Consider the following 222,314-nt stretch of genomic DNA (forward strand, 5'->3'; position numbering starts at 1 on the left):
ACATGTCGCCAAGTTTTCGCTCTATTTCGGAGACATGGCCTGATAAACCAATATCAGGAACCTCAAATATTTCTTTGGAAATATCATCAATCGCGTTGTCGAACTCTTTTTCGTCAGGATAAAATAATACATCAGCTCTATTCCCTTCCATCAACTCATATCTCTCATCCGGAGCTTCTACCTCGAATTCTTCTCTATTGATTTTTCCCACAAAACATTCGAGTTCCTGCGTCCCATCCAAGTCTCTGTAGTCAAGATTGAGATTTGAAACCTTCCTGAAAAAGTCTCTTTGGTTCTTAATATCGTTGATCCGAGATTCAAGATCTGTTACGTCGTCTTCAAGACTATCTATTTTCCTATTGATTTCTGGTATTTTCTCATCAACGTCTTCATATCCCAAATCGGAAAGCTCTGATTTATCTGTTTCAGGTAGCTTGGATAGAAGTGATCTGAGATCAACCAAGAGCTCTGAGATTTCATCACCTTCCTCGAACGTCTCTCCTGTGTCAAGCTCTCCAGAGTAACCTTCTATGTCAAGAAGTTCAAGGTCATATAGCTCCTCGATGACAGGTCTCAAATCTCTCTTGAGTCCCGTAATGGATAACTTGGTCATTTTGGCTGGTTTTATCATTGGTCACCTGTTACTGAAATTCTTTCTCAAATCTTTCCTTGAGGAAATTTTCTGCATTTTCAAAGTTCTTGGAGGCTTTTTCTCTAAGTTCTTCGGCTTCTTCACGTCCTATACCCACTATTTCTTCTCTCTCCTCGTTTACTTCGTCCTTGAATTCGTTCATTCTCTTCAGTTTCTCTTTTTCTGCGTCTTTTTCAGCTTCTTCCACTATTTCAGAGGCTTCTTCTTTCGCTTGTTCAACTATTTTTTCTTTCTTTCCTTCAGCTTCCTGGACAATCGAACCAGCATCCTTCTCCGTTTTTCGAACCTGCTTCACAACGTTCTCCATCGTTAGAACACCGTTATTAGTTCGTGTAGCTAGAACAATTATAAACCCTATGAGCTCCACCTACGAAGATCTATTTAAAAAGCTTTCACCGCAGGCGATCTGAATAAAAAAATCGGCCTAACCTAATTAGTTATGAAGGAGAGAGGTTTCGAAGTATTTGTACCTGAGGAAGATGAGCCGTCCAAAGACTCAGAGGTATTCTTCAACGACAAAATGAGAAACAACAGAGATATATCAGAAATAGCGGGCAGAGTGTTTAAAGAGAAGACCGGAATCGAAAATTTTGCGTCATGCGATGCTCTCTCTGCTTCTGGTATTAGAGGATTCCGCTACTCAGAGTTCTCGGATCAGCTTTTAATTAACGATACAAATCCTGAAGCAGTTGAAAGCATTGAGGAAGGACTGGAAGCAAATAAAGTTGAAGCAGAAGTTTCCAGCAAGAACGCGAATATTCTACTATCGGAGAACAGAAACCGGTTCCACTTTATCGATATTGATCCTTTCGGTTCATTCCTCGAGTTTCTTGATTCAATGGTTCGAGCCTCCAACCATACCAGTTTTGTAGGATTATCTGCAACCGACAACTCAGTGACCTCCGGAAGCTACAGGAAAGCATGTATGAGAAGGTATAATTCCACGCCATTAAAGAACAGTTTCATGCATGAGACAGGGTTGAGAATCTATATCAAGGAAGTCTTCGAGAACTACGCCAGGTTCAATATGAGCTTTGATCCTAAGGTATGCTGGCATGAAAGACATTACTCCCGGGTAATGGGGCGGGTGACAGAATCAAAGAAGAGAGCTAATAGGGAACTGGAAAATATTGGTTATCTTTCGTTCTGTCCAGAATGTAGATGGCGGAAACTGGAAAAATTCGATGATTGCAGGAACTGTGGAAACTCAGAGTTGAAAGTCGCAGGACCTCTCTGGACGGGAAAATTAAGCGACCAGAGATTTACTAAGGACATGAAGGATGAGATACCGGAAGAAGAATGGGAGGATAGTCACTCAATGCTGAAGAAAATCCATAACGAAGCAGAGATCCTGACACCTTTCTACGACCTTCACGAACTGTGCTCAGTAATGGGTGTACAGGTACCGAAAAGAGAGAAAGTAATTGATGCAATCAGAGAGAAAGGCTATCCTGTATCAAGAACACATTTCTCACCAACAGGTTTCCGAACCGATGCACCGATAGACGATATAAAAGATATTATTCGGGAGCAACTTTGATCAAAAAAAATATTATAGGTCTTTTCATTGAATGTAGTATTAGATGTCAGTTCGATCTCTAGATTTCGATCGGGATGCAGAAAAGCTTTTTTCAGAGTTAGAAAATAATGCTGGGAGCCATCTTGAAGAAGCTATTAACTATTCTGTTAGGACTCTCAGAGACGATGAAGCGTATTTTGATCCTTATCATGCTATCCGGCTTTATGAAGGAATGGATTCACTTCCGCTGGATGAGATAGTGAGAGTGATGCTCACAAGCTATGAACAGGCTCTTCATTATTCTGATCCATCAGTTGAAGAAGAGCTGCCTTTCGAAGATGATAACCTGCATTTACTTGATTTCTACGATCAGATAGGGTTTCAGGAATTCGATGGAAAATACCTTCCGCTCAAACCGACGGCCGTAGGAGCAGAGCTTCTGAACGGCTTCATACAGGACTACCGAGAGCGTCATCCCTACATCTTTGATAATTGAAAAATCCTCAAGCTATGGCGACCGGTAAATGCTGAAAATAAAAGCAATAAGATAGAGGAGAAAGAATATGTGAAGCCGAACTTAGTTCGACTTTTCTTCGAGTTCTTCTTCGAGTCCGAGTTTCTCTGCGAGTTCTTTGTAGCGGTTTCTTATTGTGACTTCTGTTACTCCGACCACGTCTGCTACTTCTCTCTGTGTTCTCTTCTCGCCTTCGAGCACTGCGGCAATGTATAGTGCTGCTGCGGCTAGGCCTGTTGGCCCTTTACCTGAGAGAAGGTCTCTTTCTCTTGCTTTCTTTAGAATGTTTCTGGCTCGAGCCTGGACTTCTCCGCTAAGCTGTAGCTTTCCAGCAAATCTTGGTACATAGTCCTGTGGCTTTGCTGGTAAGATTCTGAGTCCGAGCTCTCGAGCTACGTATCTGTATGCTCTTCCGATCTCTCTTTTCTCTATTCCGGATGCATCTGAGATTTCATCGAGTGTTCTCGGTGTTCCCTGCTTTCTGGCTACAATGTATAGTAGCGCTGAGATGATTGATTCCATTGAACGTCCTCTTACCAGTCCCTGGTCAACTGCTTTCTCGTATAGCCTGGCGACTTCTTCGTGGACTGATTCAGGAAGGTTTAGGTTGGATACCATGGAGTTGAGCTCCGAAAGCGCAAATCCTAGGTTCCTGTCCTTTGACTTGGTTAGCCTCTTGTGCCATTTTCTCAGTCTATAGTACTGAGCTCTTTTCTTTCCTGATACTTTGTAGAGTTCTCCGGATCCCTGTCCGATTTCTGTTGAGACTCCCATGTCGTGTTTCGTGTAAGTTAGTGGCTGTCCTGCTCTTGCCTTTTTTTCCCTTTCCTGTTCGTTGAAAGCTCTCCATTCTGCGGATTCATCGATTCTATCTTCTTCGATGACAAGTCCACATTCAACACAAGTAAGTTCTCCCTGTGCAGAGTTTTCCTCGAATCTCTGGGCTTCACATTCTGGACATGTAAGAACTGTATCGCCTTCTTTGGCTTCCTCTCTCCTGACTTCGTAGCCTTTGCCTTCCTCTATGTCTTCTTCCGAGACTTCTTCGGCTGCGTCAGGTTTTGCCTCCTCTTCTTTTTCTTCTTCGGTTTCGTCTTCTTCCCATTCCTCCGGGACTTGATAATCGTCAAACTCACGTCGTGGAACGTTATGTGATTGGTTTGTCATAGTATTTTTTACCTTGAGTTATAGAACACGGACGAAGATTTGGCGTGTTCAAATGTTTTGAATACCCTACAAATTATTAATTATTACCCTAAGTTTTATATGAGTTATCCAATTCCGTTTATGAATTAGTCACAACAATCGTCCGTATTTCTTTCATCGAGTTCTAAATAGGAGAGAAATTAAAATACTCCTCTCAAAACATAAGTCATAAGGATGGCCAAGGAAGATATAAGATTTAAACGAGAGATACTTGGAGTATCCATATTGTTGGTCTTAGGCAGCCTTTTCATCATATATCCGTTCCTGGATGCGATAATACTGGCCGTGGCCACCTCCTACTTCCTAAGATTCGGTCATAAAGAACTCGATAAAAAAATTGAAAATGAGTTTCTCTCAACATTGATTATAACCTCCTCAGTTATCGGTTTCTTCACCGTTGGGCTTTTCCTATTCTTGAACAATTTCAATGAGATTATAGGCAACATAAATATACTTGTAATAGATCTACAGCAAAACACGGAACAGTTGATAACCGCGTTAAACCTATCTGAAAGCTTCCAGCAGGAAGTAAGTCGATTCCTACTGACTCTTTCAGAATCAATAAGAGTGTGGCTGAGAAGCATACTTGCGTCTATTCCAGCTCTACTGATTGATCTCGGTATATACCTTGTAACCTCAATATATCTGTACAAAGACGGAACAAGAATAAAGGAAAAAGTCTTCTCAGTGGTCCAGAGTTTCCCTGATAACGAGGAAAAAATAATCAAAAGCCTTGTAAGATCAACGGACTCAATTTTTAGAGGAGTATTCCTGACTCAGTTCATGGTCGCAGGCATACTAGGGTTTCTAACCGCAGTCGGTTTCTATCTAATAGGGCTAATAACTACTCCGATTCCCTTCATCGGTGTCTGGGCTGTCCTGATAGGTATGGCAGCACTATTACCTCTAATCGCTGCTTTCATGTTCTACGGTCCGATAGGATTCTACTATATCCTATACGGTCAACCTTTGAAAGGAACTCTGATACTGATCTTCGGAATAGTATTCCTGAATATTTTGTCGGAAATGGTGATCAGGCCTTACATTGGTTCTAGACAAATGGACGAACATCCATTGATTATATTCACAGGATTCATAGCCGGCCCTTTGACTCTCGGCCTGAAAGGACTTATCATCGGCCCATTGATGCTGATTCTTTCCAAAGAATTTCTGCTCAACTACAGTGAACTTGTTTCTGAGAAACCTGGTGAGAACCACAGCGAGGACAAGGAGAACTAGGAACTTGACTTCCACAGTTATTGCATCTTTTCTGCCAACTGAACTTTTCCTCCACAGGATCATCCAGAAAACCTCTAATATCAACTTCCATATGAAGTGCCAGGTTCTGTAGAGCCTTGTCATCGGTCAGAAGAGGAACAGTACATTCCAAAGCCAGCGCGAGCAGTTTCTCATCAACCTCAGAAGTAGGAGAGTTAATCTCATTTGACTTCTTCCATACATCCTCTAATACAGATCCATCTGGTTCCTGAACCTCATAGTCTAAGTTTCTCAAAACATTCGCTGCGCCGTCACTCTCTACCTCTTCCGGTACCCCTGGAACTATCAAAATCTCATCTGAAACCTCCCCTCTACCATGAATCAATACGTTAGTATCGACCACACGCATGAATACTCCTTAAATCCCTATTTATATAGCTCTTAGGCCGGTTGAAACCAGTTGGTATTAAAAATTAGGGCGATAATTTTCAGATTGTGATACAAAAATGAGTCTACCAAATGCACCAATTGAAAGAATAATAAGAAAGGCGGGAGCTGAAAGAGTTTCAAAAGACGCAATAGAGGAACTAAAGAATGCAGTAGAAGATGTTGGGGAAGAAATAGCGAGAGACGCTGTAGAAATGGCAGAACACGCTAATAGGAAAACCGTGAAGGCCTCAGACGTAGAACTTTCCACGAAGTGATGTAGATGCCGACACAGATAGAAGCAGGAAAAGTAAGAGACGGCACCTATGTATTGATCGACGAGGAACCATGTGAAGTCAGGAGCGTATCCAAATCCAGCCCTGGAAAACACGGTTCAGCCAAGGCAAAGATCAAAGCAAAAGAAATTTTTGGCGGCAAAAACAAGCATGTAACAAAGCCCGTTGACTCAATGATGATGAGCCCGGATGTAGAGAAAAAGATAGGGCAAATCGTATCCAAAGAAGGAAACATCGGACAGGTAATGGACATGGATACTTACGAAACGGAAGAAATGGAGCTGCCAGATGATCTCAGTGTTTCAGAAGGTCAAGAAATCGAATACAAGGAAATTGAAGACAGAAGGCTTGTACTTGGAGTAAGAGATTAGATCTGGAGTCCTTTGGTTAATCTAGTACCAATAATTAATTTTCAATTTCTTTCTCAATGGAAACATCACATTCAGTCGAAGCTGCCCTCATTCTTTCCTGCTCACCATCTTCACTATCTAACTCGATTTCGGTTCTGTTTATGACTCCATCACGGGGCAGATCAATTTTGGCTCCTTTATTACTTGGATAGACAATTACCTGCACAGTGCCTAGATTGCCCCCATCAGCTCTCAGTGTTACATTCACATAGTCGCTGGAAGAGCTCATCCTGTCTACTTCTATACTTTTGCTAGAGCAATCTAACACCTCACTTTGTGTGTCTTTCGTATCTTGAGTCGAGCTTTCTACGAGTTCTCCTGACCACTCACTGAACAATCCTCCGATTGCCATGACAAAAGCAAGCAGCATGACCGCAGCTATTAGGGGAGAGATTCCTTTACTCGATGGCATGGAACTCTATAGTTGTGACGTGAATAAAAAGGTTTAGGAGCCGGATCAAAGGATTATTATTGAAGTTTCGAACAGCATATCTTATGGAATGGCAAGGACTGAGAGAAAAAGTAATTGAAGAAACATATCCTGAGGAACAAGAACTGGGAGAACTTAGACAAAAATACAAAGAAATATCTGATTTTATAGAAAGAGAATTCGGTGTAGCAACACATTTTGCGGGTTCTGCTTCACGTGGCACCTGTATGAAAAATGATGGAGACCTAGACATATTTATCCTCTTCAACAAAAAGATTGATGAATTAAAGCTGGAGAACAAAGGTTTGGAGATAGGAAAGAAAACATTCAGACAGTTTGAAGAAGATTTTGAGGTAGATTATGCAGAGCATCCTTACACTAAAGGCAGAATAGACGATTATGAGGTTGAGATTGTTCCGTGCTACGAAACGGACCCGGAAAACATCAAGAGCAGCGTTGACAGGACACCTCACCATTCCGAATGGGTTAAAGAAAATCTTACAGAGGAAGAAAGAAAAGATGCTGTTATATTAAAGAATTTCCTGGATTCAAAGGATCTTTACGGCTCATCTCTGAAAACTCAGGGGTTCTCGGGATATCTATGTGAGATACTGATAAATCATTACGGCGGTTTCCATGAACTGGTAAGATCTGTGACGGACTGGGAAAATGAAAAACTCATTGATCCTGAAAATTATCACGACGGAAAATTACCTGAAAGACTGGAGAAAAAATTTAATGAAGAACCACTAAAAGTTATCGATCCGGTAGACAAGGAAAGGAATGTTGCATCAGTTCTAAGCCTGGAAAACTACTCCAAATTTATCCATCTTTGCTGGCGGTTTAAACGGAATCCCAGAATGAGTTTCTTCGAGAGCGAGCAAAGAAATTACTCAGAGTTCAGGATCAAACAGGAACTGAAGAGGAGAGGTAACTTTCTCGTTCTGGAGTTTGGAACCATAGAGGAAGTTGATGATATTGTTTATCCTCAAATGAGGAAAACGATGAGAAGGCTGAAATCCGAACTGAAGAAAAAAGAATTTCGGATATACGAAAGTGGATTCTATGTGGATCAGAGTACTAAAATATTTTTTGAACTGGACAGGGAACTACCTGAAATAAGGGAGATGGAAGGACCTAAAGTTTTCCACGGCGAAGAACATCTCTCCGAGTTCACCTCCAAATATGAAAACGTTTTTATCCAAGAGAATAGGGTGGTTGCGAAGACTGAAAGAGAGTTTACCGATGCGAAAAAATTTCTGGAAGCATTTCTCTCAGATGATCTCAAGGAGAAAGGCATACCGGACAATGTATCGAAAAAGATAGAAAACTACAGTTTCGAAGACCCTATGGAGGGCGACTCGAAATGGTTAAATTACTTGGGCGAGAAACTTTGTCTACAGCACAAAGGTGAAAACAAATAGTGGGAGAAGTCAATATATTGATCGGGCTTTCAGGAGTTGGGAAAGGAACAGTACTTGAACAAGCAATGCTTCTGTCCGACAAAGATTACAAGCAAATAAACTATGGGGATAAAATGCTGAAAACAGCGAAAGATGAAGGTCTGGTCGGAAGCCGGGATGAACTCAAGGAAATGTCTCCAGAGGAAAACAAGAGAATACAAAAGAAAGCGGCCAAGGAAATAGTGGCAGAATCTGAAGAGGAAGACGTCATTTTAGAGACTCATGCAGCAATCCAGACACCGTTCGGTTATATTCCAGGATTACCAAAATGGACTGTAGAAAACTTAAAGCCGGAAAAGATTATAATGCTGACCGCTTCTCCCGAATCAATATGGGAGAGAACGAAAGAAGATGACTCTCGGGACAGAGAGCATGATGAAGTGGACAAGATCCATGAGTACCAAAATGTGGCTCGGGAAATGGCTTCCACGTGCGCAGTAATAACAGGCGCATACCTCACAATAATAGAAAACAAAGATGGGAAAGCAGAGAGATCAGCCGAAAAGCTACTGAAAACTCTCCGAGCCTGACTGTTCAAAGTAAAACGTGGGGGATACGGTAAAAATGTAGGTATTCACAACTGAGGATACCAGTCTTCCAGCCACAAATCCTATGTAGCCAAGTTTCTCAAGGAATCCTGCTGAGTAAAAAGCCAGACCCACAAGCAGAAATGAGGAAACTAGTAGCGCGGTCACAACTTTTCTATTCTTATTTGATTTTTCCATAGAACTTCCCAAAGCCTCGCGGAAACTGCTGTCAATCACTAATGTAACCGGTAGAAAGTACCCAAGGTAACTAGTAATCAATACTGCGATGATAAAGAAAAAAGCCGCAAAAATAAGATACATCACGTTCCCAGTAATTGAATAAATCAAGTAACCAGCGGTAAATACCACAGAAATGATTAACCCTGCGACTATGGTAGCAGCGGAAGCCTTCAAAACATTTGAGTATTTCCTCATTACTGCGATAAAACTATTGTAAAGAGACGTTTCGGAGGATTTAACCATAACAGATAACATCATCGAGGAGTAAACACCCATTATTGAAAGCATCAAAAGGGACGCAAACATCAGGATCATCGCAATAGATGGATTCAACTGTGAGATGGTCCAGGGCGACGATATCAGATAAACTAGGAAAAGAGAAGCAGCTAAAGTAGAGAAAATTTTAGGGACAAATAAACGCGGCTCATCTTTAAGCAAACCGAAGCTTTTCACAAGCACTTCCCATACGTCACTCATATAATACTAATTTGATATGGCTCCGTATAACTTTTACCTCAAAGACAATTGTTATCACAAAGTAAACACGATTGAGAGGTTCTGTGCCGCCTTTTTTACCCAAAAGCGCCACAATGATTAAAAGAGTTAACTGTGAGTATTTAGATATATGGCGAGCCTTTGGGACATCGGTAAAAGCACTGAGGAAAAGCTCGCCGATGAATTGAAAGACAATGGCCAATTTCAGGAAATGGTTGAACAGCACAGAGACAAATTCGAACCAAGATTCGAGGACAACATGAGTGAAGAAGTGCCAACACATCCATACAAGATCTACCGCAATATAGTAGAGTCAAACGAACTCAGCGACGAGGAAAAAGTAGCACTCGAACAGATGAAGGACGAATTCGCAGAGAAATGGCAGACACTCAAAAACACACACTCAAACTAGATTTCATCGGTGAAAACTTCCCAAGGGAGGGGAGACCACCATTATTTTTCTTTTCAAAAACTTACCCAACCACTCATCAGACTCTATAGAAAATTCAATATGCAAATATTCTTCAACAGTTCGAACAATTTCTGGTTTCCTAAACCTGGCTCCACCAGTGCCAGATCAAAGCTCTTTAACCATGTAAGGGCCTTCCTTCTCATAATCGAACTTTTTGTAGTATTCTCGGGTTCCAACCGCTGAGATAACCACTACCTTGTTCTTTCCAAGCTCTCGGGCTTTCTCCTCAGCTTTCTTCATGAGTTGTGTTCCGTATCCTTGGTGCTGGACTTTGCCCTCATCTCCGATATCGGTCGCACTTCCCATCACCTTAAGCTGTCGAACGATTAAGGTATCTTCGTCTATCTCAGCCCGGAAAGATTCTGGCGGAGCTCTTAATCGAGTAAAACCAAGGATAATATCATTTTCAGTATCCTCGAAGCTGAGGAAATACTCCTGTCCTCCTGATGCCTCATAATCTCGCTCCACCAGTTCGATATTCTCCTCTTCAGGTTCAAGATCATGAGTTCTCTTAACGTGGCCGACTTCCCTGCATCGGATACATCTACATCTCTCTCCTTCTGACCGAAGCTCCTGGAGAGCCATCTGCCTCATATTGGTAAGCTGAGGTCCTGCATCAACCTCGGTTGAAGGAATATCTCTCATCACTCTCTTGATCCTGACATGTGGAGGAATATGATTTTTCTGGACCTCCTTCAGTCTTTCTTTGGCCTCCTCATCATCTATCGGATCGAACTCGCCTTCCTCATATCTCCTGTATAGCTCGGTACCCTGAATAACTTCACATGGATAGATTTTGACTTCATCCGGCTGTAGATCAGAGTCATTAAACGTTTTTCTGAACTTTTCAATATCTTGTTCATATCCTTCTCCCGGAAGTCCAAGCATTAGGTGGTATGCAACTTTGAAACCGGCATTCTTCAGTCTTCGAGTAGCTTCAATTACTGGCTCCATTCCATGTCCTCTGTTTGTCAGTTCGTGTGTTTCATCGAAAACTGTCTGAACCCCCATTTCAGTTCTTGTTCCTCCAAGATCCAGTATTCTGTCGATGTGCTCTGTCTCACATATATCCGGCCGGGTCTCAAATGTGATGCCCACATTCCGAACCTCTGCTGTCTCGTTTTGCATCTGAGCTTCTTCAATTGAATCTGTCTCTTTACCATCTCCATAGGTATTCAGGCCGTCAAAAGCTCTTTTCATAAATTCTCTCTGGTAATCCGGATCTTGGAATGGGAAAGTCCCGCCCATGATGATCAACTTAGATTTATCGATGGAGTGCCCGTTTTTTTCGTACTGGCCGAGTCTATCATGTACCTGATCAAACGGATCGTAATCGTTTCTTATTGCTCTTCGAGTTGCAGGTTCTTTTCCGGTGTAGCTCTGTGGTGCATCCTTTCCTTTTGGACAGTAAATGCATCCTCCGCCACAAGGAGCGGGGCGAGCCATAATTGCTACGTTAGCGATCCCGGAAATAGTTCTCATCGGTTTGGTCTTCAGCATCTCCTGGGCTTTTTTCTCTTTCTCCTCTACAAACTTGAGAATATCAGAATTCTTGGGCATGCCGTTGAAGCTGGTCTCACGGCAGAGTTCCTTCTTTCTCCTCTCTATCATATCTTTCGACTCGATCTCTTCTTTTTCTATCTCCTCAATTATAGTTCTAGAGATTTTCTTTAGCACTGACATACCTTACCGAGTTGAATGAAAAGTTAAAAAGAAGAACCATCCTCTGTTATGTTATGGATAAATACTTCTTCGCCGGAGTGGCCGGCTTGATATTGGCGACCGTATCTATATCTCTCGTAGCCACAAGTTCTGGAGACAGTTTTACGGGTCGGGAGAAGGCAGCGGTAATCTCTCTGGATGGTGCTATCACTTCGACTAGTGACTCATTCAACCCTCAGACCGTCACACCTAGTAGAGTTCGAGAACTGAACTCGAAAGCGCAGGATAGAGGGGCTTCAGTAATAATCTATGAATGGAACTCCGGCGGGGGAGCTGTAGTAGCCTCAAAGGAGATTCGGCGAGAGATAGAATCACTGGACATGACCACTGTCTGCCGTTTCAGGGACGTAGCGGCTTCAGGAGCTTATCTGGCATCCTTGGGATGTGATAGAATAGTAGCTGATTCGGCTTCAATAACAGGAAGTATTGGTGTCAAAAGTTCTTACATAGAATTTTCCGGCCTCATGGATGAACTTGGAGTAGAGTATGTTAATATAACATCTGGGAGTCTGAAGGACGCTGGTTCCCCTTACAAAAACGTAACCGAAAAGGAAAGAAAAGTTCTGCAGGAAAAAACTGATATTATACATGAAGAGTTTGTGAAAAGTGTGGAAGATGAGAGAAACCTGACAGAAGAACAGGTAAAAGAGGTCAGAACAGGTGAAATCTTCCTTGGAAGTCAGGGGAAGGAGCTTGGATTGGTGGACACAATTGGTGGAAGAGAAACAGCTGTGACTGAAGCAGAGAGGATTACAGATACAGAATTACAGACAGAAACAGTGGAGATAGAATCCAGTTTCAGTCTTCTCTCACTCCTCAACGCTAATACAAACATGGCTGGCTTACTTGGAAACTCGAATCCTCTTGAAGCTGCCTGGCGCTGAATTCCTTGCTCCAATACAAGAGCAAATCATAAAAATACAGGCAAAAAAACTGAGGGAAAAACTACGTTCTACCTGCTTGGGCCTTCAGGACTTTTTTCTCCCGGATTGTCCGGCTCGTCTTCAGAATGATGCCAAAGCATATCAAAAACAGGTTCCATCGTCTCCTGAGCCATGTGATCGCTTTTCGTCCAGAAAGCTGTATCTTGTGTATCATGAACCTCATCATGAGTCATTGACATTGTAAGGGCGTCATTATCAATAATTGCGAACCTTCCTTCAGGAACATCAAATTCGTCACCTTCAAGATGCCTGATGTCTGAAAATTCTTCTACCTCATTGAAAGCTTCCCTGTTCTCATCTGTTACAGGAGCAAGTACCTGTACATTAACTCCACTACTCTCAGCCTCCTTCAAAAGATCGGAATGATTATCGTGTAAATCATTAAGTCCCTCCTCCGATGTTACAACTTTGATACTGTTTTCTGCTTCTTGGAACATCGTTCCCATATGCTGATTGATTTGATGGGAACCTTTCAAAGAACCTGACATCTCTTCAGGTTCAACAAGCTCAAGTCCCTGATCGTATAGGCTCTCAAGTTCATCAACCGCCTCAGAACCCTTGAAACTATCAAGTTTATCTAATTTCTCTTCTAAATCCCTTCTGTGCTGACTCTTAATATTTTCAACAGCCTGTTCTGGAGAAATTGCTACGTATTCCATCGGTTGAGAAGACTTAATTACGGCGAAACCTTTTTCGGCAAGAGACTCAAGAACATCGTAAGCCCTTGACCGCGGAACATTCGTCATCTCTGACAGCTTTCCAGCAGTCGAAACCCCTCTACTAATGAGTGCAGAGTAGATTTTTCTTTCGTACATATTCAATCCAATATCTTCTAACTTGTCCAGAGTCTCTTGACTTGCAACCATTTTTTTGTTACACCATACCTGTAAAACCTTTTTTTACGAGTAGTTATAAACCTTATCCGCAGTTTTACCACTCGCGAATCTAATGTTTGTTATCAGTAAGTAATAATTAATTAGAAGTGAAGATTTATAAAATACTCCTTGCTTTCCTGCTGATCTTGGTAACAATTCCATCCACTTTCTTGCCGTAAATTTTTCTATTTTCATTTATCCCTCTCCATTCCAGACCATCAAATACGCTATCAATCTGGTCCTCATAAGAATCATAGAAACAGATAGAGTTCAGACCAAACTTTGGATCTCTCTCAATCTCGTCATCAGTATAACCAAATAGAACAATCGCCAGCGGCTGCTTTCCAGAAGGTATATCCAGCTGATCTGCAACAACATCCTCTTCAAAGCCCCCGATCCATGTTGAACCAATACCTTCCTCCCGAGCCACCAATCTCATGTTCTGCGCTGCAATAGCTACCTCAGAATTAGACGCCTCACGGGAAAAATGGTTTCCTACATGTCGGGACATCCTATCTATATCCGCAACCAGTAAAACCGCGGTTGGAGCCTCTGAAACTCTTGAATCCCCGCTTGCCTCTTCTAGAAATTCAAGTTTTTGGTGATCCTCTACAACAATAAATTCTAGGCTCTGTACATTTTTAGGCGAGGGTGCCTGTCTTCCTGCCTCGAGAATTTTACCCATCTTCTTCCGGGGAATAACCTCATCCTTACAGCTGCGGAACGACTTCAGATCATTAACAAGTTCAAAGGCTGACATTACAAAATAAATATTGCACTCAGAGTTTAAACCTTTGATGACAAATATCAATTTATGAAATTCTCAAAACTGGTGCCGGTTTATCAGGAACTTGGTGAAACACAATCAACGCTGGAAAAGACGTCTATCCTAGCCGATTTATTCAAAGATAATCCTGATCAGCTGGAAAACCTTGTGCTTCTCTGTATGGGAAGACCATTTCCCTACTGGAAGAATCTTGATCTAGGTATTTCAAGCAACATAATGGTTGAGATAATTAAGGCATCGACAGGTAGAAGCGAGAAGGAGATAGAGGAAGTATGGAAAAAAGAGGGTGATCTAGGAATTGCAACAGAAAAAATGGTTGAGGGAAAGACCCAGCAACAGTTAATGACCAAAGAAGTGACTGTTGAGCGCCTAATAGAAAAGCTGGAAAAAATCGCGGAAATGGAGAAGGAAGGATTATCTGAGTCAGTGAGTCAGGATAAGAAAAAGAAGAATCTGGCGGAGCTGATCTCTTCCTCTGACCCGGTTGAGGCAAGGTATATTACCCGGATAATTCTTCAGACACTGAGGCTTGGGGTAGGGAAAGGAATAATAAGAGATGCGCTATCAGAAGCGTTTTTCGATGGAAAACATTCAGAGAAAATTCAGAGAGCCTATGATCTAACAAATGACTTCACAGAGGTCGCCAGAGCAAGTAAAGAAGGGGTTGAAGAACTGAAAAAACTAGAGATCGAGCTTTTCCGCCCGATTAACTCGATGCTCGCCAAGAAAGTTGATACAGTTGAGGAAGGATTTGAAGAGGTTGGCGAACCAGCAGCTATTGACTATAAGTTTGATGGCATGAGAGCTCAACTGCATAAGAAGGGTGATGAAGTCCAAATATTTACTCGGCGACTTGAAAACGTAACCGAACAGTTCCCGGAAGTGAAGACAGCGATCAAGAACAATATTGACTCAAAAGAGTGTATAATCGATGCAGAAATAGTTGCCTATGACCCGGATGATGGATCGACTATTCCTTTCCAGCAACTTTCCAAGAGAATTAAAAGGAAATACGATATACAGAGACTTAAGGAGGAAATACCTGTAGAGTTGAGGCCTTTTGATCTTATCTATGAACACGGATCAAAACTGGAGGAAGAATACCAGAACAGATGGGAACACCTTGAACAGATAGTTGAAGAAGAGAACCAAACTGTTAGGATGGCTAATCACAAGGAAACCAGTGACCCTGAAGAGGTACAGAAACTTCAGCAGAAAAGCCTCTCCGAAGGACATGAAGGTATCATGATGAAATCAATGAAGGCCAAGTACAAGCCCGGCAAACGTGTCGGATACATGGTAAAACTGAAACCTGTCATGGAGACACTTGACCTTGCTATAATAGGTGCAAAATGGAGCGAAGGAAGAAGAAGTGGGTGGCTGGGAAGACTGAAGCTTGGATGCTGGGACGAAAATGAACAGGAATACCTGATGATAGGTAGGATGGCGACCGGGCTAACCGACGAACAGCTCGAAGAGATAACGGAGAAGTTGAAGCCTCTAGTAGTTGAAGAAGATGGAAGGGAGGTAAAAGTAAAACCAGAGGTTATAATTGAGGCAGAGTATGAGGAAATTCAGAAATCTCCGAACTATGATTCAGGCTATGCATTGAGGTTTCCAAGAATGAAGCAGTTTAGAGAAGACAAGGATGAAGCTGATTCTCTGGGAAAGGTTGAGAATCTGTATGATGGTCAGTAAGATAGAAAGAAAAATAGGTTGAAACCAGGCTTACTTACTCATGTTTCTGTGCCTGGTGAATGTGCATTCCTCTTTCAGTATCGAAAGTCTTGCCACATTCAGCACAGGTATTTCCTTCCTGGACAGGAGTCTGTTCTGGTCCTTTATCGGTTTCTTCCTCAATTGCTTCAGTGAACTGTCTCTGCATTCCATCAGTTTGAGAGGATTCCTTTTGCTCTCTCCTCATCTTCAGCTCGTCACTTTCAAGCCATACGATGAAAGCACCTACTAGAACCATTAGAGGGCCAATACCTGCTTTTACGAAGGTCAGAACTTCAGGCCAAAATCCCAGAGTTGAATAAACTCCAAGTGTCACCATCAATGCTCCGACCAGGATCTTTAGTACTGGATGCATAGTATCACACAAGTGTAATAACACATTGAAGTTTTATGTATTTCCCCTCACAAATAGAAAATAAATCTAGTTCAGCTGATTAATCAGCCAATTCAACCCTCTTTTATAATACTTTCTCGATACAATTCCAACAAGAGTTGATAAAGAAAATGTCATACTACCAGTACGCTCGTGAGCAGTACGAGCAGCCAAAGGAAAACCTAGATGATATCTGGCAGGAGAGACTTGTAGAGTGGAGGCAGGAAAATTCTATAGTGAAGACTGAAAATCCAACGAGAATTCCAAAGGCCAGACAGTTAGGTTACAAAGCGAAAAACGGATTTAATGTAATAAGAACCAAGATCAGTAAGGGAGGATCCAAAAGAAAGCGTCCTTCAGGCGGAAGAAGACCGAAGGCTTCAGGACAAAACCGGTACTCCTCAAAGAAATCCAAGAGAGTTATCGCAGAGCAAAGAACCTCAAAGAAGTACCCAAACCTCGAAGTACTTGACAGCTACTGGGTAGCAGAAGACGGAAACTATAAATGGTACGAAGTCATCATGGTAGACCCTGAACACCCAGAAATCCAGAACGACGACGATATTAACTGGATATGCGACAAACAAAGCAGAGCAGAAAAAGGATTGACCCCAGCAGGGAAGAAGTCAAGAGGCCTTCAAAACAGAGGTAAGGGTGCGGAAAAAGTTAGACCTTCGCAAAGTGCCAACGATGGAAGAACGAAATAAGATTTCTCCAGTCATCCAAAACCCCGCTCAGTATCCCCAAAAAAATTGGATGGGGTCGGCTCAGTTTCCATTCAGCTTTCAACCTTGCAATTTGCAACAATTTTGCCATCAAAAAATTAGTGCCTCAATTTCAGGTCAACTTTCTAAGTCCATAAACCTCAGGAGATATATCACCTTAGTTAAGCTCGTTGATCGAAATACATTTGGCATTAAATGATTAAAGCCTAACCAAGGATCTACATATTATGCCTCAATTCCATGACTTATGTGTTAGTGATAGATCAGAGGAATTAGAAGCTAAGATGCAGGAACTCGGCTGGAATACTAGCCCTGATTTGGAGACGGTATTTTTGGAAGCTGAAGGATGGGGAGAGCTGAAGAGAAAAATTGGCGAAGAAAGAAATAAGGCTGACATCCTCGTATTCGAGGGCGGGAATGAAAAACTCAACAGGAAAGCCTGCGAAGACTCCAGAATAGATGTTTTACTACACCCTGAGAAAGGAAGGAAGGACTCAGGTTTTAACCACGTAATGGCAAAAGAAGCATCGAAAAACCATGTGGCGGTAGGGCTGGACATGAATTTGATAACTGAAGTCTCTAATAAGGTCCGAAGCCATTTGTTGAGACACTGGGAAAGAAACCTGATGCTCTGTGAAAAATATGATTCGCCTTACATAATAACAACCAATGCAAGAAGTAAGTACGAACTCAGAGCGCCAAAAGATCTAGAATCTATAGTTGAATCTCTAGGATATAATGGGAAAAAAGCTGTTTCAGAGTTCCCTAAACGGATAAAGAGAGGTGAGGGATAATGAAGCCTCTACCACCATCTATCAGAGAGAAAAAACGGTATCTAAAATTCAAGATTCACGCAGAGAAAGATGTAGGATTCGGTGAAGTTGCTGATGCTATCTGGGATACATCTCTCAACTATCTTGGCTCAGAGAAGACAGGAAAAGCCAATCACTGGCTTATAAAAAATCAGTTCGATAAAGACAGACAAACAGGAATAATCAAGATTAGAAAGTCTTTTTTAAACAATTTTCGATCTTCTTTAGCAATTATAGATGAGATCGGTGACAAAAATGGATTTATTGAAATTCAGAGCGTTTCTGGCAGCATTAAGAAGTTGAAAAATGACTAGCAAACAATCTGAAGATTTAAGTAGTCCTTCTGAATTACTGTTCATTGCTACAAAGAAGCCCAGAAATCACACCTTTTAAAAGAGTTGTTTATAAAGGCTGAAATAGGAGTTACCGTTTATAAATCAAACTTCTACCAGGTGATCAAAAAATGAGCGAAGACGCTTTCGAAGACGAAAACATCAAGATTGAAAACGTAGTAGCCTCCACAACCCTCGACAGGAGAATGCCTCTAGACAGGATAGCTATCTACCTAGAAAACACAGAGTACGAACCGGAACAGTTCCCAGGACTAGTATACAGACTGGAAGAGCCGAAAGCAGCAGCATTACTATTCGGCTCAGGAAAAGTCGTATGCACAGGAACACAAAGCCCTGAAATGGCGAAGGACGCAGTACACAAGATCATCGACGAGCTAAGAGAAGCGGACGTCGAGATCGGAGATAAGCCGGACATCACAGTACAGAACATGGTAGCCTCCTCAGAACTAGGAGAGACCCTCAACCTGAACAGGATTGCATTCGAACTGGTTGGAACGGAATACGAACCGGAACAGTTCCCAGGACTAGTATACAGAATCGATGAACCAAACGTAGTATTCCTGCTATTCTCATCAGGAAGAATCGTCTGCACAGGAGGTAGAACCTACGACGATGTCAGAAACGGCATCTCAAAACTTAAAGAGAACCTCGAAGAAATCGGGGCTCTTGAGTAAATCCTCTTAATTTTTTTCTTTTTGTTATCCTAAGATCATGTCAAGTTTCTACGCAGCAGCCGCAGCAATTATCGAAAACGATAATGGAGAAATCCTGATGGTTCAGGAAGGAAAAGAACACATCCACGGCAAATGGAATTTTCCAGGCGGAGGCTGGGAAGACGCAGAATCAGTAATTGAATGTGTTGAAAGGGAAGTCCTGGAAGAAACAGGTTACGAAATCGAAATAAACGGTTTTCTCGGCGTCTACAAAGAACTCAACCAGCAGAACGGAACCGAGACGATCGTATTCATTTTCACCGCTGATCCAGAAGAAAGGACAGATAAATTAAAGGAAGATGAAGAGATAATCGATGTCGGATTCAAGGAACTCTCGGAAATTAAAGAGCTGGAGCTTCGACACAAAAACAGGAAAAAGATAATCAAGAAATACCAGACTCAGGAACCGGAATCCCTCGAAATGCTCTGGAACGATCTCAATCTTCTAGATCCTGAATAGCTTTCAGCGCGGATCTCCTAACATTCTCCGGCATCTCGTATTCACCGTTTTCAAGTTCTTCTCTAGAAAGCCATTTTATCTCTTCATCGGCATACTCATAATCTTTTTTCTCAGATTTAATCCGGGCCAAGTACTGGAAATCACAGTGCCAGTGACCTTCTTCTATCTTATGCAGGTTTATGTTGAACGGTGTTGGAATGTCAACAGAATCGAAACCTTCGAACTCTGTTTCCTCACCTACTATCTCAATCTTAAACCCTGTTTCCTCGATAGTTTCCCGGACAGCTGCCTCATCCGGCGTCTCTCCATCTTCAACGTGGCCTCCCGGCATCAGCCAGTAATCCAACTTCTTGTGATTTAAGAAAAGGACCTTTCCATCTTTTACGATAAAAGCTCCAGCTACAAAATCCCGGTCAGCATCTTCAGGGACTCGCAAATTCAATCAACTCCATTCAATATTACCGACTATATCCTCAATTTTCTCCGCCATTTCAAGATCTTTCTCCGTTACCCCGTCTTCCTCATGGCTCCAAAGATCTATCTCCACAGCGCCGTACTCAACCTTCACTTCAGGGTGATGGAACTCTTCCTCAGCTATTGAGAAAACCGCATTCGCAAAGAACACTGCATCTCTATAGTTATCAAACTCGATTCTAGTGGTAAGCTTATCGCTGTAAAAACTCCATATCTGCATTCCATCAAGCTTTTCATCTATCTCATCATCAGAAAGTTTTCCAGTCATATCAAGTTAACCGGGTCTATACTTTTTCACTTTTTCTAACTAATTGTAACACATGGAATATGGGGAGGCAGTCAGTGAGTTCGAGGAATTCTTTTCCGAAGCATATTATGAAGAAGTCGCTAGGACGGTAAAGGAAGGTGAAGAATCAGTTTTAGTGGATTTCCAGGAAATGGATATCTTCAACCCTGAACTCAGTGACTATCTGAGAGAGAAACCTAATAGCGCGACAAATGCGGCCGAGGAAGGAATTCTTGGAGTAGACATAATTTCTGATGAAGAATTAACTGTAAGATTTACTCACATGTCGGAGGAGGATTTCGTTTTACTTAAAAACCTCCGCTCACAGCATATCGGAAAGTTCATCCCGGTCAAAGGAATGATCAAGAGAGCTTCACAGGTAAAACCAGAGGTAGTATCAGCTATATTCGAGTGTTCACAGTGCGGAGATCGCTACGAGAAAGAACAGGACTCGTCAGAACTGAAATCGCCTTATAAATGTGACTGCGGATCTAGAAAGTTCGAAGTCGAGGAGAAGAAAATGACCGACACCCAAAACATTGTGGTAGAAGAGGATCCTGAGTCACGGGCCGGATCAGAGCAACCGGAGACATTATCCGTGAGACTGAAAGGCGACCTTGTTGATCCAAACTTCCAGAAGAAAGTAGTACCAGGTAACAAAGCCGAGATAACGGGAATAGTCAGAGAAGAACCTCTCAAAAAGAAATCAAAGAAATATAATATCTACATGGATGGAAACTACCTCGAGCCAACCGAACAAGAGTTCGAGGAACTTGAACTTGGAGACGAAGAGATACAAGATATCAAAGAACTGTCTAAGAACCCGGAAATATTCGATAAAATAGCCAGATCAATCGCACCATCAATCTACGGCCACCATCAGATCAAGAAGGCTATCGCTCTCCAGATGTTTGGAGGAGTGAAGAAAACAAGAGAAGACGGAGTAAAATCCCGCGGAGACATCCACATATTACTGATCGGGGAGCCGGGAACCGGTAAATCACAGATACTAAAATTCACAGGACAGATCGCGCCGAAAGGAAGATACGTTGTAGGTAAATCCTCGACCGGAGCAGGTTTGTGTGTGACGGGAGACACACTGATCCACACTGAAGAGGGCTTCAAAGAAATCGGTAAAATTGGAAAAGAAAACATCTCATTCAGACCAGAATTTGAAACTGCAAAGGAACACGAAATTAAGCTTCCGACGTTCTCAGATGGAGAAATTAGTGAGTCAAACTCCAGCTTGGTATGGAGGATGCCAGAAAAAAAATGTATCAGGGCGGAGACAGTCTACGGGAAAGAAATCGAAGCATCAGAAGACACAGATATACTAACATGTGGAGAAGATGGATTGGAGTGGAAAAAGATAGATGATATCGAGGAAGGAGATTTCATAGCCTCACCTGATTATACAGAGATAGATAGAAAATCTCCAGATATAGAAAAATACTACACGTTTGAAAACGAGAAGTTCAAGCTTGGACAGAAATCTTCGAAAGAGCTGAGAGATAGGATGAAGGAGAAACACGGAGATCTTAGAACTGCGGCTGAAGAGTTAAACCTTTCTGAAGATTTCGTGTATACAAGTATAAGAAAAAGATTCATTCCTTATCCAAGGCTCAAATACTTGCTCAAAGAGTTCAACTTGGAATTCGACCAACTAGAAATTAATAGCGTTATGCTTCAAAACGGGGAAGAGTTTACACTACCTAAAGAATTCGACAGAAAACTAATGTACCTGATAGGGATGGTTTTCGGAGACGGGAACATCTCTGTAGAGGAGAATAGAGGTTTAGTAAGAATATCGAACTCTGATAGAGATCTACTTAAAAGATGTCAAAATATAATTGAAGAAAAATTCTCGAAGAAAATCAAAATAGAGAAACAAGAAGACAAGGTACCTTACCTAAGAATTCATAGCAAAACTATAGCCGAATTTTTCCAGAATCTGGGTATGCAGACGCCTAAAGAAGGGCTAAAACTAGATTTCGAGCTAACAATATCCCAAAATGCCGATAAATTCCTTCAAGGACTGTTAGATGCAGATGGCTCAGTAGTATCAAGAGATAATGGAAGCGATAGTGTCCAATACTCTACAATAAGCCACAAATTAGCGGATCAGGTTCAGCTAATGCTAGAAACCTATGGAATAAAATCCAGAAAAAGAACAAGAGATAGAAGAGGAGTCGAAAGACTGGCGAATGGACAGGAAATAGAATCTCAACTAGTACAGAAACACTTGGTTATTAGAGGAGAACATATTGATAGATTTAAAGAAGAACTAGGCTTCAAATCAGTGAAGAAGCACTCTTCACTGAAAGAAATTACAGGTAAGAAGAGAAACACAAATCAGGATATAGTTCCTGTCAATAATATTTTGAAAAAATCCGAGGCCAGTCCAAAGAATCACTGGACATATTTCAATCAAGATAAGAACCCTGGAGAAAAAAGAGCGCAGCAGATACTAGAAGAAGTAAAACTTGAAGAACAGATAGCAGAGAAGCTAAAGAAGGTTCAAGAAGCAGAAATAAACTGGGAAAAAGTAAAGAAAGTAAAAGAAACTGGAGAGAAAGAACTCTACGACCTGACAGTACCTGAAACACATAATTTCATCGGAAACGGTATAATAACACATAACACTGCCGCTGTCGTCCGCGATGAGACAACTGGAGAGTTTGAACTGGAAGCAGGAGCGGTCGTACTGGCTAACAAAGGATTAGCAGCAATTGATGAAATAGATAAGATGTCTGAAGAAGACAGGTCTTCACTTCACGAAGCTATGGAGCAGCAACAGATCTCTATCTCGAAAGCAAATATTCAGGCAACTCTCCACGCACAGACATCGATTCTTGCGGCCGGAAACCCGAAACTTGGACGGTTTGATCCCTACGAGCCGATCCCTCAACAGATCGAGATCGGGGACACACTGCTTTCAAGATTCGATTTCATCTTCCCGGTTAAAGACGAGCCGGACGAAGATAAGGACACTAAGCTATCCTCTCAGGTTCTCCAGAACCATATTGAGCCTGAGGAAACGGATGCTGAAGTACCTCAGGAAATGCTTAGAAAATATGTTGCTTACGCAAAAAAGAATATCAGACCAACCCTGACGCAGGAGGCAGCGGACAAGATACAGGAGTTTTACGTTTCCATGAGAACCAAAGGAAGTGACGAAGCCGGAGAATCAGTTCCTATAACAGCAAGACAGTTAGAAGCGCTGGTGAGAGTAGCAGAAGCCTCAGCTCGTTCAGAACTGAAAGATGATGTAACAGTTGATGATGCACAGAGAGCGATAGATATCCTGACCTACTGCCTGAAACAAGTAGGTGTAGACCCAGAAACAGGAGAGTTTGACATCGATGTTGTGGAATCCGGAGTAACATCCTCACAGAGAAACCGACAGCAGACAATCAAACACATACTTAACAGGATGGCAGGCGACTCATCATCTGATATGGAGGACGTACTTGACGAGGCGGAGGAAGAAGGACTCGACAGAGGAAAGGCTGAAAAAATGATTAAACAGCTCATGAGGGACGGAGAGGTATTCGAACCTGAACCCGGAAAAGTCAAGATGATGTAACTTCTTCAGAGATAATCTTCTTTCTCATCAAAAAACCCTGAGAAAATCTCATTAATTGTCCCATCAACTTCATTCTGATAAGTAGTTTCCTCTCTGTAATCTCTAATCTTTTCGCAATACTCTTCGGGATCATCAGACTCTGTTAAAATAGCACAGAGTTTTCCGAGTGCGAAAGCATCTCCTCCGGCTTCGGATAACTCTTTAACATTCTTACTTGCTGTTCTAGATGATTCACGATCGACTCCAATAAAGCTGCTGGAAACCTCCTGAAGGTAACGGGAAAAATTGCCGAACTCTTTAGATTCCATCTGCTCTATTTCCGAAAGTATTTCGTTCGCCATGAAAATAATATTTCGAACGAAGTATTATTTATTTCACCTCGGAACCACGAAAGTACAAAAGAGTTAACCGAATTCAAGTAGATATGCCGCAGCAGAAAAGACAGACAGCCAAACTGGCGACAGCAGAGGAACTTAACTCAGGAAAATACTTTCAGAAAGAGGGATTTACACCTAATTACCTTTTAGTCCCGAATGGGAGAAGATTCTCAAGAGCCCGAATGGTGGCAACTGTTGTAGACTCATTCACAAACGACGATGAGACATATGGCTCATTAACACTGGATGATGGAACAGATACCATTCAGATCAAGTTCTTCAACGACCTCTCGCTTATTGAGGACTTTGAGACAGGAGATATAGTAGAGGCTGTTGGAAAAGTCAGGGAGTACCAGGGAGAAATCTATATGAACGCAGAGGTCCTGAAAGGACGCGAAGTAAAGGAAGAACTTCTACACGAACTGAAACACAGAAAGACACAGGAAGAATGGAACCAGATTAAGGAAACAGTAGAACAGTTGAAGGAATCTGGGAAAGATCAGGAAGAAATAGAGAAAGAAATGGCTGGAAAACTGGATGAGGACGAAGTCGATTCACTACTACAGAGCTTCGGCGAAAAGTTTGAGGCATCAGGAGAAGAAAGAGAGAACCTGGAAAGAGATATTATTGATGCTGTCGAGGAAATTGACAACGAAGAAGGTGCAGATTACTCCGAAATTGCAGAGGAAGTAGACGCTCCAGAAGACCAGTTGGAAGACACAATCAACTCACTTCTAAGTGAAGGAACATTCTACGAACCACAGCCAGGTAAGATCAAGAAGCTGTAGTCCAACTTCTCTAGGTCGTTTAACTTAAATCAAATAAATCTATAACAAGCTATATGAGATGGAAAGCAATTTTAATCCTTACAATTACTGTTGTAGCTTCAGGCTGTTTATCCACAACAGTAAATAATTATTCGGTTACAGAAACCCGTTCAGCAACTATAACAGAGGTAGTTGATGGCGACACAGTCGATTTGAATTACAGCAATAAAGTGGAAAGAATTAGACTGGACGGAATAGACACCCCTGAAGTGCACATAGAAAACGACCCGGCCAAATATCCGGGTATATCAGAAACAGCTGAGGGAAAAGAATGTCTGGATAAATGGGGTGAGAAAGCCTCTAGCTTCGTGAAGAACGAGACCGAAGAGGGAGAAAACATCATTTTAAGCTACAAATTTGAAAACGGAAAGCCTGAAAGAGGAAGTTATGGCCGAATACTGGGAGAAATACTTTACAAAAACTCTTCTCTCAACCGACAACTAGTTATTAGAGGATACGCAAGAACATATTCTGAGGAAAGCCCTTACCTCGAAGAGGAAGAAACAGCTATTCAAAACTCAGATGGACTATGGAGTTGCCAGAGTCTAAGTTAATAAGAAAATTACTGGCCAAATCATAATTATGACGGATTACGACGAACTGCTTGACAAGGGAATAAAAGAAGCAGAGGATCTTGGAGACGGGGAAAGATTCGAGGTCCCTGTAGCAGATACAAGGAAAGAAGGATCAAAAACTATAATTCCAAACTTTTCGGACATCGCCTCAAAATTCAGCAGAGAAGAGAAACATTTATCGAAATATATACAGAACGAGCTCGGAACCGCAGGCCACATCGAAGGAGATGAGCTTATCTTGAACGGAGAGTTCAGAAGAGGCAGTATACAGGCCAAAATCCAACAGTATGCCGAAGAGTATGTTTTCTGCCCTGAATGCTCAAGACCGGATACAAAGATAGTCAAGGAGAAAGGCGTCGAAATGCTAAAATGCCAGGCTTGTGGAGCTAGAACGCCGGTCTAGAGATAGTCGAAGGTCATCTCATTTATAATAGTTACTAACGTGTGCAGTTTTAGGTGTGGAGATGGCAGGTTCAATACCTGTTCTCACCTTTTTAGGTCTAAATTACAATGACAGAACAACCACAACAAATGGACGGACAGCAGATCATGCAGGTAATGCAGCAGAAACTCGGAAACGTAGAAATCACGGTACACGCACTTCTATCAGTTCTACAAGAAGAAGGAATCGTAGACCAAGAGGAAATCAACGAAAAGGCACAGGAGATCGTAGAAGAGATGCAGGAACAGCAGGGTCAGCCGGCAGCAGGCGCACCAGAAGACCTAGCTGAAGAACTCGAAGACGACGAAGAGTAGATCTGCTATACAACTTTTGGAGCCGAGAGGTTCCAAGATATTTTATTTTTCTCTGTACTTCTCACATATCTCACAGCTTTCATCATGAGCAGTACAGCCATTTCTGCCGTGTGTAATCATCAGAATATGAAAAGCATATTTGATTTCATCCGGTACCTTTTCCTCCATTACATTATGAGTCTTTGTTCTGGAAGCGTTCTCGGGTACTAGACCCAGCCTCTTAGATAATCGGTGAACATGAGTGTCAACCGGGAAGGTCGGCATTTTGAAATGGAAGCAAAGGATTACAGAGGCAGTCTTCGGACCGATTCCAGGTATATCGGTCAGCCATTTCTTCGCACCGCTTATATCCATTTCTTCGAGAAAGTCAATACTGTATCCGCCCTGATCTTCACGGACAATTTTCAGGGCTTCTTGAATACGCTCCGCTTTTGTAGGACCAAGACCGGCGATCCGGATGGCTTCGATAAGCTCCTCTCTGTCAGCGTTTTCAATCGCCCTGTAGTCATCTTCATACTTATCTTTCAGGTTTCTGAAGGCTTTGTCTCTGTTTATATCGTTCGTGTTCTGGGATAGAATAGTTTCAATCAGATAGTCAATACCCGACATGTTATCGGGTTCCTCGGGTTCACCATATTTTTCGAGTAATTCCTGGTATATAGATCTTACTTTCTCCTTATCTTCCATGTAAACGAGTTAAACTGAGAAGTTAAAAGAATGTACGGAACCTGAAACCATAGAACTGCCCCGGCTTACCCCTATTAGGATTGAAGCCACCTAGATATTTTCCATCCAGATCCTTACATAGCTTCTTATCGCCTACAAGATAAACATTCGAGTAGGCCTCAAGCTTTTCTTGGATCTGTTCCTTATGCTGTTCAATCTGTTCATCTCTCTTTCTCTCAAATCTTCCCTGAGAGAACCCTCCTTTGGAATGCTCTCTGTCTACCCGGTTCGTTATTCTCTCTACTTGTTCAAAACCGCCGTTCTCCTCCCGGTAAATTCCGGTTTCCCCTGCAGATACCAGACACCAGTGCTTTTTCTCTTTCAGGAACTGCAGCAGCTTCTCTACCTCAAAACTATTTTCCGTTTTGACAAGATCATTGAAGAATGGTTTCATTTTCAGAACGAAAACTCCCAGAACTGGATCGGAAAACGCAACGAAAGAGCTCTGATTCTGGAGAACCGAGAACCTTTCACTTGAGACCGAGTTCTTTAATGTCTTGAGACTGGAAACATCACTGAGTTTTCCTGGAGAATAAATCGTGGCCAGATCTTTCCTCGGAGAATTTACTGATTTGATCTTTTCCAGAGCTTCGACTGCTTCACTGAAATCTAGGTCCTGAAACTCCGAGTTGTCTGTCGTTAGACTATCCTCCCGGTTTTCCTCTGACCGCTCGTTGTTTTCTTCCAGTCTCTCCATCAACCGGTTTCTCTCCTCTTCAGCTTCCTGTTTCTTCCTAGACAGTTCAGAACGCCTCTCTTTCTCGGCTTCGAATCTTTCCTGCCAGCTGTTCTTCTCTTCCTCAAGCTGTTCAATCCGGTCTTCCAGATTACCTATCTCCTTCTCTTTTTCTCTAAGTTTGGCCTTCAGCTCCCAGGGCAGTCTCACAGCTTCAAATAGTGGTTTCTAGGGTTTAAACATGCTGGATGACAGAAATAGTTTTAAAGATACCAGCCGATTTGGGGATTGTGGGATTAATTTATGACTGAAATGACAGTTGAGGAACTTACACCCGAAGCAGACGAAGTTGAAATCACAGGCGAAATCACCGAACTGCCAACACCCAGAGCCGTCACAACGAAGTACGGCCAAAAGAAGATCACAACAGTAATCTTCGAAGACGACACAGGAAACATCGATCTGACACTCTGGGAAGAAGAAATTGACGCAATTGAAGAAGGAGCAATGGTACACATCACCGGAGCATATGTGCGTGAATGGGCTGACGACATACAGCTCAACATCGGCAGAGATGGAGACATCGAGCAGGTAGAAGAGTAATATACCTGATTCTAAAAGTTAACTAAATATTTCTCTATTATTCTTATTCATGGGAACAGAAGACCGTATCCAGGAACTGGAAGAAAAACTAGAAGAGACACCTGTAAACAAAGCCACGGAAACCGAAAGAGGCAGACTCAAAGGCCAGATCGCTGACTTGAAGGAAGAAAAACAGAAGAAGCAGAAAGGAACAGGCGACACAACCGGGTACGCGGTCGAGAAAAAGGGCGATGCAACAGTAGCGCTAGTAGGGTTTCCATCAGTTGGTAAATCCACGCTTCTAAATAAACTTACTAACGCGGACTCTGAGACAGGTAGCTACGAGTTCACCACGCTAGATGTAGAGCCAGGAATGCTGAAATGCAAGGGTGCGAACATACAGATACTTGATGTCCCAGGTCTAATCGGGGGAGCAGCAGACGGCAGAGGTGGAGGCCAACAGGTTCTCTCCGTCGTTAGAAACGCAGATTTGATTCTATTCATGCTTGACCCTGAAGAGATGAGGGAAGAGGAAATTAAACAGGAAATATACAACGTAGGAATAAGAACCAACTCAGCTCCGCCAGACATGAAGGTAGAGAAAAAAGGTAAAGGCGGAATCAAGATTTCTTCGACAGTTGATCTCAATATTGAGGAAGACACACTGCGACAGATGATGAAACAACGAGGTTATACTAATGCAGGGCTGACAATCCGGGAGAAAATTGATCTGGATCGGTTCATCGATGGACTAATGAGTAACAGGAAATACCTGCCAGCTATAACTACAGTTAACAAGGCCGATATGCTTGATAAGGACAAAAGAGAAGAATACGAACAGAAATATAATCTTCTGATTTCGGCTGAGAAAGGAGACAAACTTGAGGAGCTTAAGGAAATGATATTTGACCGGCTCGGACTTGTAAGAATATACATGAAGGAGAAAGGTGAAAAACCGGATAGGAGCGACCCACTAATCCTGAGAGAGGGAGATACAGTTGAAGATGCACTGGACGAACTTCCAGGAGATATGAAGGAGAGGTTCAAGAAAGCCAAAGTCACTGGTCCAAGCTCAAAGTTCCCTGGTCAAAAGGTAGGGAGAGACCACGAGCTAATGGATGAAGATATTCTCGAGCTGAACCTGAGACATTTGGCGTAATACAAATTTACCATATAAAGCAGATAACAACGATATTGTATTATGTTCTAAAGCCACGTAATACAAATATATCTATATGAACAGTATAAGGCCGAAAAGTAATACAGAGTTCCAGACTTCGGACTATGAAGTTCTCGGAACACCGAGGTCTCCACTTAAAAAGTAGCGGAACAACTATTATTCCATTAGATATGAGGCGACCGAATACGGTTATAGAGGACGCAAGGGTCTTGAGAGCAGATTATCTCCCAAATCGGATGGTTCACAGGGATCCACAGACACGTGAGATCAAGAGAAATCTGGAGCCTATGTTGGAAGGAAAGACTGCCCGAAACATGCTTCTATATGGAGCTCCAGGAACCGGGAAGACCACGATGGCGAACTACGTAGTGGACGAAATACAGAAATATTCCTCAGAAGTTGTCTCAGGCAGCGTCAACTGCTGGAAGTACCCTTCCCGATTCAAAGTGTACTATAACATCCTACAGGATCTCGGAGTCAATTTGATCCATAGAACCGGGACTCCAACCGATGAACTGGTGGATAAATTCCAGTCAAAAGCGAGGAAGAGACCTACAATAGTTATACTCGATGAAGTAGATCAGATAGAGGATGAAAGAATTCTCTACGACTTTGCACGAATGGAGGATGTGGCACTTATAATGCTGGCCAACAAGGAAACCGCTCTCTACGATGTCGATGAAAGAATCAGATCCTCTCTAGAAGGAACCAAAGACATACATTTCCCTGAATATTCAAGGGACGAACTTATCGATATACTCGGGGACAGAAGAGAATGGGGACTGAGAAACAAAGCCATAGAAAGAAATGGTCTGAGACGGATAGCGGTGAGATCAAGGGGTGATGCAAGAATAGCTATCAACTCTTTGAGAATAGCTGCGGAGGAAGCTGAAAAAGAGGACTTGGAAGAGATAACTAGTAACATCATAGATGAATCGATCCCGGAGGCTGAGAAGGAAAACAAGTCCAAATCGAAGGAGAAGCTCACCAACCATCAAAGAGTCCTCTACGATATTATAGAAGATGAAGGAGAAATTAAACCAGGGAAACTGTATGAAAAGTATGAGGAAGAGATCGAAAATCCTAAGGTTAAGAGAACCTTGAGAAAATATCTTTCAAAGATGGATCATTACCGGCTGATAGAATCCGAAGGAGAAGGACGCTGGCGGAAATACATGATACAGGAATAGAAGTTTCAACCTACTGGAACTACCGGCAAACTGCTCACTTGTTTATAAACCAGGTTTCTCACATTATAGGATATGTCAAAAAACCATCGCACCTATAAAGATCATCTGAAATACCTGCCTGAAAAAGAACGCAGAGCCCTAGAAGAAGCGTTTTTCATCAAGAAAGAAGTCGAAGATGCTTGCGAGTCCATGATTCGTCAGATCAACCGTTCCAAAACCATCAGACAAAAGGCTTTGAAACGTGCTTAAAAACCGTTATTAACTGTACTGAACGATTAGAACGGTTTTTAGCCAAGGACTATATAAAGGTTAGGTGACTCATTGTAGTATGATGCGAACCGATTTCGCGGACGAAACCGGGGACCAGATTCCGGTTGAGTTCAACGATGAAGGGATTATATCCCGTACGGTAAGCAGGATCAAGAATGCATTTCAAGGATCCAGAGACAAGTAATCTGGACCTGCATCCTATTATTATTCTTCTATTCTGTTGTTCAGCTCAAACTCTAAGAAAAGTAAAGATCGAATATGTAGAATGAAAATTGAATATAGGAAAAAATAGGCCGAACTTATTCGTCAACGAGCTCGCCGTTAATTACTCCTTCCTGTCCGGGCCGGGAAGTCACTCTGGCCTTTCCTTCGGAAGTCTGGACAACCGTTCCCTTGGTCAGAAGTGATCTTCTCACATAGTTGGGGTTGGCAGGGTTGTCTTCAACTGATTCGATCTCTACATTCTCTACTTCGCCGTCAGTAGCCAAGTTAATTTTCTCTGCTCTTTTGACTACATTCTTCTGATTGCCTCCTCTGGTCTTTCTCTTCTCAACTTTTTTCTCTCCTTTCTCAGGTGCTGAGAACTCAGATCCCATCTCGTGTTTTTTGGGTTTCCGGTTTCTTCTTTTTCTTCCACCAGTTTTCTTTCTGCCGGATTGTCTGTGTAAAATGGCCATAAGAAAATCTAGATATGAAATCTTATAAACAACAGTGAGAGAGGCTCTGTTTTCAGGCTGAAAACCTTCTAGGCAGAAGGATCTCGGTAGGTTTATATAAATTGTCGATGATTCGGTATCATAAGGTGTACAGCTTTTATGGGAAACGATGACAGTGGAAAAAGACCTTTAGATGTACTAGATACTGCAAAAGGTGACAGAGTAATAGCAAAATTAAAAGGAGGGAAAACAGTTTCAGGCAACCTGAAAGCATTCGACCTCCATCTAAACATGTGGCTTGAAGATGCCTCCGTAAACGAAGATGGAGGGCAAACGGACTACGGAAAACTGATCATCCGTGGAGACAACGTAATACTGGTCAGCCCTGAATAATAAACGAGGTTTTCATCAATGGGACTAAACAAAGGAAAACGAAACAACAAATCACACGGCAAATGCCGACGATGTGGAGAAAAATCCTTCCATCTCAGAAAAAAAGAGTGCGCATCATGCGGATTTGGAAAGACCTCGAAAAGAAACGACTTTGACAAGGCCAAGCCGAGAAAACAGTGACAATGAAAGAGGAATACTCAGTCATAATATTGAGTAAATCAGGAGACTTTCTGCTCGAAAATGAAGAACAGTTAAACAGAAGAGAAAATGGTATAGAAGCAGATGAGCCTTACATCATGACTGAGGATGAAACCGCTCACAGGATCAGAGCGAAAGAAGTATTCATTCCGTACAGCTCGGTTGAGAACATTCAATACGGAAAATTCGAGCAGGAAACCGAGAAAGCAAATTAATACTTGGGCTCGTAGCTCAGTCTGGCAGAGCACCGGCCTTTTACCTAAGTCGAAGACACTCCAACCCCAATATCTGAGGAGTCAACCACGATGATGACCTCAAGATCAGAAGGATTCGACATAAGAAGCTAGCCGGTAGTCGCGGGTTCAAATCCCGTCGAGCCCACTTCAACTACAACCTGTATCTCCGAAAAATTAAAGTGTTTCTTAATCCAAGATTCCATTATGCCTGACAAACACAATCTTACGAACTCTAACGTGAACCAGAAAGTAAAGGAACAGATTGGTGTATACAAGCTTTACAATTCACATGGCGGTCCTGTAAGATATGTAGGTATGTCAGATAATGTCAAAGACAGGCTGAAGAACCACACCAATGATTACAGTTACTTTGAAGTCAACTACTGCCAAAGTGAAAGAGACGCGTACGAAAGGCAAGGCCAGTTATTCCATCAACATGGTGGAAAAGAGAAGCTGGATAATAAACGGCATCCTCCCAGACCTCACAAGAGAGTGAAATGCCCTGGATGCGGGATCCATGAGTAAATTATCTATCTAATAAGAACAATGATTACAGACCAATACTTCTCTTAACCATTCTAGTAATCTTCGTGGCCCGAGCGGCAATACCTGCCTCCTTGAAGAAAGTAGCCGAGATAAATGCACTCTCCTCCTCAAAAAGCCCGATTTCAGTAATCATCTCAACCAGTTTAACCTGCTTCAAAACTGAGAAAGCAGGAACCACAAGCAGAAAATCCAGCCAGTGATTATGAACAAACTGCTCTCTGTGATCGGAAAGCCTCAACTCCACAGAAAGTCTTGTGGCAAAGTAAAGAACTACAGCCCAATTCAAGTAATTGATGTAAACCGCCATTTTATCCGTGACCGGGACTGCAAGAGTGAAAATCAGTACGAAAGTCAGTGAAAGCAATGCGATTGGAAGAATCTGGTCAAGGAAATTCTTCAGCTTAGAAGCTTTATGCCTAGAGATAACTTTCTCCATTGACTCACCGATTCTCTCAACATCTTTACGATATTTCTCTTCTAAGCTCACAGCACATCACTTATAACTAGTTGGGTTAAAAACTATCGATAAAGGGTTTGATTAAAAACCCTTACGAAACCAAGTTTTTCTACACAATCAGGACCGGTAGCTTAGCCAGGTTATAGCGCCACGCTGATAAAAACAGATTATCTCAGATGAGAATCTGTCCGAGCTGAAATCTTGATTCAGCAGAGGAATTCAGAAACGTGGAGACCCCCAGTTCAAATCTGGGCCGGTCCATCAACCTCTATTCACTGCTCTTTCTTGACCTAAATCGAGGTCGATAACTTAGATGGGATTCACGGAACTAACGGAAAACCACAATATGCCACTTACTGGGATATTCGACCAGGAATCAAGAAAACGGAAGAAATCTCGAAGGAAATGATGGAAACTAATAGAGAGTTTCTAATCTTCAACAAAAAATGATAAAACAGCTTGGCTCTAAAAACTCCATTATGTCTGATATTGTCTCTACAAAAGACACGCTTCACGGCAAACCAAGAATCAAGGGTAGTAGAGTAAATGCAGAGACACTCTACGAACTACATAAAATTAGAGAGATGACTCTTGAAGAAATTGCCGAGCAGTATCCAAGCATTTCTGTTGAAGATGTAGAGGCAGCGGTCGAGTACATGAAAAATGAGAAAGACGATAGGGCATCAGTAACGGCTTAAAACACTCCATAGTAATCTGAGACACGCCATACATTGCCTATCATAGATTCTCTCGGAATATTCTCCAGCATATTTTTGACTGTATCAGCCACCAAATTCCAATCACGTAGATGCATCTGGTTGTCAATCAAGATACCGGAATGTTCAAACTCCCGGTTTCTCTCCCTAAAATCTTCGTCTTTAGTTAGTAGCGGGGCTTCCTTTTCTATAGCGAACCCGATAAATTCTCGATCTGAAGCACTTTTCTCATGGCTTAAAACCTCTGTACCTCGACCTTCTAATTTGTAGCCGATCTCTGTAGGAACATCCTCATCGAGAACAAACTTCTCAAAATAATCAGTATCCTCAGCCATAACTAAGAATAAGGTTAGCAGATAAAAATACCATTTGATTAAAATCTTTTAACAGACAGGCATAATAGAAAACCCTTTATCCGATAGTTGCCTATAGGAGCTTGAAGAAAAGTTAATTTATTCAAGTTTTTGTGACTAGTTTAGTCTATGGCGTTGTTTCTGTCACCAAGAACAGTAAAAACCTAAGCTCCATCAGTTAATTAAGAGGAAATACAGCAAATACGAGTTTCAGCTTAGGGCTGGTTTACTCTTATTTCTATGTTGGAACTTTTTCTAGAGAAAATATTGATTTAAGAATCGATGGCTCATATGAGGATAGAATGGCTTCATCAGACCGTGAAGAGGAACAAAGGTCTCGAAGAGAGGTATTAGGTCTAAATCTTGGCCATGTCGAGGACAAAGAAGTTTTTGAAGAAGATGTAAATCCGTATAGTCGAAGAGAGTTCCTGCAACATATGAAGAAACTATCATACCTGTCTTTGGGAGGATACTCAGCTGATACTACCGTTAATATCTGGAGGCAGATGTCCATTAATGAATTTGAGCCATTTGATCCTCAAGACCATTTCCACGAGCAGGGTATAGACGCTTTTCTAGACGGGGAAACACCGGCAATCGAACTCTATGTAGTTGGAAGTGACACATTTGGTGATGTTCAGCTCATGACCTCTGAATATGAAAAAGTGCTTGAACGCGAAGCTAACACATTGTCAAATCAGGGCATTTTAGGGATTGAAACAAACTATGTCCACGATACAGAAATCCAGAACCAAGTTGAAAGCAGCACAGTGAAAGAGTTAAACTCTGCAGATGATGAGGCCATGGAAAGCATAGAGAACTTTCTCAAAGAAGAATACAATGCGGAAGTCAATAACTTCCATGTTCTAGTAGGAGATTTTGAAACCGGGTGGGGAGATTACAAAGGTAGTTACATAGGGGAAAGCTATTCTGCAGTCTGTAACACCCGAACTGATAAGTATGTCTGTAATCAGGTTCTGCATCAAATAGGTCATATGTTTGGGGCACCACATTCAGCATTCATGTCATTTAATGATCAGATGAGTTGGAGTCCTTTAAAGGAAATTAGAGCTCATTTGGATATAGTTCCATATGGAGTGGAGACTAAGCATAAAGTTGAGGAAAACTTAAACAAAAGGTCGAGTAAAGACGAAATAATATAGGAGCAAATATGGAAAATAGCTTTCTAGGATTTTCTGACGAATATTAGGTATTTAGCGGGTTTGTGGCCAACTTTCTTTCTATCAGTTACTTTTTCCGTTTCTATGGGTGTTTGATCATATACATTTGAGGGCTTCTGTACCCATTCCCAGTTTTGTATGCCGGATTGCTCACTTAATTTCGAGCTGATTTTCTGAGATATTTTCTTCAAGTTTCCATTAATTTTTTCGGCTTCTCTACCAGGAACTTTTTTGGAGAAGAGATTGATTTCCAGTTGATCCGCACCCAATTTCCTTACGTTCTTAATTCCTTTTATCGAATTCAATTTCTCAATTATACTTTCCATGTTTGACCCTTTCGCAGTTACAATCTTGTACAGTTTCAGTATTCTGTTAATGATTTTTGATTTGATGCATTCTCAATTATTTGCTCTCTATCATGTTTTGGGCTTAAAGAAGCTCTTTTCCAGACTTCGTCATCTTTGAATGCAGCGTATGCTTCTCCTTTCTTTGCTTTGAAGAATTTTCTAGCTTTTTGTGCTTTATTTTTGCGGTTTACAATTGGTTCTGGATAGTTTTTACCTATATCCACGCCGGTTTTTCTCTGCTCTTTATCTGACATTTCCCATGGTTTCACTATCTGTTCCGGACTCAAAGCTCTTAGTTCTGGTACGTACTTTTTGATAAATTTTCCTTCGGGATCATTATCCTTTATCTGTTTGGTTGGGTTGTATATTCTGTGTTTGTGGACACCTACGATTCCGGAATGCATCTGCCACTGGTAGTAGTTTATAGCTATGTCTGAATCTATCAAATGTTTGTAGAAGAAATCGGCGCCTTCTTTCCACCACTGTCCTAGAATGTATGAGAAAAATGTAGCACACATCGCTCTCATGCGAAAATTGATCCAACCAGTTTCCACCAGAGCTCTCATCGAAGCATCAACTAATGGATAACCGGTTTCTCCTTTTTTCCAGGCATTGATTTTTTCTTCACTTCTATCTTCTTTGTTTAAATCTCTGAAAACAGGATTGACAGATTCCTTATGCAATTTCGGATTATCTTCTACTTTTTGGCTTATATTCAGATGCCAATAGATTCTATCGATAAACATTTCGAACTTATCTGGTTTTTCAGAGTTTTTTGCTCTCCACTTGGCGTGTCTGAAAACTTGCCGTCTTGATACACAACCATATCTGATATATGGTGATAGATGTGAAGTGTTTTTCTCCGCTTTTATAGGTGAGGAAATACTTGATGGGTATTTCTCTATGTTATCTAGAAAGTCTTGAAGACGTTTGCCTGCTTCTTTAGATCCTCCAGGACCAAATTTTTTCTTTTCAGGTTCGATGTCATACTTTTCTCTTATTTCATCAAGTTTGATTCCGGCCTCTAAAGGATTATCTTCTATATCCTCAGGAGTTCTAAAGGGTTTTGATTTGATGTAGTTTTCTGCATTTGCTCTCCAGTTTTTCCTAGCTCCTTCCTTATTTCTTACTATTCCGTCACCCGTGAAACCTGTAAATCTCTGTCTAGCTTTTTCTTCCATTTGTCGACGAAAATGATTAGCATCCTCGTTAAAATATATTTCATACCCTTCATCCTGTAATCCGGATAAAACTTTGACCGGATTCCCTTTGAAAAGTGCTATCCTCGAGTTTTTGGCTTGATACTGCCTGTTCAAATCTTGGAGGCACTCAATCACAAACTCTATTCTAGTATCCGAAACTAATTCATTCTCTAACCAGTTAGGATCAAAAATATAAATCGGAACGGCTTTTTGCCCGGCCTCAGATAGCGCTTTGTTATCCCTGAGCCTCAAGTCGTTCCTATGCCAAACTACTTTCCTGTCCATATTAGAACCATTCTATGAAGAATTTCATATACTTTGACACCATTGATATCAAGTGATCTAAGGTAGATCAGTACGGTAAAAGCTTCCCTAAAAAGCTTTGAGAAGATAACTGAAGCAAAAGCTCCCATTATAGATAAGTATCAATGAACCATCTAAATTCTCTTTAAATCTTAGACTATAACTTTTTACCACCTCCAGATAACAAAAAGCATTATAAAATTAGCTCTTTGAATGTATAGTGTGTCATCAGATATCACTCAATCCGAAATAAGTGAATACTCATTAGAAGAGATTGGACTGCTTTATTCTGCATTTGAAATGCAGCAATGGCAGGAGGCCTACGATAGATTTGAAGAATTCATAGTACAGGCAAAGAAAGAATTCGGTTCCCATAATCATGACAAAACCTCTCTAGAGATCTATGAAGAAATGCTCGAGGAAACTGAGAAGGCATTAGAGATTGAGAATTACTGTATTCTGGATGCTGAAGAATATGAAGTGCATAGAGCCTTTATGTACGGTGCCAATGCCGAGCCCTCCCTATCAGAATTTAGATCTGCTGTCGAAAATATATTAGAAGGAAAGAAATTCTGGACGGATTATGCAGAGAAATCCTACTAATTAGCCATAGTGTTCCTCAAGATGATCTACTATATCATCACTCTCCGGCATAATAGTGTCTGTATTTGGATCTACTAGAACCGGTACATTGGTCTGTCCAGAGACTTCTTCTACCCGTGAACGGTCGTTAGGATCGGCCTGTCTTGCTATATAGTCGATTCCAAGATCAGTCAGTTTTTGTCTTACCTTTGAGCAGTAAGGACATCCTTCAAACTGGTATACTTCAAGCATCTGTTCTGGTTCTGTCATTTTATCTCACTGCATAATTATTGATGGTCAATGATTAAAACTTTGATGAGTTACTCGATCTCTGAAACTGCTTTCTCAAGAACTTCAGTATTATTTTTATGGGTAAGAAGTGATCTCGCATCCTCCTGCCTGAAGAAAAAACCTTGTTCATGTTCGTCATGAGGATTGGAGTTGACATCGATAAACGTATTCTCGCTCAGCCGGACAATGAATGCTTTGTATTTGCGTTTGATCTCTCTTCCATCATCTTCAAAACTCCATTCAACGGTAGAATCTAGATCCTCTATTTCCTTGATATGGGCTTCGTCAATTCCTGCCTCCTCGTTCAACTCTAATTTGACAGTCTCTCTGTAATCATCTTTCTCAAGGTGGCCCTTCGGCAGTTCCCAGCCCTCCCAGTTTTTCTTTCGGTTAAGGACCACAAATCTGGGATTTCTAGAGTTTTTGTAGGCTACGATCATAACGCCTTTTTCAGTTTTCACGTTTCCAGTTTTTGTTCCCAACTTTAATTAAAAAGTATCAGCATATCGGAGAGTCTTATGCCTCAGAGTAAAGGAAATAGTTTTTATACCTACGGAACGGATTTATTATTAACTGGTGTCAACATGATAAAGCGTTTGAAGGAACTTTTCAGCAATTTATTCACTGATTCGGGAAAAGATGATATCGGGATAGGTATTTACGGGCCGCCAAACGCTGGTAAGTCAACCCTTGCTAACCAGATTTCTAAGGATCTAACAGGGGATGACATGAGCGATGTTTCCGAAGTGCCTCACGAAACTAGAGCAGTTGAGAAAAAGGAAAAAGTTGCTATAGAAGCCGATGATGGAAGATCTCTCGAAATCAATCTACTAGATATGCCAGGCATCTCAACAAATGTCGACTTCAAAGATTTCACAGAACACGGCCTAGAGGAAGAGGACGCTAAAGGACGCGCCAAGGAAGCGACAAAGGGAATTGTAGAAGCCATTAAATATTTGGACGACGTAGATGCATGTCTGGTGATCTTCGACTCAACAGAGGACCCTTACACGCAGGTAAACGTTACAATTATCGGGAACCTTGAAGCCAAGGACATACCAATTCTAGTTCTCGCCAACAAGGTCGATCTAGAGGGCGCAGAACCAGAAAGAGTTAGAGATGCATTCCCTCAACACCCTGTACTGGAGATTTCCGCTAAAGACGGCACAAATATCGACAAACTTTATGAGGAAATAATAGAAAGGTTAAGTTAGATGGGAGAAGACGGTGTCACAATCGAGTTTCTGTCGAAAGAGAAGCTTAACAGCGAAGATTTCGAGAAGAAGCTAGAAATAATACTAGAAAAGGTGAAAGATAACGCTGTCCTAGTTCTAGAAGAATCATGGACTCCCGGGGAAAAAAGGGAACTGATCAAGACATCAATGGAAGAGGTAAACGATGATTTTCCCGGTGTCGAGTTCATGGGCCTTAACTCAGAGAGTTCGAAACTGGAGAGAGCCCGGAGCTTTGTATACGACAAATTCCTGAATGAAGACTATAGAAGAGGAATAACAATTGTAGGTAACTCCCGAGTGATGGAGAAAATCAAGGAAGAAAAAGATACTGTATCATTCCTCGCTAAAATGGAAGAGGAAAACTCTTAGAGGCAGATAATCATGCCACACCGTTGCATGAACTGCGGTAATACCTACGAAGATGACTCTGAAGAACTAATTGATGGATGTGAATGCGGTTCCTCACTATTCATATACGAAAACGAGCCCGAGGAACAGGAACTATCAGAGGATGAGAAAACAGAGGTTAGATCGGACATAGAGGAAATGGTTGAAGAAGGTCTTGAAGAAAGGGAAAACATTAAGTTCAAGTTCGACTTAGATAGTATTGTAGTCGAGGAAGAAGGCGTATACAACATAAACGTATCACGTCTATTGAAGGAGGTTCCGCTGGTAATACGCAAGACAGAGGGAGTATACCATGTCCATCTACCATCGGCTTTCACCCCTGAAAGTAGAGAAATCGACTCATCGGAGCTTGATATAACATGACAGAAGAAGATCGTTTTGGATTATCGAAGATGTCGACAAACCAAGAGGTCGCAGTATCTTTCACACTCTTCGTACTAGGAACACTTCTAGTACTTTCCGGACTCTACCCACTTTCAGAGATCGCGGATCTGAAACCGGCGTTTCTCGGTGTAGTATTAATGGGGTCAGGATACCTATTCGCGATTGAATCGATCAGAGAACTTGAGGAAAAGGATCACTTCCTTTCTAGAAAGCTGATGAACAAGGAATGAAAATCCGTGACCACCACTAAAAAATAAAACCTTTTCTCTCTAATGGATTTTCATGGCAAGTGAAGAGGTAGAACTTGATTTTGAATTTTCCAACGAAGAACTCGCAAACTTTCTGGATAATTTCGCTGACAAACTGAGGGAAGGAGAAGTCGGTCTCAGCTTCAAAGGGCGAGAAGAAGTCCAGATCACACCTAACAAGGATAACAGAGTTGAACTCGAGTTCAGAGAAGGAGATACTTACAAGAAGCTTTCAGTGGATCTGGAGCTAAGGCAGGAAATGCAGAGTACAGATAAAGGAAGAAGAAAGATTAACGTGAAAGTGGTTTAAGAAGCGAAACTTTCCAGGATCTCAATCATCCTTTCATTCTGCTTTATAATCCTATCCAGCTTTGACTCAAGACCGGAAGTATCCATAGACTCTGCTCCATAGTTTTTTCTCTTTTTACTAGAAGAACTCTCTGAGTTTTGACTTTCATTCTCACTTTTCTTATTCCTCTTCGGACTTTCCTCTCTCAGGCCGCCTTCTTCCAGAACCTCTATAGGTGTATCATCTCCTTGTTTTTCATCCTCGTTCTCAGATGATTCTTCAGCCGCTTCCTTCAGTGTATCGAAAGAAGGCGCTGATCCCGAGGAACCAGAAGAGTTTGACTTGTTTTTGTCCTTGACGTTATCCTTCACATTGTCATAGTAACTCATCCATTCCACCTCTCATACCTGAACTGTCTTTACTCTCCGCTTCTCTAGTAGTATTGTCTTTTCTTGAACCATCATTATCTACGAGCTTCTCAAGTAGATTAATTATTCTCTCATTCTGTCTCTCCAAGTCCTTCAACGAGACTTCAGTTCTCCTACTCCTTGATTTTTGAGAATTCGGAGATGCGGAATCTATTTTTGACTCAACCTCGCCTTTAAGTTTGGAGCTGTTTTCATTTTTTTCATCGGTAACGCCGATACGGACTTCGCCCTTTTTCGACCTAGTATCGTTATCGAATAGACCCATACAATAGATTTCTTAAAATCTAAATATAAGACTTTGTGAACAACCAGCCAATATGAAGGCAGAAATCATTCCAACCGAAAAAATCCAGCAGTTGGAAGAAAACCTGAAGAAGAGAGTGGAGAGAGCAGAAATAAAGGGTGAAAAGATAGAAGTAGAAGTGGAGGACGAAGAGAAACTAAGCCGGATACCAGGTATTGATTCTTATTGGGTCGCAGAGGAAAAGTTTGAGGGACTGAAAGGAAGACCGATCGATCAACAGGCATATACTCGATTGGAGAGTAGGAAGGATGCGGTCCGTGCTCTACTTGCGACCATCCAAGGATGGAATCTCATAGTTCTGGAGACGGATAGAAAATGGGATCTGAAACAGCTCAGAAAATATAACCCGGATATCAAGAAACTGAAGGCAGAGAAGCCTAGAGAAGAACTGGGGATAGAGAAAACAGTATCAAGCATTGAAGGGCTCGAAAAAGTTGAGATAGAAATACCTGATGAAGACGAGAGGGAAATGATCTATCGAGAAATGCTTACCTAGTTTGGGAATATTTCTCCGAGTTTGCAAACATTTAAACTTTAGTCAGGTCTTAATGAGTATAAGATGAAAAAGATTGACTATGACCGGGCTGAATACGTCACGAACAGAGAAGTAGAAAACGATGAAGGAGAAAAAACAGGAAGGGTCAAAATGTTTTCATATGATAACGAAGAATATTATTACGAGATGGATTGCCCGTACTGTGACAACGAATGGGACGACAGCCAGGAATTAGGACAAAGGCCTTGGTGGATCGAATGTCCTGAATGTACAAGAAGCATCAATGTCAACAGAATTAAGGATGCGAAAAAGAAAGAGATCAAAGACAGAGGCACTGATGCAGACCTGGACGATGTTGATGTTACCTGAAAAACTAGTCCTCTAGGGAATCCAAGTCTAGTCTTTCCATATTAAACTCTATTCTATACTTGTTATCCATATCTCTCAGATCCGAAAAATCTAATATGTCGCTGGAAGCGATATTTTCCAGAGTTTTCTTTATCTCCAAATCTGAATAAAACTCTCCAGAGTTCACCTCTTCGTCTCTCCAAGGTAAATGATCTTCAATAAAATGATCAAGAGCCTCTTCCAAACTATAATCATAGACGTTAACCCAGAGACTATCATCATTACCTAATTCTTTGAAAGCCTCAAAATACGAGTTACCATCCAGAACCATATACTCATCTTCCTCCAAGGTTACAGCTGGAGCTCTCTTCTCAGAATCCATCTTCGGAATGTTATTTTCACATAAGTCCGAGGCGTATTCACGACCGGAGTAAGGAAAAGGGGATATTACATCTACAGAAACGTTTCTCAAGAGAACGGAGTTATCAAGAATATCAATCTCTTCAGGGTTCCAGACCTTAGCACCATCAACCGTAACATAACCAAGATCATCATCATAATCCTGCAGCTCTCCATCAACCGTTCCTCCATCATATCCAACAGAAACCTCCTCCACAATAGGATCATTCAGCATTCCTCTGATGGTCATACAAGACAGATACAAACCAAAATATTTAACGGAGAAACAAACTCCAACCTTATTTAACTCTTCACCAACTCTTCAAAAATACCACGCCTCGATGGCTCAGTCTGGCTAGAGCGGTCCCCTTGTAAGGGACAGACCGAGGGTTCAAATCCCTCTCGGGGCTATGAACCCTTATTATTTTGTTATCAGTTTCTTGATGCCAATCTGTTGATATAACTGTTTTAAGGTTCTGCGGGTCAGGTCTCTTGTTTCAGCGTTTACCTGTTTTACACAGTTTTTTTACAGTAGTTCTAAAAGTTAATGAAGTAAATTGGTTTTTTACAAGATTTTCTCTAAGAGAGATACCTCACCTTGCTGCTATTAGATTTCCTAAACACTAAAATGTATTAAGAACCCTAAACAAAATGTGATCAAGTGGGAGAAAGTGAAGAGTAGAATTTTTTTGCTGTTAATGCTTTTTATTGCTATTTTAGGTGTTTCAGCTAATGTTTCTGCGGAAACCTTTCTATCAACACCTAGTGAAGTGGGTGTTAGCGATATTGCAGCTATAACAGTTGAGGAAACAGAATTTTCCAGCTTTGAAGCAGAAATAACTATATTCAATGACAGTTCGCAGCAATACACCAATAAAACATTAGCTGAAGATAATGTTGCTTCTACGACGGTAAAATTTTCTGACATAGGTCTTTCTGAGGGAGATTACTCCGTAAATGTTCAAGTGACTAACCAGTCCGAGGGCTTGAAAGACCAGGACTCAACTGAAATTTCTGTCACTTCTGAGACTTCAAACGCTGATATGCTGGCTTTGACCTCAAAGGACTTAACCGGTTCTTGTCCTTTGAATTCAAGTGCCGAATTCGTAGTGAACACAGGAGACTCAGCAACAATAACGGTCAACGGAAACGAACATGAATTCGAAACAAATTATGTCGCGGGCGGCGGAAGCTCAGCGACAATCAAAGTAGACAGAGAAACAGAATCAGTGGAGGAGGGAGACACAGTCAGAGTCAGCGATCAGGATGTAAGAGTTTCAGACATCATCAGTTTCGGAGGCGGAAAAGGAACAGTCGAATTCTCCCTAAGGTCGCCGGGATGTAAGCTTATCCAAGTAAATGTAACCGAGGATAATGACTCGAACTTGACGCAGGTATCTAAGTCCGGAAAGCCTCTTACTGCTTCACTTGTCGGTGGAAATAAGTATATAGCTTTGGTAGACACAGAGAGAGCCGGAGAGTATGACTCGGTTTTCTGGGATGATGACGACATCTTTAATGAAGAGAATGAAACCGGTAGACCTGAAAAAAGATTTCTTGAGCCGGGTGACTCGTTAACAAAGTTTGAAGTAGGAGGTCAACAGGCTAACTTGCGATTCTTGATCTCTGGGGATAACCTCGTCCTAGCAGTTCCTCCAACATCTGAAGAAGTCCCTTTGAGGGATGGAGAAAATCTGGATTACGCATTTATAGTTCACAGTGAGTACGACTCTGGCCTAGGCCTGAATTTAAACGTAGAACCTATCCAAGGGAGGAATATAGAGGCGAAGTCTACGAACCTTAGGACCGACAACGAGAAAGATCTTACACCATCTGATTCAACTACAAACGAATACGGCCTTACTGGAATAGGAACTATCCAAAGCGCAGGTATAGGTCGACATAAAGTAAACATAGGTAATATGTCATCTCAGTACTATGAAGTCAGAAACTTCGATATCAATTATGATGTGATGGACGCTTCGACAGGAAATTCCAAAAGAACATTCCAGCCAGGCGATAAAGTAAGAATAAAAGCTATAGCCGCTGAGGATGGAAATCAAATCGACTTTAATACCATAAATATCCGGGTGATAGATCCATCAGGAGACACCTACAATGAAGAACTAACATCATCTACATCAACAGAGTTCGAACTGCCTGAAGATATCGCCGGAGGCAAATCTACGGTGACGATCGAAGTTAAGGATACCAACGGAAACGTACAGAAGGCATCAACGAGTTTCGACGTGAAAAAGTTTAGAACACACACTATAACTCTGAGAAATGAGGAAGGAAGGCCTGTAACAAGTGAGACTCTGGCACCTAACTCCACTGGATATCTTTTCGTGGGAGCAGTAAAAATCGGAACCTTTGGAGAGGTCAAAGACATTCTAGGGGCAGAATTTTACGATATTGATAATCCAAATACCTCTACTGACGAATGTAAATCCAATGTAGGGGACATAAGAGGAACTATAGACGGACAAGATGCAGTAGAAGTTGTTAATAAGACAAATATAAATAATTCGCAGCTCTTCGCGAACGCTGTAATCGATTTACCTAAAAAAATGGACAATCAGTGCATCTTGAAGTATAATATTAGTAGTGAGGTATCAGGATTCTTTAGTGGTTCTGTAACGGCTGAAAGAGTAGGTACAAACGAGACGCAAAAAGGCCGGGTAACCTTTGGAGTCTCAGAATACAAGATGGAGGGAGAACCTCGCAGCGCCAACTCAAATGAAAGAAAGTCCGAATTCGGAAAGAATGAGAGAATAGGCATGAGACCAGAAATTCGAGAGATCGGTACCAACGATCAATTTCCTAACTCCAATATCACTGATGCATCCATAACAGGGCTTGAGGGCAGAGAAACTAATCCTGTGTCTAATGTGGCTTTCAACAAGTCGGGCAATAACCTAGTAAGTTTTGAGTCTCCCAACGCTTCCGGAACCTACGAAGCCAAGATACTTGTAGAAATAAATACTTCGGAGGGGGATAAAAAGGCGGTAACCGGTCATGGATTTTTCAAGGTCAACCTATTCGGTATAGAAACAAAACTTTCTTCCTCGGGCAAAAGATGGGAAGTAACCCCTAATCAAAATCTAAAGATAGATACAGATGTCAAAAAACCTACAGGAGGAGACAAGCAAGGAGTAGAACTTAACGTTACAGAACTTCGAAACTTTCAGAAAGGGACAAGCTATTTACAAGACATAAACTTCGATCCGAACACCACAAACGAGAACGGATCCGCACAGTTAACGATACAATCTCCATCTGAAGGCTGGAACGAGGGAAATTACAAAATAGGGATAAAAGGCATAGATCCTGAAGGTGACAAGGATACAGGAGACCTCTACTTTAGCGTGGACAAATATGATGCACGAGCGACAAAAATTTTGGACGGTGAAAAATGCCGGTACTACTGTAAACCAACTTTAGGAGATAATCTCCAGTTCGATGTGAACGTATCGAATACCTCGAGCGGCGCTCCGCTTAGCTCTTCTATCAGCCTTGACGGATCCAGTATAAAATTCTATGGAAACAGAAGAACCTACTCCTCAGAAAATATAGATCTCGAAAAACATGCGCAGTTGGACAACGGCAAATTAAATTTATCGACCTCTGGACTGGATCCTGGTTCCTATGGAGTGAATATAAGGGTAGAACTGGATAACTCCGATGATTATGTAAACGCGGATTCACGCATAAAGCTGAAAGCATTCGACTCAAACTTCAGTCGAAAAGAAGTGGAATCAAAGTTCTCAAGACGGAAGTACCATCCAGGAACCAATGTCACATATCAATTCAATGCATCACAAGAAGCAAATTACACAATCAAGATAGACAGCTTGAGAGGATATAATCGTGAAACAGGACAGAATATTGAGATGAAGCCGAATGTAGAAGAGTCATTCGAAGATACAGACGGAGAGATAAACTTAACCATCCCTTCAAACGCTCAAGAAGGAAGATATAGTGGACACGCAGAAATTAGCTCCGGTGGAAAAACACAGTACGAAAATTTGAGAATACGAGTGAGTACCTTAGGCGTATCTATCCCACAAAGAAAAGGCCTGAGGTACCAGAGCAAACTGAGAACGGAGTCCGATTCTATATTCGATACTGACAAGAACAGTACATGCTCGGATCTACTTGACGATTCAAATCTTACATTTGAAAGCAGTTCTCCAAACAATCCATGTAGAGTTGCAGAGCAAGTGGAAGTCGACACAGACCAACCCTACAACGTACTATGGCTAAAAAGAGGTTCTGGGTGGGAGAATGCATCCGTTTACATCACACAGAACTCCATTTTCAACCAGACAGACGACATAGCCAGCAACCTCAGCAAACATGAAAAGACCTCGGAGTTTGACTCAGGTCTCAGAATGAATATCTCATGGACGAACAAGTACAAGCTAGTAATCACACCTACTAATGGCTTTAATTCCTTTGAAGGCCCTGTAGTGGTGCAAGATCCAGGGGATTCCCGGTATCAGGTTTCCATGAAAGAAAATAACTATGACCTTGAGAAGGATCTTAACGGAGATGGAGATATGCAAGATATCCTGAACACGCTTCTCGTGAAAAACTCAGGAAACTTCGAGCTCAGGTTGAGCCTAGGCAACAATTTAACAGCCTCAAACAATAGCACTCACGTCCTAGATGAGAAAGAAAAAACAAGCCTTGGTGGAAAAAAGTTTTATTCAGGGATCATTAGGAACGGCTCTTACAGCGATTACAAGAGCAACCTGATATTCACTCGACCAGCAGAGTACAGCAATTTGGGAGCAACGGTGGCCGAAGGTCAAAATTACACTTTCCCCACGATCATAACTTACCCTAACGGAACAGCTGCAGATGGGAAGCAGGTCAACGTCTCCAGAATAATAAGGAGAAGTGACTCAAAAGTATTCGAGTCGTCAGCGACTGCCCAAACAGATGATAGTGGTATTGCATTTACAGAGACCTCCCTGCCCTCACTTCAGAAAAGAGGAACAGTGAACTTCAGGGTGGTTCCATCAACCAAAGTCGACGGCAAGGAGAAGGAACTAGAAAGATTCAGTTCACCTCAGGTGACGGTTAGCAAGTTCAACAAGGAAGAAGAAAACTTCGTCAAACTTGACATGGGAACTCTAACGAGTTATTCGAATGACACAAAGTCTGAGACGGTAACGAATATAGAGGATTCCGAAGGCATCGAGATAAAAGATTCAGAATATAAAAGCAGAGAGTACAGATACGGGAAAGGCACGGAAGATAGAAAGTCTGGATGTTATGGCCTCGATAGGGGTTGGAACGACTGCGAGGATAGTGTATCGTTGCTGATGTACGGAGAGGATGACGGAGATGAAGAGATGAATGTATCAAACCTGGTAATAGGTGATGAGACATTCGACGATATAGATGAATATGAATTTGGTGATCGAAATGTAGAGGCGAATCTTTCCGTAGCTGACTTCCAGGCTCCTTATATACGTTTCGGAGGAATTCCATCCAAATTTGCTACATTCAACGAGTCTAAAAACAGACTCAGCGTCTATGGAAACAGAAATGATCATCCCGAAGACAAGAACGTTGTAATCGCACTTAGATTCACAGAAACCTTCGATAGGACATCAGCTTTGAATGGAGATTTAATTGTCAATTCAATAACATACAACGGCGAGACATATGATGCTCAAACAGAGTTCAATAAGACCTTAGACAAAAACGGATTAGCGGTTTTCAAAATCAGCAGATCTGACTTCAAGGGCAATACAAGTTCATGGGAAACCGGTTCAACCATCAGGATAAACGGAGAGGTAGATGGTACATCATATCAATCCAACATAGAGATCCAAGAAAGCGGAGGCAACTAATGATGAAGAAAACCGTATTTGCCTTAACCCTCCTATCATGTTTGTCTCTAGGTACGGCGCAGAATGCCGCTATCGAGAACGTAAATCCCAGCTCCCAAAGCGTGACAGTGGGCCAGAGCACCACTGTAAACGTAGCCTACTCGACCAGCAGTGTTAACTCCTGTACTCTAGGAGTAGTTGATTCATCCCTAGCATCCAACTGGGGATCGGACAGCGACATTACAGTGACCACCACAGGAGGCAGCACATCAACAGCCACAAGTCCTCAGATCTCAACAGCAGCGCCCGCCACTGAAACAGAAGTAACCGTAGAACTCGAATGCAGTGCAAGCACAGGCCAAGATCCTAGAGACACATCGACATTCAACCTGAAGGCAAGAAATCCTCCTTTCCTAGAAGGAACTTTAGAGTCGACAGAATCGATAGATGTAAACGCCGATCAAACATACGATATAGAGTTCTCCATATCTAACTCTGGTTCTTCACAGACTGAATCAGCAAAAGCCGTGATAAATACGCCAAACGGTTATTCAACACCTTCCTCCCTTAACCTAAAGGAAGCAAGCCAAGATGATGGAGTTATAAGAGCTGGTAAGTCAACTGGTGCATCAAGCTTTAAACTAGATCCTTCTGATGACTTCCAGGAAGGCACCTTAGAGATAGAACTCACCAGTGCCGAGATAGGTACTACAGATACGATTCAAGTGGAGCTAAACAATCCTAATAATGACAACGAAGACGATAATGACGGTAACAATGATGATAACGAAGGAAATAGTGATCCGGGGGGAGGCTCTAGAGGTGAATTTGTAGCACAGCCTTCTAAAACCCAGAAGATGATTGAAACCGCAAACATACAGAACGGTAGAGCTGAAGCGACTATATCCACAAGTTCAGGCAGAGAAGTAGAAGTCAAGATACCTGAACAGGCAGAGACCAAAGTCCAGAAAATAGGATTGACGTCCGGTAAGTCCTCTAATATAACCGTGAAGGTAAGAAAAATCGCGGCAGACGAGGTTCAAGGTATCAGCAGAGAACCAGATGGTAAGATCTATGAGTATCAGGAGATAAACGTTTCCGGAGCATCCGACGAAGATATCTCAAACGCATCAATCACTTACAAAGTGGAGAAATCATTTTTCCAACAGAATAACCTTTCTCCATCTGATATGAGATTAGAGAGATATGAAGATGGATGGCAGAAATACTCTGTTGAAGAGATCAGTGAAACATCAGTAGCTCGCATATTCAAATCCGAGGTACCAGGATTCTCCTACTACGCTATATCCTTCGAACAGAGCCAATCCCAGGATCAAAAACAGGATAATCAAGACCAACAACAAACACAGCAGGAAAATAAAGAGAACCAAGAAGATAGCTCCTATCAAATTCAAGATTATCTAGCTGTAGGTATACTACTGATCGGCATCCTATCCTTGTTGGGACTAGCGTTCCTCCAAAGGAAGAAAATAAGTTCGATGTTGCATCTGGGCAATGAGAGTAAACTGGAGGTTAAGATAGAGGAACTGAAGGAAGAGATCAAGGCTAAGAATCTATCTCAAGAGGAAAAGGAGATTGTACTGAGGAACATGGAACGGGCAGAGAACCTTGTTGAAGAAGGAAGAACAGATGATGCAAAAGAAGTTATCGAAAACCTAGAGGAAAATTTAGGTTTTTTAGGACCTCATAATAACTGAAATATTACCATACTCATCAGTTATTTCCTTTCCACGTTTCCTGAGAAAATGTAATCTGGTTATCTCTCTAGCAATCTGTAAAAAATTTCTAGAAAAAGCAGTCCAATACAAAGGGAGATAAGTTAACTATCCAGCCTTTGGTTAAATTCTTAACCATATGATCAAGAGGTTGACCAGTAATGAAAGAAGAATACTAGATAGATAAGTTAACCTCTACTTCTTATTCAAACGAGATCATGGTTTCTATTATCTGGATTTCGGGGTCATCTCGTTAACTACAGCGGTCATGTAATTGTCTGGATTGAATATTCTGATGGCTGAAGCGCCGAGCATTTCGGAGATATGTTCAGCTGGGAAGATGACAATGACCATCTTATTTTCTGAGTTTCGATAGTAGCCGACTTCTGCATCTTGTAGAAACTGTAGATTTGAAAGTACCGGAAAGTTTCTCTTTGTTGCGTCAAACCTGTTTTCAACCTTGTATACATCGCAGGTAAAGTCAATTGTGTTTTTACCTCTTCCAACTAACTGGAAGTTTTCACAAAAGTAGCTGTCTGTTTTAAGAGGTACGAAGCACTTTGCTATCATCCTAGCTATTTCAGTTTCAGGTTCTTCAATTTCCCTTAATTCTTCCAGAGAATAACTGTCGAAAAGAGGTTCTACGAATTCATAAAATTTCTTTCCTTTCGGAGTAAGCAAATAATTTTTACTGTCTAGGGAATTACAGTATACAATATCTTCATCTTCCAAGTGATCAAGATAGCCTTGAATAGTCCCCACAGTGGTTTCAGTGTTTCTTTCTAGATATTCAATACTCCTTGGCTCGTTGATCTTCTTTCCTAATACATACATAACCTCAGCAATCTTCAGAAACCTGTTCTGAGGATTTCGACCTAGAGGAGAACCTCTAAGAGCTTCATAATTCTCATAATAATCGCTTTCTGAACTATTTTCCAGGCTCTTTTTCCTAGATGTACCAGTTAGCATATGTTGTTACATATAGAAAGTAACATTTAAATATTAGTTGGTAGTGTTTTCATTCCAGAGGTTTCTAGAATTTTTGCTCAGATGTGGCCAGGGTACTTTTGATAGTCAATCAATAGTAATTTTTTGTGAGCTTCGATCCTGGCCCAAGCACATTCAAGCAGATAGGAATTATACTTGGAGCTACGGCTATGCTTTTAATCTTTCTGTACAGAAGTCTTAGAGAAAAATGGGAATGAAGAAGTATTAATCCTCTCTGGCTTTCTTCTCTTTTTCGAACATTTCCGGAAGATTCTCAACTATGTGATTGACTGCTTTCTCGTCTTTTGGGACTGTAAACCTTTTTTTGTACTTCGGTTCTTCATCTTGATAGTATCCTGTGGCGATCTGGAGAAAACTGTTCTCTGATCCATCATCTTGTACTGCCTTGTTTCTTGATACCTCTACAAACTTCTCCCCAGGAAAGTTTCCATAGTCACGTCTTTGTTTCTCGATTGTCTCGAACTCTACCATAGTTTATTCTTTGACATCATGATTTTTGTACTGAATGGTTAGGCAGAGATTATTTAATTTTGACTGAAATTAGATTTATTCAGGTTAATGGCTGAAGATGATTCTCCCAAGGTTGAAAGAGGAAAAGATAGGATGGAGAGAGGGAGGAAGGAGTTAGAGAAACAGTTAGGTGCTCGAAAGGAACTGGTTGACGGTTATACAGAGTACTATAGAAATAACCGGAACGAAATTGTGGAGGATTTTCTAGGCAACTTTGACAAGACCAAGAAGCCGGCTATAGCGGGTATAATCGTCCTCACACCGATACTTATCACACTCTTCATAATTGACTGGACTCTAGATAAGATAAACCAGATACCCTATATAGAGTTCTTGAACCTGACAGATAAGGTAATAATAAACGAATCCATTAAGCTTGTATTCATAATAAGCCTCGGGGCTTTCCTTGCCACCAGTATAGGCAGAACCGTCCAGACAAAGAAGGGTTTCAAAGCTGAGAGACTGATGGATCGATTTGTGGATAAAATACCTTTCCTTGGAACGATCTACAGCATCGCCAAGGTTACAGCTGACACGGTTTTCAATGGGGCAGATGAGTTCAGCGACCCGGTAAAACTGGAGGTACATGGAATGAAGGTTACCGGCTACAGAACAGGGAACACCTTGGATGGAAAAGAAATCATCTTCGTACCCACATCCCCCAATGTCACTACAGGATTTGTAGTAGAGATAGATCCGGAGGAAGTAATTGAGACTGAAGATACACCGAGAGAGGCTTTTACACGGACATTGAGCGCAGGGTTCGGTGAGGCCGGTCCGCAGAAACCGAAAAGAAGTCCTGTGAAAGACGGTAATAAGAAAGGAGATGAACGGGATAACTGAAGAGTTTGTCAGGAAGAACCTCGAGCACTACTCCGAAACCCAGGGAGTTTTACCAGAGAAACTGGATAAGTTCGGGAAAAAGTATCGGGAACAGAGATATCTCACTCAAGAACAGCTATACAGTATAGCGTATGAGTCCTCGACCCGGAGCGCACATCATGTTAACGAGAATGCCGGTAAGAGATGCAGAGAGGTAACAGAAAATGTGCTGAAAGCTAAGGGAGACTTCTCAAAAATATCACTTATATGCAGTTTGAAAGGATTCAAGGCACCGACCGCATCTTGTGTCTTGACAGCTCTAAACCCTGACAAACATGCAGTGGTTGATACCCGTGTCTGGGCATCACTGGAAAGAAAAGGTTACTTTGATGAAAGAAAGGAAAGCTTCGGGCCGGAAGATTATGTCAAAATGATAAAACCGATTAGAAATCTATCAGAGAAAACAGGTTTCTCAACTGCCCAAATCGGATATGCTTTGTTTGCCTACGACTACAGGGTTAGAGAAGGAACGCTTCACTAGAACCGGAGTCTTAGTCTCTTCCATTTTAATTTACTCCAGTACTTCCATCGGATAGCTTTCTTCATGTGACGTAATAAACTGTTCTTATACGATTTATCGCCATACTCAAGAATAGCCGTATCACCCATCTTCATAAGTAACATTCTTGCGCCTTCCTCAAACTCCTTCAAAGACTTATTGTCTGCTCTGCCTATATTCTCCGCAATAGTTTCAGCCTGACCGATCGCATTGTACGCCGTGACCTCACAGCCGGCATCGGCACATGATCCGAGAGCAAATACATTGCTGTACTCGTGGCTGTTCAACCCGCTGTTGACCTCAATACCGGATCTTCCGCAGTTAAAGTCCCGCTGCACAAGTTCAGATGACTGCATTCCTGCAAGCCAGACAACCATTTCTGCCTCAATCCTTTCTCCGTTCTCCAGTACGATTCCATCTTCATTTACTTCTTCAACTGCTTGGCCGCCTCTGAATGAAATATCTCTCGAGTTTAGGGATTCAAGTACTTTCTCAGATACCTCTTTACTGGAACGCGGCATCGGCCCTGTAGATCGGTCGACTAAAGTAACTTCTATCCCTCTTTCACGTAGTTCACATGCAACCTCCACCCCGACATATCCGGAACCGACAATTAAAGCAGACTCAGCTTCTTCGGCTTCACGGTCAACCTTTTTTGCTCCTTCCAAAGTATATACCTCTAACGCATCTGAGATATCAATACCAAAGCTTGCGATATCATATCCAAGAGATACAACAAGATTATCATAGCTATGTGCTCCACTTGTTGTCTCAACAACTTCTTCATCAGGGTCAATTCCAACGATTTTCTCCCGGGAAAATTCTACTGATGTATCGGAGAAAAAATCATTTAGGTTCATAGAGATATCCTCCGCCTCCATACTGCCACGGGCGATATAGATAAGTGCCGGGGTGAAGAGATGGTAACCGTCTTTGTCTATCAGTTCTACATCATATCCTCTTTGCGCTAGTTCCAGTGCGGAATGAACGCCACCGAATCCAGCGCCGGCCACAACAACTTTCTCGCTCATAAAGATAGTTACCCGTAGCGACCTTAAAAAACTGAATTTGCTTTAAAAGAATTCAGTTACCTTCCAAACTTACAGACTACTTATTCTAGGCGGGATGGTGTAGCGGACTATCATTGGTCGTTTGGGACGACCAGACCCCGGTTCAAATCCGGGTCCTGCCAAGTTAAAGTTCCGGGAAAACCCTCTCCAAACCGTTCTTCAATAATATAGGAGCTTACGTATTCCTCAATTATTCATTCCTGACAAAACCTGGTTTTCAGGTATGAAGAATATCGAATATATCTACTACTGCGAAACCTATTATAGGGCCTACCGTTAAATCGGGTAGAGGCATAGACTTTTCTTAGAACTTTTATTGAATAAAATCTATGGAATGTAAAGTCCTCCAAATGGAATCGTCATTAGCACTGTCAATATCAGGATCACTCTGGTATAAACGATAATCGAAGTAACACCAACGACGATGAGAGTGGCTATCAGAGATACTGCAAAAGACTTTCGTCCTGAAAAGTTATGAATATCTCTTATCCACCATGTTTCCATAACAACAGTGTATAGTAATGGGGCTATACTTGCAGCGCCAACTACAGACATGTAAACTCCTGTCGAAGAACCAAGTAAACTTGATAGATCTACAAATATGGAGATAATCTGAGCTATTCCAATACCCACAACCAGTAAAGCTGATATAACAGGTAGTATTGCAGCTGTACTAGCCGATATGATATATTCTGTCTTGCTTATAGATCTACCTCCAAGAAGCCATACAGATATATGAACAAGCAGAAGTTTAAGCCCATAAATAATAAGAACGAATAAGATTGCTGTCAATCCCCATAATGCGTGTATAGGACTAGTCTGAATAAATCCAGAGAATTCAACGCCATATAAACGAAGTGAAATATTAAACATCAGGACCGAAAATACTAGAGAAAACCAGAAATGACCGCGGGAAAAGCCTTCAGAAATATATTTCGGATATTTTAAACTGCTTTTGACATGCGAAAACCAGTTTCTAACAAAAGACATGTCTTAAATGGAACAAAATTTGCTTTTAAATCTAACTAAGAATCCTAGAGCCGAAATATGACAAAAAGATCGCAAAACTATTTTCCCTACATCAGAGCTTTTAATCCCTCAAATACTGTTACTTACTTCCCGCGAATTCAATACTATTTGCAGTTTCATTCTTCACAACAATATTGACAACTTGGATCACCTATGTTCTCTCGAGTATAGATATTAGAAAAGCAAGGAACGAAGGTTTAAAGGAATATCCTCAAGATTTGGCATAGTGATAATCCTGTTCCGAGGACTTGTTTTGAACTAAATCTAATACTGCTGTATTCGAACATCTACTAAAATATTGAGATGACTGAAAAGGTTCCAAGTTATATTCTTTCTTCCAGTTCTTCCTCAGTTTCTGTTCCGTATCCTTTCTGTCGGTGAAAAATGCCTCTGATATAGATCTTGTTATCTTCAATCTGGTAGAATATTCGATGATCAAGTTTAGAGTTTCTGTCCTCTTCCTGTAGTTTGAGACGGAAGAGTTCTATATCGCCTATTTCTATAAAAGTGGCGTTATCTGGAGTCGCGTTCTTTTCAAGTGTTTCTATTTCATCCAGAATTATATTTCGGATATCATTCTCGAGCCTTGCTAAGTCCTGGCGAGCTTCTTCCTTTATGATGACTTCCATGTGTTATCAGAACTCTTCTTTTACTTCTTCCAGGCTGTGGTTCTCTCCCTTCTCAGGATTTTCTCCCTGTATAATCAGTCTTTTTAGTTCGTCAGAATAAAGCTGTGTCTCTTCCTTGATTTTCTCTCGTACAGCCTGTCGTATATACTCGGAGGTATTCATGTACCCCTCTTCCTCTCTTCTCTCCTCTATTTGTTTTTTTAAATTGTCAGGTAGTTTGATTGAAACAGAAGCCATAAGTTTCTCACTTTGATTTACTATGGTAGCACTATAGTAATAAATCTTACGTTCGTAAGGGTGAAAATCAGTGAGTTCCGGAACTTTCCAATTGCATATCTATTAATTCTAGTTCAAGTCTGGTCCCCACAATAGTCCGAGATCTAGATCTCAATTATCGGCTACTTTGGCCCACATAATGTTCATCAATGCAGGAGATAAATCTGTGTAGCTGTTTTCAGAGTAAAAATATGCAGCTTCTCAGGAAATTCTTTCTCCCAACTATTTGTCATGGAGATGTGTTTTCCTATCACCGAATTTCCGGGACAAAAACCTTCTAAAGGTGAGTTCGATAGCTGTGAAGATTGCTAGAGCTCCAGCAATGTAACCCCATTGAACAAGGCTTAGCGGTGTAATGCCGAAGTATTCTCCGATTGGGGTGTAGAGTATCAGTAGATGAGAGATTGAGGCGAAAAGCATTCCTGCTATCAGATACTTGTTATCCCAGAGTTTGAGTCCGTAATCTCTTCTTATTACTTGGAACATCATGATCTCGAAGAATGCCAGGGCCATGAAGAGCATGGTCTGAGCCAGAACAAAGTTTTCAATATTCCAGAAGAATAGTGGCAGCATTGTAAAAGCTGCCGCCGGACCGGTGAAGGCTATCATCGAAAGAATTTTCTTGTCTATGATGGATACATCTCTGCTTCTAGGCTGCCTCTCCATTATGCCATCGACTTTCGGGTCTTCCCCTAAGGCAATCGCCGGAGGACCGTCACTTGCAAAGTTTACCCAGAGTATCATAACCGCTGTTAAAACAACTGAGTTACTGCCCGAAAAGTACTCTGGGAAAAACAATCCACCGATAAGGATACCCAGAAACACGAACATTACCTCTCCAGAGTTAGTTGATAGAAGCTGATTCGTTACCTTCCTGATATTATCGAATATAGCCCGGCCTTCAGCGATAGCATCCCTTATAGTTACAAAATTATCATCCTGTAAAACCATATCAGAGCTTTTCTTTGCGACATCTGTACCTCTTTGGCCCATAGCAATTCCGACATCCGAATTCTTTAACGCCGGGGCATCATTTACCCCGTCACCGGTCATCGCTATAGTGTAGTCCTGATCTTGAAGCGCCTGCGAGATTCTAACTTTATGTTCAGGTGAAACACGGGCAAATATTTCAGTATCTCTTACCTTATTCTCAAGTTCTTCATCGCTCATCCTTTCTATCTCCTGGCCTTTGATCGCGCCTTCCGGATCAAAGCCGAGTTCTCTTCCAACTGCTTTTGCAGTTTCAATGTTATCGCCCGTTGCCATTACAACACCTATTCCGGCGGTTCTGCAGTCATCTACAGCATCTTTAACCTCCTGTCTTGGAGGATCTATCATACCCTGTAGGCCGAGAAACACCATCTCGCTTTCCAGTTCATCATCTTCGATCTCGATATCCTTAACTTCCTTCCTCGCAAACCCGAGGACTCTTAATGCTCTACGGGCGAATTCCTGGTTTCTGTCAAGTATTTCCTGTTTTCTTTCCTCTGTCAGCTCCTTTTTCTCACCGTCAAGAAGAATCCTATCACACCTTTCAAGGACAACCTCTGGAGCACCTTTCATATAGGCAGTATTATCTTCTGTTACCACGGTCATTCTCTTTCGATCAGAAGAGAAAGGTATACTTGTTTTTCTTTCTTTATCTAACTCGATCCCGGCTTTTTCTCCTGAAACATTTAGAGCGATTTCTGTCGGCTCTCCTCGGAACTCTTCATCAGACTTATCCCTGTTTTTCTCAGCATTGTTGCAGTAAACACCGCATTCCAGTAAAGGCTTTAAGTAATCATTATCAACCTCTGAACCTTCTCTCGTGAACTCTCCTTCTGTAGCGAGGCCTGTACCTGAGACGTTGAACTCTTCGCCCTGGTAGTAGAGGTTTTTGACTGTCATTATGCCTTCTGTCAAGGTACCGGTCTTGTCAGTAACAATATAGTTTACAGAACCGAGTGCCTCAACTACCGGCAACCTCCTTACCAATGCATCCTTATTCAGTAATTTTTTTGAGCCAAGAGCCAGAGTCAAGGTCACAATCGCAGGTAAAGACTCAGGTATAGCCGCTACCGAAAGCCCGATAGCAAGTAATAAAACTGTCAGCAAGTCTGCCCCGGTCAAAAGCATCTGAATAGCTCCTACAAGAGAAACAATTCCTATGACCAGTACACCTATTCTCTTTCCAAGCTTGTCCACCTCCTCTTGGAATGGAGTGTCCTTATTATCAGCATCCTCTATCTCCTCGGCAATATCTCCTACCTGAGTTCCCATCCCTGTCTCAACCACTACAGCCTTCCCTCTACCCTTAACCACATGAGTATTCATGAAAACCATGTTATCTCTCTCGGCGAGGGAAGTATGACCATCCAATTCACCAGGAGCCTTAGATACTGAACTGCTTTCACCTGTCAACGAGGACTCATCAGTTTCAAGCGATTCCGCTTCCAAAAGCCGGGCATCGGCCGGAACCGCATCTCCCTGCTCAAGAAAAATTACATCGCCGGGAACAACCTTGGTTGAATCAATTTCCTTCTTTTTACCATCCTTTCTAACTGTCGCACTTGGTGTTGCCATTTTCTTCAAAGCTTCAATCGATTTTTCGGCTCTATAGTCCTGTATAAAACCAAATGTGCCGTTAGCAAAAAGTATGAGGAAGATTATAGCTGCCTCAGTATATTCCGGTTCATGACCTGGCATAAAACCTATGGCAACAGAAAGAATTCCAGCGGCCATCAGAAGATAGATTAGGTTGTCTTGGAACTGACTTAGAAATAATTTTGGCGCTGAAACAGAGTCACCGCTTCTGATACTGTTCTCGCCTTGCTCTTCGAGCCGTTTATCAGCTTCCTGGTTCGAAAGACCTCCTTCATTTGTATCCAGCTCAGATATTACATTCTTCTTTTCCTTATTGTGCCAGTCCATCTAGGATAATATTAGTCCATACGTGAATAAAAAACCGTTCTAGGTTTCGTAATTTTCTACCCGGTCAGTCTATGATCTGTTATAAAGGTCGGGGGTCATTTTATTACTATTCAAGGAGGTGTATTTTAATTGTGAAAGGTACAGTTAAGTTCTTCCACGATCAGAAGCGATACGGATTTATCGAAACTGAAGAAATGGACGACGATGTATTCTTCCACGAAGACGATCTTGAAGGAGACGTTGAAGTTGGAGAAGACGACGAAGTAGAATTCGAGACTGAGGAAGGAGACAAAGGACCGAAAGCAGTAGACGTCACAGGAGTATAAACTCTTCTGAGACTTTCTGCAAGTAATTCTCAACCAATCTTTAATTTTTAATTTACTTTTGAATCATTTCCGTATTACGTTAAATATTTCTCGAGAAGTTCGTAAATTTCAGGTAAATTCCATTAGTCAAGGATTACTATATTTGATTTGGACACCAAAAGGACCCAAAGTTTGCAGTTTGTAACAAAAGACGCTTAGAGGAAAATTCTCTCATTCCTGATATGCAACACGGTTGCATCTGAAAACAGTTCTGAACAACAAAAATTTTTACTTTCAAAGTATGCCTGGTGCCGAATCTCTATCAGCCTCTAAGCTATATATCTAGGCTGTATTCTACATCTCTGTCTTTTCTGCTTCTTAATACTTCGCGGATGTCTTCAGCTCTTACTGTAGCCCTATCGTTCTCCGATGCAACTTTGACAGCTTCCTCACTTATTTGATTGGCCCAGTTATCAATGAATTCACCAAGCTCTTTGGATGCATCCTCGCTTACCCTTTTGCCTGTGTTTGACTTGAAAACCTGTCTCATGCTTCTTATAGAGAATTCCATTTTGACCTGCCCTCATAATATAACTGTAGAAACATGGTTTAATATTTGATGGTAGATAAGGCAGAGCAGGTATCAATGAATCAAATTATCGAAGTCTGAGAAAATTTTGGAACCTATATATAGTATCTTGAAGACCTGTGAAGTGCTATAATCCAAAATCATTCAAAACAATCTTCAGTCAATTAGTTAATAGCGCCAGCGCCCGGATTTGAACCGGGGAGGGAGCGTATGTCCCAGCAGATCTCGAATCTGCCGCGTTCGACCAGACTCCGCCACGCTGGCAACACAAAGTCTGAACTGATTATTTGGTTGACTAAACTCAAGTCATTCCTCACATTTAAATCATTTAGAGAAGTAGGTATAGAAGGGAATTAGAAAAATGAGGTACGATGCCGTGATTTTCGACAAGGATGGAGTCCTTCTCGACTCTATGGACGATAACTTCAAATGGGCTGATAAGATGAGAGTTGAGATGGCTCAGAAAATTGGAAAGGATATTGACATTAACACTTCTCAAGAAATCGTACATGCTGGAACAGCTAAAGAGCTTGAGAGGATAGCGCAGAGAACCGGTCTTGATATTGATACAATGAAACAAATGGAAGAGGAGGTCGCTAGCAGAAAAATCCAGAAAATGGAAAAAGGTGAGATAGGGCTTTTTCCGACAACAAAAAAAGTTTTACAAAAGGTTTCTGTACCTAAAGCAGTGGTAAGTAATGCCCCATACCAGACCACAAGATTCACGATGGAGAAATTCGGGCTGGAGAAATACTTTGAAGTGATCAAATCGCCCGGGATTAACGATATCAAAGAATATGTGGAGCTGAAAAAACCTAACCCTCAGATGCTTGAGGAATCAATTGAGCATGTAGGGGCAAAAAATCCTGTGATGGTGGGAGACTCCGATGACGATATCAAGGCCGCGAAGAATGCAGGGATCGACTCAGTATTTGTGAACTCAAACGGAGGCACTGATCTAAATCCAAGCCATGAAGTAGAAGATTTAGGTACTGTTGTAGATATTGTGAAAGGCAAACTGACATAAAAAATTAGTTCTACATCAAGTTGCCTATGTCTGAGGATAAAATCTGCTTGAAATGTGGGGAAGAAGCTGTAATCCACAGAGAATACGAGGGTAGAAGTCTTTGCGAGGAGCACTTCACTGAAGATATCGGCAAGAAGGTCAAGAAAACGATCAGGAAAGATGGTCTGGTAGAATCCGGCGACACCATAGCAGTGGGGCTTTCCGGCGGGAAAGATTCTGCGGTAATGCTTGAAATGCTCAGCAAAGTTTTCGGCGAAAGACCTGATATCGAGATTATTGGAGTATCTGTACATGAGGGCATAGATGAGTACAGGGATGAATCAATTTCTGCAGCGCAAAAGCTGTGTGATGAACTTGGAGTTAAGCTTGAAGTCGGTAGATACTCAGATTACTATGATCTCAAGATGGATGATGTGGCTGGGGCCGGCGAACTCGGAAACTGTACCTACTGCGGGATCATGAGACGAGATCTCCTGAACAAGCTTTGCTGCGAAGTTGACGCTGATAAAGTGGCAATAGGCCATAATCTAGATGATGAGGCACAGGCAATTATGATGAACCATCTGAAAGGCGATATGAAACGGTTGGCACGGATTGGAGCGAGGACTGACGCGGTAGAACATGAAAAGTTTGTGCCGAGAATCAAGCCGCTCATTGATGTAATGGAGAAGGAGATCGCGCTTTATTCTCGTTTACATGATCTCGGTGTGATAGACCGTTGTCCTCATGTCCAGGAAGGAACTATGAGACCTATGGTGAAGAGCTTCCTCAATAAGCTTGAGTCACAGATGCCAGGAACAAAACACTCAATTGTATCACAAGGAAGAAGGCTCAGCGATATTGTTGAAGGAGAAATCGAAGTTGATGAAGAAAACAAACTACGGGAATGCGAGGAATGTGGAGAACCCTGTTCTTCGGATATATGCCGGAAATGCGAGCTTATGGAGAATATCAAGGAAGCCGCAGACCAGAGCAAGGAACACAGTTATACAAAGCAATAAAAACTTGAGAGTAATACAAGGTAATATTGATAGATAATGAAAGCAGTAGTTCTGGCTGGAGGACACGCCACACGTTTATGGCCAATTACCAAAGATCGCGCTAAACCGCTTCTACCGCTGGGAAAGAAGCCTATAATCGAGTATATTCTAGAGGACTTAGAGGATCTTGAGGAGGTAATTATCTCAACGAACGACAAGTTTGCACAAGATTTCCGGAACTACATTGATGAATATAACAGAGACAATGTAAAGGTAGCAGTTGAAAGCCAGCAGAGTGAAGAGGAGAAACCGGGAACGATCGGCGCAATCATCAATTTGCTTGACGAGGAAGATATTGATGATGATCTCCTTGTGATCGGCGGCGATAACTACTACAGCTTCAATACTTCAGATTTCCTTGATTTCTGCAGACAAAAAAAGGCGCCTGTAAATGTAGTTTATGATGTGAAGGATCTAGATCTAGCTACCGGTTTCGGTATCGTGGATACCGATGGAGATAAAATAAAGGACTTTGTGGAGAAACCTGAACAACCACCTTCGACACTTGCTTCAACCGCATGCTATTACTTCCCGAAAGAGGATATAGAACTCTTCCATAAGTATGAGAAACATTTCAAGGATACAGATGTTCCCGCCAATAAATACCTTGATGAGCCCGGAAGGCTTATTGAATGGGCTCACAAGAAAACCGATATGTTTACTTATAGCTTTGATGGTGATTGGCATGATATAGGAACAGTTCAAGGTTATGTTGAGGCAATGAGCTCTCTCGTAGATGGAAACATCATCAAGGGAGATACAGAGAACTCTGATATAGGAGAAAACGTTTTCATCATGAAAGGAACCACACTGAAAGATACGACAGTTGAGAACTCCATAATATTTGCGAACACGGAAATAAATGACAGTGAAATCAGGAACTCGATCATTGATAAGTCCTGCGAGATAGAAGATACCGATATGAAAAACGCACTGGTTGGAGAACATACAACACTTTAACTCAGATACTTTTCAGAAGAAGATTTTCTAGCCTCAAGAAAATCTGTGTAATCCTCTTCAATCGAAATTTCTGTCAGATATTCATTGACGCTGGATTCTCCTCCACCAGGTACAATAGCCAGATAATCTTTCCCATTAAACTCTCCGTTCTCTATATACAGATTACCTATCTCAAAACTACTGTAGATATTCTTGTAGTTATCAACAAGTTTGTCAAACTCGTCTTCCATATCCTGTAACAACTCCGATTCCACATCAAAACCTTTAGCTTCAAGCTCCGCATCCTTTCTCCTCTTCTCATATGGATAACCTGTTCCTGCATCAAACGGCAGAATTGTATCCGTTAAAACTTCGGTTATACCTTCAACATCTTTTTCGTAAAGTGGATTGCTTGATTTCTCAACTTCCTTAATGAACTCATCTGAGGCGTTAAACTCGTTTTCCAACCAATCATCGATCTCGTCTCTAAACTGCTTAACATGTATGCATTCATGGAGCATTGTCTTGTACTGCTGTTTATTCCCCATCTCAAAGAATTTATCGCCTACTGAAACAGTTATTTCATCGTTTGAGTATCTCGGAGCTGAAGTTCTCCCCAGAACATTGTAGGGGAGAGAGCTATCGAACTCTAAATTCACATTATCTAGATCGAGGCCATATTCCTCTGATACCTCTGAAAGTTTCTCCCGTGCTACCGTCTCTCTTACATCCGGCTCAAGCTGAAAACCGAAACTGTGTGAACCAAACAGTTTTTACACCTCCGTTGACTCTATGTTTTCCAGTCTTTTCTCCAGTGGAGGATGTGTTGAGAAATATTTCGTCATTTTGTCTGCGGAGAACGGGTTTTCTATGAATAAATTGGCGCCTGATTCCCGAACTTTAGAGACATGCTTCCGTGGTTTCGACTTTTTATTCTCGGAGCTGATTTTTTGTAGGGCGCTGGAAAGTCCTTCCCTGTTTCCAATTATCTTTACTGCTTCAGAGTCTGCTCTGAACTCCATAGTTCTTGAGACTGCCATCCGGATAATGGTGGCAATAATCGGGGTTACAATTATAAAAGCTAGAGCTGAGACCATTTCTCCTCCATCTTCACCGGCGAAAAGCGAGGACCAGAAAGCCAGTTCTGCCAGCATCGCCACTGCTCCCGCTACTGTAGCAACTACTGCATTTACCAGCGTGTCTCGGTTCTTGATATGTGCGAGTTCATGCGCTGTCACCCCTTCCACCTCCTCTTTCTCAAGCTGGTCTAGAAGTCCTTGAGTGACACATACAACGCCTTTGTCCGGGTTTCTACCGGTTGCAAAGGCATTGGGTGTCTTCATGGAGCTGATATATAATCTGGGTTTAGGTATTCCTGCTTTCTTTGCGAGCTCTTCAACCTTGTCATGAAGCTCTGGATACTCCTGCTTTGGTAGGGGTTCGGCGCCATACATTTTCAGTACTATCTTGTCGGAAAACCAGTAGGAGCCGAAGTTCATCAAACCGGCTAAAACCAGGCCTATGATCATTCCTCCGGTTCCACCTATCAAATATCCTGCTCCTAGAAATACTCCTGTAAGAACTGATAGAAGCCCAAATATTTTTGCGTTAGTTTTTACACCGCGTGCCATTAACATAATTATATTCTTTAGACAAAATAATTTAATTTTGATACCTCGAGGTTTTCTCAGCGTACTTCGCCATCACATCGATCTCAATATTAACCAGATCTCCGATACTTTTTTCGGACAAGTTAGTTTTCTCCCAGGTCTCTGGGATTATTGTAATCCAGAAACCTTCCTCATCTATTTCAGTGATTGTGAGGCTGATTCCTTCAACTGTTATGAAACCTTTTTCCACTATATAACGCTCAAACTCTTTAGGCATCGAAAAATGAAGGTTCCAACCCTCTTCCAGCTCTTCAATCTCATTTATTTCAGAGATGTCGTCTACATGGCCCTGAACGTAATGTCCTCCCATTCTATCTCGGGGTGTAAGAGATTGCTCAAGATTTACTTTTTCTCCCTCTCTAAGCCCTGAGAACCAGGTCTTATCCAATGTTTCTTCCGCCAGAAAAATCTCTACGCCTGCCTCAGTAAACTCTTCAACGGTCAGGCATGCACCGCTAACACTGATACTGTCACCTGTATCTAAATCTTCGAATGTTTGGTTGGCTGTTAATTCTATTCTTTTTCCCTCACCAGCATCTTCTACAGAAGTTACTCTGCCTGTCTCATTGACAAGTCCTGTAAACATAAGATCTGGTTTAGTAACAATATTTTAAATTTGGAGTGAAGGGAAAAATAGTCTGGCAGCGTCCTGAATGTCCCGCCGTAAGGCAGTACCGGTCAGATCGCTGAGGGACTTTACTTCCGTGTTCGGGATGGGTACGGGTGTTGCCCCCTCGCCTTGGCCGCCAGTATTCCTAAAGGATTGGTTAACACTTATAAACTACTTGGCGTTGAAAAGTTAGAGTTAAATACAGAGATCAGAATTAACAGTTATGTCTAAAGGTTCTATAGGTGGGATGCTTGACAAACTACCAAGTATCGATATAATTACAATGATAGTACTTGGTTTCGATGCCTACATTATCTACACTAAAGTTGACAGATTTGAAAGAGATGCATTATTCGATGTAAGCTTCGATCCATACGCCATAGCGTTCCAAGTATCCGTTCTGCTTGTACTGGTTTATCTAATAGAGTTCATCCACGATAAAAAGAAAGATAGCGGAGGAGGTCTTCATCCTTAAGCTTCTATAATTTTTCTCAGTTCCTTTGATCTTCCTTTCGGTATCCTAGAGGAAACCTTCTCATCCTTATACATCCCGCATCCGATCACTCTCTCTCCGAACATTATCGCAACATATCCCTCTTCCATATCCAGAGTTCTCTCAATCATTTCCCTTCTCTCTAGAAGACCAATTAACTCCGCTTTATCTACTTCAACTATACTTTCTTCTATTTGATCCTCTAATAACTGTAGCGCATATGTTGTGGGTTTCAGGGCTCTGCCAGTGTCTCTAACGCACCTAATTCCTTGAGTCTCATATTCAAGACTTTCGCCGGTACCGGTATGAATCCAGTAATCGCCCGAGATTTTTTCCATTCTTAAAGATGATTCTTCTCTATCAACCCCAAATCTTCCCTCGAGGTAGTCCCACGCTTTATTTTCTGAACTTGGCAACGTAGATCACCCCCGATTCAAAGTGATGTGGATAAATCCTGACGGTTTTATTCATTTCCTGACCGTACTGATTTCCTTCAAAACTTTTAACGCCTTTTTTGTGATCCGGATTCATTTCGATTTTCTCCAGTTGAAGACCTGTGTTTTCTAGTAGGTACTCGACAACTTCCTCATTTTCCTGTGGATTTATTGTACAGGTAGAGTAAACCATTTTGCCTCCCTCTTTTAGCAATGTCTCTGCCTTCTCTCCCAGCTGTTTCTGGAGCTTGGAAAGATCCTCCTTTTCATACTGATCTGCAGGTTCAAACTTCCTTCTGGCTCTGTCTCCTTCTCCTGTGCAGGGAGCATCCAGAAGTATTCTATCATATTTCCGGTCCTCCGGAATCCTTCTTCCATCGTAGTTTGTTACTGAAACAGAAGCAGAACCTGTCCTGTAGATGTTTGCGTGGAGACTTTTCAGTCTCTGAGACGATTTATCGTTCGCAGCGATTTCACCATTATTCTCTATCTTTGAAGCGATCTGAGTGGTCTTGCCTCCTGGAGCAGCGCACATATCAAGTATTCTTTCGTCTTTCTCAGGATTCAGAGCCTGTACAGGAAGGGATGCTGACTCCTCCTGTACATAGTACTCGCCAAGCCAGTGCATCATTGACTTGCCCGGTGTCTTTTCTCCATTAAGCCTGAAGACCTCAGAGTTCCAGCCGGACTGTTCTACTTCGTCAAATCTTTCTTTCAGCCTCTCCTCAAAATTTTTTCCAGCCCTTATGCTGTTTTTCCTGACGGTTGAGAGCGCCGGTCTTTTACACGCATGCTTGAATGCCTGCCAGTCATCGATCAAAGGTTTATACTGTTTCATACAGAGAACTGTTTCAGAAATCTTTATTGCTGTAGATCTTTCAAGCTAGTCTGTCCGGTTTCATCCTTCCCGAACGCTTTTCTCAAATCTTTCTCTAGTTCCGGAGTCTTCGATTGATCATATAGAGTCGCCGCAGGATGATAAATAGGCATTATTTTTCGTCCTTCTCGTGAGAAAATCCTGCCATGCATACTGGTTATTCCCTCTTTCTTCCCTAGAAGCTCTTTCGATGCAAAGTTACCTAACGTCAAAACCATGTCTGGGTCAACTTCTTCTATCTCCTTCTCTAGCAGAGGTTTCCAGGCCCTGATCCCTTCCTTTTTCGGGTCTCTGTTCTCCGGAGGCCTTATCTTTACCAGGTTGGTAATATAGATTTCAGACCGGTCAATATCTATATCGTTCAGGATTTTGTTCAGTTTCTTTCCAGCCCTGCCGACGAATGGCTCTCCTTGTTCGACCTCGTTCTCTCCTGGCGCTTCTCCGACCATCATCACTTCAGCATCTCCAGGGCCGACAGCAGGCACAAACCTCTCCTCGTTGAAATACTCCTCATCCAGTTTCTGGAAGAAATCACTGTATTTTTCTCTGAAAGCCATAAACCATTTCTTTTCAGAAGGCTTAAAATGTGTTTTTGACCTACAGTATTGCTCGGAATAAGGATTGATGGCGCTGTAGCGATAGATAGATTTGAGAGTCCCGACTCCAGGATTTGAACCTGGGACAATCCGCTCTACAGGCGGACGCTCTGCCAGACTGAGCTAAGTCGGGAATAAGTATTTGGGCTCATTGAGAAGCCAAGTTTCGCATATGTTGAGTCAGGTCTGTGTATCAGGAAAAGATATTCAAGTTTTAATAAGGGTTTTTACTCTGGCTGGAAATCAACTTCTACTTTGTCAGTCTCCTTCATTCTCTCGCCATTTTTCAGCACTTTGGCCGGATCAAGTTTTACTCCCTCCTCTACCTCTACCAGAGGTTTAACTGTGTACTCAAATATTCTCTTTTCCCCTGGCTCGAGACTTTCTATATGCCATTCCAGTTTTGTACCGCTACTGGTTTTTTTGACAACAGGTTTGGCCATGTCAAATTCCTGGGGAACCTCTGCTATATCCGGAACAAAGTCCTTCACATCGAGTTGGATTAGCGACGTGTTTGAGTTATTCTGCAGCTCCAATCTAACCTTGATCTCCCCTCTCCTTTTCTCTGCAGTTTTAGAAATCCTTAGATCGGTCTGAAGTTTTTTGAATCCAAGTACTCCGAGGAATAGAAGGGCCACAAATCCGAATGCGGGCACATAGCTTACGGTATAGCTTACCTGCTTTGATTCGCCCGGTTCAAGCTGAACGTTCCATGTGTAGTATTGGTCGGTGCCCTCTGTTCTCTCTTCCGGTTCAGGTTCGAAATCTGTTAGAGGGTCTAGATATATAGGTAGTGGTTTTTCAACTTTGGCTTCATCCTTCACGTTGCCTGTATTCTTGAGCTCTATTTTCTTTGTTTTCACCAGAAGCGTGTCTTCCTCAACAGTATTTCGTTCTATATTCCTCACTTCTTCTACCTCAACAGTCTGAGAAGAAGAAGACTGAGTTCTTTCTCCATCCTTGTAGACACCTATTGAAATCTTTTCTTCAACCGGCATTCTTCTGTCCGGGACATCTAACTTGAAGTTGTATCTTATACTGTCGCCGCTGTCAAGAATCGCACCTTTCTTATCAATAGTTGAATTGAAGCCTTCTACCCTTACTGTAAAGTTTTCAAGTGTATCAGAAGCTGTGTTCTCTACGGTAGCAGATATATCTATCTCATCCGTAGGTTTTACTCTGTTGTCTGAGACCCGGAAAGAAATTATCTTCAGGTCATACTTGTTTTTTACTGTGAAGAAGCTTCCCAGTTCTTCAGACTCACCGTTCCGGAATGATCTGAGATTAACTGTGAACGCATAGTTCTGTTGGATAGAGTTTTCTCCAGGCGTAATTTCTAACCGGAAACTTTCTTTCTCTCCTGCTTCTACTGTTTTGCTGTATTCATAGTCAAACCATCTCGAGGTAACGGGCGGAGACTGGATACTGCTGATCCTGAAACGATCCTGTGAAGCATAGTCATTCTCCACAGTTATATTGAAGACTGCTGGATCATCAATTGAAGCAGTTCTGTCCACTAGCTTCATATCGGCTGGAAAAGAACTGGTCAATGATGATGCCATAATCAGAACAAGGATCAGCGATATGGTCTTTCTCATAGTCCATTAATTTGGGAATTCTTACTATAAAGCTGATTGATCAAAGAATAAGAATTAAAATGGAGGTACATCGTCTTCAGGCCCTCTTGGAGGTGCGCCTCCCGGACCCATTCCGCCACCCATATCATCTCCAGGCTCCATTGGATCCTGCATCGCTTCTTCTTGGACTTCCTCCATCAAATCTCTGATAGAGTTGATTAATCCATCAAGTGATGACTCAGAATCAGGTTCCTGTATCTCTTCTTCAAGTTTGGAGATCTCTATCTCCAAATCCTTGGCTTTGCCTGTTCTCGGCTCCGGAATGGTCTCTAGAACCATCTCAGCAGAGTCAAGTACCGCTTCAGCTTCCTTCTTTTTTTCCTGAATACTCATATTGATTCACCACTCCTCAATCATATTTAATGTTTTCGACAACCAAATCTTTTTATAACAGGACTTTTTTGTTTTCAATCGGTTTCCAAACATCAACCTCCCCATCAGTACTCCTCAATCGTTCCTCTTGCTCTTCAACAAAGTTATAAGGTGAAAAAGAAATATCACTCATCTTGATAGTAGTCTTTCCACGACTTCACACCCGGTTTCCGCGGGACGAAGCCGGTTTATAGTCTGGAGGCAGCTGTTTCTTCATGTACTTATCCACTACAGAGGTCCTGTTCTCAGTTCCGATGATAATTAACAAGTTATCGCCTTGGAAAATCTCTCTTTCCAGGTTATCCGGTTCTTCACCGTTCAGGTAGACGGCTCCCGATCCACAGTTTGTCTCCCTATATATTTTGAGGCACAAGTTGCCGGTTGAGTTCGATCTCCAGTAACTAGTATTGATGGTTTCCAGAAAATCCTTCCATTCTGCCCCGGTTCTGTGTTTGTGTACTATTGCCGATCTATTGTTCTCCAGATGCACACTTCTGGCATTCAGCTGGAATTTCTGGTCCGTAAAATCCTTCTCCGAGCCATTTATCACAACATGAAATAAGGCGTGCTCGTGCGTTTTTTCAGCGGTTTCTGAATACGAGTCTGTTTCCGTATACTGTGAAAGTCCTACAGATGCCACTAACCCTGTTCCAACAGATACAAGAAGGACAATAGATGCTATTTCACAAGCTTCCATACCCGAGAATAGAAGGTAAAAAGATAAAAGTAGTGTGACTCAGGTGTTATTCCTGAATCTCTGCGAAAGCGAATTTTCGACCTACGCTCGTCACTTCAACATCGTAGGATTCGCCGACTTCTCCACCGGGAACAAAGATCACGAAGCCGTCGATCCTTGCGATTCCATCGCCTTTGCTGCCTAGATCATCAATCTCGACTTCAACTACATCGCCTTCATCGACAGGCTTGTCGTAGTCATTGTCATCTCCGGAACTGTCTGAAGAATCATCTTCAAATTCGTTATCTTCTTCAAAGTCATCCTCTTCCTCTTCTTCGAAGTCTTGATCGTCGAAATCATCTTCAAAGTCTTCTTCAAGCTCTTCGTCTTCTTCAACAGGGTTTTCATCAAAATCTTCATCTAAGTCTTCGTCGTCAAACTGAGAATCGAAATTATCTGCCATAATATATGCACCTTTATGTGTATCCTGTAAATCAGGTCTCAGCTTTATAAACACTACTGATCCTAAGTCACTGATCGAAATTAAAAGGCTGTAAACCCCTAAATGTAACATGCAGCCAGGAGAGGGAGACCAGTGCATCTACTGTCAGTTGATCGACAATCCAGACCAGCTGATGCTGGTAGGAGAAACAGAGAATTTTTATGCCTGGCTCGAAGTTCAACCTCGAGCCAAAGGCCATACACAGATTGTTTCAAAAAAGCATATTGAATCAGTTCTTGATCTTGAGCCGGAGGAATATCAGGAAGCGATGAACCTCATCCGAGAAGTCATGGAGAAAGCCAAAAAAGGCCTGGATGCGGACGGCGCCTCTGTAACAATGAATATCGAAGAAGCAGGAGGTCAGATGATGCCGCACATGTATATCTCAGTCTTCCCACGTTTCTCAGAGGACGAGAATGCTGGTACTCCTACAGGGGCAATCTTCCAGCACCGTAAGGAACTAAAGGAAGAGTCAAAGCTTGAGGAGATACAGAGCGGAATGGATTCAGTAACTGTAGACTTCGGAGTTGAAAAAGTGGAACCACATCCCGAAAGCAAACGTTTCAAGCAAGATAATGAATCCAACGGTTCTGAACAGCCAAAAACCGGAGAGGATGAAGAAGACGAGAAAAAAGACTCGAGAGGCGAGCATGGCGAAAGCTATGAATGGGTTTAGGAGTTATCTGGCTATCGGTCAATTCTTTTAACTTTCAGTTGATCAGTCTGTGATATGACAGAGTACAATCCTGAAAAAATTGAACAAAAAGTCAAGCAAAACTGGAATAAAAACGATGTAAGAAAGAAAGTACTGAGGAAAAATGAGGGAAATGAGAGATTCTATTTCCTCGACGGCCCACCTTACGCATCAGGAAACATCCATATGGGTACCGGGCTTAACAAGATACTGAAAGATTTCTACCTACGATTCCACCGAAAGCTGGGCTACAATGTTCATTCGCAACCCGGTTACGACACACACGGCCTCCCCATTGAGAACAAGATTGAGGAAGAACGCGGCTTCAACTCGAAGAAGGAAATCGAAGAGTTCGGGGTTGAGAACTTCATCAAAGAATGCCAGAACTTTGTAGATGGCCACATGGAGCAGATGAACGAGGATTTCGAAGACATAGGAATCTGGATGAACTGGGAAAATCCGTATGTGACATACCACGATTACTATATAGAAGGTGCCTGGCAGACATTCAAAGAAGCTTACCAGAAAGACCTTCTATACAAGGATCAGTACCCGGTCCATATCTGTACCCGCTGTGAGACCGCAGTAGCCTACAATGAGATCGAATACACCAAACTTGAGGATCCTGAAGTTTATGTTGCAATGCAACTTGATGATTCGGATGAGGAATTCCTGATCTGGACCACAACGCCTTGGACACTACCGGCTAATGCTGCGATAATGGCCAATCCGGACTTTGAATACTCTCTTGTAGAATTTAATGGAAGAAAGATCTGGATGGCTTCCGAACTCATCGATGATACAATGAACAAGTTAGGAGTTGACGAATATGAGGTAATTGAGGAAATCGAAGGAGATGAGCTGGAAGGAAGAAGATATAGTAATCCTCTTGAAGGTATTGTGCCAGCACAGGAAGATGTAAATGGAGAGATAGTCCTATCGGGGAGATATGTTGATCTAGAGGGAGGAACCGGACTTGTTCACTCTGCACCAGGACATGGTAAAGAAGACTATGAGGTCGGCCAAGAAAATGATGTTAAACAGATATCGCCTGTAAACCTGAAGGGAGAATTTACCTCTGACGCTGGGAAGTATGGAGGAACACATGTTAAGGAAGCAGACATCCAGATAATGGAGGATCTCGAAGACAGCCTACTGTACTCTGGAGATTTAAGACACGAATATCCCAAATGCTGGAGATGTGACACTCCACTACTACAGCTTTCTATCCCGCAGTGGTTCTTCGGAGCTACAAAGTTCAGGGATAAACTAAGAAACAGTAATGATGAAGTAAACTGGGTTCCTGACTGGGCAGGCCAGAAATTCGATGAATGGTTGGAGCAGCTTGACGACTGGCCTGTATCAAGACAGAGGTACTGGGGTATACCACTTCCTATCTGGGAATGTGAAGATTGTGACAACACTGAAGTCATAGGGGATAGAGACGAACTACCTGAGGTGCCTGATGATCTTCACAGGCCTTACATCGATGATGTAAGATTGGAATGTGAATGCGGTGGAGATATGCACAGGATTCCAGATGTTCTTGATGTCTGGTTCGACTCTGGTGTGGCTCCTTGGGCATCACTTAAGCATCCAGAGAATGATTTCAGCTTTGAAGAGCACAAACCTGTGGATCTTGAACTTGAAGGGTTCGACCAGATAAGAGGATGGTGGAACAGTCAGTTCATTACCTCTCATATGACTTACGAGCAGAAGCCGTTTGAAAATGTAATATACCATGGAAAGGTAATGCTGGACGGAAGAGAAATGTCCAAGTCAAAAGGGATAGTCGTTTCTCCTGAAGAAGCTATAGAAAAATACGGCAGAGACATCCTCAGATTCTTCATTCTCTCAGGCGATCCGAGTGATGACCTGAACTTCACTTGGGACAAAATGGAGGAAAACAAGGAATTCATGAATATTCTCTGGAACACATACAACTACCGGGAAACTTACACTTCGGCGGTTAATAGACCAGATCAGCTAGAGATCGAGGATAAATGGATTCTATCCCGGCTTAACACACTTGTGGAGAAAGTTGAAAACCACTGCACAGAGCCAAATTTTGAAGCTTTCAAGGCTACAAAGCTTGTCGAAGACTTCACAAAGAACGAGCTGTCCAGAGGTTACATCAAGATGATCAGGGATCGCCTGAAACCCGGATATGATGGAGAAGACAGAAAATCAGCTGAATGGACTCTCAGAAAGGTAACTGATGAACTGCTGAGAACTCTTTCACCTTTCACACCTTACCTGGCCGAATATCTTTACACTGGCGATAAGGACTCAATACACTTTGAGAGCTACCCTGAAGTAAAAGAAGAGTTAACCAACGAGGAGCTTGAAAGCCACATGGCAATATTTCAGGACATAGAGGAGGGGGTAGCCCGATTGAGGCAGGAAAAGAATGTCAAACTTCGACATCCAGTGAAGAAAGTTACAGTCAGCGGGTCGGAAGAAGTAAAGAAAACTGTTGAAAACCTGAGGAACCTACTTGAGGAAAGACTTAATACTGAAGATGTAGAGTTCGAAGAAGTTGATCTTGACTACGAGGTGAAGCTTGATTACTCCGAGGCCGGGCCAAAACTCGGTAATGACGTAGGAGAAGTGGAACAATACTTAGCGGAAGCTGATCATGTCGAAATAGCGGAGAGAGTTGAGAACGGTGAAAACATCGAAATAACGGGATACAAACTTGATCCAAAAATGTTCGATATCCGAACACATGTTCCCGAGGGAATGGAAGGCGAAGAATTCTCATCTGGAACAGTATACATAGACGATGAAATGACTCCAGAACTCGAGGAAGAAGCATTCACTGCTGAAGTAATAAGGGCTATCCAGCAGAAGAGAAAGGATGCCGGACTTGATGTGGAAGATGAAGTAAGGCTCTCATTCTCAGGCGATACAAGCTCGATCGAATCTCGTGAGGACCAGATCAGGGATAGAATGAATGTCTCTGACATTGCCTACGATGGAGAAGGTTGCCAGCATTCCGGCGAGGTAGAGTTCAAAGGTAGAAAAGCAGTGTTCAGTTTCACTGAGCCGGTTGCTTAAAAAGCTGGGAGAGAGGTGAGAAGGTATGAAGACCGAAGAATTAAAGCCGGCTATAGATTATCTCGAGAAAATCAATGAAGAAGACGACGTAGTTATAATCCATCACTGGGACATGGACGGAATCTCTTCTTCCGCAATTATTTCCAAGATATTGGAGCAGGAAAGAGGAAACCCGGCCGATGAAGTAACAATCCCTCATGAAAGAAGCTATCATTTGACGGAAAAGGATCACAAACTTCTGAAAGACGCTACAAAGCTGATTGTTCTTGATTTCAATCTCAAGGCAGATGAGCTCGAGAAAGTTGAGGAAGAGTTCGACCTTGATGTTCTCGTAGTGGATCATCACAGCTTTGACAGGGAACCTGATGTACAGTTTGTCAACCCTCGGGCTGAAGACGCCGAGGTTTACATTCCGTGTTCCAAGATTTGTATGGATATAGCATCTGAGTTCGGGCTCGAGGAGGAAGTAAGATGGATTGCAGGACTCGGGGTTATCCAGGACTTCGGAGTTGATTCATGCCCTGAGCTTTTCGAAGAACTTGAAAACAACTACAAAAAATACCTTCCAGAAGAATTATCCCAGCAACAACTGGCGAAAAACTGTGAGTATGGGAGATACTCCAGCGTACTGAATATTAAGCCCTACAGGGACTCAAAACATTACGCCAAACTGGCTTACCAGGCATTGATGAAATCAGAGGATCTAAAGGAGCTGGAAGCCCAGGAAGAATACAGGAAAGTATACGAAGTCTATCTTGAGATGCAGGACGAGTTCAACAAAGCAGTGGAGAACTACGAGGAAGATCGGGAGATCGACAGAGAGAAAATGATCATATTCTTCGACATCAACTCCGATTTCCACATCACCTCCTCGATTTCCACCAACATGTCAACCAAGACACCAGAATGGGTACACCTTGTGATCCAGAAAGGAGATGAAGAGATAAACATTAGCGCCCGATGCCAGTCAGGAAGAGTTGACCTCGGTGAACTGATGCAAGAAGCATTACCTGATGGTGCAGTTGAAGACGGAGGGGAAGCAGGCGGCCACCAGAAAGCAGCCGGTGCATCAATGAAACCAAAATACCTGGAAGATTTCAAGCAGGACTTCACAGAGCTAGTTGAGTAATCCAAAGACTTAAATCAAACAAGTCATACAAGTAATACATGTCCAAGACAATTCGCGGACTGGATGAAAAAGTATTCCAGGAGTTCAAGGCTCAGGCTAAATCTGAGGGAATGACTATTGGAGAAGCAGTAACAGAAGCTATGGTTGACTGGCTTGATCGAGAGGAAAAAATTTCTATGGACAGCCTTGAAGCCTGGGACTGGGGAGAAAATACAGAAAAGCTGAGCGAGGACTATGAGGAGGAACTATATGGAAATACTGCTTGACACCAGTTTCTTGATAGCATACCACAATAAGAGAGACCAACACCACGGAAGAGCAAGAGAACTTGATATAACCGATCCAGGGATAAATGATTATGTCTACACTGAGACACTTAATATAGTACAGTCAAGACAGAGCCATCCGAAAGCCACAGAGTATGGAAAATACATGAGAAAAGCATTCAAAATATCGAGAGTCTCCAGACCAGTATTCAGAAAAGCAGTTGAAAACTTTCAGAATGAAGATGTAAGTTTTACGGATGCATCAATTACAGCAACCGCACAAAAACTAAATATAGAAAAAATTGCTTCATTCGATGAAGATCTAGACAAATTCAAAGGCTTTGAGAGAATCTCATAAGACTAGTTTCCCGCAACCTGTTTAAACTCACTCCGACAATTAATTAATACAATGCCACGAGAAGACGCTGAAAAACAGAAACAGAAAGCCAAGGAAATGCTTGGAATCTCAGACGACAGAGCCAAAGAGATTTTTGAAGAACAGGCAGACAGGAAACAGCAGAAAAAGAAAGAGATGGAAGAGAAAGAATCCTGATAGACCCTTCTAACAATCTTTCCCTACTCCATTTTTACTTAGACCTGTACAATCTTGGTCCATCATCCGTATCCTCTACCTCAAAACCAAGCTTCTCCAGTTCATCTCTAATCCTATCCGCATCCTCATAATTTTCTTTCTCACGGAACTTCTCTCTAGACTCTGCAAGCAGTTCAGCCATTTTCATTTCTTCTACTGTTCCATCAGCAACAAGGTCAATTCCGATTATATCAAAGAGCTCTTCAAGTGTATTCCGAGCTTTAATGCTTGCTCCTTCACCAGACTCAAGAGTTGAGGTAATATCTGAAACAAACTCCATAAGAAGTTGTTTGGCGTTCGCTGTGTCCAAGTCATCATCCATGTACTTTCTGAACTGATCCTCCACTTCTTCAGCTCTGTCTTCTAATGCATTTCCAGAAACCTTTTCGGCCCAGTTCCGGGCTCTTCTTGCCTTTCTCAGTTCCTTCTCGGCTTTCTCAAGGCCTTCTTTCGAGAAGTCTGTCTCGGAGCGGTAATGTGAGGAGACAAGGTAGAGCCTGATCGCATCTCCAGAGTAACCATCATTTAGTAGACCTCTAACAGTGTAGAAGTTGCCTTCAGACTTTGACATTTTTTCTCCTTCTATCTGAATGAACTCGTTATGAAGCCAGTAATTTGCCTGCCCTTTTCCTGTTGCTGCGAAGCTCTGCGCTCTCTCGTTCGGATGATGTGGGAAGATATGGTCTTTTCCACCAGCGTGGATATCGAACTCTTCTCCAAGATATTTCTGACTCATAACTGAGCATTCTAGGTGCCATCCAGGATAGCCGGTCGATTCTACTCTTTCACCATTATTATCAAACTCTGCATTCCATTTCATGAGATGTCCTGTTCCCTCCGCGTTCAACCAGAGCGCGAAGTCATACTGGTTCTTCTTTTTCTCATCCGGCTCGACGCGGGATTCAGCCTTTTGCTTTAATTGCTCAATATCCTTTTTCGCCATCTCACCATACGGATAATCCTCAGCAAATTTATCCACATCAAAGTAAATGTTGCCTTCTACTTCGTACGCATAGCCGTTATCTATTATCTTCTGAACATAGTTTATCATCTCATTGATATGACCGGTTGCTCGAGGAACTATATCCTGTCTCTCCACATTTATCGCATTAGTATCCTCAAAGTATCGTTCAATCTGATCCTCAACAAGCTCCATCGGCTCCACTCCAAGATCTTCAGCTCTCTTCTCAACTTTATCCTCTCCCTGATCGCCTTCATCGGTCAAATGGCCAACGTCAGTAATATTCTGGACGTGCCGAACCGTATAGCCTTTCCACTCCAGATAACGCCTCAGAGTATCCCAGACAGCGTAAGGCCTCGCATTTCCAATATGGAGATCATCATAGATCGTCTGACCGCACGAGTAAAACTTTGCCTTCCCTTCCTCTATCGGCTCGAACTCTTCTTTTTCCCTGGTCAGCGTATTGAATAGTTTAAGACTCATACTATGATTAGACCACAGGCATCTTTTTCAGTTTTTCAATAAAGTTCTGGATTTCATCTCTTTCCACTGAATCTTCCTCAGCTGTGTCATTGAGTATTTCTTCCAGTTCGTCCACTCCAACCCATTTAGCCTCCTCTAGATCATCCTGAGCCTCTGCTTCATTACTTTCGGCTTCGCAGTGATACAGAATTCTAATCGCTCCGGTACCGGTGTTGTACACCGTTAGTATCTGGTGGACATCAACATCCAGACCTGTTTTTTCCTTTAATTCTCTGAGGACAGCCTCTTCCGGTTCTTCGTCTTCATCAACATGTCCTCCAGGAAAATGCCATTCTCCGGAGATAGGATGATCCTCTGTCTCCGGTTTCTCACCTAGAAGAATCTCTTTACCGTCTGTGACCACACCTCCAACCATAACCCTAAATTTTTCCTTACCCAACTAGTACACCTATACTTCTTAAATCCTTCTTCAGGCCTTTAACTGTTTCCAGTTCATCAAGTTCTTCAGGTTTAATCCAGCGATACTCAGTATGTTCATGATTTAAGTCAGGCTCAGAACCAACTTTTATCAGGAACGGATAAATCTCAAATTTGTCATTTTCAGTATCAAGAGTGAATTCTTCTCCGGACCTCAGTATTTCTCCGGTAAGATTGGTTTCCTCTTTTAGTTCACGGAGAACTGCGTTTCTCGGTGTTTCGTCTTCAATTTTGCCTCCGGGAAAGTTCCATTTTTCTGGATGGATCTCAGTATTTTCTGTTCTCTTAGCTATCAGAAACCTATCTTTCTCTGGATGATACGGGACAGCTGTCGCAACTTCTGTTATATCATTCATTATTTCAACTCCAGCTTTTCCACTGCTCTCATTCTCCCCCTAGTTTTCATATCCTCCAGCTCCTCTAGATCGGTCCATCTGTAGTCACTTAGCTCCCAGTTCAGATTGACTTCTCTATCTTCAGTTTCAAGCAGGACAGGGAAAAGCCTCCAGTAGCCTTGTTCTCCTTCCCCAATGTAAAAATCACCGGTTTCCAATGGTTCAGCATCAATATTCGCTTCTTCCTTCAGTTCCCTAACCGCTGCTTCTTCAGGTTCCTCCATATCCTCCAGTTTTCCCGAGACAAAACCCCATTCGCCGGAGCTGGTGTTTTCCTCCGATCTCTCAACCAAAAGATATTCTCCATCTCTCCTGACAACAGCTAGAGCGACATCGCCTTCAACCAGATCTAGCTTCTCCAGTGCTTCATATTGTCCAAGAGTATTATAATCTCCGAACTCTGATAGCTCTATCCAGAAGAGATTGTCATGTTCGTTCGATAGCTTCTCTTCCGATATATCTGAGAAAACTTTTTTGCCTATTTCTACAAGTACAGGATTCAAAAGATAGCTGGAATCTACAGAGCTGGGATAGCTTTCTGCAACTTCTTCAATCTCAAAGCCATAATTATTCCATTCTATCTGTATTTCTTCCTTCAGCTCTCTTTTAGCAGTTTCTATTATTGATTCTCCTTCTTCTCTTTTACCGCCTATCCACTCCCAGCAACTGTCTCTAGTTCTTCTGGCGAGGAAATATCTGTAGCCGTCATCCGTTTGAGTTCTAATTACAAGCTGGGCGACTTCGACTTTTTCCATAGCAAATTATTTTGCAAGAACGTTTAAGGAACCGAAGCCAGGGCTGGGATTCGAACCCAGGAAAATCCGCTCTGCAGGCAGACACAATAGACCACTCTGTCACCCTGGCATTATACCTAACATTTCTAATCTGTCATGTAATGTTGTAGATGGAGGGCAATAGTTTTGAACCTTCCATACATGGTATCTTGAACTCCTACTTGGATTGCTAAAACCTATCTTCTCAACCCAGTTCTCAAGCTTTGAAACACCATTCAACTGGACCTTGAACTTGTTGCTTCGATAGAAATCAATATTTAATTCCTTAAGTAGAACTTCGATCTGATCAAGAAACTCTTTATCCTTCATTTTAATCTCGATCACAGGATAACAGTTTTTCTCATAGGCTCCTCTTTTAGCGAAAAAGAGCGATCCATCGGTATCTATTAAACCTCGAAGATAAGATGAGACTAATTCTTCGCCTTCTATCCAATCAGGAACCCTTATAGATTCTTTTTTGCCGTTAGGGAAGAACTGATCCAGAAAACTAAAGACTTTCTTTGAATGAACTTAATATCAACTCTGTTAACTCCTTCTCTACCATAAATCCGTGGAGTTATATGAAAAAGTTCTCTGAATAAATCGGCAAGAAAACATGCATAGTACTTATCTTCAGAACCGTTTAGCGTAAACTCGACCCTGTAGCTATTATTTTGATCTGTAATATGACCATCACCCGCTAAAGCACCCATAAATTCTGCGAATTTAGGGCAAAATTCAGGTAGAATAGTATCTCTCAATTCAGATTTTTCTTTTTCATAACGTTGCAAATTAATTTTATAGTCCTTTAAATCTTTAAAATCGCCTTTCATGCGCTACAAGTCATACTAAGAATCTAAAACGTATAAAATTATACCCGCTTTTTGTCTCTAATCAAAGAGATACTCAACAACTTTCCGAGACCCTTTTATTATTCACGAAGCATTGAGAATTAGAGGCTTAGAGGTAATGAAAGTAGAAGTACTTGGGAACGCACAGGACGGCGGGGTACCACACCTAGGATGTGAATGTGAGCTGTGTGAACAAGCGAGAGAGAAACCTGAGGAGGCGAAGAAAATAGCTTCTCTGCTGCTAGAGGAAGGTGATGGCGAGAATTCAAACGCAAGGTATCTAATAGATGCTACACCGGATTTGAGATACCAGATCACCGGCAAATATATTGACGGGGTATTCCTTTCACATGAAGGCCTAGGTCATATGACCGGACTGCTTTTCCTGGGAAAAGAATCACATAATTACGAAGGCATACCTGTATATACTTCAGAGAAAGCGAATGAGTTCCTTCAGAAAAATGATCCTTACAGACTTCTCAAAGACCGAGGAAATATAGACGTTTATGAGATAGAGGATGGAGACGAACAGAATTTAATGAACGGATGCATAGAAATCATGGAAACTGAGCATCCAAGGGTCAATACAAATAATTTCTGCTTCATGATTCACGGAAAAGAGAAGAAGCTTTTCTACGTCAGCGACGTTCATGAATGGAGCCACGAGATTAAACAAAAAGTCAAGGAGGCAGATATCGCTATACTTGATGGAACATTCTGGAGCGCAGATGAAATCGATAGATATAGCGAGGTCTCACACCCTACCATAACTAATACAATGGCCGAGATGGAAGATGTGAACACCGAGATCTACTTTACACATCTCAACCATACAAACCCTGCATACAGAGAAGATTCTGAGGAAAGAGGGGAACTGGAGAAAAGAGGGTTTGAAATAGCAGAGCAGGGAATGGAGTTCAAAATTTGATGAAAAAGATGCATCAGAACCCGGGAATACCAGATCTCTATATGGAAAAACGATTCATATATAAAGAATAGCGTTCAAATTCTAAATAATGTGTTTAAAGCGGCTCAAATCAGTATTTAGTTTCTTACACCGATCCAAATGAACAGAAAACTAACTTCGCTGAAAATGTTATTTGCTCTCGCCACAACTTTCATGACTGTGGAATTTTCAGACTCGCCGTTGAGAACTCTTTCCTATGCTGCAGTGGTTTTTACAGCAGGAGGGAACCTGTGGTTCAAGTCAAAGAAGTTCTTGATCAAAGGCTGAGTCTTTAACCTAACGACTTTTAACCTTTCTACATGAATACTGAAACGGTAGGTCGGGCGGCTTGGGGTCGCCTCTTTCCGGAAATCCTCGTGAAGCCGGAGCCGTCAACCAGTGAGCGGCGTTCTGTCTTGCTTCGGCCCCTTTACCGATTGTTGATGGTCCGTCCTCTGGGAGTCTGCATGGTGTGAACCGGGTCAGACCCTGACGGGAGCAACCCTAAGCATTGTGTAGGCTGTTCGGAGGGTGGCGGACCTGAGATCGGTTAGGGATTCCCTGAAGCATTTCAGGCGTCCACCACTGGAAACCACTATTTTTTCCAACTTTCCAAGGGAAAAACCTGGTTCAACACTGTTTTTTGGTTTCCTACAGTTTAATTTACATCATTTGGGAGCAAATATCTTTACGGTGATCTAAAGTTGATACATATATTCGGTACCTCACATGTTTCACAGGAAAGCCTAGACCTGGTAGAGGAAAAAATTGAGGAAATAAATCCTGAAATAGTTGCACTAGAACTTGATGTACCAAGGCTAAACTCTCTTCTCAACGATAAAAATAAGAAAAGAGGGGGCTCGCTTTTTGTCAGAATTTTACAGTCCTTCCAGCAATCGATAGGTAAGGAAACTGGTGTAATGCCAGGTGAGGAAATGCTTCACGCCTATCGCACGGCAGAAAAAAATGATATAGAAGTAGCTTTGATCGACCAAGATATCCGAATAACGTTCAGCAAGCTGAAAAATGTGTCTTTCAGGGAAAAACTGAAGGCCGGAGCCCAGCTTCTAATAGGAGTGGTTTTCCCTGGAGATTTCGAGATAGCACATGAGATCCCTGAAGAAGAGCTTATCGACCAGCTACTACTTGAAATGGAGTTCAAATTCCCGGAAATGTACGATATTCTTGTGGAACAGAGAAATAGACATATGATTAAATCGCTTAGAAAACTTGAGAAAGAAACCGACGGAGATATTGTTGTTTTTGTCGGAGCAGCACATAGAAAAGCAATGGTAAAAGAATTCAATTAAGGAAAAAATGGAATCAATAGTAAAGGTATCCTGGAAAAACAAGTCAAATGGCTGGAAAGCCGGGCTTATGGTCGCAACACAAGATGGTTTTGAGAAATGGAATTTGACTCCGGAGAGAAGCTTCTCGTTCGAGTTATCAGATGAACGGCGATGTACCGGTTACGCACCTTCTCAGGGTGAAAGAGCGAAGTGCCCAGAGTTCAGAAGGATAGACTCAGGCTCCCAATGCGGTGAATGTCGGGGAAAGGACATATACTCTGATTATGTCCGGGGAGACAATCAGACAGATATTGAAGGAGAGTTCTCAGTTTATTTGGCACAGATCTCGGATAGCGTCAAAGTCGGTGTTACAAGAACCGGCAACGTCAGGAGAAGATGGATAGAACAAGGAGCTGATTATGGAGTTGAGATACACCATGGAATGGATGCTCGTGTAGCACTAGACACTGAATCAGAGATATCCAGCAATGGTATAACAGAAAGGATAAGAAAGGATTCAAAGCTTCCTTCTGCAGATAATCCCTCAACTCTAGAGAAAGCAATGGACAAGCATAGCCTTGAAGGAGATATAGTAGATGTCCAGGATTTGACAGTCTATCCAGAGCCAGAGGGCGATTTCAGGCGAAAAGGACTTTTCGAAGGAGAGCTGAAATCAGTCAAAGGTCAGATAATCTCTAATGGAAGGATCTGTATGGCGATGAGTTCTGGAAAAACTTTGAAACAACCAGAGCAACAGGGACTAAATCGGTTCTGACGGAGATAGGAAATTTATATTCAAAGAAATCCAATGTTTTATCAGAGATGACAGACTTCGAACGTGAGTTAGTAAATGCATTTAACCGTTTCTTCCAGGAAGAGGAAATAGAGGGAATAGCACACCGGAAGAAACAGCATCGGTTCTCCTCGCAGCTGTGTGATGTTCTCGTGGACTCGCCTCACGACATGTTTTACATGGCTGTGGAGAACAAGTCGGTGAAAGTTACTTCAACAAACAAACTCTATTTCACACAGCACTTTTCAGTTTCCGATGACGGTCACCAGATCGCAAGAATATCAGATTTCTTAGATAGATCGGGGAGACAGGGATATCTCGCTGTAGAACTGAAAAGAGGTAGAGGAAGATCAAGAAAGGCTTATATGGTTCCTTGGAGCTTCATTAGAGACAAATATGAGAGTGATGGGAAAGGAATCCATCTAGATGAACTTGACCAGTTCCCGGAAATTATGAGATCAAGTGAGGACTACTCGATAGCCGAAATCTGCCAGAAAATGGAGATTTAAGACCAGATTTAAAGAGGTTGAACTGAAAATACTAATGTGACACGACCGGTTTACAGTCCTTCAATAGATGAACTAAACAACTTTGTCGGTACCACGCTAGTAACAGCTGTTGCACTTATTGCATTCAAAGACACTCTAAACATTAATAAAGCGCTTTTCTACGTAGCTGTGGCCGTGATTGTTCTGTTTTCCCGTGAACTGGGACAGAGACTTGTCGCACACTGGATGGAGGCTGAGATAGAGCTTAACTTCTCAATAGAAGGATCTCTGACAACATTATTTGGAGCTTTGATGAGTTTCCTAACCTCACTCCCGATTATACTGCTTTTCCCGATTTTCAACAGCTTTAGTGTCGAAAGTTACGAACACTGGGGTAAATCGATCGACGCGATGTGGATCAAGAGAAAGTACTGGATAGTATCCGGCGGAATAATCAGTATGTTAACATTCTACTCTGTATTCCAGTACCTCGGGATGCCGCAGATATCAGAAGCTATCTCCCTATTCCTGATCTTCCAGCTCCTGCCCTTTAACTATTCAAACATCCCAACCGGGCCTCTAGACGGCTCAATAATTATACGGTGGAGTGGATTCATGTGGCTAATATTCATGGGCTCTGCAATCCTCACACTTCTCGCAGCTTAATGCATCTGACAATTTATATTCGAAGATACAGCATACAGAGTTATGCCAAAGATCAGTGTCGGCCGGGATGATGAAGACAGGGAAGAACACGGCCTGAAAGGAAGCGGGGTGATCGGAAAACATCTTGTCGGTGAAAAACAAGAAGCTCACAAGGCCAACCCGATACACTTCGATCTTGCGAGACCCCATGTTATGGGTGTATTTGGCAAACGAGGTACTGGCAAGAGCTATTCAATGGGGACTATAGCGGAGGAGATACAGGGCTCAGATATCTCACAGAACCTTTCTACAATAATAATCGATTCTATGGGTATCTACTGGTCAATGGCCCGTCCAAACAACAGAGCTACAACAATGCTGGAAAGCTGGGATATGAAGCCGAAAGGCTTCGATGCCAAGGTCTATATCCCGGAAGGAAAAGTAGATGAGTTTGAAAGCCAGGAAATGCCTTATGACGATACTTTCACGCTTAATCCGGCAGATTTCACTTCGCAGGAATGGGGTATGGCTTTCAACATTGAGATGAACTCGAAGCAGGGTATACTTCTTGAAAGAATGATTTCCAAGTTAAAAGATAATACAGATAACTACTCGATCGACGATATAATAGATGCGATCAGAAGCTTTGACTTTCCTAAAGATACCGAGGAAGGGCTTGTCAACCGTTTTATGACAGCACAGGAATGGGGAGTCTTCGGCGAGGAATCTTCACTTGAGAAATTCACTCAAAGAGAAGAATTATCCATAGTAGATGTATCGGCTTTCGGGGAAATCGCCTCCGGATGGTCGGTCCGATCTCTAATCGTTGGTTTGCTGGCGAAGAGAATACTTAGAAGGAGGATGACAGCAAGAAGAATTGAGGAAATCGATGAGATGCAAAACATTGCAGAGAACGAGATGCCTCTCACATGGATGCTTATAGATGAGGCACACGAATTTCTGCCAGCGGAGGGAAAAACTCCGGCTTCAGATCCCCTGCTCAGATGGGTTAAAATCGGTAGGGAGCCCGGTGTATCATTAGTTCTTGCTACACAGCAACCGGCAAAACTTCACCCAGATGCATTATCACAGTGTGATCTAGTTCTCTCACACCGGTTAACTGCAAAACAGGATATTGATGCTCTAGGAGAAATCATGCAGACATACATGAGATACGATCTCAAACATTACATTGACTCACTTCCTGATAGAACCGGTACGGGACTGATTCTTGACGACAACTCTGAAAGAGTATACCCCATTCAGATGAGACCAAGAAAGTCATGGCACGCAGGTGGAACACCGGATGCATACGACGAATAACGGGACCGAGATACAGCAAGTGGTCGAACAGCTTTTCTTAGCCCCTACTGAACACCCCGAGATACTTCCAACAGTATTACCTCTAATAATCGGTGCGGTCGCATTAGAACTGTACTTTGGGAAGCACCCGAAAGAAGACCTTGGATGGAACTCATCGGTCGGAAATGCAATAATATGGACTGCAACCGGTTTTAGCCTCTTGGTGACCTCAACCCTGACAGGACAGGAAAGGCAGGCAGTCTACGGATTGATACTTATGGGAGGTATTGTAAGCTACATGAATTTCTATCATAGATGGCCAGCTTCCGTGGCTTATCTGATTTCTTCCTCGGGAATTGTTTACTCCCTAGCTTACTCACTGGTGGTTGTAATCAAAACAGATCTGATCATAAATCAAACTGTACTGGAAGCAGTTCTATTATTTGTAGTAGCGATTAATATGTTATTCAAGCTGATGAAAGGATTCGAAACACCTTCAAAAGAAAGCCGGATTTTCCGGAGCTAAAATAAATCAGATTTATCAAACTCACAGATCAAACTTTTTCTAAATGCCTCAGCTTCTGAAATCCGATAAAATAGAATCGAGAACATATCAGGAAGTTATTGCCGCCTCCTCAATACAGAATAACACGCTAGTGGTACTGCCGACAGGACTCGGAAAAACTGTTATCGCCGCAATGGTAGCAGCGCAGAAGGCAGAAGACGGAAAAGTGATGTTTTTGGCGCCTACAAAGCCCCTTGCCGAACAACACATCAACACTTTCCAGGAGTTCGTAGATATAGATGAAAACGATAAAGCGCTCATGACCGGTGAAACAAGGCCGGATGAGAGATATAAACTATGGGCGGAGAAGAAAATGTTTTTCGGAACGCCACAAGTAGTTGAAAACGATCTTATATCCAATAAAGTACCAGCAGAGGATTTCTCCCTAATAATATTTGACGAGGCTCACAGAGCAACCGGAGACTACAGCTATGTATTCATAAGCGAGAAAATGCCGAACGCTCATAAACTGGCATTGACAGCCTCACCCGGAGGAACAAAGGAGAAAATCGATGAAGTAGCAGAGAACCTAGATATAGAGAACTATGAGGTCAGAACAGAGGATGACCCGGATGTAGAGCCCTATATCGAGGAAAGAGAAGTTGACTGGGTAAGAGTCTCGCTTGACGATAGCTTTGAGGAAGCAAAGAAAAACCTGGAGAAAGCCTACCAGAAACAGCTGGAGAAACTAAAGAAAAACGGCCAGCTGAACTCTACAAATAATGTCTACAAAGGCGAACTGCTGAAACTGAGAGGGGAGATAAGCGCCAAGTTGAGCTCGACTGATGACCCAAAGCTCTACAGGTCGATCTCTCATGTCGCATCCGCATTGAAGATCAGCCAGGCAGTAGAACTCCTGGAAACACAGGGCGTATCCCAGTGCTACAGCTACATAAACGGGCTGAAAAATGATGATTCGAAGGCTGCGCAGAAAGCTTTGAACAACGATGATTTTCAAAGAGGAAAAAATCTTGTAGAATACCTGAAAAAGAAGGGAAAGGAGCATCCAAAGATTGACAAACTAAGGGAAATTCTAGGGGATATGGCAGAAGATGAAAAAGCCATAGTTTTCACAGAGTACAGGGATACAACCGAGAAAATCGCAGGGGAACTCGAAACAGAAGGTCTGAACACCACTAACTTCATTGGCCAACAAGGAGACAAAGGAATGAGCCAGACCGAACAGGCAGAAGTACTGGAAGAGTTTGAGGACGGAGAACACGATGTAATTGTCTCGACAAGTCTCCATCCCAAGGAAAATATAATATTGAGATCACCAGAAGGAGAGATCAAGGTTTGGGAGATAGAAGATTTTGTAGACAGTTTGACTGTAAAGGAAGGGGAAACAAGTAGAAAAATAAAATCTAACTGGGAGGTTTTTACAACAGATGGAGAAGAAACATTTTTCAAATCTGTATCGAACGTACATCGACACAAGAGGAAAAACAACGTATTGAGATCAACTCAGAGAACAGCAGGAGACTTTCTGGTAACAGAAAATCATAGTATTTTCAGCTTTAACTCAGACGGAGAACATATACCTGATAAGCCCGGCGAAGATAAATTCGTAAACCTTGCTTGGGGTACACCCCAAATCGAGGAAAATAAGGAGATAGATTTAGCTAAGATGCTCCACAGGGAACTTCCTAAATGTAAAAAAGACATTTTTTTCTTTAGCTTTGAGAATCTGAATCAACCCAGAATAAGAGAGATTAACTCTGAAAGAATGTTCCTAAACAGTATAGAAGAGAGCACTTTTATCAGGCAAATTTCAGAAGAATCAGGTCTGGACCCCAAAACAATTACTGAAGTCAGAAAACGTTTGGAAGAGAGAGATATTATAAAAAGCGAGGTGAACGGCAGGAAAAAGTTTGTAAGAACCACAAAAAAAGGGCGACAATACAAGGAATTTCTAAACTGGTTCGAATTAGAACAGGAATACTATAAAGGCAAGTATAGAATAGGTCTGGAAACTGTTGCCCAATCGCCAGAATACTACCGAGAATTCTGTAGCCTCCAACTTGAATTTTCGTACGGAAAATCAAAAGTTCCCCGATTTCTCTCAATAAAGGACACTGCCAGGTTCCTGGGGTACTTTGTTTCGGAGGGTCATGTAAGAAATCAGAAAAAAAGCGGAGAACTACTTCTCACAAGGGAATCCGATGACGATATAAAACAAAAGATGCAGGAGAGTATTGAAGAAGGTCTCTCGATGGAGACCAATACTAGATCTGCTGGCGTATTCATATCATCCAGAATACCTTATTACCTGATAAAATACGTGTTCAAATGCGGAACTTCAACAGAAGAAAAACAGGTCCCCTCACAGATTTTTTCTGGTAGTAAAGAAGCTAAATGGAGGTTTTTAGAGGCTTATTTTGAAGGCGATGGGTACTCTGATGATGGCAGAATAACTCTGAGCACGATTAGCAGAAAATTGGCAACAGGACTTCATTTCCTATTAAGACAGCTGGGAATCAAAAAAATAGCAATCAGAAGAGAGGAAAGAGAAAAGCGCAATCATAGCGACATTTACAGAATAAAAATACATGAACCTCTACTATTCAAACAGATAAGCGAAAAAGAAGGCAGAACAACATACTATGATCTAATCCCCGAAGCAGTAAATGACAAATCTGTCTTCAACGAAATAGGAAATAGCTTCGGAAAGGTAAGAGAAGGATGCAGAAAAAAACAACGACCGGAACAGAAAACTTGTTTTGATTACATAGAAGAAAACCAGAAATTAGAGGAACAGCCAGAGTATGTCTACGACATTTCAGTAGAAGAAACCGAAAGATTCTTTGGCGGCACGAGCTTAGCATGTCTCCACAACAGCATCGGAGAGGAGGGACTGGATATACCCGCTGTCGACTATGTTGTATTCTACGAGCCGGTTGCCTCAGAGATCCGGGATATACAGAGAGCTGGTAGAACAGGACGACAGGAGTCAGGAAAAGTATTCGTCCTGATAGCAGAGAACACCAGAGATGAAGGAAACTACTGGTCGGCTCACCATAAAAAGAAAAAAATGAATTCGGTTCTCCAGGAACTGAAAGACGAAACACGGGAGAAAGCACAGAAAACATTGGACGGATACAGTAATGAGGAAACAGAGGAAGATGAGGAGAATGATATCAAGGTCATAGCGGATGATCGAGAAACCTCTATCTCCAAGAAACTGTCGAAGATGAACCTGACTGTGGAACAGGAAAGACTGGATGTGGCCGATTTTCTTGTTTCCGATAGAGCAGCGGTGGAGAGGAAGCAGGTATCCGATTTCGTGGACTCAATCGTAGACAACCGCTTGTTCTCCCAGATCACAGATCTCCACCAGTTCGATGTCCCTGTGATAATAATTGAAGGAGACAACCTCTACACTCACAGAGACATTCATCCGAACGCCATCAGAGGAGCACTAGCCTCAATCAGTATGGACCACCAGATACCGATACTCTGGACAGATGATGAGAAAGATACCGCAGAAACACTTGCATCCATGGCAAAGAGAGAGCAGGAGGAAGAGGAAAGAAACATATCAGTAAGAGGAAACAGGAGCGGGAAAACACAGAAAGAACTGCAGAAGTTTGTTACCGCCGGTTTACCTGATGTCAACAAGAAGATAGCGGAGAGACTGCTGGAGGAGTTCGGAACAATTGAGAAAACATTTACTGCTTCAGAAGAAGAGCTCAAAAAAGTAAAAGGTATAGGCGAGAAAAAAGCCGGAAAGATAAGATCGATAATCGAAACAGAGTATAATGAATGAAAAACCGCTGATAATAGGTATAGATCCTGGAAACACTTCCGCAGTCGCAGCACTGAATCTAAACGGTGAAACCGAGTTTCTGATAAGCCGAAAAGAGTTCTCGCATCACAAAATAATAAGAACTATAGTAGAAAACGGATACCCTCTGGTGATTGCAGCTGATAGAGAGGAAATACCTTCAACAGTTGACAAAATCGCCAGCTCGCTTGGCGCCAAAAAGTTCACACCGGAAAACGATCTTTCGAGAAAGCGAAAAGACAAACTGGGAAAAGGCGACAACTCACACGAAAAAGATGCCTATGCCTCAGCTCTCCACGCCTACAAAAGCTTAAGCAAGCAGATAAGAAAAATTAACAGCAGAGCGGAAACAGACAGTGAAAAGCTGGATGTCGCCAGAAAACATCTGCTGAAGACCTAGAAGACAATGAAACTGAAGGAAAAAATAATCAAAAAAATTAATGAAACTATAGATGAGTTCAGATCAGGGTATAGAGAAGCAATTAAAGAACATCCAAAGCTTGGAGCATTGGTACCATTTATCGGCAAAATGTTTATAGCAGGACTTATCTTCCGTGGAATAATATTGTTCAGCCCGAATACATATTTCTTGCAACAATACCTAGCCGAAATTGTATCCTACATAATGAATTTGTTCGGTGAGAGCTATCAGCTTCAAAATGCCAAGATAATGGGTCCGAAAAGTTCCTACCTTATAACTAGAGACTGTCTTGGATGGAAATCTGTAGCTGCGTTTATAGGGCTGATATTCGCCTCCACATCAAATCTAAGAAAACATCTAAACATCGTTCTTATCGGCTCCACAGTCCTAATTATGTTAAATATTGTTAGAGTAATTACTACCATCTGGCTCAGCGAACTTGGCATAATATCTTTCGATATAATTCACACCTTTCTCTGGCGATGGGGTATGACAGTAGTTGTCTTCATACTCTGGTTTGTATTGCTAAGAAGATATTCTGATGCCCTGCTCTAGGAATCTTTAAATAACAGGGAAGGGAATAATTCATTATGAAGAGAAAAGGAATTTCACCATTAATCGCTGCAGTACTTCTCATAGCATTTACAATGGCTGTAGCATCAATTTTCGCTCAGTGGGCACCACAACTAATGGAAGACGCACAAGGAGACACAACCGAAAGAGCAAACGAAATCCAAAGCTGCTCTGATAGAACCCTAAGTTTAAGCAGTAATGATGGTGGAGGCAATGTAACTATCACTCAGACTGGAGGAACTGAGGGTATCGGAAACTTAACAGCGACCTTCTACTATGAGGATGGGAAAGCTGACCAAGCCGAAACAGATGAAACCAGCGATATCGAAGATCCAACAGGAGTGACAACACTAGAGAACCCTCAATCCGCCAAAACAGTGACAGAAGTACGAGTTCAGCCAACTGACTGCCAAGGAGCACCGGCGGCATCTGAGGAGTTTTAGTTAACCAAATTCACATATTTTTACCCCTCTATTTTTTTAACCCGCCTCTGCAACTATTTTATGATGTCAAATGGCGTATCTGAGGATGTAAGCAGAGAGAAGCTTGAGGATGAGCTACAAGGTATAGAAGATGCAGTAAAAGAGATGGAGCAGAGAGTCTCGGACCTTGAAGATAAGGATATGATGGCTGAACTTGAATCACTTTCCATCCAGGAAGAGGTTCAAGAGGTAGAGGAAATGCTCAACCATATGGACGAGGATGAACTAGAAAAACGCCTCAACATGGTAGAGCAAATCAAAAACGAATACCAGGAAGGAAAGGTTCACGAGAAACTTGAGTATCTCTACCAGCAGATTAAAGAAATTAGAGAAGAGACCGGTAACCCTCAAAACCCGGAACAAAAGACACGGATAGAGCAACGATTAGAAGACCTAGAGGAAAGACTAGAGAAGGCCGAAAACGGTGATCCAGGTCAGAGCTCAGGACAGGAAATGCCGGAAAAATACAGAAAAGCCGTCAAGTCAAACTACAAACAACTTAAACACCTCAAAAAAGATATCAAAAAACTTGCATCGGAAGAATCTTCACCAAGTGGATCCGATTCAGTAGATCTAGACGAAGTAAAGGAAAGGTTGAGTAAACTAGAGGAAGAGAAGAAAAAACTTCAGGATCTGCCGGAAGACCAGAAACTAACAGTAGAAGACGAGCATCCTGACATCTCATCACTTGAGTTCGACGTTAAGTCAATAAAAACCAAGCTTAATTCTCTGGAAAGCAAGAAAATTGGTGAAAAAGAGTTCAAGAATAAAATAGATGAGCTTGACTCTGAGGTAAAAGAAGCGGTAAATGAAGGGGAAAAGAGAATACAGAAAGTAGAAGATATTGTACAGAAAGACGAGATTGAGGAATTTGAGAGCTCTCAGAACGAACTGGAGGAAAGGATAGAGACCGTTATGGATCTTATAACAGATAATCAGGAACACCTAACCCGCATAGATGAAGAGTTCCGAGAGATAGAAAGAAAAAGTCCTTCGGGCGAGAAAATTTCAGAGCTGGAGGAGAAGCTGGAGAACAAGGCTACGGAAGAGAAGATAGGTGAACTTAAGGATATTGTAGAGGAAGCAGCTCTTGACGAAACGGAGGAAAACCAGGACCTAAGGCGGCAACTGAACAATATATCAAAGGCAGTGACCGATAATCAGGGCTATATATCAAGACTTGAACAGGAGTTAGAGAAAAAAGATGAGGCAAGTGGCAAAGGAAATGTGGAAGAGCTTAGAAACGAAGTCGATGAACTAAAACGAATGATCAAAAACCAGGAAGCCTCGAGCCCCGATGAAAAAGAAGTTATGGAACAGGAGACAGAGCTTAAGCAACTTGAAGAGAAAATAGATAATCTGGCAGAACATGTAATCAAGAATCAGGAGAAGATCCATGAACTACGGGTAAAGACCGATTCAGCGGCTGAGCAACAGGAAGACATAACAATCATAAGCTGAAGAAAAAGAATAGCCAGGAAACCCTGAAACCTATTACATCTACAATGAAAAGGGCTATTGGGAAGACTGGAATAAACTTTATTCCCTCTCTAACTTCGACAGATTCTTTGTCAATTGATTCAATATCCTCTTGAGTTATACCTTCTATCTTTCCACCTAGCTCTTCATCCTTTCCAAGAACTTCTCCTCCTTCAAGATCCTCAACAGCGATCTCTCTAACTAGCAGGTCATCCTGAATATTCTGGAAAAGCCGGTAAAGCAAGACCATAAACAAGAGAGATACAAAGTAAACAAATCCAAGTACAGGATCGGTGTATGCAGCAAAACTTGATATAACAGCAGAACCTAGAATTTCCAGTGAGATCCGTTTCTCATCAGACTTAATGTCAGCCCACGTCTTGTCAACTAACTCGGGCTTATGGTAAAGCTTGAAGAACCCGAACCCGAGCGTGTAAACAAATCCGGCAACGAGTACAGCAGTAAACACGCTGATAGGGTATATTATGCCAGGTCCTGAAACCCCGTAAGGCGCTGCAAAACCGAGCACGCTCATTGCAAATGCATCAGCACCGCCCCACATACCAAGAAAGTAAAGCCCCCAACCGTAGATAGAGAAAGCTAATCCGACTCCAATGCTCCATGCCAGAGGCTCTCCTATTGAGAAAAACCACTTTACGGGTGCCGAAACAATCAAAGAACTGAAAAACGCAGTGTAATCGATATACTGGAGTGAAGCCAGCAAATGAAGACTGATACCGGCTATAACACCTACCACATTTAAACTATCAGGTACTTCCGTAGTCTTCAGATCGAATACAGAAGCAGTGAAGAGAATACAGAAGGCTGCAACGTGGGAGAAAAGCACTAACATGTTACTCTTTAAACCAGACGTAGTTAAATTTATACTGTTTTGTGATGAAAGACCGGAACTGGAAAGATCTCATTATAGAAACCGGAGTGGACAATCTCCTGAACCATATTGTTGAGAAGAGAGAAGCAACGATATCCCAGGCATCTGAGGAATTAGGTGTAACAAAAGATCAAGTCAAAACCTGGGCAGAAGCACTTGAAGAGAAAGGATTTCTTGAGAAAAACCATTCCCCGCAGAACGGAATGATACTGAAATATACTGATAACAACCGGGAGAAAGCTGATGAGAAACTTCAGGAATTGAAAGAGGAAGTAGAGAAGAAATCCAAGACGGTAAAGAAAGAACTTGAAACCAGGAAAAAAGAAATGGAAGAAGCCAAGGAAAAACTGGAAGAAGCACAAAAAGAACTTGAGGATGACCGGGAACAGGGAGAAGAAATATTTGACAAAGTAGGTGAACTCAAAGAAATAGAAAATGAGATAGATGAGACAATAGAGGAACAGAAGGAGAACCCTCAGGGACTCGAATCAGAATCCGTTAAGCTTGTGTCAAGAATAGATAACGTCCTCGAACGGATAGATGAAGCAGAAAATCCAGCTATCTCATTCGAGAAAAAGGAACAGAACATCAGGAAAAAGATCAAGGCTCTCAAAAGATTAGAAAATCACGTGAAAAGCACCAAAGAGAAGGAAAAGCTAGATAAAAATATGAAAAATTTTTCTAAATTCAAGAGAAAGATAAAGAAAAACATCTATCGGAGAGACAAGGAACAACAGTAAGGCCGGAAGCCGAAAGGTAATATCGGATAAAAAGTAGATTAAATACCTAGCCGGGTAGACATAAGAGAAAAAGAATACCTCCTGAGAAGTTACATATACACACATTTCAGGTCATCTAAACTAGGCACTCTATATAGGATTTACACTATGGGCTCACAACGCTTTTTTTATATGCAGGCCGGCCGTACTCTTGTTCATGAATAACGTTCTCTGGTTCGAAAATATTAGTGCAGACGATACCTCTCGTGTAGGAGGAAAGAGCGCAAATCTGGGAGAACTAAAAAACGAGGTCGAAGTACCTGTACTGCCAGGCTTTGCAACAACTTCAGATGCATATCAACAGTTTATCCACGATACAGATCTCCGCGACAAGATAGAGAATCTACTTAACGGTCTCGACACTGATGACATCACTGATTTACAGAGGAGAGGAGAGAAAATCAGGGCACATATCAAAGAGGTAAGTATGCCAGAGGACTTGAGAAAAGACTTCATCGAATCATATGAGGAACTGGAGGAGAAACTCGGCGTTGAAAACCCTGAAGTAGCTATAAGATCAAGCACTACAACCGGAGATCTGCCCGGAGCTTCTTTCACAGGTCAGCAGGAAACATACCTGAATGTTTCAGGCAAGAAAGATCTGATCAAGAGAATTAAAGACTGTTATGCCTCGCTTTTCACGAACCGCGCTATCTCCTACAGGGAGGACAAAGGTTTCTCACATTTCAATGTGAAACTGAGTGCGGTAGTACAGAAGATGGGTCGCTCCGATACCGGCGCAGCTGGAGTAATGTTCACGCTTGACCCTGACTCAGGTTTTGACAATGTTGTAACAATCAAAGGAAGCTACGGATTGGGAGAATATGTTGTTTCAGGAGAGGCTAACCCCGACGAGTTCACAGTTTTCAAGGAGAACTTCGGTATAATCGAGAGAAAGCTCGGTGTTAAAGAAGTCAAGCTGGTGAGAAATGACGAACAAAAGGAAGGAGACGGCGAAGAGAACACTGAGAAAAAGGTTCCGAAGAACGGTAGGGAGAAATTCTGTATAACCGACAACCAAGTAAAAGAACTGGCCCGTTACGCAGTTAGAGTTGAAGAGCACTACGAGAAGCCTATGGATATTGAATGGGTGTTTGACGGTCAGACCCGTGAAATGTACATTGTGCAGGCAAGACCGGAGACTGTCCATGCTGAGAAAGATGAGAATATAATTGAAGAATACGAACTGGAGGAAGAATCAAATGTTATTCTAGAAGGGGAATCAATCGGATCGAAGATTGGAAAGGGTGAGGCACATGTGTTGAGCTCTCCAAAGGAGATCGACCAAATTGAGAAGGGCGAAGTACTTGTCGCCGATACGACAGACCCGGACTGGGAACCAATCATGGAGAAAGCAGGCGCCATAGTGACTAACAAGGGAGGAAGAACTTCTCACACAGCTATTGTCTCGAGAGAGCTAGGAGTTCCAGCAGTAATCGGTACAGAGAACGCAACCTCAAAGCTCAGTGACGGCAAGCAAATTACCGTTGACTGTTCTTCAAGCACTGGAAAAATCTGGGACGATAAACTTGAATTCTCAGTAGAAGAACACCACCTCGATACCATACCAGATACGGAGACCAAGGTTCAGGTAAACATCGGGGAGCCCAACGAAGCCTTCCATGTAGCTCAGCTCCCCGTGGATGGTGTCGGACTGGCGAGAGAAGAGTTCATAATCTCTTCGCACGTGGGCGAACACCCACTGAAGCTAATAGAAGAAGATCGGGAAGAAGAGTATGTTAGAGCGCTAAGATCCGGGCTTGGAAAGATCGGAGCTGCATTCTATCCTGACCAAGTAGTTGTAAGATTGAGTGACTTTAAATCGGATGAATACGCTGAGCTTGAAGGCGGAGAGGACTACGAAACTGATGAAGCTAACCCTATGCTCGGATTCAGAGGTGCATCACGTCACTATGATGAGGTTTTCTCGCAGGCCTTCGAACTTGAGTGCAAGGCGTTGAGAAAGACGATTGACGAACTCCAATTAGACAATCTTACAGTCATGGTTCCTTTCTGTAGGACAGTAAATGAAGCCAAGGACGTCAGGGCTAGGATGAAAGAATATGGACTGGATAATGGCGATGTGGAAGTATATTTAATGGCAGAGGTCCCTGCCAACATCATAAGAGTGGAGGAGTTCGCCGAAGTATTTGACGGTTTCTCAATAGGGACAAACAACCTTACACAGCTAACACTTGGGGTGGATAGGAAAAGCGACAAGTTGGGGGATTTGTCCGATGAGAGAGACCCTGCGGTTAAGGACTCAATCCAAGAACTAATCAAAGGAGCTCACGCTAGGGATCGGCATGTTGGAACATGTGGTGATGCACCTTCAACCTACGATGGATATGTGGAGTTTCTAGTGAATAGTAACATAGATGCAATTTCAGTCTCCATTGACGTAGCGCTTGAGACCATATTTAAGGTTTCAGAAGCCGAGGATTCAGAAAAAGAACAGGGAACCTATGAGTTTAATGTTGATAACATGATTGGAACACCTGCCGGGAAAGTATATGACTGTCTTGAGAGCAATGGGAAAGCAACAACCTCGAAGCTACTGAACTATACTTCTTCCAAAATTGACAGCGACTCGTTAAACCAGGCGTTAGGATGGTTAGCAAAAGAAGATAAGATAGAAGCTGAAAATAAAGAGAGAGAAATCGTCTACCGTTTAAAGAAGTAACTTAATCTATCCTAATTTTTCTTTTATCTGTTTCTTCTCCCGCATGCTTCACTGTAACCGTGTACAGCCCAGGCTCCAGTCTTTCGTTGGTGAAACCATCGTAGACTGCTACTGCGTTACATGTGTTGTAGAAGTCGGAAATAGGTGAATCATCGGATTTCTGAATATTCAAGGTAACCTCGTCGTCACTTTGACTGTAGCTGTATGAGAGATCCGTATCTGGGTTCTGTACAGGGAAATGTCCTGAGAAGTAAAATTTGTTGTGTCTGACATCCATGTTTGAGACTGTACCTCTTTCGTACTGGCACTCAGTCTCAAGGTCTGTGAAATGTACAGGATTTGATGCTCGGACTAACAGTAGTCCAAAACCAGCTGCGACAATCACTGTTACTACGGCCCAAAACTTAGTCATAATTATCCCTACGTGGTAGTTAATATTAAATACCTGATGAGAACAATCTCCAATGACTCAAAATAAAAATTTAATTTAGTGCTGCTGTTGCTTGATCATTTTAAAGTTGCAATGAGATATGTCCTATATGCCAATTAGAGTTTGGATGGTTTTCGAGGCAGTAGCACCTGAGAAAGAAGCTGTTGAAAATTCAATGAGTGAACATATCGAGAGACTTGGATCTGATGAAGGTGTTAAAGTATCAGATAAGGAACAGGAAGAGACTAAGGAAATGGATAATCCACATCCAAGCCTTGAGAAAGGGTATTCTAAAGTGGTGGAGCTTGAGGTTGAGTTTGATGACTTCACCACTGCATTGAAGACAGTAACTAACTATGGACCTACGTACGTACAGTTTGTAGGACCGGAGAACTTCAAAATGGGGATGAAGGAAGCTCAGGAAAGCCTTCAGACGGTCGCGGATACTATGCATCAGTATACACAGAAAGGGGTTGGGGGAGTTGTAGTGTCAAGAGAAACAGATGAAACCGCCTAACCTATATAATTTAAGAGCCAGAAATTGGTACTCATGAAATGGTTCTCGTTATTCTTACTGTTCCTGATATTAATCTCAGGAGCATCTGCAACTACTATTGAATCAGAGTCCCTAGTCATTGATCTGGAGGCCTCAAAGGCACAGGCTGAAGTAAAGGTTGAGGAACTAACCTCTTCCGACTTCACATATATCACCTCTGCCAACGTGGAAGATATTGACGCCAAGATTGACTCAAAGGAGTTAAACTGTAAAGTTGAAACTCTGGCTCTCGGAGATGAAGTTGTGTGTGAAACAGATAGAAAAAAGAATTTTACTGTAAAACTAAATTATCAGTTTTCAGGTCAAATGAGTGATGGCAAAGAGCTAAAGACTTTCAGATACTCTCATCCTATCTATAGGCCTACAAAAAACTTTGAGCTGAGAGTTGAGCTACCTGAAGGAGCAGGAGTTGCTCAGGAAAACGCGGACAGACCCATTTCTCCCTCTGAAGGAAAAGTTGGCAGCGATGGAAGAACAATTTTCGTAGAATGGGAGAGAAAACCGCAGATAGGCGATACACTTAACTTTGAGATTGCCTATGAGCCTTTGAACTCTAAGAGAGGTTATGAAAGCATTTTTATGGTAGCTGTGCTAACCGCTGTTCTGTTACTGGCCGTTCTAGGAGGTTACAAATACTGGAAAAGAATAAATAGAGACAGCGTAGAAAGCCTATACTCTGATCTCAATCAGGACCAGCGAGATATTATTGAACTACTACGTGAAAACGAAGGCGAGATGTTGCAAAAGGATGTAGTAGATTCTTCCGAATACTCTAAAGCAAAGATATCTGGATTAGTATCCAAACTAGTGGAGAAAGATGTGATAGAGAAGAAGAAAGAAGGCAGAAGCAACAAGTTAACTATCTCATCCTCCTACAGATACTGATTTATTTAGAAACAGCAACAGGGACAATCCGTGTACCTGAACTACTGATAATTCTGCATACACACCTGAGGTCTGTATTCTTATCCACTTTATCGGAGATATTAACATCTATAACTCCAGGAGGATAGCAAGCGGCTGACCCATCAAAGCTTTGATTGGACTTTATCTGTTGTTGAAGTGAATCACAGTACCTACTGTCCGGTTCATCATTCAAGTGGAATGAACCAACCAGCCCGATCAGGAGGCCTAAAATGGCTGCACCTACAACAATCAGGTTTCGTTTCTTCATGGTTTTACTGGCTCTCTGAGGTCGAGTTAGTTGAGTTTAAACTGGTTTCAATGTCTTGCTCAAGAGAATCTATTGACTGGAAACCTTGCTTGACTTCACCATTGATCACCAAAGTCGGATACTCTTCTACATCGTAGTAATTAAGCAGGAAGTTTATTGGCTGCATATCTAGCTCTGTATCCAAGGGATAGACAACTACATCTTTTCCGTACCGCTGTCTTACCTCGGTCAGGACTGTAGCTTGATCGTTACAGGCATCACAGCCATCGCTGTAGAAATAAACTATATCGACTACTTCTCTATTGCAGGCATCATCGAAGTTTCTTATCTGCACAAGATTCTGCAACAGTAAGTTCATGTATCTCTTCTTGACAGTTGTATATTCTCTGTTGTCTATCTTGTTTGAGTCCTCATATGCGGCAACTTCCAGTCTAAGATTTCTTATATCATCTACTGTGGTATTCACCCATCCTTTGACCGCTCTGCAGTCATTTTTCTCCAAGTTCTCTGATAGCTGTAATCCTACAAGCCTCGATCTCTGCTCTACCTCAACCTCCTCAATCTGAGATTTCAGGTTGTTCACCTTATAATCGTTCAATGAGAGTGCTGTGTAAAAAATTCCTGAAAATATTGCTGCCGTCAAAAGCACTGCGAACAATGGGTACTTCCATTCTATTTCTCTTTCTACCATGATCTTTCGCCTCTCAACTGTGAGATGACCGCTGCAACCCAGAAAAGAGCGAACAGCAGGCCATATACTGTCAGGAAAAGTATGTAATGAACTTTTCTTTCCCAAAGACTTAAATCCTCCTCCGCCGTCCTCAAACTTAAAACCAACATAACAATACCTGCAAAACCGAGAATGCTGTAGAAAACATGGAAGATCGAAATACTCTGTAAGGTTAGATGGAACTGTGTTGGTAGGGATCCGGTCAGCATGTAAACACTGAACAGTTGGAAAATCCCATCTATAACTCTGTAAATCATATGGAAGAGCATGAAAACTACGGTCACCACCCAGATAACATTGAACGGTATTATTATGACACCAAGATTCCCATACCGTGGATTAAACCAGAACTCCTTGTATTTTATTGCATTCTTTATGTAGCCTCCATACCATCTTGTTCTCTGATCTATCAATCCTCTGAAAGTGGCGGGAGACTCCGTGTCAACATACGCATTTGTACTATTTTTGATAACTGCACCGTCTTTGAACATCCGGAAGGCTATCTCCATATCCTCCGTCAGTGTTTCCTCATCCCAACCACCCAATTCTTTAAGATATTCGGCATCATACAGACTTCCCGGTCCCGGCATCACCCACTGAGCGTCAAATATAGCGAAGAGCTTTCTCAGGAATAAATTATAGATATATTCAGCCCACATAACTTTTTGGGCCCAGGTTTCCGGGTTTCTGACCTTCATAGCAGTTGTAACACCTTTCACGTCATTCTGTTCCATGTGACCTACCATCGATTTCAGCATGTCTTTCTCCGCAAATGAATCTGCATCCATACAGGCAACCAATTCGGTCTCAACCCTCCCAAGTGCCTTATTAAGCGAATTTGGCTTTCCGCTGTTTTCTTTATCAATTATCTCTATCCTATCACTGAACTCCTGCATCCTTTCCAGAGTAGAGTCAACTGAACCATCATTGATCGCTATTATCTCCAGTTTATCCATTGGATAATCCATGTCTAACAGAGAACGAATACAGTTCTGAATATGCTCTTCTTCATTGTAAGCCGGTACGAGAAATGTTACCGATGGAAATCTTGTAGGTTCAGGATCTTTCTGTATCTTGCCTCGGTTGAAATAATACACGAGCAACCACATTGAGGCCGAAAATATCATTACTCCGAATATACCTAAATAGAGGATTTCAACCGGTTCCATTCTGCTTTACCTCATCAAAAAAATCAGTCCCAGACTAATAAATAGGGTCGGTGGATACCGGTTAAGCTTTTGGCCTCTCTAGATCGTAGACATAATAATTCCTGCAGTTATTGGAGAAGGATTTCATTATCTCGTAGGGTTCATCCGAGGATAGGACAGCGTACTTTACATCCTCCTCATCTCTTAGTTCAGAAAGACTCTTCCATGGAGACATCACAGGCTTATCAAGTCTGTATCCGGCTATCGCCCAGCTATCGGAGACAAACTTTCCCTCTAGATCTGAGGAGTAGTCCAAGGCATTTTCAAGCGGCTCTTCACATCTCTGATGATTCATCCCATCCGTCACAACTCCAAAACCTGAGGTAATCAGCATGATAGCAGAAGCAAGGTAGAAAAACTTTCTATCTAGGCCTCTATATGCTACGAGTAGAAGAAAGGGTAGAATAGCGAGCCAGTACCGAGGGTAGGAGTTACCTGAAATAAATATAATAAATATCGTATATGCAGTAATCATCGATTTCTCAGTTAATCCGGTATCTTTCCAGCCCGGGTACAGCGCCGGTATTAGTCCTGAAAGTGTGAATAGACCTGATTTTACACCTGGTACAACTGAGGCCACGAATCCGGAATCCGACCAGTGTGAGACCCGTGTCAGATACATTATGATACGGGCGAAAAATCCTTCGTAGTAAATCTTGCTGTACAGAAGAAACGGTGCGGAACCCATCAAACCACCTAATATTGGCTGTGAAATCCTGTTTCTTCTCTCTAGAATATAGCCTACTCCCATCCCTATAGCAAGGACTAAGAACACGTACCTAACAGTGCCGGCGATCGAAATTAGTATTCCCGCTAAGAAATGTCTGTCTCTTTGAAACATATAGAATGATCCGAGTAGGAAAAGTAGGGCTGGAACATCCGTGTAGATATGAGCGGACCAGTACAACAGAAGAGGTGAGAAAGCAAAAACTGCGGTTATCCGAAGTGGTTCATCAAATTCTTCCAGCGCTATTCTGTGAAAAACTACGATACAGCCAATTCCAGCAAGAACAACGATAAAACGTGCCGAGAATGTGCTTTCTCCGGTTAAAAGCCATATTCCCGAAACTGCATATGATACTGCTGCGGGTCTACTTTCCTCAAAGTTGGAACTGTCACCAGAGAAGTATTCAGCGTTCGTCAAAAACGAGCCTTCGTCCCACTCAAGAGCAGCTGTGTAAGCGATAGATGAAGTGAAAAGGAGAAAGAGCACCAGTAAAAGTCTGATATCGAATAATTTTTCCAGCTTAGTACTTTTGTCTGGAATATTCATTGTGGTAGATTCAGTCGTTCTTCATTATCTCTCTCAGGAAAACGGTTGCGTAAGCTCCCTTAGGAAGGTCGAACTTGACTGTCATTTTGTTCATGTTCATATTGAGATTATCTTCTCCAATCTCGAGAACATCAAAGTTCCTGAAATCGGCGAATGCCCTTCTGTAGGTCCCTTCGCTTCTGAGATCTGGGAAGTTCTGTAGTCTGAAATCTTCCTGTGAGACGTTTTCTTCCTCAAGAACTTTCTCAATTAAGTTTTCAGGCTTTCCGTCTTTGAGATCGGTTTTGTACCCTACCAGAGGAATTTCATACTCGGGCTCATACCAACCGTTTTCAACCAACTGTGAAAGCGCACGGTTGAATACCCATGACTGATAAGCATGTACGAAAAGCTGCTGTAGACCATCCGGAAGCCGTTTGATAGCTCCTTTATAGTCGCCAGGATTCTTGGTCAAGTGATAAAGAAGTGCTTTCTCGTACCTGTACTGTTCCGGGAATTTCTCTGCTGCATCCTCTACCTCACGTGTCTCCCAGAGCTCATCCCTTATTTTTCTTATACTCTTGTACTCTTGATCATATGGTTTGGCTATATATGTCCATACCGCCTCCTCATATTTTTCCTGTAGAATAAGTCGTCCGACCTGATGTGTGATAGGTCTTGCGGATCCAAATCTTTGTTTCCCGAAATAGTTGGGGAACTTGCTGTCCATTTCTTCAACTATCTTCAGCGCACGGCTTCTGAGATCCTCCATAGGAAGTTTTAACTGCCTCAAAGCTATCTCAAATCTGTTTGCATCAAGGTTTCCCAAACCGACATGTCCGTTTCTACCTACTACCTCAAGTTCAAACTCATCTGTAAATATCTGGTTAACATCCTCCTGTGATACTCCCTGTATCGAGATATGCTGTTCAGTTACAGCTCTCTTGTCTTTGTTTCCTGCATATCCTATCCTATTCTTTGAAATATGGAGCATGTTGGATAGCTTGGAAACAGCCTCCATAGTGGTCATGTTCTGTTTTCTCAGCTTCACTATTAGATGATCTCCGTCTACATCTGTCTGATGCGAGGCTAGTTCTTCTACTATAAAATCGTTTACCTGTTCCTTTATCTCACCCTCTATTCCAGGCATTTCCGTGTTATACTCCCATTCCATCAACTTTTCCATCATTTTTTTAACCTACAAGCTCCAGTTCTCCCGTCATACTATCTATTTTGTTTTCCTTATCAGGACCAATTCCAAGTGCTGTCACAGTACCAGGTTCAACTTCTGTCAAGCCTGCATCATTCACTAAACAAGCAGGTATATCTTTACTCTTAGTCTCTGCATATAAATCTTCCAGCTTTCTTTCTCCAGATGAAACCACCACTTTCTTCCCACCTCCAGATTCCCAATCGGAAATAATATTAGAATCCGCTTTTCTATAGGCTCCAACCGATGCGTGACATGATTGTGAAATCTGTTTTCCTCGGCTTATGTCTAGATCATCTCTGATTACTATTACTTGTTTTAGTTGATTGGACATATCTAGTTGTAGCTCCTGAAAGTTTAAGTACTTGGTGGTGACAACAGTTCATGGTTTTCGTCTGGATGTCAAAGACAAATGGGTTCGCCCAGATTCGAACTGGGGATCTTCGCCTTGTAAGGGCGACGTCTTAGTCCAAAGATAGCCGAGCTAAACCTTGGATAACCAACTAGACCACGAACCCAATAAGCGTCACAAAACGTTAGCTCAGGCAATTCTTTTAATTGAACTGGTAGATCAGACCTCTTTCTCCAGAACCGGATCATAGACATTTTCACCACTCGAATAATAAGGATAATAGACAATCTCTGCTTCATTAAGCCCAACCTCTTCCGGCTCTTTATCTACATCTATCAGTTTTTCTTTCTCCACCCTTTCCTCTACAATGGCGTTTTCAAATATACTTTCCATCGGCTCCAGCTGTCCATTTTTCACTCTCTCTTTCTTTCTGAGAGATTTGATAATTGAGGTTGTCTTTGACAATGTTACATCAAGTTCCTCCATAATCTCACTTTTATTCATTCCATCTTGAATATGCTCGAGTACCTTTCTTTCCTTATCCGATACCTTATTCATTTCGGCCTTTTCTTCCCCGCTTACAGCATCATACAGAATTTTTTCATTGACTGTTTCTTGAAGGTAAAGAGGATAATAGGTTTTATTGTATTTCTGGCCTTTCTCAGTTTCGACTTCCTGCAACGATTTCTCAGTCTCGAACATTGTTACTTTCTCCTTCTGTTCATAGTTCTCAGTTGTCTGAGTTGTCCCTCCATGTTTCGAATTCCTTAACCTGATATCTGTCATAACAGGGTACTCGTTCCCCAGAACAAAGGCAACACCTGGCGGTAGCGATTTGATCATTGATTCGACCTCGCTGGTAATACCTTCAAACGACTTAGAAATAGCTTTGAGATCGTTTGGATTTGTAACCCTGAGGATGAACTGAGTATTACACTGACTGAGAACATTCTTATCGATTCTTGCCGGTCTCTGAGAGATAACTCCGATTCCAAGACCAAACTTTCTGCCCTCTGAGGCGATCTTCCTGAGTATCTTGTTGCTTAAAGCCTGTTCAAATCCTTTTTCCGGAGCAAAATTATGTGCTTCTTCTATTACCATTATGAATGGCGGAATCTTGTTCTCCTTTCTCAGCTGGAACATACGCTTAGCGATCATGAACATCGTCATTTCAGCATTTTCAGGCTCTACAGCTTTCAGGTTAATTATAGTTGCCTCGCCCGGCTCCAGTAAATCCTTGAGATCTATCGCATCCTCGGAGAAAAGCCCGGATCTCTCCAACTGCTCCAGCGAGTTCAAAAGATTCCATTTGGCGGTTGAGTCCTCATTAGAGACCTCATCCATTATATCATTCAGATTATAATACTCATCTTTATCTCTGAGCCTCTTCAAAGCATTATAGAGCACACCCATCTGGGAATTGGTCAATGAATCAGGTATTACGTCCAGAAGCTCCTTTTTCTCCATATTAATCGAGGAAAAAGACAGAGGCAGTGCTTCCTGATTTATGTCAGTATTTGGCGAGTACTCATTTACATCATAGCCTTTTCTCTGACTTTCATCCTCATTATCTAGGTTAGGGCGGGAAAGAGAATTGAACTCACCATGAGGATCAACCACCATAACCGGTAAATTCTTTTCTAGCATTTCCTCAATCAGGACAGCAACCGAGTACGACTTTCCGGCTCCGGTTTGAGCTAATACAGCAAAATGCTTGTAGAAATCGTCCTTATTCACGTGAATATCAATATTTGGGTTTGTCTCAAGATTTCCAATCTTCAAGCCGTTCTCCTCAAGACCGAGAGTATCAGAGATCAGTTCCTGATCTGCCGCGTAGACTATAGAATCAGGCTCAATCACTCTTCTCGGCGCCTTCGTAAGGCCTTTGTTCCGATATCCGATTATACTTGCTTTTGCTATCGTTTCTCCATCCGGTTTCTTCTCCACTTCTTCTACTTGGGCCAGTATCCATTTGTCATCGCTCTTAACCGAAACGAAATCAAATTTCTTCACTTCCTCTGTGGCCCGAAAATTGAATGTAGAAGTGTTAACCTTTCCCTCTATTGTTCCTAACTGCATCCCTGTTTTCAACTTCTCTGTGAAGATTGATAAATTGACTCCTAGGTAAAACACAATTTAAAAGATACCTAACTAAATTTGTAATCATGAATACGGATCTTTCCGAGGGACTGGAAAAAAATCTGTTTTTCATCGGTATAAGTATTCTGATTATCGTGACCGCGGCGGGGATAAAAAATTCTACGGTCCCCAGCGAACCGGTCAAAGTTGGATATACCGAAGTCAAGACGGAATGTGTTGGGATAGGGACGGGTGTCTGTCTTGGACTGGAAAAGAGATCACATACCACTTACAACTATGATAGCTATGAGAATCCTGAGCCAGGTACAGAGAATTATTATCGAAAAGTTGAATCCGAGCTGATGCTTCGAGCATACAGAACTTGTGATTCCTCTATGTCCGGCATGGAATGGACTGAAGTGGTAGAGTACCAGAATCAGACGGCTTCGGAATGGGTTGAGAACGATAAAATTGATGTTCTACCGTGTGAGAAAACTTTCTACCGCAGTTTAAACGCCAAAAGCTAATTTAGTTTAAAAAGCTTGCAGAAGCCATCTTATTCACAAGAGATGATCAAAAATGGTAGACGCAAAATATGTTGAAAGGACATTTGTCGCGCTTAAACCTGATGCTGTAAAGAGGGGTATTGTAGGAGAGGTCATTGAGCATTTTGAGACCGCCGGGTTCAAGATCTCTGGCATAAAAATGGTTCAGGCGACCGACCAGCTACTTGAGAAACACTACGAAGAACATGTCGACAAACCTTTCTACGAAGGACTTGCAGAGTACATGCAGGAAGGGCCTATCATAGCTATAGTCCTTGAAGGAGTGCATGCAGCAGAAAACGTTAGAAAAATTGTGGGAGACACCTCTAATAGAGAGGCACATCCATCGACAATCAGAGGCAAGTTCGGACATATGTCAATGGATCACGCAGATGAGGAAGGAAAACATTACAAGAATATAATCCACGCTTCAGAACCAGGCGAAGCAGAAAGAGAAATTGAGATCTGGTTTGAAGAAGACGAGCTTCATGACTATCAAGTCGCTTATGGGGAAGAGACCAAATAAATTCTCTTACCTTTTCTCGTTTCTACCATTACTCTAAAAAACTCAATTAATAATAATTGTTTATGGCAGAAAACAGAATTTATCGATCCGAATCCGATAAAATGCTAGGAGGAGTTTGCGGTGGAATCGCTGAAGTATACGACGTTGATCCAACACTAGTAAGACTGGTTACACTGTTTATAGTCCTCACAACAGGCGCAGGAGCACTAGCTTATCTTGTAGCATGGCTAATTATGCCGGTAGAATCAGAGATCAAAGGATGATAAATCAAGTGTAGCGGATGACGAGCCCTGCGGGACTCGACAAATCGAAGATTTAAGTTTAGAGAGTCCTCGACAATCGAATTTTGAGTACCGACGCTACCTTTCCTCTCTAATTTTCTCCAGGTCAAGTTCGAAGCCAGCAGTTTCCATCTCCAGTTCCCAGTTTTCCAAGACCTTATGCGAAAACTCTCCAATAAAACCAATTTCCTCACTGTCTAAGATCAGTCTACCCGAACGACCTGCTCTAAAGAATGGCTTATTATCTTCCTTCACTTCAATTTCGATACCGAGATCTCTCTCAAGAACCTGAAGCTTTTTTCTCACATCTGTAAAGCCGATGTCGGAACCGGATTCGACATAACCCAATTTTCTTTTTTCGGAAGCACCTATATCAGAATCATCTGTTTCCACCACATCACTGGTTTCAAAGAAATTCTGTGGATAGCCGTTGTGCCTGTTTTGTTTCAGGACCTGGAGCAGTGAGGGAAACATTAGATGTCGGACAGCTGAGTACTCCTCTGAGAGCGGGTTCTCTATCTTTACGTAATTACCGTCATCTTCTTTCTGGATCATCGAGGTGAGATTCTTTTCGTTCTCATGTAAGTATGTCAATGCCTCGAGCGCGCCTGTTCCAACCATCGAATCTCTAATTATCTTTGACAGATTTTCTATCCTTTGTTTATCCCCGATCTGGTCGATGTTCGGGATTTCTGGTTTTATATTTGTATAGCGATGTGCAATAATCACATCTTCGATCAGGTCATACTGATGCATTATGTCCGCTCTGTAGCAAGGAACTTTCACCTTGATTTCACTCCCTGCCTTTGCGCCAAACTTCATCTTCTTCAGTCGGTTGATGATCTCTGTCTTAGAAAGATCAAGTCCTGATACTTCCCTCAAGTACTCTGGATCAAGCTCGAATTCTTCAGGGGATAGATCCGGCATTCTCTCATCATTAACTTTCACAGAATCAATCCGGGCGTTTCTCTCCGCCAGCGCTGTAACTATTATATTCAAAGCTTTCTGCACTTTGTCTCTGTCCTTACCCGTAACATCGATGAATAAATCTGTTGTTCCGCTGTGAACCTCTGTCAGCTGGTTGTTAATTATCGGTGGGAAGCTGAGTACCTGATCCTCTGAATCAACAATGATGGGGTATTTGTCCTCATCCTCAAGTACCCAGCTGTATTCTCGGCCTTTTTCGTGTTCATCCAGAATCTCTCCGAGCTGCATTTCTTTCTCATGTTCCAGAGGCGTAAAGGAAACTGTTTCAGCCTCAACTGCTTTGTATTCGAAAGGTGGTTCGATTGCAGAGAGATCGTGGAGTCCGATCGCCAGCTTCTCTCTTCTTCTTCCCATCGTTTCATGCAATTTCTCCTGCAGCTGTATCAGACCGTTTATCATTCTTTCAGTTAGATCAAGATCACGTACAACTGCACATCCAATATGAGGTCTTACATTTTCAACGGATCCATCTACTTCGATGTGGATATCTCCTTTATTCACATTGTAGCCTTCCAATCCTGTATCTATCCCGAAGAAACCTCTATATGCTCTGGAAAGACCTTCTACGGAGAGAAGATCGGGCCGGTTAGGGTATACTTCTACATCCCATTTGTCTCCCTCAACATGATTCCAGTGTGATCCGAGGAAAGATGCCTCCTCATCCAGTTTTTGATCTGAAAACTCCTGACCAACCAGTTCTGTAAACTCCTTCTTGTTGATCTTGATATTGCTCATTATTTGAAAACCTCCGGTTTTCTGCTATTCGAAACAATTGACGAGATTTTTGTTTTCATCATTTTTCGACCTCCGGCCTCCAGACCGGTGTTTCATTGATTGTATTGATGTCGTTTCTGTAGAGCTCTCTGATATCTGATAATCCTGCTGCCTTGAAGGCAATTCTCGGAATTCCTAGTCCCCAAGCCAGAACTTTTGCCTCGAAGCCTAGCATCGGTTTCACTACTTCTGGACGGAACATTCCGGCTCCTCCCATTCCAAGCCATTCCTCGTCTTCTTCATCCCATACCTGTACTTCCACACTCATCTCAGTGTAGGGATAGTAAGCCGGAATTAAACGGAACTCATCGTAACCCATTTTCTCGAAGAACTCTGAGATATATCCTTTCAGATTCGCAAAGTTGAGATTCTTCCCTACGACGATTCCATCGGTTTGATAAAACTCTGCGAGATGGGTTCGATCAACAGTCTCGTTTCTAAAGTTTCTGCCAATTATGAAGAATTTTTTCGGCAGTTCTTCTTCATTAATATCTATCTGGTGGAGTCGCTGGGCGGAGATTGCGGTTGTATGGGTTCTGAGCAAGTTTTTCTTTGCTTCTTCTTTATTCCAGTCGTAACCGAAACCGTGGCTGCCCGTCTCCCAGCCATCTTCATGAGTCTGCTTTATGTGGTTGACTTTGTCTCCATACTCCGATAGATCGGATTTGCCAGGCCTCTCCACAAAGAAAGTGTCATGGAGTTCTCTGGCTGGATGATCCTGGGGTGTGTAGAGAGCGTCAAAGTTCAGTAAACCTGGTACTATGTAGTTTCCCTTCATCTCCTGAAACCCCATTTCCAGCCAGGTCTGCCTTGCATAAGAGATAATCTCTCTATAGTAATGCTTTTTACCTGTTCTCGGAGTCTTCGTTCTCGCCTTGACATTGAAATCTTCTTCTATCTCATCAAGGTCAGTTTCAGAGCCTTTTTCAGTTATCAACAGTTCTCTACGAGTAGTAATATCTGCCCTTACCAGCCCTCTCTCCTCGTCTTCATTCGTGAAATCGTCTTCCTCAAGTCTCTTTTTTGTCTCATCTTCGTATTCTTCCCCTATCTCGGTCAGTTCTACCACTCCCTGATTTATCTCCACCAGATTTTTATCCCGAGCTTTTCCGAGAGCCAAATCCAGATCTATGTCCTGTAGCTCAGAGAACCGGTTCTCCCCTTTCCTTACTTTTTCAACAAGCTGGTATTCTGGAGACCCTTTTTCGATTATTTTTTCTCCCTCTTCAGTGAGATCATAACCGAGAATTTCATCTTTCTCCACCTCTATCAGTTCTTTTTCCTCAAGCTCTATTGCAGCTCTATTAACCATGCTCTGGTCATAGCCTTCATCTTCCAAATCTTCAACCGTTAGTTCCGAATGCTGTTTAAGCTGTTCTAGAATTTCTTTTGCCTGAGGAGATAATCTCACATCGAACCAGTTTGGGCTTCAAGCTTTAATATTTACGCAGTTTCCAGTGCTGCAGCCACGAGAATCAGAGTAACTCCTACAGCAATTAGTTTTCCATAATCTATCCATGTATCCTGATCGAAATGTTCGCGGTAGATAGCGGCCGAGATTAGAGATCCTGTTATACCAGCGACTATAAAACCTGCCATCTCAAGCGATGCATGCGGAATATATGCTAGAGGTGGGGGAACATCTCCTGCACCGATTAGGATTTCCAGGCCGTTGAGTTTCTTCGCCAAGATCCCCATGAATACTCCGAGAACTGAAGCGTTCCAAGTGAGGATAAATGCTCCTGAGGAGCTCACGAGAGCTGATACAACCAATATCACGGTAAAAACCGCCAGGTTGTGCAGAAGTATAGAGATAAACTGTGCCTCCGCTGCAACCATACCTGTGATTTCTTTCAGGCTTGATCCTCCAAGATTCTGAATACCCATCATCTCAAGATCAGCTGCAAACTGTGTTATCTGAACGCTAAAGTTTTCCGGCGCCACAAAAAATGCGAGTAAAAAGAATGCCAGAGTTTCCCCAATAAAGAGCGAACCATATTGCAACCCTTCGTCAAGATGTGGTCTTCCGTTCTCCTCATCCTCTAAAAAGCTCCTAGTAAGTGGGTACAAAAGCGGTATAGCCGCAAATACAACGGCCAGAACTGATACATTTTCAGGAAGTAGGAAGTTTGCGACAGAGAACCCGAGAAGTCCAGAGGTCAACCCTAAGGCGGAAAGAAGTAGATAGTTATCATGCTGTTCCTCCCTGTAGATCAGTTCCGGCAGCATACTAGTCAATGGCGATAGCTGGTTTAAAGTTGTTTTCTAGATTTCAAAGTCGAAGTTCTGATCAACATACTGCTCAACCTTTGGACCTGCCTCTTCTCTTTTCCTGTGGTGTTCAGTTAGGAACTCCTCAATCTTGTCTTTCGCTATCTGTTTCAGTTCTCCTGAAAGCATTTCTCCTGAAGAGTATTCGTCTCTAATCCTCTGCAGTTCGGAGTCATCCTTGATCAGATGGAAAGTCAACAGTTCGAATACCATATCTTCATCAAGCTTCGCGCCTTTCTCTCGATGTTCTTCAAGTGTATCTCTTCCTCCGGTCTTCGCCTGATCGATTTTCTGCTTGGCGTCTTCAATAGTATCAGTTAATGCGATATAACTCTTTGGATCTGAGGAACTCATTTTTCCTCCTTGGAGACCTCTCATGAACTTGTTATAAGTAGAAGATGGTTTGATAAAATCCTGATCACGGTACTTAGATGCTACATCTCGAGTAAGCCTGATATGTGGATCTTGATCTAGTCCAATCGGTACAACCGTTGGTTTCTCACCGCCGTTCTCTTTAAATTGAGGTCTAAGAATATCGGCGTACTGCATCGTGGAAGATGCAATCTTTGCGGGTTCGGCGTCACCGTAAGTCGCCTCGACTTGATTCTGGGTAAGATACTTCGAGAACATCTTGGATCTGGCAAAATGGTTGTTACCTGCCTGGCTCTGGAAGTAGAAATCGACCTTCTCCAGATCTATACCCAGTGCAACATAATTTTTCAGATACTCCTCTACAACTAGTTTTCGAGATTCTTCCAGACTCATATCTCTAGTATTGTACGCCTCAATATCCGCTGCAGCGATCGTGATCTGAGCACCCATTTCTTGATACATCTTTATCTGGTCAACTACGCATTTGTGGCCGAAATGGAAGATCCCGGAAGGCATTATACCAGTCATCATTGCGAACTCTTCTCCTTCATCTCTGGCGTCCAGCAGCACATCTAGATCTCTGTGGCCGAAAACAATATTTCTGCGGATAAATCTGTGATCCGGAAGCCGATCCTCAACCTCTCCAATCGGCTCTATTCCAAACTTCTCCATCTTTTCGTTGTAGTTTCCTATCTCGACGTCTCCCCATGGATCTATATCAGGCATGTTTTATTCATCCTCTATACTGACCTTCTTTTCTGTAAATTTTTCAAGCTTCGCTCTATCTACACTGGAATAGAGACCCGGTTTTCCTGGTATATCTATAGATCCGCCTTTCATTTCGATACCGGACTCGATTACATCTTCCTCAAAGTAGCGTGAAGACGGAGAAATATCATTCCTCATATTTACCTCACTCAAAGACGCCGATGCAAGAGCAAATGAAGCACCTATACCTGTTTCGACTAGACCCCCAATCCAAAGATTAAGTCCTCCCTCTCTCGCAATTCTATTGATTCTCTGAGATTCCATCAAACCGCCAACTCTCTGAGGCTTCAGATTAATTATACTGCATGAACCTAATTTCACAGCTTTTCTTGCTTCTTCAGCACTCCTTATAGACTCATCAAGGCATATTGGAGTTTCAAGGACATCTGCCAGATTGGAATGATTATGCAAATCTCTGTGATGCAACGGCTGTTCAATCATTTCCAGATCAAATCTATCTAATGCCTTCAAGTCGTCAAAATTATCTTTGCTGTAAGAAGCATTTGCATCTACAGATATATCTGCATCCGGAAATCTGTCCCTAGCTTTCTCTAAAAAATCAATATCCTTTCCCTTATTTATTTTTATCTTGAAGCGGTTGTAGCCTTCTGAATCTCTTTGCTCCATCTCCTCAATAAGCTTTTCCACCGAACTTTTGATCCCTATACTTACTCCTACTTCAGCGGTTTTCTTTGATCCATCCATTAAGTCAGCGAGACCTTTTCCCTCCCGCAGTGATCTCTCATGATAAAGAAGAAACTCTCCAGCTGATTTTGCCATTTCGTTGCCCTTGTATTTCTCAACTCTCCTGTTGTAGTCCTGAATATCTGTAGCCTTCTTAATTTCAGGTACAATAAAATCCTTGACTAATTCAAAGGCGGATCCGGTTGTTTCATGACTGTAAAAGGGCGCGAACTGTGGTGATGCCTCACCATAGAATCTCAGATCATCTCTTTTAGCCTCCAGCACCACTACATTTCTATCCTCTACTGTACCAGAGCTTATTTCAAACGGCTCCCGGAGAGGTAACCTGACCTTTCTAACCGTTATAGAATCAAAATTCATGATTCTGCCTCCATTATAAATCTCTCAATTATCTCCACATATTCGTCCATGCTATCAAGTTCCACATACTCTTTTTCACTATGTGAATGATATCCTTCAGGACCAAAACAGACTGCTGGAATATCTCGAGACGTAAAAAATCGCATATCGCTGGCATAATCTTCCTTTCTCAGTTCCACCTCATTACCGGAAATTTGTCCTGCTGCTTTCGCCAGCTCTCTCACCTTACTGTCTTCAGGCGAAACTTCCATCATCGGAGCCCGAGCCGTAATTTCTACATTAATACCCTTGATGGATCTAATATCTTTGAGGACTTCATCAGCAGTGTACTGCCGGGAGCACCTCACATCTAGATTCATCTGAGCTTCTTCCGGAACTTTATTTACCTCATTCCCTGCTTCAAGCTTCCCAAGATTTATTGTAGTTGGAAAATCTCCATCAGAGAAAAGATCCTTTATTTCCTGATATTTGTCTATCAGAATTTCTGCCGCATTCACTCCTTTCTCAGGCTTTGAAGCGTGAGCAGACTCTCCCTCTGTAACTACCTTTAGCTGGAGGACTCCTTTTTGCCTTGTTACTATACTCGGGAAGTTCCCAGAATCATCCGGCTCAGCTGATATAACAAATCCCGGCTTCAAGCCCCGATCGACCAAATAACCTGTACCATTGAAACCTCCTAACTCCTCATCAGTGGTGAGCAGAATCGCTACGTTGTACGAAGAAGATTTCTCATTTATTTTCTTCATCGTCTTGATTACACAGGCCACACCTCCCTTCATATCAGCGGTCCCTCTACCGTATAGCTTACCATTCTTTTCCTCAGGCTCAAACAGCCTTTTATCTGCGCTGACAACATCAAGATGACCATGGAGCAAGATATCTGGCTTCATAGTATCGTGTGTCGAAATCAAAAGAGACGGTTTCTTTCCGCTCTCAAACTCTTTAACGTACAAATTTTCTGATTCAAATAACGCTTTAACAAAACTTGTAGATTCCTCAAGTTCGTTGGAGTTATCCTCTACAGTTCGGAATTTCACCAGCTTTCTTGTCAGTTCTTCAAGATTTTGATCTCCAAAAGCATCCACCCTGTGAAACTTCAGCTTCGTTCTTTCTATCATCTTTCGAATCGTTTCTCATCTTATCGACCAATCTCTAATTGTAAGAAAAGATTTAAAAAGCTTTAAGACCTTCTTTAGGCTTCTAGAGCTATAGCTAAGGCTAATAAAATCTAAAGCGATCTGAAAAGTTACCTTAATCAAAGAGACAATAATTTGCGCCAGGAAATATTCAGAGCTGGAGAAATAAGCATAAAGCTGGGGCTGGAAAATCTATTCAGATACTGGATTCCAAAAGCATCCACCTTTCAACCGCATATTACTACAAACACAGTTTACTCTTAAATCAATTTTGCAATACTTCTACCGCCAAAAGTTCTTCACCGGAGAGATCACGGACAAATGCTCCGCCCGCAATTTGATATATGGAGGAAATCTTCTAGGTCCTAGCTATAAAAATTTCTCTCGGAAAATGAATCTTTATGACTAATTTAAGCAGAAAAATAACTGAACTATCGAAACGCAGAGGTTTCTATTCGCAGACAGCCGAGGCCTACGGAGGAGTCGCCGGCTTCCAGACATTCGGTCCGGAAGGAGCCGAGTTAAAAAGAAACATTGAGAACTCCTGGAGAAAAAAGTTCTCGGACTCCCTCGGACACCGTGAAATCGAGGCTCCAACAGTAATGCCTGAAGCAGTTTTCGAGGCTTCAGGACATCTGGATACATTTGACGATATGATTATAAAATGTCCCGAATGTGGAACCTCAAGCAGAGCAGACCATATAAGAGAGGATCAAACCGGTATCGACGAGGCGGAAGGTCTGTCAATAGAGAAGATTGAACAGCTTTTCGAGGAGCATAACCTTGAATGTCCTGAATGTAGCGAGAACCTTGCCAGTGAAAAGGTTGAGGACTTCAACCTGATGTTTGAGACATCAATCGGTCCAGGAGATTCACAGAGAGGTTTCCTAAGACCTGAGACAGCTCAGGGAATATTCGTGGACTTCCCAAGATTCAAGGAGTACATGAGGAACGAGCTTCCATTCGGCATAACACAGATTGGTAAATCCTACAGGAACGAAATCTCGCCACGGCAGGGTCTGGTCAGGGTAAGAGAGCTGACACAGGCAGAGCTTGAACATTTTATTGACCCTGAGGAAGATGAACCCTCAATTGAGGATGTAGAAAACGTAAAGCTCAAGCTTTACTCCCAAGAAGAACAGGAGAAAGAAGATGGAAAAGTCAGAAAGATGACCGTCAGAGAAGCTGTCGATGAGGAAATAGTTGAATCCGAATGGATCGCCTACTACCTTGGTTTAGCCAAACAATGGTATGACTATATCGGTGTTGATATGGAACGATTCAGGTTCAGACAGCACCAGAACGATGAACTATCCCATTATGCCAGTGACTGCTGGGACGCCGAAAGCAAGGTAGATGACAAATGGATCGAGATAACCGGTTTCGCATACAGAGGGTGTTACGATCTGAAGAAACACCAAGAGCACTCAGAAGAAGACTATACAATCTTCAAGAAGTACGACGAACCTGTGAAGGAAGAAGTCACAGAAATATCACCCAATATGGGCTACCTAGGCCCGGAATACGGTGACGAAGCCGGTAAAATCAAGGATAGAATTCAGGAAAAAGCAGAGACGGATCCGGAAGCTTTCGAAGAGACAGAGATAGAGGTGGAAGTCAACGGACAGAACTACAGTATTCCTGAAGACAAATGTAGTTTAGAGAGAAAAACAGTTACCCGGAACGGCGAGCATATCCTGCCTCACATAGTGGAGCCGTCCTTCGGTATCGATAGAATAGTTTATACCGTTCTGGCACATTCTTATGATGAGGATGAAATAGATGGTGAAAAGAGAAAACTGTTACATCTTGAGGAAGAGGTTGCTCCCACCAAGGTCGCTGTATTCCCGATGATGGATAAGGATGGAATGGGGCAGAAAGCCAAAGAAGTGGCTGATCATTTGAGAGAGGCAGGTTTTTCGGTAAAGTATGATGACACAGGAAACATCGGCAAACGTTACCGAAGACAGGACGAGGTCGGCACGCCTCACTGTGTAACAATTGACTACGAAACTCTAGAAGATAAACCTCAGACTGTGACTATCAGGGACCGAGACAGTACGAGGCAGGAAAGAGTACAAATAAGTAACTTGAGGGATGAACTCTCCTCTCGGCTCTAAGTTTTTCTTAAATGGACTAGTTCTTCGAGCCGTACGATGGCAGACTGAAGTTGCTCTCTCATAGATTACAGTAAATTTGCCTGTCAATGGACGGTTTCATAAAAACAGGTCGCGCAGACAATGACATGGCTAAATGCTCTGAATGCGGAAAGCAATCAATGAGTTTCACATGCAAATACTGTGGAGATAAGTTCTGCTCAGAGCACCGTCTACCGGAGAAACATGACTGCTCCAAGATGGATGAAAAGATTGAAGAGGAAAAAGAAGAGACTGATTCATGGTTCCAAGAAGAAAAAGTCAAGAAACCGGCGCCAAGCCAAAAGAAATCCAATTACAGGAAAAGAAACTGGAGAAATGAGTTAAAGAGAATTTTCAGCACCAACTACACAGTCACGATAATTGCCTTCACATCTCTAATGTATCTTATACAGAGTGCCTTGGTCGGAGTATCGGCTTCAAACTCTTTCTACGATCTACTGATACTGAAACCTGCTCTTGCTGATATTCTATCACAGCCCTGGACGCTTGTAACCGTTATGTTTCTGCATGGAGGGATGTTTCATCTTTTCGCCAATATGGTGACCTTCTATTTCTTTGGAACTCCTCTCGAAAAATTAATTGGAGGAAAAGACCTTCTGAAATTCTATATAGGATCAGGTATAATAGCTAGCCTGGGATTTGTGGTGGTAAGAAACATTTTGCTTGCGTTACACGGCACAGCTCTTCAATGCATAGTTCCAGGGGCATGTGGATCGCTCAGTATCCTAGGACCTGCAGTAGGAGCATCTGGAGCGGTAATAGCTACCTTTGCAGCGGTATCTATGGTTTATCCGGACGCCGAAGTTCTTCTCTATTTCGTCTTCCCGATGAAAATAAAGACAGCTCTCTACGCTTTCGGTGGAATGGAAACAATACTGATAATTCTGAAATTGATCGGATATCAAGTCCCAATATTTGGCGCTTTCGCATCTTCAGCACATCTTGCAGGGCTTTTTATCGGCGTATGGTATGGCCGTAGACTCAGAGATAGAATTGGAACCCGAAATACCGTCTTAGAGCTCATGTGACGCAAGGATTTTTAAATCCTCAACGTAAATTTGTGGGAAGAAGGGATACAAACTTGATCTACGATAACGGCGAAAAACTATATATGCAGAAGAGTGGAAAAGGTTTCTCAGGTAATAAAATTGTTGAAATGCTTGAATCACCTGTATCTCTAATTTCAGGGACAGATCAGCGTTACGAAGCAATTATTGATTATACAGTTCGAGAAGAGCTTGACTCGACTACGCCTAGAACCGAGTTAAAGGTTAATCCTGGAGCATTGGATTATTATCTTGAACCAGGACAGACCGCCGAAATGAGAAAAACAATTTCAGGAGAGCTGAGGAAAAACGGCGAGAAGATACCTATCGAAGTCAGAATGGAACCTGAACTCTATAGAGAGAATCACGATACAGTACTTGGCTTTAATTACAGCGATCCTAAAGTGAAGGCATTAGCAGAGGACAGTGCAACTTTGACTCTGAATAACCATCCGTTTATAGAAAGAGCGACTTAGGGAGTAACTCTTTCAACTTCATAGTAGGTTACCTGTCTCTCGGAATCGGCTATCGCCCATAACATCTTGGCTCTGATATTGTGAGCCAATCTCACCGCGCGGGACATCTTTTCGTAGCTCTGGTTGTAATCTTCAGGTACAGCGTGTACAATCCACTTTGTATGTTCTCTTTCTTCCTTCGGTCCTTCCTTGTAGGGATTAACTCCACGAGGATAAACCCTGAAATGAGTGCCGAACTTGAAACCGGTCTTCACTATAAAACCTCTTTCACGGAGATCAGAGTAAGCCGCATATTTCTGGTCAAACTCATCGTCTTCCTCGCTGAATCTCTGGAAAAGTTCCTCCCTGTCGAGAACTTCATCATCCTCAACTATCTCCAGTTCATCACGGTCAACAAGGTGAAGCGCTTCAACAAGTGAAAGCTCCAAGTAACCTTCCTCCTCAATTATCTTTCCATAATAGAAGTTGCTGTGAACCTCTTCGGCTTCTTCCTCATCCCATACCTTGGCTTTGGTACCGGAAATTTTACCTGTAGCTACCATAAGTCAAATAGCTGGAACAACTTTTAAATCGGTCAGAAATCTTCTAATCCTTTCTGCCCTGCTTCCTTCAGAATTTTCTCTGCCGTACTCCAGGATTTCCTTGTCTCAATAGGAAACCTGCCTTTCTCCTCCAAGTATTTCTCCAGAAAACTGATAGTCGGTGAATCATGAGGATAACCTGACTTAAAATCATAACCGTACTTTGAATGGAGTTCCTCAATATGTTTCTCCCTAGCCGACTTCGCAATAATCGATGCAGCAGAAACAATCGGATAAGTGTCATCTGCACCATGTTCCGCAACAAAATCTCTTTCTCTGAACCGGGCTGGCAACTCTCTCTTCATCTTGTTGATGAACCGGTCACCGTCTGGTTCTGGAAGATCAACAAGTATCTTATCCGCATCCGATCGCTCAATAACATCACAGAAACCTTGGATCTCAATCTCATTCAGACTCATCACTTCACGAAGCTCATCTATTTCAGAAGCCTCAATTTCTTTCAGGAACGGCTCTCCTATCTCCTTGAGTTCTTTCGCAAGTCTTTCTCTTTTCTTGTCGCTCAGCTTCTTTGAATCCTTGACACCAAGATCCTTAATCTCATCTAGCTTCTCCTCTTCGACCATGAAGCCACCTATAAACATAGAACCTATCACAGGTCCTCTAGCCGCCTCATCAAGCCCTAAAATCTCTCGCATTAATACGTCATATGGAACTTAGATTCTTTAATGTGTTTTTCCTACCGGAACTACTGGAATAGTCAAACTAGGTTTAAAAACCAAATAAACAAGTTTTAACCTATGAAAAGCAAATCGGTCAGTTCTAAAGACTCATGTAGAAAAATAACAGATGAATACCTAGTAGGACTTATTGATGGAGAAGGAACGATTAATTTAACAAAGTACCCGGATGGCAGAGAAAGACCTCAGGTTCTTATCTTCAATACATGCAAGAAAATTCTTGACGAAATTAAAAGACAAAGATCACTTACTGCGCCAGTAATGAAAGTCTCAAGAGTCGGAGATAACTTGGATAGAAAGAAAAACTGCTACAGAATTCAAATGCGATCAAGATCAGATATCAGGAAAATGTTCGAGCTAATGAAAGAACATAAACCAATAATTAAGAAACAAGAATTTGAGGAACTATTTGAAAGCACCAAAAACTGGGTATATCACCAAGATAAGCAGCAAGATAGTATAGATTAGTTTAAAAGAATGAGTCAACATCTTAAATGATACAATATCATAGCGGGGTGGAGCAGCCAGGAGAAGGTAAGTCTTCTGACTTGCTCGGAATGGCTCACCTCCTAATTGCTCGTCGAAATGTTCCGATTGTCGGCACATTGCGAACGGCTCATAACCCGGAGGTCGAAGGTTCAAATCCTTCCCCCGCTATTTCACTTTCGAGTTATTTCTTGCGCCTTTAGCACATGCTTATTATTCTTAAACCCTATCTCATCTCTAAATTTAGCTAACTGACCCTTGCCGTTCATTTGTATTCTGATTTTGCCTTTACCAATTCCGTAAGCTCCAAAATTAAATCCTTGACTCTCTAGGATCTTAGTCAACTGATTCTGCATTGGCGAAGGACATATCTTTGTTTCCAATCTGGGATAGAGCGTTCCGTTATTGTCGGTGAGAACAACAGATCCATCAGTATCAAAATAACCTCTGAACACATATTTCTCCAGAGAATTGTCCATATATCTTTCTGGTATAGTAGCTCTTTACCATTTCGGCGATTCCTTAAGCCCTATCTCTTCTGTAACAAATTCAAATATCTCTTTCTTAAAGCATCTTATGTCATATGTATTCTCATTCTTTCTTTTGGCCCCTTCTACTTCGATACTGAAGAGTTCGGAGAACATCTTTTCAACGTAACCTGCATAATATGGTTCATTGCTTGAGAGTGTGACCTTGACACAGTGTTGAATAGATTTGCTACCATCACCGCGATCACACCGATACCTTCCTATTGATCCGTCACCAAGCATGATACCGACAAATTCTGCTAGTTCCTCAGATCTTAAATCTGGTTTTTTCATGTGATATGATTTTAATTCACCACACTTTAAAGACAAATTTACGGCTTTCCGATAGTTCCGCTAGAATTTAGATGCTTTTAATGCTTAAAAAGCTCTAAAATAGAGTTTTCATTTAACTTAATGCTTCATAACTGCTTTCTTACCTATAAAGATTATTTCAAGATAAATCAATGGACAAAAAGACCGCATAAACTTTCCAGAGTTCGCACCCAGCGATCCGTTAGTTTAAATAAGGTTTATTTCGACTATTGTATTATAGTCGGGGAGAGATTACTGAAGGGGAGACAATCATGGTAAGATAACAAATGAAGAAACTAGGAAATGTCCTGATTGAAGTGATGCAGGAACTCTCAAGCGTATCGACTAATGGCTCCGCTCACATCAAGATCAACAATCATCTTTGTGAGCCCGAACTTTTCGAGAAGCTTTTCAACTACTTCTCTAAGGGAACCCTTCTTGAGAGAATTGATCTAGATGTAGATTCCATGAACCCACAGTTGGAATGTGCATGTGGTTACAACGAGATAATTGACGATGTTAAACACAATGGCTACGATAGGTGTCCTTCATGTGGAAGATTTGCGGATATAAAGGATCACGAGTATAAACTTCTGGAACCTAATGTGGAAAAGGCGGCACCAAGAAAAAGTATCCGGTTCTAAATTGCGTCGATTATCCGGACAGTTTTTCACCGATTTAAATTTACTGCCAGAATAGCCGGTTACGCGTTGGGCCGGTAGCTCAGTCTGGCAGAGCACTAGGCTCTTAACCTAGACGTCGCGGGTTCGAATCCCGTCCGGCCCATTTTCATCATTTCGGGTAAGACTGTTTCGGTTTTGTGACCGGTAAACAAGATAGTAGTCTCATTTCACTCTTCATTCTTCGTTATTCATGTAAACTGTTCTGATCGGGTATGGTATGTCGATTCCGGATTCGTCGTATTTTTCCTTGACAATCTGAGTTACCTCGGATGCAGACTTCAACATATTAGCTTTGGAAGGTTTCGACCATCCTCTCAGTTTCAGATTGACGGATGATCCTCCGAGCTCGTTTACAAGCACTTGAGGTTCTGGCCTGGATTTAACTGTCGAGGCCTCTTCCAGTGTCTGAATCGCAAGCTCCTTCGCTTCCTGAATATCTTCATCGTATCCTATTCCAACTATTACGTCAAAACGGCGACAGTTGTAGGCAGTGTTGTTGATAACTTTGCCATTGTACAGAGTTGAGTTGGGTACAATTACCTGTCTACCATCGTAAGTCTTGATCTCGGTTGCCCGGATGTTTATGTCCCGAACTGTTCCTGATTCTCCTGATACCTGTATCTGATCGCCGATTTTGAATGGTTTGTTGATCATTATGAAGAGACCGGAGATAAAGTTAGAGATCATATCTTTCAAAGCAAATGAAAGCCCTAAACCTATCAGACCTACCGCTGCACCTAGAGATGCAAGCGGAAAACCAAAAACTCCAAGAATTACTGCAAAGGTAACCGGATAGATAACATATGAGGTAAGTTTCTTGCTGGTCTTGGATACATGTTTATCTCCTCCTCTTTTTTCGATGGCTCTCTCAACTAGAATGTTGCTGATCTGGTCTGCGATAAATCCGGCTACCAAAAGAAATCCTGCTACCGCAACCATCAGCCCCGTAATTTCTATTCCCAGGAATGTGACTGATGTTTTCAGAACTTCTATTATCATTGATATCATTTCCTAGTCCACAGTTAAGATAGACTGTACAGTTTTAATAAAATCGGTCCCCGGAAAAAAGCCATGTTCAGCCGATTCAAGGCTTTGGAGAACTATTCTGAAGAAGAAATTGAAAAACTAGATAATTCAAAAGTAGCTATTGTAGGGCTAGGAGCTACAGGATCAGTTATAGCCGAGAACCTTGCCCGACACGGAACCAATTTACTGCTAATTGACCGTGATTACCTGGAGCCGAACGACTGCTACTCATCGAACATTTACACACCTGATCAATGCGAAAAATCGCTGCCGAAAGCGAAGGCTGCTGAAAGAGAACTCTCAAAGTTTACCGATGTAAAGTCAGTAGTTGAAAGTCTGCACCCTGAGAATACCGATATTCTGGAAGGCGTAGATTTGGTGATGGATGGTACAGACAACCTCAAGACTCGCCATCTGATCTCCGAGTACTGTCAAAAAGAGGGAAAACCGTGGATCTATACTTCCGCACTTGGAGAAAAAGGTTACTCAATGTTCTTCAGGCAGAAATGCTTCAACTGTATATTTGAGGGTACGAACACCTGGAAACTCGAAACATGTGAAACTTCAGGGATAATGAGAGAAACATCTACAATAGCCGCTGCAAAATCCTCTTTAAAAGCCGTAGAATACCTTTCAAATAGGGGAGTTGCTGAGAAACTGGAGACTGTATCAGGGGAAGAGTTTGACATTGATGACGGAGGATGCGGGGTCTGTGATGGAAAAGACTACCTCCGGTTGAACTCAAACAGACAGACAATAGCAGTTTGTGGAGAGAAGAAGTATCAGGTAGAGAAACAGGTCTCAAAATCAGGACCTGGGAAACTGAAGAGGGTAGCTGACAGTTTTACTGAAAACGAATACTTGGTAAGAGCAAAAGTGGAAGGCAGATCATTCACACTTTTCAACGACGGAAGAGCTATAATTGAAGCTGAAGATAAAGGTCACGCAGAAGCGATTTATTCCGAAACTCTCGGAATTTAAAAACATAGAACAAGTAGTTGAATTTATGGATCTCGACGAGGATTACATAGAATATGTAGGGCAGTCATCTCTTGCATTACTTGCGATTTCAGCCGCATACTTCGTCGACCTAGATAATCTCATCACCTTACTAGCTCTTCTACCAATAACTGTTCTCTACGGATACACAGCATATATTTCAAGAGATAGATTCAAGACAGCATCAATGCTGAGCTTCGTAACACTGATATTTATACCTATAAGCGCGCTGATGGGCTTTATAGCAGTCTTTATAGCTTTCAGCAATACCCTTGTCTCGCTCTTCTCAAAAGGAAAAGGTTTCAGGAACTACAGCAGTTCAACATTTATGCCTATGATTTTCACAGGGCTAATACTAGGTTCAATAGTATTCGGAGCCGCACAGACACAGCCGGACATAAAACAAAATGTTGTATCAACTATCTCAGAAGTATCTGAGAAACAGACATCCATAATAATGGATCAGACCGATCTAGCAGATATTCAGCAAGAAGCCGGAACCCAAATTGTGAGAAAGACGAGCCAAAACACTGTAGTACTAACAAGATCATACGTGCTCAGCGAAACCAATTTCGATCAGGAAAAAGACTCAGAGCTTAATCAAGCATTTACTGGAGCGCAGGAAGAAATACCAGAAAAACTTGCAAACCGAACTGCAGAAAACGCGGAGTCAATTAATGTGGAAGAAAAAGCTGGAGAAGCCACCAGAAATCTAATAGAAGCCAATCTAGGGCTCATAATAGTTATGCTCTCATTAGTGCTATACACCATTAATCCTCTAATAAGCATTCTAACAGGCTTAACAGGTTTTCTCTTTCAGAAGCTAGCAAAACATTTGTAATAACTTAAAGTTTGTATAACCAGGTTCATACATGACTGAGATATCATTTGTAGGAAATGATAAAGCATCCCAAACTCTTCCAGATAGCTTCGAACCGTATGTCAAAAAATGGTTTAACGACCAATTTCCCTCTCTAAGTAAACCTCAGCAGTATTCTTTTGAACTCATCCACAACAATGAAAACTCCCTGATATGTGCGCCGACCGGATCGGGGAAGACGGTTTCAGCATTTATGTCAGCTCTCAACGAACTTTTCTTACTAGGTGATAAAGGAGAACTTGAGAATGAAGTATACGTTCTATATATCTCTCCACTAAGAGCTCTTGGAAACGATATTGAGAGAAACCTTGAAGACCCTCTGAATGGAATAAAAGAAAAGGCTGAAGAAATGGGTTACGATGTTCCTGAGGTCAGGAGCGCAGTTAGGACAGGAGACACCACCGATGCAGAGAAAGCAAAGATGAGAGACAAGCCTCCTCACATAATGATAACTACGCCTGAATCACTTGGAATACTTCTCTCCTCCCCAAAGTTCCGAGAGAAGATGAGAAATATCAAGTACACGATCGTAGACGAAATTCATTCTCTTTCCGAGAACAAGAGAGGTGTACATCTCTCAATGTCACTTGAAAGACTTGAGGATTTAACTTATGAATCACCCACCAGAATCGGGTTATCAGCGACACAGGCACCGATCGATGAGATAGCGAAGTATCTGGTAGGATATAATGTAGAAGAAGAAACCTGGACAGACGAGACAGAATACGGGGAAGAGATAACTGCCGCGGAGAAAGCTGATTCCGAGGAATATGAAACAAGAGGATGTAAGATCGTAGATACTGCAGCTTCGAAAGAAATTGATCTAGAAACAGTCTCACCGGTTCGGGATCTAATTCATACACCTCCACAGGAGATCAATGAGGCAATGTACGATCAGATGCACAACCTGGTACAGGACCACGAATCCACGATCATCTTCACGAATACTCGTTCTGCAACTGAAAGAGTTGTCAACAATTTGAAAGATCGTTTCCCGGATTTCTACGACGAAAATATAGGGGCTCACCATTCTTCAATGAGCCGGGAGAAACGACTGGAAGTCGAGGAGAACCTGAAGAAAGGTAATATGAGAGTTGGAGTAACATCGACCTCGCTCGAACTGGGAGTAGACATCGGTTCGGTTGATCTTGTGCTACAGCTTGGATCACCAAAAGGTGTCGCCAGAGGAATTCAGAGAATCGGGAGAAGCGGACACCAAATTGGAGAAAAAGCCAAAGGTAAAATGATAGTGGTCGACAGAGACGATGCGGTAGAATGCTCGGTTCTGACTAAATGTGCGAAAGAAGACGAACTAGATCGTATACAGATACCCACAGAATGCCTTGATGTCTTAGCCCAACACATTGTCGGAATGGCATGCGACCATAAATGGAACATTGATCACGCATTCAATATTATCAAAAGAAGCTACTGCTACAACGATCTTTCTCGGGAAGACTTTGACCAAGTTATGAAATATCTCGGCGGAGAATATGAGCTGGAGGATCAAAACGTTTACCGTAAAGTCTGGATTGACCGGGACGAGAAAAGATTCGGCAGGAGCGGTAAGATGACCCGGGTAATCTATATGACAAACATCGGCACAATACCTGATGAATCCGGCTACGATGTCAAGACCCGTGGTGAAGGAAGCTATGTTGGATCGCTGGACGAAGAATTCCTGGACCGGTTAACTAAAGGAGACATCTTCACACTCGGTGGATCAACCTACAAGTTCAGCTATACAAAAGGAATGAACGTATTTGTTGATCCAAAACCGAACGCTTCACCAACTGTCCCATCATGGTACTCTGAAAGACTTCCTCTTTCCTATGATTTGGGAGTGAAAATCGGCAAGTTCAGAAAACAAGTCGCAAGGCAGACGGAGATGGGTGCAGCAGATGATGATATCATCCAATGGATCATGCACAACTACTACCTTGATGAGAATACAGCAGAGGCAATATATAGATACATCAAAGAACAGAAGGATTTTCTTGGAACAGTATCCACTCATGAAAGCATCACAGTGGAGAAATACATTGACGATGATAACCGGCAGAACTTTATCTTTCACACGATTTATGGAAGAAGGGCGCATGATGCGATGGCGAGAATACTGGCACATCTTCTCCAGAAGAGAATCGGTTCCAATGTAGGGATGGTGATCGACGACAATGGTTTCATACTGATCACTCCAAGAAGACCCATAGATATTGACCGATTAATCAACCAGCTGGCAGAATGCGATCTGAAAAAGGAGCTGAAGAATGCGGTCGCGAAGACAGAACTGATGAAAAGAAGATTCAGGCATGTAGCTGGTAGATCATTAATGATACTGAGAAACTACGGCGGTAATTCAAAGACAGTTGGCCAGCAACAGATGAAAGGTCATTTCTTGATCTCCACTTTGAGAAACGAGTATGGAGAAGATTTCTCTATGATCAATGAGACCTACAGGGAGATCATGGAAGACGCGATGGATATCAGACATACGAAAGAGGTCGTGGAGAAAATCGAGGAAGAAGAGATAGAAATCGAGATGCGTGAATCGGATATACCTTCACCATTCAGCCATAATCTTCTGCTGCAGGGAAGCACAGATGTAGTCAAGATGGAAGATAAAAAAGAGCGCCTACAAAAGTTACATAGTAAGGTAATGGAAAGGATTGAACAGAAGCAGTAGAACAAAATTCAGTAGATAGAAAGTCAGAAGACACATATAATGGTACTCGAAACAATTCAACCAGTTCTCAGCAACTACTTCCTGAATCCAGCAGGATTAATCGCACTGTCGGCTCTACTGCCAGTTATAATTTTCTACCTGATTAAGAAAGATCCTGAGAAAGAAGTGATGCCCTCATTCATGTTCTTCCAAAATAGCGGGGAATCAGAATCAACGAGTCATGCATTCAGAATGATCTCCCGAAACCTTCTGCTCCTACTCCATATACTGATAATTACCGGATTCGCCCTCGCATTTGCAGAGCCTTTCATGGAAGGCGCAGGAGAACCAGAGAACTCAGTGTTGATACTTGACAGATCAGGGAGCATGCCAGAACTTGAAGAGGCAAAAAGCTTTCTTCTGGACAAAACAGGAGAGCAAAACACAGTTATAGTGGTTGAAGACGAGGCAAGAATAGTTGCAGAGAAAGTTTCCGAATATCGGGCAGAGACCTTGATCCGAAATGTTGAACCGGCACAGACGGAGACCGATATAGTTTCAGGACTTGAAACCGCCAGAAGATTCCAGGGAAGCGTATTTATTGCCAGTGACCTAGATCAGACCGTGGACAACAGAGACCCGGAAAAAATCCTTGACAGGTTCAGATCCGCCGGAAAAAGATTCCAAGTAATTGAAACTGAAAGAAGAAACCGTCATGGAATAGTTGATATAGATGTCGGAGAACGAAACACTTCAATCGATGTGAAGAATTTCGAAGACAGAACCAAAACACTTGAAGTCAGCTCGGAGAATCAAAGAAAAAATATAGAGATAAACGGTAAGAGTGTTGAAACCGTACAGTTCGAAAGCCGGACAGGAAGAAATACTGTGACCATCGAGGAAGATAGGTTCCAAACAGATAATACCGCTTACTTCTACATACCTGAAGATAAGAATACTGAGGTCGCTTTCATCTCAGATAAGGAAAACCGTTATCTCGCCAAAGCGTTTGAAATTATAGACTTCACCTCAATGACTCACTACGATACTCCGGTTGATGAGGAGATCAATGCCGATATGTATATTATAGGTGATAGCGAGGGAATGCTTTCCCAAACTGTAAGAAATATTCAAAAGGATGTAAGAGAGGGAAAAGCTGATCTTGTCTTATTTGGAAAACCCGGTTTCTCAAGTCTTGAATTCCAAGATCTGCCAGTAAGGGATAACGGAAACACTGTGAATCAGACAGTAACCATCAAGAAGCCAGTGGAAACCAGTCTTGGCGAAATGGAAATTAGAAACGTAGAAAAGATATCAGGGGAAAGATACTCAGCCGGTTCGAACGCTGTGATCCGCTCAAAATATGGCAGCGGTGAGTTTCTTCTTTACAACATTGAGGATCAGAGTTTCAGGAACAACTTTCTTTATCCTGTATTCTGGAAAGAGACAACAATGGAAATGACCGATAATCCCTCTGTATCCGATCTGAACCTGATGATGGGAGCGGAAATAAGTCGGGAATCCATAACTTCTCCCGAAGGTACAAAATACTCGGGACGAACCAAACTCGCTCAAAACGGATTCTACGAAACTTCGAAAGGAACAATCGCGGCAAACATGCTTAGCGAAGACGAATCCTTAAGGGACCCGACAGAGACAGAAGAACTATCAGGTACCGGAGAGATGACTGAGTTATCTCTTCAAAAATACTTTGTAATTATGATACTGGTAATGACATTACTTGAATTCGGATATCTCTACAGACTGGGTGAGCTACGGTGATAACCTTCAGTCAGCCTTACTTCCTCTTAATAGGGATACTTGCTCTCCCAGCGCTCTATCTAGCAATCACAAGAGAACCAAATTTCAAGAAAATCACGGCTTTCACCAAAGCACTTACAGTCTTACTTATCGCATTTGCGCTTGCCTCTCCCTCACTAACTGTTTCGGAGGAGAGAAACTCCAAGGACAGACTAGTTATACTTGAGGATAACTCTCGCTCCACAGAAATAATGCATAATCCCAACCTCGAGTTTGAGGATATAGAAGTAGAGAGAAGAAGTATAGCCTCAGGGAACATCTCCGATTTATCTTCAGGAATTCTGCAAAATATAGATAATGATAAAACATACCTGCTGATCTCCGATCTGCAGTCCTCAATCCCGCTCAACAAGGTATCTAGTAGAGTGAATCAGAGAAACTCAACAGTAAATATCTTGAAACCTGAGTTCGATCCAGAATCAGCTGTAAAAATTGAAGGTCCTGAAACAACTTACACCGGAGCAGGGAGCACATTCAACGTGAAAGTTAGCTCAACAGAGGAAAAAATCCCAGAACCACAGGTAAAGCTTAACGACGAGATGGTTGAACTACAGAAAACCGGGATTAAGGGCGAATGGCGATTCACAGAAACATTTGACCAGGAAGGATACAAAACTATTGAAGCATCAATATCATCAAGAGATAAATTCAGAGATAACAATAACTACTATAAAACCATTAAAGTGGCGGAAAAACCCGAAATACTGGTACTAGGAGACAAAGGCCGTATAAGCCAAGAGTTCAGTGATTTCTACTCTTTCGAACAACGAGACCAGCTACCTGATGATCTTAGCCCTTACTACGCTGTAATCGCTAAGAAAAACTTTAACGAGGCAGATCTGGCAAGTTACACTGCTAAAGGAAACGGATTAATTTATACAGGGGAACTAGAAGAGGAAAACTCTGTACTCCCCATAAGAAAATCCGAATACGAAGATCAAGGAATCAAGATGATGCTTCTGATAGATGCTTCACAGGGAAGTGGAGGAGAATGTATTGAAGGTGCGGAATCCTTCTGTTTCGAGAGAAAAGATGAAGGCGGGGCACTAGAAAGAACACAGAAAATCTCATACTTATTACTGGATTCAAACACTCTTCCTGCAGGATCAAAAGTTGGTGCTCTATACTACAACAACGAACCCCACCTTATCAGCAAGCCAAAACCTCTTGGAGAAAACAAACACCGAGAAAAACTCCAGGGAGGGATAACGAACATTCCTACCGGAGGAAACAACCTTCATTACCGAGCTATAAAGGCTGGTCAGGAAGTTATGGATGGAGAAGGCAATCTAATGCTGATCAGTGATGGGAAGGTAACCGCTTTAGGAGACTTCTACAACGACACTCGGAACTCTAGAGAACTGGCAGAACAATCGGAACAAAAAATTATATCTGTAATGGTAGGCCAGAATCCTAGTGAATTCATGACTGAAATATCAAGTCTGTCCGGCGGTTACTCTATCAGCGATGTTAAATCACAGGAAATTCAGTTCCAGGGCGGAGACAGTTCAAGCAGAGCTGTTTCTCTGATAAAAAACGATAACAATCATTTCATAACTCGAGAAGTGAAAGTAGATGGATCAACCTCAGGCTTCTACGGAGCAGAGCCCAAGCCAGGAGCTCGACAGCTTGTTTCAGGAACAAACAGCGAGCCGTTCCTAACCACATGGAGATATGGAATTGGAAGAGTGGCTGCATTTTCAGGCGGGGAAAAAGATTTGGGGGCGACAATGTACCGGAACTCCGAGCTTGTCTCAAGAACACTTAGCTGGACGGTTGGAGAACCACAAAGAAAGGAAAACCGGACAATAACAATTGAGGGGGGACAAATAGGGGAGAAAGTCCGAGTTACGGCCAATTATCCTGTTGAAGGCCTTAACAGGCAAGGAGAGAATCTTTATACTGGAGAGCTGGAGACAGAAAATACAGGTTTCCACAGTTTCAACGACGCAGTCTACAGCTATAACTACAATGATGAAGTTGAGGAGATAGGTTACTCAGAAAACAAGAACCTAGCACAGGAGACTGGAGGAAAAGTCTTTACGCTGGATCAGAAAGATGAGATCAAAGAATCTGTAAAGCAGTTTAACAGTACAGAGGTAGAGAAACAGAAAGATGTATCTGTGTTCTTCCTTGCCGCAGCACTTTTAGTCTTCCTGTCAGAAATCGGTTACAGAAAGAGAAGAGGTAAGAAATAGGATGAAAACACCAATGCTGAAAAGAAGATTGAACCCGTTCCTGTTGGCCACGACTATACTTGTACTTTCAATTCTTGCCAGTCTTTCAGTTCTCTATCAGGGCCAACTCAGTAATATTTTACAGGAAAAAAACGATATTAGGCAAACACTTGAGGAAAGAAATCAGAAAATACAGGAGATGGAAAGCAAGAATGAAAACTTATCCGAAAAAGTTTCCTCACAAAAAGAAGATATACAGACCTACATAGACGACAACAGACTCCTGGAATCACAGATAGACAGTCTTAACTCTACCCTAAATTCGGTTGAATCACAGCTCAGGGAAGTGAAAGATGAGAGAAATGGAGCTCAGGATAAACTAGAAAGCATTAACGGAACCTTGGAACTTATTTGCAGTAATGAGAACAACACGGTAGAAGGGGGAGAAGCAAAGTGCGGGAGATGGGATCAAAGTTACGAGGGTTCATAGATGAGAGTTGAAAAGCTCTTTAACAGGCTTAAAAGAGAATTTCTAAAGGTTAACTTTCTACAAGCGTGTCTGGACTCCATTCTTTTCTTTCTTTCCGCTAATCTTGTACTGTTTCTGTTCTCTCTGCGATTTACCAGCGCCGGAAGAAACCTGGAGTATTTGATTCCTCTTGCAATTTTGATCTTTGCCTTTGATTTCTATTACCGTTCACATAAATACAACATCGAGATCTACGAGCAAAAAAATCCTGAACTCAGGGAGAGACTGAGAACAGCTAGAGACAATCTCGAGTCTAATAATATAGTTTCGCAAGCTCTTTTCGATGAAATACTCAATATCTCCCGATCTGTCAGCTCTGAAAGCATTATCCCCAGCAAGAGAATAATACAGAAAATGCTTGCAATCGGCATAATAAGTTTCATAACCGTTCTATCAGGTATTCTCAACTTCCAGATAATGGATCAAGGCGGAGAGATACTACCGGAGAACACTGATGAAATAATCAACCAGATAACACAGGAAGAGGATTCTTTTGAGATCAAAAACAGCTCGGAAGTATATGGTGAAGAACCTGATGTCAATGTAGATGGACTTATCAACTACAGCATAAAGGGAAGCGGAAGAGTAGAAGACACTGAAACAGGTTCAAGAGAAAGAGAGGGAGAAAACATCGTGATAGGAGAAACCTACTCAGGAATGGAAAGAAACCTAGAGCTAGCTAAAGAATACAGTCTTGCGGTAAAAGAATACCGATAGATTAACGGATTTAAACATCAAACATCCATTGAATAAATATGAAAATTCAGGCCAGTGATGATACCGGGAAGTACGAGAAAGCCAGTCAGAGACTCATCAAAGTAACGGAGGAAACCAGCGAAGTCATAGTTGGACAAGAAAATGTAATAGAAAATATTTTGATATCCATAATCTGTGATGGAAACGTTTTGCTTGAATCATATCCTGGACTGGGAAAAACCAAGACAGTAAGAACACTTTCCCACGTTCTCGGACTTAACTTCTCCAGGATTCAAAACACACCTGACCTGATGCCTTCAGACATAACAGGTACACACATCATCAACGAAAATGAGAAAGGAGAGAAAGAATTCGTATTCCAGGAAGGACCAATCTTCGCAAACATGATTCTAGCTGACGAGATCAACAGAGCAACACCAAAGACACAGTCAGCGCTTCTTGAAGCAATGGAAGAAACACAGGTTACAGTTGGAAACGAATCCTACCAGCTGGAAAAACCGTTCTTCCTGATGGCCACACAAAACCCTATAGACCAGGAAGGAACCTACCCCCTTCCAGAGGCACAGAAAGACCGGTTCATGATGAAACTGAAATTTGACTATCCAGAAAAAGGCAACGAAGAAAAAATTGTTGAAAGATTCACCTCGGAACTGGAATTTACTCCGCAACTTGAGAAGGTACTTTCCGAGTCTTCCCTCATCAAGCTTCAGGAGTTCGTTAGACAGGTACCGATTGCAGATGACATACAGGAGAGAGCTGTAAAAATTGTCTCGGAGACCCGAGACCATGAAGCATTAAACTACGGCGCCTCCCCAAGGGCTTCAATTGATCTTGTTCTAGCAGGGAAAGGTAGGGCACTGATACAAGGAAGAAACTATGTTTCCGCCCGAGACATAAACGAAATGGCGGCACCAATACTAAGACACCGAATGGGGTTAAATTTCAAGGCTGAGAAAGAGGGCAAAAATTCGGAAGACATTATTGAAGAGATAGTCGATAACGTCTAGGAACAATGATCGAAATCAATTTCATAGATGAACTTGACCGGTTCAACCTTGCTTTGAAGAAAAACTCAACGGAGATAAGAGAAGGGGAGCAATCGTCTAATTCAACAGGTCAAGGAATGATATTTGAGGAACACAAAAAATACCTGCCTGGTGACGACATCAGGAGAATAGACTGGAAAGCATACGCCCGGACGGACAACCTCTACGTTAAACGTTTTGAAGAAGAGAAAAACATAACGGTTCACATACTCATTGACCGAAGCAGCTCTATGAACTTCGGAAAAGAAGAAAAAAAATATGACTACGCATCAAAGATCGGTCTGGCGATGGCTTACATGGTAGCGAATACAAACGACCGATTCCGATTCTCTGTCTTCTCTGAGACAATTACAGACATTTCCTCAGCTAGAAAGAACCCGGATATGGGAGGCATGGTTGAAACACTGAATCAGCTTAGAAAAACACCTGAAAGCAAGGTTGAGAAATGCTTAACTGAATACAGCTCCCGGATAAAGAATAAATCCGTAGTCGTAGTAATATCTGATTTCCTGACCGAGTTAGATGAGATAGAATCGGGCCTAAACAGGTTAGAAAACAGCGACGTAATCCTTGTGAACACACTAGATATCGAGGAAATTAACCCAAGTATTGAAGGAGATAAAATCCTGAAGGACCCTGAATCGGACTCAGAGCTAAGAACCTATGTATCCAGAAAAACCAGGAGCAACTACAAGCAACAACTTCAACAACACATGCATAAGATAGAGGAAAAAACGGAAAAATACGGTGCAGAGTATATCCTGGCCTCAACCCAGGAAGATGTTTTCGAATCATTTCTAAAAGTATGGGGCGCCTTAAACGAATAACTGCCGATGAAAGTATTCAAATTTCAGATAGTTGATAGCCTCCCAGCAATTTACGACGAGAGAACGGATCTACTGGTAATATCTGATCTACATCTAGGTTTGGAAAAAACTATGACTGCTAAAGGCAACTACATTCCACAGAACCAGCTGGATATGATGAAAGAGGATATTAAAAAGGCAAAAGACGAGGAAGGAGCGGAAAGAATACTGATAAACGGAGACCTGAAAAACCAGTTCAAGACCTCTTACAGTGAGAATGAGGAGATAAAAGAACTTCTGAATTTCCTTGCCTTCAACTTCGAGGAAATAATAGTTGTAAAAGGAAATCACGATACATTCATGGATTCTGCACTGAAAGACAACGGTATAGAAATGAAAGAATACCATCTTGAAGACGGAATCTTATTCGTCCATGGGGACAGAGAGCTAGAAGATATTGGCGTAGAAGATGAGAAAAGTGTAGACGCTGTAGTTATCGGTCACGAACATCCAGCAATAACTTTGAAGGATGACATAGGCGTGAAGGAGAAGATACCGGCACTGCTTCATGGGAACCTAAATGAGGAGAGAAAACTAGTGGTTCTACCAGCTTTCTCCCGGATAGCGAACGGTACTAGTGTAAACGAGGTTCCGAAGAGAGAGTTGCTCTCCCCTGTACTAAAAAACTCTGATAAAAATGGGATGAAAGCTGTAGGAATCTCCCGTGAAGCCGGTTTACTTAAATTCCCGGAAATCTCAAAGCTGTAGATCACTACTGGAACCGGTAGCTAACAGCGAACAAAAGAAAGGCTACAAAAGCTGCTATCTGAAAGGAAAAAGCTATACCGCCGACAGAAGCCGCTGCTCCCGCCATTGTAGGACCTATTGCCTGTCCTGTATGCTTCGAGAACTCGAGGAATCCCGTCATCTCGCCCTCAACTTCATCAGGTACCTGAGAATCATAGAATGCATGGATAAGAGGTGAGATACCTGCCGCAAAAAGCCTTGCGATAAGAAAGAGTGCTCCAATCAGGTAAATACTGGATGTGAAACTCATCATAACAAGTATCGGAGCTAGCAGTACAGCAAGAGCAGAGACAACTTTAAGATCCCCAAGTTTATCTCCCAGATTTCCAAAGAATACCTGAAAAAGCTTTGGAAACGCAGCGACACCGAATATTATGCCCATCATCTCGTAGCTGGCGTTCAAGTCCTCCAAGAGGAATGGTACGGCCAGCCAGAAAAATGAGAAAATTATGGAATAAAGTAGTATCAAGACGAATGGTTTCTTTAAATCGTGCCAGTTCTCTTTGAGATGATGTTTTTCATCTCCATAAGTTTTCCTATAGAACAGCCCCTCTATAGATTCTATGAACCCTTTCCGGCCCTCAAGACCTATATACAGATAGAAAACAAGTGCGCCTAGCCAAGCTGAGAAAACCCAGAGAGCAAAGGTAAGACCGAATCCATGTGAAGCGATCAGGAAGCCTCCTAAAATCGGTCCTACAATCGCTGCAAGATTTACACCTAGAAGAAAAACAGAGTTCGATTCAGCCTCCGCATCAGTATCAGCGCTTTTCAGGGAAAGAGTCCAACCGCCGTTCCAGACCATTGATTTGACAAAACCCTCAAATACCTTACCAAAAACCAAAAATAGGGGAATGCCTGTAACATAAAGAAGACCAGGCATCAGATTCAGCAAAAGCCCGATGAAAATAACTATTTTCTCACCTGCTCTTTGAACAAGATTTCCTACCGGTATATCCATTAAAACCGGCACCGCCGCCGTTATAGAAGTCATTATACCGATTAAAAACACGCTGTCAATATGCATCTTGAAAAATAATGGCAGGAAAAACCAGACAGTGTTACTGCCGAAACGGCTCAGCAGGAAGATTACTGAAAGATACTTGGCCATATCTGGAACTCTGTCAAATCTCATAGCAGATAAAGCTGTCAGCTAGAATTTAAATCTCAGTAAGTCACAAATCCATCATTATCAGAACTGTTATCTTCGTTTTCTTCTTCCTCTTCTTCCTGCTCCTGCTTTCTTTCCTTTTCCGCAAACTCTTTCTTAGCCTTCTCCTTCAGTTCTTCATATCTCTTCTTGGCCATATCCTTGTCTTCGGTTCCAGCCTTCTCTTTCTTCAGCTTTCTATATCTTTTACCACTGTTGTCATCGGAACTATCCTTGGCAGCTTCCAGGAACTCATTTGCCATTCTTTCTTCCACCTCCAACAAAAGGAATATTTCTCATGACAGCAACCACGTCCTCAACGGTCTCAGCCGACCTCTCCATTGATCCAAGCGAGCTTTCTAGTTTCTGGATGGCCTCGTCAAGGTTTCTTAGCAACAGAAACGCGAACATCAGCAGCGCTATAAATATCAACTTCAAAACTACATCAAGTACCAAATCTAAGGTTTCAAGGCTTAACATGTGAAAACTTTGTCAGTGAACGATTTTATAATTAACTAAGATTTTGGAAACCATTATAAGCTTCTACAACCAAGAATTTACGTGATATAGATGGTAAAAGTACCAGAAGACACCGAAGTTTCAGACCTTCCTTTTACACACGCAAGAATCAAAAGAATGATCAGAAACCAGGCCAGCGAAGGACAGTACGTACGATCAGAAGTCTACTGCGGTCTAAACCTTCTACTGGGAGAGATAGCGGACGAGATAATCGACAGGATGATGAACACAGAATCCGCTTACGTTGAGAAATACGACCTGGACAGATCAGCCAGAAAATACGAGAGAGTGGAAAACATCATAAAGGAAAAAGAGAGAGCCTCGAGGAAACTCGATGCACTTGCATCAGACATAGAACACCTTTCCCGGGAAATCAACCAGGCGGACGAGTAAAAAAAGCCTAAACATTATTCCTCTCTATTTTTATTTTACAACCACATTCACAGAAATTTCACAAACTTAAATCCTGTCACTGAATTCAACTCTAAACTTTCCAAATAGGGACTGAGTGATGAACAACTACTGAATATCAGGATCGTAAAACCAAAGTAATTATAACGGTGTGATAATCCTTGTTTCAACATGAGGTTCGAATCCGAAGTAATCAGCGAGGAAATTATTCCTGCGGTAAGGAAGATTATTGCAGAAGAACTTCACCAGAGCTATGGTCATACACAAGAGGAGATCGCTGAAACAATGGGTTTGACACAACCAGCCGTCTCACAGTATTTGAAAGCAAAGAGAGCAGATTCATCCCTCGTCAAAGATCTGAAAGAAGACCCACAGACACAGCTATTGATCGAGGAAGCCGTCTCAAAAGCTGCAAGGAACAAAGATTTTGTCGATGAAATGGCTGAGGTAATTAAAACCGGTCGAGATAAAGGACTCTTTCAGGAGAAATTTGAGGGCGTTGAAAGAGTTTCTAATCCTTGAATCCATCCCACTCAAACTCTTCAGCATCCGGATCATTATTTAGAATCTCAGACAATTTCTCTTTAATAGCTCCTAAATCAATGCCTTCCGCATCAGTGTCGTCTGCAGTTTCCTCCAGTTTCTCTATATGTTCATCTACATCTATTATATCCTCTCTGTTCAAAACGAATATCGACCCAAGACCTACAAAAATCAAAGCTGCAAACCCTCCGAGAATCATCTTGAGTCTACGGCTTGACTGGTAATCATCCCTAACATTTTCATAGGTAGTCTTCGCCTTTGAGAAATCAGAATCAACACTACTCAAGTCCGAATTCGCTTTATAATACTCTCCAGCTTCAACTGCTTCTCTAGCCCCTTCAACATTTGATTTAAAGTCCGACATGTTCGAGGAGAGCTCTTTAGACTGTTCTTCCGAAATAGATCCTTCAAGCTCGGAGACATTAGCCTGAAGCGATTCAAGTTTCTCTTCATACTCGCTTAGAGTGGATTCAATATCCTGCTGTTGATCCTCGTTTGCCTCCACCCGGAGATCAAAGTCCTCTGAAGATTCAGGGCCCTTAGTTGAGACATCGACAGAATACTCTCCTATATCTTCTTCAGATGTCTCGACCTCAAAACCTTTAGTTATAGAGTCTCCTGGCTCTAATCCCGATACTGTTTCATTCTCTGAGATAAGATCAGATTCAATATTGAGGTTAACTGCCTCAATGTAGAAATCTCCTGTATTTTCCAAACTTACATCGAATTCGGTTGATTCTCCCGAGGTAACGTTAACTGACGTAGGAACGGTTAAAGAAACCTCAGGATCTCTATCGGGATAGTATTCAAAATTAAAGGTTTCTGTACTACTCCATCTGCTCGCTTCGTCCTGCGCTCTAATGTAAAGAGTGTGACTTCCTGATTCAAGATCACTAAGATCAGCAGTGAAATCTCCATCCGATACAGAGGTACCATCTCCAGTATTTGTGCCAACATCAAAGTAGTACTCAGCTCCATCTACCGAGGAAGCATCATCAAAGGCCGAATATTCCACATCAAAATTATCATTAAACGTGTTCAGACCTGTAGAGGAATCTAGTTCTGAGACTGTCGGCTTCTCAGCATCAAAAGCCACATCTCCGTACTCATAGGTCTTTGAGTTACCTGCCTCGTCCTCAATCTCTACCTTTACAGTTGCTGTGGTATCATAGTAATCATCGTCGCTGTCATCTAATGTACATGTCAACTCATTACTTCCGCTGCTAGCAGAATTAAACGTATTCGAATCAATATCATCGCCACCTACCACACAGGTTGCAGTTGTATCAGAAGTGGAGTCAGCACTTCCAAAATCAACATCTATATCAGTATCCTCATCGTAATCGACTACACTATTATCTTCCCCTTCAATATCTACCGATGGATTCTCATCACCATCATAAGAAGTATCCACTGTAAATGACCAAGAACCGGATTCAGTGTTCCCAGCATTGTCGACGATTGTGTAGTCAACTGTATAATCTCCCGAATTAAGACCCGAAAGACTTAGACTAGTTCCTTTCTTGCTGTCAACATCGTTCCCACCTGGGTCTGTGACGTTTATGTAGCTGTAATTTACTCCAGAATCACCAGTGTCCGACACCTGAATATCCACAGTGGGACTATCACCTGTAATCCCGGTCGGAGAATTATCATCCAGATTAGGTGTCTGACTATCGAAAATTATTCCTGTCCTATTTTCCTCATTTGCCGAGTTATTCGCCAGAATATCATATGTTCCATCTCCTTCCTCATCTAGGGTATAATTATAGTAACCTTTGTATTCATCTGTCACATTGTCTCCTAAAGTATAATTGGCTTCCTGTTCCCCCTTCACCCAGAAATCCACATAACTGTCATCACCTTCTGATACATTGAGTATAATATTGTTTGAATCAAAAATTTCTCCATCTTCAGAAGGATTCTCCCACGTCAGTCCTGCCGCGGTTCCCATTATAACCGTCAAGAGAATGAGTAATGTCCAAGGTTTGAGTCGGCCACGATTAATTGCTTATCACTATCAATCTATTCTCAGTGAGTGTTTAAGTAAATTTTTAGCTGAAAGCATAGAAAGTACTTCTACAGATAATCTTCATTGCTACCGTTATACCTGCTCTATCATCTTCTAATTCGATTTTTAGGGCCGTTAGAATAGAGCATTTAAATCTGTTTCAGTCATACGGTTTCTATAGGATGTATAGTGAAAACGTATTATTGTTTGCAAGCGGTCTTGTTGGAGCTATAATGGCCAGCCTAGTTTTATCGTTTTTCGTTGCCTTGAAAGAGCCTTTGAGGGAACTTCGTAATCATTTCAGCTTTAAAAATCTCAAAGTTATCGGTTATGCACTTATCGTGTCTAACATAGTGAACGTTTTCTCCTTTTTCCAGCCTATGCCGACGTTCACACCAATAATTTATTGGATTGAAGGTAGTTCTGTAGCTGTTTTCCAGTACTTCACTCATCCATTGCTTACCGTTTTCTTCATCTTCACATATCTGGTAGTTTACCCTGTTCTAATGGTTTTAACGTATTTCAAGCTGCATTCGCTTGATAATGGTTCTGAAATGAAGTATGTAGGTTCTTACATTTTACTAATCATTATATCCGCACCTTTCTTCTACCTTCTACCGGTCGAGGTCACGGGTTACTATCTCGCTGGAGTGGAACCTCTTCTCTATGAATTCCACCCTATTATCTATCAGGGAATCACAATCATTGATCCTCTAACGAAAGCTCTTCCTTCACTTCATACAGGTATGTCGGTTCTTGCAGCCATCTATGCGTTCAAATACACTAAAAACTACAGATGGCCGATCCTGGGAGCTACTTTAGCCGTTATAGTCTCTACTTTCTACTTAGGGGTTCATTGGTTTTCTGATGCATTGCTTGGATCTGTAATGGCATTCATGACATTCTACTTAGTTGACAGAGGTATAGTGACTTCGAAAAGAGTTCCAGACATAATTGTAGATAAGGTAAAAGAATTTGAAGAAAACACTCCGGTTCTTGATAGGAAAAATTAGAGAAAATTTAATCCCTTGCCTGTTCAAATCTCTCAGTTGATTTCTCCCTCATCTCATCGTGATCCACTATCGAATTAGGATAATCTTCACCTACCTCAACCCCAGAATCTTCTTGCTGCAGTTTATTCATCTTATGTGGCTCATGGATATGTTCGTCAGGAACATCCTGAAGCTCAGGAACCCATTTCCGTATATATTCCCCTTCTGGATCGTATTTCTCTCCCTGTGTCCAGGGATTGAAAACCCTGAAGTAAGGCTGTGAATCAGTCCCGATTGAGTAGGCCCATTGTATCCCACCGATCATTGATGAGAGTTCGGCATCAACGAACATCCTGGAGAAGTAATCGTGTAGATCTCTCCAATCAAGCCAGAGATCCTTGCATGCAAAAGATGTTACAACCATTCTCAGCCGGTTATGCATCCATCCGGTTTTTTTCAATTGTCTCATACCAGCATCAACAAATGGAAAACCTGTTCTTCCGTTGATAAACCGTTCCCAGTCTTCTTCAGCCTCTTCCTTTGATCTCCATTCAATACTTCTGAACTGTTCCTGCAGCGCTTTTTCTCCTGATTCAGGAAAGTTCCAAAGCATCTGAAAGTAAAAGTCTCGCCACGCTAGTTCCTCCTGCCAGGCCTCTATCCCTGAACCATCAGAGTCCGAGTCTCTGGCCTTAACCCTTTCAGTTTCCCAGAAAACTTCTCTTACAGAAACTGTTCCGAACTTGAGATGTGGCGAAAGCTTTGAGGTGGAGTCTTTCCAGGCATAGTCTCTGTTCTCATCATAACTCCAAATCTTTTCCTTGAATTCTTCAAGTCTCTGCTTTCCTCCCTCTCTGCCCGGATCCCATATCCATTTGGTTTGATCCGGCTTTTCAAATCCAAGATCTTCCAGAGAAGGAATTTTTTCCGACTCAATGTCCGGAACCGAGTATTCTTCAGGTTCCTGCGGTCTAGGTTTCTCACTGTCGAACCACTTATTCTTGTAATATGTATAGACTTTGTAGGGAGTTCCGGAGTTTGTTAGTATCTCCTCTTTCTCGAACATTACGATGTCCTTGAAGCTCTCTACTTCTAGGTCAAGTTCCCTAACTTCTTTACCTCTCTCCTTAGAATAGGGAGAGTAGTCCCTGTTAAAATATAGCTTATCAGCTGATTTTTCTTCAATTATTTTTTCTAGCTGTTCTAATGGAACTCCATTCCGGATTACGAGGTCTTTGCCATCGTTTTTCAGATTCTGTTTCAGCTTCTCCAGTGACTTGCGCCAGAACCGTACCCTAGGATAACCAAGTTCAGTTTCATCAAAATAATTTTTATCTACCACATAACACGGTATAATTTCATCGTGATGTTTCGAGGCTTCGACAAGAGCGGTGTTATCATACTCTCTCAGCGACCTTCTTAGCCATACGATAGCTGTCATACATTTACTATTATCTAAAGGTTTAAAGTGGTTTATTCCTCAAGCAGAACCAGGAAAAATTAGTGTCAGATTATTGGTTCTGAAAGTAATTGTCAAGTTTCTTTTTCTGGCCTTCCGGGCCTATAAGAACAAGTTCGTCTCCTTCATCAAGCTGAATGTTTACATCCTTGGAGATTGTCTTATCTCCCTGCATAACGGTAACAATCTTGTACCTGTCCGGGAATGATTTATCATCTCGGAGTTCTTTAGCAGTTCTTTCAGATAGAGATGAATCCTCCTCAATTTTAGCCTTCAAGATTTTCCTGCCTTCTGATATGTTGGCAAGTTTAACCAAGTAAGGATGCTCAACAGCACTCAAAAACTCTGATAAAAGCAAGTCGGTGTGTGCAACTGTCTCAGCCCCTATTATATCGAAAGCCTCAAGATATTCATCATCTTCAACCCGGGTAACTACCTTGGAAACACCAAATTTCTTTGAAAGGGAACATACAACCATGTTTTCATTGTCGTCCGGTAATGCAGATATTACGACATCAGCTTTGCTTATACCAGCGTCCTCAAGCGCTCTTATTGTTCCTGGTGATTTATTGATTACTGTTGCACCGGAAGATGCATAAAGCCTCTCGCATTCGCTCTCGTCTTCATCAATAACCACTACATCATGCCTGTCTTCTAGAGACTTGACCAGTTTTCTTCCAATAGTGGTGATCCCTGCTACAACTACGTACATAATTATGAGTCTTTGAAAAGCTCCGTATTAAAAATTGCGAGCACCGGAAGCATCTCAAGTCTTCCAGCCAACATCACCACAATCCACAGAATTTTTGTAGCAGGTTCAAGAGCCATCATACTTTGCTGCATGTAAACCGGACCCATATTACCGGCAGCAGAGACCGTACCCGACAACCCAGCCATCAATCCAACATCCTCAACGAAAATAACTACAAGTGTTGAAATAAATACTACTGAAACCCACGTGAAAAATAGTACAGATATAGTCCGGACAGCAGAATCCTCCAAAAGCTCCCCATCAATTTTAACCTCATTAATAGCAGACTCAGGTAAACTGAAGGCACGGAGCCGGGTTTTAAGAAGTTCAATCATGGTTTTCAATCTGAAGATTTTCCATCCTCCAGCAGTTGAACCTAATGACCCACCAACAAACATCAAACCTATGAAAACAACCTGTAGAAGTATTGATAACGACATTATACCCATTGTCGAATAACCGGTAGATGATATTACAGCAGCGGACTGGAAAAATCCATCAATCAGCGATCTCTGGAATCCGATCCCACTGAAAACAAGTTCTAAAGCCGTCATAGCTCCAATAAGAGCGAAAATAAGTGCATACAAACGGAACTCTGAGCTCCTTATCATAGGTCCAAGATCGGATCTCAAGAACCGGTACAGAAGAACGAAGTTTATACCGCCGATAAACATGAGCAGTATCGTCATCATTTGAATTGTGTTTCCATATGCAGCTAGACTTGATCCCTGAATCGAGAACCCTCCGGTTGATATACCTGAGAATGCATGTAGAAACGAATCAAAGACCGGCATGCCAAGACCAATGTAGACAGCAACAAATACCGCTGTCAGAAAACCATAAACTCTCCAAAGGTCTATTATCGATTTCTCAAGAGATGGGCGAATAGACCCCGAATCGGTTTTGTGAGCTTCTGCAGAGTAAAGCCTTCTGGCTACACCCCCTGACTCTCTAATAACCGCTATAAAGAAAGTCAGGATACCAAGACCTCCTAACCACTGCATGAAAGACCTCCAGAAAAGAATAGAATGGGAAAGATTCTGGGGCTTAGAAAACATTGAAATCCCTGTAGTTGTCAGACCAGCTGTCGCCTCAAAAAGTGCATCAATAATACTTACGTCAAACACTAGGAATGGTATCGCCCCATAACATAGAGCCAGAAACCATCCAAGAACAGTTGAGAACATCGCCTCTTTTACGGAAGGTGATTCGCGTAAACCTATCCTCTCCAGTACAGCTCCTGTCGTAACACACATTATAGCTGAGAAGATAAAACCAGACAGCATAAAGAGACTTTCATCGTAGTAAAGGCCGACAAAGACAGGGGCTATGAGCAAGTAGCCAAATATCTGGAGAAAGCTTCCTATAAGCTGGAAAGATACCCTGGTTCTCATGTAACCGGGTTGCCTATGATTGAATAAAAAATCTCGTAGAATGTGGAACCGGTTTTAAAACTTGGACACGGTTATGGTAATGCTCGGAACCCTGTCGGTTAACCATCAGGCGACTGAGGTGACTAAATTATGAAAATTACAGTTGGAGACTCAAACGGACAAACACATCAGATCGAGACAGAGGAAAAACCACAGCTATATGGAGACCAGATTGGGGAAGAATTCGACGGCGGCATCGTCGGTCTGGAAGGATACACACTAGAGATTACAGGAGGAACTGACAGACAGGGATTCCCTATGAGAGAATCCATCGAAGGCACAGAAAGACAGAGAATTCTACTTGAAAACGGTTCAGGGATTAGAGAGGACGAAGACGGAGTCAGGAGAAGAAAATCTGTCCGAGGTAATACTGTAAGCGGAGAGATCGAACAATTGAACACCATTGTGATTGAAGAAGGCTCCAAATCAGTTGATGAACTTCTAAATGAAGAAGACGAAGAATAAACTGTTATGACAGAAGAAATACCAGAAGTCAACATAGGTCTTGTAGGTCACGTAGACCACGGAAAGACCACGCTGACCAACGCTCTCACAGGTAAGTGGACTGACAAACATTCCGAAGAGTTGAAGAAAGGTATTACCATCAAGCTTGGATATGCAGATGTATCCTATTATCAGGACGAAGACGGTTTCAATGTGGACGGGAAAGGTGAGCATGTTAGAACTATCTCACTTGTAGATTCTCCAGGCCACGAAACACTAATGGCTAATGTTCTCTCCGGAGCAGCTATAATGGATGGCGCCATTCTTCTTGTAGCAGCTGACGAGGAAGTACCACAACCCCAGACCCGAGAACATCTTGCAGCACTTGACATAATCGGGATAGAAAACATTGTCGTTGTACAGAACAAGATTGACAAAGTCTCAAAAGAGGAGTCAAAAGAAAATTACCGTCAGATCAAAGAATTTCTGGAAGGGTCTGTAGCTGAAGATGCGCCAATAATACCTATCTCAGCACAGCAAGAAGTAAACATTGACGCACTCACCAAAACCGTAGAAGAAGAAATTCCGACACCAGAAAGAGATACAGAATCAGAACCGAAAATGCTTATAGCAAGATCATTCGATATCAACAAGCCCGGCACCGATATAAACAAAATAAAGGGAAGTGTTTTAGGTGGAAGCCTGGTAAAAGGAAAGCTGAAGGAAGGAGAGAAAATAGAGATAAGACCCGGTGTGAGAGAAGACGGTAAATGGAACAGCGTTGAGACAGAAATAGAGACAATTCTCCACGGAGGAGAACCTGTAGAAGAAGGAACACCTGGAGGACTTCTCGCAGTTGAGACCTCACTCGATCCAGCGCTATCGAAATCAGATGGGTTAGCAGGAAACGTTTTAGGAAAGAAAGGAGAAGTACCGGAAACCACCAGCAAAGTTAAGATAGATGTAGAGCTTATGGAGGAACTCGTCGGCTCAGATGAAGGAGAGGAAATCGAAAACATAAAGAAGGGTGAGCCACTGATGATCAATGTTGGTACAGGAAAATCAGCCGGAGCCGTCACAGGTCTTGGAAAAACTGTTGAGATAGATCTTAAGATGCCGATCTGTGCCGAGGAAGGCGACCGTGTTGCACTTTCCCGGCAGATAGGCTCTCGTTGGCGGCTAATCGGACACGGCAAGGTTACATCAACCTAAAACCTTCAAGCAGTCTTTTAAACCGAGAACTCAAAATAAGACATTATAGAGGGGAAATGTTCTGGTACTAGATCTGATGAACTCGGGGGATCCACTCGTAAGTGTGGGATTAGCACTTTTAGTACTGGTATTCGGTCATCTAGGAGTAAAAGTACTCAGCATGGCGGTTAGAAGATTCTGGACTCTCCGTGAGGAAGAACTTACACAGAAGGAAATAGAACAAAGAAATGAGGCTCTAAGATATTCAACTTATGCACTTGACGCCGGTATAATTATAGTAGCACTTCTATATCTCAACACAGGAGTAAAGACAGGAATAGTGCAGTCACTGATAGATTTTGTACCACAGATGATATCGGCCATTTTAATAGTGATACTCGGATTCTTGGCCATTAACATTACAACCAAAGCCGGCTCTGACTTCATCAAAAAGGTCGGAGTACATATGTATTTCCGGGAAATAGGGCTTTCGAAAAGCGCCTTAAAACTTTTCGCAGGAATTTTCAAGGCTTTCTTATACCTGCTTCTACTGCAGATATCCTTTACTCAGCTTGGAATAGGAACCGCATTTGTTGACGAACTTATTAGGGCTTCTTCATGGGCAGCAGCATTCCTAATCGCAGGATTACTTTTCTACGGCTTCAAGGATTTATTCCAGAACTATGCATCAGGAATATATCTGAAAAACTCCAGAGTCGCTAACCCTGGCGAAGAGATAGACCTTGACGGTGAGAAAGCAAAAATACGTAACGTATCACTTTTCAGCACTGTGATGGATACACAATCAGGTCGAACAGTTCTATCGCCAAACAACAAACTCATGAAATCAAACATGTCCGTCAAAAGGACTCAGAGCGATATCGAAACTCTTGAAGACATTAAAAACTACTTTATAGCTGAGAAACCTAAACTAGCCAGCGCAGCATCAGTTGTGATGGCCCTGGAAATATTTGGCTTCCGAGCCCAGCAGGAGGATATAGCAGATGAAAACAAAACGGACTCCCACGAAGATATCGGAGAAGCAGTGGAAAAACTGACAGATAACGAGGTCAAGACCGGTTTTATAGAGCATGATAACGTGACAGATCTCGGAGCCGAGCTAAAAACCTGGTTCAACGATAACGGCCTGGTAATTGCAGAGGTAAACAGAGAAAAACTTCTTTCAAACTCTGAAAGCTCCCATCAAGTTCTCTGCCTTGGTGTTGAAGAAAACGAGATACTGATCGCAGATCCTGCAGCCAAAGACGGAGGCGTATATTATGTGGATAAAGAAAAAATGTATGAAGCAATGAAAAATACCGGACAACCCGGTTATACTGTAATAGCACCTGAAGGAACGACGGCTTTCTGGAGGATCGAAAATGATCTCATCTACTCCGACAGAAGCTATTATGATGAACTATCAAAGACCCTTGAATCACGTCTTACAAGGATAATGAGACAAGGAAGAGTTCTGAAAAACAGTATGCCGGAACCTGTCTCAGACTATATGGAAAAATGGGAAAAGGAAGGTGACGTGACACGCCTTTGGTCCCCTGAAGAGGAGGAATGATAGCTATCCGGTTACTCACCATTTCTCATGAGGAAGTAACAGGATTCGATGATTTTTTCGACCAAGTTAAGGATATTGATGTGGCAAGAGTATCGCCACAAGTAGTAGACGGAGAAGCTCGGTTAAGAATAGAGGATGAACCCATTGGAAACTTCGACGCAGTATTCACGGATATACCCGCTAAAAATGCTGTTTTCGGACGAGTTCTACTCGAAACGATAGAGGAGAAAGATATACCTGTAGATAATTATTCCACAGCATACTTCACCGCAGCCAAAAAAAACTACCTGTACTACGTTCTAACTAAGAGAGGTATAGAGTCACCAACCACCATTTCAGTGGCAGCAGAAAAAGCAGTCAGAAATATTGACAAGCATCTGGAATTCCCTATTATAGGTAAAAAACTCGAAGATCTTGAGGAAACAGAGAAAAGAAAAATCGATAGCAAAGAAGAAATCAAAAGCTTCTCAGACGGAATCGAATACGAGGAAGACGTACTTCTATTCCAAGAGTTGAACGAAGGAGAAAAGTATCGATGTCTATTCATTGAGGGAGAGGTGATATCCCTGAAGGAGGGCTCTGATGGCTGGGAGTTCACTGGCAAAAATCTGAAATACTGTAATCTGGATAACTCACAGAAAGAACTCGTCAGAGAAGCCTGTGAGTCCGTAGGACTAAGGATCACAGAAGTACTGATAAGAGGAAGTGAAATATACGATATCAATCCTAATCCTGACCTTGAGCTTTACTCCGAAAAAGCCGGTAAAAACGCTTTCTCAGCAGTAGCCAAAACTCTCAAAGAGGATTAAAACCATGAAAATAGCGATAATATACGGAGATGTATCCACAAAACACCAGATGATAATGGAGAAAGCGGAGGATATCTTTGAATCAGTACTCGCCGCGCCGATAGATGGAATAAAGTTTTTCCACTCACCGGAAGATCAGAAAGTTCTATACAAAGACATAGACCTAACAGAATACGATGCAGTGTATATCCGTACGGACGATCGAGATATGATGTTCGCCGAACATCTCTCCGAAGCTTTGAATGAGGAAGATGTCGTGACACAGGCCCAAAATGATACCTATGCCTATGAATCAAACAAATTCTACAGTATGAAAGTACTGGCTGAAAACGGTATAGGAGTACCCAACAGCGTATACACACTTTCCCCTGAAGTAGCTGTAAGTGCTGCCAAGGAACTCGGATACCCTGTTATAATGAAAACCGTGAAAGGAGTCGGCGGCGAAGGAGTTATGAGAGCTTCAAGCGAAAGCGAGCTGAAACCTGTTATGGATACCATGAAATCCTTTGAACAGGAGATATGCCTTCAAGAGTTCAAGGAACACGGCGGAACTGATACACGGATAATAGTTATAGGAGATGAAATCATGGCTTACTCCCGATCAAGCGACGACGATTGGCGGTCCAATATCTCAGGTGGAGGGGAAAGAGTTGAGGCACATATGGATGAAGAAATGAAAAAAGCAGCTCGGAAAGCAGCAGGTGTAACAGGATTCGATATCTGTGGATGTGATGTTATAGAAGGTAATGGCGAACCATTCATACTTGAAATCAACGGCTCCTTCGGCCTCAGTAAGGAAATGAACCAGATAATTGGAGTTGACGTTGCGATGAGACTTGTTAGTAGGATGCATGAAAGAGCTCTACAGAAAAAGAGAAAAGAAAAATAATTACCGAATCATTTCCAGCAGCGTTTCAACCACTTTCTCCATCAACGGCTCCTTCCATTCTCTAACCTCCGGATCATCATAGAACACAAGACCCGGTTTCGAATTCATCTCAAGAATCCACGGTCTATCTTCCTCATCAAATATGAAGTCAATAGCATAAACACGGTTACCCAGACTGCTGAAAACATCTTCAACCTCATCAATCACCGGATAAACAGCTTCAGGGATATTCTCAAGCTCTACATTATGCATTGTTCCTCCCCGAGAAACATTGCTGATCAAACCCTCATCAGGCGTTCTGACAAAGCTCGTTGATTCCTCACCATTTACGATAATAACTCTGAGATCGTGTACGCCATCAATTTCAAGCTCCGGTATGCCGCCGGAGGAGTCCACAAATCTCTGGACAAGCAGATCGTCCCCAGCTTCAAACTTCTCTATACTATCAATTATTCTTACTCCTTCACCGCCAAAATCATATCTCGGTTTCAAAACTACTTTCTCAAACCGTTCCAGCATCTCCAAAACGTTTTCCCGGGTTGCCTCTCTGACCTCTGGAACACTCTCCGAGAACTTCTCGTATGTAAGCATTTTGTCCTTACATATCTCCTCCAGTTCGTAGTTATTGAGGACCGGAAGATCCTCGTGCATCTTCTCTTTGATCGGAACGGTTTCATCGCCAAACTTGAACTTGTCAAAGATACCATCAATTGAGACATTCTCGACCTTCTCCCAACCTCCATCGCTGAACCGATAAGCTTTCTCCATCTCACCATCTGAATACCAGGAGAAGTTACCAACCAGTGTTTCACCACCTTTCTCCTCAGCTATCTCGGAGAAAACCACGTAGCTTGAGTTCACGTAATCTTTCTTGAAGGGATTATTGCCATCCCAATCAACCTCGCTGTCCCATAAAACTGCAACCTTCGAACCCATGAACAATTCTCATCAAACAACAGTTTTGAATCTTGTAGTCAATGTGTTTCATTATGCAGCCTTCTCTAGAAAAGCTGAAGGAAATAATAGAAAATGGCAGGAAGACAAAAATAGAATTCAACAGAGAACAGCTTCTGGAAGAACTCACCGGCACTGTACATTTGCTACTGGAGAGAACACAGTGGTTCAGGACCATAAAGATAGAAAACAAAGAGCAGGAACTGAAACGGTTCAAAGATGCTAGAAAGAAGGATAGAGATTTTAAACCTGAATTCGAATTCCAGGAGTTTCCCTACAGCAGAGAAACTCTCCTTGAAATCCTTGAGGAATGCAGAGCCGGGACAGATGAAATCGCCGGGCAGCATCTGGAAAGTTACGGGGCCGAAGAACTAACACCGGAAGACCTGCAGGAACTCTTTACAGGTATACTAGACGAAATAGAGCTTTACATCAAGCTAGCCTCAAACATAGATAACGAGGAAAATTGGAGAAATTACTCGGAAGAAATATGGCCAATGGTAGATCAAGAAACCGCTGGAAGCTCAAAGCAGGAACTGAAACAGATAGAAAAAGGAAAGCTAAGAGAAACACTAACTCCTGAACAAGTCAAGAGAATGTTCGAACAGGAGATCGCACGACTGGGAATGAACTACGGCGTGGAGACAAGAAAAACAGCTGGATGTTTCAACTCGCCTGAAGAGAAGACAGTAGTAGTTGCAGAAGGAGAAAAAAGGGAGAGAATGTACTCGAAAGAGGAGGCCGAAATGGTCACAGTACACGAACTTTTCCACGCTGTAAGAGCTTACAACGGTTTTAAAGCAGGAGAGGAGTCGGGATTCTCGGAGATACTCGGTCTTCACACACCTTTCTACGATAGAGCTGAAGAAGGAGGTGCACTTTACAGGGAGAAAGCCACCGGAACCATGTACGATAACAAGGAGTTTGACTACCATCTCCGTTTAATCGCTGCGTATAAGCTTTCTCAGTCAGACGATTTCAAGAAAGAATTCAGCAGTATAGCTGAAGAACTAATACAGCTAGGGGGAACGGAGGGAAGAGCACTCAATCTTCTCGCCAGAAACCGCGAAGCCCTAAGACACCACATCTACCTAAGCGGATACCATGACTGGAAAGAAATAGAAAATAAGGAAAAAATGCTTCTAGGCAAAGTTAACAAGTCATGGGCAGACAGGCTATGGAAAGAAATTGAAGCAGAAGGTATGCTCCGGGAGCCTGAAATTGGAGAGGAAAAACTGTTTGATTTCACCTTTAAAGATTCAGAATAATTCACTGGTATGGAAAGCAAAATCCTGCTTGATACAAACTTTCTAACAGCACCATTCCAGTTCTCATTCGACATATTTGAAGAACTAGAAAGACTCTACCCACACTGCAGCATTTATACCATTGATGATGCAGTTCAGGAAGCCAGAAGCATCAAAGGAGGTAAATATGGCGGCCTTGTTGAGCAACTGATTGACAAGAAGGATATAGAAGTACTTGAGACAGAGGGAGGCGGAGAAGTTGACGACCTCATAGTCGATATCTCTGACAAATTCATCGTGGCGACAAACGACAAAGAACTGAAACAAAGACTGCTGGAAAACTCAAGACCGGTTATAATCATACGAACCGGCGATCATCTTGAAGTTAAGAACGGTCGAGCCCAGAATCTATGAACAACAAAACCCAGTTCCAATTTAAAACTTGCGTCAAACTTTCTATCTGTTAAAAGGGATAATATGTACAAAAAACTGACAATCCAGGATCAGGTAAGAGTTCCCCCACAGCATCTCGGAGAAGACGTAGAGGAAAGTGTCAAAGCAGGACTCGCCGAGGAAGTTGAGGGAACAATCAACTCGGAAATCGGAGTAATAATCGGAGTTGAAAACGTAGAATCTATCGAAGGCGGAGAAATAGAGCCAGAAGATGCAGGAGTTTTCTACGATGTTGAATACAACGCGATGGTCTATGAGCCAGAGCTACACGAAGTAGTGTTCGGAGAAGTTGTAGACATTACAGAGTTCGGAGCATTCATCCGAATCGGAGCTTTCGACGGTCTCTGCCACGTATCACAGATCATGGACGAATATGTTAACCTGGATGAGGAGCAATCAATGCTAGTCTCCGAAGAAGAACAGTCCACACTCGAAGTCGGAGACACGGTCACATCAAGAATAATCGCTGTATCACTTGAAAAACAGGATACCAACAAGATTAACCTGACAATGAGACAGCCAGGACTTGGAAAAGACGAATGGATCGAACTTTACGAGGAAGAACAAGAGGAAGAAGACGAAGAACAGGAGGAAGAATAATTATGGCGGAGAAAGCATGCAAACAGTGTAACAGGATTGTCGAAGATGCAACAGAGTGTCCTGTATGCAAAAACAACGATCTATCGGAATCATGGAGCGGACTGGTAGTGATCTATGATTCGGAAGGTTCAGATATAGCTGAACGACTTGAAATCCAGACACCCGGAAAATACGCAATTCGAACGAGGTAAATCATACTATGTACGAAATTCAAAGAATTTCCGGACATCGAAAAGATCACGAAGGTGATCTCTAAATGGAAGCTCAAATAGCATCTGTAAGAGAGAATCCTCTACTTGACAGAAGAGAGATAGAAGTAAAACTAGATCATGGAGGAGAATCTACTCCTTCTACGGAAGATATCAAAAGCCGTGTAGCAGCAGAAAATGATCTTGACACAGAAAAGATAGAGGTGCAGAAAGTCTACACAGGTAACGGAGAGAACACGTCTGTCAGCAGACTCAAGATCTACGAGGAATTTGAGTATAACGAAGAACTTGAAGAAAATCCTGAAGAAGAACAGACAGCAGATGAAAAGGTGGAGGAAACAGAAGTAACAGAAGAATACGAGAACATTGTATCAGGAACAATCACAGAAGCCAAGGACGCACTTGGAGACATGGAAGAAACTGACTACGAAGCAGCACTTCAGGCAGAGAAAGACAACAAAGACAGGAAAACCCTCAAAGAATGGCTTGAAGGCCAGATGAAGTAAAAGGTGAGTTAAATGGCGAAACACGCACAGGTCAAGAGATGGGAGAAGTACAGCGAAGACGGAGAAACAGATGTAGAAAAATGCCCAAGATGCAGCAGCTTCCTAGCAGAACACGAAGACCGGAAAAGCTGCGGCAAATGCGGCTACACCAAGCACGAATGAGCTGGAACAACTGTTCTAGCATCCAATTTTTAACATTTCCAGCTACTACTTCTTTCATATGAAGATCCTCGGAATCGAATCCACCGCCCATACACTGGGTGCAGGAATTGTCAGTGAAGAAGAGATACTGGCGAACCAGAGATCAATGTTCGAACCAGATGAGGGTGGCATCCATCCGAGAAAAGCCGCCGAACACCATTACCAGCATGCACTGGAAATACTGAATAATGCTTTGCAGGAAGCTGATCTTGAAGCCGGGGAACTTGACGGAATTGCTTTCTCACAGGGTCCGGGTATACCGCAGTGCCTTGATGTTGGAGCGGTAATGGCGAGAAGCCTTTCACTGAGATATGACTTAGAGCTTGTTGGTGTCAACCACTGCCTGGCACATATTTCAATCGGGAAAAGGACCACAGAAGCGGAAAAACCGGCCACTCTCTACGTTTCTGGAGGAAACTCACAGGTAATAGAATATCGAAGCGGTCGGTATAGAATAATAGGTGAGACCCTGGATATCGCGTTAGGAAATGCTCTGGACAAGCTGGCGCGGGAGATGGGCTATCCGCATCCTGGCGGACCGGAAATAGAGAAGCTAGCTGAGAAAACGGATGAAATAATTGATATCTCCTATCCGATCAAAGGAATGGATTTCTCATTCTCTGGGCTTGTAACGGAATGTGAGAGGAAGATTGGAAAGAAAGATGATAAAACAATAGCGAACTCTTTCCAGGAACATGCATACTCTGCAGTGGTTGAAGCACTGGAACGGGCGATGGCTCAGGAGAACAGCGATGAAGCTCTATTGACAGGCGGGGTGGCGATGAACTCCCGGCTCAGAGAGATGGTGGAGAAGATGTGCGAGCAGCGAGATGCAGAGGCCTACTTCCCGCCCCCAGAATACTGTATGGACAACGGCACCATGATCGCACACCAGGGCATGATAGAGCTTAAAGCAGATATAGAAACAAATATAGAAAATTCAGGTAAAAAATCAAACTGGAGGCCGGACGAGGTAGAAGTTACATGGCTGTAGGAAAATAAGCTTTTCAAGCCTTTCTCAGGTCTTAAAGAGAATTTTTTAGAATATCGACGACATAATCATCCTATGGTGACTCGGAAAACTGCCGCTATTGCCGTATCTATCATTCTTCTACTTGTTATAGCACTGGGATTAGGGGTTCCTTTAGCGAATTCAGCAACATCCAATCCTGAACCGTATATAACAGAAAAGAGCTGTAGTATGTATAACACTTGCCAAGAACCACAGAGGTGTTTCCATGTATCTGAATCCTACGGCAGTGATGCAAGGTGTGTTGAACCAGGATACGCTGAAAACTACTGCGGAATATTTGAACTAACCGCAGTGAAAGCATCATTACCAGCAGAAGCGACGTGCAGCCAAAACATCATCGGCGGCATCTTTTTGAATATCCTTCCGTGAAATAACGTGATTTATTGAAAGTTGATCTGATTATAGTATATGTGTGTAAATATGGTTCTAGAAAACCAGGTTGAAGAAGCCAGAAAAATTATCGAAAAAGAAGGAACAGTTATATTCCCCACTGAAACGGCCTATGGGATAGCAGCTGACGCAACGAATAATGATGCGGTGGAAAAAGTCTACAAAATGAAGCAGAGGCCCCGAAGCAAGGGATTAACGACCATAGTCTATTCTCTGAAGCAGGCAGAAAAATATGCAGAGTTATCAGAGGAGGAAAAGAAAGTAGCGGAGGAATTGATGCCTGGACCTTTGACAGTGGTGGCTGAGAAGAAGGGGAATATCCCTGACAACCTAAACGAGCATTTCGCATTCCGGATATCCTCCACGGAAACAGCGAGAAAGCTGGCTGAAAACACTCCTATAACCGCTACCAGCGCCAATATCTCAGGTAAAGAAACCTCTTACTCAGTCGAGAACATATCCCCCGAACTCAGGGAGAAAGCAGATTACATAATTGATCATGGAGAACTTGACAACGGGCCGACTTCTACTATATTGGAGTTAAACAACGGAATCACGGTTCACCGGGAGGGACCTATTAAGAGGGAAGAAATACAAAAAATCATACAGGGATGAACGCCGGCTTTGAAGCACTAGCCTTGATTATCGGTCTGGCCACAGTACTATCCTTCATCGCGAAGAAAACAGAACAACCGACCGTCATAAGCTACATTTTGACAGGCTTGATACTCGGCCCGGTAGGTATAGGCCTGCTAGGGCAGACTGAAACAACACAGCTTTTCTCAGAACTGGGACTCGTATTCTTACTTTTCTTCATCGGCCTGGAGATAAATGTTAGCAAGATTCGAGAGGTGCTTGGACCGACAGTTCTAATAGGAATCGCCCAAATGGCTCTTTCAGCAGCTCTAGGATTCGCAACCGGTTTTCTACTAGGTTTCACAGTAATTGAATCAGTTTTCTTTGGTGCTGCAGCAATGTTCAGCTCGACAGCCCTAGTTGTAAAGATACTAACAGATAAGGATGAGGCAAGCACTCTACCAGGCCGCCTGGACATAGGAATTCTACTTATACAGGATATAGTTGTCGTTCTAATACTGGCAATTCTAACTGCTAACTTCAACAGCATAACAGGTACCCTGTTCCGGTTCGGGGAGATACTCGTGATGATAGGTCTCGTAGGAGGTATATCACTGGCATCATCAAAGTACCTCCTACCTAAAATGTTTAAGAAAACATCAATCAACAGACATGCATTTTTCATCTACGGCATTGCATGGGCGTTTACATTGATATCTGGAGCCCAATATCTAGACCTGTCTCTGGAGATCGGAGCTTTCTTCGCCGGCCTGAGTCTGGCACAGCTCCCTTACAGTAGCGAGCTTCAGGAAAGAGTGCGACCATTAACCGACCTATTCATGGCTCTCTTCTTCATCAACTTCGGACTACAAATACTGCCGGAACAGTTATCCACCTACTTTGTAGAAGCAGTTTTAGCCTCAGCAGTTCTTATGATCGGAAAGTTCGGTATATTCTTCGGACTAACGGATCGCATGAAATTCACACCCCAGACCTCGTTCAAAACCAGTATTAACATGACGCAGATAAGCGAGTTCTCGCTTATTCTGGGAGCATTAGCTGCCTCAGAACAGCTGATAGGTCAGAACTTTCTCGGCTTCATCAGTCTTGTTGCAATAATAACTATGAGCTCGTCTTCCTACCTGCTTAACTTCAATGAAAAAGTCTATAGAAAAGTGGAGGGTCTTGTGAGGAAGATAACAACTGATGAGGGAGAAGATGTAGAAATCGAACGGATGAGTAATCACGCGATAGTGATCGGTTATGACAGAATCACAGAAAGGCTTTCTCCCCTCCTTGAGGAAACTTATTCTAACGTTGTGGTTATAGACAAGAACCCGGAAAATACGAGAGAACTAGCTAAATCATCTTACGAGTATATCTACGGCGACTTTAACCACGGAGAGATAAGAAAAGCTGCAGCAATAGAGAAGGCAGAAATTATCATCTCAGTATCCAAGGATAGGAAGGTAAACCACCAGATACTGAGAGACAAAAAGCGGGAAACAATCGCCTTCCTCGAAGCAGACAGCTTCGAAGATGCAGCCGAGCTATACGAGAAAAATGCGGATTACGTGGTGATAGAAAACATTGTTACAGGGGATAAAATGGCTGATTACCTTGAGCTTTACCTTGAGGACCCGAATCTATTTCAGGAAGAAATAGAAGACGAACTCGAGACTATTCACTGGGGTGGTAGAAATGGCTGAACTGATCACTTCTCTCACACTGATCTTTGTCGCATCCGCAGCTATGCTCTTGATAGCGAACCGGTTCTCACAGCCGGCGATCCCTGCCTACCTGACAGCAGGTATCCTAATCAGCTTCCACGTCAGTGGAGAGGAATTACTTGGACTGGCACAAATAGGTATTGCCTTCCTCATCTTCATATTCGGATTAAAATTTGATCCAGAAAAACTTATGGCGGTCGGCCGAGAGGCACTCTCCGTGAACCTCGCTCAGATACTTTTAGTTGGAGCGGTCAGCTTCAGCTTTGCACAGATAATCAATCTAGGTATTCTACAGTCCATCTACTTTAGCACCGCTGCAACCCTCAGCTCCTCACTTGTGGGTTTGGAACTGGTTTCCGAAGAGGTGGATAAGAACTTGATTCACGGAAGACTCGCTGAGTCTATACATCTTATCCAGGATGTACTCGCGGTCGGTTTGGTCGTAGTCCTTTCCTCTACACAGTTCACATACTCAAAAATAGGAGCTAATATAGCTGTGGCCGCAGGGATAATAATAACAGCGTTATTGATCAGAAGAATACTTTTCGATAAAATAGCGGCTCTAGCAGATGGGTCAACCGAGCTTTTAATGCTAATAGGTATATCCTTCCTTACCGGTTTTATTGCATTATCCGGATACTTCGGGCTTTCAATAGTGGTAGGTGCCTTCGCAGCAGGTATAGCGGTCGCCCGGTTTCCTCACAACCTTGAATTACTTGATACAATGGGCTCTCTCAAAGACTTTTTCTCTGCAATCTTCTTCGTTACCATCGGAGTACTTGTCACTTTCCCTGATCCAGCCACTTTACTTCTAACGCTTGGTCTTATAGTATTAACGGTCATAATCAAGCCCGCTCTGATAGTTATTTCAGTTATACACCAAGGCTATGATCCAAGAACTTCCTTCTTGACAGGAGTTAGTCTTGACCAGACAAGTGAGTTTGCTCTCATAATAGCGATACAGGCATGGATAGCCGGGCTAATAATTGAACCTCTTTTCCAATCAATAATACTGGCCGCAACGGTAACAATGACAACTTCTGCATACACAAAAGTATACGAACATCAGCTCTATGAGCTACTGGAAAGATTCAACATTCTAGAACCTGAGGAACAGATTCTTCCGGAAAGCAACATAGGCTCGGAACTAGAAAATCATGTAGTTCTGATAGGTTACGATGTTCAGGGGAAAAGAATTGCAGAGCAGCTGAACGAGATGGATGCCAACTTCATTGTAATGGAGAATAACCCTGAAAAAATCTCCGAACTCAGGAAAAAAGATGAAAAATTCATTTATGGAAACGTCTTAGAAACTGATACATGGAGACACGCACATCCAGAAGATGCCAAAGTAATCGTCTCAACAGTACCTTTCAGACAGGTCTCTGATCAAGTACTATCAGTTGAGACTGATGCCGGTAAAATCCTTAGAGCCGGTGAAGTCGAAGACGCAGAAAACCTGCTTCATAGAGGCGCCGACTACATAATAGTTCCAGAGATTCTGAGCGCTGAGCTTGTTAGAGAACATATTCTAGGCCTGGAATCTGAGGACGGGTACCGCGAGGAGCTCAGAAGGAGAAGTCTTTTAGAAGTCAGGCGCTATCTTGAATCCGAGGAAGGATGAAAACAGAGAAAGGAGCAGAAGCAACAGTTGAAATAGGAGAAGGCCAAGTAATCAAAAAACGACCTGAGAAAAAGTACCGGCACGAACAGCTGGATGAAAAGATAAGGAAAGAGAGAACCGAAACGGAAAAAAACCTGCTCTCTGAGGCTAATAAATACGGAGTAAATGTTCCAGAAGTCAAGAAAACAGATGCTTCAACCCTTGAACTAGAGAAGATAGAGGGAGAAAAACTCAAGCATAAGGTCGAAAATAAACCAGAACTACTTGATAAACTTGGAGAAAACATTTCTCTACTACATTCTATCGATATAATTCATGGAGATCTAACCACAAGTAATGCCATAGTCGAAGACAGCAAGGTATTCCTGATAGACTTCGGATTATCTTTCCGTTCCCATAGAACAGAGGACCGCGCGGTTGACATCCATCTACTGAAGCAGGTGCTGGAAAGCTCGCATCCGGAAGTGGCAGAAAAAGCATGGAGAAACTTTCTGGAAGGATACAGAGAATACGGGGACTCAGAAGACGTTCTGAAACAGCTAGAAGAAGTAGAACAGAGAGGCCGCTATAAGTAATAAAAGGGAATAGGCTCCAGATAGTTTCATGGCAGAAACAGCAAGAAATAGAGGTACTAAAGCCGCTCTTTATGCGCTGCTTTTTCTCTCGACAACAATTTTCTCAGTGTTCGCAGCACCTATATCTGATATTTTTCTGACCGAAATCTTCGGATTCTTCTTGCTAAATGCTATCATGGTAGGGTTAATAGGTTACATATTCAAAGAGATAAATGGATCCGCAGCCGATACTGTAATTGGCAGTCTTATAATAGCTATAACAAGCTCAGTGTCACTGGCCTCATATAAAGCAGCTTTAGCGTCCCTGCTGGAGTTTTCTGAAGAACTCCAACAGTATATAAATCAAACAGAAACCAGCGGAGAATCCTTAGGTATAATAGGTAATCTTGCCGATGCTAGCCCCAGTGCAGATCTAATTTTTATTTCTTCTATAATAGCATTTAATCTACCAATTTTCTATTCATTGAATTGCGAGTCAAAACTTAAGATAGAAAATTTCTTCTACCTTGTACTGCCTGTATCGCTATATATTCTCCTTAGGATAATTATAACAGTAGCGCTCAACCCGTATGCTGGGTTATCAAAATGAGAATAACTCCGTCTCTTGCTTTCTTTATATAAAAATTGGCTCGAATACTACTTCAGACCGGGAAAGCATCATGCTTGACCGGATCAGCACGTGATAAAAAATGGCAAGAATGCATAACGACGGAAGAGGTTCATCAGGACCTGATAAACCTGTAACAAAGAAAAACCCGAGATGGATGGACTACGATGAGGACGAAGTAATCGATCTCATAGTAAAACTCAGAAAAGACGGTAAAGATCCTTCACAGATCGGAATGGCGCTCAGAGATCAGTACGGTATCCCAAGTGTCAAACAGGTAACTGATAAGAAGATAACAGAAATACTTGAAGAGGAAGGATTCGGACTCGATATCCCGGAAGACCTTCAGAACCTTGTAGACAAGGCAGAATCAATCCAAGATCACATTGAAGAGAACCAGAAAGACGAGGAAGCAATCAGGCAGCTGGAGCTCACTGAGGCAAAGGTCAGAAAGATCGCCTCCTACCACCGAAACGAAGGAAACATTCCAAAAGACTGGAAATACGAAAGAGACGAATGAGCTCTCCTACCATCCAAACATTCTTCCCACAATCACTATCCAAAGTGCTCTTCAGCCCATGAATTAACATCATCAGCAAGACTATCAAGAAACTCTACATCCCTATTCTCATGCACCCATTTACCTGCTCCTACACTCTTGAGTACGGCTAAAGCAACATAATTTTCTTCAACCCCCTCCGACATATCCAATTCTCTGACAGAAATATAGCCCTCCCTAAATCTCTCTAGAGCATCTTTGTCATCAAAGTCGCACAGTTTGTACATGGAATTTATGAAACCAAAATTAGGGTCCCCGTATATCGCGTTATCATAATCAAATACCTTAATTGAAGCATCATCTTCGATCATTAAGTTGGACGAATTGAAGTCTTCATGAAGTATTCTTCTATCAGGTTTCTCTGGCACTTTCTCTAGATCAAAATTCTCAAGTCCTATCTGGGCTGCTCGTTCAAAAATTTCCGGGACATCCTGAAGTTCATCTACTTTCTCTTCAACATATCCTCTCCATGTATCATAAGGCGCTTTTATTCCATCCTCCTCTCGATTAAAATAGCCAAAACCTTCTCCAATAACTTCTGAACTATGAATAAGTGCTAATGCTTCACCTGCATTCTCTACAGCATCCAGATAATTTTCTCTCAAATCCCTACAAGAACTGGAATTGTCTTCTTGGTCTTCTAATCTCTGCTTGAAATTTCTGAACATTTCGCCATTCACTCTCTCAAAAACCACCCCTCCTTCATCTTCCTCATTCTCTATATATCTAATATTTGGCTTTGGAACCTCCGAATCTAACTGATCATAAATATCTCTGATCCTATCAAGCCTCCACTCATCACCTTCTCTAGGAATCTGAACCACAACATCATCCAATGTATAGGTATGCCACATCAGGCCTTCTTTAACTTCTTCGCCAGATTCTCTGGCCTCTTGAATCAACTTTTGATCATCCATAAATATTTTACTATTATGTAATGATAAAACGCTTTTGGTTTTGCTTAGTCAGTATTTCTCACACTTGCATATCAAAACCAATTTAACTCCGGGGATAAAGATCATTCTATAGGAATGGTTGAAGAAATTCTGGAAGCTGCGAAACCTGCAGCAGAGAAACTGAAAGATTTTGACGGCAAAATCAGGTTGGTCGGGCAGTATGACGCTGACGGTATTTCGGCGACCGCAATTGCATATGAGATGCTTGAAAGACTTGGAAAAGACTTCGAATATGAAATACTGAAGCAGCTATACGAGGAAGATGTCGAAAGGATCGCAGAGGAAGACGAAGATCTTATACTGTTTGTAGACATCGGTTCCGGCCAGTCAGAAGCCGTACAGAAACACATAGTTGAGAAAGCAGCAAAAGAAGTAATTATATCAGACCACCACGAACCACAGATAAAAGGAGAATTTCTCCATATCAACCCTCATTTCAACGGGATTGACGGCGGGGAATCAATCTCCGCAGCAGGCACCACCTACCTTCTGGCAGAGGCTATTGACGAGGGAAATATTGACCTGGTGAAGTACGCTCTGATCGGAGCTACCGGAGACGTCCAGAAACAGGACGGAGAATTTCTTGGTCTCAACAAAGACCTACTCAAGAGAGCTGAAGAAAACAGTTTAATCGAGAAACGACAGGGATTGGATCTCTACGGCCGTAGCACCAAACCCCTCCATAAATCGCTAATGTATACCTCAGATCCATACCTTGACGGTATAACCAATAACGAATCAGGAGCTGTACAGTTCATTCAATCCTCAGGAATAGAAATCAAAGATGAGAACGGAGATTTCAAAACTTTAAGCGACTTATCGGAGAAAGAGGAAAAACAGCTGATTCATGGACTGATAACACAGGGCTACGAGGCACACCAGCTGATGAACAACATATACGAACTCCCAAACGGCCATGGAATCGATGAGTTCTCAACAATCATCAACGCATGCGGCAGACTTGGAGAGCCACGGAAAGGCGTCAAGATTCTTCTTGAAAACGATCAAGACCTTGCTGAAAAAATGTCCAGCAGATACGGAAGAAAGATCTCCTCAGCACTCGGCTATGTAGAGGATAACGAGAACAATAGCGAAGTTATCTACGAGAACGGTATTGGAGTAATTGATGGAAAAGACGAAGTGGAGGACGACTTCATCGGAACCATCACAACCATCACCATGAGCAACGGATTCTTTTCGAACGTCCCTGCAATACTTGGAGTCGCAGAAGCCGAGAAAGACAAGATAAAAGCCTCCTGCCGAGCCAGAAAAGAAGCGGTAGAAAACGGACTCAACCTGGGGCACATAATCGAAGAGATATGTAAAGAAATAGATGGAGAAGGTGGAGGCCACAACGTAGCCGCCGGAGCAAAATTCCCGAAAGAGAACAAAGAAGAGTTTATAGAAAAAGTCAGCAAAGGAATCGTGGAAGAAGTTCAGTAAAGCTCTCTAACCGATAATTCTACCTGATCTCTCAACCATTCTCAAGCTCTTACTATACCGGAGAAAAATTCGGGCACAGCTTCTGTGTAAACTTCAAGATCATATTTTTCAAAATCTACAGTTGATTTTGGACGGCCTACTGTTTATAAAGTTTTGATTCGGGTCTAAAGCTATGGCTAAAGCAGTTATTCAGAAAAACTGGTATGAAATACAGGTCCCTGACATCTTTGATGCAGAAGAGATTACAGAAACACCAGCGGAAAAAGACTCTCAGGTAGTAGGGAGAACAGTTGAAGAGAATCTGACAGAACTAATGGATGATTCCAGCAAGTACTATGTAGATGTATCATTCAAAGTAACCGAGGTCGAAGGAAACAAGGCGTTCACAGAGATCGACGGGATGGAATGCTCTTCAGAGTATGTCTCGAGAATGATAAGGAAGAGAAGTAGACGACTTGACGTAGTGGAAGACTTCAGAACCGATGATGACAGGGAAGTCAGAATCAAGGTTGTCGGAGCTACGGTAAAGAAAACTTCGACCAACACTCTAAAAGACGCTAGAGAAGCAATTACAGATATTCTGGAAGAGAAAGCTTCTGAACAAAGCTATAACGAGCTGATGGAAAACATCTTCGTGGACAACATCCAGGAAGAACTCAGAGACAAGGTCAACAAAATCTATCCATTCCGAGACCTTGAAATCAGGAAGACCGAGCTCAGGAAATAATTTTTCATTTACTTTCTGTTCATTCTCAGATACCGGATAACCTCATCTAAATGTTCCCCAGGGTCAACTTTTCTAAAAACCTTCTCTATCTCACCATCTCTCAGTATGAAAGTGGTTCTCTCTGCATAGCCTGACTCCTGTAAGACACCAAACTTTCCGGCTACATCGCCATCTTGATCAGCCAGAAGATCAAAGTTCAGATTGTATTTTTCAGCAAACTCTTTCTGAGCCTCTACTGAATCAGTGCTGACGCCGTACACCCCCAATCTCTTATCTTCCAGCCGCTCGATGTTGTCCCGGAAGCTACACGCCTCTTTTGTACATCCGGGAGTGTCAGCTTTAGGGTAAAAGAAGATTACAGCTTCCCCGATTTTCTCTGAGACAACTTTTTCTCCATCCTGATTTTCGACTTCAAACTCCGGAATAGAATCTCCTTCTCCGTTCATACAGTAAATTTAGAAAAGGATGAGACATAAATACTCGACCTGAGTTAATGCGTCCACATCTTACTGACTGACCCGGTTCAGATTGTGAATTAAGGGGACGTAGAGAAACAAAATGACAAATTCTCATCCTCCATCAAAATCCTCGTTTATCTTCGCAGTAGTCACTCAGTTAGCTACAAAAGACTGTGATTATAGGAACTTCTTGCTGTGCAGTAATTCCAGAAGCCGCTTATGATCAATTCTAAACATAGGCTCAACTAGATATCAAACGATTCATTCAAAAGAATGTCAAGAGAACAATGAAATACAGCAAATGCCGGGGTAGCCAAGTGGTCAAAGAACTCTCCAGCTCAGCTGAAGTGCATTCATCTGTAAGAATGCTCTGGGATTTATCCTAGAAGTTTGAAGGCGACGGACTCAAGATCCGTTCCCGCAGGGGTTCGCAGGTTCGAGTCCTGTCCCCGGCATCTCAATCCATTTATAAGATTTCACTTCTATTTTACTCTTACCGTCAGTGGCTTTTGAGCCGCGAGGTGTACAAATTATGGATAAGAAAGCAGACCCAACAAATCCGGTACTTGTAAATACGATCGAGCTTCTGCAGGAGCAGGAAGCTTCTGTATGGAACAAAGCAGCTAAAGATCTTGGAAAAGTTAATAGAGAACGACCAGAGGTTAATCTTTCAGACATTGAGAGAAATACAGAGGAAGGTGATATAGTGGTTGTACCCGGAAAAGTTCTAGGCTCCGGACGACTCACAAAAGAAGTCGAGGTAGCAGCTTTCAAAGCTTCTAAATCGGCAAAGAATCATATTAACGAAAACGGAGAGTTCAAGTTCATCGAAGATCTAGTGGATGAAAACCCTGAAGGATCCAATGTAAAGGTGATCAAATAATGGCTGTAGTACTTGACGCAGAGAACAAGATTTCCGGAAGACTGGCGACACACGTATCTCGGAAACTGAAGGATAGCGAAGAAGTCAAAGTAGTCAATGCGGAAAAAGCAGTCGTATCAGGAAGCAAAGAAGAAGTACTATCAGAGTATAAACAGAAATACGAGAGAGGTTCACGCGACTTCGGACCACATCACCCAAAAAGCCCGGAGAGAATCCTGAAAAGAATAACAAGGAACATGATCTCCGACACAGAGGAAGGAAAGCGACAGCTCTCCAACCTCAAAATGTATCTTGGACATCCTAAAGAAATCGGGGAAGCAGAGGACCCAGGTACAAAACAAGGAGACCAACTCAAGAACAAGAACTATGTAAAACTTGGTGAAATATCAAAGCACATAGGCTGGGAGCCAAAAGGTGAACTAGAATGACCAACACTGTTCATAGAGAAGGAAGAAGAAAGACAGCAAAGGCAAGAGCAACAGCGAAGGAAGGAAACGGAAAACTAAGAATCAACTCCCGGCCGTTAAACACCTGGCAAAAAACACCGAAACAAAGAATCAAAGAACCGCTAACGATTGCTGGGGAATCAATAATTGAAGATGTTGATATTGAAGTCAATGTTGAAGGAGGCGGAATCCAGAGCCAGGCAGAAGCAATCCGGATGGCGATTGCCCGGACACTAGTTGAATATACTGGAGACAAAGACTTGGAGAGAGACTTCAGAGAGTACGACAGAAACATGATGGTCGAGGACCCCAGAAGAACAGAAACCAGAAAACCTTCCCAGTCAAGCAAGGGAGCAAGACACAAACAGCAAAAATCCTACAGATAGGAGTTGTGCTCCTCTAACACGAAAGCGAACTCATAAAACACACTTCACAAGGTGAACAAAAAATGCAAATACCGGTAAGATGTCTTTCATGCGGGAAAGTCATCAGCGACAAATGGAACGAATTCAACGAAAGAGTAGAAGAAGGAGAGGATAAGAAAGAAGTACTAGACGATCTCGGACTTGAAAAGTACTGCTGTAGAACAATCTTCCTCACACACGTAGACACAGTCGAGGAAGTAGCAGAACACGAGATCACTTGATCTCTACATATTTTCAACCCATTTTTCTTAATCCAGGCAGGATCATTTCCAAGTTCGGAGCTAAATTAATATCATCCAGTTCATCTCCAGAGAACCATTTCAACTCATCAAACTTCTCCTCCTGTATTTCAGGCTCTCCATCTTCGATATCTGCAATATAGCAGTGCCACAGAAACAGTTCATCATTATGCTGGAACTCACCAGAGTAAAACGGCTTCCGCAGTTTGATCTCAACGCCGATCTTCTCTTCTGCCTTTCCAACAGCTGTCTCGGTCGGGCTTTCATCCTCTCCAACTTTTCCACCGGGAACCTCCCAATGGCTATGTTCTGGTCTGTACAGAAGCAATATCTTCCCATCCTCAATTATCAGATTTCCAGCCAGTTCTATCATAGAAACACCTTCATCAAGCAACATTTTTCACATCAACCTACAGAAAGACGAAAAGTGGAAGCATAATTCCAAGACCTGCAAGACAGCCTAAAATAAAAGTATAGCGCCAGTCATCTAATGACTCGCCTTTCTCCTGAGCCTCTTCAATGAACTCTGTCGCTACAAGATAGATCATAGCTCCAGCTGCGAAACCGAATCCAATCGGCATGAACTGTCTAGCCTGTCTAACAAAAACGAAAGCGATTACCGCTCCAATAGGCTGTGGAAGTGATGAAAATATTGTCGCACCCAACATCTTCCACTTACTCATTCCCATCGACCTGAACGGAATAGATATAGCAATTCCTTCAGGAATATTATGTATAGAAATTGCAACAGTCATCAGTATAGCTAAAGGAGGAATAGCAAATCCAAGGAGGGGTACGCCTCCCTCAAATCCTAGTTCGGCGAATGCAACCCCGATAGAAACACCTTCCGGGAAGCTGTGAACTGTTAAGACTCCAAGTATAAGCACCATCTTCTTGAAAGTAGCTTCTTCAAACGCTCCAGGATCAAGCTCGTACTCATCCAGAACGCGGGAAGCACCTTCTACAAGCAATACACCGATGAGAAGGCCGATACTTACCTCAAAAACGCTGCCAGAAGCCAGTCCTTCAGGTATTAAACCAAAAACCGAGGCGAAAAACATTATGCCTGAGGCAAGGCCCCACATACCAACCAGAAGCCGATCGCTGAACTCTTCTTTGAAGAAAAACGGTAAAGCCCCTATACCGGTCGCCAGATCCGTTATAAGACCTGCAAGAAAAACCAGTAGAAGATTTTCAAGCAAAGCCATGCCAGAACATTTTCATTCCTCTATTAAATCACCTATCATTTGATACCAGATATGAATTAAGGGGGTATTCAATTTCCGTCCAGAAGAAAAAAAACTGCCCAGCCGATCTGAAAGCGAACCATTTTATTTAGGATCTTGTAAATATTCGATAACGATGGATTTAGACGGCATATTGCCTGAGATGAAGAAAAAAGACTCTGAGTTTGAAGAGGAGTTGAAGGAACTGCAGGAACATGAGAGAGAAGAAGTAATAGAAGAACTAAACCAGGTTTTGGAAAAGTCTTTGAAGGAGAAACAATCGAATCTGAGGCAGGTTTTCGAAAGTTACAGAGAGAATGATAGAGAAAGATTCCTGAAACTACTCAACGGTATCAAGGAAGAAGTTTTCAAAGAGGTATCAGGTGAAGTATCTCAAGTAATACAGGATGAGCACAAGAATATCGCTGCGATGATCGAGAACAAGTTCCAGAAGATCGAAAAACACAATGAAGAGTTCAACCAAAGCTTGAGAGAGGATGTAGAGGAATCACGAGAAAAACAATCCAAGGAACTGAAACAAGATATAAAGAAAACAAGAAAACAGTTTAAACGGAAAACAAAGGAACTGGAGAAAGGGAAAGCGGACTCAGAAGAACTAGAAAATATTGGGAATGCACATCAACAGTTTCTTGAGGAACTAGAGGAAAAGGTGGAAAAAAAGATTGATGAAGACAGTTTTGAAAACGAGAAAAATAGATTAAATTCAAATATAACCGAGCTTGAAAGAAAACAAAAAGAAACTGAGAAAGACATAGAGAATAAAGTAGACGAAGAAATACAGGAACTAAGAGATGAAAAGAATAGATTAGATTCAGATATAAGCGACCTTGAAAGAAAACAAAGAGAATTAGAGGAAACTGAGAAAGACATAGAGACTAAGGTAAGCGAGGAAATAGATGAATTAAGAAACGAACTAAACAATGACATTGATGAAGAATTTGAATCAAGAAAAGAAGATCTAAGGAAACTGGAGAACAGGATTGAAGAGGAGAATCCAAAAGAAGAGCTGGAAAAAGAAATACAGAAAACTAAGAGAACACTGAAGAAAGCCAGTGAGAAACTGGAGAAAAAAGTAGAGAACATAGATCAGGATCTAAAAGAGTTTGAGGATAGAATCCAGACGAGAATAAGAAAAGACAGAGAGGACGTAATAAAGAAGCTGAGAGCAGATATTGAGAAGAAACCGGATATTGAAAGAGTTGAGGAAATGGAGTACGGAATAAGGAAAATTCAGAAGAAACTAGAAGAACTAGACAACGGCAAAACCCAATCCCTATCTCTAAATAACAGAACAAGATCTAGTCAAAACTATTTGAATCCTTCTGAAGTTGATGAGGGAATGATCGGAGAAAAAATATCGGTGATGGGTGAGTTAAAGTACAAAAGCGATGTCTCAGGATCACGTCTCTACACAATTAACGGACCAGAATCATGGATTATAGTTAAATCCGATGAGAACCTGGCTGAAAAAGAACAAGTATTAACCGGCAAGCTCGACAAACTGGAAGATGATCTATACCTTGATCTGAACAGTTAAACACCATTAAAAGTCTTAGTACCAACTTTTTCTACACAAGTTCTAAATGCGGTCGTGGTGTAGTCTGGCCAAGCATGGTGGCCTTTCGAGCCGCCGACCCGGGTTCAAATCCCGGCGACCGCATCATTTCATGTGGTTTGGACTTATGAGTTCTGAGAAAATCTAGCTCTCAACAGTACCGGTGTTAGTATCGACTTCAATCTCCGTAGACCATCCGAAGTCTTCTTTCGGCCATTCTCTCGAGACATTCTTCTTCGAGCTCTTCTCCTTCGTTATATGAGAATACTGAGAACCAGGTAGTATCTTCATCACATTCTACTTGGAAATAAACATCACTGCCATTTCTCTCAGTCACAGCTCGAAGCTCTTTATTTTCTTCATCATGATCAAGAACTTCCTCACTATCTACGAAATAATCAATCAAAAGGTCATATTCCCATACTCCCAGGTCATAACGTTGCTCTGTCTTACCCATGAATTTGTGACTAAACAGTAAACAATAAATACCTTTCGGTTCAGTCATAGTTCTGCCGAAAAGCTTTCAACCTGTAATCCAGATTCTTTAGAACCTCTCTAGCTATCTCACTTGATTTGAAGTATAGCTTTCTCCGCTCACCGTCCACTTTCAAGTTAACCGAGTCAAGTACAGATCCTATCTCATACTCAATATCCTTTATCTGGGAAAAATCAACTGAATCAACAAGTTTCTCCTCACCCTCTCTTTCCTCCCTCCCCTGAATCCAATGATTGTCGGATTCTTCTCTTTCAATATGTCTCTTTGAGATAGCTATATTCCCTAGCTGTGACTCAAACTCCTCATATTCTATGGTTGATCACCTGTATACTCTCCGCTCTCACGGCGAAAGTCTTCTTTATCCATTTCTTCTTGGACATGGGCAACTAGACCGGGAGTTCTGGCTATTATGAACAATCCTTTTCCAAGTCTGTGATCCCAGCCAAGATCACTCATCACACCAGCAATAGCTCCATCAACATTAATTGGGAGAGAGACTTTTCTGTCTGAGAAAACTCTTTGGACAGCTTTCATCTTCTCTGTGCATTCTCCTTCCAATCCTAGCTCCTCGGCTTTCTTGAAGATTTTCTCGGTTCGAGGATCCTTCTCATCGTAGACTTTGTGGCCAAGACCCGGGATTTTCTTATCCTTAAGTAATTTCTCTTCGACTATCTCCTCAGCTGAATTCTTTGACTGAAGTAATCTCATCACCCCCTCTATAGCTCCACCGTGTTTGTCACCTAAAGCCGAGATTCCTGCTGCAACGGAAACATTCATGTCGTTCCCTCCACTTTGTACTGTTCTCGCAGCCACTGTCGATGGATTCCCGACTCCGTGATCTATACAACTTGATAAAATAGTTTTGAACATTTCAGATTCTTCCTCACCAGGTATTTCACTTTTCAAAGTCAAAAATATTGCATCGGAGAAATCCATGTCCATAACTTCTTTGATGGACTCTCCCCGCACATTGGCATCCTCTCCTGATGATGAAACCGATGTTTTCCATTCTGTCATTATTCAAAAAATACCTCCTGAAGTTTTAGATAGGCTCATATCTATAACCTAAATCCAAAAATTTAATTCAGTGTCCGAATTTGTGATAACTTAGGTTGAGGCTTTTTCCATCTCTTCAGCTGCTCTCGCAAATATGTAGAATGCTTCTTCATCCCAGTTTTCAGGCCTCCAACGGTTTTCTCGGTATTCCGATGACTCTAGATCTATGTTTGAGGCATCCAGAAATCTTTCATTGTTGTATTTCGGACTTTCGTGTGGTTTGTCACTGTATATTACGGGTTCTCTGTCGTCATACATCATTGTTTCGGGATCTATGGAAGGAATCACGACCCTATCAATGTTATCAATTTCAAAGGACCCAGAGTTTTCTACAGCTTCCTTATACGCGGCTGACTGAACCACATAATTTGGTTTTAAGGACCCTGTCTTAAGATCTAGTAATACATTCTCACCGTCTTCATCCTCGTATATCATATCAACCGTGCCTCCATAAGAAACAGTTTCGTCTCCATCAACAGGATGCTGGGCTGTATGAACAAACTCTTTCTCCGCGGCAATTACTCTGTCTTTACTGAGACCTAGATCTTGTTCAAGGTCTTCAAATTTTTCTTCTACCCAACTGATTTCTTTTTCGGCGAGTTCTCTGCCATTACTTGCGAACCCTGAAGGATTTTCATCGTATTCAAGTACTTCAAACTCATCATCTCCTTTCCAGTCTATAATATCCTTCAAAGGCCCTAGATCATCTTCAGAGGCCTCAAGTTCTTCTAAATCTTTCCAGTACTTTTCGGTATTACCCTTTACTTTTTCAGGGTCATCAACATAGTTTTCGAAAACTTCTTCGTGTGCCAATGTTCCTCTGGTTCCCGCGTATTCTGTTATAATATCTGAATCGTATTTTCCACCGGCTCCATCATAAATGTTTTTCCAGTAAAACAAGCCACCGCCTGTATCGATCTCTTTGTGGAACGGGAACTCTGATTTTTTCTCTTCATTCCATTCATCGTAGCCGTTTGGGAAAGGATCAATTATGGTTGTTACAGAGTAGGCTTCACTGTCTCCTCTCCTGTAAACTCTTAATCCCCATTCATCAGTCCCTCTCTCAACATCAAGCAAAGCCTCCCTCGCAGCCGCATTTAGATTGAAGTTTCTCAAACTTCCTTCAGATTCTGCTACGGCATCCATGAAATCGATTGGGTCTGTATCATGTGGAGGTACTATACCTGTCAGGTCACTGATTTTTTTGGAAGCTTGATTGTTGATGTCAGTAGCGTTTTTGGACTCATTTCCGGCCTCCACAACTGCATCAGGAACAATGTCTTCTTCCAGAATCACGGAATCAAGTTCGGAATAATAGACGGTCTCAATATAATCTCTGGGATCCATATCGGCTCTTTTCAGGCCTGTTTTTTGTTCTAGAGTCTCTGCTATCTTCTCCATTGATTCCTCAACAGGTCCTAAGGTTCTATCAACCAGTTCATCAATGCTATCACTTTCCACTTTTTCCCGGGCTTCATCCTCAGTTATGGAATTGATCTGGCCCCATTCCAGCCCGTTTTTTCCGGGGACTAAAGGATAAATGATCTCCGCTTTCTCTGCATCAGAGCCAATTAACCTAACCGCTGCCTCAACTTCATCTACTTCATCAGGTTCTCCAAGCTTTGGAACCCTCAATACATCATCGTCTTTTAATCCCAACCTGTCTTGGAATACTGCGTTTTTCCTAGTCAGATACTTATTCTCTACAATCGATCTATCTCTTTCCGTATAAGTGTCCGCAAGATAATTTCCTGTTCTTTCTACAACCTCATCGACAGGCAATCCAGCAATTTGAGGAATTTCATCCGAGTTCTCAACAAATGGAGAAAGATCTGACTTCGCCGAATCTTTTAGATTCATCTTACTTTCATCACCCAACATAAATCCTCTCCATGCTGTCAAAAATTTATCTCTATCATCGGAGTTAATACGGGGATTAATACCATTGAATCTTCGATCTTCGACACCAACCACAAATTCAGACAAAGCACCATAGAATTCAGGAGTTATACTTCGGTTAAACTTTGTTCCCGGTAAATTGCTTAATATGTCATCGAAAACTTCTTCAGACGTATCACCGTCCATTTGAAAGTTTGCTATAGTACTAGAATCAATTTTTAGGGGTCTACTCATACACAGGAACCCCCATGATAGAATGCGTTATCAAATAGGCCTTCATAGGTGAAGGCCTCAAGCATTAGATTACCTCATAAGTTCTAATGTTGTCAAAAGTTTTGCATGCAAAATTCCCTTGTTCCCCCCGAAACATTATGTAGGAAAATAGGTTCGCAATTTTATATAATTAACTCTTTCCCGACCAAGACACAGAATAATTATTGCTTACTTAATCTCTAGATCCTCTATAACATCTCCAATCTCGTGATGGAAATCTGCTACATGAGCTCCTGCATCTCTCAACCTTTTTTCTTTGTAGGACGGTTTATCAGTATCTTCTCTGATTATAGCGCCGGCATGACCGTAACTCTGTGAAGGCATTTTCTCTGTGAAATTTCCTGCTACAAATGCGATAAGGGGTTTTGAGAAAGCTCCCTGTTCGATAAGTTCGGCAGCTTTGTTCTCGTAAGTTCCGCCTAGCTCACCGAACATGACAACAGCTTCTGTCTGATCATCGCTTTCAAACATTTTCAGGGCATCGGCAAAAGTGGTACAAGCGATTCTGTCTCCTCCAAGCCCGATAGCTGTCGAGACACCGAAACCTGCCTGACGTACCACCCATGCTGTCTCTGTTGTCATTCCTCCGGATTTAGATATTATACCTATTTTTCCAGGTTTATAGACTTCTTCAGGTCTGGTTCCTCCTATAGGACCTAATTTACATTTTCCTGGCGATATTATGCCTACCGAAGTTGGACCTACAACACGGACATCTTTCTCTTTAGCTTTTTCATGGATTTTCCAAGAATCCTTAGTTGGAACTCGTTCCGTAACTATATCGACAAGCTCTACATCGTTTTCAATTGCTTCGAAAGCGGCATCTTTGGCGGCTGATGGCGGTACATAAACAAGGGATGTGTTGATCTGCGGATGATCATCAAGGGCTTTCTCTACTGTATCATAGACAGGTACTCCTTCTACTTCCAGTCCTCCTTTTCCTGGAGTTACCCCGGCTATAATATCTGTTCCGTATTCAAGCATCTCCGATAGTTTCTCTGAGGCTTCTCTCCCTGTTATACCCTGGATCACCACTTTTGTATTATTATTTACCAGTATAGACATTATTCCACCGCCTCCTTCACAGAATTGAGCGTGATTTCATCTACAGGATCATACTCTTTATCCTCACCAAATACCTTATACTGGCTTACTAGAACGAAATCCATGCCGACCTTCTGGCATTCAGGATCTCTATCCAAGTTGTTTCCAAAATATGCGAAATCCTTTCCGGGGCGTCCTCTAATATTCAGGAACTCCTTGAATATCTTCGGATCCGGCTTTTCTACACCAATCTCTTCTGAAACGACTAGACCTTCATAGGGAACATTGTGAGCCTGCAGCTGAGCCGCCATCCACTTTTTACCTTCAACAGTATTGTCGCTGATAAATCCGATAGGCCCCATCTTTTCAGAGATCTTCTTCAAAGTCTCAAATATACCTGCTTCCTCCATATATCGGCGTTCTCTATCCTTGTATTTTTCGATTATTCTAAGAGGATCACCGTGATCAAGACCGTGTTCGTCCAGATATTCTTTGACTTCGGAAGCTGTATATATCCTGAAGTTATTGACATCAAACTCGGGGATCTCTTCCGCACCCTGCTCTTTCATCTCGTCCTTTATGAGTTCATTTTGAAGCCTAAAAGATGGCATCAATGTATCACCTATGTCAAATACCGGTATTCTACTCATCCTTCTTCACCTTGTTCTACCATCTCCATCAATGTTTCAGCTGTCTCCGTCATTGAAGTATCATTTCTGTAAAGCTTCATATTCAGATCAAGTCTTTCTCTAGTTTCTCTCAGAAGCTCAAATGCTTTATCCGCATTCGGGCCATCACGTCTCACAACAATCGGGTAATCCGGTTTTTCATCTTCCAAGGCCTGGCAGAAGCCTTTCATAGTCCTGTAAATATCAGTATTGTTTGCAGTTCCTCCTACATGCCAGAGACCTCTCAATCCGGGTTTTGACATTATTACTTTGCTCAACCTGTAAACTTTCTCAGTTGGAGGGTTACCGCCGTACTCTGTATAGTTTGCAGGTTCTCCACCGTATTCGATCATTGCATCCATGTTAGTCAGGGAAGCTCCGCCTCCCGCAAGCATCATGCCAATATCTCCATCAAGCTCAGTATATTTACCCGCTACCCCCCGATGATCATCTTCATCGATCTTCTCCGCTTTTTTCTCTCGTTCCGTCTTTTCCCGGGTCATAACTGAGCGTTCCGGATAACTCCATTCATGTCTGAAAGCGGCATCATCTTCTAGGTCCATCATAGCATCCAGAATTACATATTTTTCTCCTGTATAGACTAGAGGATTTATCTCAAGCAGTCTTATATCCTCTTCGAGGAAGCTCTGAAATAGGCTGTAAGTAATACTTGCTAGATCTGAGACGTCCTCGACATCTCTCGGCTCCAGAAAATCTTGGAAGTCATTTTCTCCTGTATCGGCCTTGAGAGGAATCTTTTTCACGTCCGTATCTTCTACACCTGTTCCTCCCTCACCGGAGAATAGGAGAGCTGGTTTCCTGGTATCAGTATCGTAAAGAAACCCGATATAGTATTCCGATTCAAAACCAAGTTTCTCCTCTATTAGAACGTTGTTTACTTCATATCCATTTACTTCTCTATTCTTCATTTCATCAGCTATTCTCTCTGCTTCCTCACGGCTCCCAGCAAATTTTATCCCGCCATTACCGGCTCTGTCATTGGCAAGGACCTGTGCCTTCACGACCAATTCCTCGCCGTCTTTATCCGGTACATTTATTCCTTTCTTTTCCAGAAGATTCTTTGCTTCCTGTTCGTACAGCTTCACATTTAATGATTATAGCTGTAATTGATAAATCTAGTTTCAATTAGAATTTTAATACTCACATAACAGAAAATATTCATGGTTTATACTGGTAGAGGTGATCGGGGAAGAACAGATCTTTCCTCTGGAGAAAGAGTTTCCAAGTCCTCTGAAAGGATACAGGCCTTCGGAACCATCGACGAACTAAACTCTTTGACCGGTCTCTGCCAAAACTTTACTGTAGATAAGGAAGAAAACTTGAAGGGAATCCAGAACGAACTTCATATTCTTCAAGCAGAACTTGCGAACAGAGATCCAGATAAGAAAATAAGTCAGGAAGATGTTGATCGGCTTGAGATAAGATGCGATGACTATCAGGAAGAGTGTCCGGCACTAAGAGACTTTGTGCTTGCAGGCGGCACACGATCAGCCTCCAATCTTCACTTGGCACGTTCAGTTACAAGAAGAGCTGAAAGAAAAGTTGTGGCCCTAGACGAGAAAGAGGAAATCCGGGAAGAAGTACTGGCCTACATCAACCGTTTAAGCGATCTTTTCTTTATGATGGCACGACACGAGAACTATCTAGAGGAAGTTGAGGAAAAGAATCCGGAATACTAGGAGTAACCTGTAACCAGAGTGTTCATCCATGCGGTTGTAGATACCGGAGCTGAGGCTCCTGCAGTGAGCTCAGTTCAAACTCTCCATAATAATTTCCGGTACTTAATTATTTGCCAGAGAATTCGAAAAGAGTTCCTGAAACAAAGCTAGCGAAGGATTTAGCTAATAAATATTTAGGAGAAGATTAGTAGTGTCGAAAATGAATAACTCATCTTGGGAAGAAGATTACAGTATACCGAAAGATATAAGCAACGTCTATAATATTGAAGTAGAGCATCCATCCCACATTCCGCTGATTGTTGAGGCCGTGAGCAGAATTGCAGATGAAGAACCTGTTACTGCAGGCCTGGACCATCAAGAAGAGAAATATGCAAACGAGTTTCCCAGAGAAAAATATGAGGGCAAGCATGTAATGCGTGGAGTGAACGAGCAACTATCCAGTAACTTGGAACCGGGAATGAATATTTTTAAACGGCCTGATAGCGGCCAAACTGTCTACACAGACGATTCAAAGTTCTGCGAAATACTGGGATTACCCATTGAAGATCAAAACCAGAGAAAGGCCTCCGAATTAACAGACTTGCACCTTGATAATCTACAGGATGATATAGAAATGTTAGAAGAAACATCCTACATCAGACCGGAAGGAAAAGATCTTTACTCCGGGAAAAACCAGATAATAGATACGACAACAAAACTTGGTGGAGAATCAGTTACGACCAGAGGCTATTGGGCTGAGGAAATCCCTGAGGTATACCATCTGATGTTTCGAGACGGAGCAACATGGGGAGAAATAATGAGGCACCGGGAAAACATGAAAGAATCGAAGAGAGTGCTTGGAGAGAACAACTTCTACGAGAAACGGATGGATAGTTATGATGCAGAAAAAATTAATTCCTCAGAGTTCCTAGAGGAAAACCTAGATCTGACAGATGTAGAGCTTCCTTGCAGCCTACTGGAAGAAAACAAGGGAATACGGAGAGAAATCTCTTTTGCTTAACAGCAACCCAGTTAAAAAAATAGATGAGGAAGTATTAGACAAGAGCCAAAACCTGTTGCGTATTAATCCAGTTTAACCATTTGCGGGGGTAGCCAAGTGGTCAAAGGCGCAGCGTTGAGGTATGGTCTTTCTTGAGCGGGAGCAAAAGATGACCATTCGAGAAAATCTATGATTTTCGACTGCAAATGCGCTGTCCTGTAGAGGTTCCGGGGTTCAAATCCTCGCTCCCGCATCTAGTTATTCTCTAGACAGTATAATCCTGTCCCACCATCTATCAGGGAAAAAACGCTTGAATTTCCGGGCGAAAAATGCTTCCTTTGTCACAGTATAACGGGTTTTAGGTTTCTCTGCTTCAATTGCTTTCACCACTTTAGAAGCCGCTTTCTCTGTTTCCACGCCGTCAATCGGTGAATCAAGCTTTCTGCTGTATTGGTTGGAGAAACGGGAACTTGGAACAAAGTTTCTGAGATGTTCTCTGCCCTGTTCGTTGAAACCTGTTCTGATAGGGCCTGGCTCAACTATCACAACATCAACTTCAGAATCTTTTAGCTCCATCCTAAGAGAGTCTGAGAGACCTTCTACCGCGTGTTTGCTTCCACAGTAAGCCGAGAGGAATGGCGCCCCTGTCTTTCCGGCTATGGAAGAAATATTGATGACTCTACCGTTCGATCTGCGGATAGATGGCATCGCATTCTTGATCGTGTTCACCATTCCGAGATAGTTGGTCTCTATATGTTCTCTGAAAATCTCTATATCCATATCCTCGACAGCTCCCTGTTTCTGGTAACCAGCAGAATTAACAAGAACCTCAACCTCAAAATGCCTCATAGCCTGCTTAATGTCCTCAGGATCTCTGACATCACCATGAAACGTCTCTATCTCACGGTCAAGCTGTCCCAATGCCTCTTCATCGTTATCAAATACCTTTACGTTATGTCCTTTCTCAACAAGCTTAAGCGCTGTTCTCCTGCCTATACCGTTTGATCCACCGGTTATAAATATATTCATAGGTCGAAATTCGGATCGAAGCCATAAAAAAGAGGATTTTTCTCTGAGATAAGACAGCACTGGTTTAACTGTCCAAACAAGAGTCTATATATGGAAACAAAACTATACATTATGACTATCACATTTGCATTACTTGCTGTACCTGCAGCAGCACAGGAAGAAGCTCCAGATGAGTCAGAACCCGGTCCCGGATTAATCAGTTCAGGTTCAATGATTTACGGCCTGGAAACAGCTTATGACAACGCTGCGATGAACGCCGGACTCAAAAAAGCCGGGAATGTAGCACAGGAAAGAGCAGCAGAAGCCAGACAAGCCTCCGAAAATAACGATACAAAAGGAGTAGAAAAGGCTACAAAAGAGCTGGAAAAGACTGCGGGTAAAGCCGAGGGCTCAGATGAAGAAGGTATTGAAAGAGCAATGCGGATGATGCGGGAAACAGTTCGGAACGCTCCTAATGCACAGGCAAGACAAGGAATGCGGACAGCACTCCGGAATATGAGAGAAGCCCAGCAGAGAAGACAGGAACGTCGACAGCAGGGAAGAAATCCTGACCGAAATAATGACCCGGAAGACTCTGGGGGCGGACGGAATCTAGAATCTGATGGACAGTAGCGCTACACTCCGTTCTTTTTAACTTTTCTATTCGAATTTATGGTTGGATGATGAGGTAATGACATCGTCTGATCTCGATAAGAGAAATGATGACGTGAACACCCACTGACGTTCTAATTTTTATTAAAAACCTCTCCTAAGTTCAGTGATATGGAATTAGATCTTGAATCGATAGGTGTTTCCCTAGCCAATTACTCGTTGATGGTATTTATAACAGCATTTGTATTTAGTGCTATCTCCATATTTGGAGGGCTGCAGATAAGTACCATCGGCGGTTTACCGTTAATCGGCTGGTTAGGATATCTCATAGGTCCAATAATCCTCTTTGCTTACAGAAGATATAGGTCGGCAGATAAACCTGTTTATGATCAGCAAGTAGAACTTATAGGTTTATTTGGATCATTAATCCTTTCACCTGCAGTTGGAGTCATAATAGGCCTCATCCTGTATCTGATCGGCAGATTCGGATAAACAGACCGATTACCTCAACTTTTTTTCTCTATTTTTCCCAAAAACTAGTGACATAATTAAAACTTCAGCCCATTAGTTTTTCCTGTAAACCACAGCTCGGTGTGAAGCACCTGACTGCGAAGTTTGTTGCTCCAGATCGAACTGTCTAACTGAGTTTGCGGTGGAGGTAGGTTAGCTGGTCTATACTCCGACCTTGTGGCGGTCGGGACGCGGGTTCGAATCCCGCCCTCCGCCCTTCCGTTTCTATGAATCACTCCGGTCACAATGAAGTATGTCACTTATCAATAGGCGATGTCCACAAGATCCAATTAAAACTAAACAAATATTTTTGAAGACCTCAAACCCTAGAAAAACCTCTCTAAAAACGACTAGGGACCAATATACGATTTCTACAGCTACATAGTTTGATTCCGATTAACTAAACTGTTCTGGACAATCTGTTACTAATACGAATACAAGCTTTCTACTTGATAAAGATAAGTTGTGAGGAAGCATACTGTTTACGTGGATCAGAGCGGGAAAATAGAGAATCAAAGTAGTCATATAGGTATGGCTTTCTCTGATGAATCAGGTAAGGAATTTACTAATGCAATTTTTATCGATAAGAAGCATAAGAAAAGAATTAAAGAAGCCGCTAAGAAGGAATTAGGGAACATAAGAGAATATAGAGTCAAATTATTTGCTTTCGGTCTATTTATGCTCATTCAAAACGATCTACACAGGTTAAAGGAGGTAAGAGTCGATCGCGAATATGAAGGTAAACTGCCGCAGATTAAACATCATCTATTCAACTTCCTAAACAATAATACTAGTGTTCCAACGAATAATTTTCCTGTTCTGATTCCTTGTCATGTCCATAATGAGATTAAGAAACCTGAGTGCCATGATTTGGCTTACAGAGCCAGGGAGAAAGAATTAGACAGTCTGCTTGAAAGTGACTATGACTTCCTAAAAGCAATGGTTTTGAGGTCAAACAAATAGGAAAAATAGTGAGGAAGGCTCCCAACAATCTATTATTAACGGGTGGGAGCCTGAAGCAATTTTCCGTCCACCTGATTGGTTACAGATGAACTGCGAGGTGCTTCCTCATGCTTACCAATAGTAGTGCTTACTCTTAAATACTATGTTCTCTTATCTTTATCGTTCAAGCATAACACTATGATCTTTAAGCCATCTTTATGATGTCTTCTTCAGTTTTAGAGCTTCTGAGTGTTTCACTTCGAACCGGCTTCGCGGCCCGAATCTATGTCCGGTCTGTAGACTATTCCAAGAACTCGTAACGCGTCCCCCTGTTCGACTTTCACTCGCTCTCACCAAAGTAATTATCACCAATTGAAGCGGAACTTGCCTGAGTCATCGCAGTGAAGGATGCCAGTCGATCATCTTCTATGACTGCCCAGTACTTTCCTTTATGCCGTACAAGGTTCCGATCTTCCAGTCGGGAGAGAACTGTGCCCGTACTTCCTTTCTTGATCCCTGTTTCTTCACTGATTTCTTTCGGAGTGAATGCTTTGTCAGGATTCTCGGCTAGATACTCAAGCACTTTATACGCTTGTGTTTCCTTATCAAGGCCCAGTATTTCTTCTGGCTGTGATTCAAATTCATCTATTGCAATAGGCATTGTAACAAGATGTAATTAGATGTAAGTCTTCTTAAGTTTTTGCAAACTTTACTGGTTTATCAACTCCATAGACTAGGTTTTGAAACAGAGACACAAAAGTTGTGAATAATATAATCAAATTAAAATCTGAGACAGAACTCGGAAGAGCACAAACAAGCCTAGTACACCCTCACTTTTCTAATCATATTTAAGGACGGCAACACTGGCTGCATAAAGCGTTAGTCCGGTGTCCCTGATAGCCAGATCGTATAGACCGAGATTGATCATTTGAACTGATATTCCGAAGAGATAGATTGCTGTTAATGAAGCGGTGTAGAAAGTTTTTTTACCGGTCAAAAGCGCAAAGCCTAGAACCGCTTCAAACCCTCCTCCCATCAGTGTCAGCTGCCGAGCTGTTAGGGGAAGTATTTGAACTAAAAACCGAGGCTCGTAACCAAGCCAGAGACCTAGGGCTACAAACTTTGAAAGACCGGCTACAAGCATGAACGCTGAGAGGCCGTAAACAGGTAACTTCTCCTTCTTAGATTCAAATGCTTTTCTGAGTTCCATACTATATGATACGGGAGCAAAGGGTTAAAACCTCCGGAAACAATCAATTTGTATATGAGAGCAGAGATAATTTTTATGGCCGTAATTGTTGCCGCTTCCGGCTGTCTACACGCAGCTGAACCCGCATCTGAACAAAATACCGATACCACCCAACCTTCTGAAATAGAATATTCAGATACCAGAACTATCTACTTCACAGGTTCAGGCTTTGAACCAGCAGATCTGACGATCAGACAGGGAGAAACCGTTACATGGATCAGCAATGCTTCTGCCTCAATGTGGGTCGGATCAAACGAACATCCTACTCACACAAACTATGATGACTCGACTCGGAGAGAACACTGTGAAAACGGCGATCCGATGGTTCAGGCATTCGACCAATGTTCAACAGGCGATCGCTACAGCTTTACGTTCGAGAAGACTGGTGAATGGGGTTACCACAACCATCAGCCATACGTTGGTGGAGGAACCATCACCGTAGTAGAAAAATAATCTGACCGGAAAAGTGACTAAGAAGCGGATAAATATACAGCCAAATTCAATACATAACCTGATCTAACCAGCTATAACGCTCTATAGTAAAATTAATACTGTATCGAAGTTGTTCTGAGCTGTTGTTTGTCCTATAGTCTATTGTATCACTAATGGCATAATCTCCAGGCTTGGGAAGACTTTCTCTATCAAGCTTAGCGTGATTCTGAAGTAACTTATAATCGACAGTTCTCGCCTCTCCTTCCTCCCATTCTTTCAATAGACCTATCGGGTTACCTACAACACTTCCTCCCTGAACCCCTACATACCCTGTGTTAGTATAGTTCTCATGCCAAAGACTGAATGCATAAGAACCAAAGGAATCATCCACGTATACTGCCCCAAATGGTGGAAATCCTGGAAATTCAAACACTTTGTCCATCCCCTTGTTTTGAAGAGACATTCTTATGACACCTGGCGATTCTTTTTCGACAACATTATTCCGAAGTGAAGCATTAAAGCGGACATCACCAGCCTTACTTGAATCAGAATAATTAGAGCTGAAATCGGTAATCAGGAGTCTTTCGGAACCAGCTAAGTTTGTGGCCACAAGCACCAACACTAAACTCGCCAGAAAAATGACCGAGGACCTCTTAATTCCGACCATGCAATAAATGCGGACTTTCTTGTTTAAAAGGCCCCCAAGTCGGAGTTTTATATAATTTGCCACTCTGGGAATACAACATGAACATATCTGGAAACATCAAGGATTGGGGCTTGGAAGAAAACGGTCTGTACCTAGCTCTTCAGAGCTCATTCGATAGGGCGGGCGGACATATAGCTGTTAATGTCGGGGATAGAAGGTTTCCTAGCTTCCCAGAATTCGCTGTCAAGAACCGTGAGGAATACGATTTTTCCACTAAAGCCACTCTTACAGAGAAAAACGCTCCATCTATCAAACATATCGTAGACCCGATGTGGACCGGCTTAGAACTTGAAACAGATATCAATCATCCAGAGAACGAGGCTTCAGTCGAAAACGGCGAATGGAGCACCAGCCTAAGAACTATTCTAGAGGAAGATATGACAGAGAAAAGACAGTATTCAAACCTTTCAATGTATTCAAACGAGTTTGACAATGTAGATGAAAAGATAAGAGAAAACATGGCTCAGGTTGATGAGGAGCTAGAGGAGTTAAACATAGAATATCATAAGACAAGACTGGGAGATATCTTCGATCAGTGGGAAGAAATCACAGACGGGAATGAAAACACCGAAGAATTCAACTCAAAGATAGGAAATTGGACGGACAAAAGGTTTTCCTGGCATGAAGCACCCGACAGTATAGCGGGGCTTCTCAACGAAAAAACCGGAGAAAGCTACCTGGAAGAAAATATGGTTGGTTCGGACGAGCTAGCCAGTGAAGCCATTAGACAGTTGAGAGCAGTAAACGATCCCGAAACCCTACTGAATTACGAAAACCTTTCACAGGGCGGCGGAGAACTCGTACCTCTAGCCCTAAGTAAGATAGATCAGCATCCGAAAAATCTCTACAACGAACTGGAAGAAAGAGTGCAAACCGGAGAAATAAAGCCCGAAGGAGCAGAGATCACCTCCACATGGAAAGACAACGGGGACAACTTGATGGGTTACGATGCAGAAGAAGAAAAACCTGTCAAACTAATAGACTCGGACAACATCAAGAAAGCCAGAGAGTTAAACGATAAAGGCAAATCAATTAACTCGTATCTAGAAGGCCTGAAACAACATTACGGAGAAGGCGAGTATATCCAGAGAATGATCAGTTCCGGACTGAGTATGGAAGGCGAAAACAGGGAATGGTTCCTAAACGAATACCTGGAAGAGTTCATTGAAGAAGAAGTAAACGATCACAGCTCCCTTAGAGAGGCCAACACAGCCGTCATTGGGAAACTTTACGAAGAAGCTGTTGACTCAACATATATGGAAGAAAGGAACACAATCTCCTTTCCATACGAATAAAGGATAGTAGTTTATGAGGTTCTTGTCAATTCCATATTTTTTCCTGATTCACCTTCGATGTAATCATTTACCTGATCAAAACTTGGAATAGAGCGCTGGGCGCCTTCTCTGGTCACCGAAAGAGATGCCGCGTAAGTTGCCCGCTTAACAGCTTTCCCAAGACCACATCCCTCGGAAAGAGAGGCTGTCAAATAACCATTGAATACATCACCGGCCCCTGTGGTATCGACAGGTTCAACATCGGGCGATTCAACGAAGTACTCGCCATCAACATCAACTCCGTCCGCAGAGGTCTTCAAGACAGTTGAATCAGACCCTTCAGTCTCGTCAGCGATCTGGACATACTCATTCTCATTTGGAGTGACGTAACTAACACATTCGTAGTCCAAAAAGTCTCCAGAGCCTTCAACGGGTGCAGGGTCGAAAACAACTTCTGTATCCGTCCCTTCCAGTCCCTCAAAAAGCGAATGAAGGAAATTCTGATTCTCACCGTTTGAAACCATCAGGTAATCGGTCTGATCAAAGCTTCCATCTTCGAGAAGTCTTTCTGCATAATCAGCGTCCGCCAGCTCCTGCTCCTTATGACATGTGATTCTTTTCTCGCCATCGTCCGAGACAAAGATATAGACATCAGATTCAGCATTTGGTACGACATCGATATCGTAGTCCAAGTTTTCATGTTCGAGCTCTGGTTCTCTGGAGCTTTTCCCGTGGAAAAATGTGTTTGAACCGGCGTGAGCGGCTGCAAGTGCTTGGTTCGGGCTTCTACCGCCCGGCAGAACATCTTCTATGTATTCTTCGACCTCTGGCGGGCTTTCTGTCATGATTGATTCTCCCGGCTTCGGGAACCAGTCCTGTTCAGTCCATTCCTCAAGCTCGGGTTCCGGTACCTCCGATAAGTGTATGTGGTTGTCGTAGAGTACTTCTCCTACTGAAGCGATTTTGTAGTTCGAAATACCGTGATCAGAGATTCCATCTGACATTGCATTATATGATTGGGCGGTTTCCTAACTCAAGCTGTGTAGTGTAGCCGCTGCACCACAGAGGCACTAATCCGGCAACAGTTATGAATAAATTATGTCCGACCAAAACGTTATGGATCCAGAAGAAATCCTGGAAGAACTCGAATTGACGGATTCTGAAAGAAAAATATACATGGAGCTCCTGAAATCGGGCGAAGGAACTGCCACAGCGCTTGCAAAACGCTCAGGGGTTCAGCGACGGCTAACGTATGACGTCACAGCAGCGCTCGCAGAAAAAGGATTAATTAGCTACGTTGATAGAGAAAACAAGCGTATCTACAAGCCTTGTAATCCAGAAAACCTTGAGCAAATGCTTGAGGACCGGAAGATTGATTTGGAGGAAAAACAACAGAAGCTTGAAGACGCAATGCCGAACCTCCAGAAGTTCTACGACTCAGAAAAAGAGGGGCGTGACGTGAAAGTTCTTGAGGGAAAAGAGGGTGTTAAACAGCTTTTTAACGATGAGATACGGCAGGGAGAGACAATCCATCTGCTTGGATCTGCTATAGAATCTGAGGATATGCTTGAGTACTTTCTACCGAGCTACACGCGGAAACGTCAGGACAGAGATATCAAGATAAAAGGAATTTTCGAACACGAAATGAAGGGCGTAGTCGGCGAGCACGAGCCGATCGAACACCGCTATCTGCCGGAAGGCTACAATTCGAAGGTATCAATATGTATATACGGCGATAAAGTCGGTATAATCTTCTGGATCGACAACCCGCTCGTCATAATGATAGAGGACTCTCAAGCCGCGGAATCATTCCTCAACTACTGGAAGCTGGTCTGGGAGAAATCGAATCCTTAGATCTGATTCCAAGAATTAGAAGTCTGTAAGGCTGGTGGATAAAGACTGGGCAATATTCTCTCGCCGGAAGATAATGAATACAAATTGGACAGACAAGAGATCGTTCTGAAACCATACCGGTTTATACATTGATGTGTTAATTATTTTGTATGACGGATTTTGAGGATGCACAGGAAAACTTGAAGGAAGCATTAAATGCAATTAACAAGGAAGATTACTACGACCGGTTGAAGAACCCGAAAAGGTTTGTAGAGGTTAATTTCCCAGTTTCAATGGATAACGGGGAAAAAAAGGTTTTTACAGGTTACAGATCCCAGCACTCAATGGCCCGAGGACCTGGAAAAGGAGGTATCAGATACTCTAAAAATGTCAACCAGGATGAAGTCAAGGCACTGAGCCTCTGGATGAGCCTGAAATGTGCCATAGCTGATATACCTTTCGGCGGAGCGAAGGGAGGAGTTAAGGTTGATCCGAACAATCTTTCTGAAGCAGAAGAAGAACGGCTTTCCAGAAGATACATTGATGCTATTGCGGAAGTCATAGGGGAAAACAAGGATGTGCCCGCACCTGATATGAATACTTCCGGGAAACATATGGCCTGGATGATGGACGAATACAGCGTGGACAACAGAGAAAACATTCCCGCAGTTGTAACAGGTAAACCGGTAAAGGCATTCGGCTCTGAGGGAAGAACTGAATCAACAGGTTACGGAGCAACATACATAATCGAGAAGATTATAGAAGAACAAGATCTTGAACTAGAAGAACTAACCGTAGCTGTACAAGGCTTCGGGAGCGCAGCAGATCCTGCAGTAGAGAAACTGGATGAACTAGGAGTTAAAATAGTAGCTGTATCCGATTCCTCAGGCGCAACATACAATGAGAACGGCTTCTCCTACAGAGAGCTTAAAGAATGCAGAAGTGATGACGGAACCGTCTGTAAAATCGGTGAAAGAGTCTCTAACGACGAACTTCTAACACTTGATGTCAATTTCCTGATCCCGGCCGCAATAGAAGACGTGATAACCGAGGAAAATGCGGACGATATTGAAGCAGATTACATAGTGGAAATTGCCAACGGTCCGACGACCCTGGAAGCAGATGAGATACTGAAGGAGAAAGAAGTCAAGATGATACCGGATATACTTGCCAACTCGGGCGGAGTCACAGTATCATACTATGAATGGGTTCAGAACCGTTCAGGTGATTACTGGGAGAAAGATAAAGTGCTTAAGAAGCTGAAGGAGAATATTCGGGGAGCCTACACAAAGTTCCGTGAGAGGAGAGAGAAAGAGGATAAATACGGGAGGCAGGCAGCCTATGAGATAGCCGCTGAGAAAATAGTCGGTACCATGGAACAGAAAGACTAGAGAGATAACCGGATCTCCGGGTCCGATTGGTCGTACCTATTTAAAGTTTTGAAATAGTTATTGGTATGCGGGCTGAGCGTTTGTGATGATGCCCGGAGATTATCTGATCCTTTATAAGATTTAATTCGGATCATTTTGTTACCCGTTTAATAGCCGGGTGTAGAGCTCGGAAGAGCCGAGATGAGCGTAGTGTTTTTTTACGTGATGTAGGAGAGACGGACCCGAGTACAGTTTTTTGCTGTACTCATTTATTGCATGTAGCAATACACATATGCGGTAGACAGTAGGGACACTGTCGTTTGAGGAACTCTTTTTTGAGTTCCGATGTACCCGTCCAACCCGACTGAAAGACTGTCGGCAATTCCGGTTGATCCTGCCGGAGGCTACTGCTATCGGAGTCCGATTTAGCCATGCTAGTCCACCGATTCGTTCGGGGCGGATAGCTGAGTAACACGTGGCTAACCTGCCCTGTGGATGGAGATAACCTCGCTAACGTGAGGCTAATACCCAATAGCAGAGAACTACTGGAATGTGTTCTCTGTGAAATGTTCTGACGCCACAGGATGGGGCCGCGGCTGATTAGGTTGTTGGTGAGGTAACGGCTCACCAAGCCAGTAATCAGTAGCAGCCGTGAGAGCGGGAGCTGTCAGTCGTGTTCTGAGACAAGAACACGGACCCTACGGGGTGCAGCAGGCACGAAACCTTTACAATGCACTAACGTGCGATAAGGGGACTCCGAGTGTAATCTTCCCACAAGGAAGGTTACTTTTCTGCACTGTAAGGAGGTGCCGGAACAAGGGGTGGGCAAGACTGCTGCCAGCCGCCGCGGTAATAGCAGCATCCCGAGTGGTAGTCATTATTATTGGGCTTAAAGTGTCCGTAGCCTGCCGTGTAAGTCTGCTGTGAAATCCAAGCGCTCAACGTTTGGACGTGCAGCGGATACTGCATGGCTAGGGACAGGATGGCGTCGAGGCTATTCCAAGAGTAGGAGTGAAATCCAAAAATTCTTGGAGGAGCACCTGTGGAGAAATCGCTCGACGAGTACTGATCCGACGGTGAGGGACGAAAGCTAGAGGAGCAAAGGGGATTAGATACCCTCGTAGTCCTAGCTGTAAACAATGTGCGTTTGATGTCGGCTAACCTCCGTGGTTAGCCGGTGCCGAAGAAAAATCGTTAAACGCACCGCCTGGGTAGTACGGTCGCAAGGCTGAAACTTAAAGGAATTGACGGGGGAACACCACAACCGGTGGGGGCTGCGGTTTAATTAGATCCAACGCAGAGTACCCTACCAGAGCCGACAGCAGAATGACGGTCAGCTTGAAGAGCTTACCCGACGCGCTGAGAGGAGCTGCATGGCCGCCGTCAGCTCGTGCCGTGAGGTGTCCGGTTAAGTCCGGTAACGAGCGAGACCCGCATCTCATGTTGCCATGGATCCCTTCGGGGATTCAGCACTCGTGAGAGACCGCTGGTGATAAACCAGAGGAAGGAGCGGGCCACGGTAGGTCAGTATGGCCCGAATGCTCTGGGATACACGCGGCCCACAATGGCTGGAACAAAGGGATGCCACCCCGAAAGGGGAAGCTAACCCCCCAAATCCAGTCTCAATACGGATTGAGGACTGCAACTCGTCCTCATAAAGTCGAAATCGGTAGTAGTCGCTGGTCATCATCTAGCGGCGAATAAGTCCCTGTTCCTTGTACACACCGCCTGTCAAGTCACCCGAGTCAGGTTCAGACGAGCTCTTGGTTTTCCAAGGTCAAGTCTGAGCTTGGCAAGGGGGGCTAAGTCATAATCCTTGAATTGTGACTCTGAACCGAGAGGCTCAGAACAAAACCGGCTATATGCGGGGAACACCGCAAGCATATCGGAATACCGGAATACTTTCCATCGGCTTTTAAGCCCGGAAGGTACAAGGTAAAAATGTCCGATCGATGCGGTCGATCCGCAGGGAAGCTCACTTCGGATCTGGAAACAGAGGAGAATAGCCCCTCAGAGACTGCACGCCGGCCCCGATTGAAGGGAGATGATACAGTCCGCGCCTTAGTGCGAACTAGGGATTCACGCGAACAAGGTAGCCGTTGGGGAACCATCGGCTGGATCACCTCCAGAAAACACAGTCTCTCTGGGAGCAAATCCAGAGGACACACTCCAAACTCCATTTTAGGAGTTTGATTCTTTCCGTCTCTCCTATCTTTCACTAACCTTTCTACCTTCTAATCACCGCAACCATAACTGATTGATTCTTACTTTACCGCATTAATTTTCAAATCCTGGAAGAAGTTTTTCTATGTTTCATAGATGGATCAGGGCCTCTTCAGCTACTTAAAGTAGCTGTTCCTTTAGAGGAATCTAGCTAGTTTATCACGTCAGTAATTGTACAAAGCTCGGATAGATGAGTAAATGGAGAGAAGATGGCGGGTACCGCTTCATGCAATGCATCCAGATCTTCTCTTGGAAACCTGGCTATAACAGATATCCTATTTCAACGGGTTCCAGTTCATGCCTACTAATCTGCTTCCGGAAAGGTCAAAGCCAGCAGTTTGAGGATAATGGGGAAAGCCCTAAGATCTCTGTACAGCATCACTAATTTTCTTCACTTCTTTCTCTTTCTGTAGACTTTTTCTGCCTCTATGAACAGGACTGTGATTACTGCTCCTGCCACTGCAAGCATCCATCCTTCGAGCCCTGGTGGTTGATGCCCGAATACTTCAGACCTTGCCAGCTGCGGGAAGTATATGGCGACCAGACCGGCCGGGAGCACAACGATTGCAGATAGGATCGTCAGCTTGTTTTTCAAGAGGTCTATCTCTGTTATGTTCCGGGTGAGTGATCTGAAGCTGAATGTTTTCAGAACCACTGTAAGGACGCTTGTGGCGAATACCACAGTTCTGGCTCTTTCCGGTTCAACTATAGGGTTGCTTGCTATAAACGCCAGGTAGCCGAACAGACCAGCTATCAAGGATATTCCGGATACAAGCGCTAGGTTCCTTGAGTTAAGTATCTTTGTGTCTGGAGGCCTCGGCATTCTCTTCATAATTCCTTTCTCCGCCGGATCAAGGCCGAGAGATATTGATGGAAGCTCTTCCTCTACAACGTTAATGAACAGTATCTGCAGAGCTATAAGCGGCAAGTACTTGAAACCGGATTCCCCGAATAGGTAAGGGAATGTTAATACTACCGCTAGAATAGTAATGATTTCTGCAAAGTTTCTGGATACCAAGTAGGTTGTAAACTTCTCAATATTATCATATATACGTCTACCGTCTTCTACTGCGGATACAATGCTTCCAAAGTTATCATCTTCCAGTATTACATCGGAGGCTTCTTTTGTAACATCTGTTCCTTTCTGACCCATTCCAACGCCTACATCCGCGTTTTTCACGGCCGGAGCATCGTTTACTCCATCCCCTGTCATCGCAACGATCTCTCCTTCGTCCTGTAATGCACTTACTATACTGTTTTTATGCTCCGGTTTTGTCCTGGCATATATCTCCACATCAGGGAGTACATCCATCAGTTCTTCTTCATCCATTTCCTCTATCTCGTCTCCTGTCATCACCCTGGCATCAGAATCCACGAGACCTATCTGTTCTGCAATAGCCTTAGCTGTACGCGGGTTATCACCTGTAACCATTTTCACATCCACACCAGCAGTATGAGATGTCTCTATCGCATCCTTTACATTCTCTCTAGCCGGGTCAATCATTCCAGCAAGTCCCAGAAGTGTAAGATCTTCCTCTATGTTTTCAGCGTCAAATGGTTCGGATACATCCTCTCTGTAGGCCAGTGCCAGAACTCTTAATGCATCATTTGCGTATTCTTTGTTCTTTTCAAGTATATCCTGTTTTTTCTGTTCTGTAAGTTCTTTTCTCTCGCCTTCAATCATTATATGGGAGCATTTCTCTAAGACAAATTCTGGAGCGCCTTTCGTGAAAGCATCACACCGGTCTTCCACCTTGTTTACCGTTGTCATCATCTTTCTCTCCGATGTGAAAAGTATCTCATCCTCTCTAGGCATTTCCTCCTCTTTTTCCTCTCTACTGGTTCCCAGCTTCTCTCCAAGCACTACAAGCGAAGCCTCTGTAGGTTCTCCAGATATACCGTAATCACCGTTTTCCTCAACCAGTTCAGAGTTATTACACAACAATCCTGTCTTAACCAGTCTTCTAAGTGTCTCTCTGTTTCCAACATCCACTTGTTCTCCGTTCTGGGTTATATCTCCTTCAGGGACGTATCCTACACCTTCCACATCAAATTCTTCAAAGTCGGCGAAAACCTTCTGTATAGTCATTTCGTTTCTTGTCAAAGTCCCTGTCTTGTCCGTACATATTACAGTAGTGGATCCAAGTCCTTCAACCGCAAGCATCTTCTTCACGATAGCATTTTTCTCCGCCATATCCCTCATCCCATAGGAAAGAGTCAAAGTAAGGGCTAGCGGTAGTCCCTCCGGTACAGATGCTACAGCAAGGGCTATACTCACAAGTACAACATTGAACATATCCGCACCTTCTAAGAATCCCAGTGTCATTATAAGACCGACCGCTACCAATGCTACAGCCGCAAATCTCTTTGCCAGGGTATTCATCTTACGTTTGAGGGGGCTGTCTCTTGTCTCTCCCTGAACCTGGTCCGCGATCTTGCCTAGTTCAGTATCCATCCCTGTGGCGGTGACTTTTGCAGTACATTTTCCAAATACTATGGTTGTGCCTGAGTATATTTCGTCTCCGTCTTCTTTACTGACGGCCTCGCTTTCACCTGTAAGTGTAGCTTCGTCTATAGAAATATCATTTGACTCTAGAATTTCTGCATCAGCAGGAACGGAATCCCCTCTCTCAAGTTTAAGTATATCCCCGGGAACCACGTTCTCACTAGGAATCTCTTTCTTCTTCCCATTTCTCACCACAGTGGTCTTGGACTTTTGCATATCCTTTAATTTCTTCATCGCCTCTTCGGCTTTCCACTCCTGGATGAAACCTGTCACAACCAGGATTCCAACTATTATAATTATGAAGTAGAATGTGAATATCTTTTCAGGCTTGTAAATCGATGCATAGTAAGAAATACCGGCTGCAAACAACAGTATCCAGATAAGAAAGTTTCCCTTTACCTGTCTAACAAGAATATCGAGCTTGGTAGTTTTATTCTCTTCTTTCAGCTCGTTGCTGCCGTGTTCTTCAAGCTTCTTCTCTGCTTCTTCCTGTGAGAGCCCTGTATAATCTGAAGCCACAGATAAATTTTAGGTGAAACGGCTTAAAAAGTTACTTTCTAATCGAGTCTCTCCATCTTCATCCATCCAATCGTACGTCCTGTTTATCAGGAATGAGCTCAGGGCGGTTGTAACTATACTTAACAGTAGGACGGAGGTCATAAGGTTTTGATCTATTATCCCGGTCTGTATTCCCAGGTAAGCTACAGCCAAAGCCGTGGAAAGCTGTGGAAGGCTTGTAGATGCTATAAATGAACTCTCCGGCACTGAAAAGTCATTGACTCTGGATGCAAAGTAACCGCTGAAGAACTTGGATAACGTGGTTCCTAGAATTATTGCTCCAGCCATGAGTGCTGTCGAAGTAAGGTTGGTTAAGGCCTGTATTTCGAAAGAGGATCCTACTTCAATGAAAAATATCGGTATAAAGATACCGTAACCAATTGCATGGATCTTATTTATTATATCTTCATGCTGGATGATGTCTGAGAGGAAGAGGCCTGCAAGGAACCCAGAGACAATTGAATGTAAACCTATCACTTCGTAGAATGCTACTACACCTATAAGTATTACTATAACCATTCTTAGCTCTGTTTCAAATCCTTTGCCTCGAATTTCCCTGTCCTCGTATTCTAGGAATTCCTTAAGTTTCGGTATTACCAGTTTCAGGAATGCTATGGAGGTGAAAATAGATATTACAAATAAGTGTAGGGGGAGATTTGATCCGGACTGTGACTGATGGATTAAAGATCCAAGCACTATAAGACTACTGAGATCCTGTAGAACTACGGATGATATCACTGTTGAACCGATTTTGGTATCCATCATACCGTTGGACTCTAGAGTTGGAAGAACTACAGCTACTGAAGAGGACATGAATGCTGCTCCTATAACTATAGCGGTCTCAACTCCATAACCAAAGTAAAGAGTGATCAATGTACCTACACCGAAAGGTATGAGCCCGTTGGCAGCAGCTATGCTGGTAGAGGTCTTTCCAAGCTGTTTAAGCCGGGAAAAACCGGTTTCAAGCCCTGCCATAAACATCAGGAATACGATTCCTATCTGGCTAAGGAAATCGATGACAGGGTCTCCCGCAACAATTTCCAATCCGGAAGGACCTAATATCACCCCTGCAATGATCAATGCGATGACCCAGGGAATGTGAAGCCCTCTAAGCAGCAATGGGAAAAGCAAAGCTGCCAGCAAAACAACGAAGAATACCAGAATATTGGCCATTGACTTTGAATATGTGGCGCTGAATTAAAACTATAACCCTACCTGGACCGGTTCTATATCTTGACCTTTTTTGTTGGGATCGCTTTACAGATTGATGTTGTTACCAGCACTCAACATATAAAATACTTTTACTGTATAGTCATAACATGATTGGGAATCGGAGATACCTCAGGTTAGGAGAAACACTAATTATAATAACTGTACTTTTCACCGGGTACCTCGGCGGAATGATCAGTACACATCAGTCAACAGGACTAGACGAAGAACCTGTATACAATCCGAGCTACAACCTAACATGCCCGGAACCTGTGACAAACGTCGAAATGAACTCACAGAACCAAGATAGGAGAGAAACAGGTAACTACATTCAAGCAGCCTACACACAAATAGACTACGATACCCAACAAGGAAATATAAGGGTCGATGCATCCGCAGTATCAAAACCTGAAGGTAAATCCATGCGGCCCGCCATATTCTCAGGTAACACCGTCTTAATGAAAGAATATAAAGGAGGCTCAATATCCGAAGGAGACATACTCAGGTACTCAACAGATTCAGGTACCGTAATCCATAGAGTCCAGGCAAACTACCTCAACACCGGAGACTACCTATTGATGAAAGGAGACAACAACGAATACGGTTCACAGATACAGAGATCACAGATAACCCACAGAGTAGTAGGAATTCTATATACATCGAGAGAAGATACAGGAACAACCCTGAACTAATACCGAATCAGTAACACATGTGCAAGAGGCAACAACGATGAGATTTATTTTTAGGGTGACCAATTTCTCCGAAGAGAAGGAAACAGTTTTTCAATAACATTTTGTATATAATTAGGTATGGATTTTACGAGGAGGAAAATAGCGGCTCTACTGTTACTGTTACTGATACCCGGATATGTTCTAGCGGTTTTCTCCTTACCGGCCAACCTGCCTTCCGGATGTAACCTAGAAGGAGGTGAACAACCGGGAATTAATGATCAGGTAGGTGTATGTACCGATGTCAGCGCCACAGTACTGAGACAATATTACTTTGGGACAATACGTCTCCCGGTTCATACGTTAAGCCTGAATATAGACCTCATTAACAAGCTATTCATGCCGTTCTTACTCGTTGGATCGATAGTTCTGTGGCGGGAATATATTTAAACCGGCCACTACAATTTTAGGTTCATGGTAAACCCGATTGAACTTTTAGAGCAGAGCACACAGGGACAGCTTGTGGCTCTACTATCATTAGGACTAGCAGTTTCCTTCGGAGCAGGAGTAGCGCTAGATAATGGAATAACAGAAGAAAGAACCTCCGAGCAGGACTCAAGTCAATGGAACGGAGTATACACTGTTGAAGTAGAAAGAGAAGGAGAAGTGGTGTACAAAGAAAAAGAACACAACTTACTGACCGATCAAGGAGCTAACTGGATCAGAGGTCAGATTTCGGACCCCAACGGATTATCAGCCGACACCGCGGAGGCAAAACACATTTCCGTAGGTAATGGTTCAGCTCCCGGAACAAGTGACACAATTCTACCTGAAGAAATTACAGACTCCAATTTAGGTAGAACCGAAGGAGGTACAACCCTTTACGGAACAGGAGAATTCGAGGTTCAAAACACGTTCACAGCAGAACTTGCTGATGGTGAAGAACTAATCGTCAACACAACAGGTCTGAACTACGCGAACTCTGGAAACACACTGATTTCAGGAGGATCGTTCCCTGACGCCAACCTACTTGACGGAGATCAGCTGACAGTTACACACAACGTCACAATTCAAGACGGCGGCACTAGCTAAAGACTGAACTCCTAGTCCTACATTTTCTCTTCTTTTTATTTTATGATACAGAGCCTTCTATACCCAAAATTAGAGATATACTGGTAACATGTTTTTATTCCAGCAAGACCACATTTTTTGTATACTCGAGGGGGATCAACACCGAGAAAACAGCTGGATAAAACATGAAGAAAACTGAATTTTTCAGAACAGCATTATTAGTAACAGTTCTAGTCTTACATGTAGCCCCAGCTTTAGGTGATACAAACTATACCGCTAATTCCGCAACTGTGGACCCAGGAAACGAGGTTGAAAACAGTCTATCCGACACAGAACAAAGAAATGGAATTAACTGGAAAATACAAGAGGAAGATACTTCAGGCGCTCTTGAAATTTTTGGAGACGACAACTTGCAGGTTGATGTAGACTTTAATCAAGTGAGTGAGGAGAACAAGATAACCAAAATAACTTTTATTCACGATAGTAAAACTACTGGAGAATCCTTCGACTGGAGGGTTTATAACTACAATACCGGTTCCTACGATGATAATATATACGATGTCAGCTCGACTTCACTGGACTATGATGCTTTTTCAGTGTGTGAGACCGGAGGATGTGATAGGTTTGATGATCCTCTAAATTATATTTCAAGTAACGGTTTGACCGAGACAAGGTTTCTAGATACAGAGCCGAATTCCGGAACACAGGATAATATGTCGCTTAACTTCCAGGCTGTGGAGGTAACGACTGATGATATACCTCCTGATGTAAGAAATGCTTCACAGAACTACTCCATTATCACTAACAACCAAACTAATTTGCTTGAGGCGGAGGGATACGATAACTTCAACCTTTCTCATGCGAAGCTTGAAACAAACGAAACAGGTGTTTTCGAAAACAAGACCGATTCCTACGGTTCCCCAGAACCATACTACAGTAGACAAAAATGGAATGAAACAAAATTTGAATGGCAAAACAAAAGCATCGAAGAAGAGAAACTAGTTCGATGGAGAATATGGTATAACGATACATCAGGAAACTTCAACGCAACGGAACCCGACTCATTCACCGTAAGACCGACCATCAATTACACTGGACAGATTTCAGTAAACTTCAACTACACCGATCTCACGGAAAGAAACATTGCCGGAAACAGAGAGCTATCACAGACAGTTAATTTTACGAACAAACAAGTAAGGACTCAGGATCTCGATAGGTCAAAGAGAGAAACCATCAATTACAGTGACACCGTAAACAGAAGCCAGAATTTTAAGAAAGACCAAAAAACATCTTTGAAAGCCAATAACATACAGCCCAGAAACACAGACAACAACAGGGCTTTCATAACAGGAGCGAGTCTATCTGAACCTGTTGCAAGATTATCAGGGATAGAACGAATATTTAGCCAAGCGATAACAATTGATCCACAGAACTTCAGATTCTACAATGGCATCAGAACACAGATAAGTAAATTGGAGTATTCTGATCCAGTAAGTAGGGAAGGAGTATTTCAGAGAATACTCAAAAACACCTATAAAGTCTCTAACAATCCCGTGAGAAGATATGTTGGTGAAAGGCTCCTCACCCAGGGTATAGATTACAGTGACGATCGAAAGATCAGTTCATTTCTTAAGAGAAGCCTTGACCAAGTTTTAGAACCGGATGACATATCTACGAGAACAGCGTTCAACCTGAGAGATATATTAAACACATTTAGTCTAAATCAAATTTATACGAGAAACACCCAGGCCAACAGGATATTTTCGGAAACCATTGACTTCAATAGTGACTTTATTCGTTCAACCTCGGTGAAAAGAGCTTTTGAGGACATTTACAGCCAAGAAACTAATGAAGCAAATATTTTCACAGGAGCAAGAACAGTTAGACAAACCCTGACAGGAGATACCCAGATCTTCAGAAGCTTGGAGCTCTTAAGGATAGATGAGACAGTTGTTGGATTAGTAGATGATCAGACCAGACTTTCAATTCTCCAAAAATCAGCTCCGGCGGTAGATATTCTTCAATCAGATAGTTCCTCAAGATCTCTCCTGTCCCTAAGAACACTCGACCAATCCCTTAAAATCAATGAGAACGTTTTCCGATCCTTCAGCTATCAGAGATCGTTGTCTGAAATATTTGAACCAGATACTATCCAGCTCCGGTCTTTCGTTGGCAGCAGATCATTCGAAAATACTGTAAAGATAAGTAACACACAGACACGGGCAGTTCTAAACATACGGAAAATTGGGGAAGAGATTGGTTACAAGGAACAGATAAAACAGGTATTTACAGGGGGAAGAGTGCTTAACTCACAGGTCTCGGTAGTGGCGGCAAATAGGCGCCGAGTTGTCCAGGATAGAGTGAATACAGAAACATACAATGAATTAAACGTATTATCCAGATCTACTATCGGCTTCAGGGAGAGTTCCGTTAATATTGTTACCGGGGAAGCAGTATCCCAATCCGCAGATATAGCAAGAGTCCTCACACAGACAACGGGAATAGAAACCGTATTCATTAGAAATGATATGGAGGTCAACAGAGCTTTATCAGAAGTATTCTCGGACCAGCAAGTGATTGACCGTCAAAGCTTATCGCAGAAACTGGAAACCGTAACAGTTCAATACTCCGAGAATATTCAAAGAAATTCATCGCCTAAAAGGATACAGGATGCCAGCCTAGGGATTATAGCACCTCAAAGCAGTAGAAGCTTTATCGGGGCAAGGCTTCTAGCAGAGAGTTTCCTAACAGCTAATGAACAGACACGGGCTAACACCTTAGCAAGAACAGATGAAACCTTATCTGAAGTAACAAGTAGCTTTGAGAAAACATTTTCAGGTACCAGAGTTTTCTCACAGGCTTTCTCCACGATAATTTTAGATGACAGAGCAGTTGAAACCCGTCGAGAAGAAGGATTCAATACAGAGATAGGATCAACAGAGACTAGAACAAGCTTTTTGGAAAGAATAGAAGCAGAATCAGCGAGCTACAATACCATTGAATTGGGAGTAAGGAATATTATAAGAGAGGTATTTGTACAGTTCGAGCTCAAATCACAGACAACGAGAATCCAGAACTTCGTGAGGCTGCAGGAAATCAGTCTGGATATTCTGACATCCAAGGAAGACAGTTTCAAAGGAGCTAGAAGTCTGGCTGAGACCCTTCAAACAAATGATGACCAAGTATCAGCCAGCAAGCTTGGAAGGGAATTTAACACACCGGCTCCGTTTGCAGGAAGCTTTACAAGATCATTCACCGGCAATAGGTTTATTCAAAATACGTTTTTCAAGAACTCGGATACAATTAGGAAAGGGAGTATAGAAAGGCTAGATGCTTTCAACACCGAGATAGGTCAGACAACCTCAAAGACGGTTCTGAATCTCAGAGATCAGTTAGAGGAACTCAGCATCAGCAATAGTTTCACCAGAGAAACAACGGTGTCAAGACTTTTACAGCAGGAAATAACTTCTAACAACCAGGACACATTTACTTCCAACTTGGTGAGAGCGAACAGTCAAATCCTTTTACCAACCGCGACCAACGCCAGAACCAGTTCAATAAATAGAATAGAGACGGTAACAGCAACCTATATATCGGCCACTACAAGGATAACACAAGTACTAAGAAACAACATTCTAGAGATCAAACCAGAATCACGGGCATCAAGCATTACAGTGGTCAACAGAGCGACAGATGTCAGCCTTGGAATCATAACACCTCAGAACAGAGCATTCGCCGGAACAAGAACTCTATCGGAAATTCTTCGAGAAAGTGATAACCAGTTCTCTTTCAGCAACCTGATAAGAACAGAACCAACCACTGCAGCATTTACCGGAACCTTAACGCGTTCTTTTACCGGTAACAGATTAATCTCAGATGTAGTATCACAGGATTCGGAGATAGATAGAGCGCTCCAAAATCTAAGGGAAAACAGTTTAGATGCAACAATAGGATCAGAAACATTTGGTACAATCGTAAATCTGAGAGGTCAGCTAGAGTCATTTACAGCCAGTACCGAGACAGACAGACAGGTATCAACAGCAAGACTTTTGCAGCAGAAAATAAGTTCCAACAACCAGGAAACAGTTAGTTCGAGCTTAGCAAGGGTAACCAGTCAAATACTTCTTTCAGGTACAACTAGTACTAGAACAGCTTCAACAAACAGATTAAATACGGTAACAACTACATACTCAGACATCAGTATAAGGGTATCTGATGTCCTCAGAAATCAAATTCTACAGATCAGTCCAGAGCCACAAACAACGAGAACCGTAACTTTCAACAGGCAACGCCAGAACGGTATTGGAATATTGGCAACAGGGACAAGAGGGTTCACAGGTTCAAGGATTATCACGGAGACTTTCCAAACGGAGGAAAACCAGTTCATTTTCAACAACCTGATAAGAACAGATGAAACTATCACCGACTTCACAGGGAGTTTGAGAAGATCATTCACCGGGAACAGATTATTCACGGACATATTCTCGATAGATCCGGAGACCGATAGAACAAACAACCTAGACAGAGAAGACAGTTTTGAAACAACTATCAACCAGGAAGCCTCAAGAATAATAGTCAGAACTAAACAGCAACTAGAAACATTCAATATAGAAGATGAGGAAATAGGTCAGCCAGACTTCCTGAGATTGTTAGAGCAACAAATAGAATCACGAAACCAGGAGACCATCACGTCTAATTTAGCCAGAACGACTACAGAAGCTTTACTCCCCGGTACAGGAACTGAGAGAGCGACTACACTAGAAAGAGAGGAACCGGTATCAGCCGTATACTCAACCACAACACTAAGAATAACGAAAATCTTGCGAAGTGAAATTCTGCGGATTAATCCGGAACCACAGACAACAAGAACCACCTCACTCAACAGAGCAGCAGGGACCAGCCTTGGAATTATAGCACCTCAAAACAGTAGAATATTCACCGGAACAAGGCTTCTGGCAGATAGTTTTCTAACAAGTAATGAACAAACACGGACCAATACCATAGAAAGAACAGATGAAACCTTATCCAGCTTAACGAGCGCCTCCACAAGAACATATTCTGGAATCAAAGTGATCTCGGATATAGTGTCTCAGGATTCAGAAACAAGTAGATTCCTAGAAAATCTGAGAGAGAACAATCTTGATACAAACGTAGGATCGACAACTACAAGAATAGCGATAAACCTCAGAAAAAGACTCGAGTCATTCTCAACCAATCCCAAATCAACCAGACAGGTATCAGCGGCAAGGCTTTTACGGCAAGAAGTAACCTCAGAGAACCAGGAGGCTTTCTCCTCAAGTCTCGCAAGAACGACAAGTCAAATACTGTTATTGGGTGAAACAAGCACCAGAGCAACCAAAACAGACAGAATTAATACAGTAACAACTGCATATTCAACTGTTACTGTAAGAGTATCTGATATCCTGAGGAACCAAATTTTAGGAATTGACTCGGAGCCTGAGATAACGAGAAATACATTAATTAACAGACAACAGGAAAATGGTATAGGAATCCTAGCTACAGGGACAAGAGGAAGTATTACAGGAATAAGAACTCTTACGGAGACATTCCAAATAAATGAAGATCAGTTATCTCTCAGCGACCTTGTAAGAACAGATACAAACAGGGTTTCAATCACAGGCAGTTCCGTACGATCATTCACGGGCAGTAGGTTAGTATCAAGTATTTTCACACAGAGCGAGGAGACATTTAGAACCGGTAGTATGGATAGAGAGGATATTCTTGAAACAACTGTAAGTCAGACAGCCTCTAGAACAGCTTTGAACTTCAGAAAACAGTTGGAAACAGCAGTATTCGACGGCGAGGAGAATAGATTGTTACTGGTCTCAAGATTGTTCGAGCAGGAAATAACATCTGGTGATCAACAGACAACCGTCTCGAACTTGGCTAGGACAACTACGGAAGTACTTCTTTCATCCGCGTTTGAGAGCCGGGCAACCGCTTTAGGTAGAATAGAATCAGTTTCAACAGTTTATTCGACAGAGATAAGCACTGTTAGCGATCTTCTGAGAGACGAAGATCTGCAAATCAATACACGATCACAGACAACAAGAACCACAGTTATCAACAGAGCAGTAGATGCCGGCTTTGGGTTTATAGTACCTCAAAGCAGAACCTTCACAGGAACAAGAGGTTTAACAGAGAACTTCTTTACTGAAAGCAGTGAATCATTAGATAGTAATCTGATAAGGACAGATTTGACTACAGCCACATTTACAGGAAGCTTTGCCCGATCATTCACCGGAAACAGAATAATCTCAGATATATTCTCTCAGGATCCGGAAACAAGTAGATTCTTAGAAAATCTGAGGGAAACCGGTTTTGATACAGTTATAGGAACAGAAACAACTAGGTCAATCACAAATCTCAGAGATCAACTGGAAACATTTACACTCGGAAGCGAGACAATCAGACAGGTATCATCGGCGAGAATATTCCAACAAGAAATAACTTTGGAAAGTCAGGAAACCATTACTTCAAATCTGGTAAGGGAAACCAGTCAAATACTTCTATCAGGTAAAACTGCTACCAGAACAGCTTCAATAAACAGAATAAATACGGTAACAACAGCCTATGCATCAACCAGTACAAGAATAGCAGAAATACTTAGAGACGAAATTCTACAGATCAGACCGGCATCAGAGACAACAAGGAACACAGTGGTCAGTAGATTCCAAGCCGCAGATATCGGGGTCTTACCAACAGCAACAAACAGTATCTCGGGCATAAGAACTTTGACGGAAACAATCCAGACAAGTGAAGACCGGTTTATCTCCAGTAACCTGAGAAGAACAGAACAAACCATCACTGCCTTTACAGGAAGCCTGACAAGATCATTTACCGGAAGCAGGTTATTCACGGACGTTTTCTCGATAGATCCGGAGACCGACAGAACCAGCAACTTAGACAGAGAAGATAGTTTCGAAACCACTGTAAATCAGGAGATCTCTAGAACAGTACTCAGAATCAGAGAAGAGCTGGAAACATTTGGCATAGAGAGTGAAGAACTGAATCAACAGAGCTTCCTAAGACTGTTAGAACAACAAGTAAACTCAGAGAACCAGGAAACAGTAACCTCGGACCTGGCTAGAACAGCTACAGAGGCCTTGTTAACCGGTACAGGAACTGAAAGAACAACCACACTAGAAAGAAAAGAACCGGTAACAGCAGTATACTCAAGTACAACACTGAGAATAACAGACATCCTTAGAAACGAAATACTGCAAATTGATACGGAAGCAACGGCAACAGGGTTACCGGAACTCAAAAGGATTGTAATTGATGGCTTGACAGCAGGAACTACAGAAACGAGAACAGTTCTCAACCAGAGGTTGAACCAGCTCTCATTGGATGGAATCATTCTTAACACGCGGAATACATTTACCCTGAGATCGGCAGCAGAAACCATTGCAGGTACAGAAACAGTGAGCACGGAAGCGGCTCTAGACCGTTTACTGGAATCAGGTATTAGTGCGGGAACAATGGAAACCCGGTTCCTATCACAGCAGAGAGTTCTTGAGACACAGACAACAATCGCTTCGAATACATTATCTTTATTTGATCTCCGCAGAACGGTAACCGATTCATACATTTCGACAGAGGAAGCCTTCTATACAGCATCACTAGGCCGAACAGTTTTACAGGATCTAAGTTTAACCAGGAACATACAGACCCGATCAGCGCTCGCAAGATTGAACGTAGAAACATTCACAGGTATAAATACTCCTGTCAGAATCCTTAATCTCAACCGTAACGAACAGATAGAGATTGATTCAGAAGTAGATGTACTTGCCTCTAGCATACTTTCCAGATTTAATGCAGAGAATCTAGCTATCGAAGAATTATCGAAGAAAGAACCTGAATTCAGCAGAGGGATTACAACCCTGGTTTCAGGAGCAGAAACCATTATTACAGAAAAACAGTTCGGGAGATCCCGTATCCTAGGTCTTGAAACAGAGATATTAGCTGATAGAAGTACCGCGTTGCAGAGAGTGACAAACGGGATTATCGACGGCAGCTTCACAGACTCTCAGACAATCTTCCTAAACCGATTGTTGAATAATCAGTTAGACATAACTGGATTCGAATCCAGAAGCCTTTTACAGGACAGATTCACAGAACTAGAGTTCGGAGTAGACCAGAATGTAGAAACCACATCAGTTGTCTCAAGGTTAACAGATACCGCGGTAAAAACAGTAACACCTGACCCGGTTACCAGCAGTAATCTGGACAGAATTATTAACTCCAATCTCGGATACACAGGAGAAGAAAGTGTAACTCTCAGGGTTTACTCCGTTATTTCTCAACCAGTAGGAGCCGGGTTCGATCAGACGGTAAGCTCAAAACTGGAAAGATTGCTTGAACAGGATTTATCAGTAGAAAACAGGGTTGAAAGATTTGTTTCCGTTGAAAGAATCCTTGATTCAGGGTTCCAGACAACCTCAGTTGAGTTAAGAGAAGGCTTGGCTGTGTTCAGAGTTACTGAGGCTGATATTGAAGTAGATAATATCGCTGAATCAGTAAGAGCGGTTGACCGGAACATGGTAGAACTTATTACCGGGACAGGTTCAGAGAACAGAGATGCCAACGGTTTCCGGAAGATCACTGAAACAGTAGGTCCGGAAATCAATAATATTGCCGGATCAAGGCTTGAAAGAATACTGAATACCGAAACTAGTTTAGGATACAAAGCAACCAGTATTTCGGCATTGGGCAGAACAGTTACAAACGGCCTTGGTCTAACCGGTTCAGAGACAACTCAAGGACTTTACTCTAGAACATTGGAGAAGACTCTGTTTACAGACTCTTCCATAGATACTGCAAGAGACATGGACCGTATCTTGACACAGAATCTACTTCAGGAAGACCAAAGCCTGGGCGTAAGCACCTTACCAAGAATCAACGAAGAAACCTTAGATATATCTTTAACTGAGGACAGAAGTAGCTTAACTTCCAGGTTCACCGCTTCAACTCTTTCCTACGGAACATTATTCGATTCAGAACAAAACTTAGGAAGATCGGTAACTCAGGGACTGGTAGAGACATCGAATACTCCGAGAATTTATAGCTCCTTGAGGATCTACGGTACGAATCTTGGTTTTAACGAATCTGTTGATCCAGGGTTCAAGTTGGTTGAGGCAGTGATTGAAACAGGTCTAGGGTTTAACCAAGATAATACAAGAACGGTATCTATGCTGAGAGTTGTATCCGAGGAATACGGTCAGACCTCGATTATTGACAGTATTCTGGATTTACTGGATAGAAGCAGTGACGATGATGATGGCGGAGGCTCATCTGGAGGTGGAGGCGGAGGCACCATAATAGATCCTATTGAGGATGAGGAACAAGCAGAGCTATCATTCACTGATGAGAAACTAAGTATCAAGCTTAAGCCTGGTGAGACCTCTGAGGCAGAGTTAGAGCTTGAAAACACCGGAGATATAGATGCCCTCGCAGATATTGATGTGGAAAGACTGAGCGTGGAAACAGTTGACGCTTTGACTCTTGAACAGACAGAGGTTAATGTACCGGCTGGATCCTCGGTAAAAACCGGTTTAGATATTGTGGTTCCGGGATATCTTTCAGATGAAAACCTTACCAACAGGGTGCTGGAAAGATCGGTTCAGGCATCGGCTAACAACAGTTCTGCTACGATACCGGTCAATGTATTGATAGAGTCTGGGAAACAGGAGCTTCTTGATGTAAAAATGAAGCTATCAGATAATACGATTAAAGAATCAGAAAACACTGATTATAACTTAGAGATCTTTAACTTAGGTCAGTCCGGAAGGGTTGATATAGAATTATTTACCACAGTTCGGAACAGTACAGGACAGGTCGTACATGAAAAGAAAGAGGAACTTGCAGTCCAGACCTCTGCATCAATAGTAAGGAATCTTGACCTGGACTTACCGCCTGGAACATACAGAATTGAGACTAAAGCATCTTACTCAGGTAAAGAGGCCTCATCGTATTCGACACTGATAGTTAGGGAAGAAGACGATCTGACTGATAGCATACCTGTCGGAGATATAATGCTTGCCTTACTGGCTTTACTGGTAATTAGTTCGGTTGCAGGCTTCCTGAAAAGAAAGAGAAGATACGATAAACTGGCACAAAGCAAGGTAGAAGAGATCAAAGAATACTCCAAGAAACAGGATATAGACTTCGGTGAAATCCTCAAGAAGGAAAGCCAGGAACAACAAGAAATACCTGTAAGCGTCGTCGATTCTGGAACCGAAACCGAATCAACTGAAACAGTACAGAAAACAGAAGAGGAACCAAGCCGTCCACCTGTAAAAATCAGTGACGTTGACAGAGAAAAGGATAGAGAAGAGATTCCAGCCAGAGTATCAAGTAAAGAAACTGAAGAGGAGGTAAGTACGGATGATGAAGTATTTGTATGCGATGAATGTAACGAGGTATTCGATTCGGAAAGAGACCTAGAGAAACACAAACAAACCGTCAAAGACGGACACCAAAACAGTGAGGCATTTATCTGTGATGAATGCAAACATGTATTCGACTCAGAAAGAGACCTAGAAAAACACAAACAAACCGTTAACACAGAGAAAGAAAGGAAAAAAGAAGAAAAGAAAGTCGAGGAACTTAGAGATCAAATGATGGAACTAGAGAAAAACATTATGGAAATCAAGTCACAGCAAAAGAAAGAGAAGAGAAAACTGGAGAACAGAAAGGAGACAGAAGACGGAACTGAAGAGAAAATCATTGACCTCAAAGATAAGCTAGGGCAACTTGAAGACAGGAAACAAGGTCTAGAAGCAGATGTATTAGCTGAAAAAATGAAGAAGGATTCACTGAGAGAAGATCTGAAACAGGTGAAATCAAAACTGGAAAGCCTTGATGAAAACCTTGAAGATCTTTAGTTGTCAATAAAACTGACTGAAATTGAGTGAGAATACCTGACAGAAACCCCTGAACCACCAGTTTTTCCCTGAGAGCCTGAAAGAAACCTTAATTAAAGAGCCTAAACAATAATTAGATTATACAACTCCAACCCCCGATACGGCATACAAATGGTGTAAACATAATTGAATAAGATACTCAGTACAATAATTCTCCTAGCAGCAATACCGATATTCGGATCAACAGCCGCAGCATTCTCCTGTGATGAAGGTACCAGCTTAAACGATCCAGAATGTAGGATAACAGGTTCTCAAGACATAACAGGAGATGAAGTGACAGACAGCGACACAGATATCATTGTTGAATCGGGCGGTCGGCTGTATACGGATCATAAGAAGCCAGGAAACTCGCCTACAGCAAAGATTGATCTAACTAACGGTGACTTCATAGTAGAACCAGGTGGTGCGGTACACGCCAACATCAATATTTCAGCCAAAAACATAAAGATAGAGGAAGGAGGTGTGATTGATGCATCTGGACTAGGCTACCAAGGAGCATTAGATTCAGATGAAAGTAATGATGGACAAAACTGTAAGTTCGGAAGTAAGACCTCAAATGCAGGTAATAAACTGTGTTTAGGTGCGGGTCCTAGAGGAGGTGTATCTGGACCCGATAACAGTGGAACAGGAGCCGGAGGGGGAGGACATGCAGGTAAAGGAGGATCCTATTCAGATGGAGGGAATGATCCACCAAACTATATCGCGACTGGTGGAGGATACGGGAATGTAAACGACGGTGAGTACGGAAGTTCAGAGGATCCAAGCACCTTCGGTTCAGGCGGAGGTTCTCATGGCGGCACGAAGACCATTCAAAATGTCGATCAAAGTTTCCAGGGTCACAATCCAGCCTCGGGTCGTGGCCTCAATGAAAACGACCCGAAATTATTCGATGACTCAAGTAATCCCAGTTATAACAGAAATAAGACTATAAAAGAAGCGACTAGGTTCGATTACTTCGGTGTTTACAAGGACGATCCGAACAACAATCTATTAGACTCAGATTACTGGATATCGACAAATAAGGAATACAGGGCCAGCAACTCCAATGACATTGTACTTGGTTCTGGTGGAGGAGTTTTGAAACTGGCTGCCTCCAACAAGCTGAACAACAGTGGAAGTATAGTGTCTAATGGACTAGATGGAAGTAAACAGGACGCGAATGGGCTAAGTGGGGGTGGTGGAGCTGGAGGATCAATTTTTATAACTGCAGGAGGTATCTATGGGGAGGGAACTGTCTCGGCGGATGGAGGATCTTATCACGAACGGCTAGATGAACAGTTTGACGCATTCTCTGGAGGTGGTGGAGGCGGCTATATATACTACGATTATTCTATAAATAAGATGAGCTGGGAAGTATCTGCCGATGAGGGGTCAGGCACATCAGGTATTATTGGAAAGAATTTCGGATCTGGCGAAAATACCAACGGCCGGCCTGAAGAAATTGCAACTAATGGTTCGATCATGAGCGATATAGCTTTCTCGGTAAATGTAAATGATACAATAGTGAATCCGGATGATCCTATAAAAGTAAATGGAACAGGTTCTACTACCGTAAATATCTCCATTAACGGGACTCTGGTTGAATCAATAGAACAAGGTTCTGGTAACAGTTTCTACAATGCAACGGTCAAGAGCCTGGATATTAACGATACCGAAAACTTGGGGAACTATTCAATGACTGTCGAGTCATCAATCTCAGAGAATACAATTACGAGGGAGTTTAATATCTCACATAGAGAGCTTGAAATTAATCAGGACTCAAACTACTTCTTCAAGCCCAGTGAAGGGTTTAATCCGACCGGTTCAGTAAAGCTGACTAAGGAAGATGGGGTCGGAGGCTCAGTAACTGAGGGTTACTCCGGTCAACTTGAGGTAAAAACTTACGAGGATGATGGTTCAGTAGTAGATAATAGAGGTGTATCGACAGATGGGTCAGGAAATTTTGATTTCTCAAGCAGTATAACGGCAAATAAGGGAAAGAAATTCTATGAAGCAGAAGCCGAAACCGATGAAGGGATAAGAGATGCTGACAGCAACCAGCTGGGATGGGTAACTGTAAATGACTCGGTCGTCAATCCAGGTGAGACTATCAAAGTAAATGGTACAGCTTACAACGAGGTGGAAATCTCGCTGAACGGTGAAACCACTTTTTTAACACCTGACCCAGGAAACAATTATTTTGAACAAGTTAGTACAGCTCCGGAAAAGGAAGGAAACTATACTGTAAACGTTACGACCCAGTTGAATGGGGTGGGTATGACGAGAAGCTTTGATTTGAATGTTAGAAGCATAGAGTTCACGTTGAATTCCAACTATCCTCGTGATGTTAATCCTGGGGTGAACCTAGGTTTAAGTGGGGAAGCCAAGAAGATAGGAGAGAAACCAACCGGATATTCGAAGGACTTAAATATAACTTATTTCTCGGAACAGGAGGGTACAATCGTCACTAAACCAGTGGAACCAAATTCTGACGGCTCCTTTAGTTCCTCACAATTTAACTCACAGCTGAAAGCAGGGGACAGAGTATTAGAGATAAAATCTACAAACGATGATAACATAAAAGCCAGAAGAAATGACAGTATCTCAACCAGAATAAGGCTGGAAAATGTTAGTTCCACAAGTCCTGAGAAAAGATTGTTCCCAGACAGCACGATAGATCAGACACCTTACATTAACCCAGACCAAAATGTCACCATAAATGCTTCAACCCGTACAAGCCTCAACTCCATCAAAAACGTTACAGCACACATAACTACACCTTCCGGAGAAAAAAAGAAGGTCGAGCTAAACAACCAAAGCTTAACGGATGAGAAACTAAAGTGGAGCAACGAAAAATCGATCAGCAATTTCTTCAGTGCCCAGTACGGCAACTATAGCTTGAATTACAGCACTTACGATGACAACGGTAACCGAGAGGATACAAATGAAGAGAAATCGTTCTTTGTCTACAGAAATCTTACAATATCCCCAACACACGACAGAAAGATTAATGATAGCGAACAGTTGAACATATCAGGCACATCAATGCTTACCGTTGGGGACGAAACAGGCGGTCCTTCAAAACAGGGTTTTAACGGCAACCTGAATATACTTTACTACAACCACAGCCAGGAATCCGACAAATTCTCCACCGTAGAAAACGCGAATCATAACCTACCCGTGGGAGGAAACAAACCCCCTATAGGCTGGGCAGGTAAAGATCCTACCGTCACCTTCATAGGTCGATTCTCCGGTATAGAAGAATCAAACCAGTGGAACAACAGAACCGACTGGGATTCTCCTCTATCTAGATCTGGGTTAGTACATCAAGATATTTCAGACGGTATAAGATCGGCCGACAAGATTACTCTTGGATACAGAAAAGATAATACAGGTCTCGGACTTGAGCACTACTACTCCTTAGACAGCGATTCAGAGCCTTTGATAGACAGCAAGTCATCAGAGAACTTCGAAAGCTATGGCTCAGTTAATCTGGGTTCCCCGGGTATAACAAGTTCAACATCAGCAGAATTTAATGACGGAGCCTTGAGAAAATCCGAGCAGATTGTGAACGGAAGCGAATTTACAACAAATATTTGGCTGAAGCCGGAGGAAATTCCTTCAGAATCGGAAGATCCAGCAGTGATAATAGATTCCCCCCAGATACTGGATATCCAGTTGGTTAAAAATGATGAATTATACGTCAGTCTTAACACAACGGAAGATAATTACAGCCTGGAAACACAGTCAAATGCAATAAGTACTGGAACCTGGCAGATGGTAACTGTAAAGTATAACGGATCGGAACTGGAAATATTCAAGGACGGCAGTCCAGTTACCTCAGCACCGGCCAATGGCAACATTGAGACAAAAGGCTCGCCGACATCCGTGGGAAGAGGAGAAATGGATCAGACATCCCACTATTACAACGGTTCTATAGATGAACTGAGAGTATACAATTCCAGCCTCTCCGAAAACAATATTTCAAATATCTATAACTATGCCAAGGAGGGAGAACAAACTGCAGGGAAGAAGTTTTTCTCCGAGAAAGTCAGACCAGAATCACTAATCTTAAATGGTGTAAATGCAAATACAAACGATCGGAAACTAAATCTGAGACTGAAGAGCGATACCAATGGAGACGGAAGCTTCGAGGAAACATCTGATACCGTAGAGCTTGAAAACGGTAAATCTGAATACAGTGTATCCGGTCTTAGCGAAAATACTTCAGAGATAGCCCTAAGAATAGAAATGGAAGGTAACATAACCCATTCACCTGTTCTAAGATCTCTTAACGTCTCGAGAAGGCTCTCAACTAAAAACCCTGGCTTAGACATTACACCTCCCGAAGGACACGATGCAAATGTTTCCGGCAGACTGATGGAAGGTGAGAGAGAGACAAGAAAGCTCCCTGAACTCGCCGCTTCGGACAACAACCTTCTATTGCTCTCAGCAGATAAAAGCGAATTCGATATAAGAGTCAACTATACTGAGATATACACCAATATCACAAAACAAAATGTAAACGTAGAAAACGGCGGTTTTTCCACCAACTTTACCATGCCGGAAGGCGCTAGAGAAAGAGAAATAACTTACTACACTACCACCGAAAACGGTATATTCGGGATCAACAACAGTTTCGCTACCACCCAGATAGAGTTTGTTGATACCAATGTAGAGGATAATCGGACAGGCGACCTTTTTGTCGACGTCAACGGAAGTTTAGAGGCCTCAGCAAGTCTGGGTAAAACTTTCAATCCGATTGAATTTGTTAGAGCGGATATTGACTCTCAATCAAAGCAATTCGATCTATCTGGTTCAGGAAGAGATTATAGCTCAGTAATACCTATCAGCGAGATAACAGATGAAACAGGGAACTACAATATTTCATTCAAAGCAAAGGACACAGAAGGAATACGGGAAGGCTTCTCACCACAAGAAGAGATCAAAATAAGAAATGGAAGTATCACAATCAATCAAAGCGAAGAGACAATAGGGGTGGAAAGAAATTTCACAGTGAATGGTACAGTACTACATAACTCAACCGATGAAGCATACGATACCACTGTAAACGTCTCGATACCGCAAAATAACTACTCCAATGTCACAGAAACCAACGGTTCAGGTTTCTACTCAGTAGAGCTCGTATCTCCATCAGAGATAGACAACCACACCATCGTTGTCGAATCAAACGACACAAAAGGTATAACAGGAGAGAAAACCGGTGAGATAGAGGTTGCCGTAGAAGGAGATGTGCAGATTGATGTGCCGGAAAAAATAACCGCTACCGGGGTACATCTAGACTCGGGTATTAACAAAACTTATGAACTGGACATTAAGAACACTGGAGATACCGAAATCCGGGGCGTAAAAATTTACCATAAAGGATTGCCTTTTGTTGGAAATGAATATCCTAGACTATTGGAAGATGAGGGTGCGACGGACTGGAAGAGTTTAAACAAAACCTATGATATACCTGCTGGAGAAACCAGAACCGTAGAAGGAGAAATATGGATAAAAGAGGCCTCAAAGGCAGGTACGTACAGAAATATAAAACCAGCGTTCATATTCGATAAATCTTCAGGTGAAACCAGAACCGGTAATGGAAGATTTGACGTGGAAGTTGAGGCAAATCAAAGACCTTTGTGGCAGGAAAATAACAGTGTCACGGCAAATGAGGGATTTAATGGAAATATCTTACCGGATGGAGTGAACAATACAATATTCAACCAAGGTTCCGGAACTGCAGAAACCGTGACCTGGAAGATATGGAATGATAGATTCGGAGCTTGGACCGAAAGATTTACCCCAAAGCAAGAGCCCTCTGAACGACAAATTGCAGGAACAGATCTAAGTCCTGGGCAGACACTAACCCTACTAGACTACTTTGTAAATATACCGGAAGGAACGCCAGCAGACAACTATACAACAAAAATAGGATCAGATTCGGATAGCCCGGATCTCACAAACAATAAAACAATCACAGTAGAGATCCCAAGCAAACCGACCTACAAACTTAATCTAACCAAAATCAAAGATGGCGTGAAGATACCGGATGAAGAGAAAATATCCAAAAGCAATCCAATAGATGTAGGAAAACTCAATGTAGGTAACTCAGGTAAATTGTTCAAAATAGAATTAAAAAATACTGGAAACGAGGATCTAAAATGGTTCTTGGACTCAACAGCAAGTACCGGGGATGACAAAGATATTTTCTCAATAAACTCCAGTGGTAAAAATAGTGAGACAGCTACTTCAGCAATAGAGCTGGAAAACCAAGAAAATTATACTTACGATATTCCAAACAAATCTGTTCCAACATATTATAGTATACCTTCTGATGAAACCGGTGGAACCTACAAAGCCAACATAATCATCAGCTGTACCCCTATAGATGACACAAGAAACTGTGAGGATCAAACTGTACAACTTCCAATTAAAGCAGAGATTGATGATCCTGCTCCATATTTCGAGAACTTATCCGTTGAGCCATCGGTTCAAGTTATTGACAAGAAAGTAGACTTAGAGGCCGATGTACTAGACAATGATCAAGGATATATCTTCAGCGAGGAACCTGTAAACTTCACACTGCTGAAAGATTTGAACGACACTGTGAGTAGAACGAATCTAGGCGCCAATTTGAAAGAGGGGACGACTTCAACCTTCATTTCCAACTATACAGCTGATGAAAGCCTTTCTCAAGGACCTGATTGGTACGGCGTAAAAGTAGAAGCGAGAGACTCATCAGGACAGAAAAACATATCAAAACAGGTTGAATTCAAGGTGAGAAAGAAAGTTGATCCAAAATTAACCACAGATAATGATACTCTGGCGTACAATAAAGTGACATCGGAAAGTAGTCAACAAAAGCGAATTACCGGCTCGATTGCAGGAGGAGACTTCGCAGCAGATAAAGTCAATCTAACAATCAGCACCAACAGCACCAAGGCCGAAAATAGCTTCAATATCGGAGGAAGATTTGAACGTTACGGAAAAATAGATCCAGAAGAGACAGTTACATTTGACAAAACAGTGACAGCAAAAAGCGGTACTGATCCATCTGTATACCAATTAAATCTAGTATTAAAGTGGGAAAACCCAGATGGTGAAAAGGAAAAAAAGACAGCTGACGTGAATCTTGATGTCAATTCGACCAAAAAAATAAGAGGAAATCACCCAGACCCAGATAGAATTGAGATCGACCACAACTCAACCAAGAGAGACTCCTTCACAGTAGAATCATTCGGTAATGACGAAGCAACAGGAATTGACTTCAACTTCAACTGCACTGACTGTGATGAAGATGTATCCTTCGACTTTAATGCTTCAGATGTTCGTCTTGGGAGCGGAGAAGAGGTCACTATACAGTCCAATGTTACAATAGCCGAGTACGTACCCACAGGCCCTATTTACGGAAATATGGAGGTAGACTACGACTCCGGAACAGAATCATTAGAACAACTGGAGATTTTCGTAAAACGTCAACAAGCAGTGAGTGTTGAACCTGATAATCAGTCTAGTAGTTTACAGATTGATACAGGTGTAGAAAGGTTAGGTACTCTTTCGACCAAAAATATTGGAAATGAGAATATAGATATTGAGTTTGATGACAATGATAGTAGTAGTAGCTCGAACGAACTCTTCCTAGATGAGAAATCGACTCCTTACGGCACAACGATACAACCAAGTAATAATGATAGTGTGGCCATTAAATTTGACTCTGACTCAGAAGCGGTAAGTACCGGCACATACAAGTATTTTGTAGAGCCGAAACTCGGTTCCGGATCCTTAGACAAAAAGGAGATCCTGAACCTAACCGTCACTGTTGAAGACTACAATCTTCTAATTAACAACGTATCCAAAAAGAAGAAAATCAAGGAGGGAGAAAACCTAACTGCATCATTCAACGTGACAGAAGGGGAAGAAGTCATAAATGATGATGTATCGATAGATCTTAGGATTTCCTCAAACGGGAGTGAGTTTGGTATCCCTGAGTACTACAACGATTCAACGAAAAAATGGGAATCTTCCTTCAACGCACCTGATCTTCCGGACGGGGAAAACCACAACTATAGCTTCCTAGCTGACTCACCCTCCTTCGAGGTTACACTTGAAAACTCGACAAATGTATCGTACTTGGATGTTTCGGCTCCAACGGTTGTAACTGCCTCAGCTGATTCAGTTTTCAGCGGCAACAAGTCAAATATGAGTGCAACGCTTAAAGATGACAGCAACGTAACGGATGTTTCAGCTAAAATTACGGCCCCCTCCGGAAGCACTGAAACAGAATCGTTCACAAAAAATGGTTCAAACAGTTTCGAAACACAGTTCAATAAAACAACGGAGAAAGGTCTTTACACCGTCAACTTCACAGCAACAGACGAATTAGACAATGCAGGTAGTTTCATCAGATACATGAGGGTATACGAACCAATTAATGTAAACGGAACTGCCGTCAATCCCGTAGATTCTACGGAAATAGAGCTTCTTAACCCTGATGGAGAAGTCTCTGAAAGAATTGAACCAACAGAACAAGATGAGTACAACGAGACAATTAAGACCGGTAACTTTGATGTCAGAATTAAGCCGGATGAGAATACAACAGCGTTTGTAGAGGACTTCCAGGGGAAAAAGGTAGCTGAATCACCTCCAAAGTTTGATTCGGTGCTTGAACCTAAAACGGTAAACCCCGAAGGAAGACTGCTAACAGGATTTGGATTGAACTCCGAGAACTTCAAACAAATCAACGGCAGGATCTCTGTTGACTACTCAGGTTTCAGGGATAATATATCATTCGTGGGCAACCTAGTGATCCAGAAATGTGAGAACTACAACGTCAGTGATGGAGATGGAAACTGTATCTCAGGTTTCGAGGAGGCCGGAACAGTTGTAGATAGGTCTTCAGATCTTGCATACACCAATATATCCTCATTCTCTGCTTACGTATTAACAGAGAAATCATCAAGTGACAACACGTTAAGCGTAGAACTGGAAGAAAATCTCTCAGATCTTGATCTCGGCTCCTTACTGGAACAAGCTGCATCAAGTTCAGGTTCCTCCGGCGGCGGTGGCGGAGGCGGTGGTGGAGGCAGCGGCGGAAGCGGTGGTGGAGGATCACCATCCGGGTTCGGAGATCTAGTAGATCAGTTGAATAATTCAGAAAGCCAACTGGCAATCGGTAACAACAGATTATCCGTATCATTAGAACCCGGAGAAAAGAAATCGACAGCTGTATCCGTACAGAATCCAAGATCTGAAGCAGTAGAAATAGATATAACCCCTACCGGGAACATCGAACCTTTAATCAGCCTTAACAGCTCCGTTGAACTTCAACCAGGAGAGTTTAGAACAGTGAGGATCGAAGTCGATGCAGAAAATGAATCAGAGCTAAGACAGATCAGCGGATTCCTTAGAGTAGAAGGCGAGGAACAGGAAAGATCAATACCTTTCAACATAGAAATAGTATCATCAGAAAACAGACTACTGGACGTAAGCGTTGAACCAACAGTAGAAAGCTTTGAACCCGGGGAAGCAGCACGATTAAAGCTTTCATTCAGCAACCAAGGATTCTCAAGAGCTGTGGACGCAGAGACAACTATAGAAATAGAGGATATAGTTGAGAATGAAACAATCGCTAGAACCACAGATACGTTCGCAGTACAGACCACCCTGGACAGAGTTGTCGAACTCCAGATCCCTGAAAGCGCAGACATAGGAACTTACGAGGCCAGAGCAGATGTAGAGTACTCAAACGTACCCGGGAACCGTTCAGCTACAGCAGTAAACCAGGTAGATATCCGGAGACCATTCCTGGAGAGAAAAACACTGTACCTAACCAACCAGACCTGGTTCATAATCATATTCCTACTGATAGCAGGTGGATCAGGCGGCGGCTACTGGTACTACAGAAAGAAAAAACTTGAAGCCAAGAGAAAAAGGTTTGAAGAACAGGTAGACAACGATGCAATACCATCAGACACAGGAAGATCAGCGTTCGTAGGAGAACTATCCGAAATAGGCACAAGATCCTTCATAAACCTAGACGACCTGATGACCCACTGCCTGACAGCAGGAGCTACCGGTGCAGGAAAATCAGTAGCAGCACAGGTAATCGTCGAAGAAGCATTGGAACAAGGAGTTAATGTAATCGTATTAGATCCAACCGGACAATGGTCAGGTTACCTAGACGAAAACGAAAACGATGAATTCTTCGCATTCTACAGCGACTTCGGTATGAAAGAAGGTGATGCAAGAAGCTACGAAGGTAACATCAGAGCAGTCGATGCAGACCAGGACACGATAGATATCACAGATATCATGCGGCCCGAAGGAGATGAAGGCAGTATCCACGTCTTCTCGATGCATAAACTGGAGAACGCAGAACTAGAGGAATACCTCTCAGATACAATACAACAGATCTTCGATTACAACCCTGAAGAAAAAGACAGCCTGAAAACCCTGATATGTTACGACGAGGCACACAGAGTTCTACCAAAGTTCGGTGGAACAGGCCGTGGAGTCAAAATGCTTGAGAGAGGTGCCAGAGAGTTCCGTAAATGGGGTACCGGCATGCTTATGATATCACAGGTAATCGAGGACTTCCCTGAAGAGGTAAGAGCCAACATCGGTACACAGATCCAGATGCGTACAGAATACGAAGGAGATCTCGATAGAATAGAGAGAAAATACGGTAACAACATCACCCAAGGAGTTACAAAGGCAGATACCGGAACCGGGATGCTTCAGAACTCATCATACAACCACGGTAGGCCTTACTTCGTCGACTTCAGACCTGTTAAACACAGTCCAGAAAGGCTCAGCGACGAAGAACTAGATAAATTCGAGAAATACAACCGAAGGGTAGACGAGTTAGAGGATATGATCTCTATCCTCAAGAGTCAAGACGAAGACGTATTCGAATACGAATCACAGCTCAAACTCGTTAAGAAAAATATCAGGAAAAGAAGCTTCAACCTGGTAGATACATACCTTGATGAACTAGAAGAAGACCTCAACGATGCATTAGACATCTAATTAGAGAAGTAATAGAGATGATCCAACTGTTAGTATACCTATAGCCCACAGAACAGTGGTTAAAACTGTTAAGGCTCTCCTCCAATCTCCGCGCATCTCCCATACATTCGAGAGAACCGAGCTTGACATGGCCAAGGCAAATATGAAATTAGCAGCCATCAACAACCGAAAAATCTGGATCTCTGCAATTACAAAGCTTGCAGTTAGTAAAGATGTACCGTAAAAAAGGCCTTTACTTAACTGAAAAGTCTGTTCAGGATCGATTTCAACCTCATCAATCTTTGAACCGTCTCCATATGACCTCATTTTATTCCACCGTGAACCCTTTAATTGAGCGCATATATTAAAGATTATGGATCTCCTGTCCGAAAAAGAAAAGGATTCACTGAAATGTGGGGAATGTGATCAGGAATTCGACTCCGAGAGAGGGCTTAAAGTCCATAAGAACAAGGCCCATTCAAGCGATAGCTCCAGCGACAGCGATGACTCTGATGAAGATACAGGATTGGATGATCCGGTTAAGCCTGATTCAGCGCCGGACGAGTTAATCGAACAGATAAAACAGATGAAAAAAGAAGTTAGAAAGCTGAGAAACAGCAACAAGAAGACAGAGACAAAAGTAAAGGGAATGGAGGAAAGAATCAACTCCTACAACGAGAGGATAGATACGTTCTCAGATAGATTAGGAAGCACAAAGGAAAATGCCAGGCAAAACGAGAAAGAAATCGGGAAGATACAATCGAAATCAGAGAAAGCCCTGGATCTAGTAGAGAAAATCGATCCACAGGAAATGAGTAAGAAGATCGAAAAACGGGATGCAAAATTAGAACAAGCCAACACACAGATAGATCAGACAAGAAGCCAGATCGGAGATCTTAGAGGAAATCTATCGGACCTGAGAGAGACCGTAAACGACTTCGAAGGCCTAGACCAGATCAAAGATATGAAAGGAGAGGTTAGAGAGGACCTACAAAAGGCAAAACAGAAAGAACAGAAGATGGATGCACAAGCCAACAAAGTCGAGGACATGTTTCTTGAGATGCAGGAGAAGGTATCAGAGATCAAGAAGATAGATGAAAAACAACAGGATCTAGATGAGAGATTCCACGAGCTGAGAAAAGTCTTCGACGATGTACAGGTCAAGGTAAATGACCTCCCGGAGAAACAGGAGTTCGAAGACCTGAAAACCGAGGTGAAAGAAAGAGCGCAGGAAATTGATGCTCTTGTTCCCGCAGTAGAATCAGCTGTCGAAAACATAGAGAAATACGATGACCAATCCTTCGTAACACAAGAAGAATTAGACGAATTAACCGGAAAACTGGAAGGTATTACAGAACTTGGAGATAAAGTTGAGAACTTACATGAGGAAATAAATAAAGGAACAGCGGGTAGCCCGGTAAGTAAAGGAAGAATTGAAGGCCTAAAGGAACGGATCGCAGAACTAGATGAAGGTATGAATGATGAGACAATGGAGAGTTTGATTGAGGTTCATGAGAAGATGGCGGAACTCGATGAGAAGCTGGAGGAAAACAGGATTGAGGTCAAGAAAATTTCGGAAGTACAACAGGAAAAACAGAAAATAGAGGAGATCCAGAAAGATATCAAAGGAAGCTTTAAGCCTTTGAAGGACAGGATATCGACTTTGGAAGAAGCATTATTCAATATAGAAGTAGTGGAAGGCCAAAAAAGCTTTTTCCAATACTTGAAGTTTAAAGTAATCGGTTTAATTGAAGGAAGACAGATAGAAAGCGATGACCTGGAATTCTACAGATGTGATAAATGTAAGAAAAGCTTCGGATCCTCTGAAGTACTTAAAAAACACAAAAAAGAGATACACGGCCAGAAACTAGAGATTTGTTCATACTGTGGGGAAGACTTCGCACTCCATAAGAAACTACTTAAACACAAGATTAGAGAGCACAAAGAGATTTTAGAGCACGAAGAACCATCTTTACTAGAAAGTTTGAATGACGAAATCAAATCTGAATAAACCTTTTTCAATAGACTCAGACTATAAAGTAATATGACCTATATCTGCCCTGTATGCGATGAAAAAATGAGTAGTGAAAAAGGCATGGATCTCCACCAGAAAAAGGAACATACCGAAGAAGAGATCAAACAGGCAGAAAAAGAACAAGAAAAATCTGAAGAAGAATCCGAAAATACCGATCAAGAAGAACAAACCCAAGAACAAGAAGAAACTGGGACTGAAGAAACAGAGGAAGAAGAAGCCCAAGAGCCGGAAAACAAAAAGGAAGAGGAAGAGACTGCGGAAACAGAAACCGAAAGCCAAGACGAAGCAGAGGATACAGAAGAAGCAAATGAAGACGAGGAAACAGAGAACCAGGAAGATGAAACAGAAACTCAGACAGATGATCAAGAGGAAGAAACAGATTCAAGTGATTTAGGAAAGGTAAAAGAAGAAATAAATGAGATATCTGAAAGCATAGAGGAACAAAAACAGCAAAAAGAAACCGATTCAGAAGATCAAGAAGATGAATCAAACCAAGAAAGGGAAGAAAACAAACAAACGGAGACAGAGAATGAAAAAGAACCTGAAGATACGGAGATTGATCCGTCTGAAATAGATTTAGATGACATAGAAATAGATGATGATACTGAAGACATTGAAGATTTAGAGGTCGAAGAGCCGGATACCGAATCAGTTCAATACGATGACACGAATATCGAAAACGAGATGGGAGATCTACTTGAGAAAGTTAATGAGATGGATGAAAAAGTAGCAAAGGCAGTGAAAGCAAAAGAAAAAAGAAAGAAGGCTGAAAACGAGGTCGAAGAACTGAAAAAGCAAAAAAGGGAAATGAAAGAGAATATTGAGAAGCTGCAGAAAAAGGAAATTGAGGAAAAACAGACTTTGAGAGATATCAAGAATAAAGGGAAGAAACTGAATGTAAAGATCCATAAAATTGAGGAAAATGTGACAGGACTCGAAGAAAGGAAGAAAGGATTGAAACAGGATATATCCGATCTAAGAGATGAGAAAAAGAACCTGAAAAAGGACATAAAAAGGATATCATCAAACATGGAGAGCCTAAAACAAAGTCTAGGCGACCTACAGGACTAGCCGATTACAGTACGGCTTATTACAACGTTGCCAGAATCCCTGCCAATTTTTCTAAATCACGCACACTCTGTTTAAATTGAATTGCTTATGAGTGCCCAACTGTCGATCGGTTTCTAATGAAGCTGCAATGAAAAATCAGTGGTAACAGAAAATTGTAACCGAGAAAAACAATAAGATATTTAATATCCTCATCACATCTCGATCATATAAAAGGTGAGAATGAAATGGCTAGGATAAGCGTGGATGTACCTGAAAGACTGAAGGATGAAGTCAAGGAAACAGCTGAAAGAAAGAACTTCAAGAACCCCTCAGAGTATATCCGACAGGCACTACGAGAGAAACTAGAAGAAGACAGCGAACTAGACCCTGAACTGCTTCTAAGGGCTATCAAAGTAAAACAAGAGAATGTAGAAACTCAGAGCCTAGAAGAGGTTAGAGAGGAGATTACCTAGTGGTTGAAATAACCTCAGAAGCCAAAAGAGACAAAATATTTTTGCGCCGGAAAACAAATGTCTTGAAAAACTGTACCCAGGGAAGTGTTGGACTCGCAGGGATTTGAACCCTGGGCCTTCCCCTTGCAAGGGGGACGTTCTGCCAGACTGAACTACGAGCCCTTCTTCTCGTAATTCAATAAATGGAAGCCAATTTTTTAAATGGGAATCCGGTCCGGAAACCGACTCTGTTCCAACCCTATTTAAAGTTTTGAGATATGTGTTATGTTGCGGGCCAGCAGAGATACCTGTAGATTTAAGGTAATCTGCATTTAACTATAGATATTGAGGTACGGATCTAAAAGGTCTTTGCTCGCAATTTACGTGTACAGAAGGGGCGTCAAGAACGATGTCCTAAGCACGAAACGTCGTCCGACCTTTTCGGAATGAAGGACGATAGTAATGCACACCAAAAGATCGTTTTGTCTGATCACGTCTTTTTTGGCGTTTGCATTGGTGTAAGAAGGTTTGACCACCACAAGTCAACCGGGTTTTCAGCTTATCTTTGTTTCAGTTCTACTGAAACATGGAGCATATCAAGCTGGAGACACCCGAAGTTGAGTTGCTGGTTAAGCCAGGTAGTGAATGGCTCGGTTCGAGAAGCCGACGAAGGACGTGGCAAGCTGCGATAAGCTTGGGCGAGGTGCATGCAGCCTTTGAGCTCAAGATTTCCGAAT

At 42.4% G+C, this 222,314-nt stretch carries 226 protein-coding genes, 12 tRNA genes, 3 rRNA genes, 1 other RNA gene and 1 pseudogene (1 of these 243 cut by a window edge); 141 read left to right on the plus strand and 102 right to left on the minus strand.

Annotation, left to right across the window (positions count from 1 at the left end; genetic code table 11):
• Together BRC29_04230 and ahaH are read right to left on the minus strand one after the other, a co-directional pair.
• Nucleotides 1–631, minus strand: the beginning of a protein-coding gene (locus BRC29_04230) for a hypothetical protein (GenBank protein ID PSG99306.1). Its footprint begins 1,184 nt before the window's first position; only the first 631 of its 1,815 coding nucleotides appear in the window; the start codon lies at nucleotides 629–631; its stop codon lies off the left edge, out of view.
• 10 nt (nucleotides 632–641) lie between these two features.
• The gene (ahaH, locus tag BRC29_04235; GenBank protein ID PSG99307.1) at nucleotides 642–959 is read right to left on the minus strand and encodes an ATP synthase archaeal subunit H; all 318 of its coding nucleotides are present in this window, start codon (nucleotides 957–959) and stop codon (nucleotides 642–644) included.
• A 132-nt stretch (nucleotides 960–1,091) separates the two neighbouring features.
• Here ahaH and BRC29_04240 point away from each other — a divergent pair, with 132 nt between their 5' ends.
• Entirely contained in the window at nucleotides 1,092–2,192 is a 1,101-nt protein-coding gene (locus BRC29_04240; protein ID PSG99308.1) for a tRNA (guanine(10)-N(2))-dimethyltransferase, read from the plus strand.
• Nucleotides 2,193–2,235: 43 nt separating this feature from the next.
• Complete coding sequence (locus BRC29_04245; protein ID PSG99309.1) at nucleotides 2,236–2,667, plus strand: hypothetical protein; 432 nt, start codon at nucleotides 2,236–2,238, stop codon at nucleotides 2,665–2,667.
• A gap of 81 nt (nucleotides 2,668–2,748) precedes the next feature.
• On the opposite strand, the gene tfb is transcribed toward BRC29_04245, so the two are convergent.
• Nucleotides 2,749–3,852, minus strand: coding sequence for a transcription initiation factor IIB (tfb, locus tag BRC29_04250; GenBank protein ID PSG99310.1), 1,104 nt, complete (start codon nucleotides 3,850–3,852; stop codon nucleotides 2,749–2,751).
• A gap of 213 nt (nucleotides 3,853–4,065) precedes the next feature.
• On the opposite strand from tfb, the gene BRC29_04255 reads away from it, so the two are divergent.
• The gene (locus BRC29_04255) at nucleotides 4,066–5,130 is read left to right on the plus strand and encodes a hypothetical protein (GenBank protein PSG99311.1); all 1,065 of its coding nucleotides are present in this window, start codon (nucleotides 4,066–4,068) and stop codon (nucleotides 5,128–5,130) included.
• Here the strand turns inward: BRC29_04255 and BRC29_04260 are convergent.
• On the minus strand, nucleotides 5,066–5,512 hold the full coding sequence (locus BRC29_04260; GenBank protein PSG99312.1) for a hypothetical protein: 447 nt from the start codon (nucleotides 5,510–5,512) through the stop codon (nucleotides 5,066–5,068). The two genes, BRC29_04255 and BRC29_04260, sit on opposite strands and share 65 nt — an antisense overlap.
• 103 nt (nucleotides 5,513–5,615) lie before the next feature.
• On the opposite strand from BRC29_04260, the gene BRC29_04265 reads away from it, so the two are divergent.
• Both BRC29_04265 and eif5A read left to right on the plus strand, forming a co-directional pair.
• Nucleotides 5,616–5,813 carry a histone gene (locus BRC29_04265; GenBank protein PSG99313.1) on the plus strand — a complete coding sequence of 66 codons (198 nt, stop codon included), beginning with the start codon at nucleotides 5,616–5,618 and terminating at the stop codon, nucleotides 5,811–5,813.
• A gap of 5 nt (nucleotides 5,814–5,818) precedes the next feature.
• Nucleotides 5,819–6,202, plus strand: coding sequence for a translation initiation factor IF-5A (gene eif5A, locus BRC29_04270; GenBank protein ID PSG99314.1), 384 nt, complete (start codon nucleotides 5,819–5,821; stop codon nucleotides 6,200–6,202).
• A 34-nt stretch (nucleotides 6,203–6,236) separates the two neighbouring features.
• Here eif5A and BRC29_04275 read toward each other — a convergent pair whose 3' ends face one another.
• Nucleotides 6,237–6,653 (minus strand): hypothetical protein, encoded by a 417-nt coding sequence (locus BRC29_04275; GenBank protein PSG99315.1) that lies wholly within the window; start codon nucleotides 6,651–6,653, stop codon nucleotides 6,237–6,239.
• A gap of 83 nt (nucleotides 6,654–6,736) precedes the next feature.
• Between BRC29_04275 and cca the strand changes: the two genes are divergently transcribed.
• The gene (gene cca, locus BRC29_04280; protein PSG99316.1) at nucleotides 6,737–8,095 is read left to right on the plus strand and encodes a CCA tRNA nucleotidyltransferase; all 1,359 of its coding nucleotides are present in this window, start codon (nucleotides 6,737–6,739) and stop codon (nucleotides 8,093–8,095) included.
• The gene (locus BRC29_04285) at nucleotides 8,092–8,664 is read left to right on the plus strand and encodes an adenylate kinase (protein ID PSG99317.1); all 573 of its coding nucleotides are present in this window, start codon (nucleotides 8,092–8,094) and stop codon (nucleotides 8,662–8,664) included. Before cca ends, BRC29_04285 begins: the two co-directional genes overlap by 4 nt.
• On the opposite strand, the gene BRC29_04290 is transcribed toward BRC29_04285, so the two are convergent.
• Nucleotides 8,641–9,378 carry a hypothetical protein gene (locus tag BRC29_04290; GenBank protein PSG99318.1) on the minus strand — a complete coding sequence of 246 codons (738 nt, stop codon included), beginning with the start codon at nucleotides 9,376–9,378 and terminating at the stop codon, nucleotides 8,641–8,643. The two genes, BRC29_04285 and BRC29_04290, sit on opposite strands and share 24 nt — an antisense overlap.
• Nucleotides 9,379–9,526: 148 nt before the next feature.
• Between BRC29_04290 and BRC29_04295 the strand changes: the two genes are divergently transcribed.
• Nucleotides 9,527–9,808 (plus strand): hypothetical protein, encoded by a 282-nt coding sequence (locus tag BRC29_04295; GenBank protein ID PSG99319.1) that lies wholly within the window; start codon nucleotides 9,527–9,529, stop codon nucleotides 9,806–9,808.
• Nucleotides 9,809–9,973: 165 nt separating this feature from the next.
• Here the strand turns inward: BRC29_04295 and BRC29_04300 are convergent, their stop codons facing one another.
• Complete coding sequence (locus tag BRC29_04300; protein PSG99539.1) at nucleotides 9,974–11,545, minus strand: tRNA uridine(34) 5-carboxymethylaminomethyl modification radical SAM/GNAT enzyme Elp3; 1,572 nt, start codon at nucleotides 11,543–11,545, stop codon at nucleotides 9,974–9,976.
• A 59-nt stretch (nucleotides 11,546–11,604) separates the two neighbouring features.
• Between BRC29_04300 and sppA the strand changes: the two genes are divergently transcribed.
• Nucleotides 11,605–12,474, plus strand: a complete 870-nt coding sequence (sppA, locus tag BRC29_04305; GenBank protein ID PSG99320.1) for a signal peptide peptidase SppA — start codon at nucleotides 11,605–11,607, stop codon at nucleotides 12,472–12,474.
• 68 nt (nucleotides 12,475–12,542) lie between these two features.
• Here sppA and BRC29_04310 read toward each other — a convergent pair whose 3' ends face one another.
• Together BRC29_04310 and BRC29_04315 are read right to left on the minus strand one after the other, a co-directional pair.
• On the minus strand, nucleotides 12,543–13,400 hold the full coding sequence (locus BRC29_04310) for a hypothetical protein (GenBank protein PSG99321.1): 858 nt from the start codon (nucleotides 13,398–13,400) through the stop codon (nucleotides 12,543–12,545).
• A 124-nt stretch (nucleotides 13,401–13,524) separates the two neighbouring features.
• Nucleotides 13,525–14,169, minus strand: a complete 645-nt coding sequence (locus BRC29_04315) for a hypothetical protein (GenBank protein ID PSG99322.1) — start codon at nucleotides 14,167–14,169, stop codon at nucleotides 13,525–13,527.
• Nucleotides 14,170–14,223: 54 nt separating this feature from the next.
• On the opposite strand from BRC29_04315, the gene BRC29_04320 reads away from it, so the two are divergent.
• Complete coding sequence (locus BRC29_04320; GenBank protein ID PSG99323.1) at nucleotides 14,224–15,894, plus strand: DNA ligase; 1,671 nt, start codon at nucleotides 14,224–14,226, stop codon at nucleotides 15,892–15,894.
• Between the two features lie 34 nt (nucleotides 15,895–15,928).
• On the opposite strand, the gene BRC29_04325 is transcribed toward BRC29_04320, so the two are convergent.
• Nucleotides 15,929–16,288: a hypothetical protein gene (locus BRC29_04325; protein PSG99324.1), complete on the minus strand. Its 360-nt coding sequence runs from the start codon at nucleotides 16,286–16,288 to the stop codon at nucleotides 15,929–15,931.
• A 149-nt stretch (nucleotides 16,289–16,437) separates the two neighbouring features.
• On the opposite strand from BRC29_04325, the gene BRC29_04330 reads away from it, so the two are divergent.
• From BRC29_04330 to BRC29_04355, 6 genes are all read left to right on the plus strand, one after another.
• Complete coding sequence (locus BRC29_04330; GenBank protein PSG99325.1) at nucleotides 16,438–17,013, plus strand: 50S ribosomal protein L15e; 576 nt, start codon at nucleotides 16,438–16,440, stop codon at nucleotides 17,011–17,013.
• On the plus strand, nucleotides 16,997–17,230 hold the full coding sequence (locus BRC29_04335) for a hypothetical protein (GenBank protein ID PSG99326.1): 234 nt from the start codon (nucleotides 16,997–16,999) through the stop codon (nucleotides 17,228–17,230). Before BRC29_04330 ends, BRC29_04335 begins: the two co-directional genes overlap by 17 nt.
• 28 nt (nucleotides 17,231–17,258) lie before the next feature.
• Nucleotides 17,259–17,825 carry a hypothetical protein gene (locus BRC29_04340; protein PSG99327.1) on the plus strand — a complete coding sequence of 189 codons (567 nt, stop codon included), beginning with the start codon at nucleotides 17,259–17,261 and terminating at the stop codon, nucleotides 17,823–17,825.
• Nucleotides 17,825–18,157 carry a ribonuclease P protein component 2 gene (locus BRC29_04345; protein PSG99328.1) on the plus strand — a complete coding sequence of 111 codons (333 nt, stop codon included), beginning with the start codon at nucleotides 17,825–17,827 and terminating at the stop codon, nucleotides 18,155–18,157. Before BRC29_04340 ends, BRC29_04345 begins: the two co-directional genes overlap by 1 nt.
• 149 nt (nucleotides 18,158–18,306) lie before the next feature.
• Nucleotides 18,307–18,870, plus strand: coding sequence for a TATA-box-binding protein (locus BRC29_04350; GenBank protein PSG99329.1), 564 nt, complete (start codon nucleotides 18,307–18,309; stop codon nucleotides 18,868–18,870).
• A gap of 37 nt (nucleotides 18,871–18,907) precedes the next feature.
• Nucleotides 18,908–19,369: a hypothetical protein gene (locus BRC29_04355; GenBank protein PSG99330.1), complete on the plus strand. Its 462-nt coding sequence runs from the start codon at nucleotides 18,908–18,910 to the stop codon at nucleotides 19,367–19,369.
• Here BRC29_04355 and BRC29_04360 read toward each other — a convergent pair.
• Complete coding sequence (locus BRC29_04360; GenBank protein ID PSG99331.1) at nucleotides 19,347–19,811, minus strand: hypothetical protein; 465 nt, start codon at nucleotides 19,809–19,811, stop codon at nucleotides 19,347–19,349. The genes BRC29_04355 and BRC29_04360 overlap by 23 nt on opposite strands.
• Nucleotides 19,812–20,111 (minus strand): 4a-hydroxytetrahydrobiopterin dehydratase, encoded by a 300-nt coding sequence (locus tag BRC29_04365; GenBank protein PSG99332.1) that lies wholly within the window; start codon nucleotides 20,109–20,111, stop codon nucleotides 19,812–19,814.
• 52 nt (nucleotides 20,112–20,163) lie between these two features.
• Between BRC29_04365 and BRC29_04370 the strand changes: the two genes are divergently transcribed.
• Complete coding sequence (locus BRC29_04370; GenBank protein ID PSG99333.1) at nucleotides 20,164–23,715, plus strand: cell division protein; 3,552 nt, start codon at nucleotides 20,164–20,166, stop codon at nucleotides 23,713–23,715.
• A 5-nt stretch (nucleotides 23,716–23,720) separates the two neighbouring features.
• Here the strand turns inward: BRC29_04370 and BRC29_04375 are convergent, their stop codons facing one another.
• Nucleotides 23,721–24,056: a hypothetical protein gene (locus BRC29_04375; GenBank protein PSG99334.1), complete on the minus strand. Its 336-nt coding sequence runs from the start codon at nucleotides 24,054–24,056 to the stop codon at nucleotides 23,721–23,723.
• An 83-nt stretch (nucleotides 24,057–24,139) separates the two neighbouring features.
• Here BRC29_04375 and BRC29_04380 point away from each other — a divergent pair, with 83 nt between their 5' ends.
• The 4 genes from BRC29_04380 (at nucleotide 24,140) to BRC29_04395 (ending at nucleotide 26,250) form a co-directional block, all read left to right on the plus strand.
• The gene (locus tag BRC29_04380; GenBank protein ID PSG99335.1) at nucleotides 24,140–24,880 is read left to right on the plus strand and encodes a hypothetical protein; all 741 of its coding nucleotides are present in this window, start codon (nucleotides 24,140–24,142) and stop codon (nucleotides 24,878–24,880) included.
• A gap of 53 nt (nucleotides 24,881–24,933) precedes the next feature.
• Nucleotides 24,934–25,473: a hypothetical protein gene (locus BRC29_04385; GenBank protein PSG99336.1), complete on the plus strand. Its 540-nt coding sequence runs from the start codon at nucleotides 24,934–24,936 to the stop codon at nucleotides 25,471–25,473.
• A 19-nt stretch (nucleotides 25,474–25,492) separates the two neighbouring features.
• On the plus strand, nucleotides 25,493–25,897 hold the full coding sequence (locus BRC29_04390) for a translation initiation factor IF-2 subunit beta (GenBank protein ID PSG99337.1): 405 nt from the start codon (nucleotides 25,493–25,495) through the stop codon (nucleotides 25,895–25,897).
• A gap of 107 nt (nucleotides 25,898–26,004) precedes the next feature.
• On the plus strand, nucleotides 26,005–26,250 hold the full coding sequence (locus BRC29_04395; GenBank protein ID PSG99338.1) for a hypothetical protein: 246 nt from the start codon (nucleotides 26,005–26,007) through the stop codon (nucleotides 26,248–26,250).
• Nucleotides 26,251–26,292: 42 nt separating this feature from the next.
• Here the strand turns inward: BRC29_04395 and BRC29_04400 are convergent, their stop codons facing one another.
• A complete protein-coding gene (locus BRC29_04400; protein ID PSG99339.1) occupies nucleotides 26,293–26,937 on the minus strand; it encodes a DNA lyase in 645 nt (214 codons plus the stop codon).
• Between the two features lie 22 nt (nucleotides 26,938–26,959).
• Nucleotides 26,960–27,862 (minus strand): hypothetical protein, encoded by a 903-nt coding sequence (locus BRC29_04405; GenBank protein ID PSG99340.1) that lies wholly within the window; start codon nucleotides 27,860–27,862, stop codon nucleotides 26,960–26,962.
• Between the two features lie 93 nt (nucleotides 27,863–27,955).
• Here BRC29_04405 and BRC29_04410 point away from each other — a divergent pair, with 93 nt between their 5' ends.
• The 3 genes from BRC29_04410 (at nucleotide 27,956) to BRC29_04420 (ending at nucleotide 30,604) form a co-directional block, all read left to right on the plus strand.
• Entirely contained in the window at nucleotides 27,956–28,255 is a 300-nt protein-coding gene (locus BRC29_04410) for a hypothetical protein (protein PSG99341.1), read from the plus strand.
• A gap of 49 nt (nucleotides 28,256–28,304) precedes the next feature.
• Entirely contained in the window at nucleotides 28,305–29,393 is a 1,089-nt protein-coding gene (locus tag BRC29_04415; protein PSG99342.1) for a GTP-binding protein, read from the plus strand.
• Between the two features lie 125 nt (nucleotides 29,394–29,518).
• Entirely contained in the window at nucleotides 29,519–30,604 is a 1,086-nt protein-coding gene (locus tag BRC29_04420; GenBank protein PSG99343.1) for an AAA family ATPase, read from the plus strand.
• 569 nt (nucleotides 30,605–31,173) lie between these two features.
• Here the strand turns inward: BRC29_04420 and BRC29_04425 are convergent.
• Nucleotides 31,174–31,551: a 30S ribosomal protein S8e gene (locus BRC29_04425; protein PSG99344.1), complete on the minus strand. Its 378-nt coding sequence runs from the start codon at nucleotides 31,549–31,551 to the stop codon at nucleotides 31,174–31,176.
• 138 nt (nucleotides 31,552–31,689) lie between these two features.
• Between BRC29_04425 and BRC29_04430 the strand changes: the two genes are divergently transcribed.
• The 4 genes from BRC29_04430 (at nucleotide 31,690) to BRC29_04445 (ending at nucleotide 32,882) form a co-directional block, all read left to right on the plus strand.
• A complete protein-coding gene (locus tag BRC29_04430) occupies nucleotides 31,690–31,923 on the plus strand; it encodes a hypothetical protein (GenBank protein ID PSG99345.1) in 234 nt (77 codons plus the stop codon).
• 18 nt (nucleotides 31,924–31,941) lie between these two features.
• On the plus strand, nucleotides 31,942–32,103 hold the full coding sequence (locus BRC29_04435) for a 50S ribosomal protein L37e (protein ID PSG99346.1): 162 nt from the start codon (nucleotides 31,942–31,944) through the stop codon (nucleotides 32,101–32,103).
• 2 nt (nucleotides 32,104–32,105) lie between these two features.
• Nucleotides 32,106–32,336 carry a hypothetical protein gene (locus BRC29_04440; protein ID PSG99347.1) on the plus strand — a complete coding sequence of 77 codons (231 nt, stop codon included), beginning with the start codon at nucleotides 32,106–32,108 and terminating at the stop codon, nucleotides 32,334–32,336.
• 225 nt (nucleotides 32,337–32,561) lie between these two features.
• Nucleotides 32,562–32,882 (plus strand): hypothetical protein, encoded by a 321-nt coding sequence (locus BRC29_04445; GenBank protein ID PSG99348.1) that lies wholly within the window; start codon nucleotides 32,562–32,564, stop codon nucleotides 32,880–32,882.
• A 25-nt stretch (nucleotides 32,883–32,907) separates the two neighbouring features.
• Here BRC29_04445 and BRC29_04450 read toward each other — a convergent pair whose 3' ends face one another.
• Entirely contained in the window at nucleotides 32,908–33,390 is a 483-nt protein-coding gene (locus BRC29_04450; GenBank protein PSG99349.1) for a hypothetical protein, read from the minus strand.
• A 90-nt stretch (nucleotides 33,391–33,480) separates the two neighbouring features.
• On the opposite strand from BRC29_04450, the gene BRC29_04455 reads away from it, so the two are divergent.
• Together BRC29_04455 and BRC29_04460 are read left to right on the plus strand one after the other, a co-directional pair.
• Nucleotides 33,481–33,621 (plus strand) — tRNA-Ile (locus BRC29_04455).
• Between the two features lie 185 nt (nucleotides 33,622–33,806).
• A complete protein-coding gene (locus BRC29_04460; protein ID PSG99350.1) occupies nucleotides 33,807–34,058 on the plus strand; it encodes an antitoxin in 252 nt (83 codons plus the stop codon).
• Here the strand turns inward: BRC29_04460 and BRC29_04465 are convergent.
• Nucleotides 34,055–34,411, minus strand: a complete 357-nt coding sequence (locus tag BRC29_04465) for a hypothetical protein (protein PSG99351.1) — start codon at nucleotides 34,409–34,411, stop codon at nucleotides 34,055–34,057. The genes BRC29_04460 and BRC29_04465 overlap by 4 nt on opposite strands.
• A gap of 320 nt (nucleotides 34,412–34,731) precedes the next feature.
• Between BRC29_04465 and BRC29_04470 the strand changes: the two genes are divergently transcribed.
• Nucleotides 34,732–35,592 carry a hypothetical protein gene (locus tag BRC29_04470; GenBank protein ID PSG99352.1) on the plus strand — a complete coding sequence of 287 codons (861 nt, stop codon included), beginning with the start codon at nucleotides 34,732–34,734 and terminating at the stop codon, nucleotides 35,590–35,592.
• Between the two features lie 23 nt (nucleotides 35,593–35,615).
• Here BRC29_04470 and BRC29_04475 read toward each other — a convergent pair whose 3' ends face one another.
• Both BRC29_04475 and BRC29_04480 read right to left on the minus strand, forming a co-directional pair.
• Nucleotides 35,616–35,936 (minus strand): hypothetical protein, encoded by a 321-nt coding sequence (locus BRC29_04475; protein PSG99353.1) that lies wholly within the window; start codon nucleotides 35,934–35,936, stop codon nucleotides 35,616–35,618.
• A gap of 35 nt (nucleotides 35,937–35,971) precedes the next feature.
• Nucleotides 35,972–37,444, minus strand: a complete 1,473-nt coding sequence (locus tag BRC29_04480; GenBank protein PSG99354.1) for a deoxyribodipyrimidine photolyase — start codon at nucleotides 37,442–37,444, stop codon at nucleotides 35,972–35,974.
• A gap of 240 nt (nucleotides 37,445–37,684) precedes the next feature.
• On the opposite strand from BRC29_04480, the gene BRC29_04485 reads away from it, so the two are divergent.
• Nucleotides 37,685–38,065, plus strand: a complete 381-nt coding sequence (locus BRC29_04485) for a hypothetical protein (GenBank protein PSG99355.1) — start codon at nucleotides 37,685–37,687, stop codon at nucleotides 38,063–38,065.
• On the opposite strand, the gene BRC29_04490 is transcribed toward BRC29_04485, so the two are convergent.
• Together BRC29_04490 and BRC29_04495 are read right to left on the minus strand one after the other, a co-directional pair.
• Complete coding sequence (locus tag BRC29_04490; GenBank protein PSG99540.1) at nucleotides 38,066–38,296, minus strand: glutaredoxin; 231 nt, start codon at nucleotides 38,294–38,296, stop codon at nucleotides 38,066–38,068.
• Between the two features lie 68 nt (nucleotides 38,297–38,364).
• Entirely contained in the window at nucleotides 38,365–38,817 is a 453-nt protein-coding gene (locus tag BRC29_04495; protein PSG99356.1) for a hypothetical protein, read from the minus strand.
• 102 nt (nucleotides 38,818–38,919) lie between these two features.
• Here BRC29_04495 and BRC29_04500 point away from each other — a divergent pair, with 102 nt between their 5' ends.
• From BRC29_04500 to BRC29_04520, 5 genes are read left to right on the plus strand one after another with little or no spacing between them, the layout of a single operon-like run.
• Nucleotides 38,920–39,549, plus strand: coding sequence for a GTP-binding protein (locus tag BRC29_04500; protein ID PSG99357.1), 630 nt, complete (start codon nucleotides 38,920–38,922; stop codon nucleotides 39,547–39,549).
• Complete coding sequence (locus tag BRC29_04505) at nucleotides 39,550–39,939, plus strand: hypothetical protein (GenBank protein ID PSG99358.1); 390 nt, start codon at nucleotides 39,550–39,552, stop codon at nucleotides 39,937–39,939. It abuts the gene before it with no gap.
• Between the two features lie 12 nt (nucleotides 39,940–39,951).
• Nucleotides 39,952–40,341, plus strand: coding sequence for a hypothetical protein (locus tag BRC29_04510; protein PSG99359.1), 390 nt, complete (start codon nucleotides 39,952–39,954; stop codon nucleotides 40,339–40,341).
• Nucleotides 40,338–40,592, plus strand: coding sequence for a hypothetical protein (locus BRC29_04515; GenBank protein ID PSG99360.1), 255 nt, complete (start codon nucleotides 40,338–40,340; stop codon nucleotides 40,590–40,592). The genes BRC29_04510 and BRC29_04515 overlap by 4 nt, the downstream gene beginning before the upstream one ends.
• Nucleotides 40,593–40,644: 52 nt before the next feature.
• Nucleotides 40,645–40,920 carry a hypothetical protein gene (locus tag BRC29_04520; GenBank protein PSG99361.1) on the plus strand — a complete coding sequence of 92 codons (276 nt, stop codon included), beginning with the start codon at nucleotides 40,645–40,647 and terminating at the stop codon, nucleotides 40,918–40,920.
• On the opposite strand, the gene BRC29_04525 is transcribed toward BRC29_04520, so the two are convergent.
• Both BRC29_04525 and BRC29_04530 read right to left on the minus strand, forming a co-directional pair.
• Nucleotides 40,917–41,288, minus strand: coding sequence for a hypothetical protein (locus tag BRC29_04525; GenBank protein ID PSG99362.1), 372 nt, complete (start codon nucleotides 41,286–41,288; stop codon nucleotides 40,917–40,919). The genes BRC29_04520 and BRC29_04525 overlap by 4 nt on opposite strands.
• Nucleotides 41,275–41,592, minus strand: a complete 318-nt coding sequence (locus tag BRC29_04530; GenBank protein ID PSG99363.1) for a hypothetical protein — start codon at nucleotides 41,590–41,592, stop codon at nucleotides 41,275–41,277. The genes BRC29_04525 and BRC29_04530 overlap by 14 nt, the downstream gene beginning before the upstream one ends.
• A 52-nt stretch (nucleotides 41,593–41,644) precedes the next feature.
• Between BRC29_04530 and BRC29_04535 the strand changes: the two genes are divergently transcribed.
• Together BRC29_04535 and BRC29_04540 are read left to right on the plus strand one after the other, a co-directional pair.
• Nucleotides 41,645–42,127, plus strand: a complete 483-nt coding sequence (locus tag BRC29_04535) for a hypothetical protein (GenBank protein PSG99364.1) — start codon at nucleotides 41,645–41,647, stop codon at nucleotides 42,125–42,127.
• A 63-nt stretch (nucleotides 42,128–42,190) separates the two neighbouring features.
• Nucleotides 42,191–42,496: a hypothetical protein gene (locus BRC29_04540; GenBank protein ID PSG99365.1), complete on the plus strand. Its 306-nt coding sequence runs from the start codon at nucleotides 42,191–42,193 to the stop codon at nucleotides 42,494–42,496.
• Nucleotides 42,497–42,500: 4 nt separating this feature from the next.
• Here the strand turns inward: BRC29_04540 and BRC29_04545 are convergent, their stop codons facing one another.
• Complete coding sequence (locus BRC29_04545) at nucleotides 42,501–43,124, minus strand: hypothetical protein (protein PSG99366.1); 624 nt, start codon at nucleotides 43,122–43,124, stop codon at nucleotides 42,501–42,503.
• 85 nt (nucleotides 43,125–43,209) lie between these two features.
• Between BRC29_04545 and BRC29_04550 the strand changes: the two genes are divergently transcribed.
• The 3 genes from BRC29_04550 (at nucleotide 43,210) to BRC29_04560 (ending at nucleotide 50,438) form a co-directional block, all read left to right on the plus strand.
• A tRNA-Thr gene (locus BRC29_04550) sits at nucleotides 43,210–43,284 on the plus strand.
• Between the two features lie 288 nt (nucleotides 43,285–43,572).
• Nucleotides 43,573–48,741, plus strand: a complete 5,169-nt coding sequence (locus BRC29_04555; protein PSG99367.1) for a hypothetical protein — start codon at nucleotides 43,573–43,575, stop codon at nucleotides 48,739–48,741.
• The gene (locus tag BRC29_04560; GenBank protein PSG99368.1) at nucleotides 48,648–50,438 is read left to right on the plus strand and encodes a hypothetical protein; all 1,791 of its coding nucleotides are present in this window, start codon (nucleotides 48,648–48,650) and stop codon (nucleotides 50,436–50,438) included. Before BRC29_04555 ends, BRC29_04560 begins: the two co-directional genes overlap by 94 nt.
• Before the next feature lie 246 nt (nucleotides 50,439–50,684).
• On the opposite strand, the gene BRC29_04565 is transcribed toward BRC29_04560, so the two are convergent.
• Nucleotides 50,685–51,425, minus strand: a complete 741-nt coding sequence (locus tag BRC29_04565) for a hypothetical protein (protein ID PSG99369.1) — start codon at nucleotides 51,423–51,425, stop codon at nucleotides 50,685–50,687.
• Between the two features lie 243 nt (nucleotides 51,426–51,668).
• Nucleotides 51,669–51,935, minus strand: coding sequence for a hypothetical protein (locus tag BRC29_04570; protein PSG99370.1), 267 nt, complete (start codon nucleotides 51,933–51,935; stop codon nucleotides 51,669–51,671).
• An 87-nt stretch (nucleotides 51,936–52,022) separates the two neighbouring features.
• Between BRC29_04570 and BRC29_04575 the strand changes: the two genes are divergently transcribed.
• On the plus strand, nucleotides 52,023–52,817 hold the full coding sequence (locus BRC29_04575) for a hypothetical protein (GenBank protein PSG99371.1): 795 nt from the start codon (nucleotides 52,023–52,025) through the stop codon (nucleotides 52,815–52,817).
• Nucleotides 52,801–53,337 (plus strand): hypothetical protein, encoded by a 537-nt coding sequence (locus BRC29_04580; protein PSG99372.1) that lies wholly within the window; start codon nucleotides 52,801–52,803, stop codon nucleotides 53,335–53,337. The genes BRC29_04575 and BRC29_04580 overlap by 17 nt, the downstream gene beginning before the upstream one ends.
• On the opposite strand, the gene BRC29_04585 is transcribed toward BRC29_04580, so the two are convergent.
• Entirely contained in the window at nucleotides 53,334–54,386 is a 1,053-nt protein-coding gene (locus BRC29_04585; protein ID PSG99373.1) for a hypothetical protein, read from the minus strand. The genes BRC29_04580 and BRC29_04585 overlap by 4 nt on opposite strands.
• 88 nt (nucleotides 54,387–54,474) lie before the next feature.
• Between BRC29_04585 and BRC29_04590 the strand changes: the two genes are divergently transcribed.
• A tRNA-Pro gene (locus tag BRC29_04590) sits at nucleotides 54,475–54,547 on the plus strand.
• 205 nt (nucleotides 54,548–54,752) lie between these two features.
• Here BRC29_04590 and BRC29_04595 read toward each other — a convergent pair.
• The 4 genes from BRC29_04595 to BRC29_04610 all read right to left on the minus strand — a co-directional run bounded on the left by BRC29_04595 (nucleotide 54,753) and on the right by BRC29_04610 (nucleotide 59,272).
• Entirely contained in the window at nucleotides 54,753–55,415 is a 663-nt protein-coding gene (locus BRC29_04595) for a hypothetical protein (protein ID PSG99374.1), read from the minus strand.
• Nucleotides 55,416–55,777: 362 nt separating this feature from the next.
• Complete coding sequence (locus BRC29_04600) at nucleotides 55,778–56,083, minus strand: hypothetical protein (protein ID PSG99375.1); 306 nt, start codon at nucleotides 56,081–56,083, stop codon at nucleotides 55,778–55,780.
• Between the two features lie 6 nt (nucleotides 56,084–56,089).
• Nucleotides 56,090–56,320 carry a hypothetical protein gene (locus tag BRC29_04605; GenBank protein PSG99376.1) on the minus strand — a complete coding sequence of 77 codons (231 nt, stop codon included), beginning with the start codon at nucleotides 56,318–56,320 and terminating at the stop codon, nucleotides 56,090–56,092.
• Between the two features lie 261 nt (nucleotides 56,321–56,581).
• Nucleotides 56,582–59,272 carry a haloacid dehalogenase gene (locus tag BRC29_04610; protein ID PSG99377.1) on the minus strand — a complete coding sequence of 897 codons (2,691 nt, stop codon included), beginning with the start codon at nucleotides 59,270–59,272 and terminating at the stop codon, nucleotides 56,582–56,584.
• Nucleotides 59,273–59,400: 128 nt separating this feature from the next.
• On the opposite strand from BRC29_04610, the gene BRC29_04615 reads away from it, so the two are divergent.
• Entirely contained in the window at nucleotides 59,401–59,598 is a 198-nt protein-coding gene (locus BRC29_04615) for a cold-shock protein (protein ID PSG99541.1), read from the plus strand.
• 313 nt (nucleotides 59,599–59,911) lie between these two features.
• Here the strand turns inward: BRC29_04615 and BRC29_04620 are convergent, their stop codons facing one another.
• The gene (locus tag BRC29_04620) at nucleotides 59,912–60,148 is read right to left on the minus strand and encodes a hypothetical protein (protein ID PSG99378.1); all 237 of its coding nucleotides are present in this window, start codon (nucleotides 60,146–60,148) and stop codon (nucleotides 59,912–59,914) included.
• A gap of 193 nt (nucleotides 60,149–60,341) precedes the next feature.
• Nucleotides 60,342–60,430 (minus strand) — tRNA-Ser (locus BRC29_04625).
• Between the two features lie 97 nt (nucleotides 60,431–60,527).
• On the opposite strand from BRC29_04625, the gene BRC29_04630 reads away from it, so the two are divergent.
• Genes BRC29_04630 through BRC29_04640 form a run of 3 tightly spaced genes read left to right on the plus strand, consistent with a single transcriptional unit; the run spans nucleotide 60,528 to nucleotide 63,193 of the window.
• Nucleotides 60,528–61,193: a hypothetical protein gene (locus tag BRC29_04630; protein PSG99379.1), complete on the plus strand. Its 666-nt coding sequence runs from the start codon at nucleotides 60,528–60,530 to the stop codon at nucleotides 61,191–61,193.
• A 26-nt stretch (nucleotides 61,194–61,219) separates the two neighbouring features.
• Entirely contained in the window at nucleotides 61,220–62,194 is a 975-nt protein-coding gene (locus BRC29_04635) for a TIGR00269 family protein (protein ID PSG99380.1), read from the plus strand.
• A 36-nt stretch (nucleotides 62,195–62,230) separates the two neighbouring features.
• Nucleotides 62,231–63,193: a glucose-1-phosphate thymidylyltransferase gene (locus BRC29_04640; protein PSG99381.1), complete on the plus strand. Its 963-nt coding sequence runs from the start codon at nucleotides 62,231–62,233 to the stop codon at nucleotides 63,191–63,193.
• On the opposite strand, the gene BRC29_04645 is transcribed toward BRC29_04640, so the two are convergent.
• From BRC29_04645 to rrf, 4 genes are all read right to left on the minus strand, one after another.
• Complete coding sequence (locus BRC29_04645) at nucleotides 63,190–63,831, minus strand: hypothetical protein (protein PSG99382.1); 642 nt, start codon at nucleotides 63,829–63,831, stop codon at nucleotides 63,190–63,192. The genes BRC29_04640 and BRC29_04645 overlap by 4 nt on opposite strands.
• A gap of 114 nt (nucleotides 63,832–63,945) precedes the next feature.
• Nucleotides 63,946–64,803, minus strand: coding sequence for a protease HtpX (locus BRC29_04650; GenBank protein ID PSG99383.1), 858 nt, complete (start codon nucleotides 64,801–64,803; stop codon nucleotides 63,946–63,948).
• 31 nt (nucleotides 64,804–64,834) lie between these two features.
• The gene (locus tag BRC29_04655) at nucleotides 64,835–65,428 is read right to left on the minus strand and encodes a riboflavin synthase (GenBank protein PSG99384.1); all 594 of its coding nucleotides are present in this window, start codon (nucleotides 65,426–65,428) and stop codon (nucleotides 64,835–64,837) included.
• Between the two features lie 50 nt (nucleotides 65,429–65,478).
• Nucleotides 65,479–65,593: ribosomal RNA gene (rrf, locus tag BRC29_04660) — 5S ribosomal RNA — on the minus strand.
• An 82-nt stretch (nucleotides 65,594–65,675) separates the two neighbouring features.
• Here rrf and BRC29_04665 point away from each other — a divergent pair.
• A complete protein-coding gene (locus BRC29_04665) occupies nucleotides 65,676–65,927 on the plus strand; it encodes a hypothetical protein (GenBank protein ID PSG99385.1) in 252 nt (83 codons plus the stop codon).
• Here BRC29_04665 and BRC29_04670 read toward each other — a convergent pair.
• From BRC29_04670 to BRC29_04705, 8 genes are all read right to left on the minus strand, one after another.
• A complete protein-coding gene (locus BRC29_04670) occupies nucleotides 65,924–66,361 on the minus strand; it encodes a hypothetical protein (GenBank protein PSG99386.1) in 438 nt (145 codons plus the stop codon). The genes BRC29_04665 and BRC29_04670 overlap by 4 nt on opposite strands.
• On the minus strand, nucleotides 66,342–67,217 hold the full coding sequence (locus tag BRC29_04675; protein PSG99387.1) for a hypothetical protein: 876 nt from the start codon (nucleotides 67,215–67,217) through the stop codon (nucleotides 66,342–66,344). The genes BRC29_04670 and BRC29_04675 overlap by 20 nt, the downstream gene beginning before the upstream one ends.
• Nucleotides 67,218–67,240: 23 nt before the next feature.
• Entirely contained in the window at nucleotides 67,241–67,813 is a 573-nt protein-coding gene (locus BRC29_04680; protein PSG99388.1) for a uracil-DNA glycosylase, read from the minus strand.
• A 98-nt stretch (nucleotides 67,814–67,911) separates the two neighbouring features.
• Nucleotides 67,912–67,985, minus strand: a tRNA-Tyr gene (locus BRC29_04685).
• A 94-nt stretch (nucleotides 67,986–68,079) separates the two neighbouring features.
• The gene (locus BRC29_04690; protein ID PSG99389.1) at nucleotides 68,080–69,450 is read right to left on the minus strand and encodes a hypothetical protein; all 1,371 of its coding nucleotides are present in this window, start codon (nucleotides 69,448–69,450) and stop codon (nucleotides 68,080–68,082) included.
• Between the two features lie 54 nt (nucleotides 69,451–69,504).
• Nucleotides 69,505–69,822, minus strand: coding sequence for a hypothetical protein (locus tag BRC29_04695; GenBank protein PSG99390.1), 318 nt, complete (start codon nucleotides 69,820–69,822; stop codon nucleotides 69,505–69,507).
• 196 nt (nucleotides 69,823–70,018) lie between these two features.
• On the minus strand, nucleotides 70,019–70,558 hold the full coding sequence (locus BRC29_04700) for a hypothetical protein (protein ID PSG99391.1): 540 nt from the start codon (nucleotides 70,556–70,558) through the stop codon (nucleotides 70,019–70,021).
• Nucleotides 70,559–70,604: 46 nt separating this feature from the next.
• The gene (locus BRC29_04705) at nucleotides 70,605–70,751 is read right to left on the minus strand and encodes a deoxyribonuclease (protein PSG99542.1); all 147 of its coding nucleotides are present in this window, start codon (nucleotides 70,749–70,751) and stop codon (nucleotides 70,605–70,607) included.
• 358 nt (nucleotides 70,752–71,109) lie between these two features.
• Here BRC29_04705 and BRC29_04710 point away from each other — a divergent pair, with 358 nt between their 5' ends.
• From BRC29_04710 to BRC29_04730, 5 genes are read left to right on the plus strand one after another with little or no spacing between them, the layout of a single operon-like run.
• Entirely contained in the window at nucleotides 71,110–71,715 is a 606-nt protein-coding gene (locus BRC29_04710) for a hypothetical protein (protein PSG99392.1), read from the plus strand.
• A gap of 54 nt (nucleotides 71,716–71,769) precedes the next feature.
• Nucleotides 71,770–74,793: an isoleucine--tRNA ligase gene (locus BRC29_04715; GenBank protein ID PSG99393.1), complete on the plus strand. Its 3,024-nt coding sequence runs from the start codon at nucleotides 71,770–71,772 to the stop codon at nucleotides 74,791–74,793.
• Nucleotides 74,794–74,818: 25 nt separating this feature from the next.
• A complete protein-coding gene (locus tag BRC29_04720; protein ID PSG99394.1) occupies nucleotides 74,819–75,922 on the plus strand; it encodes a hypothetical protein in 1,104 nt (367 codons plus the stop codon).
• Nucleotides 75,923–75,960: 38 nt separating this feature from the next.
• Nucleotides 75,961–76,188: a hypothetical protein gene (locus BRC29_04725; GenBank protein PSG99395.1), complete on the plus strand. Its 228-nt coding sequence runs from the start codon at nucleotides 75,961–75,963 to the stop codon at nucleotides 76,186–76,188.
• Nucleotides 76,157–76,546, plus strand: a complete 390-nt coding sequence (locus BRC29_04730; GenBank protein ID PSG99396.1) for a hypothetical protein — start codon at nucleotides 76,157–76,159, stop codon at nucleotides 76,544–76,546. Before BRC29_04725 ends, BRC29_04730 begins: the two co-directional genes overlap by 32 nt.
• Nucleotides 76,547–76,775: 229 nt before the next feature.
• On the opposite strand, the gene BRC29_04735 is transcribed toward BRC29_04730, so the two are convergent.
• From BRC29_04735 to BRC29_04765, 7 genes are all read right to left on the minus strand, one after another.
• A complete protein-coding gene (locus BRC29_04735; protein ID PSG99397.1) occupies nucleotides 76,776–78,224 on the minus strand; it encodes a cysteine--tRNA ligase in 1,449 nt (482 codons plus the stop codon).
• Between the two features lie 7 nt (nucleotides 78,225–78,231).
• Complete coding sequence (locus BRC29_04740; GenBank protein ID PSG99398.1) at nucleotides 78,232–78,639, minus strand: hypothetical protein; 408 nt, start codon at nucleotides 78,637–78,639, stop codon at nucleotides 78,232–78,234.
• Between the two features lie 16 nt (nucleotides 78,640–78,655).
• Nucleotides 78,656–79,057: a hypothetical protein gene (locus BRC29_04745; GenBank protein ID PSG99399.1), complete on the minus strand. Its 402-nt coding sequence runs from the start codon at nucleotides 79,055–79,057 to the stop codon at nucleotides 78,656–78,658.
• A complete protein-coding gene (locus BRC29_04750) occupies nucleotides 79,057–79,851 on the minus strand; it encodes a hypothetical protein (protein ID PSG99400.1) in 795 nt (264 codons plus the stop codon). Before BRC29_04750 ends, BRC29_04745 begins: the two co-directional genes overlap by 1 nt.
• A 35-nt stretch (nucleotides 79,852–79,886) precedes the next feature.
• Nucleotides 79,887–79,960 (minus strand) — tRNA-Cys (locus tag BRC29_04755).
• Nucleotides 79,951–80,373 carry a hypothetical protein gene (locus BRC29_04760; protein ID PSG99401.1) on the minus strand — a complete coding sequence of 141 codons (423 nt, stop codon included), beginning with the start codon at nucleotides 80,371–80,373 and terminating at the stop codon, nucleotides 79,951–79,953. Before BRC29_04760 ends, BRC29_04755 begins: the two co-directional genes overlap by 10 nt.
• Nucleotides 80,334–80,702, minus strand: coding sequence for a hypothetical protein (locus BRC29_04765; protein ID PSG99402.1), 369 nt, complete (start codon nucleotides 80,700–80,702; stop codon nucleotides 80,334–80,336). The genes BRC29_04760 and BRC29_04765 overlap by 40 nt, the downstream gene beginning before the upstream one ends.
• 136 nt (nucleotides 80,703–80,838) lie before the next feature.
• Between BRC29_04765 and BRC29_04770 the strand changes: the two genes are divergently transcribed.
• The 13 genes from BRC29_04770 (at nucleotide 80,839) to BRC29_04830 (ending at nucleotide 93,469) form a co-directional block, all read left to right on the plus strand.
• Complete coding sequence (locus tag BRC29_04770) at nucleotides 80,839–81,648, plus strand: pyrroloquinoline quinone biosynthesis protein PqqB (protein ID PSG99403.1); 810 nt, start codon at nucleotides 80,839–80,841, stop codon at nucleotides 81,646–81,648.
• Between the two features lie 348 nt (nucleotides 81,649–81,996).
• An RNA gene (gene ffs / locus BRC29_04775) (signal recognition particle sRNA) lies at nucleotides 81,997–82,264 on the plus strand.
• Between the two features lie 106 nt (nucleotides 82,265–82,370).
• A complete protein-coding gene (locus tag BRC29_04780; protein ID PSG99404.1) occupies nucleotides 82,371–82,976 on the plus strand; it encodes a hypothetical protein in 606 nt (201 codons plus the stop codon).
• Between the two features lie 7 nt (nucleotides 82,977–82,983).
• Nucleotides 82,984–83,730: a hypothetical protein gene (locus BRC29_04785; GenBank protein ID PSG99405.1), complete on the plus strand. Its 747-nt coding sequence runs from the start codon at nucleotides 82,984–82,986 to the stop codon at nucleotides 83,728–83,730.
• A 47-nt stretch (nucleotides 83,731–83,777) separates the two neighbouring features.
• Complete coding sequence (locus BRC29_04790; protein ID PSG99406.1) at nucleotides 83,778–84,257, plus strand: hypothetical protein; 480 nt, start codon at nucleotides 83,778–83,780, stop codon at nucleotides 84,255–84,257.
• 36 nt (nucleotides 84,258–84,293) lie between these two features.
• Nucleotides 84,294–84,902, plus strand: a complete 609-nt coding sequence (locus BRC29_04795; protein PSG99407.1) for a hypothetical protein — start codon at nucleotides 84,294–84,296, stop codon at nucleotides 84,900–84,902.
• 42 nt (nucleotides 84,903–84,944) lie between these two features.
• On the plus strand, nucleotides 84,945–86,204 hold the full coding sequence (locus BRC29_04800; GenBank protein ID PSG99408.1) for a hypothetical protein: 1,260 nt from the start codon (nucleotides 84,945–84,947) through the stop codon (nucleotides 86,202–86,204).
• Nucleotides 86,188–86,709: a hypothetical protein gene (locus tag BRC29_04805; GenBank protein ID PSG99409.1), complete on the plus strand. Its 522-nt coding sequence runs from the start codon at nucleotides 86,188–86,190 to the stop codon at nucleotides 86,707–86,709. Before BRC29_04800 ends, BRC29_04805 begins: the two co-directional genes overlap by 17 nt.
• Before the next feature lie 43 nt (nucleotides 86,710–86,752).
• Nucleotides 86,753–90,514 carry a hypothetical protein gene (locus BRC29_04810; GenBank protein ID PSG99410.1) on the plus strand — a complete coding sequence of 1,254 codons (3,762 nt, stop codon included), beginning with the start codon at nucleotides 86,753–86,755 and terminating at the stop codon, nucleotides 90,512–90,514.
• Entirely contained in the window at nucleotides 90,507–90,932 is a 426-nt protein-coding gene (locus BRC29_04815; protein ID PSG99411.1) for a hypothetical protein, read from the plus strand. Before BRC29_04810 ends, BRC29_04815 begins: the two co-directional genes overlap by 8 nt.
• Nucleotides 90,933–90,938: 6 nt before the next feature.
• The gene (locus BRC29_04820) at nucleotides 90,939–91,508 is read left to right on the plus strand and encodes a hypothetical protein (GenBank protein PSG99412.1); all 570 of its coding nucleotides are present in this window, start codon (nucleotides 90,939–90,941) and stop codon (nucleotides 91,506–91,508) included.
• Nucleotides 91,509–91,543: 35 nt separating this feature from the next.
• Nucleotides 91,544–91,969, plus strand: coding sequence for a hypothetical protein (locus BRC29_04825; protein PSG99413.1), 426 nt, complete (start codon nucleotides 91,544–91,546; stop codon nucleotides 91,967–91,969).
• A 63-nt stretch (nucleotides 91,970–92,032) separates the two neighbouring features.
• A complete protein-coding gene (locus BRC29_04830) occupies nucleotides 92,033–93,469 on the plus strand; it encodes a hypothetical protein (GenBank protein ID PSG99414.1) in 1,437 nt (478 codons plus the stop codon).
• Here BRC29_04830 and BRC29_04835 read toward each other — a convergent pair.
• On the minus strand, nucleotides 93,459–94,340 hold the full coding sequence (locus BRC29_04835) for a hypothetical protein (protein PSG99415.1): 882 nt from the start codon (nucleotides 94,338–94,340) through the stop codon (nucleotides 93,459–93,461). The genes BRC29_04830 and BRC29_04835 overlap by 11 nt on opposite strands.
• Before the next feature lie 44 nt (nucleotides 94,341–94,384).
• On the opposite strand from BRC29_04835, the gene BRC29_04840 reads away from it, so the two are divergent.
• Both BRC29_04840 and BRC29_04845 read left to right on the plus strand, forming a co-directional pair.
• A complete protein-coding gene (locus BRC29_04840; GenBank protein ID PSG99416.1) occupies nucleotides 94,385–95,119 on the plus strand; it encodes a hypothetical protein in 735 nt (244 codons plus the stop codon).
• A gap of 196 nt (nucleotides 95,120–95,315) precedes the next feature.
• The gene (locus BRC29_04845) at nucleotides 95,316–97,841 is read left to right on the plus strand and encodes a phosphoenolpyruvate synthase (GenBank protein PSG99417.1); all 2,526 of its coding nucleotides are present in this window, start codon (nucleotides 95,316–95,318) and stop codon (nucleotides 97,839–97,841) included.
• Between the two features lies 1 nt (nucleotide 97,842).
• Here BRC29_04845 and BRC29_04850 read toward each other — a convergent pair whose 3' ends face one another.
• Complete coding sequence (locus tag BRC29_04850) at nucleotides 97,843–98,253, minus strand: hypothetical protein (protein PSG99418.1); 411 nt, start codon at nucleotides 98,251–98,253, stop codon at nucleotides 97,843–97,845.
• Nucleotides 98,254–98,380: 127 nt separating this feature from the next.
• Here BRC29_04850 and BRC29_04855 point away from each other — a divergent pair, with 127 nt between their 5' ends.
• Nucleotides 98,381–98,788 carry a hypothetical protein gene (locus BRC29_04855; protein PSG99419.1) on the plus strand — a complete coding sequence of 136 codons (408 nt, stop codon included), beginning with the start codon at nucleotides 98,381–98,383 and terminating at the stop codon, nucleotides 98,786–98,788.
• A gap of 33 nt (nucleotides 98,789–98,821) precedes the next feature.
• A complete protein-coding gene (locus tag BRC29_04860; protein PSG99420.1) occupies nucleotides 98,822–99,712 on the plus strand; it encodes a hypothetical protein in 891 nt (296 codons plus the stop codon).
• Between the two features lies 1 nt (nucleotide 99,713).
• Here the strand turns inward: BRC29_04860 and BRC29_04865 are convergent, their stop codons facing one another.
• The 8 genes from BRC29_04865 to BRC29_04900 form a co-directional block, all read right to left on the minus strand.
• Entirely contained in the window at nucleotides 99,714–100,001 is a 288-nt protein-coding gene (locus tag BRC29_04865) for a hypothetical protein (GenBank protein ID PSG99421.1), read from the minus strand.
• 4 nt (nucleotides 100,002–100,005) lie between these two features.
• The gene (locus tag BRC29_04870) at nucleotides 100,006–100,692 is read right to left on the minus strand and encodes a hypothetical protein (protein PSG99422.1); all 687 of its coding nucleotides are present in this window, start codon (nucleotides 100,690–100,692) and stop codon (nucleotides 100,006–100,008) included.
• Nucleotides 100,686–101,900, minus strand: a complete 1,215-nt coding sequence (locus BRC29_04875) for a hypothetical protein (protein PSG99423.1) — start codon at nucleotides 101,898–101,900, stop codon at nucleotides 100,686–100,688. The genes BRC29_04870 and BRC29_04875 overlap by 7 nt, the downstream gene beginning before the upstream one ends.
• 61 nt (nucleotides 101,901–101,961) lie before the next feature.
• Nucleotides 101,962–103,212, minus strand: a complete 1,251-nt coding sequence (locus tag BRC29_04880) for a hypothetical protein (GenBank protein ID PSG99424.1) — start codon at nucleotides 103,210–103,212, stop codon at nucleotides 101,962–101,964.
• 10 nt (nucleotides 103,213–103,222) lie between these two features.
• Complete coding sequence (locus BRC29_04885; GenBank protein ID PSG99425.1) at nucleotides 103,223–104,380, minus strand: tRNA pseudouridine(13) synthase TruD; 1,158 nt, start codon at nucleotides 104,378–104,380, stop codon at nucleotides 103,223–103,225.
• Nucleotides 104,381–104,384: 4 nt separating this feature from the next.
• Entirely contained in the window at nucleotides 104,385–104,735 is a 351-nt protein-coding gene (gene pth2, locus BRC29_04890) for an aminoacyl-tRNA hydrolase (GenBank protein ID PSG99426.1), read from the minus strand.
• A 79-nt stretch (nucleotides 104,736–104,814) separates the two neighbouring features.
• Nucleotides 104,815–104,892, minus strand: a tRNA-Val gene (locus BRC29_04895).
• A gap of 80 nt (nucleotides 104,893–104,972) precedes the next feature.
• A complete protein-coding gene (locus BRC29_04900) occupies nucleotides 104,973–106,886 on the minus strand; it encodes an ATPase (protein ID PSG99427.1) in 1,914 nt (637 codons plus the stop codon).
• Between the two features lie 32 nt (nucleotides 106,887–106,918).
• Here BRC29_04900 and BRC29_04905 point away from each other — a divergent pair, with 32 nt between their 5' ends.
• The 3 genes from BRC29_04905 to BRC29_04915 all read left to right on the plus strand — a co-directional run bounded on the left by BRC29_04905 (nucleotide 106,919) and on the right by BRC29_04915 (nucleotide 108,166).
• Entirely contained in the window at nucleotides 106,919–107,359 is a 441-nt protein-coding gene (locus BRC29_04905) for a hypothetical protein (protein PSG99428.1), read from the plus strand.
• A gap of 52 nt (nucleotides 107,360–107,411) precedes the next feature.
• Nucleotides 107,412–107,903: a nucleoside-diphosphate kinase gene (locus BRC29_04910; protein ID PSG99429.1), complete on the plus strand. Its 492-nt coding sequence runs from the start codon at nucleotides 107,412–107,414 to the stop codon at nucleotides 107,901–107,903.
• Between the two features lie 62 nt (nucleotides 107,904–107,965).
• Nucleotides 107,966–108,166, plus strand: a complete 201-nt coding sequence (locus BRC29_04915; protein ID PSG99430.1) for a PspC domain-containing protein — start codon at nucleotides 107,966–107,968, stop codon at nucleotides 108,164–108,166.
• A 96-nt stretch (nucleotides 108,167–108,262) separates the two neighbouring features.
• On the opposite strand, the gene BRC29_04920 is transcribed toward BRC29_04915, so the two are convergent.
• Genes BRC29_04920 through BRC29_04945 form a run of 6 tightly spaced genes read right to left on the minus strand, consistent with a single transcriptional unit; the run spans nucleotide 108,263 to nucleotide 115,539 of the window.
• Nucleotides 108,263–109,906: a phenylalanine--tRNA ligase subunit beta gene (locus BRC29_04920; protein PSG99431.1), complete on the minus strand. Its 1,644-nt coding sequence runs from the start codon at nucleotides 109,904–109,906 to the stop codon at nucleotides 108,263–108,265.
• 58 nt (nucleotides 109,907–109,964) lie between these two features.
• A complete protein-coding gene (locus BRC29_04925; GenBank protein ID PSG99432.1) occupies nucleotides 109,965–111,356 on the minus strand; it encodes a phenylalanine--tRNA ligase subunit alpha in 1,392 nt (463 codons plus the stop codon).
• 32 nt (nucleotides 111,357–111,388) lie between these two features.
• On the minus strand, nucleotides 111,389–112,174 hold the full coding sequence (locus BRC29_04930; protein PSG99433.1) for a hypothetical protein: 786 nt from the start codon (nucleotides 112,172–112,174) through the stop codon (nucleotides 111,389–111,391).
• Nucleotides 112,175–112,210: 36 nt separating this feature from the next.
• A complete protein-coding gene (trpS, locus tag BRC29_04935) occupies nucleotides 112,211–113,314 on the minus strand; it encodes a tryptophan--tRNA ligase (GenBank protein ID PSG99434.1) in 1,104 nt (367 codons plus the stop codon).
• A gap of 3 nt (nucleotides 113,315–113,317) precedes the next feature.
• Nucleotides 113,318–114,421, minus strand: coding sequence for an o-succinylbenzoate synthase (menC, locus tag BRC29_04940; protein PSG99435.1), 1,104 nt, complete (start codon nucleotides 114,419–114,421; stop codon nucleotides 113,318–113,320).
• Complete coding sequence (locus tag BRC29_04945; protein PSG99436.1) at nucleotides 114,418–115,539, minus strand: hypothetical protein; 1,122 nt, start codon at nucleotides 115,537–115,539, stop codon at nucleotides 114,418–114,420. Before BRC29_04945 ends, menC begins: the two co-directional genes overlap by 4 nt.
• A gap of 419 nt (nucleotides 115,540–115,958) precedes the next feature.
• Here BRC29_04945 and glyS point away from each other — a divergent pair, with 419 nt between their 5' ends.
• The 3 genes from glyS (at nucleotide 115,959) to BRC29_04960 (ending at nucleotide 119,238) form a co-directional block, all read left to right on the plus strand.
• Nucleotides 115,959–117,677 (plus strand): glycine--tRNA ligase, encoded by a 1,719-nt coding sequence (gene glyS / locus BRC29_04950; protein PSG99437.1) that lies wholly within the window; start codon nucleotides 115,959–115,961, stop codon nucleotides 117,675–117,677.
• Between the two features lie 86 nt (nucleotides 117,678–117,763).
• Entirely contained in the window at nucleotides 117,764–118,744 is a 981-nt protein-coding gene (locus tag BRC29_04955) for a hypothetical protein (GenBank protein ID PSG99438.1), read from the plus strand.
• Nucleotides 118,745–118,776: 32 nt separating this feature from the next.
• Nucleotides 118,777–119,238, plus strand: coding sequence for a hypothetical protein (locus BRC29_04960; protein ID PSG99439.1), 462 nt, complete (start codon nucleotides 118,777–118,779; stop codon nucleotides 119,236–119,238).
• On the opposite strand, the gene endA is transcribed toward BRC29_04960, so the two are convergent.
• A complete protein-coding gene (gene endA, locus BRC29_04965; protein PSG99440.1) occupies nucleotides 119,235–119,780 on the minus strand; it encodes a tRNA-intron lyase in 546 nt (181 codons plus the stop codon). The two genes, BRC29_04960 and endA, sit on opposite strands and share 4 nt — an antisense overlap.
• A gap of 32 nt (nucleotides 119,781–119,812) precedes the next feature.
• Nucleotides 119,813–120,475, minus strand: a complete 663-nt coding sequence (locus tag BRC29_04970) for a ribonuclease HII (protein PSG99441.1) — start codon at nucleotides 120,473–120,475, stop codon at nucleotides 119,813–119,815.
• Nucleotides 120,476–120,577: 102 nt separating this feature from the next.
• Here BRC29_04970 and BRC29_04975 point away from each other — a divergent pair, with 102 nt between their 5' ends.
• A complete protein-coding gene (locus BRC29_04975) occupies nucleotides 120,578–120,985 on the plus strand; it encodes a hypothetical protein (protein PSG99442.1) in 408 nt (135 codons plus the stop codon).
• A gap of 191 nt (nucleotides 120,986–121,176) precedes the next feature.
• Here BRC29_04975 and BRC29_04980 read toward each other — a convergent pair whose 3' ends face one another.
• The gene (locus tag BRC29_04980) at nucleotides 121,177–121,482 is read right to left on the minus strand and encodes a hypothetical protein (protein PSG99443.1); all 306 of its coding nucleotides are present in this window, start codon (nucleotides 121,480–121,482) and stop codon (nucleotides 121,177–121,179) included.
• Nucleotides 121,483–121,506: 24 nt separating this feature from the next.
• Complete coding sequence (locus BRC29_04985; GenBank protein ID PSG99444.1) at nucleotides 121,507–121,824, minus strand: hypothetical protein; 318 nt, start codon at nucleotides 121,822–121,824, stop codon at nucleotides 121,507–121,509.
• Nucleotides 121,825–122,129: 305 nt separating this feature from the next.
• Here BRC29_04985 and BRC29_04990 point away from each other — a divergent pair, with 305 nt between their 5' ends.
• Complete coding sequence (locus BRC29_04990) at nucleotides 122,130–122,486, plus strand: hypothetical protein (protein ID PSG99445.1); 357 nt, start codon at nucleotides 122,130–122,132, stop codon at nucleotides 122,484–122,486.
• A 68-nt stretch (nucleotides 122,487–122,554) separates the two neighbouring features.
• Nucleotides 122,555–122,628 (plus strand) — tRNA-Lys (locus BRC29_04995).
• Between the two features lie 71 nt (nucleotides 122,629–122,699).
• On the opposite strand, the gene BRC29_05000 is transcribed toward BRC29_04995, so the two are convergent.
• Nucleotides 122,700–123,533 (minus strand): mechanosensitive ion channel protein, encoded by an 834-nt coding sequence (locus BRC29_05000; protein ID PSG99446.1) that lies wholly within the window; start codon nucleotides 123,531–123,533, stop codon nucleotides 122,700–122,702.
• Nucleotides 123,534–123,596: 63 nt separating this feature from the next.
• On the opposite strand from BRC29_05000, the gene BRC29_05005 reads away from it, so the two are divergent.
• Genes BRC29_05005 through BRC29_05050 form a run of 10 tightly spaced genes read left to right on the plus strand, consistent with a single transcriptional unit; the run spans nucleotide 123,597 to nucleotide 135,959 of the window.
• A complete protein-coding gene (locus BRC29_05005) occupies nucleotides 123,597–124,532 on the plus strand; it encodes a hypothetical protein (protein ID PSG99447.1) in 936 nt (311 codons plus the stop codon).
• 25 nt (nucleotides 124,533–124,557) lie between these two features.
• Entirely contained in the window at nucleotides 124,558–125,391 is an 834-nt protein-coding gene (locus tag BRC29_05010; protein PSG99448.1) for a hypothetical protein, read from the plus strand.
• Between the two features lie 31 nt (nucleotides 125,392–125,422).
• The gene (locus tag BRC29_05015; GenBank protein ID PSG99449.1) at nucleotides 125,423–128,116 is read left to right on the plus strand and encodes a hypothetical protein; all 2,694 of its coding nucleotides are present in this window, start codon (nucleotides 125,423–125,425) and stop codon (nucleotides 128,114–128,116) included.
• A gap of 39 nt (nucleotides 128,117–128,155) precedes the next feature.
• Entirely contained in the window at nucleotides 128,156–129,877 is a 1,722-nt protein-coding gene (locus BRC29_05020) for a hypothetical protein (GenBank protein PSG99450.1), read from the plus strand.
• Entirely contained in the window at nucleotides 129,874–132,114 is a 2,241-nt protein-coding gene (locus BRC29_05025; protein ID PSG99451.1) for a hypothetical protein, read from the plus strand. Before BRC29_05020 ends, BRC29_05025 begins: the two co-directional genes overlap by 4 nt.
• Nucleotide 132,115: 1 nt before the next feature.
• A complete protein-coding gene (locus tag BRC29_05030) occupies nucleotides 132,116–132,583 on the plus strand; it encodes a hypothetical protein (GenBank protein PSG99452.1) in 468 nt (155 codons plus the stop codon).
• Nucleotides 132,584–133,339: a hypothetical protein gene (locus BRC29_05035; protein PSG99453.1), complete on the plus strand. Its 756-nt coding sequence runs from the start codon at nucleotides 132,584–132,586 to the stop codon at nucleotides 133,337–133,339. It begins immediately after the preceding gene.
• 38 nt (nucleotides 133,340–133,377) lie between these two features.
• Nucleotides 133,378–134,346 carry an AAA family ATPase gene (locus tag BRC29_05040; protein ID PSG99454.1) on the plus strand — a complete coding sequence of 323 codons (969 nt, stop codon included), beginning with the start codon at nucleotides 133,378–133,380 and terminating at the stop codon, nucleotides 134,344–134,346.
• A 5-nt stretch (nucleotides 134,347–134,351) separates the two neighbouring features.
• Entirely contained in the window at nucleotides 134,352–135,212 is an 861-nt protein-coding gene (locus BRC29_05045) for a DUF58 domain-containing protein (GenBank protein PSG99455.1), read from the plus strand.
• A gap of 6 nt (nucleotides 135,213–135,218) precedes the next feature.
• Nucleotides 135,219–135,959, plus strand: coding sequence for a hypothetical protein (locus BRC29_05050; protein PSG99456.1), 741 nt, complete (start codon nucleotides 135,219–135,221; stop codon nucleotides 135,957–135,959).
• A 4-nt stretch (nucleotides 135,960–135,963) separates the two neighbouring features.
• On the opposite strand, the gene BRC29_05055 is transcribed toward BRC29_05050, so the two are convergent.
• The 3 genes from BRC29_05055 to BRC29_05065 are packed head-to-tail and all read right to left on the minus strand — an operon-like array spanning nucleotide 135,964 to nucleotide 137,628.
• Nucleotides 135,964–137,133, minus strand: a complete 1,170-nt coding sequence (locus tag BRC29_05055) for a hypothetical protein (protein PSG99457.1) — start codon at nucleotides 137,131–137,133, stop codon at nucleotides 135,964–135,966.
• A gap of 32 nt (nucleotides 137,134–137,165) precedes the next feature.
• Nucleotides 137,166–137,411, minus strand: coding sequence for a hypothetical protein (locus BRC29_05060; GenBank protein PSG99458.1), 246 nt, complete (start codon nucleotides 137,409–137,411; stop codon nucleotides 137,166–137,168).
• On the minus strand, nucleotides 137,401–137,628 hold the full coding sequence (locus BRC29_05065) for a hypothetical protein (GenBank protein PSG99459.1): 228 nt from the start codon (nucleotides 137,626–137,628) through the stop codon (nucleotides 137,401–137,403). The genes BRC29_05060 and BRC29_05065 overlap by 11 nt, the downstream gene beginning before the upstream one ends.
• Before the next feature lie 90 nt (nucleotides 137,629–137,718).
• On the opposite strand from BRC29_05065, the gene BRC29_05070 reads away from it, so the two are divergent.
• Nucleotides 137,719–138,060, plus strand: a complete 342-nt coding sequence (locus tag BRC29_05070) for a hypothetical protein (GenBank protein PSG99460.1) — start codon at nucleotides 137,719–137,721, stop codon at nucleotides 138,058–138,060.
• Between the two features lie 189 nt (nucleotides 138,061–138,249).
• Entirely contained in the window at nucleotides 138,250–138,600 is a 351-nt protein-coding gene (locus BRC29_05075; GenBank protein ID PSG99461.1) for a hypothetical protein, read from the plus strand.
• Here the strand turns inward: BRC29_05075 and BRC29_05080 are convergent.
• Nucleotides 138,590–140,575, minus strand: a complete 1,986-nt coding sequence (locus BRC29_05080; protein ID PSG99462.1) for a hypothetical protein — start codon at nucleotides 140,573–140,575, stop codon at nucleotides 138,590–138,592. The genes BRC29_05075 and BRC29_05080 overlap by 11 nt on opposite strands.
• Before the next feature lie 239 nt (nucleotides 140,576–140,814).
• Here BRC29_05080 and BRC29_05085 point away from each other — a divergent pair, with 239 nt between their 5' ends.
• Entirely contained in the window at nucleotides 140,815–141,645 is an 831-nt protein-coding gene (locus tag BRC29_05085) for a phosphoesterase PA-phosphatase (GenBank protein PSG99463.1), read from the plus strand.
• A 7-nt stretch (nucleotides 141,646–141,652) separates the two neighbouring features.
• On the opposite strand, the gene BRC29_05090 is transcribed toward BRC29_05085, so the two are convergent.
• The 3 genes from BRC29_05090 to BRC29_05100 form a co-directional block, all read right to left on the minus strand.
• Nucleotides 141,653–143,065 (minus strand): deoxyribodipyrimidine photo-lyase, encoded by a 1,413-nt coding sequence (locus BRC29_05090; protein PSG99464.1) that lies wholly within the window; start codon nucleotides 143,063–143,065, stop codon nucleotides 141,653–141,655.
• A gap of 70 nt (nucleotides 143,066–143,135) precedes the next feature.
• On the minus strand, nucleotides 143,136–143,795 hold the full coding sequence (locus BRC29_05095) for a hypothetical protein (protein ID PSG99465.1): 660 nt from the start codon (nucleotides 143,793–143,795) through the stop codon (nucleotides 143,136–143,138).
• Nucleotides 143,796–143,797: 2 nt separating this feature from the next.
• Nucleotides 143,798–145,228 carry a hypothetical protein gene (locus BRC29_05100; GenBank protein ID PSG99466.1) on the minus strand — a complete coding sequence of 477 codons (1,431 nt, stop codon included), beginning with the start codon at nucleotides 145,226–145,228 and terminating at the stop codon, nucleotides 143,798–143,800.
• Between the two features lie 129 nt (nucleotides 145,229–145,357).
• Between BRC29_05100 and BRC29_05105 the strand changes: the two genes are divergently transcribed.
• The 5 genes from BRC29_05105 to BRC29_05125 all read left to right on the plus strand — a co-directional run bounded on the left by BRC29_05105 (nucleotide 145,358) and on the right by BRC29_05125 (nucleotide 150,173).
• Nucleotides 145,358–145,732, plus strand: coding sequence for a 30S ribosomal protein S6e (locus BRC29_05105; GenBank protein ID PSG99467.1), 375 nt, complete (start codon nucleotides 145,358–145,360; stop codon nucleotides 145,730–145,732).
• 6 nt (nucleotides 145,733–145,738) lie between these two features.
• Nucleotides 145,739–146,923, plus strand: a complete 1,185-nt coding sequence (locus tag BRC29_05110; protein ID PSG99468.1) for a translation initiation factor IF-2 subunit gamma — start codon at nucleotides 145,739–145,741, stop codon at nucleotides 146,921–146,923.
• Nucleotides 146,924–146,999: 76 nt separating this feature from the next.
• A complete protein-coding gene (locus tag BRC29_05115; GenBank protein PSG99469.1) occupies nucleotides 147,000–148,475 on the plus strand; it encodes a hypothetical protein in 1,476 nt (491 codons plus the stop codon).
• Nucleotides 148,472–149,284 carry a hypothetical protein gene (locus BRC29_05120; protein PSG99470.1) on the plus strand — a complete coding sequence of 271 codons (813 nt, stop codon included), beginning with the start codon at nucleotides 148,472–148,474 and terminating at the stop codon, nucleotides 149,282–149,284. The genes BRC29_05115 and BRC29_05120 overlap by 4 nt, the downstream gene beginning before the upstream one ends.
• 4 nt (nucleotides 149,285–149,288) lie before the next feature.
• Complete coding sequence (locus BRC29_05125; GenBank protein ID PSG99471.1) at nucleotides 149,289–150,173, plus strand: hypothetical protein; 885 nt, start codon at nucleotides 149,289–149,291, stop codon at nucleotides 150,171–150,173.
• On the opposite strand, the gene BRC29_05130 is transcribed toward BRC29_05125, so the two are convergent.
• Entirely contained in the window at nucleotides 150,174–151,109 is a 936-nt protein-coding gene (locus BRC29_05130) for a hypothetical protein (GenBank protein PSG99472.1), read from the minus strand. It lies immediately after the preceding gene.
• 53 nt (nucleotides 151,110–151,162) lie between these two features.
• Here BRC29_05130 and BRC29_05135 point away from each other — a divergent pair, with 53 nt between their 5' ends.
• From BRC29_05135 to BRC29_05200, 14 genes are all read left to right on the plus strand, one after another.
• The gene (locus BRC29_05135) at nucleotides 151,163–152,395 is read left to right on the plus strand and encodes a hypothetical protein (protein PSG99473.1); all 1,233 of its coding nucleotides are present in this window, start codon (nucleotides 151,163–151,165) and stop codon (nucleotides 152,393–152,395) included.
• A 9-nt stretch (nucleotides 152,396–152,404) separates the two neighbouring features.
• Complete coding sequence (locus BRC29_05140) at nucleotides 152,405–152,788, plus strand: hypothetical protein (GenBank protein PSG99474.1); 384 nt, start codon at nucleotides 152,405–152,407, stop codon at nucleotides 152,786–152,788.
• Nucleotides 152,789–152,851: 63 nt separating this feature from the next.
• Nucleotides 152,852–153,427, plus strand: a complete 576-nt coding sequence (locus BRC29_05145) for a DNA-directed RNA polymerase (GenBank protein PSG99475.1) — start codon at nucleotides 152,852–152,854, stop codon at nucleotides 153,425–153,427.
• A gap of 2 nt (nucleotides 153,428–153,429) precedes the next feature.
• Nucleotides 153,430–153,618, plus strand: a complete 189-nt coding sequence (locus BRC29_05150) for a DNA-directed RNA polymerase subunit E'' (GenBank protein ID PSG99476.1) — start codon at nucleotides 153,430–153,432, stop codon at nucleotides 153,616–153,618.
• Between the two features lie 65 nt (nucleotides 153,619–153,683).
• Nucleotides 153,684–154,142 carry a hypothetical protein gene (locus tag BRC29_05155; protein ID PSG99477.1) on the plus strand — a complete coding sequence of 153 codons (459 nt, stop codon included), beginning with the start codon at nucleotides 153,684–153,686 and terminating at the stop codon, nucleotides 154,140–154,142.
• Nucleotides 154,143–154,154: 12 nt separating this feature from the next.
• Nucleotides 154,155–154,304, plus strand: coding sequence for a 30S ribosomal protein S27ae (locus BRC29_05160; protein PSG99478.1), 150 nt, complete (start codon nucleotides 154,155–154,157; stop codon nucleotides 154,302–154,304).
• Nucleotides 154,305–154,362: 58 nt separating this feature from the next.
• Nucleotides 154,363–155,337: a UGMP family protein gene (locus BRC29_05165; protein ID PSG99479.1), complete on the plus strand. Its 975-nt coding sequence runs from the start codon at nucleotides 154,363–154,365 to the stop codon at nucleotides 155,335–155,337.
• Between the two features lie 72 nt (nucleotides 155,338–155,409).
• Nucleotides 155,410–155,745, plus strand: a complete 336-nt coding sequence (locus BRC29_05170; protein PSG99480.1) for a hypothetical protein — start codon at nucleotides 155,410–155,412, stop codon at nucleotides 155,743–155,745.
• Nucleotides 155,746–155,784: 39 nt separating this feature from the next.
• On the plus strand, nucleotides 155,785–156,381 hold the full coding sequence (locus BRC29_05175) for a threonylcarbamoyl-AMP synthase (protein PSG99481.1): 597 nt from the start codon (nucleotides 155,785–155,787) through the stop codon (nucleotides 156,379–156,381).
• Nucleotides 156,378–158,051 (plus strand): potassium transporter Kef, encoded by a 1,674-nt coding sequence (locus BRC29_05180; protein ID PSG99482.1) that lies wholly within the window; start codon nucleotides 156,378–156,380, stop codon nucleotides 158,049–158,051. Before BRC29_05175 ends, BRC29_05180 begins: the two co-directional genes overlap by 4 nt.
• Nucleotides 158,035–159,696: a potassium transporter Kef gene (locus tag BRC29_05185; GenBank protein ID PSG99483.1), complete on the plus strand. Its 1,662-nt coding sequence runs from the start codon at nucleotides 158,035–158,037 to the stop codon at nucleotides 159,694–159,696. The genes BRC29_05180 and BRC29_05185 overlap by 17 nt, the downstream gene beginning before the upstream one ends.
• Nucleotides 159,693–160,271, plus strand: a complete 579-nt coding sequence (locus tag BRC29_05190) for a Kae1-associated kinase Bud32 (GenBank protein PSG99484.1) — start codon at nucleotides 159,693–159,695, stop codon at nucleotides 160,269–160,271. The genes BRC29_05185 and BRC29_05190 overlap by 4 nt, the downstream gene beginning before the upstream one ends.
• A 28-nt stretch (nucleotides 160,272–160,299) precedes the next feature.
• The gene (locus tag BRC29_05195) at nucleotides 160,300–160,860 is read left to right on the plus strand and encodes a hypothetical protein (GenBank protein PSG99485.1); all 561 of its coding nucleotides are present in this window, start codon (nucleotides 160,300–160,302) and stop codon (nucleotides 160,858–160,860) included.
• A 100-nt stretch (nucleotides 160,861–160,960) separates the two neighbouring features.
• Nucleotides 160,961–161,398, plus strand: coding sequence for a 30S ribosomal protein S15 (locus BRC29_05200; protein ID PSG99486.1), 438 nt, complete (start codon nucleotides 160,961–160,963; stop codon nucleotides 161,396–161,398).
• 35 nt (nucleotides 161,399–161,433) lie between these two features.
• Here BRC29_05200 and BRC29_05205 read toward each other — a convergent pair whose 3' ends face one another.
• On the minus strand, nucleotides 161,434–162,354 hold the full coding sequence (locus tag BRC29_05205) for a hypothetical protein (protein PSG99487.1): 921 nt from the start codon (nucleotides 162,352–162,354) through the stop codon (nucleotides 161,434–161,436).
• 114 nt (nucleotides 162,355–162,468) lie between these two features.
• Here BRC29_05205 and BRC29_05210 point away from each other — a divergent pair, with 114 nt between their 5' ends.
• Nucleotides 162,469–163,836: a hypothetical protein gene (locus BRC29_05210; GenBank protein PSG99488.1), complete on the plus strand. Its 1,368-nt coding sequence runs from the start codon at nucleotides 162,469–162,471 to the stop codon at nucleotides 163,834–163,836.
• A gap of 172 nt (nucleotides 163,837–164,008) precedes the next feature.
• Nucleotides 164,009–164,563, plus strand: coding sequence for a hypothetical protein (locus BRC29_05215; GenBank protein PSG99489.1), 555 nt, complete (start codon nucleotides 164,009–164,011; stop codon nucleotides 164,561–164,563).
• An 8-nt stretch (nucleotides 164,564–164,571) separates the two neighbouring features.
• Here the strand turns inward: BRC29_05215 and BRC29_05220 are convergent, their stop codons facing one another.
• Nucleotides 164,572–165,009: a peroxiredoxin gene (locus BRC29_05220; protein PSG99490.1), complete on the minus strand. Its 438-nt coding sequence runs from the start codon at nucleotides 165,007–165,009 to the stop codon at nucleotides 164,572–164,574.
• A 379-nt stretch (nucleotides 165,010–165,388) separates the two neighbouring features.
• Here BRC29_05220 and BRC29_05225 point away from each other — a divergent pair.
• The 5 genes from BRC29_05225 to BRC29_05245 all read left to right on the plus strand — a co-directional run bounded on the left by BRC29_05225 (nucleotide 165,389) and on the right by BRC29_05245 (nucleotide 166,996).
• A tRNA-Leu gene (locus BRC29_05225) sits at nucleotides 165,389–165,476 on the plus strand.
• A 77-nt stretch (nucleotides 165,477–165,553) separates the two neighbouring features.
• Entirely contained in the window at nucleotides 165,554–165,904 is a 351-nt protein-coding gene (locus BRC29_05230) for a 50S ribosomal protein L18e (GenBank protein ID PSG99491.1), read from the plus strand.
• Nucleotides 165,904–166,332 (plus strand): 50S ribosomal protein L13, encoded by a 429-nt coding sequence (gene rplM, locus BRC29_05235; protein PSG99492.1) that lies wholly within the window; start codon nucleotides 165,904–165,906, stop codon nucleotides 166,330–166,332. Before BRC29_05230 ends, rplM begins: the two co-directional genes overlap by 1 nt.
• Nucleotides 166,329–166,736 carry a 30S ribosomal protein S9 gene (locus tag BRC29_05240; GenBank protein PSG99493.1) on the plus strand — a complete coding sequence of 136 codons (408 nt, stop codon included), beginning with the start codon at nucleotides 166,329–166,331 and terminating at the stop codon, nucleotides 166,734–166,736. The genes rplM and BRC29_05240 overlap by 4 nt, the downstream gene beginning before the upstream one ends.
• 62 nt (nucleotides 166,737–166,798) lie before the next feature.
• Nucleotides 166,799–166,996 (plus strand): DNA-directed RNA polymerase subunit N, encoded by a 198-nt coding sequence (locus tag BRC29_05245; GenBank protein PSG99494.1) that lies wholly within the window; start codon nucleotides 166,799–166,801, stop codon nucleotides 166,994–166,996.
• A 13-nt stretch (nucleotides 166,997–167,009) separates the two neighbouring features.
• On the opposite strand, the gene BRC29_05250 is transcribed toward BRC29_05245, so the two are convergent.
• Nucleotides 167,010–167,411: a hypothetical protein gene (locus BRC29_05250; GenBank protein PSG99495.1), complete on the minus strand. Its 402-nt coding sequence runs from the start codon at nucleotides 167,409–167,411 to the stop codon at nucleotides 167,010–167,012.
• Nucleotides 167,412–167,424: 13 nt separating this feature from the next.
• Nucleotides 167,425–168,222: a ZIP family metal transporter gene (locus tag BRC29_05255; GenBank protein ID PSG99496.1), complete on the minus strand. Its 798-nt coding sequence runs from the start codon at nucleotides 168,220–168,222 to the stop codon at nucleotides 167,425–167,427.
• A 154-nt stretch (nucleotides 168,223–168,376) separates the two neighbouring features.
• Here BRC29_05255 and BRC29_05260 point away from each other — a divergent pair, with 154 nt between their 5' ends.
• Nucleotides 168,377–169,798 (plus strand): hypothetical protein, encoded by a 1,422-nt coding sequence (locus BRC29_05260; protein ID PSG99497.1) that lies wholly within the window; start codon nucleotides 168,377–168,379, stop codon nucleotides 169,796–169,798.
• A gap of 48 nt (nucleotides 169,799–169,846) precedes the next feature.
• Nucleotides 169,847–169,921, plus strand: a tRNA-Glu gene (locus BRC29_05265).
• Nucleotides 169,922–169,994: 73 nt separating this feature from the next.
• Here the strand turns inward: BRC29_05265 and BRC29_05270 are convergent.
• From BRC29_05270 to BRC29_05295, 6 genes are all read right to left on the minus strand, one after another.
• Entirely contained in the window at nucleotides 169,995–170,273 is a 279-nt protein-coding gene (locus BRC29_05270) for a hypothetical protein (protein PSG99498.1), read from the minus strand.
• Nucleotides 170,274–170,621: 348 nt separating this feature from the next.
• Complete coding sequence (locus BRC29_05275) at nucleotides 170,622–171,329, minus strand: citryl-CoA lyase (protein ID PSG99499.1); 708 nt, start codon at nucleotides 171,327–171,329, stop codon at nucleotides 170,622–170,624.
• Nucleotides 171,330–171,419: 90 nt separating this feature from the next.
• Entirely contained in the window at nucleotides 171,420–173,453 is a 2,034-nt protein-coding gene (locus BRC29_05280) for a hypothetical protein (GenBank protein ID PSG99500.1), read from the minus strand.
• A 255-nt stretch (nucleotides 173,454–173,708) separates the two neighbouring features.
• Nucleotides 173,709–174,605: a succinate--CoA ligase subunit alpha gene (locus tag BRC29_05285; GenBank protein ID PSG99501.1), complete on the minus strand. Its 897-nt coding sequence runs from the start codon at nucleotides 174,603–174,605 to the stop codon at nucleotides 173,709–173,711.
• Nucleotides 174,605–175,234, minus strand: a complete 630-nt coding sequence (locus tag BRC29_05290; protein PSG99502.1) for a hypothetical protein — start codon at nucleotides 175,232–175,234, stop codon at nucleotides 174,605–174,607. Before BRC29_05290 ends, BRC29_05285 begins: the two co-directional genes overlap by 1 nt.
• Complete coding sequence (locus tag BRC29_05295; GenBank protein PSG99503.1) at nucleotides 175,231–176,358, minus strand: hypothetical protein; 1,128 nt, start codon at nucleotides 176,356–176,358, stop codon at nucleotides 175,231–175,233. The genes BRC29_05290 and BRC29_05295 overlap by 4 nt, the downstream gene beginning before the upstream one ends.
• A gap of 75 nt (nucleotides 176,359–176,433) precedes the next feature.
• Here BRC29_05295 and BRC29_05300 point away from each other — a divergent pair, with 75 nt between their 5' ends.
• Together BRC29_05300 and BRC29_05305 are read left to right on the plus strand one after the other, a co-directional pair.
• The gene (locus tag BRC29_05300; GenBank protein PSG99504.1) at nucleotides 176,434–176,952 is read left to right on the plus strand and encodes an ATP:cob(I)alamin adenosyltransferase; all 519 of its coding nucleotides are present in this window, start codon (nucleotides 176,434–176,436) and stop codon (nucleotides 176,950–176,952) included.
• Between the two features lie 199 nt (nucleotides 176,953–177,151).
• Nucleotides 177,152–177,952, plus strand: coding sequence for a hypothetical protein (locus BRC29_05305; protein PSG99505.1), 801 nt, complete (start codon nucleotides 177,152–177,154; stop codon nucleotides 177,950–177,952).
• A 237-nt stretch (nucleotides 177,953–178,189) separates the two neighbouring features.
• Here BRC29_05305 and BRC29_05310 read toward each other — a convergent pair whose 3' ends face one another.
• Nucleotides 178,190–178,960, minus strand: coding sequence for a hypothetical protein (locus BRC29_05310; GenBank protein ID PSG99506.1), 771 nt, complete (start codon nucleotides 178,958–178,960; stop codon nucleotides 178,190–178,192).
• A 90-nt stretch (nucleotides 178,961–179,050) separates the two neighbouring features.
• Here BRC29_05310 and BRC29_05315 point away from each other — a divergent pair, with 90 nt between their 5' ends.
• The 4 genes from BRC29_05315 to BRC29_05330 all read left to right on the plus strand — a co-directional run bounded on the left by BRC29_05315 (nucleotide 179,051) and on the right by BRC29_05330 (nucleotide 181,024).
• Nucleotides 179,051–179,572, plus strand: a complete 522-nt coding sequence (locus BRC29_05315) for a hypothetical protein (GenBank protein PSG99507.1) — start codon at nucleotides 179,051–179,053, stop codon at nucleotides 179,570–179,572.
• 201 nt (nucleotides 179,573–179,773) lie between these two features.
• Complete coding sequence (locus BRC29_05320) at nucleotides 179,774–180,043, plus strand: hypothetical protein (protein ID PSG99508.1); 270 nt, start codon at nucleotides 179,774–179,776, stop codon at nucleotides 180,041–180,043.
• Between the two features lie 160 nt (nucleotides 180,044–180,203).
• Nucleotides 180,204–180,277: transfer RNA gene (locus BRC29_05325), tRNA-His, on the plus strand.
• Between the two features lie 249 nt (nucleotides 180,278–180,526).
• Nucleotides 180,527–181,024 (plus strand): hypothetical protein, encoded by a 498-nt coding sequence (locus BRC29_05330; protein ID PSG99509.1) that lies wholly within the window; start codon nucleotides 180,527–180,529, stop codon nucleotides 181,022–181,024.
• A 319-nt stretch (nucleotides 181,025–181,343) separates the two neighbouring features.
• On the opposite strand, the gene BRC29_05335 is transcribed toward BRC29_05330, so the two are convergent.
• A complete protein-coding gene (locus BRC29_05335; protein PSG99510.1) occupies nucleotides 181,344–181,664 on the minus strand; it encodes a MarR family transcriptional regulator in 321 nt (106 codons plus the stop codon).
• A gap of 177 nt (nucleotides 181,665–181,841) precedes the next feature.
• Complete coding sequence (locus tag BRC29_05340; GenBank protein ID PSG99511.1) at nucleotides 181,842–182,213, minus strand: hypothetical protein; 372 nt, start codon at nucleotides 182,211–182,213, stop codon at nucleotides 181,842–181,844.
• A 54-nt stretch (nucleotides 182,214–182,267) separates the two neighbouring features.
• Here BRC29_05340 and BRC29_05345 point away from each other — a divergent pair, with 54 nt between their 5' ends.
• Nucleotides 182,268–182,705 (plus strand): hypothetical protein, encoded by a 438-nt coding sequence (locus BRC29_05345; GenBank protein PSG99512.1) that lies wholly within the window; start codon nucleotides 182,268–182,270, stop codon nucleotides 182,703–182,705.
• 46 nt (nucleotides 182,706–182,751) lie between these two features.
• Here BRC29_05345 and BRC29_05350 read toward each other — a convergent pair whose 3' ends face one another.
• Nucleotides 182,752–183,351: a hypothetical protein gene (locus BRC29_05350; protein ID PSG99513.1), complete on the minus strand. Its 600-nt coding sequence runs from the start codon at nucleotides 183,349–183,351 to the stop codon at nucleotides 182,752–182,754.
• 77 nt (nucleotides 183,352–183,428) lie between these two features.
• Here BRC29_05350 and BRC29_05355 point away from each other — a divergent pair, with 77 nt between their 5' ends.
• On the plus strand, nucleotides 183,429–184,685 hold the full coding sequence (locus BRC29_05355; protein ID PSG99514.1) for a hypothetical protein: 1,257 nt from the start codon (nucleotides 183,429–183,431) through the stop codon (nucleotides 184,683–184,685).
• Nucleotides 184,686–184,696: 11 nt separating this feature from the next.
• Here the strand turns inward: BRC29_05355 and BRC29_05360 are convergent, their stop codons facing one another.
• On the minus strand, nucleotides 184,697–185,668 hold the full coding sequence (locus BRC29_05360) for a hypothetical protein (GenBank protein ID PSG99515.1): 972 nt from the start codon (nucleotides 185,666–185,668) through the stop codon (nucleotides 184,697–184,699).
• A gap of 94 nt (nucleotides 185,669–185,762) precedes the next feature.
• Here BRC29_05360 and BRC29_05365 point away from each other — a divergent pair, with 94 nt between their 5' ends.
• The 3 genes from BRC29_05365 (at nucleotide 185,763) to BRC29_05375 (ending at nucleotide 189,680) form a co-directional block, all read left to right on the plus strand.
• Nucleotides 185,763–186,518 carry a hypothetical protein gene (locus BRC29_05365; GenBank protein PSG99516.1) on the plus strand — a complete coding sequence of 252 codons (756 nt, stop codon included), beginning with the start codon at nucleotides 185,763–185,765 and terminating at the stop codon, nucleotides 186,516–186,518.
• Nucleotides 186,519–186,667: 149 nt separating this feature from the next.
• Nucleotides 186,668–187,888 (plus strand): glutamate dehydrogenase, encoded by a 1,221-nt coding sequence (locus BRC29_05370; GenBank protein ID PSG99517.1) that lies wholly within the window; start codon nucleotides 186,668–186,670, stop codon nucleotides 187,886–187,888.
• 357 nt (nucleotides 187,889–188,245) lie between these two features.
• Nucleotides 188,246–189,680, plus strand: a 16S ribosomal RNA gene (locus BRC29_05375).
• A gap of 801 nt (nucleotides 189,681–190,481) precedes the next feature.
• Here the strand turns inward: BRC29_05375 and BRC29_05380 are convergent.
• Nucleotides 190,482–193,115: a cation transporter gene (locus BRC29_05380; GenBank protein PSG99518.1), complete on the minus strand. Its 2,634-nt coding sequence runs from the start codon at nucleotides 193,113–193,115 to the stop codon at nucleotides 190,482–190,484.
• Between the two features lie 9 nt (nucleotides 193,116–193,124).
• Nucleotides 193,125–194,327, minus strand: coding sequence for a hypothetical protein (locus BRC29_05385; protein PSG99519.1), 1,203 nt, complete (start codon nucleotides 194,325–194,327; stop codon nucleotides 193,125–193,127).
• Between the two features lie 146 nt (nucleotides 194,328–194,473).
• Here BRC29_05385 and BRC29_05390 point away from each other — a divergent pair, with 146 nt between their 5' ends.
• The 5 genes from BRC29_05390 to BRC29_05410 all read left to right on the plus strand — a co-directional run bounded on the left by BRC29_05390 (nucleotide 194,474) and on the right by BRC29_05410 (nucleotide 218,061).
• Nucleotides 194,474–195,055 carry a hypothetical protein gene (locus BRC29_05390; GenBank protein PSG99520.1) on the plus strand — a complete coding sequence of 194 codons (582 nt, stop codon included), beginning with the start codon at nucleotides 194,474–194,476 and terminating at the stop codon, nucleotides 195,053–195,055.
• A gap of 117 nt (nucleotides 195,056–195,172) precedes the next feature.
• Complete coding sequence (locus BRC29_05395; GenBank protein ID PSG99521.1) at nucleotides 195,173–195,481, plus strand: hypothetical protein; 309 nt, start codon at nucleotides 195,173–195,175, stop codon at nucleotides 195,479–195,481.
• Nucleotides 195,482–195,505: 24 nt separating this feature from the next.
• On the plus strand, nucleotides 195,506–196,123 hold the full coding sequence (locus BRC29_05400; GenBank protein PSG99522.1) for a hypothetical protein: 618 nt from the start codon (nucleotides 195,506–195,508) through the stop codon (nucleotides 196,121–196,123).
• 164 nt (nucleotides 196,124–196,287) lie between these two features.
• Nucleotides 196,288–207,009 carry a hypothetical protein gene (locus BRC29_05405; GenBank protein PSG99523.1) on the plus strand — a complete coding sequence of 3,574 codons (10,722 nt, stop codon included), beginning with the start codon at nucleotides 196,288–196,290 and terminating at the stop codon, nucleotides 207,007–207,009.
• Nucleotides 207,010–207,174: 165 nt separating this feature from the next.
• On the plus strand, nucleotides 207,175–218,061 hold the full coding sequence (locus BRC29_05410) for a hypothetical protein (GenBank protein PSG99524.1): 10,887 nt from the start codon (nucleotides 207,175–207,177) through the stop codon (nucleotides 218,059–218,061).
• Here the strand turns inward: BRC29_05410 and BRC29_05415 are convergent, their stop codons facing one another.
• Nucleotides 218,062–218,367, minus strand: a complete 306-nt coding sequence (locus BRC29_05415; protein PSG99525.1) for a hypothetical protein — start codon at nucleotides 218,365–218,367, stop codon at nucleotides 218,062–218,064.
• 46 nt (nucleotides 218,368–218,413) lie between these two features.
• On the opposite strand from BRC29_05415, the gene BRC29_05420 reads away from it, so the two are divergent.
• Nucleotides 218,414–220,051: a hypothetical protein gene (locus BRC29_05420; GenBank protein PSG99526.1), complete on the plus strand. Its 1,638-nt coding sequence runs from the start codon at nucleotides 218,414–218,416 to the stop codon at nucleotides 220,049–220,051.
• A gap of 99 nt (nucleotides 220,052–220,150) precedes the next feature.
• Here the strand turns inward: BRC29_05420 and BRC29_05425 are convergent.
• Nucleotides 220,151–220,354: pseudogene (locus tag BRC29_05425) on the minus strand (hypothetical protein).
• 1,016 nt (nucleotides 220,355–221,370) lie between these two features.
• Between BRC29_05425 and BRC29_05430 the strand changes: the two are divergent.
• A complete protein-coding gene (locus BRC29_05430) occupies nucleotides 221,371–221,598 on the plus strand; it encodes a hypothetical protein (protein ID PSG99527.1) in 228 nt (75 codons plus the stop codon).
• Between the two features lie 88 nt (nucleotides 221,599–221,686).
• Here the strand turns inward: BRC29_05430 and BRC29_05435 are convergent.
• Nucleotides 221,687–221,760, minus strand: a tRNA-Ala gene (locus BRC29_05435).
• A 452-nt stretch (nucleotides 221,761–222,212) separates the two neighbouring features.
• On the opposite strand from BRC29_05435, the gene BRC29_05440 reads away from it, so the two are divergent.
• Nucleotides 222,213–222,314 (plus strand): 23S ribosomal RNA (locus BRC29_05440); the annotation flags it as partial.

It is taken from the genome of Nanohaloarchaea archaeon SW_7_43_1 (assembly GCA_003009795.1).
Taxonomy (GTDB): domain Archaea; phylum Nanohalarchaeota; class Nanosalinia; order Nanosalinales; family Nanosalinaceae; genus SW-4-43-9.

What these genes read in the sequence shown, in the direction of transcription:
- BRC29_04840 (PSG99416.1), top strand. Translation starts at nt 94,385, where the DNA reads ATGAAAGACCGGAACTGGAAAGATCTCATTATAGAAACCGGAGTGGAC.
- BRC29_04990 (PSG99445.1), top strand. Translation starts at nt 122,130, where the DNA reads ATGAAGAAACTAGGAAATGTCCTGATTGAAGTGATGCAGGAACTCTCA.
- BRC29_05010 (PSG99448.1), top strand. Translation starts at nt 124,558, where the DNA reads ATGGATCTCGACGAGGATTACATAGAATATGTAGGGCAGTCATCTCTT.
- BRC29_04435 (PSG99346.1), top strand. Translation starts at nt 31,942, where the DNA reads ATGGGACTAAACAAAGGAAAACGAAACAACAAATCACACGGCAAATGC.
- BRC29_04980 (PSG99443.1), bottom strand. Translation starts at nt 121,482, where the DNA reads ATGGACAATTCTCTGGAGAAATATGTGTTCAGAGGTTATTTTGATACT.
- BRC29_04715 (PSG99393.1), top strand. Translation starts at nt 71,770, where the DNA reads ATGACAGAGTACAATCCTGAAAAAATTGAACAAAAAGTCAAGCAAAAC.
- BRC29_04340 (PSG99327.1), top strand. Translation starts at nt 17,259, where the DNA reads ATGCCTCAATTCCATGACTTATGTGTTAGTGATAGATCAGAGGAATTA.
- BRC29_05100 (PSG99466.1), bottom strand. Translation starts at nt 145,228, where the DNA reads ATGAGAACCAGGGTATCTTTCCAGCTTATAGGAAGCTTTCTCCAGATA.
- BRC29_04410 (PSG99341.1), top strand. Translation starts at nt 27,956, where the DNA reads ATGACTGAAATGACAGTTGAGGAACTTACACCCGAAGCAGACGAAGTT.
- BRC29_05000 (PSG99446.1), bottom strand. Translation starts at nt 123,533, where the DNA reads ATGATATCAATGATAATAGAAGTTCTGAAAACATCAGTCACATTCCTG.
- BRC29_05055 (PSG99457.1), bottom strand. Translation starts at nt 137,133, where the DNA reads ATGAGATTTGACAGAGTTCCAGATATGGCCAAGTATCTTTCAGTAATC.
- BRC29_04930 (PSG99433.1), bottom strand. Translation starts at nt 112,174, where the DNA reads ATGCTGCCGGAACTGATCTACAGGGAGGAACAGCATGATAACTATCTA.
- BRC29_04725 (PSG99395.1), top strand. Translation starts at nt 75,961, where the DNA reads ATGTCCAAGACAATTCGCGGACTGGATGAAAAAGTATTCCAGGAGTTC.
- BRC29_04915 (PSG99430.1), top strand. Translation starts at nt 107,966, where the DNA reads ATGGCAGAAAACAGAATTTATCGATCCGAATCCGATAAAATGCTAGGA.
- BRC29_04555 (PSG99367.1), top strand. Translation starts at nt 43,573, where the DNA reads ATGCTTTTTATTGCTATTTTAGGTGTTTCAGCTAATGTTTCTGCGGAA.
- BRC29_04570 (PSG99370.1), bottom strand. Translation starts at nt 51,935, where the DNA reads ATGGTAGAGTTCGAGACAATCGAGAAACAAAGACGTGACTATGGAAAC.
- BRC29_04765 (PSG99402.1), bottom strand. Translation starts at nt 80,702, where the DNA reads ATGAAAGGCGATTTTAAAGATTTAAAGGACTATAAAATTAATTTGCAA.
- pth2 (PSG99426.1), bottom strand. Translation starts at nt 104,735, where the DNA reads ATGTCCAATCAACTAAAACAAGTAATAGTAATCAGAGATGATCTAGAC.
- BRC29_05215 (PSG99489.1), top strand. Translation starts at nt 164,009, where the DNA reads ATGGCTAAAGCAGTTATTCAGAAAAACTGGTATGAAATACAGGTCCCT.
- BRC29_04320 (PSG99323.1), top strand. Translation starts at nt 14,224, where the DNA reads ATGAAATTCTCAAAACTGGTGCCGGTTTATCAGGAACTTGGTGAAACA.
- BRC29_04365 (PSG99332.1), bottom strand. Translation starts at nt 20,111, where the DNA reads ATGACTGGAAAACTTTCTGATGATGAGATAGATGAAAAGCTTGATGGA.
- BRC29_04370 (PSG99333.1), top strand. Translation starts at nt 20,164, where the DNA reads ATGGAATATGGGGAGGCAGTCAGTGAGTTCGAGGAATTCTTTTCCGAA.
- BRC29_04475 (PSG99353.1), bottom strand. Translation starts at nt 35,936, where the DNA reads ATGGAAAGTATAATTGAGAAATTGAATTCGATAAAAGGAATTAAGAAC.
- cca (PSG99316.1), top strand. Translation starts at nt 6,737, where the DNA reads ATGGAATGGCAAGGACTGAGAGAAAAAGTAATTGAAGAAACATATCCT.
- BRC29_05250 (PSG99495.1), bottom strand. Translation starts at nt 167,411, where the DNA reads ATGTTGCTTGATGAAGGTGTTTCTATGATAGAACTGGCTGGAAATCTG.
- BRC29_04870 (PSG99422.1), bottom strand. Translation starts at nt 100,692, where the DNA reads ATGGTAGAAAGAGAAATAGAATGGAAGTACCCATTGTTCGCAGTGCTT.
- BRC29_04585 (PSG99373.1), bottom strand. Translation starts at nt 54,386, where the DNA reads ATGAGCGAGAAAGTTGTTGTGGCCGGCGCTGGATTCGGTGGCGTTCAT.
- BRC29_05390 (PSG99520.1), top strand. Translation starts at nt 194,474, where the DNA reads ATGATTGGGAATCGGAGATACCTCAGGTTAGGAGAAACACTAATTATA.
- BRC29_05090 (PSG99464.1), bottom strand. Translation starts at nt 143,065, where the DNA reads ATGACAGCTATCGTATGGCTAAGAAGGTCGCTGAGAGAGTATGATAAC.
- BRC29_05320 (PSG99508.1), top strand. Translation starts at nt 179,774, where the DNA reads ATGGTATTTATAACAGCATTTGTATTTAGTGCTATCTCCATATTTGGA.
- BRC29_05020 (PSG99450.1), top strand. Translation starts at nt 128,156, where the DNA reads ATGGTACTCGAAACAATTCAACCAGTTCTCAGCAACTACTTCCTGAAT.
- BRC29_05205 (PSG99487.1), bottom strand. Translation starts at nt 162,354, where the DNA reads ATGGATGATCAAAAGTTGATTCAAGAGGCCAGAGAATCTGGCGAAGAA.
- BRC29_05085 (PSG99463.1), top strand. Translation starts at nt 140,815, where the DNA reads ATGTATAGTGAAAACGTATTATTGTTTGCAAGCGGTCTTGTTGGAGCT.
- BRC29_05080 (PSG99462.1), bottom strand. Translation starts at nt 140,575, where the DNA reads ATGGGAACCGCGGCAGGACTGACGTGGGAGAATCCTTCTGAAGATGGA.
- BRC29_05285 (PSG99501.1), bottom strand. Translation starts at nt 174,605, where the DNA reads ATGTCTATACTGGTAAATAATAATACAAAAGTGGTGATCCAGGGTATA.
- BRC29_05115 (PSG99469.1), top strand. Translation starts at nt 147,000, where the DNA reads ATGAACTCGGGGGATCCACTCGTAAGTGTGGGATTAGCACTTTTAGTA.
- BRC29_04945 (PSG99436.1), bottom strand. Translation starts at nt 115,539, where the DNA reads ATGATAGAAAGAACGAAGCTGAAGTTTCACAGGGTGGATGCTTTTGGA.
- BRC29_04850 (PSG99418.1), bottom strand. Translation starts at nt 98,253, where the DNA reads ATGACTAAGTTTTGGGCCGTAGTAACAGTGATTGTCGCAGCTGGTTTT.
- BRC29_05415 (PSG99525.1), bottom strand. Translation starts at nt 218,367, where the DNA reads ATGAGGTCATATGGAGACGGTTCAAAGATTGATGAGGTTGAAATCGAT.
- BRC29_05145 (PSG99475.1), top strand. Translation starts at nt 152,852, where the DNA reads ATGTACAAAAAACTGACAATCCAGGATCAGGTAAGAGTTCCCCCACAG.
- BRC29_04740 (PSG99398.1), bottom strand. Translation starts at nt 78,639, where the DNA reads ATGGTTGGAGGTGTGGTCACAGACGGTAAAGAGATTCTTCTAGGTGAG.
- BRC29_05040 (PSG99454.1), top strand. Translation starts at nt 133,378, where the DNA reads ATGAAAATTCAGGCCAGTGATGATACCGGGAAGTACGAGAAAGCCAGT.
- BRC29_05160 (PSG99478.1), top strand. Translation starts at nt 154,155, where the DNA reads ATGGCGAAACACGCACAGGTCAAGAGATGGGAGAAGTACAGCGAAGAC.
- BRC29_04800 (PSG99408.1), top strand. Translation starts at nt 84,945, where the DNA reads ATGCCAAAGATCAGTGTCGGCCGGGATGATGAAGACAGGGAAGAACAC.
- BRC29_04580 (PSG99372.1), top strand. Translation starts at nt 52,801, where the DNA reads ATGAACGGGATAACTGAAGAGTTTGTCAGGAAGAACCTCGAGCACTAC.
- BRC29_04630 (PSG99379.1), top strand. Translation starts at nt 60,528, where the DNA reads ATGAGGTACGATGCCGTGATTTTCGACAAGGATGGAGTCCTTCTCGAC.
- BRC29_04920 (PSG99431.1), bottom strand. Translation starts at nt 109,906, where the DNA reads ATGAGCAATATCAAGATCAACAAGAAGGAGTTTACAGAACTGGTTGGT.
- BRC29_04530 (PSG99363.1), bottom strand. Translation starts at nt 41,592, where the DNA reads ATGGGTCTATTCGATAACGATACTAGGTCGAAAAAGGGCGAAGTCCGT.
- BRC29_04535 (PSG99364.1), top strand. Translation starts at nt 41,645, where the DNA reads ATGAAGGCAGAAATCATTCCAACCGAAAAAATCCAGCAGTTGGAAGAA.
- BRC29_05260 (PSG99497.1), top strand. Translation starts at nt 168,377, where the DNA reads ATGGATTTAGACGGCATATTGCCTGAGATGAAGAAAAAAGACTCTGAG.
- BRC29_04905 (PSG99428.1), top strand. Translation starts at nt 106,919, where the DNA reads ATGAATACGGATCTTTCCGAGGGACTGGAAAAAAATCTGTTTTTCATC.
- BRC29_04420 (PSG99343.1), top strand. Translation starts at nt 29,519, where the DNA reads ATGAAGTTCTCGGAACACCGAGGTCTCCACTTAAAAAGTAGCGGAACA.
- BRC29_04375 (PSG99334.1), bottom strand. Translation starts at nt 24,056, where the DNA reads ATGGCGAACGAAATACTTTCGGAAATAGAGCAGATGGAATCTAAAGAG.
- BRC29_04820 (PSG99412.1), top strand. Translation starts at nt 90,939, where the DNA reads ATGAAACTGAAGGAAAAAATAATCAAAAAAATTAATGAAACTATAGAT.
- BRC29_05105 (PSG99467.1), top strand. Translation starts at nt 145,358, where the DNA reads ATGAAAATTACAGTTGGAGACTCAAACGGACAAACACATCAGATCGAG.
- BRC29_04525 (PSG99362.1), bottom strand. Translation starts at nt 41,288, where the DNA reads ATGAGTTACTATGACAATGTGAAGGATAACGTCAAGGACAAAAACAAG.
- BRC29_05065 (PSG99459.1), bottom strand. Translation starts at nt 137,628, where the DNA reads ATGTTAAGCCTTGAAACCTTAGATTTGGTACTTGATGTAGTTTTGAAG.
- BRC29_05120 (PSG99470.1), top strand. Translation starts at nt 148,472, where the DNA reads ATGATAGCTATCCGGTTACTCACCATTTCTCATGAGGAAGTAACAGGA.
- BRC29_04490 (PSG99540.1), bottom strand. Translation starts at nt 38,296, where the DNA reads ATGCTTGAAGTATACCAGTTTGAAGGATGTCCTTACTGCTCAAAGGTA.
- BRC29_04545 (PSG99366.1), bottom strand. Translation starts at nt 43,124, where the DNA reads ATGACCATCAGAGGAATGCTGAATGATCCTATTGTGGAGGAGGTTTCT.
- BRC29_05155 (PSG99477.1), top strand. Translation starts at nt 153,684, where the DNA reads ATGGAAGCTCAAATAGCATCTGTAAGAGAGAATCCTCTACTTGACAGA.
- BRC29_04860 (PSG99420.1), top strand. Translation starts at nt 98,822, where the DNA reads ATGAAATGGTTCTCGTTATTCTTACTGTTCCTGATATTAATCTCAGGA.
- BRC29_04955 (PSG99438.1), top strand. Translation starts at nt 117,764, where the DNA reads ATGGACGGTTTCATAAAAACAGGTCGCGCAGACAATGACATGGCTAAA.
- BRC29_04910 (PSG99429.1), top strand. Translation starts at nt 107,412, where the DNA reads ATGGTAGACGCAAAATATGTTGAAAGGACATTTGTCGCGCTTAAACCT.
- BRC29_04520 (PSG99361.1), top strand. Translation starts at nt 40,645, where the DNA reads ATGGCAAGTGAAGAGGTAGAACTTGATTTTGAATTTTCCAACGAAGAA.
- BRC29_04315 (PSG99322.1), bottom strand. Translation starts at nt 14,169, where the DNA reads ATGTCAGCCTTTGAACTTGTTAATGATCTGAAGTCGTTCCGCAGCTGT.
- BRC29_05400 (PSG99522.1), top strand. Translation starts at nt 195,506, where the DNA reads ATGGTAAACCCGATTGAACTTTTAGAGCAGAGCACACAGGGACAGCTT.
- BRC29_05270 (PSG99498.1), bottom strand. Translation starts at nt 170,273, where the DNA reads ATGGGTAAGACAGAGCAACGTTATGACCTGGGAGTATGGGAATATGAC.
- BRC29_05275 (PSG99499.1), bottom strand. Translation starts at nt 171,329, where the DNA reads ATGACAGAATGGAAAACATCGGTTTCATCATCAGGAGAGGATGCCAAT.
- eif5A (PSG99314.1), top strand. Translation starts at nt 5,819, where the DNA reads ATGCCGACACAGATAGAAGCAGGAAAAGTAAGAGACGGCACCTATGTA.
- BRC29_05280 (PSG99500.1), bottom strand. Translation starts at nt 173,453, where the DNA reads ATGGACGGTGATACGTCTGAAGAAGTTTTCGATGACATATTAAGCAAT.
- BRC29_04560 (PSG99368.1), top strand. Translation starts at nt 48,648, where the DNA reads ATGGGAAACCGGTTCAACCATCAGGATAAACGGAGAGGTAGATGGTAC.
- BRC29_04575 (PSG99371.1), top strand. Translation starts at nt 52,023, where the DNA reads ATGGCTGAAGATGATTCTCCCAAGGTTGAAAGAGGAAAAGATAGGATG.
- BRC29_05245 (PSG99494.1), top strand. Translation starts at nt 166,799, where the DNA reads ATGCAAATACCGGTAAGATGTCTTTCATGCGGGAAAGTCATCAGCGAC.
- BRC29_04720 (PSG99394.1), top strand. Translation starts at nt 74,819, where the DNA reads ATGAAGACCGAAGAATTAAAGCCGGCTATAGATTATCTCGAGAAAATC.
- BRC29_05355 (PSG99514.1), top strand. Translation starts at nt 183,429, where the DNA reads ATGAACATATCTGGAAACATCAAGGATTGGGGCTTGGAAGAAAACGGT.
- BRC29_04665 (PSG99385.1), top strand. Translation starts at nt 65,676, where the DNA reads ATGTCTAAAGGTTCTATAGGTGGGATGCTTGACAAACTACCAAGTATC.
- BRC29_04440 (PSG99347.1), top strand. Translation starts at nt 32,106, where the DNA reads ATGAAAGAGGAATACTCAGTCATAATATTGAGTAAATCAGGAGACTTT.
- glyS (PSG99437.1), top strand. Translation starts at nt 115,959, where the DNA reads ATGACTAATTTAAGCAGAAAAATAACTGAACTATCGAAACGCAGAGGT.
- BRC29_04690 (PSG99389.1), bottom strand. Translation starts at nt 69,450, where the DNA reads ATGAGAAAGACCATATCGCTGATCCTTGTTCTGATTATGGCATCATCA.
- BRC29_05130 (PSG99472.1), bottom strand. Translation starts at nt 151,109, where the DNA reads ATGGGTTCGAAGGTTGCAGTTTTATGGGACAGCGAGGTTGATTGGGAT.
- BRC29_04425 (PSG99344.1), bottom strand. Translation starts at nt 31,551, where the DNA reads ATGGCCATTTTACACAGACAATCCGGCAGAAAGAAAACTGGTGGAAGA.
- BRC29_04805 (PSG99409.1), top strand. Translation starts at nt 86,188, where the DNA reads ATGCATACGACGAATAACGGGACCGAGATACAGCAAGTGGTCGAACAG.
- BRC29_05195 (PSG99485.1), top strand. Translation starts at nt 160,300, where the DNA reads ATGGCAGAAACAGCAAGAAATAGAGGTACTAAAGCCGCTCTTTATGCG.
- BRC29_05430 (PSG99527.1), top strand. Translation starts at nt 221,371, where the DNA reads ATGGCTAGGATAAGCGTGGATGTACCTGAAAGACTGAAGGATGAAGTC.
- BRC29_04465 (PSG99351.1), bottom strand. Translation starts at nt 34,411, where the DNA reads ATGGCTGAGGATACTGATTATTTTGAGAAGTTTGTTCTCGATGAGGAT.
- tfb (PSG99310.1), bottom strand. Translation starts at nt 3,852, where the DNA reads ATGACAAACCAATCACATAACGTTCCACGACGTGAGTTTGACGATTAT.
- BRC29_05190 (PSG99484.1), top strand. Translation starts at nt 159,693, where the DNA reads ATGAAAACAGAGAAAGGAGCAGAAGCAACAGTTGAAATAGGAGAAGGC.
- BRC29_04505 (PSG99358.1), top strand. Translation starts at nt 39,550, where the DNA reads ATGGGAGAAGACGGTGTCACAATCGAGTTTCTGTCGAAAGAGAAGCTT.
- BRC29_04275 (PSG99315.1), bottom strand. Translation starts at nt 6,653, where the DNA reads ATGCCATCGAGTAAAGGAATCTCTCCCCTAATAGCTGCGGTCATGCTG.
- BRC29_05305 (PSG99505.1), top strand. Translation starts at nt 177,152, where the DNA reads ATGAATAACTCATCTTGGGAAGAAGATTACAGTATACCGAAAGATATA.
- BRC29_04600 (PSG99375.1), bottom strand. Translation starts at nt 56,083, where the DNA reads ATGGAAGTCATCATAAAGGAAGAAGCTCGCCAGGACTTAGCAAGGCTC.
- BRC29_05240 (PSG99493.1), top strand. Translation starts at nt 166,329, where the DNA reads ATGACCAACACTGTTCATAGAGAAGGAAGAAGAAAGACAGCAAAGGCA.
- BRC29_04310 (PSG99321.1), bottom strand. Translation starts at nt 13,400, where the DNA reads ATGGTTGCAAGTCAAGAGACTCTGGACAAGTTAGAAGATATTGGATTG.
- BRC29_05005 (PSG99447.1), top strand. Translation starts at nt 123,597, where the DNA reads ATGTTCAGCCGATTCAAGGCTTTGGAGAACTATTCTGAAGAAGAAATT.
- BRC29_04785 (PSG99405.1), top strand. Translation starts at nt 82,984, where the DNA reads ATGGAATCAATAGTAAAGGTATCCTGGAAAAACAAGTCAAATGGCTGG.
- BRC29_05395 (PSG99521.1), top strand. Translation starts at nt 195,173, where the DNA reads ATGGATTTTACGAGGAGGAAAATAGCGGCTCTACTGTTACTGTTACTG.
- BRC29_05405 (PSG99523.1), top strand. Translation starts at nt 196,288, where the DNA reads ATGAAGAAAACTGAATTTTTCAGAACAGCATTATTAGTAACAGTTCTA.
- BRC29_04460 (PSG99350.1), top strand. Translation starts at nt 33,807, where the DNA reads ATGATAAAACAGCTTGGCTCTAAAAACTCCATTATGTCTGATATTGTC.
- BRC29_04610 (PSG99377.1), bottom strand. Translation starts at nt 59,272, where the DNA reads ATGGACTGGCACAATAAGGAAAAGAAGAATGTAATATCTGAGCTGGAT.
- BRC29_05350 (PSG99513.1), bottom strand. Translation starts at nt 183,351, where the DNA reads ATGGTCGGAATTAAGAGGTCCTCGGTCATTTTTCTGGCGAGTTTAGTG.
- BRC29_05045 (PSG99455.1), top strand. Translation starts at nt 134,352, where the DNA reads ATGATCGAAATCAATTTCATAGATGAACTTGACCGGTTCAACCTTGCT.
- BRC29_05360 (PSG99515.1), bottom strand. Translation starts at nt 185,668, where the DNA reads ATGTCAGATGGAATCTCTGATCACGGTATTTCGAACTACAAAATCGCT.
- BRC29_04605 (PSG99376.1), bottom strand. Translation starts at nt 56,320, where the DNA reads ATGGCTTCTGTTTCAATCAAACTACCTGACAATTTAAAAAAACAAATA.
- BRC29_04640 (PSG99381.1), top strand. Translation starts at nt 62,231, where the DNA reads ATGAAAGCAGTAGTTCTGGCTGGAGGACACGCCACACGTTTATGGCCA.
- BRC29_04400 (PSG99339.1), bottom strand. Translation starts at nt 26,937, where the DNA reads ATGGAAGATAAGGAGAAAGTAAGATCTATATACCAGGAATTACTCGAA.
- BRC29_05030 (PSG99452.1), top strand. Translation starts at nt 132,116, where the DNA reads ATGAAAACACCAATGCTGAAAAGAAGATTGAACCCGTTCCTGTTGGCC.
- BRC29_04595 (PSG99374.1), bottom strand. Translation starts at nt 55,415, where the DNA reads ATGTCTTTTGTTAGAAACTGGTTTTCGCATGTCAAAAGCAGTTTAAAA.
- BRC29_04350 (PSG99329.1), top strand. Translation starts at nt 18,307, where the DNA reads ATGAGCGAAGACGCTTTCGAAGACGAAAACATCAAGATTGAAAACGTA.
- BRC29_05095 (PSG99465.1), bottom strand. Translation starts at nt 143,795, where the DNA reads ATGTACGTAGTTGTAGCAGGGATCACCACTATTGGAAGAAAACTGGTC.
- BRC29_04710 (PSG99392.1), top strand. Translation starts at nt 71,110, where the DNA reads ATGCAGCCAGGAGAGGGAGACCAGTGCATCTACTGTCAGTTGATCGAC.
- BRC29_05335 (PSG99510.1), bottom strand. Translation starts at nt 181,664, where the DNA reads ATGCCTATTGCAATAGATGAATTTGAATCACAGCCAGAAGAAATACTG.
- BRC29_04745 (PSG99399.1), bottom strand. Translation starts at nt 79,057, where the DNA reads ATGAATGATATAACAGAAGTTGCGACAGCTGTCCCGTATCATCCAGAG.
- BRC29_04650 (PSG99383.1), bottom strand. Translation starts at nt 64,803, where the DNA reads ATGGCACGCGGTGTAAAAACTAACGCAAAAATATTTGGGCTTCTATCA.
- BRC29_04265 (PSG99313.1), top strand. Translation starts at nt 5,616, where the DNA reads ATGAGTCTACCAAATGCACCAATTGAAAGAATAATAAGAAAGGCGGGA.
- BRC29_05150 (PSG99476.1), top strand. Translation starts at nt 153,430, where the DNA reads ATGGCGGAGAAAGCATGCAAACAGTGTAACAGGATTGTCGAAGATGCA.
- BRC29_04875 (PSG99423.1), bottom strand. Translation starts at nt 101,900, where the DNA reads ATGGAACCGGTTGAAATCCTCTATTTAGGTATATTCGGAGTAATGATA.
- BRC29_04735 (PSG99397.1), bottom strand. Translation starts at nt 78,224, where the DNA reads ATGAGTCTTAAACTATTCAATACGCTGACCAGGGAAAAAGAAGAGTTC.
- BRC29_04825 (PSG99413.1), top strand. Translation starts at nt 91,544, where the DNA reads ATGAAGAGAAAAGGAATTTCACCATTAATCGCTGCAGTACTTCTCATA.
- BRC29_05170 (PSG99480.1), top strand. Translation starts at nt 155,410, where the DNA reads ATGGTGACTCGGAAAACTGCCGCTATTGCCGTATCTATCATTCTTCTA.
- BRC29_04430 (PSG99345.1), top strand. Translation starts at nt 31,690, where the DNA reads ATGGGAAACGATGACAGTGGAAAAAGACCTTTAGATGTACTAGATACT.
- BRC29_04565 (PSG99369.1), bottom strand. Translation starts at nt 51,425, where the DNA reads ATGCTAACTGGTACATCTAGGAAAAAGAGCCTGGAAAATAGTTCAGAA.
- BRC29_04395 (PSG99338.1), top strand. Translation starts at nt 26,005, where the DNA reads ATGACAGAACAACCACAACAAATGGACGGACAGCAGATCATGCAGGTA.
- BRC29_05050 (PSG99456.1), top strand. Translation starts at nt 135,219, where the DNA reads ATGAAAGTATTCAAATTTCAGATAGTTGATAGCCTCCCAGCAATTTAC.
- BRC29_04970 (PSG99441.1), bottom strand. Translation starts at nt 120,475, where the DNA reads ATGCGAGAGATTTTAGGGCTTGATGAGGCGGCTAGAGGACCTGTGATA.
- ahaH (PSG99307.1), bottom strand. Translation starts at nt 959, where the DNA reads ATGGAGAACGTTGTGAAGCAGGTTCGAAAAACGGAGAAGGATGCTGGT.
- BRC29_04345 (PSG99328.1), top strand. Translation starts at nt 17,825, where the DNA reads ATGAAGCCTCTACCACCATCTATCAGAGAGAAAAAACGGTATCTAAAA.
- BRC29_04540 (PSG99365.1), top strand. Translation starts at nt 42,191, where the DNA reads ATGAAAAAGATTGACTATGACCGGGCTGAATACGTCACGAACAGAGAA.
- BRC29_04830 (PSG99414.1), top strand. Translation starts at nt 92,033, where the DNA reads ATGTCAAATGGCGTATCTGAGGATGTAAGCAGAGAGAAGCTTGAGGAT.
- BRC29_04790 (PSG99406.1), top strand. Translation starts at nt 83,778, where the DNA reads ATGACAGACTTCGAACGTGAGTTAGTAAATGCATTTAACCGTTTCTTC.
- BRC29_05340 (PSG99511.1), bottom strand. Translation starts at nt 182,213, where the DNA reads ATGGAACTCAGAAAAGCATTTGAATCTAAGAAGGAGAAGTTACCTGTT.
- BRC29_04845 (PSG99417.1), top strand. Translation starts at nt 95,316, where the DNA reads ATGAATAACGTTCTCTGGTTCGAAAATATTAGTGCAGACGATACCTCT.
- BRC29_05180 (PSG99482.1), top strand. Translation starts at nt 156,378, where the DNA reads ATGAACGCCGGCTTTGAAGCACTAGCCTTGATTATCGGTCTGGCCACA.
- BRC29_04245 (PSG99309.1), top strand. Translation starts at nt 2,236, where the DNA reads ATGTCAGTTCGATCTCTAGATTTCGATCGGGATGCAGAAAAGCTTTTT.
- BRC29_04385 (PSG99336.1), top strand. Translation starts at nt 24,934, where the DNA reads ATGAGATGGAAAGCAATTTTAATCCTTACAATTACTGTTGTAGCTTCA.
- BRC29_04255 (PSG99311.1), top strand. Translation starts at nt 4,066, where the DNA reads ATGGCCAAGGAAGATATAAGATTTAAACGAGAGATACTTGGAGTATCC.
- BRC29_04655 (PSG99384.1), bottom strand. Translation starts at nt 65,428, where the DNA reads ATGTTTACAGGACTTGTCAATGAGACAGGCAGAGTAACTTCTGTAGAA.
- BRC29_05385 (PSG99519.1), bottom strand. Translation starts at nt 194,327, where the DNA reads ATGGCCAATATTCTGGTATTCTTCGTTGTTTTGCTGGCAGCTTTGCTT.
- BRC29_05300 (PSG99504.1), top strand. Translation starts at nt 176,434, where the DNA reads ATGGTTTATACTGGTAGAGGTGATCGGGGAAGAACAGATCTTTCCTCT.
- BRC29_04380 (PSG99335.1), top strand. Translation starts at nt 24,140, where the DNA reads ATGCCGCAGCAGAAAAGACAGACAGCCAAACTGGCGACAGCAGAGGAA.
- BRC29_04680 (PSG99388.1), bottom strand. Translation starts at nt 67,813, where the DNA reads ATGGCTTTCAGAGAAAAATACAGTGATTTCTTCCAGAAACTGGATGAG.
- BRC29_04730 (PSG99396.1), top strand. Translation starts at nt 76,157, where the DNA reads ATGAGGAGGAACTATATGGAAATACTGCTTGACACCAGTTTCTTGATA.
- BRC29_05140 (PSG99474.1), top strand. Translation starts at nt 152,405, where the DNA reads ATGGAAAGCAAAATCCTGCTTGATACAAACTTTCTAACAGCACCATTC.
- menC (PSG99435.1), bottom strand. Translation starts at nt 114,421, where the DNA reads ATGAATTTTGATTCTATAACGGTTAGAAAGGTCAGGTTACCTCTCCGG.
- BRC29_05015 (PSG99449.1), top strand. Translation starts at nt 125,423, where the DNA reads ATGACTGAGATATCATTTGTAGGAAATGATAAAGCATCCCAAACTCTT.
- BRC29_04620 (PSG99378.1), bottom strand. Translation starts at nt 60,148, where the DNA reads ATGGAATTCTCTATAAGAAGCATGAGACAGGTTTTCAAGTCAAACACA.
- BRC29_04975 (PSG99442.1), top strand. Translation starts at nt 120,578, where the DNA reads ATGAAAAGCAAATCGGTCAGTTCTAAAGACTCATGTAGAAAAATAACA.
- rplM (PSG99492.1), top strand. Translation starts at nt 165,904, where the DNA reads ATGGCTGTAGTACTTGACGCAGAGAACAAGATTTCCGGAAGACTGGCG.
- BRC29_05310 (PSG99506.1), bottom strand. Translation starts at nt 178,960, where the DNA reads ATGAATATATTTATAACCGGTGGATCAAACGGTATAGGCAGGAGAACA.
- BRC29_05220 (PSG99490.1), bottom strand. Translation starts at nt 165,009, where the DNA reads ATGAACGGAGAAGGAGATTCTATTCCGGAGTTTGAAGTCGAAAATCAG.
- BRC29_05060 (PSG99458.1), bottom strand. Translation starts at nt 137,411, where the DNA reads ATGGCAAATGAGTTCCTGGAAGCTGCCAAGGATAGTTCCGATGACAAC.
- BRC29_04985 (PSG99444.1), bottom strand. Translation starts at nt 121,824, where the DNA reads ATGAAAAAACCAGATTTAAGATCTGAGGAACTAGCAGAATTTGTCGGT.
- BRC29_05365 (PSG99516.1), top strand. Translation starts at nt 185,763, where the DNA reads ATGTCCGACCAAAACGTTATGGATCCAGAAGAAATCCTGGAAGAACTC.
- BRC29_04330 (PSG99325.1), top strand. Translation starts at nt 16,438, where the DNA reads ATGTCATACTACCAGTACGCTCGTGAGCAGTACGAGCAGCCAAAGGAA.
- BRC29_04470 (PSG99352.1), top strand. Translation starts at nt 34,732, where the DNA reads ATGGCTTCATCAGACCGTGAAGAGGAACAAAGGTCTCGAAGAGAGGTA.
- BRC29_05125 (PSG99471.1), top strand. Translation starts at nt 149,289, where the DNA reads ATGAAAATAGCGATAATATACGGAGATGTATCCACAAAACACCAGATG.
- BRC29_05200 (PSG99486.1), top strand. Translation starts at nt 160,961, where the DNA reads ATGGCAAGAATGCATAACGACGGAAGAGGTTCATCAGGACCTGATAAA.
- BRC29_04885 (PSG99425.1), bottom strand. Translation starts at nt 104,380, where the DNA reads ATGATGGAAAAGTTGATGGAATGGGAGTATAACACGGAAATGCCTGGA.
- BRC29_05035 (PSG99453.1), top strand. Translation starts at nt 132,584, where the DNA reads ATGAGAGTTGAAAAGCTCTTTAACAGGCTTAAAAGAGAATTTCTAAAG.
- BRC29_04325 (PSG99324.1), bottom strand. Translation starts at nt 16,288, where the DNA reads ATGCATCCAGTACTAAAGATCCTGGTCGGAGCATTGATGGTGACACTT.
- BRC29_04880 (PSG99424.1), bottom strand. Translation starts at nt 103,212, where the DNA reads ATGAATATTCCAGACAAAAGTACTAAGCTGGAAAAATTATTCGATATC.
- BRC29_04865 (PSG99421.1), bottom strand. Translation starts at nt 100,001, where the DNA reads ATGAAGAAACGAAACCTGATTGTTGTAGGTGCAGCCATTTTAGGCCTC.
- BRC29_04515 (PSG99360.1), top strand. Translation starts at nt 40,338, where the DNA reads ATGACAGAAGAAGATCGTTTTGGATTATCGAAGATGTCGACAAACCAA.
- BRC29_05255 (PSG99496.1), bottom strand. Translation starts at nt 168,222, where the DNA reads ATGGCTTTGCTTGAAAATCTTCTACTGGTTTTTCTTGCAGGTCTTATA.
- BRC29_04480 (PSG99354.1), bottom strand. Translation starts at nt 37,444, where the DNA reads ATGGACAGGAAAGTAGTTTGGCATAGGAACGACTTGAGGCTCAGGGAT.
- BRC29_05135 (PSG99473.1), top strand. Translation starts at nt 151,163, where the DNA reads ATGCAGCCTTCTCTAGAAAAGCTGAAGGAAATAATAGAAAATGGCAGG.
- BRC29_05210 (PSG99488.1), top strand. Translation starts at nt 162,469, where the DNA reads ATGGTTGAAGAAATTCTGGAAGCTGCGAAACCTGCAGCAGAGAAACTG.
- BRC29_05110 (PSG99468.1), top strand. Translation starts at nt 145,739, where the DNA reads ATGACAGAAGAAATACCAGAAGTCAACATAGGTCTTGTAGGTCACGTA.
- endA (PSG99440.1), bottom strand. Translation starts at nt 119,780, where the DNA reads ATGGTAGCTACAGGTAAAATTTCCGGTACCAAAGCCAAGGTATGGGAT.
- BRC29_04675 (PSG99387.1), bottom strand. Translation starts at nt 67,217, where the DNA reads ATGAAACAGTATAAACCTTTGATCGATGACTGGCAGGCATTCAAGCAT.
- BRC29_04445 (PSG99348.1), top strand. Translation starts at nt 32,562, where the DNA reads ATGCCTGACAAACACAATCTTACGAACTCTAACGTGAACCAGAAAGTA.
- BRC29_04295 (PSG99319.1), top strand. Translation starts at nt 9,527, where the DNA reads ATGGCGAGCCTTTGGGACATCGGTAAAAGCACTGAGGAAAAGCTCGCC.
- BRC29_05175 (PSG99481.1), top strand. Translation starts at nt 155,785, where the DNA reads ATGTGTGTAAATATGGTTCTAGAAAACCAGGTTGAAGAAGCCAGAAAA.
- BRC29_04695 (PSG99390.1), bottom strand. Translation starts at nt 69,822, where the DNA reads ATGAGTATTCAGGAAAAAAAGAAGGAAGCTGAAGCGGTACTTGACTCT.
- BRC29_05420 (PSG99526.1), top strand. Translation starts at nt 218,414, where the DNA reads ATGGATCTCCTGTCCGAAAAAGAAAAGGATTCACTGAAATGTGGGGAA.
- sppA (PSG99320.1), top strand. Translation starts at nt 11,605, where the DNA reads ATGGATAAATACTTCTTCGCCGGAGTGGCCGGCTTGATATTGGCGACC.
- BRC29_04750 (PSG99400.1), bottom strand. Translation starts at nt 79,851, where the DNA reads ATGGAAAAAGTCGAAGTCGCCCAGCTTGTAATTAGAACTCAAACGGAT.
- BRC29_04240 (PSG99308.1), top strand. Translation starts at nt 1,092, where the DNA reads ATGAAGGAGAGAGGTTTCGAAGTATTTGTACCTGAGGAAGATGAGCCG.
- BRC29_04815 (PSG99411.1), top strand. Translation starts at nt 90,507, where the DNA reads ATGAATGAAAAACCGCTGATAATAGGTATAGATCCTGGAAACACTTCC.
- BRC29_04335 (PSG99326.1), top strand. Translation starts at nt 16,997, where the DNA reads ATGGAAGAACGAAATAAGATTTCTCCAGTCATCCAAAACCCCGCTCAG.
- BRC29_05230 (PSG99491.1), top strand. Translation starts at nt 165,554, where the DNA reads ATGGATAAGAAAGCAGACCCAACAAATCCGGTACTTGTAAATACGATC.
- BRC29_04510 (PSG99359.1), top strand. Translation starts at nt 39,952, where the DNA reads ATGCCACACCGTTGCATGAACTGCGGTAATACCTACGAAGATGACTCT.
- BRC29_04635 (PSG99380.1), top strand. Translation starts at nt 61,220, where the DNA reads ATGTCTGAGGATAAAATCTGCTTGAAATGTGGGGAAGAAGCTGTAATC.
- BRC29_05290 (PSG99502.1), bottom strand. Translation starts at nt 175,234, where the DNA reads ATGAGTAGAATACCGGTATTTGACATAGGTGATACATTGATGCCATCT.
- BRC29_05070 (PSG99460.1), top strand. Translation starts at nt 137,719, where the DNA reads ATGGTAAAAGTACCAGAAGACACCGAAGTTTCAGACCTTCCTTTTACA.
- BRC29_04700 (PSG99391.1), bottom strand. Translation starts at nt 70,558, where the DNA reads ATGGAAGCTTGTGAAATAGCATCTATTGTCCTTCTTGTATCTGTTGGA.
- trpS (PSG99434.1), bottom strand. Translation starts at nt 113,314, where the DNA reads ATGCCTGATATAGATCCATGGGGAGACGTCGAGATAGGAAACTACAAC.
- BRC29_04810 (PSG99410.1), top strand. Translation starts at nt 86,753, where the DNA reads ATGCCTCAGCTTCTGAAATCCGATAAAATAGAATCGAGAACATATCAG.
- BRC29_05165 (PSG99479.1), top strand. Translation starts at nt 154,363, where the DNA reads ATGAAGATCCTCGGAATCGAATCCACCGCCCATACACTGGGTGCAGGA.
- BRC29_04835 (PSG99415.1), bottom strand. Translation starts at nt 94,340, where the DNA reads ATGTTAGTGCTTTTCTCCCACGTTGCAGCCTTCTGTATTCTCTTCACT.
- BRC29_04855 (PSG99419.1), top strand. Translation starts at nt 98,381, where the DNA reads ATGCCAATTAGAGTTTGGATGGTTTTCGAGGCAGTAGCACCTGAGAAA.
- BRC29_04770 (PSG99403.1), top strand. Translation starts at nt 80,839, where the DNA reads ATGAAAGTAGAAGTACTTGGGAACGCACAGGACGGCGGGGTACCACAC.
- BRC29_04500 (PSG99357.1), top strand. Translation starts at nt 38,920, where the DNA reads ATGATAAAGCGTTTGAAGGAACTTTTCAGCAATTTATTCACTGATTCG.
- BRC29_04290 (PSG99318.1), bottom strand. Translation starts at nt 9,378, where the DNA reads ATGAGTGACGTATGGGAAGTGCTTGTGAAAAGCTTCGGTTTGCTTAAA.
- BRC29_04355 (PSG99330.1), top strand. Translation starts at nt 18,908, where the DNA reads ATGTCAAGTTTCTACGCAGCAGCCGCAGCAATTATCGAAAACGATAAT.
- BRC29_05075 (PSG99461.1), top strand. Translation starts at nt 138,250, where the DNA reads ATGAGGTTCGAATCCGAAGTAATCAGCGAGGAAATTATTCCTGCGGTA.
- BRC29_05345 (PSG99512.1), top strand. Translation starts at nt 182,268, where the DNA reads ATGAGAGCAGAGATAATTTTTATGGCCGTAATTGTTGCCGCTTCCGGC.
- BRC29_05315 (PSG99507.1), top strand. Translation starts at nt 179,051, where the DNA reads ATGGAAACAAAACTATACATTATGACTATCACATTTGCATTACTTGCT.
- BRC29_04415 (PSG99342.1), top strand. Translation starts at nt 28,305, where the DNA reads ATGGGAACAGAAGACCGTATCCAGGAACTGGAAGAAAAACTAGAAGAG.
- BRC29_05370 (PSG99517.1), top strand. Translation starts at nt 186,668, where the DNA reads ATGACGGATTTTGAGGATGCACAGGAAAACTTGAAGGAAGCATTAAAT.